Raw genomic sequence first — 230,686 nt, 5'->3', positions numbered from 1 at the left:
AGCAAGCGGCAACGCGGCGACACTGCGCGCGGGGTGTGGAACGCGGCTAAACGCATGCATGCCACTCGCGTCGCGTAGTTCGCGTCGTTCGCACCAAACCCGTCAAACGCGGCATTATCCCATCGCGCCGGCCCGCGCTGCACGCCGGTACAATCACGCGATGACTCCCCGCGACCTCACCTTCGTACTCGGCGGCGCCCGCTCAGGCAAAAGCCTGCACGCCGAACAGCTTGCCGCCGACAGCGCCCTCCCCGTCACCTACATCGCCACCGCGCGCGTGACGGACGACGCCGAATTTCGCGCGCGCATCGCGCATCATCGCGAACGGCGGCCGGGGCATTGGCAACTGTTCGAAGCGGGCGTCGATCTCGCCGGCGCCGTGACTCGAAACGACGCGTCCGGCCACTGCATCCTGATCGATTGCCTCACGTTGTGGCTCGCCAATCTGTTGTGTCCGCCAGATAGCGACGCTCTGCCGCTCGAGCGCTATCACGCGCACGTCGCCGCGCTCGAATCAGCGCTTCTTAACGCCAAAGGCAAGCTCATCGTGGTCAGCAATGAAATCGGCCTGGGCGTGGTGCCGCTCGGCGCGGCCACGCGTCTTTACGTCGATGAACTCGGCCGGCTCAACCAGCGCATCGCCGCGTTGAGCACTCAGGCCACGATGATGGTCGCCGGTTTGCCGCTCGCGCTGAAAACCGCGAGCCACGCGTGATGCTCTCGCTCCCGCTTCTCGTGACGCTGGCCACCGCGGGCGTCGCAGTCGACCGCTGGTTCGGCGAGCCGCGCGCGGCGCATCCGCTGGTGGGCTTCGGCAACTGGGCGAAGCGCCTGGAAAAACGCTACAACACCGGGCGGCGCTTGCGGCTCAAAGGTCTGCTGGCGTGGTCGCTGGCCATCGTACCGCCGGTGCTGATCGCGTGGTGTCTGATCGCCGTGCTGCCGTTTTACGCGGCCTGCGTGGTACACGTGCTGCTGCTGTGGTTCGCGCTCGGCGCGCGCAGTCTGCACGAGCACATTGCGCCGATCGCGCAGGCGTTGGTGCAGCGTGATCTCCCGCAAGCGCGTTTGCTGACCGCGCGCATCGTCTCGCGCGAAACCGCGGACGCCGACGAAGGTGCGTTATCGCGCGCCGCCGTCGAATCGGCGCTCGAAAACGGCAACGACGCGATCTTCGGCGCGCTATTCTGGTTCGCCATTGCGGGCGGTCCGGGCGCGCTCGCGTTCCGCCTCGCCAACACGCTCGACGCGATGTGGGGTTATCGCACGCCGCGCTATTTGCGCTACGGCTGGGCCGCCGCGCGTATCGACGACGTGCTCAACTGGATTCCCGCGCGCCTGACCGCCGCCAGCTACGCGTTGCTCGGCGACACACGCACCGCGTGGCGCTGCTGGCGCGAGCAGGCGCCAAGGTGGGACAGCCCGAACGCCGGGCCGGTGATGGCTTCCGGCGCGGGCAGCCTGAACGTGCTGATCGGCGGGCCGGCGGTGTATCACGGCGCGCTGGAACACCGGCCGACGCTCGGCTTCGGGCATACCGCGAAAGCCAGTCACGTGAGCGCCGCGTTGATGCTGGTCGAGCGCACGGTGATTCTGTGGCTTGCGGTGTTGATCGTGCTGGCGTTGTTAAGCGTACCGTTTCATGGTTGATTCAGTGAATGTCCACGTGGGCGGCGAAGCATTCGCCGCGATAGATGCGGTCGTGCATGGCGGCAATCTGCACGAAGCGGCGCGGCGCTACGACATTCCGTACGCACAGTGGCTCGACCTCTCGACGGGTATCAATCCGCACGGCTATCCGGTCCCGCCGGTCCCCGCCGATGCCTGGCGCCGTCTGCCCGACGAAGGCGACGATTTCGCCGCGTGCGCCGCGCGCTATTACGGCGCGCCCGACGCGACGCATGTACTGCCGGTCGCCGGCAGCCAGGCGGCGATTCGCGCGCTGCCCGCGCTGCTGCCGCGCGCATGCGTCGGCATCGCGCCGCTTACGTATAGCGAGTACGCGCCCGCATTCGAGCGCAGCGGCCATGAAGTGATGCCGCTCGACGTCGCGTGGGAAACGTTGCCCGAAGCGCTCATGCATGTAGTCGTCGTGAATCCGAACAATCCGACCGCCGCGCATCTGAGCGCCGCCAGGCTGCTGCACTGGCATGCACAGCTGAGCGCGCGCGGCGGCACGCTGCTGGTCGATGAAGCCTTCGCCGATACGATGCCGGCTGCCTCGCTCGCGGGGAGCACGCATCGCGACGGCTTGATCGTGTTGCGCTCGCCGGGAAAATTTTTCGGCCTCGCCGGTGTACGCGCGGGATTTGTACTCGGCGTGCCTGCTTTGCTCCAAAGGTTGCGCGGCGCGCTCGGCGCGTGGACGGTCAGTGGTCCAGCCCGTCACGTGGTCAAAGCCGCATTCGCCGATGAAGCCTGGCAACGTGATATGCGCACACGACTCGATGCCGAAAGCGCGCGGCTGACCGGTCTGTTGCATGCGCAAGGTTTCAACACCCGCAGCACGCCGCTTTTCGCGTGGACCGACGACCCACGCGCGGCCGCTCTGCATGCAGCCCTCGCGCGACGCGGCGTGTGGACGCGTCTATTCACATCGTCGGGCAGCGTTCGATTCGGCTTGCCCGCGAGCGAAGCTGAATGGGCACGCTTTGAAGAAAGCTTGCGCGAAGCCGCACGAGAAATCGATCCCACACGAGCGGGTTGATTCAGAAAGTCGAACTCGCTCCCACCATCATTCCGCGCCCCGCAGCCTCACCGATGAACCGACTCGCCCTCGCCTCCGCACTCTTCATCATCGCCCTACACGCTCATGCCGCCATCTCCGTCGTCGACGACACCGGCGCAACCGTCACGCTGCCCGCTCCCGCGCAACGCGTCATCAGCCTCGCGCCACACGTCACCGAATTGCTGTACGCCGCGGGCGCTGGTGCGAAAGTGGTCGGCGCCGTCTCGTACAGCGACTATCCGACCGAGGCGAAACAGTTGCCGCGCGTCGGCGATAACAAGGCGCTCGATCTCGAACGCATCGTCGCGCTCAAACCCGATCTGATCGTGGTGTGGCGGCATGGCAATGCGCAGCGTCAGCTCGATCGCCTGCGCGAGATGCACATTCCGTTGTTCTTCAGCGAGCCGCATCATCTCGACGACGTCGCCGTGTCGCTGACGAAACTCGGACAATTGCTGGGCACGTCATCGACCGCGGATGCGGCGGCGGCCGCCTATCGCCAGGACATCGCGAAGCTGCGCACCCAGTACGCGAGCCGGCCGCCCGTCAGCGTGTTCTATCAGGTGTGGGATCAACCGTTGATGACGCTCAACGGCAAGCATATGGTCAGCGACGTCATCGCGCTGTGCGGCGGCCGCAATGTGTTCGCCGGACTCGAGCCGCTGGTGCCGACGGTGTCGACGGAAGCGGTGCTCGCCGCGAATCCGGAAGCAATCGTCACCGCAGCACCGGGCGCGACCAGGCCGGACACCACCTTGCCGCAACTCGGCACATGGCGCGCATGGCCGAGCCTGACCGCCGTGGCAAACAACAACCTCTTCGCGATCGACGGCGATCTGATCAACCGCCCCGCGCCTCGCATTGCGCAAGGCGCCAAGCAAATGTGCGAGGACCTCGAAGTAGCGCGTTCACGCAGGAAGCCCGGCGCGCAGTAACGCGAAGACGCTCAGGCGCAACGCGCCTCACGCATTCCACCGCACCAGCACCCACTGCTGCGTTTCATCGTTTCTGCGCAACCAGACGATCCCGGTCGTATCAAGCGACCATCGCAAACAACGCTCCAGCGGCACGTCCAGCACGATCGACGCAATCGCCCGCATCACGCCCGCATGCGTGACCACATAAGCCGGCGACAACTCTCGCGTGAGCGCGAATGCGTCGAGCCATGCCCGCACCCGCGCGACGAACTGCGCGACGCTTTCGCCGCCATGCGCCCGCGCGTGTTCGAAGTTGACCGCCCAGTCGTCGAGCAATTCGCGATCGATGGCATCCCAGCGCTGCGCTTCCCAGTTGCCGAAATCCATTTCCATCAACCGGTCGTCGTGACTGACCACGCTGCCGAAGTCGTTCGCCAACTCGGCGGCGAGCGCCGAGCAGCGCTTCAGCGGACTCGACATCAGCACGCGTGGCGCGGGCACCTGCAAGGTCGCGAGCTTCAGGGCAAGTGTCGTCGACGACACCTCGGCATCTTCGGCGAGCGCCACGTCGCTGTGGCCGTAACACACGCCCGCGTCGAGCGCGACCGCGGGATGACGAATCAGGACGATATCCATGCGAGCCCCACCAGGTAGATGCTCAATTCAAAAACTTGCTGCGCGAAGCCGAGGCAGTCGCCGGTATACCCGCCAATGCGTCTGACGAAATAACGGCCCATCGCGATACGAAGTACGACCAGAACCACAACCACTGAACCCGCGAAGCGCCAGTCCGGCGCGGCGAGCCCATTCGGCCACAGCAACCACGGCAAACCGAACATCGCGGCGCACATGAACGCCCCCACACTCAGTCGCTGCGCGACCGGTTTGGCCTTGCCTTCCGCGCGCACGTAATCGAGCGTGGCCAGGTAGCTGATCGCACACGTGCGGCTCGCCGCGTGCGCGGCAATCATCAGACTTGCGGCGCGCATCGGCGGCAACGCAGCGAGCGTTTGCCACTTCAACGCAAGTGCGACGACGAGCGCGACAGCACCGAAAGCACCGATGCGTGAATCATGCATGATTCGCAATACGTCTTCGCGCGTATAGGCGCCACCGAACGCATCGACGCAATCGGCGAGGCCGTCTTCGTGAAACGCGCCGGTCACGAGCAGCGACGCGGCCATCGACAACAGCACCGCCACGCCCGCAGGAAATACACGCAGCGCGGCGAGATAGACCAGTGCGCTCAATCCGCCGATCAATACGCCGACGAGCGGAAAATAACGCGCCGCCGCGTTCAGATAGTGCGGCTCATAGCCGACCCAGCGCGGCACGGGCACGCGCGTGAAATAGCCGAGCGCTGTGAAGAAGTACCGCAGTTCAGCGAGCGGATTCATGATTGTGCGAGGCGTGCGTTTCTGTCTGAGCGATCGAGCGGATCACGCATCGCGATTCGCGACGCCGGCCGATTCGAAGCTCGCCATTTCGTTGATGAACGCCGTTGCCGCGCGCAATAACGGCACCGCGAGCGCCGCGCCGGTGCCTTCGCCGAGCCGCATGTCGAGCGACAGCAACGGCAGCGCGCCGAAATGATCGAGCATGCGCCGATGCCCCGCTTCGTTCGACGCATGCGCGAACACACAGTACTCGCGCACGCTCGGCGCGAAGGCGTCGGCGATCAGCAAGGCCGAGGTGCCGATGAAGCCGTCGACCAGAATCGTCATGCGCGCCTCGGCGGCCGCGAGATACGCGCCTGCCATCATCGCGATCTCGAAGCCGCCGAAAGTGGCGAGCACGTCGAGCGGATCGCTGGACACAGGGTGACGCGCGAGCGCCGACGCCAGCACGTTGCGCTTCCTGGCGAGCCCCGCGTTGTCGAGCCCCGTGCCGCGGCCGACGCATTCGTCGATCGGCACGCCGCACAAGCGGCTCATCAGACACGCGGCCGCCGAGGTGTTCGCGATCCCCATCTCGCCGAAGCCGATCACATTGGTACCGAGCGCCGCGTGATGCCGCACGCGCGCCGCGCCCGCCTGCATCGCGGCGATTGCCTGGTCGCGGCTCATGGCCGGTTCGCGCGCGAAGTTGCGGGTGCCGGCCATAATCGGAATGTCGATAAGACCCGCAGTGGATGGCAACGGCGTCGCAATGCCCGCGTTGACGACTTCGAGTTCGATGCCCGAGACGCGGCTCAACGCATTGATCGCCGCGCCGCCCGCGAGAAAGTTGGCGACCATCTGCGCGGTCACCGCTTGCGGATAAGGACTCACGCCCTCCTCGGCAACGCCGTGGTCGCCGGCGAACACGATCATCGCCGGGCGCGTCACGGCGGGATGCGTGGTCCGCTGGATCAGGCCCATCTGGCGCGCGAGCGTTTCGAGCCGGCCGAGACTGCCGGGCGGCTTCGTCTTGGTATCGATGATGTGCTGCAACTCGTCACGCAGCGTTTGATCGAGCGGTTCGACTTCGGGCAATCCGGGCAATCCGGGCAAGCGTGGCAATGAAGTCATGAGCGTGTTTGAAAGAGAATGTTGGAATGAAGCGGTCAGCTTGCCGGCGTGTCATGGCCGGCAGGCGATTCGTGACGCGCGCGCGGCGCGGGAATCAGCGCCTCGTGTTCGCCGTCGCGAATCAGAATCAACGGGTAGCCGAATGCACGGCTCGCCAGCGTCGGCGTCAGCACGTCGTGCACCGGTCCCGCATACACGCCGCCCGCGCCGTCGAGCAGCAGCGCATGCGTCGCGAAACGGCGCGCGAGGTTCAGGTCGTGGCACGAAAACATCACTGTACGCCCAGGCTCGCGCGTCCACGTGGCCAGCGCTTCGAGGCAGTCGATCTGATGATGCAGATCGAGATGCGACAACGGTTCGTCGAGCAACAGCAACGGCGCGTCCTGGCACAGCACCGCCGCCAGCGCCACGCGTTGCCGCTCGCCGCCCGAGAGCGACAGCACATCGCGCGCGGCGAATGCGGCGAGTCCCAACAGATCCAGCGCCGCGTGCGCCGCTTCGCGATCGGCTTCGCGTTCCCAGCCCCAGCCGCTGAGATGCGGGAAGCGGTTCAGCATCACGATATCGAGCACGCTCGCGCTGAATGCGTCGGGCGCGCTTTGCGGCATCAGCGCGCGGCGTTGCGCGAGCGGCATTGGCGGCCAGTCGGCGAGGCGCACGCCATCGAGTTCGACATGTCCCGCCGACGGTTGCAGCAAACCCGCGAGCGTGGAGAGCAAAGTCGTCTTGCCCGCGCCGTTCGGGCCGGCGATGCACCAGATCTCGCCGGCGTAGAAGGTATGCGTGAAGGCGTCGAGCAAAGTGCGCGCGCCGACGCGCAAGGTCAGACGTTGCGCGCTGAGGGTAGCCTCATGAGAAGGAGCGTGACGGGTTTGCATCATCGGCGCCTGTGCAGCAGCATCCACAGAAACACCGGCACGCCGATGATCGACGTGATCACGCCTACGGGCAACTGCGCCGGCGCGATCACGGTGCGCGCGATCAGGTCCGCGCCCATCACCGCGACGCCGCCGCCGAGTGCGGCGGCCGGCAGCAGCATGCGCTGATCGTTGCCGAACGCGAGCCGCAGCATGTGCGGCACGACCAGTCCGACAAAGCCGATGGTGCCCGCCGTCGTCACCGCCGCGGCCGCGGCGAGCGAGGCCGCCAGATACACCCGCAGACGCAGCGGCATCACCGCGACGCCTAATGCCTGCGCGGCGGCGTCGCCACGCAGCAGCACATTCAGACGCGGCGCGGCGGGCACGATCGCAACCAGCACGATGACGAGCGCGACGAGCGCCGTCCACGGCATCGCGCCGCCGTTGAGGTCGCCGGTCAGCCAGAACAGCATGCCGCGCAAGCGGTTATCGGGCGCGAGGTTGAGCAGCAAAGTAATCAGCGCGCCCCAGCCCGCCGCGATCACCGCGCCGGTCAGCAGCAAACGCGGCGACGTGTCCTGCGGTTCGCCGCGCCACAACTCGCGGCGCGCGAGGCCGAGCACCAGCAGGATCGACACGAACGCGCCGGCGAATGCGCTTGCGTCGACGACCCACCATGCGCAACCGGCGATCATCGCGACCAGCGCGAAACTCGCCGCACCGCCCGATACGCCCAATACGTAAGGCTCGGCCAGCGGATTGCGCAACAGCACCTGCAGCAACGCGCCGGCCAACGCGAGCAACGCGCCGCAGGCGAAGCCGGCCACCGCGCGCGGCAATCGCAACGTGCGGACGATTTCCGAAGTCAGGTCGGCGGCACCGACAGACGGCGCATGCGACGGCATCAGCGCCGCCAGCACGCGCATCGGCGCGAGCGATACGCTGCCGAGCGCGAGCGAGGCCATCAGCACCGCCGCCGCAATCAGGGCGAGCGCCAGCCAGATCGCGGCCGCGCGCTTCGCGCTCATCACGCGCAGTGTCGCGGGCATCGAACTCGAGTGGCGATTCATCCGCGCGAACTCAGCGAGAGGGCGCAAGCATCACTGCTGCTGCCAACCAACCGTGAGATACGCACCACGCCGTGGCGAGTTATACGAGTAGGCCGTTTCATAGTCCTTGTCCAACAGATTCTGGATTTGCGCGGCCACGTACCATGCTTTCGTGATGTTGTAGCGCGCCGACAGATTCACCACGCCATAGCCGCCCAGCTTGCCGCTGCTGTCGTTGCTCGGGCCGCTCACGATCCACTCGCCGCCCACCCGCCACCCGGCGATGCTGCGGTTCACCGTCAGCGCCCCGAAGCGCCGGGCGCGCCGCACGAGGTCGGCACCGTTGTCGAGGTCGACGGGATTTTGCAGCGTCAGCGACGCGCGCACGTCCGTCTTGCCGACATGGCCGCTCCACGATCCTTCGATGCCCTGCACCTTCGCATGCCCGACGTTCTCGGCCAGATAGATGCCGGGCGTCACCTGCTCGTAGTTAATCAGATTCGAATAGCGCGTCTGGAATGCGGAAAGGCGCATCACGCCGAGCGCATTCGATGCGTACTGCAGCGCGGCTTCGATCGAATGGCTGCGCTCCGGCTGGATAGACGGATTGCCGCTGATCGGATAGTACAGATCGTCGAAGCTCGGCGCGCGAAACGAATCCGAATAGCTTGCGGTCACCTTCCAATGGCCGGTGATGTCGAAACCGTAGCCGAGATAGTAACTGTTCGCTCCGCCGAAATCGGAATACTGGTCGCGCCGCACGTTGGCCTGAAACTGGTTGCGCCCGAAGCGTCCCGTATAGCCGGCGAAGCCCGAATCCACATGACGGTCCGGCGCCTCGAACGTGTCCGAATCGAGGCTTTGATCGAGATGCTCATAGCCGACCTGCAGTTTCTGCTGCGCGGCCAGCGCGAAATCGTTCTGCCATGTGTACTGGCGATTGTCGGTATCGAAGCGGCCGTTGTACACGCCGTTGGTGTTCGACACGCTGCGGTCGTCGCCTTCGGCGACGATGAAGTGCGTGGTCCACCAGTCGGTCAGCTTGCCGTTCGCGAACACCGAGACCTGGCGCACCTTGCTATACAGGTTGTTCACATCGGTCGGCACGCCGTACGCGTTGTCGTAGCTGTTGTTGCCGTTCGACTGAAAGTAGCTGGCGCCCGCGTCCCATTTGTCGTTGAACTTGTGGCGCAGCGAAGCCGAGATGCTCTCGTTCAGATAGCCGTTCGCGTTCGGATTGGCGCTGGGCGCCTCCTTCGTGTTCAGCGACGAGAAGCCGTCGTCCTTCGAACGCGCGAGCGAAATGCTGAAGGTGGTATTGCCGTCCTGGTCCAATGCGCCGTTCACGCCCGCCTGCTGCGTCTGCGTGTGATAGCTGCCGTAGCTGAGCGAAAAATTGAAACGCGGCGGGTGATCGCCGCCGCTTTTCGTGAACACCTGCACCACACCGCCGATCGCGCCCGAGCCGTATAACGCCGACACGTTGCCGTTTACCACCTCCACGTGATCGATCTGGTCGAGTGGAATCTGCGCGAGTTGCGGGGCACCCAGACTCACCGAATCGACGCGCACGCCGTCGATCAGCAGCAGCGATTGCGTCGAGGACGCGCCGCGCAAGGAGAGGCTCGTCGTCGAACCGGGACCACCCGTGCGCGAGATTTGCGCGCCGGGCGCGAGTTGCAGGAGGCCCGGCAAATCGGTCGCGGTGGTGTCGGCGATATCCTGCTGATCGAACAGCGAGGTCTGCGGGATCGTGTCGGCGAGCGCTTGCGGCCCGCGATCCGCGGTCACCACCACGGGCGACAGCACCGCCGAAGAGGACACCGAACTCGAAGAATCCGCCGACGAAGACGAAGCAGATGAAGCAGAAGATGGAGACGCAGCTTGCGCGTGCACCACGATCGGCAGGCTCGAAAAGGCGAGCAGCGCCGCGCGGGCGAAGGGGGACAGCATGGGGTGAACGTCCTGTGGATAGCGTGCGCGGCCCGCTTCCCCGCAGGCCGATGCGTAACGAGGCGCCCGCGTATTTAACATTTTCGCGCGGGACGTGCCTCTCCCTCTGGCCGGTATCCGGGCTGGCGACGCATCGATCCCGCCTTCCCACGCGAGACGCGCAGTGGCACACTCGCGAGTTGAACTTCCAGCTCGCGAGCGGGATCGACTTGCATGACGAATGCGGTCGCTTACCGTTGCGGGGGCAGCGCAGGTTGGCGCGTTTAGATGAATCCAGATGAACCGCGCGCCCTGCTTCCCGTTTAACTGCGTGGGCCGTTGAAAAAATGCCGCACGCGGGCACCAGAGTGCGGGCAGTTTAGGAGCGGCCTCGGAGTCCGTCAAGAATGGTGAGATCGCAGGCCATGTGTTCTGTTAAGTGCAGGCTCTTGTCCGACGCGTGAGTACTTTTTCATCATATGGTCGATAAAAAGCCTGCACAAAGCGATGTTGTTACGTCTCGAAACGAGACAATTGTCGGAACCTGCGACATTCCGCGCTAAAATGCGATGTCTTTAGAGGACGCAGCAGATGCTCACCGAACTCGAAACACTTTCACAAAATATCAGCAAGCTGATCGCGATCAGCCAGCGCCACAATGAGGCGCGACTCGCGCTCGAAGAGCAACTCGCGCAATCGCGCGCCGACGCCGAAGCCACGCGCACGGAACTTGCAATGCTGCGCGAGGAACGTAACGCGCTGCAGGCGGAGCGCGACGCGCTTTCGGCGAAGATCGACGACGCACAAGTGCGCCTGAACGCGATCCTCGAGAAGCTGCCGCGTGCGCGCGCGCACAGTGAGCCGGACAACCAGCTCGATCTGCTCGAGCCGGCTCAGCAAGTAGCCGAAGCCGGGAGCGACGTGACCCGCCACGGAGAAAATGCATGACCACCAAGCAGATCGAAGTATCGATTCTCGGCGTGCCCTATCGCCTCGCCTGCTCGCCGGAAACGGAAGCGGCGCTGCTCGAAGCAGTTGCACGCGTCGACGCCGAAATGTCGAAGATCCGCAATAACAGCAACGTGCGCGGCACGGATCGCATTGCCGTCATGGCTGCGCTGTCGCTGGCATCGGAACTGCTTAGACTGCAATCGAGCGTGAGACACGGAGAAGCATTTCCCGCTGAAGAAATCCGGCGTACAATGCATCAAATGAACGAACAACTAGGTACTGTGATTGAGCAGTACAGCGTGCAATAAGGTACATGTGTTATCGTGCTGCCGGTCCTGAGATCGGCGGCGGATTCAAACGGAATGTGTGAGCACAAGGTGTGCAAGATTCAGCAAACGTTTGAGTTCAATCGGTAGTTCGTTTTTCAGCTTCATCGGTTTAGCTTCCCTGCCTGGTTCGCCAAGGTCATATATTCCTTGAACCAATGCCATGTGCACGGTTGCGGAAATTTGTAGCACGGGTGTGCGCGTCACTCTGTCTGATGTACCCGAAGTGTTGCTAACTGCGACCAATTCTGAACCCCCGGTTCAGGATGCCGGCCTAGCGGCTAAGGCGGGGACCTTATTTAGAACGGCATCGGACTTCGGTTCGGTGCCGTTTTTCTTTGGGCGCTGTTTTTTGTTGGCCGATTTCTTCCGCATCTTCAACCCCTTAACGTTCAATTCGATTCATGCGCTACTGGCTAATGAAGTCCGAACCGGACGAAGCAAGCATCGACCATCTCGCCAACGCACCGTATCGCACGTTGCCGTGGACCGGCGTGCGCAACTATCAGGCGCGTAATTTCATGCGCGACATGATGCAGGTCGGCGACGGTGTGCTGTTCTATCACTCGAGCTGTCCGGAGCCCGGCATCGCGGGCATTGCGGAGGTATCGTCCACTGCGTATCCCGACCCGACGCAGTTCGACAAGAAGAGCCCCTACTACGACGCGAAGTCGTCGCAGGAAACGCCCCGCTGGGTGCTCGTCGATGTGGTGTTCAAGAAGAAGATCCCGCTTATTCCGCTCGCCGCGTTACGCGAGCACGACGAACTCGCGGACATGCGCGTGCTCGCCAAAGGCAACCGCCTGTCGATTACACCGGTGACCGAGGCCGAATGGCGATTCATCACCAAGCGGCTCGCCTGATCGTGCATGCCTGATGAATGCGTGGCGCGTATTTGTGCGCACGCAAACGTTAAAGCAACGTCAAACCCGGGAACCAAGCTCAGGTTACAAGCGCCTAACGATCTCGCAAACGCCATGCCACGGCGCGGCGTTTGCACCAATCGTGCACAACCTGTTCAAGCAAGGAGTCCAACAATGACGAAAAACACCGCACGTGCACTCGCTTTCGCTCTCGTCTGCGCCGCGCCCGCCGCGCTCGCACTGACGCCGGCCATGGCACGCGCGCAAAGCACCGGCCAATATCAGCCGGCCGGCGTGCTGTCGTTGAACGCGCAGGCCAGCGCTGAAGTGCCGCAAGACGTTGTCGATATCACGCTGTTCTATGAGCAGGAAGCGAGCGATCCGTCGGCGCTCACGTCAACGCTGAACCAGCGCGCCGATTCGGCGCTGCAAAAAGCCAAGGGTGTGAGCGGCGTGACGGCGCGCACGGGCTCGTTCTCGATCTATCCGTCCACCGACCGTGACGGGCGCATTTCCGCATGGCGCGGCCGCACGGAGATCGTGCTTGAATCGCACGACTTCGCCGCGGTGTCGAAGCTCGCGGGTCAGATGGCATCGATCATGCAGGTCGGCAATGTGCAGTTCTCGCTCTCGCCTGAAGCGCAGCGCGCGGCGGAGCAGAAGCTCACCGGCGAAGCGATCAAGTCGTTCCGCGAGCAGGCCGCTTCGTCCGCGCAGGCGTTCGGCTACAGCGGTTATTCGATTCGCGAGGTCAACGTCGGCCACAACGGCGTGATGCCGCGTCCGATGATGATGAGTGCGCGCGCCATGGGCGCCGACGCAAAGGCCGCGGCGCCGGTGCCGATCGAAGGCGGAACGTCGACGGTAACCGTCAACGTGTCGGGCTCGGTGCAGATGAAATAACGCTTCCTGGTGTTAGAAGCGCTGCTTCGACGCAGTAAAAGAAAAGCCGCTCGCGCGGCTTTTCTCATTTGACCACTCGCCACCAAACCGTAGCGGTCAGTTTGCGCTGACCGCCTGTGCCGGTTCGTGGCGCGCGCGGCGATAAGACCACACCAGCATGCCGATACCGACAACGATCATCGGCAGCGACAACCATTGACCCATGGACAGTCCCATGGCCAGCAGGCCGAGGAAGTCGTCCGGCTCGCGCGCGAATTCGACCGTGAAGCGCGCGAGGCCGTAGCCGATCAGAAACACGGCGGAAATCGCGCCCATCGGCTTCGGCTTGCGTGAGAAGAAGAACAGCACGAAGAACAGCGCGACGCCTTCCAGCGCGATTTCATACAGTTCCGACGGATGGCGCGGCAGCATGTGATATTGCGCGAACACTTCGTTCAGATGCCATTGCGCGGCCAGTTGCGGATGCGCGGTGAGCCACGCGGCGTCGTCGGGCGCGGCGCCCGGAAACAACATGGCCCACGGCGCCGACGGATCGGTCACGCGGCCCCACAACTCGCCGTTGATGAAATTGCCGAGACGCCCTGCCGCGAGGCCCGTCGGCACCATCGGCGCGACGAAGTCGGTGACCTGCAGCCACGAGCGTTTGCGCTGATACGCGAACAGCACCATGGCCAGCGTCACGCCGAGAAAGCCGCCGTGAAACGACATGCCGCCTTCCCAGACCTTGAAGATGTCTAGCGGATGCGCGAAATAAAAGCTCGCCTTATAGAACAGCACGTAGCCGAGGCGGCCGCCGAGAATCGTGCCCAACACGCCGTAAAACAGCATGTCGTCGATATCCTTGACGGTCCAGCCTTGCGCCGCGACATACGGCAAACGCAGCCGCAACCGGCCGACCACGATCGCCGCGATGAACGCGACGAGGTACATCAGTCCATACCAGCGCACGGCGAGCGGCCCCAGATGAATGGCAATGGGGTCGAAATTGGGGTGAATGAGCATCGTGTTGTTATGGGCAGTTCAGGTTCAGAAGCGAAATGTCTAGTAACGGGCGGCGCTGCCCGCAGCTTGCGGCGCATGCATTGGACGGTCCGGCCGGCAATGCGTTCGTGCGGACGCGTCTATATGCGCGGCGTGGCGGATTGTTGCGCCTCGACGGTCGCCGCATGCGCCCGCACGATGTCGATGAAACCCGCCAGCACCGGGCTCACCTCCGCGGTCCGCCAGACGAGGCCCGTCTCGATCGCGGGCACCGACTCGGAAAGCGGCCGGTACACCACGCCGGTGCGGCGCAGATTACGTAACGATTGCGGCACCAGTGCGACACCCATGCCGGCCGACACGAGGCTCACGATCGTTTGCATCTGGATCGCTTCCTGGCCGACCCGGGGCGCAAGGCCCGCCACGCCGTAGCAATCCATAATGATGTCATAAAAGCCCGGCGCCAGACGTCTTGGGAAGACCACGAGCGGCGCGTCGGCGACATCGCGCAGGCTGATCGGCGTGTCCAGCCATTCGGCGCGCGGGTCGGCATGGTCGCCGCTGGCGCTGGCCACGCGCGCTGCCATCTCCGTCGACATGGCGATCACTAGCGGCTCGCGCGCGATCGGCAGCCACGAGAGCTGGGTGGCGTGGCGCGACGGTAGCGGCGCGATCACGAGACCCGCGTCGATGCGCCCGGCCACCAGTTCGTCGACCTGTATGTCGCTGGTGGCTTCGGTCAATTCCAGCCGCACGCGCGGATGACGCGCGCCGAAATCGCGCAGCAACAGCGGCAGAAGCCCGTAGTCAGCCGTGGACACGAAAGCCAGCGACAACACGCCGGCCTCGCCGCGCGCGAGGCTCTGCGCGAGCGGCCGCAGCCCCTCGGCACTCGCCAGCAGGCGCTGCACCTCGGGCAGCAGATCGGCGCCCACTGACGTCAGTTCGACGGAACGCTTGGTGCGCGCGAACAGTTCGACGCCGAGCGTCTCCTCAAGCGCGCGAATCGCTTGCGACAAGGGCGGCTGCGTCATCGAGAGGCGCACGGCCGCGCGCCCGAAGTGCTTCTCTTCGGCGACGGTCACGAAATAGCGCAACTGGCGCAGATCAGGAATGGCTGGCAGCATGAGTGATACATTTTACGACCTAATGAGCCACGAATAATACATTGGACGCGCGCATCGCAAAACTGCGTCGTTGCGCGGCACGCCGGTCTACACTGGACGGATGCCGCCGGCAGCCCACGCCGGCGCGACTGAAACCCGCAGCGCGGTGCGGATCAAAACAAAAGGACAGGAGCTCCCCATGGCATACAACCGTCGTTCGAAGAACATCACGCAGGGCGTGGCGCGCTCGCCGAATCGCTCCATGTACTACGCGCTCGGCTACGAGAAGGCCGACTTCGACAAGCCGATGATCGGCATCGCCAACGGCCATTCGACCATCACGCCGTGCAACGCCGGCTTGCAGCGTCTGGCCGATGCCGCCGTCGCCGCGATCAAGGGCGCCGACGCGAATCCGCAGATCTTCGGCACGCCGACCATCTCGGACGGCATGTCGATGGGCACCGAAGGCATGAAGTACTCGCTCGTGTCGCGCGAAGTCATCTCCGACTGCATCGAGACCTGCGTGCAAGGTCAATGGATGGACGGCGTGGTCGTTATCGGCGGCTGCGACAAGAACATGCCGGGCGGCATGATCGGCATGCTGCGCACCAATGTGCCGAGCATCTACGTGTACGGCGGCACGATCCGTCCGGGCAACTGGAAGGGCACCGACCTGACCATCGTGTCGTCGTTCGAAGCCGTGGGCGAGTTTACGGCCGGCCGGATGTCGCAGGAAGATTTCGACGGGATCGAACAGAACGCCTGCCCGTCCACGGGTTCGTGCGGCGGCATGTACACCGCCAACACCATGAGCTCGTCTTTCGAGGCGCTGGGCATGTCGCTGCTGTATTCGTCGACGATGGCCAATCCGGATCAGGAAAAGGTCGACTCGGCGGCCGAATCGGCCCGCGTGCTGGTCGAAGCGGTCAAGAAGGATCTGAAGCCGCGCGACATCGTCACGAAGAAGTCGATCGAAAACGCCGTCGCCGTGATCATGGCCACCGGCGGCTCGACCAACGCCGTGCTGCACTTCCTCGCGATCGCGCACGCGGCCGAAGTGGAATGGAGCATCGACGACTTCGAGCGCATGCGCAAGAAGGTGCCGGTGATCTGCAATCTGAAGCCTTCAGGCCAGTTCGTGGCCACCGACCTGCATAAGGCGGGCGGCATTCCGCAAGTCATGAAGATCCTGCTCGACGCGGGCATGCTGCACGGCGATTGCATCACGATCACCGGGCGGACCATCGCCGAAGAGTTGAAGGATGTGCCGGGCAAGCCGCGCGCCGATCAGCAGGTGATTTTCCCGATCGACAAGGCGCTCTACAAGGAAGGCCACCTCGCGATCCTGAAGGGCAATCTGGCCGTCGACGGCGCGGTCGCCAACATCACCGGCCTGAAGAACCCGGTTATCACCGGCCCGGCGCGCGTGTTCGACGACGAGCAAAGCGCGCTCGAAGCGATTCTGGCCGACAAGATCGTGGCCGGCGACGTCGTGGTGCTGCGCTACCTCGGCCCCAAGGGCGGCCCCGGCATGCCGGAGATGCTCGCGCCGACCTCGGCGATCATCGGCAAGGGTCTCGGCGAAAGCGTCGGGCTGATCACCGACGGCCGCTTCTCGGGCGGCACGTGGGGCATGGTGGTCGGGCACGTTGCGCCGGAGGCCTTCGTGGGCGGCACGATCGCGTTCGTGCAGGAAGGCGACTCGATCACGATTGACGCGCACAAGCTGCTGCTGCAACTGAATATCGACGACGCCGAACTGGAGCGGCGCCGCGCCGCCTGGCAGCAGCCGAAGCCGCGTTACACGCGTGGCGTGATGGCGAAGTACTTCGCGTTGGCACAGCCGGCCAACAAGGGGGCAATAACGGGCTGAGCGACGGCTATGGCTATGGTTGGCGTGGTGGTTCAGTATCGCGGCGACCCGCCTGTGTGAGAAGGCCTAAAGCTACGTGAAAGCGAAAGGGGCGCACGGGAAACCGTGCGCCCCTTTCCTTTTATAATGCTGGCACCACAAGTCGGGCGCTTGCACCGACGGAGACCAGAATGAAATCAAAGTCGCACACAGCGCTTGCAGCGGCCGTCGTGCTGGGCGCCGCGTTGAGTGCCGGCAGTCCGGCGGCGTATGCCGAGGCCGCGGGCCTCGCGCTGGCCCAGCAGCAGAACTGCATGAGTTGCCACTCGGTCACGCGTTCCTTCATGGGACCGGCGCTGCATGATGTCGCGGCGAAATATGCCGGCCGCGAAGACGCCGCCGCTTATCTGAAGCACAAGATTCTGGATGGCAGCACGGGCGTATGGGGTGAGGTGCCGATGCCCGCGAATACGCAACTCACGCCCGATCAGGCAGCTACGCTCGCAAGCTGGGTGCTCACGCTCAAATAAGCCTGTTCAGGCGAGGAGCACTGCGCGCGAGCGCCGCTTGGCGCGCCCGCGCTTCATCTCATAGGATCACGCGCTGCCTGAGGCGCGCCGCGCGATCTCTTCCACCACCGCTTCCCGCACCCAGCTCGTCATCTCATTCTCCAGCGTGAGCGCCACTTCGCGCGTGATCTGGTCGATGAGCCACCCCGTGTGCGCGTGCAAGGTTTCGCGGCAACGTTCCTCGATCACGCTGCGCCCGTCGCCCGCCAGGAAACCGGCGATGCGTCGGCGCAGACGTTCGGCTATGACGTCGGCATCCAGATCGAGATCCACGGGCGGCTCGCCCGCGCCTTCGTGCGCGATATCCGGCGGTACGGTGGAGCCCGCCTCGAGCGGCGTGATCGGCTCGGCCCGATCGAACACGCCCGCCGACGTCGCGAATGCGTCGTCATGCGCATGCCGCGGTTCGGCGGCCTGGTGCGCCCGCGAACGCTTCTTTGGATGGTGATGATCGGCCGCTTGCCGCGGATCGGCCGGTTGCGGCGCCACCGCCGGCTGCGCTGCGAAGGTCGGTTCCTGTGCGTGCAGCGGCTGCGCCGCGAGCACCGGCTCCGCCGACCTCACCTGCTCCGGCGTCAGCACCGGCTGCGGCGCGAGCACGGGCTCCGCCTTGAAACTGGGTTCGCGCGGGCCGTCCAGTTTGGCCGCATCGCTCGACGTTTGCTGCGGCTGCACAGGATGACCCTGCACGAGAACCTCGTGCAGAACCGGGATCGAATCGTCGTTGGGATCGGACACGTGCACTCTCCGTGTTTGAGTCGAAGCTGAAGCAGCCCGCGCGCATGCCGAATGACTGAACCCGACACACGCGACGCGGACCGAATGGGACCTAGCTGCCTTGCTTGTAGTTGTTCAGAGCATAGCCGCGATCGCGATAGAAGCGGTAGCGTTCGCGGCCCGCCGCGAGTTCCTCGTGTGCGTTACCGACCACTTCCAGCAATCTTTCGAAGCGCGCGAATTGCGCCGGCACCGTGGCGCCCAGATTGAGCAGCACCTGATGATGCGGCACATCGTCGAGGCTGGAAGTGAGCACGATCGGCGTTTGCGCGGCGAGCGGCGTGCCCGCCATGCAGTGCGGCACGAACTCGAGCGGCGCGAAGGTCCACAACTGTTCGTCGAAGGCCTTCAGGCGCGCGGGCTCGGCCAGCACGATGGTCGGCTGGCCCGCCTGATACGCCTTGCGGATCAGGCGGCACGCATACAGCAGCGAATCGCCGACGTTCGAGTGAAAGTCGATTCTCGTCATCGGCGGCTCCGCCTGGCGGCTGCATCCGCAGCCGCGCCCGCACCTTTACTGCAATGCGTCATTGTGCGGCGCGACCGTCAGCGGCCCTATCGATCAGGAACTGCGCGAGCAATGGCACCGGACGGCCGGTGGCGCCCTTCGCCGCGCCGCTCTTCCACGCCGTGCCCGCGATATCCAGATGCGCCCACGGATAGGCTTCGGTGAAGCGCGACAGGAAGCACGCCGCCGTCACGCTGCCCGCCGGACGGCCGCCGATGTTGGCCAGATCCGCGAAGTTCGACTTGAGCTGGTCCTGATACTCGTCGTCGAGCGGCAGGCGCCAGGCCGGGTCGGACGCTTCACGCGATGCGTCGAGCAGCTCGCCCGCCAGCGCGTCGTCTTTCGAGAACAGGCCGCTGTTGTGGTGGCCCAGCGCGATGATGCAGGCGCCCGTGAGCGTGGCGATATCGATCACCGCCGCCGGCTTGAAGCGCTCGGCGTAGGTGAGCGCGTCGCACAGGATCAGGCGGCCTTCAGCATCCGTATTGAGCACTTCGATCGTCAAGCCCTTCATGCTGGTGACGATGTCGCCCGGCTTGGTGGCCGTGGCCGAAGGCATGTTCTCGACCGCCGGAATGATGCCGACCACATTGATTTTCAAGCCCATTTCGGCGACGGCGCGCAATGTGCCCAGCACCGAACCGGCGCCGCACATGTCGTACTTCATCTCGTCCATGCCTTCGCCGGGTTTCAGCGAAATGCCGCCCGTGTCGAACGTCACGCCCTTGCCGACCAGCACCACCGGCGCGGCTTTCGCGGCGCCGCCCTGGTACTGCAGCACGATGAACTGCGCCGGTTCGACCGAGCCGGCCGTGACCGACAGGAACGAGCCCATCTTGAGCGCTTCGCACTGCTTTTCGCCCAGCACTTCGACCTTCAGCTTCCAGTCTTTGGCGAGCTTCTTGGCGGTGTTGGCGAGGTAGGTCGGCGTGCAGACATTGCTCGGCAGATTGCCGAGGTCGCGCGTCAGGTCCATGCCGTTGGCGAGCGCGGCGCCCTGCTTGGCGGCCAGCTTGGCGGACTTCTCGTCGCCGGTATTGACGCTGAAGACGATGCGCTTCAAGGCGCGCACCGAATTATCCGGCTTGCTCTTCATCTGCGTGAACTTGTAGGTCAGTTCGCGCAGCGCGAGGATCGCGGCGCGCACGCCCCAATCGGCCGTGCGTTCGAGGATCGGCAGTTGCGCCAGCGTGAAGGTGACCTGGACGATCTTGGTGCCGAGCAGCGCGCGCCAGGCGGCCCGCACGGCGTCGCCGTAGGCTTTCTGGTTGAAAGCGTCCTGCTTGCCGAGGCCGACCAGCAGCACGCGGGACGCGCCGATGCCCGACACTTCATGCAGGAACAGCGTGGTGCCGGCCTTGCCGTCCATGTCGCCGGCCTTGATGATGCGGGTCAGCAGGCCGCGGGTGGCCTCGTCGATCTCGAGAGCCGCGCCCGACAGGGTTTGCGACTCGAACACGCCGATTACGATGCAATCGGATTTCCCAGTCAGGAAACCGTTTGACGAGCCTTTGGTCCAATCACAGGCTTTTATGCTAAAGTCCATCGCGCTTGTCCTCGGATAAAATCTGGGCTTAGGATGAAAGCCGCAATTATCCGCTATTTTTCCTGCGGCGGCTGCACCGGAGGTGTGACGGGAAGCAACCCGTGCGCCACTGAGAGCGCCCCCTCTCATCATCAATAATGATCTTCGAACGCTCCCTCCAGCGCGAACTCGCGTATACGGCTGGTGCCGTGTTCATGGTTCTCCTCACGCTCGTGCTGACGACGATGATGATCCGCATCGTCGGCTTCGCAGCCTCGGGCGAGATCGACCCGCGCGACGTGCTGGTCCTGATCGGCCTGACCGTGATCGGCTACCTGGCGATCATGCTCGTCGCGACCCTGTTCGTGTCGATCCTGTTCGTCCTGACCCGTTGGTACAAAGACTCCGAGATGGTCGTGTGGCTCTCTTCGGGTGTCAGTCTGACGCGCTTCATCAAGCCGATCGGCATTTTTGCCACGCCGATCATCATCCTCATCATGTTCTTCGTGTTCGTCGGCTGGCCATGGTCGAATCAGCAGAGCAAGCTGATCCGCGCGCGCTTCCAGCAGCGCGACGAGGTCTCGCTGCTCGCGCCTGGGCAGTTCCGCGAATCGGCCACCAGCCACCGCGTGTTCTTCATCGAGAAGATGTCGCCCGACCAGGCGCGCGTGGAAAACGTGTTCGTGACCAGCACGGAGAACGGCAAGGTCAACGTGGTCGTGTCGAAGACCGGCCATACGGAAACGCGTAAGAACGGCGATCGCTTCGTGGTGCTGGAAAACGGCCGACGTTACGACGGCCAGCCGGGGCAGCCCGATTTCCGCATCATGGAGTTCGAACGCTATGGCGTGAAGATCCAGAGCCAGCCGGTCGTCAATACGCCCAGCACGACCGGCACGCCCACGCTCACGCTGCTGCGCAACCCGACCAACGACAATCTCGCCGAATTCGCGTGGCGTGCGGGGCTACCGCTCATCGCGATCAATCTGATGCTGCTGGCCATTCCGCTCGCGCACCAGAATCCGCGGCGCAGCCGCACCATCAATCTCGTGATGGCCGTGCTGATCTATCTGACGTATTCGAATCTGTTGAACGTGGTGCAGTCGTGGATCGAGCAGGGCAAGATGTCGTTCCCGGTCGGACTGGTGGGTCTGCACGTGATCGTCGCGGCGATCGTCACGTTTATTTTCTGGCTGCGCGTGCGCAACCGGCCGCTCTTCACGCGAGCGATGTTCAGCCGTTCGCAGGGAGCCTGACCGATGCGCATCTATGAAAGGTACTTCGCGCGTCAGATCTATCTCACGTTCATCTTCATTCTGTTTGCTTTTTCAGGTCTGTTTTTCTTCTTTGACCTGATCAACGAATTGAATTCGGTCGGGCACGGCAACTACAAATTCCAGTACGCGGTGTTGCGGGTTGCGTTGCAAACACCGTCGCGCTTCTACGAAATTATTCCGGTCGCGGCGTTGATCAGCGCGATTTATGTGTTCGCGCAGATGGCGGCAAACTCCGAGTACACGATTTTCCGCGTGTCCGGGCTCGCTACGAATCAGGCTTTGCGTTCGCTGTTGAAGATCGGCATTCCGCTGGTTTTGCTGACTTATCTGATTGGCGAGGTGGTAGGGCCTTATACGGATCAGTTGTCGGAGCGTGTGCGGCTCGAAGCGCTCGGGTCCTCGGTGTCGAGCAATTTTGAGTCGGGCGTGTGGGTGAAAGATACGCTCACGGCGCGCGCGGACGGCGAGCAGGTGACGCGCTTCGTGAACGTCGGCGAATTGAAGCCGGATGCGACGATCAGCAACGTGCGCATTTATGAATTCGATTCGAAGTTCCGGCTCTCCAATGTGCGGACCGCGAAGAGTGGCAAGTATCAGCCGCCGGGTCATTGGCAGTTGACAGGCGTGACCGATACGCAATTGATTGACGTGCCCCCTCCTCCGGGTACGCCCGCCGATGCGCTGAATCCGGTGTATCGGGCGAAGGAAGTCGCGATGCCGGAGTATTCGCTGCGCTCGGAATTGACGCCGCAGATTCTGTCGGTGCTGCTGGTGTCGCCGGATCGGATGTCGATTTTCAATCTGTTCCGGTATATCCAGCATTTGACTGAGAATCATCAGGATACGCAGCGGTATGAAATTGCGTTGTGGCGCAAGTTGCTGTATCCGTTTGCTGTGTTCGTGATGCTGGTGTTGTCGTTGCCGTTTGCGTATTTGCATACGCGGGCTGGGGTTGTTGGGATGAAGGTTTTCGGCGGGATCATGCTGGGGATGAGTTTTCAGTTGTTCAATACTTTGTTCTCCCATATCGGCACGTTGAATACCTGGCCTGCTCCTTTGACTGCGGCTACGCCTGGATTGGTTTATCTGGTGCTTGGGTTGGTTGGGTTGAAGTGGGTTGATCGGCATTAGGAGCGGTTTTCATGGCGATGCACGGTTTCGTTCTGTTTGGCCATGGCGCCAGGGATGTGCGGTGGCGCCAGCCTTTTGAGCGCTTGGCTGTTAAGTTGCGGGACGCTTCTCCGGACTCCGGACCTGTGGCGCTGGCGTTTCTTGAGTTGATGGAGCCGGATTTGCCTACAGCCGTGGGGGAGCTTGTTGCTCAAGGCTGTGAAGTGGTCACCGTCGTGCCGGTGTTTTTTGGGCAAGGGGGGCATGTCAGGAAAGATCTGCCTCTGGTGATCGAACAGTGCCAGGCGTTGCATCCTTCTGTTCTCATTAAATGCGCTGTTGCTGTGGGCGAGGATGAAGCGGTTCTCGATGCCGTCGCGGAATATTGTCTGCGGCAAGTTTGATTGCGGTTTTGGCTTAGCGCGTGGGCCTTTTGGCCTTTCCTTGCTTTGTTAGTGGTCTATTAGCGTTGTCCCTGTGCGGGGCAACGCTCTCAACTTAAGCCCCATTCCATCAAGCGAACCTGTACGCGAGATGGACATGGGGCTTGGCTTTTTCTGGGTGGTCGAGGAAAGAAGCGTGACCGCTGTGTGCGGCAGCGAGTCTGGCGATCACCGCAAGAACCGTGGTGAGATTGTCCATGCAGCGCCGGACACGCGGAAGGCACCCACCGAGGACGGGCTTGAGTGCGCCCATCGCGTACACCCGGTCAGGACGGCTGGCCTGCTCGCCGACGTGCGGTCCCCCAAGCGACCAAGCTTGAATCTTTTGCCTCGATCGGACTTTCGCCGTCCCGGTCGCGTGTCCTTATCTGGACACGCCGACTCGCCAACGCTGATGATAGAGCGCCCCAACATTTTCCGCCCTGCCTAGAGTCATCCTCTGGGATAAGACCGCTTTCAGCCCGCCGCGAGCGGGCTTTTTTATTTGAAGTCGAAATTTAACGTTACCAGAAAAATCTCACAGAGCTTTCCGCGGCATCTGATAGCGCGTCACAACGAAATACGGTTTACTCATTCTTCTGCGGCAACACTTTCATGATGTTTTTTCAGGATTCCATATGAATCGAAGAGATGAAAGCTGTCATGTTTTTCTCATGAATCGGGCAAATCGTCCGCTAAATATCATGTTCGATCGACCTTTCGAAAGCTGACCGGATGGACCCACGCCTGCTGGACTATTACAGCCATGAGTTGCTCTACATGCACGAACTCGCGCTGGAGTTTGCTGAACAGCATCCAAAGATTGCACGGCGCATGAACCTGCACGCAGGCGAAATCGGCGACCCCTACGTCGAACGCCTGCTTCAGTCCTCGGCCTTCGTCACCGCGCATATGCAGATGCGTCTGGACGATGCCTTTCCCGGGTTCATCCTGCCGCTGCTGCAAACCGTCTACGCGAACTACACCTGTCCGACGCCCTCGATGGCCGTCGCCCGCCTCTTCCCGCGCGCGCGAGGCAAGCACGCTGCAAACGGAACAGTCGTGCCGCGCGGCACGATCTTCACCTCGCGCGTTCCCGATGGCGAGCGCACAGCCTGTGAGTTCCGCAGCAGCCAGGATGTCGCGCTATACCCGCTGGAAATCGTGCAGGCGCGCTTGACCGGCATTCCACCCGACATCCCCGCACTGGACCGTTTTGTTCCAGCCGGTCGAACCGTGCAAGGCGCTTTGCGCCTGCGGCTGCGTACCACGAACGGCGCGCCCATCGCGAGTCTCGACGGGCTGGACCGGTTGCCCGTGTATCTCTGTGGCGACGAAGCGAACGCCTCGCATCTGTTCGAACTGGTTCACGCCGCCGTCGTGGCGAGCGTCACCGGCGTTCCGGGTCAGTTCGCAACAGGCTCGCTGCATGCCGTCACGCGCAAGGCAATCGTCCATGACGCGCTCGAACCACAACAGAGCCTGCTGCCCGCTGTGCCTGACAAGTTTCACGGTCACAACCTGCTGCAGGAGTATTTCGCCTGTCCGGCGCGCTTCTGGTTCTTCACACTGACCGGCCTCAGCAAGGGGCTCGCCAGCATCGACGGTAGCGAGGCTGAGATCGTGATCCTGCTGGAGCGGCCCGTGGACAAGCTAGCGGAAGCCGTCGACGCCGCGCATTTCGCGCTGTTCTGCACCCCTGTCATCAACCTGTTTCCCCGACGGACCGGACGGCTCGACCTGGCTCCCGCGGCGCAATCGCATGGGCTCGTGCCCGTGCCGTCCGCACCGCATGACTACGATGTGCACTCGATAGAGACGGCATGGGGACAGGTCTCCGAAGAATCGGAGACATTCCGTTTCGATCCGCTGCATATGCCAGTAGACCGGTACGCTGGTCGCAATTCGCGTTACTTCACGATCCGCCACGAACTGAACCGGACTGAGATAGACGAGCGTCACTACGGTACACGCCGCTCCTTTACCGAGACACGCACATTCATTTCGCTGGTCGACCACGACGAGCAACCGAATACGGAAGGCATCCGCTATCTGTCGTTGCAGGCGTGGCTGACCAACCGCGATCTGCCCTGCGTTCTGACGTGCGACGGCAGCAATGACCTGTTCCTGGACAGGTCGATTCCGGCTGATCGCATCGGCCTGGTGCGTGCGCCCACCACGCCGCAGCCGCCACTGGCTTTCGGCGATCGGGCCTGGCAGCTGATGGCCCAGTTGAAGCTCGACTACCGGATGTTTGACGACAACTACGACGAAGCCCATCCGGGCGAAGGTGTGCGTCGTCGTCTGCGTCTGTTCGTGATGCCGGATGCGGCGATGCTGGGGCGGCAGATCGAGAGCCTCGTGCGTGCGCAGGCTACGCCCGTCAACAGAAGGTTGCCCGGTAACAGCCCGATTGGGTTCGGACGCGGCATCGAGTGCGAATTCACCTTTGACGAAAGCGGATTCGGCGGCGTGAGTCCCTACACGCTGGGCCTTGTGCTTGAGCGTTACGTCGCGCGGCACGTATCGACGCACTCGTTTACAACGACCGTGCTGCGCTCCACGCAGCGCGGACCGATCGCACACTGGCCACCGCGCATGGGTACGCGCGGCACGGCCTGAACCGGGTCGGGTATTCAACGGAGTCAGGGAGAGCAGGCGAATGTCATGGATCAACTCGTGGCTCAAACAGCCGCGCACGCTGGAGATTACCGGCAAGGCGTTGCCGCAATGGAGCGGCGAACCGCTGTTTGCCGTTTCGCGCCTGCGCGGCAAAGAAAAACTCGGACACCTGTATGACTATGAGGTCGAACTCAGTACGGTCGACGACGCAACGCTGACGGCCAGCGAGGCGCAAGCGCTGGTCGATGTCGATGCACTGATCGGCAAGGAAGTGACGGTTCATATTGCCATTGAAGGAAACGGCACCTGGATGGCGGGAGCGACAGGTGCGACGGGGACGGCCAATATCGGCGCGGATATCCGCAAGCTCACGGGGCTGATCGTGGCGGCAAAGTGCATTGGCGCAGATGACCGGCGCGCGCATTACCGCCTCAGGATTCGTCCCTGGCTCTGGCTCGCCACATTGAACCGCGACAGCAGGCTCTGGCAGGAGCGCTCCGTCATTCAGATCACGGAAGACACCCTGCAGCGCTATCCATTTCCGTACGAACTGCGGCTGGCCGGTCCGGGCATGCAGCGCCGTCCCTATCCCAAGCGCGAGTACCAGCGGCAGTGGTGGGAGTCCGACTTCGCATTTCTGAATCGTCTGTGGCAAGAATGGGGTATCACATTCTTCTTCACCGGCAGCACGCTCGTGCTGTGCGACTCGCCCGGTGCGTACAAAAAGCATGGCCCGGCGTATCAGACGCTGCGCTATGTGGACCGCAACGGGCAGCGCATCGATGAAGAACATGTTCACGAATTCCACGTCGCACGGCAGATCACGACGGGCAAGGTTGCGCTGACCGACTACGACTATACGCAGTCGCTGGGCAATCTGGCCGTCAGCCAGGAGGACTACAGCAAACGCGCCTTCGACAACGCCGAGGAGTACGCGTGGGGTGACTATTCGCAGCCGTTCGAAGGGCCGATGGGCACGGCCGGGCTGCGCGGCGACCCGCAGTTCGAAGGCGAGCATCTGGCGCGCGTGAAGGTCGAAGCGCATCGCGCCAAGAGCCTGCGAGCGAACGGCAAAGGCAATCTGCGTGGGCTGATGACGGGGCATACGTTCACGCTCGAAGGCTATCCGCTTAAACCGGGCGATGGCGAATACCTCGTCGTATCCACTGATATCGATCTCGTCAACAATGACACGGTTACGCAGAGCGGCGGGATCGAGCTGCAATACAGTTGCACGACCAAGTTTTCCGCAGTGCCCGCCAACACGTTTTATCGCACGCCGCAGAGGGCGAAGAGGCCGCGTGCCTATGCGGAAACGGCGCTCATCACCGGATACGGTGATGAGCCCGTCTATTGCGACGAATACGGACGCGTGAAGGCGCACTTCATCTGGGACCGTATCGGCGAGAAAGATGAAAACGCGAGCTGCTGGCTGCGCGTGGCATCGCCGTGGCACGGAGTCGAGCACGGCGCGATGTGGCTGCCGCGCGTCGGCCATCATGTGCTGGTGGGCTATTACGACAGTGATCCTGACCGGCCATACATCATCTCCGGACATACGACGGAGTTCCACCAGGCGCCGTGGCAACTGCCGAAGAACGATGCGCTGTCGGGCTGGCGGAGCCAGGATCTCAAGGGCCAGTCGGCCAACAGCGTGGTCACCGACGATACACCCGGGAAACTTCAGGTTCAGGTGGCGAGCGACCACGCGCAGTCGCGGCTGGTGCTGGGGTACAACACGCGCATCGACGGACACGCGGGACGGGACAGGGAACGCGGTGAAGGGTTCGAGTTGGGCACTGACGCACATGGCGTGCTGCGCGCCAATCAGGGCATGCTGATCACGACGGCGCCTCGCAGTGGTGCGTCTGCGCCCATGAAGGATATGACCGAGACGGCTGGTCAACTGGCAACCGCGCGTGACCAGCATGATGCCTTCGCCACGCTCGCGCGCGCGCAGCAGGCGCAGGAGCGCGGTGATCAGGACGCTGTGGCCAGCGCCCTGCGGACACAGCACGACGACATTCGCGGCAGCGGCAAGGCCAATCAGCAGAAGAGTCATTTCCCCGAACTGTCCAAGGCGCACCTCGTGCTCAACGGCGAAGCCGGGCTGGCCGGCAATACGCCGTGCTCGATGCATCTGGCCGCCGGCGAACATGTGGCGATGACTTCGGGCGGCCATACGGCACTGTCCGTGGGCCGGAGACTGCTGGTCAGCGTGGCGAACGGCATCCGCACCGTGGTGCAGGCATGCGGCTGGCGGCTGGTGGCGATGTCGGGCGACATCGATCTCAAGGCGCTGAAGGACAGTATCAACCTGCTCGCGAAACTCAACGTGACAGTGTCGGCTACCACGATTCGCATCAACGCCGAGCAGGAAGTGGAAATTGGCGGTGGCGGAAGCTATACGCGCTGGACAGCGGGCCAGATCCGCAGCGGTACATCCGGTCAGTTTGAAGTGCATTCGGCGGGCCGGGTCTTTACCGGACCGGACAACGTCGGCAAACCGAAGCTGCCTGAATCGCAGGATATGCAGCAGGACCTGCACTTTGCGCTGCGCGCATTGCCGGACGAAGCGCACCACTACGCATACGAGCCATACGAGCTGTACAAGGGCGACGCAAAGATTGCGGAAGGTGCGACCGACGAGTTCGGCCGGGTGGTCGTGAAGAATCACCAGCCCGGCACATCGGCTTATTGCGTGAAGCTGAGCAACGGTGGGCAGTTCGAGCTGAAGGTCAAGGATGCGCTCCATGCCGATCCCGCGCATGCCGATCAGCGATCGAACCGCGGCGAGCGTCTGGCGTAGGTCCGTCCCAGTCCAGCCAATCTGACTATCTGAACAAGGAATAACGACATGGCAGATCACCTCGATACGCAGAATGCGGCAACGGTGGCCATCGATGAGCAGGGACGAAAGGCCCAGAGTTCGGCACAGTTCTTCCTGGAGACGGACCCAAGGGTAAAGAAGTACTACGGCAACCAGTTGGACTTCAAGATTTGTGGCGAGGAAGGCTTCAGGTCTATCGCGAAAGATCTTAACGACGCGAAAGAATCGGCGGACATCATCTGCTGGGGTTTCGATCCTGGCATGGAACTGGACCGCACGAGAAACGACAAGTGGCCACGCGGCCATACATATGGCTCTTTGCTCGAACAGCTTGCAGACCAGGGCGTCAAGGTGCGGCTGTTGATCTGGTTCAATTCAGTCGCATCGGCGGTGCAGAACAACATGCCTGGCTACACCGACACCGCTCAGATAGGCCCGTTCACTTCGCCCTATCCGGAACAGTCGCGTCAAGACTACTGTCGAGGATGGTGGTTCCGAAATCTCGGCTATATGACCAACGGACACCCCAGCAAAACGACGAACCTGCAGATCGTCTTGCGTGATGTCAGTCTCCTCGATGCCAATCACGGGTTGCAGGACGAAAAGGATCAGCCGTCGGCGAGCGAGCTGGCACTGCTGGATGGATTCGGCACGCACCATCAAAAGCCCATCCTGATTGACTACGCTTACGACGGTGGGAGTAAGGCAGTCGGCTACGTCATGGGACTGAATTCCGTGACCGATTTCTGGGACCGCACTGCTCACGAAATCGACGATCCGTTCCGAGAATCCTGGTCAAGCGGCAGTGTCCAGAAGGAGATTGGGCACGAAACAGCGACCGAGAACAAGGTCAGCGCCGCGTGGTACAAACACGCCAAACCGTACCAGGATTATGCCTGTCGTGTGGTTGGTCCCGCGCTGGAGCGGCTGCACCAGAATTTTGTGGCGGCGTGGAACGAGGACGCGCCATCCGCATGGAAAATCGTAGAGCAGCCGTTGCCGCCGAAAATCTTCACTCTCCCAACGGACCCCAACCAGATCGTCCAGATAGTACGCACACAGGCGCATGAAAGAGAAAAGACAATCAAGGCGCTCTATATGCAGGCAACGACCTGGGCGCGTAACTATATCTATATCGAGAACCAATACTTCTTCTATCCAGAATTGGCACGCAACCTGAAGGACGCACGCCTCCAATACTGTCGATGGTGGTGCAGCAAGTACGGCAAGCCTCCCGCGGACATCCCAAAGCTGCATCTGTTCATCGTCATCCCGCACCCGGAGCAGGACGGCATGGTGCCACGTACTCACGACATGTTGAGCGAACTCGGACACAGCGACGCGATGGAGGCGCAGGGCGGTCTTGTCAAGAATGGCTCGCTCAGCCAGAACTATCCAGACGCGAAGACTGCGTCCTACGATGTCACGTTAGACGACGGAATGGGTGGAGCCGTGACGGTGCCCCAGCAGCATAAGGTTCTGGACCGGATCAGTGTTCAGCAACTGGAACGTACATACGGACTGGAGGTGAGCATTGCGCGGTTACGCACAAGCGGTCTCGACGCCGCGCGCAGGATGGCATACCGCGAAATTTACATCCACTCGAAGCTGATGCTGATTGACGACGTGTTTGTGACTGTCGGTAGTGCAAACATCAACCAGCGCAGTATGGCCGTAGACAGCGAGATCAACATTGCCGCGTCTGGCCAGGAGATGGTAGGCAAACTGCGGCAGAAGATTTTTGAACTGCACTCCGACAAGAGTATTCACGGCACAGGTGATCCGGAAAGGGTTCCCGCTGTGTTCCAGGACTGGAATAGACGAATGCAGGATAACGGCGAGCTGAGAATGAGGCATCAAGCCATGCAGGGCTTTCTGCTGAAATTCGAAGACCACCGCTCAACCGCCACCATGGTTGCCTCCACTACTGTTCCTGCCGACGTCACGGTCTGAGCGGCGCGCATATGAAGCGTATTGCCAGACGCCTGAAGCTATTCCTGATTGCTCTCGTCGCCCCTTGTCTGTTTGCCGCTTCCGTATGGGGCGGCCTTATGACGCCAGTAACCAACCGATTCGTTGCGAATATGTCCGATCTGCCGCGCTACACCAAACTGCCGCTGTTTAACCCGCACAGAAAGACCTTCGCATGCGTCTATCAGGACCAGCACCTGCCTTCCGTCGACCCCCAGGCCGAATTGTGGTTCCAGCAGGCACTGGCGCTCGATAACCCGGACATCTGGTTCGAGGATATCGACTGGACGAGGGTCTATCAGCTTTACACAAATGCTGCAGAGCGAAACAACTGGAAGGCCATGCTTAATCTCGCCTCGTTGATTCTGAGTGACTACGCGGTGCCGGTTCACGATCCGGAACTAGCCATACGCTGGGTGGAGAAAGCGATGCAACTCGGCGTGCCGGATGCATGGGACCGCATGGGAACCTATCATCAGAATGGGCTGATTCGGGGTGGAGATGCCACCACTGCTTACGCTTTCTTCCAGCGCGCCGCGGACATGGGCAATCCGTCGGCGCTGACTTATCTCGGATACAAAATGGCGGGTACATATGATGATCCAGATGGCGAATTCTGGGGTAATTCGGACGTCGGAACACGCATGCTTGAGTGCGCCTTGACACAAGGATACGGGAATGCAGCCGAAAAGCTTGGCTTTATCTATTCGCGGCCGGAAACCTACGAAGCGAAGCTTCGTGCACTCAAAGTTCTCCACGAAGGAGTCAAGCTAGGTAGTGCGAACTGCGCAAAGGCGCTTGATTCAGAGTTCCGAGGATTCAATCTATCGACAGGGCGAAATCTCTCCGGAAAGGTGGATATACAGCGCGCGGAGCGTTATGCAGTTTTTGGGAATGCGCTTGAACACTATGACGGCCGCCTCAAGCTGCCCAATTTGGACAAGGTATTGCCACTGCCGCCCGCACCGCTGCCGAAGTGGGACGGCAACAAGCAGACGCTGATTGATGCCGCCAAGGCCGTCGCACCGCCTGCAAAGCCCACATCCGCATCACATACAGCGCTGCAGGGCCGCGAGCAGATGCCGGACGGTCATAGCGTAATGCCGCTTGCCGAAAGCCCCTACATGGTTCACGGCGACCAGCGGGTACCCGAAACCGGCTACTGGCTGGCGCTGTTCGGTACCCCGAGAACGCCCAGGGCGCAGCTCACACCTGCCCGTAGCGGACGGCCGGAACACTACCAGGCCGGCGAGCGGTTCGAACCCGCGACGATGACCAGCCTGTCGCACGAGACGATGCAATGGCACTACCTGGGCGAAGCCCGTCAGCTTCCACCATCGCGCGAAATGATCCTCGCGCATATGGTCAGTGCTGGCTGGCTGCGGGAAATATCCGCCAGTACGCCAATAAGTCAATGCGCCGGACACCAGCGATGCCCGCAGCAGGGCATCTGGGAAGGCCGCATTGCCGGTGCGCATCCGCAGGCGTTTCTCTATAACACGTGGACCCAGCAGGCCTTTGTTGATCAAGGACAGTCTTTCCCCGATCCACGTGAGCGGGCTCTGGCAATTGATCGTCATGATGTCACGTGGACCTACCTCGGTAGTCCGAACGTTGACGGCGCGGTGCCGGGCGTGACGAATATCGCACTGTGATCGAATGGCTGGACAAGAGGGCCACGCGTTCGAACCGGTGCGAACGGGTGGCCTGATGATCCGCTCAGGCTACGGTACGACTGATCGATAAGGATAACCACATGACTAAACACCTCAAGACGCAGAACCCCATCGATGTAGCGATCGATGAAGCGGGTCGCAAGGGGAACGGATCGGTGCAATGGCTTCTCGAGAACCGCGAGGAGATGCCCATCACTTACGGAAACAGGCTGCATTTCATGGTCTGCGGCGAGGAAGGTTTTGCGGAGATTGCGAAGGACATCTGGGATGCCAGATCCACCGTCGATGTTGTCTGCTGGGGTTTCGATCCGGGCATGGAGTTGACGCGTGGTCCAATGTGCCGAAGATTCGACCCAGACCTCGGCAATGAAATAAAAAAAGGTAATGCCTGGCCACGGGGCGTGAGGTACGGCCGCCTGCTGGAGGCCGTCACGACACGAAAGGACAATCCGGTAACGGTGCGACTACTGATCTGGTACGACGCGCGAGGCTCAGCCAGGCAGAACAACATGCCTGGTTACAGCGACGTGGACCAAAGTTGGAGTGCCGTTGCGAATCACGTCCGGCAATCGCCGCCGTATGCCAACCCCGAACGCCACAAGTACTGCGCTGATTGGTGGGCGCGCCACCTGCCTGGTGGCCGAAGCGGTGCAGGCTCGAATCCGCGCCTTCAGGTTGTTCTGCGCGGCATCGCTGCCGGCGATGTCAAGGCGATGCTGGCAGCGGCGCCGAAAGAGGAGGATCAGCCTGCCTACGAATCGGGCAACCCGATCGATGAAACCGGCCTGCTCGAAAATTATCCTACCCACCACCAGAAACCGGTCCTGATCGACTATGCACATGACGGTGGCAGCAAGGCGGTAGGTTACGTCATGGGACTAAATTCCGTGACGGATTTCTGGGACCGGACAGCACACGAGATCGACGATCCGTTGCGAGAAACGTGGTCAGCCGGTAACGTCGATGTAGAACTCACCCATGAGCGGACTACGCAGGATCCGAAAGGACCACTCAGAAAGACAGCCTACGGGCACACCAAGCCATATCAGGATTACGCCTGTCGCGTCGTCGGACCAGCGCTGAAACGACTGCACGAGAATTTCGAGCGGGGCTGGAACCTGTTCGCTCCCGCCGCGCTGCAAACGAGAGAACTGACGGAATTGCCGCCCAAGGTTCCTGTCTTGCCAAAGAATCCCGCACATGGGGTGCAGATCGTACGCACTCAGCCGCACGAACTGGACAAGAGCATCAAGGAACTCTACTTCCAGGCAACCAGCTTTGCCCGCAACTATATCTACATCGAGAACCAGTATTTTTTCTATCCGGAGTTTGCCCGTCACCTGAAAAGGGAACGCAGAAAGTTCTGCGACGCCTGGGCGAGACTGCCGGACAAACCTATGACGGATGTGCCGGTGCTGCATCTGTTTATCGTGATTCCACACCCCGAAGACGACGGTATGGTGCCGCGTACATTCGACATGCTGACCGAACTGGGTGCAAGCACGTCAATGCCGGAACAGGCAACACACGTCGACAAGGGCAAGCTCGACCAGGATTACACGGATGCGCACAAGGGCAAGAAAGGCAACAAGGTGCTGGACCGTCCGAGCCTGAAGCAGTTGCAGGACACGCTGGGTCTGAAAGTGAGCGTCGCCCGACTGCGCACTAGTGGGGTGATCGGTAACCAGATGGCTTATCGCGAGATCTATATCCACTCAAAGCTGATGCTGATCGACGATGTGTTCGTGACGCTCGGCAGCGCGAATCTGAACCAGCGCAGCATGTCTGTGGACAGTGAGATCAACATTGCGGCGACCGGGCAGGTCTGGGCCGCGGATCTGCGCGAGCGGGTTTTTGAACTGCATTCAAATGGAAGAGTGAGCGGTTCGGGAGAGCGGAACAAGACACCGGATGTATTTGAAACGTGGACAGATGTAATGAACAAGAACGCCAAATCAATGATGGACAAGAAGGTTATGCAAGGTTTCCTGCTGCCATTCGAAGACCACCGTGCTACTTCGACCATGCATGCTTCGGTGACGGTTCCGTCAGTCATCGACACTGCTACGGTTTGAAGGGAAAGGATCATGGATGTCATGAACCGCCTGACCATTATTCTCTTCGTCGGCTTCCATCTGATTGCCGTCGACGTGCAAGCAGTACCGACCAATTTAATAGCCAACAAACTGACTGCCGCCATGTCTGATCTGCCACGCTACGAAAAGCTCCCACTTTTCAATCCGCATCGCACGAATTTTACCTGCGTCTATCAGGACCAGCATGTGCAGCGTGTTGATCCGCAGGCTGAATTGTGGTTCCAGCAGGCGCTGGCGCTGGACAATCCGGATATCTACTACGAGGATCGCGACTATCCGAAGATTTACCAGCTCTACCAGCAGGCCGCCCAGCGCAACCACTGGAAGGCTATGCTCAATATTGCCTCGCTGGTCCTGTCGGATTACGCCGTGCCGGAGCATGATCCAGAGGTTGCGGTTCGCTGGGTGGAAAAGGCGATGCAACTGGGTGTACCCGACGCGTACGACATGATGGGCACGTACCACCAGAACGGCACGATCAGGGGCGGTGATGCAACCAGCGCCTATGCGTTTTTCCAGCGCGCTGCGGACATGGGCAGTCCATCGGCGCAGACGTTCATTGGCTACAAGATCGCCGGCACTTACGATGATCCAAATGGAGAATTCTGGGGTAACCGGACAATTGGCACTCAGATGCTGGAGTGTGCCTTTGCGCAAAGCTATGGCCTCGCGGCCTATAGGTTGGGTTTTCTGTACGCCGGCGAATATTCAGTCGCAGAAAAAATCCGGGCGCGAACAGTTCTGCAAGAGGGGATTAAGCTTGGCTGCGCAGAATGTGCGAGCAAGCTAGCAGTCGAATTTCGAGGCACATATCTTAGTGATGGCACCAGCCTTGTAGATCAAGCTGACAAAGCCCGCGCCGAGCGCTATAGCCAGATCGGCAATGCGCTGGAACATTACCAAGGCCGCCTCAAGTTACCTAACCTTGACAAGGTATTGCCACTGCCGCCCGCACCGCTGCCGAAGTGGGACGGCAACAAGCAGACGCTGATCGATGCCGCCAAGACCGTCGCACCGCCCCCGAAACCCAAATCCGCATCACATGCAGCGCTGCAGGGCCGCGAGCAGATGCCGGAGGGTCATAGCGTAATGCCGCTTGCCGAAAGCCTCTACACGGTTCACGGCGACCAGCGGGTACCCGAAACCGGCTACTGGCTGGCGCTGTTCGATGCCCCAGGAACGCCCAGGGCGCAGCTCACACCTGCCCGTAGCGGACGGCCGGAACACTACCAGGCCGGCGAGCGGTTCGAACCCGCGACGATGACCAGCCTGTCGCACGAGACGATGCAATGGCACTACCTGGGCGAAGCCCGTCAGCTTCCACCATCGCGCGAAATGATCCTCGCGCATATGGTCAGTGCTGGCTGGCTGCGGGAAATATCCGCCAGTACGCCAATAAGTCAATGCGCCGGACACCAGCGATGCCCGCAGCAGGGCATCTGGGAAGGCCGCATTGCCGGTGCGCATCCGCAGGCGTTTCTCTATAACACGTGGACCCAGCAGGCCTTTGTTGATCAAGGACAGTCTTTCCCCGATCCACGTGAGCGGGCTCTGGCAATTGATCGTCATGATGTCACGTGGACCTACCTCGGTAGTCCGAACGTTGACGGCGCGGTGCCGGGCGTGACGAATATCGCACTGTGATCGAATGGCTGGACAAGAGGGCCACGCGTTCGAACCGGTGCGAACGGGTGGCCTGATGATCCGCTCAGGCTACGGTACGACTGATCGATAAGGATAACCACATGACTAAACACCTCAAGACGCAGAACCCCATCGATGTAGCGATCGATGAAGCGGGTCGCAAGGGGAACGGATCGGTGCAATGGCTTCTCGAGAACCGCGAGGAGATGCCCATCACTTACGGAAACAGGCTGCATTTCATGGTCTGCGGCGAGGAAGGTTTTGCGGAGATTGCGAAGGACATCTGGGATGCCAGATCCACCGTCGATGTTGTCTGCTGGGGTTTCGATCCGGGCATGGAGTTGACGCGTGGTCCAATGTGCCGAAGATTCGACCCAGACCTCGGCAATGAAATAAAAAAAGGTAATGCCTGGCCACGGGGCGTGAGGTACGGCCGCCTGCTGGAGGCCGTCACGACACGAAAGGACAATCCGGTAACGGTGCGACTACTGATCTGGTACGACGCGCGAGGCTCAGCCAGGCAGAACAACATGCCTGGTTACAGCGACGTGGACCAAAGTTGGAGTGCCGTTGCGAATCACGTCCGGCAATCGCCGCCGTATGCCAACCCCGAACGCCACAAGTACTGCGCTGATTGGTGGGCGCGCCACCTGCCTGGTGGCCGAAGCGGTGCAGGCTCGAATCCGCGCCTTCAGGTTGTTCTGCGCGGCATCGCTGCCGGCGATGTCAAGGCGATGCTGGCAGCGGCGCCGAAAGAGGAGGATCAGCCTGCCTACGAATCGGGCAACCCGATCGATGAAACCGGCCTGCTCGAAAATTATCCTACCCACCACCAGAAACCGGTCCTGATCGACTATGCACATGACGGTGGCAGCAAGGCGGTAGGTTACGTCATGGGACTAAATTCCGTGACGGATTTCTGGGACCGGACAGCACACGAGATCGACGATCCGTTGCGAGAAACGTGGTCAGCCGGTAACGTCGATGTAGAACTCACCCATGAGCGGACTACGCAGGATCCGAAAGGACCACTCAGAAAGACAGCCTACGGGCACACCAAGCCATATCAGGATTACGCCTGTCGCGTCGTCGGACCAGCGCTGAAACGACTGCACGAGAATTTCGAGCGGGGCTGGAACCTGTTCGCTCCCGCCGCGCTGCAAACGAGAGAACTGACGGAATTGCCGCCCAAGGTTCCTGTCTTGCCAAAGAATCCCGCACATGGGGTGCAGATCGTACGCACTCAGCCGCACGAACTGGACAAGAGCATCAAGGAACTCTACTTCCAGGCAACCAGCTTTGCCCGCAACTATATCTACATCGAGAACCAGTATTTTTTCTATCCGGAGTTTGCCCGTCACCTGAAAAGGGAACGCGGAAAGTTCTGCGACGCCTGGGCGAGACTGCCGGACAAACCTATGACGGATGTGCCGGTGCTGCATCTGTTTATCGTGATTCCACACCCCGAAGACGACGGTATGGTGCCGCGTACATTCGACATGCTGACCGAACTGGGTGCAAGCACGTCAATGCCGGAACAGGCAACACACGTCGACAAGGGCAAGCTCGACCAGGATTACACGGATGCGCACAAGGGCAAGAAAGGCAACAAGGTGCTGGACCGTCCGAGCCTGAAGCAGTTGCAGGACACGCTGGGCCTGAAAGTGAGCGTCGCCCGGCTGCGCACTAGTGGGGTGATCGGTAACCAGATGGCTTATCGCGAGATCTATATCCACTCGAAGCTGATGCTCATCGACGATGTGTTCGTGACGCTCGGCAGCGCGAATCTGAACCAGCGCAGCATGTCGGTGGACAGTGAGATCAACATTGCGGCGACCGGGCAGGTCTGGGCCGCGGATCTGCGCGGACGGGTTTTTGAACTGCATTCAGGCGGACGGACAAACGGATCTGGAGATCGACTTGAGATGCCGAAGGTCTTTGACAAATGGGAAAAGTTAATGAAAGACAATGCGCAGACAAGGAAGAACAATCAAAGCATGCAGGGCTTCTTGTTGGAGTTTGAGGATCATCGCGCTACCTCAACGATGCATGCGTCAGTGACGGTTCCGTCATCTGACAGCACTGCGCTAGCTTGAACGAGACATCTATGAGGTTCACAACCATCCTCTGCCGCATTGTTTTCATCGCCCTGTTTCTATTCACCACCGGTGCTCAGGCCGGACCATTGACATCCTTGACCAGCAAGCTGACTACCGCCATGTCCGACCTGCCGCGTTACGAAAAACTGCCACTGTTTAATCCGCATCGCAAGCTGTTCACCTGCCTTCATCAGGGCCAGCACGTGCCGCCTGTTGATCCGCAGGCGGAACTGTGGTTCCAGCAGGCACTCGTGCTGGACAACCCAGACATCTATTACAAGGATCGCGACTATCCGAAGATTTACCAGCTCTACCAGCAGGCCGCGCAGCGCAATCACTGGAAGTCCATGCTCAATCTCGCCTCGCTGATCCTGTCGGACTACGCGGTACCGGAACACGATCCGGAGGTTGCGATCCGCTGGGTCGAGAAGGCGATGCAACTCGGCGTGCCGGATGCCTACGACATGATGGGTACATACCATCAGAACGGTATGATCAGGGGCGGTGATGCAACCAGCGCCTATGCGTTTTTCCAGCGCGCGGCGGACATGGGCAGCCCGTCTGCAATGACGTTTCTGGGGGACAAACTGGGGGGAACCTATGATGACCCCGACGGGGACTTCTGGGGAAACAGGTCAATTGCAATTGAGATGCTGAAGTGTGCGATGGCGCAGGGTTACGGGGATGCAGCCTATGAACTTGGGTACTTGCAGCTAAGTGGCTACACGCCGGAAGCAAAAGCGCTGGCGTTGAAGACATTTCACGAAGGAGTGAAATTGGGGAGCGCCAAAAGCGCCAAAAATTTGTCCGTCGAATTCGACGGGTTTAATTTGTCGAACGAAAAGAGCCTCGTTGGACACGTTGATCAGGCTCGTTCGCAACGATATCGTGTACTCGGAGATGCACTTGAGCATTATGGAACCCGCCTCAGACTGCCGAATTTGGACAAGGTGCTGCCGCTCCCTCCCGCACCACTGCCTAAGTGGGACGGTAACAAGCAGACGCTGATCGATGCGGCCAAGGCTGTCATTCCGTCTGCAAAGCTCAGAACAACGTCAAACGCAATGTTGCAGGGACGCGAACATATCCCGGATGGCTACGGTGTCCCGTCGCTCGCCGAGAGTCCTTATGCAGTCAGGGAAGGCCGGGGCGTCCCCGAAACCGGCTACTGGCTGGCGCTGTTCGATGCCCCAGGAACGCCCAGGGCGCAGCTCACATCGGCCCGTAGCGGACGGCCGGAACACTACCAGGCCGGCGAGCGGTTCGAACCCGCGACGATGACCAGCCTGTCGCACGAGACGATGCAATGGCATTACCTGGGCGAAGCCCGTCAGCTTCCACCATCACGCGAAATGATCCTCGCGCACATGGTCAGTGCTGGCTGGCTGCGGGAAATATCCGCCAGTACCGCCATACGTCAATGCGCCGGACACCAGCGATGCCCGCAGGAGGGCATCTGGGAAGGCCGCGTTGCCGGTGCGCATCCCCAGGCGTTTCTCTATAACACGTGGACCCAGCAGGCGTTTGTTGATCAAGGACAGCCTTTCCCCGATCCGCGCGACAGGTCTCTCGACGTCGATCGCCATGATGTGCTGTGGACCTACCTCGGTAGTCCGAACGTTGACGGCGCGGTGCCGGGCGTAACGAATATCGCTCTGTGATCGAACCGCTGGAGAAGAGAAGAAAGCAATGGCAAGGCGATCGCGCGCAAGGGTGACCTGGCGGCGTGCCCGGAGTATGGCGTCAAACCGAGGCTGCCTGAGCTAGCTTGAACGAGACATCCATGAAGTGCACAACCATCCTTTGCCGCATTGTCTTCGTCGTCCTGTTCCTGACCACCTCTTCTGTGCAGGCCGGGAGACTGACTTCCTTGACCAGCAAGCTGACTACCGCCATGTCCGACCTGCCGCGTTACGAAAAGCTGCCACTGTTTAATCCACATCGCAAGCTGTTCACCTGCCTTCATCAGGACCAGCACGTGCCGCCTGTTGATCCACAGGCGGAACTTTGGTTCCAGCAGGCACTCGTGCTGGACAACCCAGACATCTATTACAAGGATCGCGACTATCCGAAGATTTACCAGCTCTACCAGCAGGCCGCGCAACGCAATCACTGGAAGTCCATGCTCAATCTCGCCTCGCTGATCCTGTCGGATTACGCGGTACCGGAACACGATCCGGAGGTTGCGATCCGCTGGGTTGAGAAGGCGATGCAACTCGGCGTGCCGGATGCCTACGACATGATGGGTACATACCATCAGAACGGTATGATCAGGGGCGGTGATGCAACCAGCGCCTATGCGTTTTTCCAGCGCGCGGCGGACATGGGCAGTCCGTCTGCAATGACCTTCCTCGGCTACAAAATAGCTGGTACTTACGACGATCCGGAGGGCGAATTCTGGGGCAACCTGCCTATCGGTAGGCAAATGCTGGAATGTGCGTTGGCGCAAGGGTACGGGGATGCGGCGGACAAGTTGGGTCTGATCTACGCACGCCCGAACACTTCCGAAGCTAAATTCCGTGCACTTAGGGTTTTACACGAAGGCGTCAAGCTTGGCAGTGCCGAGTGTGCGAACTCCCTATTTAGCGAGTTCGACGGGTTGGGACTGGCAAGTGGCACCAACTTGATCGGCCGCATCGACAAAGCCCGCGCCGAGCGCTATAGCCAGATCGGCAATGCGCTGGAACATTACCAAGGCCGCCTCAAGCTACCTAACCTTGACAAGGTATTGCCACTGCCGCCCGCGCCACTGCCGAAGTGGGACGGCAATAAGCAGACGCTGATCGATGCGGCCAAGACCGTCATTCCGCCCGCAAAGCCCAAATCCGCATCACATGCAGCGCTGCAGGGCCGCGAACAGATGCCGGAGGGGCATAGCGTAATGCCGCTTGCCGAAAGCGCCTACTCGGTTCACGGCGGCCAGCGGGTACCCGAAACCGGCTACTGGCTGGCGCTATTCGATGCCCCAGGAACGCCCAGGGCGCAGCTCACACCTGCCCGTAGCGGACGGCCGGAACACTATCAGGCCGGCGAGCGGTTCGAACCCGCGACGATGACCAGCCTGTCGCACGAGACGATGCAATGGCACTACCTGGGCGAAGCCCGTCAGCTTCCACCATCGCGCGAAATGATCCTCGCGCATATGGTCAGTGCTGGCTGGCTTCGGGAAATATCCGCCAGTACGCCAATAAGTCAATGCGCCGGACACCAGCGATGCCCGCAGCAGGGCATCTGGGAAGGCCGCGTTGCCGTTGCGCATCCGCAGGCGTTTCTCTATAACACGTGGACCCAGCAGGCGTTTGTTGATCAAGGACAGCCTTTCCCCGATCCACGTGAGCGGGCTCTGGCAATTGATCGTCATGATGTCACGTGGACCTACCTCGGTAGTCCGAACATTGACGGCGCGGTCCCCGGCGTGACGAATGTCGCACTGTGATCGAACCGCTAGAGAAGAGGAAAACGCAATGGCAAGACAGGTAATCGTAGTGGGCGACACCACGACCCGCGGTGGAAAAGTGATCACAGGATCACAGGTCGACGTCGTTGACGGCAAGGCGATCGCGCGCAAGGGTGACCTGGTGGCGTGCCCGGAGCATGGCGTCAATCCGATCGTCGAAGGTGACGAATCATTGATGGTCGACGACAAGCCCGTTGCGCTCGAGGGACATCACGCAGCATGCGGATGTGCTCTCGTCAGTGCATGTCATACGTTGTCGGTGCCCTGAGTGTGGGCGGAAGTGGGGCATGCTGACGATGTCGAAGACACAGGCAATCGCGCGGGCGCGCGGCGGGACATGGTCGCGTGCGCTCTCACGTGCCCAAAAGAAATGCGAACATCCCAAAGCGCACAACAAACAACATACACAGCAACAACCAAAAACCTCAAGCCGCGACCAACAACCCATCCGCGGAGCGAACAACCTCGACCTGCCGCGCAGCAAAAGCCTCCCCAATCATCAGCAGGCTCGGCTGCGATGCATCGACCCAGCGCTGCGCGTCGCCGGCTGCGAGTTCTTCGAGTGTGAGCGTCAGCATGCGCTCGCGCTCGGTGCTGCAAGCTTCGACAATCGCCACCGGCGTGGCAACAGGCTTGCCGGCATCGATCAACTGCTGCGCGATCTCGACGCCGCTATCGCGGCCCATGTAAAACACGAGCGAGTCCGCGTTCACCTGTTCACGAATCTCGTCGGAGCCCGGCGCACGGCTGAACGTGGCCAGTGCAACACTGCGCGATACACCCCGCAGCGTCAACGAGCGCTTCAACGACGCCGCGCTCGCCAGCGCAGCGGTGATTCCAGGCACCACTTCATAGTCGATGCCGGCCGCTTCCAGCGCCCGCATTTCTTCGTCGGCGCGGCCGAACAGCATCGGGTCGCCGCCCTTCAGGCGCACCACCACGTCGTGCTCCAAAGCGGCGTCGACGATCTGCTTGTTGATGAACTGCTGGGCTGTCGACAATTGCCCGCAGCGCTTACCCACCGCAATCCGCCGCGCATGCGCAGGCGCGTAATCGAGCATGGCCGCTTCGACCAGCGCGTCGTGCAATACCACGTCGGCGGTGCCGAGCAGGCGCGCGCCGCGTACCGTAATCAGGTCCGCAGCGCCGGGCCCCGCGCCGATCAGATAAACCTTACCCATTTGAATCAACCTGTTGGTTGGGGCGCGAGCCACGCAGAATTGCGTCGCCATGCGCCCTCGCCCGCTTAAGCCGAAAACGCCCGAATCATCCCAGCCGCAACGGTATGATGCGTCGCCTCATCGATCAGCACGAACGCACCCGTGCCCTGATGCGAGTCATACACATCGCACACCAGCGGCTTCTGCAACGTCAGCGCCACGCGGCCGATATCGTTCATCGTCAGATCCTTGCGATCGGTCGCCTGCGACAGCGTATGCACGTCCAGCACTTCCTTGATCGCACCGATCCGCGCGAACACCGTATTGGTGGTCTGCTTCAACAGATACTTGCGTTGCGTCGACAGCGGCGTGTCATCGAACCAGCACAGATCGGCTTCCAGCTTCTTCGCCGGCTCCGGCGCCGCTTCACGCAACACGAAGGTGTCGCCGCGCGATACGTCGACGTCTTCCGCGAGACGAATCGTCACCGTTTGCCCGGCGAACGCGCGGTCCACCGCAGCCGTGCCGCCCGGCACCGGCGCGATGATTTCCGCAACCGTCGCTTCGCGATTGGCCGGCAACACGACAATCGTATCGCCGAGCTTCACTTCGCCGGCTTCGACACGGCCCATGTAGCCGCGGAAATCGTCGGCCTGGCTGCCGTCCTGACGCGCCACCCATTGCACCGGGAAACGCAGCGCCTGGCCCGTCGGCACTTCGACCGGCAACGCTTCGAGCAGGTCCAGCAACGGCTCGCCCGCGTACCAAGGCATGCTTTCGCTCGCCGTCACGATGTTGTCGCCCTTGAGCGCCGAAACCGGCACGAAACGCACGTCGCTCAAACCCAGTTGACGCGCGAGTTCGACATACGCGTCGCGAATCTCGTTGAAACGCTGCTCGCTGTAATCGACCAGGTCCATCTTGTTGATGGCGACGATCGCGTGCTGCAACCCCAGCAACTTGACGATCGCGCTATGACGCTTGGTTTGCGGCAGCAGTTGCGCCACGCCATCCACAAACGTCACACGCGTCGCGTCGACGAGAATAATCGCCGCATGGGCGGTCGACGCGCCCGTCACCATGTTGCGCGTGTACTGCTCGTGGCCCGGCGTGTCGGCGATGATGAACTTGCGCTTCGCAGTCGCGAAGTAACGGTACGCGACATCGATCGTGATGCCTTGCTCGCGTTCGGCTTCGAGGCCGTCCGTCAGCAGCGACAGATCGATTTCGTCGCCAACGGTACGCTTATTCTTCGCGCGCGACAGTGCCGAGAGCTGGTCTGAAAGCACAGCCTTGCTGTCGTACAGCAGGCGGCCGATCAACGTGCTCTTGCCATCGTCGACGCTACCCGCGGTAATGAAACGCAGCACGCCGAGGTCTTCTGGTTGGTGAATACCGCTCATGATTGCTTTACCCTCGTCCGTGTGCTTAGAAATAACCTTGCTTCTTACGCTGTTCCATCGCGGCTTCGGAGACCTGATCGTCCATCCGCGTCGCGCCGCGTTCCGTGATTTCGGTCACGGCCGTTTCGGCGATGATCTTCTCGAGATCGTCCGCATCGCTTTCCACCGGGCAGGTGCAGCTAATGTCGCCGACGGTACGGAAGCGCACCAGCGCGGTTTCACTGACTTCGCCTTCACGCATCGGCGTGAGCGGCGTAACCGGCACCAGCAGGCCATTACGGCGCACGATCTCGCGTTGATGCGCGTAGTAGATCGACGGCAGTTCGAGCTGTTCGCGAGCGATGTACTGCCACACGTCGAGTTCGGTCCAGTTCGAAATCGGGAACACGCGCAGATGTTCTCCGTTATGCAGACGCGCGTTATACAGGCTCCACAGTTCCGGGCGCTGTGCCTTCGGATCCCATTGGCCGAATTCGTCGCGGAACGAGAAGATCCGTTCTTTCGCACGGGCCTTTTCTTCGTCGCGGCGCGCGCCGCCGATCAGCGCGGTGTAGCCGTACTGTTCGATGGTTTCGAGCAGCGTCACGGCTTGCGCCGCGTTGCGCGAATCCAGTTCACGACGCAGACGCACCGTGCCGCGCTTGATCGAATCTTCCACGTGGCCCACCACGAGTTCAGCGCCAATCTCTTTCGCGCGACGATCGCGGAAATCGATCACTTCCTCGTAGTTGTGGCCGGTGTCGATATGCACGAGCGGGAACGGCAGCACGGTCTTGCGATTCGCGCCAATGCCGAAGGCCTTCAGCGCGAGGTGCAGCACCACGACCGAATCCTTGCCGCCCGAAAACAGCAGCGCGGGCTTGCTGCATTCGGCGACCAGTTCGCGCAGGATGTGAATCGACTCGGCTTCGAGCCAGTCGAGGTGATCCATACGGTTTGCCGTGTTGGCGAGCGGTGCGTTCACAGTGGAATCGAGCGTGGTGCTCATATCTGGGTCCTTCGTTGGTTCGCGTCGCAGGCGGTTGCTCGCGTCGCGCAGGTATTCAAATCGGTATGTGCGGTGTTCGGGCCGAAAACCAAGGCCCGTTCGCTCAACTTCAGGCCTGGACGTCTGCGCCGCGCTCTACCGCGATCGGCGTAATCGTCGTGATGTGCAGTCCGCATTCTTTCGTATCGCGCGACTCCCACCACCAGCGCCCTGCGCGGCTATCTTCACCGGGGCGCACGGCGCGCGTGCACGGCTCGCAGCCGATGCTCGGATAACCACGCGCATGCAGCGGATTGACCGGCACGTCGAACGCTTTCAGGTAGTCCCACACTTCGGCTTCGGTCCAATCGGTCAGCGGATTGAACTTGGCGATATTGCGCGCGGCGTCATGCTCTTCCGCATGCAGTTCCGCACGCGTTACCGACTGCTCGCGGCGTTGGCCCGTGACCCATGCGCTAACGTTCGACAGCGCGCGGTTCAACGGTTCGACCTTGCGGATTTCGCAGCAGCGCTTGCGCAGATCGACGCTTTCATAGAACGCGTTCAGCCCGTGCGAGCCGATGTATTCCTCGACCGCCGCGGCTTGCGGATGAAACTGTTCGATGTCGTAGCCGTAGCGCTCTTTCACGCGATCGAGCATGCCGAGCGTTTCCGCATGCAAACGGCCGGTGTTCAGCGAGAAGATGCCGATCTTCACGCCGCGCGACAGAATCGCATGCGTGAGCAGCATGTCTTCCGCTGCGAGGCTGCTGGCGAGCTTCACGTTCTCGTGACGCGCGGCGATCGAGTCGAGCAGCGCATCGAGGCGCTCGACCTTTGCGGCGAGTTCCGGCGTGAGGGTTTGAACTTCGCTCATGCCGATGCCTTTGCCAGTTCGCCCGCTTCGCGGCGGCGGAATAGCGGCGACGAGTTCACCGCGCCCTGATAGTTGAAGCTGAATTCGTCGAACGCTTTCAGTGCGTCGTCGAAGTCTTTGTCCGCGCGCAATGCGTACGCGTCGAAGCCGCAACGGAACATGAACGCCAGTTGATCGCGCAGCACGTCGCCAATTGCGCGCAGCTCGCCCTTGTAACCATAGCGCTCGCGCAACAGGCGGCCGATGCTATAGCCACGGCCGTCGCGGAACACCGGGAAGTCCACGCCGATCAGCGCGATCTTGTCGAAGTCGGCGACGATATCCGCCGGCTCGCTGTCCGGCGCGAGCCACACGCCGATCTCAGCGGCGCTACGCGAGGCGGTCAACGCATCACGTTCAGCCTGCCACAGCGCGAGCGGCACCAGCACCTTGCCTGCGGGCAATTCGTTCACCGCGGGCAGCGAGCCATCTTCTGCCGGGCGCACGACCGTCCAGTCATCGTTGACGATCGCGCGATTCTTGATGATAGAAGCCATCTGTTCTGTATCCTTTTCGCGGTTACGCGTGAGCCGGTTGACGCGAGGCGTACACACGTTCCTTGAACGGGGTGATGCCGATGCGGTTGTACGTTTCGATGAAGCGCTCGCCTTCGTGGCGGTTTTCCACGAACGTATCGATCACTTTGCTCATCACGTCCGGCATTTCTTCCGCCGAGAACGACGGGCCGATCACGCGGCCAAGGTGTGCGCCGGTAGCGCCCGTGCCCTGCTCGCCGCCGAGCGTCACCTGATACCACTCCGAGCCGTCCTTATCGACGCCCAGAATGCCGATGTTGCCGACGTGGTGATGACCACAAGCGTTAATGCAGCCCGAGATGTTCAGCGACACGTCGCCAAGGTCATACACGTAGTCCAGATCGTTGAAGCGTTCCTGAATGGCCAGCGCGATCGGAATCGACTTCGCATTCGCGAGCGAGCAGAAGTCGCCGCCCGGGCACGCGATGATGTCGGTCAGCAAGCCGATATTCGGCGTCGCGAAACCTTGTGCCTTGGCCTTTTCCCACAGCGCGAACAGGTCGCGCTTCTTCACGTTCGCGAGAATCAGGTTCTGTTCGTGCGACACGCGGATTTCGCCGAGCGAGTACTCGTCGGCCCAATCGGCGACCGCTTCCATCTGTGCGTCCGTGGCGTCGCCAGGAGCGATCGTGGTCGGCTTCAAAGACAAGGTGACCGACGAATAGCCCGACACCTTATGCGGACGCACATTACGCTCGACCCAACGGGCAAACGCACGATTTTCCAGCAGATGTTTTTCGAACGAAGCATCGGTATCAGCAAGCTTCTCGTACACCGGTGGCTGGAAGTACTGCGACACGCGATCCACTTCCGCTTGCGTGAGCGTCGAAGGACCGTCCTTCAGGTGCTGCCATTCTTCTTCGACTTGCGCCGAGAATTTCTCCGGGCTCAACGCCTTCACGAGAATCTTGATGCGCGCCTTGTACATGTTGTCGCGACGGCCGTAGCGGTTGTATACGCGCAGCACCGCTTCGCAGTACGTCAACAGATGTTGCCAGGGCAGATCTTTGCGGATGATCGCGCCGATGATCGGCGTACGGCCCATGCCGCCGCCGGCCAGGATATCGGCCACCAGTTCGCCCTGCTCGTTCTTGCGCAGATACACGCCCATGTCGTGAATCTGCACGGCAGCGCGGTCTTCCCTAGAACCCGACACGGCGATCTTGAACTTGCGCGGCAGCCACGCGAATTCCGGGTGGAACGTGGACCATTGACGCAAAATTTCGGCCCACGGACGCGGATCGACCACTTCATCCGGCGCCACGCCGGCGAACTGGTCGGCGGTGATGTTGCGGATGCAGTTGCCCGAGGTCTGAATGCCGTGCATTTGCACCGCCGCCAACTTGCGCAGAATTTCCGGCGTTTCTTCGAGCTTGATCCAGTTGTACTGGATGTTCGAGCGCGTCGAGAAATGGCCGTAACCGCGGTCGTGTTCGCGCGCGATCTGCGCGAGCACGCGCATCTGGTCGCTGCGCAGGTTGCCGTACGGAATCGCGATGCGGTGCATGTACGCGTGACGCTGCATGTACAGGCCGTTCTGCAGGCGCAGCGGACGGAACTCCTCTTCGCTCAATTCGCCCGACAAGCGGCGGCGAACCTGATCGGCGTACTGCGCGACCCGTTCATCGACGATGGTCTGGTCGTACTGATCGTATTGGTACATTCGGGGACCCCAATTTTTTGCAGTGATACACGGCGATCCGGTTTCGCCGCGCCCTGGATACATCCCTTTGTCACCCTCGGCTCATGAACGTTTAGACCCATCGCTCATTTGCTTATGACAAATACAGATATCCATATTGAAAAAGATGGACAGATCGTAATAAACTGCCCTTATATTTCAAACGACTAAAAAATTCTTTTGATATGCGGAGAGGTTATATATGAACCTGCACCAATTCCGCTTCGTCCGCGAGGCTGTGCGGCAGAACTTCAACCTGACGGAAGCGGCCAAGGCGCTGTTTACAAGCCAGCCGGGCGTTTCCAAGGCGATCATCGAGCTGGAAGACGAGTTGGGCGTGGAAATCTTCACGCGGCATGGCAAGCGCGTGCGCTCACTGACTGAGCCGGGGCGCATCATTTTGCAGTCGGTCGAGAAGATTCTGCAGGAGGTGGAGAGCCTCAAACGGGTCGGTAAAGATTACGCGGCGCAGGACCAAGGCAATCTGGTGATCGCCGCCACCCACACGCAGGCGCGCTACTCGCTGCCGGCCGCCATTGCCGAATTCAAGAAACGCTTTCCCAAGGTCCACCTTTCGATTCTGCAAGGCAGCCCGACCCAGGTCGCCGAAATGGTGCTGCACGACCAGGCCGACCTCTGCATCGCCACCGAGGCGATCTCCAACTATAAGGAGCTGGTCTCGCTGCCGTGCTTCCAGTGGCACCACGTCGCCGTGATGCAACCGGATCATCCGCTGCTCGACCGCAAACTTTTGTCGCTGGATGATCTGACCCAGTATCCGCTGATCACCTACGACAACGCGTTCGCCGGCCGCACCAAGATCAATGAGGCGTTCCGCCTGCGCGGGCTGCATCCGGACATCGTCCTGGAGGCGATCGACGCCGACGTGATCAAGACCTATGTGGAACTGGGCCTCGGCGTCGGCATCATGGCGGATATCGCGTTCAACGCCGAGCGCGACCGCCATTTGCGCGCCATGCCGGTCGGCCACCTGTTCGGCAGCAATGTGACGCGGGTCGCGCTGAAACAGGGCGCCTATCTGCGCAGCTATGTGTATACGCTCGTCGAACTATTGTCGCCGAGCATGAACCGCAAGCTGATCGAGCAGGCGCTCAAGGGCGAACACGAAAGCTACGAACTTTGATAACACCCTCGCATCCTGCTACGGAGACCCTTCGATGACGTCGTATAAGAAAAAAATCAGCGGCCTCGCTGCCGCTTTCGGTTTTGGCGCGCTCCTGCTCGCCACCGCAGCACACGCCGACATCAAGGTCGGCATCGATCTGTCGAGCACCGGCCCGGCGGCCGTGATCGGCATCACCAGCAAGAACGCGATGCTGATGTGGCCCGCCACGATCGCGGGCCAGAAAGCCGACTACATCTTCCTCGACGACGCTTCCGACCCCGGCGCCGCCGTGCGCAACATCCGCAAACTGATCAACGAAGACCACGTGGACGTGGTCGTCGGCCCGAACATTACGCCGGCGGCGATGGCCGCGCTCGATCCGGTCGCCGAGAGCCAGACGCCGATGATTACGCTGATCGGCTCGGCAAGCGTGGTCGAGCCGCAGGAAGGCAAGAAGGTGTGGGCCTACAAGATGGCGCAAACCGACAGCGCGATGGCCGACGTGATGACGCGCTACATGTCGAACCACAACGTGAAGACGGTGGGTTTCATCGGTTTCGCGGATGGCTACGGCGAAAGCTGGCTCAACGAGTTCAGCAAGTTCGCGGCGCTGCGCCATATCCAGCTGGTGGCCACCGAGCGCTATAACCGCACCGACGCGAGCGTCACCGGCCAGATTCTCAAGCTGATGGCCGCCAAACCGGACGCGATCCTGATCGCGGGCGCCGGCACGCCGACCGTGCTACCGCAGCGCACGTTGATCGAGCGCGGCTACAAAGGGCCGATCTACCAGACGCACGGCATCGCCACGCCGGAGTTCATCAAGCTGGGCGGCAAGGACGTGGAAGGCACGCTGTTCCCGACGCAGCCGGTCGTGGTGGCGCGCACGCTGCCGGCCGATCATCCGGCAAAGAAGGCGGCGCTCGCTTTCACGAACGAATATGAAGCGAAGTACGGCCCGGGCAGCGTAACGCAATTCGCGGGCGACGCGGCCGGCGTATATCCGCGTTTGCAAGACGCGGTGGCCCGCGCGCTGAAGACGGCGCAGCCGGGCACGCCGGCGTTCCGCACGGCGCTGCGTGACGAGCTGGAGCATGCGCATGAGCTGGTCGTGCCGAACGGCGTGGTCAACACGAGCCCAAAGGATCACGTGGGCCTGGACCAGCGCGCTAGCGTGATGGGGGCGATCAAGAACGGCAAGTTTGTCTATTTGAGTCAGTGAGGTAACTCATGGCCGGCTCCTGATCGAATCAAGCGCCGGCCGGTGTGCCCAGAAATGCGTTCCGGAAGGCTGACAACGTCCGGTCGGATCCATCAGCGAAGTCGTCCAGCATCTGCGCGACGGCACGCGCCTGCATGTCGCGTCTCAGCGTGTCGTACACGACTTCGTCCGAGAGGATTGCCGAAACTGCATTAACTGTTGCGGGAGACGCGATCTGCCGCGATTCGCGGCCAAGTAGTGCGGACGCGGCAAGATCGACATCGAAGCCGTGTTGCTCGAGAAGGTCTGCGCCGTCGCCCCAGACGCGGGCCGCGTTGCCCGCGTCGCCGTAGTTGCGAAGGATCAGAAGCAGGTCAGATGCGTCGGTATTCTTCGACACTCGCCGGTCGTGCCACGCGAGAATTTTTAGAAGCGCAAGCGCCGGCAGAGTTACAACCGGAACCATGAGACCGTCGCCCAGATCGATTTCGACGGATTCGTCGACGGCCTCCCGAAACCCCAGCACATTCATTACAACTTCGCCCTTGGGCGGCCACGCGACCGCGCCCTCGGGAGTTTCAATTTCGCCGAACGGAACCAGGTCCAACGGTATCGAATAACCGACGCTCGGATCGTCGAACACCAGAGTGTGCTGTGCCCGGGTACTCGCCCTGAAAACGCCTGTCCGTTCAAGCCCGGTAATCAGTGCGCCGTACGCTTCCCAACTGATCGCGCAAACGGCAACGTCGACGTCACGCGTGGCGCGCTCAGCACGAACGCCGTGCACATGCCATAGCACCAGATCCCGCGCGGTTGCGCCGGCGACAACGAACTTCGTGCCTAGCTGATCCGCAGTCTCCTGGACGCGGGCAAGCAGCGCAGCGGTAACCGGGTGGACGGGTCGCTCGTCGGCTACTTTAAGGCTGGGGAAGGTACTGCTCATAGATTTGCGCGGCGACGGAAAGATCACGGCTGTCACCCGAGGCAACGAGGTCCGCGTAGATGAGGAACGGGTGGACTAGCGGCTGGCGGCCCGATTCCACCCAGTTAAGCTCCAGCGACTGCGGCCAGAACGATTCAAGAATCTCGACATCCCCGCGTGGATCAGGGCGCAGCCTGGCGTTCAGCATGAACTGATTGCCCAGCGGTGCGCGGCTGTAGAGGGTGACGTTCGCGGCCTTCAGTTCATTCGTCAGGATGTCGGCCGCCGACTCGCCCCCCAGGCGAGCGTCGACACTTGCGAAGTCGAACTCGCGCCACCAGTCGGGCGTCGTGCTGGCGAAGCGCCGTGCTCCCAGTTTGAGTCGCAGGCGCGTCTGATAGAGGTTGCTCCACTCGAAGACGAATTTCTGCCAGTCCGGAAAGATGCGCTCGCCACTGGTCTTCTGGGCGAGCAGCCCACGGAACTGCAGATCGTCGATCACCTGGTTGACTGTACTCAACGCGACGCCAGCGGCCTGCGCGATAGTTCTGTATGGTTCCGACACGAGGCCCGGTTGTGTCGCAATAGCGAACATCACCTGCAAACCTTTTCGCGTCGTAGCGCGGCCTGTCTGCGGTTTTTGCAGTTGCTGCGGTTTGGGCCGGCCACTGATCATGACCATACCTTCTGGCTCGCTCAGAAAGACGTTGCCCGCTGCGTCCAGAAATGGCACGTTTTGCTTGACGAGGCGATCGGCGAGTTGCGGCTCGATGTAAGGAGCGACCAGCATGAGCCGGCGGTAGAGCGGATGAGGCTCCATCGCAGAAGACCGGCTTTCCGCAAGAAGCGTGTTTGCCATCTCCGCCAGGCCCAGCCGGGTCGTGACGAGCGTAGGCATTTCGAATTTCCGTCCGGCAAGGTCGAAAGAGATCGAGGCGTCGCTATACGAAACATGCTTGCGAGCAGGCACTGCCCTGTAAATGCCGGTAGAGCGCTCAAAGGCCTCGCATGCTTCGGCGAGAACCTTGGCTTCAAGAAAGGAATGGGCGGCACGCGGCATAAATTTGCATGTGTACGATTTCCTCGGAATGTATCATAAAATCGTACATAGCGAAAAAATCGTACAAGATCGGGCCGCGACTGAAGACATCGCGGTCCGCCCGTTCCCTGCTGGAGTCAGGCACGCGCTGGATTACTGTTAAAGTGCGTACCTTCAGTTAGACGCCTTCCCATCATGCGCACTACCCGAGCCATCCACGCCGTCGAGCGGTTGAAAACCCGCAGCGGCAATCCGCAGTTCGCCGCGATCAGCCTGTCCGGCGGCCTGTTTTATCTGGTCGACAAATCGAGCGGCACGGATAAAAAAGTCTCCGATCCGCTGACGCTCGACGACTTCGTCAAATTCGTCGACGCTTTCGGGCCGCCGAAGCCGCGCAAGGCCAGCAAGCTGGATATCGCGTTCGAAGAGCAGATCAAGAAGAGCAAAGGCAGCTAGTCGGCACCTGCCCGGCCCGTCCGCCACGTGTCCGCGCTCAAGCGGACTGTATCTCCCGCCACTGCCCATCCGCCGCGCTACTCGCGAGCATCGCGTCAATAAAACGTAGCCCCGCCACCCCGTCTTCCACCGTCGTTAGCAACAGGCTCTCGGCGGGCAATGCGCGGCCTGCGTCCAACGCTTCGATCTGCAACGCCGCGTCTTTGTACAACTGCGCGAACGCTTCCAGATAACCTTCAGGATGTCCCGACGGAACACGCGTCGCGTGGGCCGCGATCGTGCTTTTCACGCGCCCTCTTGTCAGACGTTCAGCCGCGCCGCCCAATGGCGTGAACCACAATTCATTCGGATGCTCCTGATCGAACGCAAGACCGGCTTTCGTTCCATACACCCGCAAACGCAAGGCATTTTCCGCGCCGCTCGCCACCTGGCTCGCCCATAGCATGCCGCGCGCGCCATTCGGATAACGCAGCATCGCCTGCACGTGATCATCGATCCGGCGCCCCGGCACGAACGTATGCACTTCCGCCGCAAGCGCGTGCGGCGTCATACCCGTGACGAACGCAGCAAGATGATAAGCATGCGTGCCGATATCGCCGAGACATCCCGCCGGCCCCGCTAACGCCGGATCCGTGCGCCAACCCGCCTGCTTGTTCGTGCCGCTCGTTTCGATCGGCTCCGCCAGCCAGTCCTGCGCATATTCGACCTGCACCACGCGTATCTCGCCCAGTTCACCGCTTTCGATTAACTCGCGCGCATGACGCACCAGCGGATAGCCGGAGTACGTATGCGTCAATGCAAACAGCTTGTTCTTCTCGCGAGCCAGTTTCGCCAGCGCCTCGCCTTCCGCCAGCGAAATCGCCAGCGGTTTATCGCACACGATGTGAATACCCGCTTCGAGAAACGCCGTCGCGACCGGCGCGTGCAAATGATTCGGCGTGACGATCGCTACCGCGTCGATGCCGTCGTCGCGCGCGGCTTCGGCGCGCGCCATTTCGCGCCAGTCCGCATAGCTGCGCGCGATTCCCGCCTCACCGGCGCTCGCCTGCGCACGCTGCGGATCGGACGACAACGCGCCCGCCACCAGTTCGAAACGATCGTCGAGCCGCGCCGCGATCCGATGCACGGCGCCGATGAACGCGCCCTGCCCGCCGCCGACCATCCCCAGTCTAAGCCTTCGTTGTGGCATCGCCGTTACTCCTTCGGTTTGGCCGCGCTCCTCAGATGCCGAGCACACGCTTTAACTGCGCGGCGTCCACGCCGCTGCCCGCGAAATCATCGAATGCATGCTCGGCCACGCGGATGATGTGCCGCTGAATAAACTCCGCGCCTTCGCGCGCGCCGTCGTGCGGATGCTTCAGCGCGCACTCCCATTCGAGCACGGCCCAGCCGGGAAAATCGTATTGCGCCATCTTCGAGAAGATCGCACCGAAATCGATCTGGCCGTCGCCAAGCGATCTGAAGCGCCCCGCCCGCTCGACCCAGCCGCTATAGCCGCCATACACGCCCTGCTTGCCGTTCGGACGAAACTCCGCGTCCTTCACATGGAACGCTTTGATGCGCTCGTGATAGATGTCGATAAACGCAAGGTAATCGAGCTGCTGCAAAACGAAATGACTCGGGTCGTACAGAATGTTCGCACGCGCATGCTGCTTCACCGCGTCGAGAAAACGCTCGAAGGTCACGCCGTCGTGCAGGTCTTCACCGGGATGCAGTTCGTAGCACACGTCCACGCCTGCTGCGTCGAACGCATCGAGAATCGGCGTCCAGCGGCGTGCGAGTTCGTCGAACGCGGCTTCGACGAGACCTGCGGGGCGCTGCGGCCACGGGTACAGATACGGCCACGCCAGCGCCCCAGAAAACGACACGTGCGTGTTCAATCCCAAACGCTGCGAAGCCTTCGCCGCAAGCTTCATCTGCTCGATCGCCCACTGCGTGCGCGCCGCCGGATCGCCGCGCACGTGGGCAGCGGCAAAGCCGTCGAACAACGCGTCATAAGCCGGATGCACGGCAACGAGCTGCCCTTGCAGATGTGTCGACAGTTCGGTGATCGTCACGCCCGCGTCGTCCACGATCTGGCGCAACTCGTCGCAATACGTCTGGCTCGCCGCCGCCTGTTCGAGATCGATCAGGCGGCTGTCGCACGGCACCTGTATCCCCTTGAAGCCGAGACCCGCGGCCCACTCGGCAAGATGCGCGAGGTTGTCGAACGGCACCTCGTCGCCCATGAACTGGGCGAGAAAGATCGCCGGCCCTTGGATGGTTTTCATCGTACGGCTCCTTGAACGAGGACGGCGCGCTCGCCGTGCCGCTGCGGCACATAGTCCGGCTAAGCCCGGCGGCGCGCCCCGGATGCTCAGCTCAGAACGGCGAGTCCGGGAAATAGAACTGCTGCGCGTTTTCCTTCGTGATCAGCACCGACGGAATGATCGTGGTGGCCGGCAGTTTGTCGCCCTTCAGACGCGCTTCGGCAGTGAGCTTGATAGCGTCGTAGATGAACTTAGGCGAGTACGACACGTCGGCCTTGATCATCGGCGCGCCGTCCATCACGTTCTTCACCATGCCCTTCGAGCCCGCGCCGCCGAACACGATCTTGATGTCGGTGCGTTTGGCCTGTTCGATCGCCTTGATCACGCCGACGGCCATGTCGTCGTCGGCGGCCCAGACGGCGTCGATATGCTTGAAGCGCGTCAGGTAATCCTGCATGACCTTGAAGGCGTCGTCGCGATTCCAGTTCGCGTACTTGGCGTCGAGAATCTTGATGTTCGGATACGCCTTCAGCACGCCGGTAAATGCGGTCCAGCGTTCGTTGTCGAGCGTCGTCGGAATGCCTCGCAGCGCGACGATATCGCCTTTGCCGCCCAGCTCCTTCGCCAGAAACTCGGCGGGAATCTTGCCGAACGCCGTGTTGTCACCCGCCACATACGCATCCTGCGCGCTGGTGTCGGTCAGGCCGCGATCCACCACCGTCACGTACACGCCTTTTTTCTTCACCTGCGCGACCGGTTGCGTGAGCGAAGCCGATTCGAACGGGAAGATCACGAGCGCATTGATCTTGTTGACCGTCACGAGATCCTGCAACTGGTTCGCCTGTTCGGGCGCGCCGGCCGCGGTCTTGACGATCACCTTCAGATCAGGATGCGCCTTCTCCAGATCGGTCTTGGCCTTGTTCGCCCACCAGACGATGCCGCCCGTGAAGCCGTGATCGGCCGTCGGAATCGCGACGCCCAACGTGACTTTTTCATCGGCACGCGCGACGTTCGCCGTACCCAGTATTCCCAACGCCAGCATGCCGGCGCCGACCGCTCGAATGACCTGCTTCATGGTTGTGTCTCCGTTTGTGAGGCGTTCGTGCGCCCCGATTCTCAACTCGCCGTGATTACAGATTCAAGGCGCAATATGAAGCGCCACCGCTACCGCCGTCCACGTTGTACGAACGCGACGAAGATAATCACTACGCCCTGCACCGCCGCGTTCAGGTACACGCTGATGATGCTGGTCAGATTCAGAATGTTGGCGATCACCGAAAGCAGGATCGCGCCGATCACCGTGCCGATCACGCGCCCTTCGCCGCCCTTGAGTGCGGTGCCGCCGACCACTACCGAGGCAATCGCTTCGAGTTCCCAAAGCAAGCCGGTCGTCGGCGTCGCCGAGCCGAGCCGCGGCACGTACAGCACCGTGGCCACGCCCACGCAAATCCCTAGCAGCATGTAGGTAACGATCTTCACGCTGTCGACCCGAATCGCTGCATAACGCGCGACCTGTTCGTTCGAGCCGATCGCCTGCACGTGACGGCCGAATGCCGTGCGGTTGAGAATCAGCGCGCCGCCGGCCGCGACCACAAGAAACACCCAGATCGGCACCGGCACGCCGAACAGGCTCGCGTAATACACCGGGCCATACAAGTCGGACAGCGAGTTATCCAGCGTCAGCGCGCCGCCGTCGGCAAGCCAGGTCAGCACCGCGCGAAAGATGCCCAACGTGCCGAGCGTGACGATGAACGGCTCGATGCGCCCTTTGGTGATCAGCAAGCCGTGCGCGCAACCGAACAGGCCGCCGAGCATCAGCGCGCCCACGATGCCGAGCGTGAGAATCATCAGCGGCGGAAACGCGTGTCCGCCGACGCCCGCCGCGAGTCCGTTCATCAGCCAGATCATGCTGCCCGCGATCAGCGCGGCCATCGAGCCGACCGACAGATCGATGCCGCCGGAAATGATCACGAAGGTCATGCCGACCGCGATGATGCCGATGAACGATGTGCGCGTGAGCACGTTCATCATGTTGTCGAGGGTCGCGAAATCGCGGTTGAGCAACGTGCCGACAATGCACAGCGCGATCAGTCCGACGAGCGGCCCAAGCGCATACAGTCGATGCGCGAAGCGCAACGCGCGGCCGGATTGCACGGCTTCAGTGGGTGCCGGTCGCATGGGCGATCAACTCCTCTTCGGTCAGATGTTCGAGCGTAAGCGTGGCTTGCAGGCGTCCCGCGCGCATCACGGCGACGCGGTGGCACAGCCCGATCAGCTCGATCAGTTCGGATGAAATGACGATTACCGCACGGCCCTGCGCGGCGAGACGGTGAATCAGAAAATAGATGTCGCGTTTCGCGCCCACATCGACGCCGCGCGTCGGCTCGTCGAGCACGATCACGTTCGGGTCGGGCTGCAGGAATTTGGCGAGCGCGAGCTTCTGCTGATTGCCGCCGGAGAGCATGCGCGCGCGGCTCGACAGGTCGCCCGTACGGATGCCGAATTCGCTCACGGCTTTGGTCAACGCGGCGCGCCCCGCTTTCATGTCGAGCAATGGATGCGCATAGCGTTCGAGCGTCATCAGCGTGACGTTGTCTTGCAGGCTCAGGTTCACATGCAGGCCCTTGCCCTTGCGATCCTCGCTGAGATACGTGATGCCGTGGCGCATCGCGTCGCGCGGGCTTTTCAGATCGGCGGGACGGCCGGCGACTTCAATCCGGCCCGCCGTGCGCTTGCGCAGACCGATGATCGCTTCGAACGCTTCGGTGCGGCCCGCGCCCACCAGTCCCGCGAAACCGAGCACTTCGCCAGCGCGCACGTCGAAGCTGAGGTCTTCCACCCAATCCGGCACGACCAGGCCTTCCACCCTCAACGCGAGCGGCGCGTCGGCGGATACGGTGATCTTGTCGGGAAACATGTCCGATAGCTCGCGGCCGACCATCAGGTTCGCCATCTGCTGGCGCGCGAGTCCGGAAGTTTCCCCGCGCGCGACGAAACGGCCGTCACGCATCACGATCACTTCGTCGGTGATGCGCTCCACTTCGTCCAGCTTGTGCGAGATGTAGATGATGGTCACGCCGTCGACCTTGAGCTTGGCCATCAGCGTAAAGAGGCGCTCGGTCTCGGACGGTGTGAGCGTCGCAGTGGGTTCGTCCATGATGAGCAGCCGCGCACGCCGCGACAGCGCCTTCGCGATCTCCACCATCTGCTTTTCCGCCACGATCAATTCGCGCACTTTCGTATCAGGCGTTTTTTCCAGCCCGACCTGCGCGAGAAAGCGCGCGGCTTCGGTGTTCATCGCGGCATCGTCGACGAACCAGCCGCGCTTTTTTTCATGACCGAGATACATGTTCTGCGCGATCGTCAGATGCTCGGCGAGATTGAACTCCTGGTGGATCAACACGATGCCTTGCGCTTCGGCATCGCGCGATCCGATGAATTGGTGCGCTTGCCCATCGACCAGCAAAGTGCCCGAGGTTGCGGTCTCGTAGCCGGCAAGGATTTTCATCAGCGTGGATTTGCCGGCGCCGTTCTCGCCGAGCAGACCGTAGGTGCGCCCCGGCGCCAGTTCGAAGCTCACGCCGTGCAGCACGCGCACGGGCCCGAAGTCTTTGCGGATGTCGTCGAAACGGATCGCGAGACTCATGGTTCACGCGCTCCCGCGAATCACGAGCCGATGCGGCAGCAGCACGCCCGGCACATTCGCCAACGGATTGGCGAGCCGTTGCAGCAACAGGCGCGCGGCGGTTTCGCCCAGCTCGCGCATGGGTTGCGCGATGGTGGTGAGCGGCGGATCGATTTGCGCGGCGAGCGAGATATCGTCAAAGCCGACCACGGCGATGTCGTCCGGCACGCGCTTGCCGACGCTGCGCAAGCCGTGGATCACGCCGATCGCGAGCGTGTCGGAGACCGCAAAGATCGCGCTCGGCGCCTGCGGCTGATTCATCAGGGTGGCCGCAGCCGACGCGCCGGCTTCATAGTCGAGGCTGTTCAGGTTCATGCGCCAGCGTTCGTCCGGCGCGATGCCCGCTGCGGCCAACGCGTCCAGATAGCCCTGTTGACGCTGCCGTGCGTACAGGTAGTCGACATCGGAATTGATGAGGCCGATGCGACGGTGGCCGCGCGCGAGCAGATGGCGGACGGCGTCGCCTGCGGCGCGGTAGTTGTCGATGCCGACGTACGGCACACCCATCGCCGGGTCGAACTCGCAGCACGCGACCCACGGCAGCGCGCTGGAGGCCTCGCCCAGCGCCTGCTGGATGGTGGCCGGATCGAGACAGATCGCGCCGTCCGCGCGGCGCCGCCGCAGCAGATCGAAGTAGCTGCGCTCGCGGCCCGGATCGGCGCCGGTGTCGCACAGCAGCATGAAGTAGCCGTGCTGACGCGCCACGCTGTCGATGCCGCGCACGATCTCCGCATAAAAGGGGTTGCCCACGTCCGGGACCATGGTCAGCAGCAGCCGGCTTTCGGCGGTGCGCAGGTTGCGCGCGAGTTCGTTCACGCGGTAGCCGCTCGCATCGATGGCGGCCAGCACCTTGTCGCGCGTGGCGGGCCGCACGTTCTCGTGGCCGTTCAGCACGCGGGACACCGTCGCCACGGAGACGCCCGCCTGCTCGGCCACGCCGGCAATCGACATGCCTTCGGCCGCGCCGCGCAACGGCGCAACGCCGGGCTGGGAACGCGCCGCGGACACCGCCGCGGGAGCCGTCCTGGATGACGATCTGGACAAGTGAATTCGCCTTGAAAAATGTAATCGATTACATTCTTGAGCGATGAATGCGGGAAGCGCAAGGAAAGATCGCTAGGGATTAACACGGGGGCGTGCACTGCCCGGCATCGCGAACTTTCAACCCGCGATGGCGCCGCCGGTTGCCCGCCAAGGCGCGGATCGTCACCGTCATTTGGTACAATTCCGCAGTTACCCTGACAGGCTTTGCGTGCCGAGTTGCGCGGGCAAGGCCGGCGGTCAGTGGCTGATAGCAAACCTAGCAAACCCCGCAAGACTCGCCAAACCATACAGCCGAACCCACCATGAACATCGAGCAAGCGCGTTTCAACATGATCGAACAGCAGATCCGCCCCTGGGAAGTGCTCGACCAGGACGTGCTGAATCTGCTTTCGATCGTCAAGCGTGAAAACTTCGTCCCCGCCGTGTATCGCGAACTGGCCTTCGTCGACTTCGAAGTGCCGCTGCCGGCCGGCCAGCACATGCTGGCGCCGCGCATCGAAGCGCGCGTGCTGCAGGAACTGGCGGTGAAGAAGCACGAAAGCGTGCTCGAAATCGGCGCGGGCTCGGGCTACATGGCCGCGTTGCTCGCGCACCGCGGGCAGCACGTGCTGACGGTGGACATCGAACCGGAACTGGCGGAACTGGCGAAGAGCAATCTGACCGCCAACGGTGTGCTGAACGCCGAAGTCGCCACCGGCGACGCAGCGCGCGGCTGGGCCGGCGCTGCGCCGTACGACGTGATCTGCGTGTCGGGCGGCCTGCCGGTGCTGCCGCAGGAAATGCTCGACCATCTGAAGATCGGCGGCCGTCTGGCGGCGTTCGTCGGCACCGCGCCGGTCATGAAGGCGCAGATCATCACGCGTATCGACGAGAAGCAATACCGCATTGCCGACGTGTTCGAAACGTATGTCGAGCCGCTCATCAACGCCGTGCAGCCGTCGCGTTTCAAGTTCTAACTCGCACGATCCCGGACGGCGGCCACGCCCGCCGTCCTCTGAACCGGATGTTCCGCTGATGCAAAATCTGACCGCTCCGGCGCTCGCCGAATGGCTCGCCGATACTTCGCGCCCCGCGCCCGTGCTGCTCGACGTGCGCGAGCCGTGGGAAATTCAAACGGCGTCGATCGCCGGCGCCGTATCGATTCCAATGCGTGAGATCCCCGCCCGCAGCGAAGAACTCGACGACGACGCGCAGATCGTCTGTGTTTGCCATCACGGCGCGCGCAGCGCCCAGGTCGCGATGTTCCTCGAATCGCGCGGCCACACCAACGTCTTCAATCTGCAAGGCGGGATCGACGCGTGGTCGCGTCAGGTCGATCCGTCCGTTCCCACGTACTGATCAGCCGCCCAGATCAGGCCGCCGTCAACCTCGACGCGGCCTGGCTTCAATTGACGCCGCGTTGACGTCACATCCTTCGCCACGACACTGCGGCCAGCTTCCGTTGCGCCGCTTCGTGCAATCGCTTCCGAAATTTCATACGGTTTCCTGAGCATCGCACAGGCAACATGCTCCCGATATTTTGGGGAGTCATGTGATGAGATTTTTGAAGATCGCGATGCTAGCCGCAACCTTGTTGCCGCTCTCGTCGTATGCAAGGCTGGGCGGGGCGCCATCCACGGGCGCATCGTCCACGGCGCTGCTGCGTGCCACGCCGCAGTCGGGCGCCGCGGCGCCCGCGGCTCAACCGGCCAGCTCAGCGCCCTACTCCATGCGCCAGTCGGTCGACGCCAATGGCGTCACCATCCATGAATATGTGCTGCCGCAGAACGTCGTGTTCGCAGTCACATGGAACGGGCCGATCCGTCCGGACATGACGGCGCTGCTCGGCAGCTACTTCCCCAACTTCGTGAATGCCGGCCAAAGCCGCGCGGCCGGCACGGGGCCGCTTATCGACGGCAACGACGACTTTCGCATCGAATCCGCCGGCCGTTTGGGGCGCTTCAGCGGCATGGCCTGGTTGCCGCGCCTGATGCCCGCCGGCGTGCGTCCTGGCGATCTGCAATAGGACCCGCGTCGAGCTATGAAAAAACACAACATGAACACATTGAAGAAGACGCTCGGGCTCGCGGCGGCCCTGGCGACGATCGCTCTTTGCGCCTGCGGCGGCGGAAGTTCGAGCGGCAACCAGGGCAGTAACTCCATCGGCTGGAACGCTACGCCGGCCTGGACCCCAGTGCCGACCGGCTCCGGCGGCTCCGGCGGTTCCGGTAGCTCGAACAATTCATCCACTCCGGCTACCGGCGACAACACCGTGCCGGTTCGCGTCGGTACCTCGACGGGCGACGCCAACGGGCTCAACCGCCTGCTCGTGTCGATCAAGATTTGTGTACCGGGAACCTCGGACGCGAGCCGCTGCGTCACCGTCGACAACATGCTGGTGGACACCGGCTCGACCGGCGTGCGCATTGCAGCAAACGCGATACCGACACTGGCCCCGCTGCTGCTCACGCAAGCCGGCGCGGTAGACGACAAGGTCGGCTCGGCGCCGATTGCCGAATGCGCGCCGTTTGCCTCGGGTTTTACGTGGGGTTCCGTCAAACGCGCCGACATCACGATCGGCAGCAAGACAGCGAGCAATCTGCCGATCCAGGTGATTGCCGACGGCGAGTTCTCCACGCCGGCCGACTGCATCGCGCACAACGGCGGGGACTTGAGCACGCGCTTCGACACCCTCGGAGCGAACGGCATTCTCGGCATCGACAACTTCACGAGCGACTCGCTCGATGCCCTGACCACCGCGGTGCCCGGCCTCTACTACTATTGCGCTTCGCAGACCAACTGCGTCAGCACGCGCATGCTGGCGAGCAAGGAGGTTGCCAATCCCGTCCCCGCGTTCGCGACCGACAACAACGGCACAGTCATCCGTCTGCCCGCCGTGCCGGCTACGGGTCAGGCAAACGTGACGGGCCAGTTGGTGTTCGGCGTCAACACGCAGTCGAACAATACGTTGCCGACCACGGCCACCGTCGTCGCGCTCGACAGATACGGGCTGTTCACGACGCAGTATCAGGGGCATGTGTTCAACCAGAGCGCGATCGATAGCGGCACCCCGGCTTACGCGTTTCCGGACAGCACCATTCCCTCTTCCGTCGAAGGTTTATACACGCCGGCCAGCCCGCTGAATCCGATCGCGACAATCGAAGCGACTAACGGAACGAGCCCGCCGCTCCAAATGACATTTCCGCTGGCCAACGTCACCGGCCTGATGGCCAGTGGCAACACCGCGTTCAATAACCTCGGCCAGTCCTTCTCGAATAGCCGGAACAACATGTTCCTGTGGGGGCTACCGTTCTTCTACGGCCGCGATATCTATAACGTGATCGGCAACGCCAAAGTCGGCAGGCAGACCGGACCGTTCGTCGCGTTCTGACGACTGACAGCATGGCTGACTCGGAGACGCTGCCTGTTGGTGGCGTCTCCTCAAGCCGTTTCCGATTTTCCAATGGGATTTTTCACCCAATCCCAATAACGGCCCGCTGGCACGATGCTCCGATCTGTTTTCGGGAGCCATGTAATGAATGTTGTGAAGCTCGCGCTAGTCGTAGCGGGCATGTTGCCGCTCGCTTCGTATGCGGCATTGGGTGGGCCGCCGGGTGTGGGGACGGCATCGCAATCGGTGCTGCGATCGGCGGCTGCATTGAACACGACCACAGCGGCCACGCCGTACACGATGCGTGCTTCGTATGGCGCCGACGGCGTCACGATCCATGAATACGTCCTGCCCAGCAATGTGGTGTTTGCCGTCACCTGGCAAGGGCCGGTGCGCCCGGACATGAACGCGCTGCTCGGCAGCTACTTTCCCAATTTCACGAGTGCCGCCGCCGAACGTGCGCGCGGCGCCGGTCCGATGATCGAACACAACGGCGATTTTCATATCGAATCGGCCGGCCGTGCGGGCCGGTTTTTCGGCAAAGCGTATTTGCCGCGTCTGGTGCCCGTTGGGGTTCGCGTGGAGCAATTGCAATGAAGCGACGCGCGGCTTTATACAACACGATAAACATGACGACTTTGAACAAGACGCTTGGCTGCGCGTTTCTGGGCGCCAGCGTGGCACTGTCCGCTTGTGGTGGCGGTGGTAATGGCGACGATGGCAGTGGGAATGCGGCTAGGAATAGCGCTACCCCGGCGTCGGGGTCGGTCGGCTTGACGCCGGCTTCGTCGTCGGGCGCGAGTCAGACGGCTGCGTCGGGGCCGGCTTGGATTCCGACGCCGGCTCCGATTCCGGCTCCGACACCGGCACCAACTCCGACGCCGACTCCAACACCAACTCTGACGCCAACTCCGACACCAACTCCAACTCCAACTCCAACTCCGACGCCAACTCCAACTCCGACGCCAACGCCAACGCCAACGCCAACGCCAACTTCGACTCCAACTCCGACACCGACTCCGACTCCGACTCCGACTCCAACTCCGACCCCCACCTCCACCTCCAACACCACCCCCATCACCGTAGAACGATGGACCGGCAACTACGTCAATATGCCGTACGTCACCGTGACGATCTGCATCCCCAGCCTTGAGGGCAGCGCCCAGTGCGCGAAGGTCGATCACATGCAACTCGACACCGGCTCGGTCGGCGTGCGCGTGCTTGCGAGTGCATTGGGCTCCGCGCTCGCCGCCCACTTGCCGACGCAATCCGGCGCCACTGATGATCCGACCGGCAACGCGTCGATCGCCGAGTGCGCCGTGTTCGGCTCGGGCTACACGTGGGGGCCCGTCAAGCGCGCCGACGTCACGATAGGCGGCAAGACTGCGGGCAACATGCCGCTACAGGTGATCGCCGACGGCCAGTACGCGACGCCGTCGGACTGTCAGTCGCGCGGCGGCCACAACCTCGGCTCGGCGGCGGCGCTCGGTGCGAACGGCGTGATCGGCATCGGTCCGGCGCAGCGCGACTTCCCCGCGGCGGCGCAGACCGTACTGCCATCGGCTTACTACTACTGCACGTCTGCGACGTCATGCACGAATACACGTGTTCCACTCGACACGCAGGTCATGAATCCGGTCGCCGACTTCACCTCCGACAATAACGGCACGATCATCCGTTTGCCCGCGCTGCCCGCGGGCGGCCAGGCGAGCGTGACGGGTGAACTGGTGTTCGGCATCGGCACGCAGGAGAACAATGCCATGCCTTCGCGGCCGAACGTTCTCGCACTCGACCAGTACGGCTATTTCTCGACCACGTACAAAGGCAACACGTTCAGCAGTGCCATCGACAGCGGTTCCAACACGAACATCTTCGCGGACTACACGGTGCCCTATTCCGGCGACTGGTACGTGCCGGCAACCACGCTCAGCCTGTCCGCCATTCTCACCGGCGTCGGCAAGACCGCCGCGTCCGTCAACGTGCCGTTCTCGCTCGCCAACGGCTGGACCTTGATGGCAAACCAGTACGCGGCTTATGACAGCCTGGGTTCGCCATCGGCCGGCATGTTCATCTGGGGCCTGCCGTTCTTCTTCGGCCGCAGCGTGTACACGGCAATCAACAACGTGATGGTCGGCAAGCAACCCGGGCCGTTCATCGCGTTCTGATCAAAGGCGAGCGATGCAAGTCCCGCAACCGGGACTAAAAATAGAAAACGGCCGGCGCCGCACTACGCCGGCCGCTCCGTGACCGACCGAGCCCCGCCCGCTCCACTTCCTCACCACGCGCTCGTCGATCCGCGCCTCATCATAAGCACCGCACTGCATGCACAACCGGGCAGCGGCCATGCACCGCCGACGCCCGCTGGCGGATACATGCGCTTCGTTGCGGCGCGACACGCACCCGAACGAGGCGCATCGCGCGATGCTGCACCAATTCCGCGCCTATCACGCATGCGCCGCCCTCCCGCATCCGCGCCGCAGCATGCGCCCCACGCCATACAAGTCGAAATTACTGCATGGCATGTGCCTTGCAGTACATAAGCGGCAAGTCATGCGGGATAAGCCCTGCTGGCTGAAATCGACGCCCATAAACAGTCACCATCAATGGCAAGGGGATATACATGAAACGTCGCAGTCTGTTGAAGTTCGGCTCCATGTCGGGCGCGTTGGCGCTTGCAGGTCAGGTTCCGTTTGCGCAGGCGCAGTCCAGTGGTCCGATCAAGGTAGGTATCCTGCATTCGCTGTCGGGCACGATGGCGATCTCGGAGACATCGCTCAAGGACACCGCGTTGATGACCATTGCGGACATCAACAAGAACGGCGGCGTGATGGGCCGTCAACTGGAGCCGGTGGTGGTTGACCCGGCGTCAAACTGGCCGCTGTTCGCTGAAAAAGCGCGTCAGCTGATCACGCAGGACAAGTGCGCCGTGGTGTTCGGCTGCTGGACTTCCGTGTCGCGCAAATCGGTGCTGCCAGTGTTCGAGGAACTGAACGGCCTGCTGTTCTACCCCGTGCAATACGAAGGCGAGGAAATGTCGCGCAACGTGTTCTACACGGGCGCAGCGCCGAATCAGCAGGCGATTCCGGCGACCGAATACCTGATGAGCGCGGAAGGCGGCGGCGCCAAGCGCTTCTTCCTGTTGGGCACCGACTATGTGTACCCCCGCACGACCAACAAGATCCTGCGCGCGTTCCTCAAGTCGAAGGGCGTGCAGGAAGCCGACATCCAGGAGGTCTACACGCCGTTCGGCCACAGCGACTATCAGACCATCGTCGCGAACATCAAGACCTTCTCGCAAGGCGGCAAGACCGCGGTGATCTCGACCGTGAATGGCGACTCGAACGTGCCGTTCTACAAGGAACTGGGCAACCAGGGGTTGAAGGCGTCGGACGTGCCGGTTGTTGCGTTCTCGGTCGGCGAGGAAGAACTGCGCGGCATCGATACGAAACCGCTGGTCGGCAACCTGGCCGCGTGGAACTACTTCATGTCGCTGCGCAACCCGGCCAATGAAAAGTTCAAGAAGCAATGGGCCGCATGGGTCGCGCAGAACAACCTGCCGGGTGGCACCAAGCGCGTGACCAATGACCCGATGGAAGCGACCTTCGTCGGCATCCATATGTGGAAGCAGGCAGTCGAGAAGGCCAAGAGCACGGAAGTGGACAAGGTGCGCGTGGCGATGGTCGGCCAGACCTTCGCGGCGCCGTCTGGCTTCACGCTGGAAATGGACGGCAATCACCACCTGCACAAGCCGGTGATGATCGGCGAAGTGCGTGCCGATGGTCAGTTCAATGTGGTGTGGCGTACCAAGACCGCGGTTCGCGCGCAGCCGTGGAGCCCGTTCATCGCCGGCAATTCGAGCAAGCCGGACGTGGTCAGCTCGATTCCGGCGTTCCTGAAGCGCTCGCGCGTCGCCTGACGGGACGGCGTGCCGCGACGGTGAAACTCGCCGACGCGGCACGTCGATTTGCCGATTGCAATCCCGCGACGGGCGCGCCCACCGCACCCGCGTTCGTGCCTTGATCGGACGTCCGAAAGGCACGGCCCTCGCGCGCAGCAACCCGACGGCGCGGCAACGGCGCTTGCCCACATGCCGCGCCGCTGCGCCGGATTTTCTTCAAAGGCCACCATGGCGTTTTCATTCCTGACATCCGCACGAAAGGTCGCACGAAAAGTCGCAGGAAAGGTCGCACGACGCGGCGTCGTTGCCGCGGCGCTCGTGCTGCTCGCCGGCGCACCGCTGGCCGCCTTCGCGCTGACCCAGGCCGATGTTGCGCCGCTCGTCGGCGACGACTTCGACGCGAAGTCCGCGGCCATCGACAAGCTGATCGCCAATCACGACAAAGAATCCATGGCGGTGCTCAAAGCGCTCTCCGAAGATAGCGCGCTCGCCACCGACGCGGGCGCCGTGCTGCTTCAGGACGGCGATACGGCGAAAGACGCGGTCACCGGCAAGACCGTCGCCGCAGGCGATGCGCAACCGGTCACGCTGAACAATCTGCTGCGCTCCAAAGTAGCGGGTGCGCTCTCCGGCCTGCAACTGGATTCGCCGGATGTGGCCACACGCGATGCCGCCGTTACCGCGCTGCTGCAAAACCCCGATCCGTCGATCAAACCGCTCGTCGACGCGGCGCGCGCGAAGGAAACCGATCCCGCGTTGAAGAAGCGCCTCGACACGCTATGGGCAATGACGGCGCTGCATGACGCCGATCCGGCCAGGCGCCTCGAAGCCGTGCAACTGGTCGCCGCGCGCCACGACCTCGACATGAACGAACTGCTGCGGCCGCTCGTCGCGAAGAAGCCGGACGGCACCTTCAACGAGCCCGACGATCGCGTGCGCGCCGCCGCGCAAAGCGGCATCGACGAACTCGATGCGATCCAACGGCGCAGCCAGATCGCCGGCACGCTGTTCGCGGGGCTGTCGCTCGGCAGCGTGCTGCTGCTCGCCGCGCTGGGGCTCGCCATCACCTACGGGCTGATCGGCGTGATCAACATGGCGCACGGCGAATTCCTGATGATCGGCGCATATGCCACCTACGTCGTGCAGAACCTCTTTCAACGCTTCGCGTCCGGCGCGTTCGACTGGTATCCGCTGCTCGCCATTCCGGCTTCGTTCGTCGCCGCGGGACTGGTGGGCATCGTGCTCGAGCGGCTGGTACTGAAGCATCTTTATGGCCGTCCGCTCGAGACGTTGCTGACCACCTTCGGCGTCAGCCTGATCCTGATTCAGGCGACGCGCATGCTATTCGGCGCGCAGAACGTGCAGGTGGTCAACCCGGCGTGGATGAGCGGCGGCGTCACCGTCTTGCCCAATCTGATCCTGCCGTACAACCGGCTCGCGATTCTCGCGTTCTCGCTGATCGTGGTCGGCATCGCGTGGGCCGTGCTCACGAAGACGCGTCTCGGCCTCTTCGTGCGCGCCGTCACGCAGAACCGCCGTATGGCGGCCTGCGTCGGCGTAAAGACCGCGCGGGTCGATTCGTATGCGTTCGCCTTCGGCGCGGGCATTGCGGGTCTGGGCGGCTGCGCGCTCTCGCAGATCGGCAATGTCGGTCCGGATCTCGGCCAGAGCTACATCATCGATTCGTTCATGGCCGTGGTGCTTGGCGGTGTCGGACAACTCGCCGGCACGGTGATCGGCGGCTTCGGCCTCGGGCTCATCAGCAAGGCAATCGAACCGTTCTGGGGCGCGGTGCTCGCGAAAATCGCGGTGCTCGTGCTGATCGTGTTGTTCATCCAGAAGCGTCCGCAGGGCATGTTCGCCCTCAAGGGCCGCAGCGCGGAGGCATGAGATGACATCGGCAACTTCATCGGCTCATGTCGGCGCAGCGAGCGGTGGCGCCAGCGCCGGGCGCGAGCCTCAATCCGGCTTCGCGCTCGGCCTGCCGCCGCGCCCTGCGCTGTTGTCGCGGCGCGCGTGGCTCGCACTGGTCGCGTTGATTATCGTCTTCGGTCTGGGCGTGCCGTTCGCCACGCTGGTCGTGCCGGAGACGAGCGCGCTGCATCTGTCCGCCTACGCGATGACGATCACCGGCAAGTTCATGTGCTACGCGATCGCCGCGCTCGCACTCGATCTCGTGTGGGGTTACTGCGGCATTCTGAGCCTTGGCCACGCGCTGTTCTTCGCGCTCGGCGGCTACGCGATCGGCATGTACCTGATGCGCTCGATCGGCCACGAAGGCAAATACGGCAGCGACCTGCCCGACTTCATGGTGTTTCTCGACTGGCATCAACTGCCGTGGTACTGGCAAGGCACGCAGCATCTCGGGTATGCGCTGCTGCTGGTGGTGCTGGTGCCGGCGGTGGTCGCGTGGGTATTCGGCTTCTTCACGTTCCGCTCGCGGGTGAAAGGCGTGTATCTGTCGATCATCACGCAGGCCATGACCTTCGCCGCGATGCTGCTGTTCTATCGCAACGAAACGGGCTTCGGCGGCAATAACGGCTTTACCGACTTCAAGCGCATAGGCGGCTTTCCGATCACGCATCCCGGCACGCGCACTGCCCTGCTGCTGATTACGTTCGCCGTGCTGATTCTCGCGTTCATCGGCGCGCGAGCCATCGTCACCTCGAAGCTCGGCCGCGTGGTGACCGCGGTGCGCGACGGCGAAACGCGTTTGATGTTCCTCGGCTACAGCCCGCTTGCGTACAAGCTGTTCGTGTGGACCGTGTCCGCCGTGTTGTGCGGCATCGCCGGCGCCTTGTATGTGCCGCAGGTCGGCATTATCAATCCAGGCGAAATGTCGCCGGGCAACTCGATCGAAATGGCGATCTGGGTCGCCGTGGGCGGACGCGGCACGCTGATCGGTCCGATCATCGGCGCCTTCGCGGTGAATGGCGCGAAGAGCTTCTTCACGGCGAACTTCCCTGAATACTGGCTGTTCTTTCTTGGCTTGATCTTCGTGCTGGTTCCGCTGTTGTTGCCTAACGGCATCATGGGACTGATCGAAATGGTGACGCGCAAGAGGAACCGCTCATGAACGAAAACCCGATGGTTCCTGACCTGGCTTTACCGGAAGAACCGGCTGAAACCTCGTTGAGCGGCGTCGCGAGCTTGGGCCGCGCGGTCGTGCCAGGCGAGATCGACGTGTCGCACGGCACGATCCTGTATCTCGAAGACGTGACCGTGAGCTTCGACGGCTTTCGCGCGTTGAATGCACTGACGCTGACCATCGACGCCGGGGAATTGCGCTGCATCATCGGTCCGAACGGCGCCGGCAAGACAACGATGATGGACGTCATCACCGGCAAGACCGAGCCAGATTCCGGCAAAGTCTATCTCGGCCAGTCGATCGATCTGACGCGGATGAACGAACCGTCCATCGCGCGTGCGGGCATCGGCCGCAAGTTTCAGAAGCCGACTGTGTTCGAGCAGCATCCCGTGTGGGAAAACCTCGAACTGGCGATGAAGGCCGACAAGGGCTGGTGGGCTTCGTTGCGCGCGCGGCTGGATCGCGAGGCGCAAGCGCGCATTGAAGAGACACTCGCACTGATCGGTCTGGAGAGCGAAGCGCGGCGGCTCGCCGGCGAACTCTCGCACGGCCAGAAGCAACGGCTCGAAATCGGCATGTTGCTGATGCAGCAACCGGCTTTGCTGCTGCTCGACGAACCGGCCGCCGGCATGACCGACGACGAAACCATGCAACTCGCCGAACTGCTCAACCATCTGCGCGGCACCTGTTCGATGATGGTCGTCGAGCACGACATGGAGTTCGTGGCGGCGCTGTCGGGCGCGGCCGGCAAGGTGACGGTGATGGCCGAAGGGCGCGTGCTCGCTCACGGCACACTCGACGAAGTGAAACGCGACGAGACGGTCATCGAGTCTTATCTGGGCCGGTGAAACGGACTGCCGTAATAAAAGGTTGAACCGACATGCTAGAAGTAGAGAACCTGAACCAGTACTACGGCGGCAGCCACATTCTTCGCGATGTGAAGCTCACCGTGCCCGACGGCAAACTCACCGTGCTGCTCGGCCGCAACGGCGTGGGCAAGACCACGCTGCTGCGCTGCCTGATGGGCGTCGTGCAAACGAAGAGCGGCTCGATCGCATGGCGCGGCGCGCCGATCACCAAACTGCCCACCTATTCGCGCGTGGAAAAGGGCCTGGCTTATGTGCCGCAAGGCCGCGATATCTTTCCGCGCTTGACCGTCGAAGAGAATCTGCTGGTGGGAGCCGCCAGCAAGAAGGCGCCCAAGAAAATCCCGGATCGTATCTATGAACTCTTTCCGGTGCTGAAGGATATGCGCAGCCGTCGGGGCGGCGATCTGTCGGGTGGTCAGCAGCAGCAGCTCGCGATTGGCCGCGCGTTGATGAGCGATCCGCAATTGCTGATTCTCGACGAACCCACCGAAGGCATTCAGCCTTCGATCATTCAGGATATCGGCCGCACGCTGCGTCAACTGGTCGAAGAAATGGGCATGACGGTGCTGCTCGTCGAGCAGTATTACGACTTCGCCAAGGACATCGCCGACCGGTATTGGGTGATGAGCCGTGGCGAGATCATCGCGGGCGGCGAAGGCGCCAATATGGATGCGGATGGCGTGCGGGGGTTGATCGCCGTGTGAACGGCGTTGGACATCGTGCATGCTATTCTCGATGCATCCTGTGTCAGCGCTGTTGAGCGCTGTCTGACGTGCGCAGGCACGCTTTGCTTTTCTTCGTCTGGTCGCACTCCATTCGCATGTCGCTTCACGAAAATCACGTCACACTCGCTACCGCGCAAGATGGCGCGCATTCGCAATGGCGCGCACGTCTGGAACTTGGGTTCGTCAAGGATGGGGAGCGGACCACGCTCAAGCATCGGCTGCATGACGGGCCGTTGCGGGTTCAGCGGCCGCTTTATCCTGAAGGACAAGGCGTTTGTCATGCGGTGATCGTGCATCCGCCGGGTGGTGTTGCGGGTGGGGATCGGCTTGCTATTGATGTTGATGTTGGCGCAGATGCGCATGCTGTAATCACCACGCCGGGGGCGACCAAGTGGTACAAGTCCAATGGGCGTGAAGCGCAGCAGCAGATCGCGGTGCGTGTCGGTGAGCGGGCTAAGCTCGATTGGCTGCCGCAGAATAATATCGTTTTCGATCATGCGCACGCGGAGCTGCATTTTTCGTTGACGCTGGCTCGCGACGCCACTGCGATCGGCTGGGACGCGACGCAGCTCGGGCGCCAGGCTGCTGGTGAGCGGTGGTCGGATGGGCGTTTGCGTGCGGTTTCGCGGATTCTTGGGGCTGATGGCGAGTTGCTGTGGTTCGAGCGTGCGAGTTTTGAGGCGAATGATTCGCTACGCGATGCTGCTCAAGGGCTGGCGGGGTTTCCTGCGTATGGGACGCTTTGGGCTGTTGGGGATGCTTGCGATGATGCGCTTGCTGAGGCGTTGACGGCTCAATTGCCGTTCGATGATTCGGTGCGGATGGCGGCTTCTTGCGTGACTTCTGGAGTGCTCGTCGTGCGGGGGGTTTCGCGGTCGATGGAGATGCTGCAGCGGGCGTTTGTGAAATGCTGGATTGAGTTGCGGCCGGTGGTGCATGGGGTGGGGGGGAGGCCGTTGCGGATTTGGGCGACTTGAGGGGGGCTAGCGCGTTGTGGGTAAAGTCGTGGTTCGCATTGTTCGCGTTGGTTAGGTTCGTAGCTAATGGCAATCATAAAGCACGTCCCCCAGAGCGGCACGACCACGCACGATTACCATCACGCTGCGCGATGCGCCCGATGGCTACTCACTGGATATACCACCGCGCCCGCAGCAGCCCTTCATGCCATGGGAACATATCGACAGGTGGTTAGGCGCAGAGTCATTCTTCAAGGCCGGCCAGCGCGTCCATGTCTCCATTGACTACATCCGGCAACGCCTCACCGTCACCCCCGGATACGATGATGTCGCCAGGGCGAGCGAACGCGAAGCGTTTGCCATCGCGCGCAAGGCTGCCAGTGACGAGCTGCGCAAGGTATGGCTCGTGCAGGCCGCTGAACGCAGGGAACGCAAAAACAGTTCATGAAGAGAGTGGATTGGCTCACGCCATCATTATCGCTGAGCAGGCCGATAAAGGGCCGCGTCTGCGGCTCCATCTTTTAATCCGCCTGTTCTAATAAAAATTCCATCCCGATAAGCACTCCGTTTTTATCAAAATCAAGATATATTTCAGGCCCCTTTTATTCTTTTATTATCGAATGGAGACTTATCTGTTTTGCAACCACCCCAGGACTTCCTTTCCCAGGGTGGTCTGGCAGGGACAAATAGGCAACATCCCCATCTTCATTCACCACCATATCAATCTTTCGGCCAGCCATTTCTACTCCAGCAAATTAATCAAGACCGTTTTTATTTTTGCAGTTCCGTTCTTTGCCATTTGATACACCGCCATACCGTTATTTCCGATGGGCACCAGAACTCGATCTGCATGAGCAGTATCCACGATCGTCCCAACAGGGTAACCGTCCTTTTCTATTTGCTTTGATAACGCCTTCAGAGCATCTGATGCTGTGTTCTTATCCGGATAAACACCTCGCTCAACAGCCCTCTCCACCGCGCGCGGCATGTTTGAATTTACTACCTTCTTAGGCTTGGACAATAAATCACAAGACAGCGCCAGCGGATCGATCCACGATACCGGATTCGGCGCGTACGCATAAACGAAAAGAACTATCTAAAAGGCACTGGCAACCGTCGAGTTAGTGGCCTCAACGACATTCTGTCCTCCCACAAACCAGGGAACACCTCGAATTTTAGATCATCACGGTTGATACCAGTGTCAAAATATCGACATAGGCGATCAGATAAATCCTCATCTCCCCACATATTTGTCAACTCATATTTTTCAATTAATTCTCGATCTCTAGGTAATGTAAGATCCTCCCTCACTGCCTTACCCAAAGTGACACCTGTATCGCCATTTGGCCCAAGATCGATTAATTTTCCACCCAAAAACGGAAAAGAATGTTTATCACCTTTATAATGAAAACCATCCATGGTCAATGTATAAGGCTTTATCCAAAGATGGTCTGATGGCTCGATTCGCGCAACAACCGACGCATCCTTAATTTTTCCTTGAGACAAATTTCTATTTACCACATTTCCGACAAACACTCGAAAAAGAGGGTCTATGACATTTAAGTCGACATCCCTCCAGATTCCGTCCGAGTTGAAAATATCATAAAACTGTATAACCGGGCTGACCGCCATTTGACCTATCGTATAAAGATTCTCCCGCAACTTGACATTAATCAAGTCGCCAGGGACCCAAATCATCCGCTTCGCCATCACCATCCCCAATAAAAAATCACTTTTCACCGATCAACATCCGGCACTTTCACTGGGTTTCCCGGACGTTTTATTTAAATGCTCATCCGCCGCACTCAAGTATTCTGTTCTCCGAGCATTTCCTGCGCCTACTGGATTTTGTTTATTTGCCGCACCCTCAAGACCACCAAGATTTTCAAATGTTCGTTGCTCTAAACCACGCGCGATATCTTTGCCCGCTTGCCCATATCCTTCGTACAAGATATCAGGTGCCTGACCACCAAAGCGACTAAAGTCGTTTCCATATCGATACCTGAGAACGTCCTGTGCAGTTTGATTCCCCTGCATGCTTGCATATCCGACGTAGGGTTTTCCGGTCGCCGCATCAAGACCTTGATAGGTAATGTGTGTCGCAGTTGCAGGGTCACCTGCCAGCCCCCACGGATCAACCCACAATACCGGATTCGCCGCATATTGATAAAGATTAAATCCCCCCGCCAACCCGATCGGATCCTGACTGACAAACCGTCCCGTTGCCGGATCATAGTACCGGAACGTGTTGTAATGCAGCCCGGTTTCCTCGTCCGCATACTGACCCGCAAACCGCAGCGCCTCATCGAACGGCCTGTCGTCGAGCCACTCCGTTCCCCTGTACTCTCCGAAGCCCGTGAAACCCGGCTCCCACACCACCTCGCCGTTTGCACCCGTCACGTCGTACACCTGACCATTGTCGTGGGCATGGTGATGCCACACGACGCGCCGGTCACCCGCACGGCACTGTCCGTCGACACTGACAACAGGCTGGTCCACCCGCGCCATCGGCCGGTATGGTGAATCCGGTGAGTAGACATACGTGCGCACGGTCTCATCGCGCAGCACCTGCACCATGCGCATGCCTTCCCACACGAAGCGCGTTCCTCCACGAGCGCCGTGCCGTCCGCCGCCGTGCGACGCGTGACCTTGCCCGTTCGCCGGCCGATCGCGTCGTAGTGGTAAGCCGTGCTGTGCCAGCCATGCCGGCCCTGACCCGACGCGCGAACCATCCGCCCCTCGTCGTCATGGACGAAGTCCTGCACCAGCCCATCCCGCACCCGGCGCTTAAGCTGCCCGAAGCCGTCGTAGCTGTAGCCCGTCTGCCGGAAACGGCTGAGCAGATCGTCCAGAATCCGGCTCGCCGCGCTGTCACGCGTCGCGTCGATCAGGTTGTCAGCCGCGTCGTAGAGGTAACTCTCGTTCAGCCCGTTGCCGTCGTGGTAGCCCGTCATCCGGCCCATCACGTCGTACGAGTAATGGACCGTGCCGCGCGAGTGCGCACCGCCGCCTTGCCCGATCACCTGATGCAGATTGCCGGCAAGATCGTACTGATAGGCCGACCCGAGCAGATCGTTGTCCGCCATTCCCTCGCGCCCTGAGCGTTCACTCAGCCGTGACACCGTGCGCCCGCGCGGATCGTAAGTCGTGCGGCAGACACGCGGCCCCTGCGTGCGCTGCACTTCGCGGTGCAGCGCATCGCGTTCGATATCGCTGAGCGCTTCACCGTCCAGGCTGATCTGGTGCACGTGCCCCGAGCCATAGTGCAGCATCGAGATCCGCTGACCCAGAGGAAGCCTGCGTTCGGTCAGATTGCCGAGCGCGTCATGGCGCGACTCCGAACGCTGGCCGTCCACGGAAACCTGGTGAGCACGTCAGCTTCGGTGTCGATTACCGTTACGCATGCCTAACCATCATGCCAGACCACGGCTGGCAGAATGAACAAAGGGCCGCGCTGCGGCACTTTAGTTACTCATTCCGAGAATTATTCGACAATCTCAATGCCAGGATTCAGTTTTTCATAAATACTTATGGCTTCAGATCCAATATTGGAAATGGCATAGATTCCACATGGGTCAAATTTTTCGCACACTTCTTTATTTTGATCAATATAGCGCATTCTCAAATCATCGTAAAAACAGTGATTTTTGAATACGTCCATCCCAGCCTTCTGAGTATTTCCGATAATTTCAAATCCGCCATTAGCCCTCCAGTCCATTTTCGTAACAAGCGCTGGCGGCACAATCATATTTTCCTTAACCAGCCTAAAGCCGACATTCTTGTCTTCAGAAATTTCATTGTAAATATATATCAGGTAAAGTCTTTCCGACCCGTACTTCATATCATCCTTGACGACCATTCCCGGAATAAAACCAATGCCCTTCATGTGCATAACAAAAACATCGCCCAGCACAGGATCGGATTTCTTTCCACCATCAAGAAGGTTTATGACTTCCTTCATTTTCATTTGACTCACTCCAGTAAACGCCCCCATCCGTTATCCTTAAGCCAGTTTTGCCCCCAAGAAACAGCATCTTTATATAAAGCTCTACCCGGATCAATACTGTTGTCAATATTTTCGAAGACTCCACGCTTGGCATCGATTATGGCTTGCTCAACGGCTCTCGCCTGATTTCTAAGCAGCTGCCCGGTGTCCTCTGTTAACAATCTAAGCTTATAGCCAAGACCCGCAGCATAACGTTCAGTTGAATTTTTCGAAATGCCAACATAATCAACCGAACCCGTTCCCTTGCTTCTCAAGTACACATCTGCTTCGCCACGACTTCTGGCAACCCAGCTTTCAAATGATTCTGTCCTAGGGTCGATCGTTTCACAACTTAACCCCCACGGATCAATCCACGATACCGGATTGGGCGCATACGCATAAAGATTAAATCCCCCCGCCAACCCGATCGGATCCTGACTGACAAACCGTCCCGTTGCCGGATCATAGTACCGGAACGTGTTGTAATGCAGCCCGGTTTCCTCGTCCGCATACTGACCCGCAAACCGCAGCGCCTCATCGAACGGCCTGTCGTCGAGCCACTCCGTTCCCCTGTACTCTCCGAAGCCCGTGAAACCCGGCTCCCACACCACCTCGCCGTTTGCACCCGTCACGTCGTACACCTGACCATTGTCGTGGGCATGGTGATGCCACACGACGCGCCGGTCACCCGCACGGCACTGTCCGTCGACACTGACAACAGGCTGGTCCACCCGCGCCATCGGCCGGTATGGTGAATCCGGTGAGTAGACATACGTGCGCACGGTCTCATCGCGCAGCACCTGCACCATGCGCATACCTTCCCACACGAAGCGCGTCTCCTCCACGAGCGCCGTGCCGTCCGCTGCCGCGCGACGCGTGACCTTGCCCGTTCGCCGGCCGATCGCGTCGTAGTGGTAAGCCGTGCTGTGCCAGCCATGCCGGCCTTGACCCGACGCGCGAACCATCCGCCCCTCGTCGTCATGGACGAAGTCCTGCACCAGCCCATCCCGCACCCGGCGCTTAAGCTGCCCGAAGCCGTCGTAGCTGTAGCCCGTCTGCCGGAAACGGCTGAGCAGATCGTCCAGAATCCGGCTCGCCGCGCTGTCACGCGTCGCGTCGATCAGGTTGTCAGCCGCGTCGTAGAGGTAACTCTCGTTCAGCCCGTTGCCGTCGTGGTAGCCCGTCATCCGGCCCATCACGTCGTACGAGTAATGGACCGTGCCGCGCGAGTGCGCACCGCCGCCTTGCCCGATCACCTGATGCAGATTGCCGGCAAGATCGTACTGATAGGCCGACCCGAGCAGATCGTTGTCCGCCATTCCCTCGCGCCCTGAGCGTTCACTCAGCCGTGACACCGTGCGCCCGCGCGGATCGTAAGTCGTGCGGCAGACACGCGGCCCCTGCGTGCGCTGCACTTCGCGGTGCAGCGCATCGCGTTCGATATCGCTGAGCGTTTCACCGTCCAGGCTGATCTGGTGCACGTGCCCCGAGCCGTAGTGCAGCATCGAGATCCGCTGACCCAGAGGAAGCCTGCGTTCGGTCAGATTGCCGAGCGCGTCATGGCGCGACTCCGAACGCTGGCCGTCCACCGTTTCCGCCAGCAACCGGCCCAGCGCGTCATACTCGAACGTCACTTCGCAGGGCTCGATGCCCAGCGCCACGCCGGCCGCGCACGGCTGCCGGTGGACCGCCGTCACGCGGTCGAGCGGGTCATGGACGTAGCGGGTAGTCGCGCACCTGCCGTGCTTGCCGATCAGCCGCCCGGCTGCATCCCGCTCCAGACCGATCATTTCCGATTCGCCGTGCCGGCCCGTCATCGTTTGCGCGATCACTTCGCCGTTCGGGTTGTAGCGCAGCTCGCGCCGCACGCCGTTCAGACGGACCTCGGCAGTCAGGCGACCCGCAGCGTCATAGCTAAAGTCGTAGCTCGCCCCGTTCGCATTGGTCAGTCTCACCAGCTGTCCATTCGCGTTGTAACGATAGGTAAGCGTGCGCCCCAGCCGGTCCGTGTAACGCTCGGCCTGCCCGCGCGGCGTGTAGTCCCACCGCGAGACATATCCCAACGCGTTGCTGTGCCGGCTGATCTGGCCCAGCGCGTTGTACTCGAATGTCTCGCGCGTGCCGTCGGCATGAACCACCGTGCCGACCGCGCCGGTGGCATTGCGCAGTAACTGCGTCACCTGCCCCAGCGCATCGGTCTGGCGGACCAGCTCGCTCTCGTCATTCCACGCATAGCGCGTGGTCGAACCTGAGCAGTCCGTGCGGCTCAGCAGCAGACCATAGCGATCGTCGTAGGTAAGCCTGTTCGTTCCGCCCCGCTCGTCCGTGTAGCACGTGAGCAGTCCGCGCCCGTCGTGTTCGAACCGTGCCACCTGACCGAGCGGATCGATCCGTTCGACCGGCAGACCCTGTTCCGTATGGTTCCACTGCCAGACGCTGCCGTCAGGCAGTGTGTTGCTAGACAGTCGCAGCGTTTTGAGGTGATACGTGCTTTGCCAGACCCGGCCGGTGGCGTCCACTGTTTTCGCGATTCGCCCGAGTGCGTCGTAATCAAGACGTTGAATACGCTCGCCTGGAGACTCGATGCGCACCAGCTGCTGGTGCCCGTCATATTCGAACTGATAGCGCGCGCCCAGATAGTCGGTCCATTGCGTGACCAGGCTGTCCGCGTCGTATTCCCAATGCTGCGTGCCAAGCGCTTCGCTACTGACGCTCGCGCGCCTCGTCTCGATGTCGTACGCGAACGTGTACCGCTCGCCGGAATCCGTGGCATGCTCGACCACCCGCCACTCGTCACCGTATTGCGCGTAACGGTAGCTGCAAGTAAAGCCGAGCGCGTTGGCATGCCGGATCATCAACCCGGCGGCATAGGCGAACTGTCGCACCAGCGTGTCGGTTCGATCGCGCACGCGGATGAGTTGTCCATTTTCATCGTAGCCGTAACGAATAAGACTGCGCCGCGTACCGTCGACGCGGTCCACGCCGATCAAGCGTCCATCGGCATGATGCAATTCAAGGACGACATCCGCGTCGTTGCGCACCTCGATGAGTGCGCCGCCCGAGTCTCGACGGAACTCGATGAAGTGTCCGAATTTGTCCTCGATACGCTCCAGCACGTGCCGGTCATTCATCGGACGCACGCTGAATCCGTAAAAGATTTCGTCGAGGCCGTTCAGGACATAGCGGCCGTCCAACGCGTGAGACAGATAGAGTTGTTCGAACGAGTTGTACTGGTACTGACCGGCCGGGATATCGTCGAAGCCGACTTCGCGCCCCTGAAATCCGACATATTCGAGACCGCGGCTACTGCGTTTCAGGTGAATGTCCCAGTTATGCTGCCAGCCGCGGCCCAACATACCGCACGTATCGATCGCACTGGAATACGAGCGTGAACCAAAGAACGGCAAGAGGCCGGGCAACTCGAAATCCAGCTCGTTGACGAGAACTTTCTGACCGGTCGGCACATGGACGGGATGACCGAACAGCCCAGACACGCCCTCCGAGACTTTGGAACCCACGTAGATTCCCGCAACCTGGCCAGCGAGAAACTTCAAGACACACGGACATGTCACTTTCATACCGTTTTTTAGCGCGCCCGCCAAGCCGCCGGCAACGCCCGCGACCAGAAACAACGCGTTCTTGAGATTCACTGCCCACGCCGGTATTTCACTGGCTACCGCTATTTCACAGGCTTTGTCGCTGCCAAAGAATACGTTCTTCGACCCTTTCTCAATCGTCGCGCCACATTGAATGTCGTCGCCTTTACGTGCGGCGACGTGCTGGTTAATAAATACGGTACTGGATCCACACGCCGCCAGTTCGTGAGGCGTATCGTGATCGCACGCGGCGGCACTGATTTTGGCGGGGACGGCTGCCCGCCCGTTGACATACACATTCGCCGAACCTTCCGTGATACTGCCGGTTGTGCTCGTAAACAGGCTGCCTAATTGGGTCGCAATATTGACTATCTGTTCCGCGATCATGCTGGCCATAAAGCCGGCAATAAATCCAACAAGAAACGGACAACTGATCGTCAACATTGCAACAGCGAAAATCAGCGCTGCACCAAGTATCGCGCCGATCAGAAAACCAGCCAGGGCCGACGTATGTTGTATCTCGTCTCCGACACGTGCTGCTTCAAACATGCTCTTCCTCTAGACGCGCTCTTGAATACCGTGCACCGGCAGCGGCGCAAACAGGATCGACTGGACAGACGACAATGAAAATCGATCAGGCGGGTACGAATGTATCGGTCGTCCGCCGCCAGATCGTGAGTTGCTCTGAAGTGAACGGGACGGTATTGGTCGCCGTGAAGATGAGTGCCCTGTCGTTGGCCATAAAGACCGCGCATTGGCGTTGGTAGACAGACTTTCCATTGCTCTGATAGCGGGTTTCAATTTCGATGCCGTCCGCGCGGCATCCCGCAAGCACAACTGCTTCGCGTGAAGTGACAGACAAGCCCTTGATCTTCCGCTTTAGCAAAGCGATCTGGCGATTCACATAATCATCGAGTGTTTCGCCTTGTCGCGCGGTGTCTCGCGCGACCTGGAGATTGGACAGGCCATTCGTCATCGGGTCCTGTACGAAAATATTTACTGTCCGGTCGCTATAGCCGGCGGGCAAGGTGATCCTGCCTTCATGCATTGTGTAGTGCACTGTCATTGTCTATTGGCTGTTCAGAGGCAGTTAGCAGTTCAGATAGATCTTGCTGCCTTTCATGTTCGTTTCGGCGGAAGATTGACTTTCGATCGTCTTTGAAATCAGTCTGATTAACTTCGGAGTCAGGACGACAGTCGTTCCCTGGACAACGAGCTTGATCTGCGTCTTCGCGGAGATTGTCACGGTGCCATTTTCGGACGTCACACTGACGTTGCCGTCCGTCGACGTCTGGGAGATATCGTGCTTGATTGTCTCCATGTGTTGCCCATTGACCGTCTGCGTCCGGTCGCCCTGCACCGTTGTCACTTCCTGCCCGTTGACGATCTTGGTCCGGTCCGTTCCCACCACATGAGTTTCGTTATTCTTCACAGTGGTGTTCATATCCTTCTCCGCCTGGATCATGAACTCTTCCGCTCCCTGCTTATCCTCGAAGCGAATACCGCTGTAGTTAGACTTGCCGCCCTTCATCGAACGGCTGATGATCCCGCTTTGCGTCGCATTGCCCGGTAGATCCCAGGGCGGCATCGAGAAAGCATTGAAAACACGCCCCGTTACAAGCGGCCGGTCGGGATCGCCATTGACGAAATCCACGATCACTTCCTGACCCACGCGCGGTATGTTCACGCCGCCGAAGTTGCTGCCCGCCCATGGATAGGACACACGTATCCAGCAAGACGAGTTCTGGTCTTTCACACCTGATCGATCCCAGTGAAAACTCAACTTCACGCGGCCGTACTGGTCGGTCCAGATTTCCTGCCCCGGAGGTCCCGTGACGATCGCCGTTTGTGGTCCGCTGGTGCGTGGTTTTGGATATTGCTTGCTCGACGGCCGAAACACCGTCGTCGCGGGCTGGACCGTGAACGACGTGCTTAAAGAGTACTCGCCGCCGCTTGCCTCTCCGGTTTCCGTTGCGAAGAACGAGGCACCGATTACCAGATACTCCTGGTTCGCCGCCTCGTGCGGATAACCGTTTAGATGAAAGGTCGTCCCGCACACCACGTCGCGCAGGTTGCCGCTACCCGACGCACGCTCGCCCTGTGCCCTCACTTCTTCCATACGCAAGCGCGCGAGCTGCTCTCCGTGCCCAGGGTCGGTGTAATCCCCCGGCCATTCGTAGCGTTCGAAGTTGTTATGCGCTGTCTCCTGAGGCAATTCGTTCTGCACAGTCAGGCGTGCCGCAGGTTTCTTGAAGTCGAAGTCGTTCGTCGTCCAACGGCCCGACTGAAGCGCGCCGCCCGTGTCGAATGCGTGGATATATTCCTGATCGATCTTGTGTCCCGGCGGGTAATACCACAAGTTCTGATAGGCGACGCTCTCTACCGGTTTGTGCGCGCCGAGCTGATCCACGAGCACCATCCGATGAAACGTATTCGAGTGCTCGAAGAACCAATAAATGCCGTGCTCGGCCATTAATCGCTGAATGAAATAAAAATCCGTTTCTCCGTACTGAACCTGATAGTCCAGCACCGGATACGAGCCACTCAGACGCAGGTCGTACGAGTACATGTATTTGTCAAACACGTTCTCGATGATCTCGACGACCGTCTTGCGCTGGAATATCCGGAAATCCGACCTCTGGTCGGCCAGCCAGATCCAAGGCTTCAGCACCAGGTTGTAACTGCTGTGTTGGTCGGTCTGATTCGCGTATCGGGCTTCCGTCACTATGCCGCTTATCTCGCGGATGCCCGCCCCGACATTGCCCATTCCCGCCATTCCTTCAATCCCGGCCATGAACGTTCCCATGCCGTCCAACTGGATCGTGACGGTCAGCTCCTTGCCGATCATCGATTTCAGGTCGAGATTGGCGGCCTCTTCCGTCGGAATTCCGAGTGGCGTGCGGCACGACAGCGTGTAGCGGTAGATCTCCGAAAGGATTTCGGCGCCTTGTATCGCTTTTAGCTCCAACAGCGGGTCGTTCATGGACGACAGCGGGATTGCAGGCCCATCCATGGTAACGGTACGGCTTGTCAGTAAATTAAGCATAACGAATCTATTAAGATGGTGTTTTCACTTCAATTTACGGTTTGCGGCTGAGAGTTCGCTACCGCGGCACAATCACGCTCTGCCTCTTTCAGTGCAACATGCCGACAAGCAAGCCCGCGCCGAAGCCGGCTTGCAAGGCCGCTGTATGACCGTACATCACGAGAGCGGCGGGTGCTTGACGAATCGCGTAGTCTGTAAGGCCACTCAAGCCGGGATTCACGATGCTCATCGTGAGCAACGCGGCGTTGATGCCGAGCAGCATCAGAGTCGCACCTTCTCCGGCGAACAGACCTGCACCGGCGTCGATATAGACAACGCCGCCCTGTAAATCGGACCGACGGAGCTCACTGCCCGCAAACGCATCGGTCATGAACACATAACCGTTACTGGTGAAGTTCTTCGAAGCAACGGATCCACCAACCTCGTGTCCGCTTATCTTCGGGAGTCTGATCTCGGGCAGCGTCACTTTGGGCAGTTTGATTCGAGGCAGCCGCGCGCCAAATCCGTAACCTACCCCGACGCCTCCATAGTGGAACGTGTGTGATTGCTGCTTTGGGTCTTTAAGAAAGACCTCCCCGCCAGATGCAACGAGGAAATCCAGACTAAAGCCTCCCGTCGCGCCGGTCTCGAAACTCCAAAGACTTTCCCGAAATAACCACATGTTGATTCACCTCCGGCTTTTGTCCTTCCTCGGCCAGTTACTGACAGCTGTCAAAAGCGCACAGCCTCCAATAAACCCAAACGCTATCGCCGTGTCCCAGATCGCCCCAAATTCTTCGATTCGAGCGCTCCGGAGCGGACGGTTCTCTGCATACCGCACCTTGACATCCTCTCCGACCTTCATGCCGTAAATGAAGCCCCCTTGCGGGTACGAAATGACTTCACCTTTCTTTGTCACGAAGGTGATTTGAGGATGGCTTCCTCCCGCGTTCAAGGCCTCGACCTTTCCTGGCACACAATCGACTCCTGCAAGAACTGGCGCGTGGACAGCACATTGAATAGCGCGACGACGAGAAACGCAGTTCCAAGCACGAGCGATGCAATAAATTTGAACATCGGCTTTGCTCTCCTAGAGGCTGTCGGACAGGGAGAATCTCAACAACTGGCGTCAGTGGAAAACCCGCCATCGACTTCGTCTTAACGACGACATGCTCTACCCCCTTTCGTTCTCGTCCGTAGCCAACTCAACAAACCGGCAACCAGAAACCCGCCGCCAAGGAGTGCGAGCAAGATCGGACCGAACCAGACCGTGCCGACCTTATCCAATGTCGCGCTCTGCAATGGTTCATCCTCTGCGTAGCGAACCTGCACGACGTCCCCCACTTTCATATCGAAGATGAACCCACCCTCGGGATAAGAGAGACGCTCACCTCTCCGTGTCACAAACGCCACTCCCGGATGACTCTCGCCCGCATTCAGTGCGACAACCCGCCCGGGAACCACAACCGACGACAAAACAAAATGCCGGGTATTCATCGCCGTCAGCGACGCCACGACGAGAAGCGCTATTCCGATGGCAATCACAGTGAAGGCTCTAAACATCGCGCACCGCGACTACTCCTCGTTATCCCATTGTTCAAGCAACTCCGTGGGAATGGCCTTGACGACATCCACGTACCGTTTCCCCACAAACCGTTCGGCGCGCTTCAGCAAAACGGGGATCGGACTGCTCGGCTCGTGTTGCTCGAACCAGTATCGAGCGTCCCGGATACGCTCCAAAGCGCCCTCACGGCCCGCTGCCGCCACATTGACGCCGAGGCTAACCGGCGCGGCGCAACCGGTCGGCGGCGAAATGTCGTCATGCACGACGCGCGTCTCCTCGTTCGACGATGCCGCCGCACAAGCATCGTCGAGCGGCATCGCCTCCACCGATCCGTCATCTGGCGCCATCGTCACGCGCGATCGATCTCCCACTACGCGCCGCAACAACCGCGTGAGCGCAGCGAGGTCCGGCAGGTAGACGCCAAGATGCGCCTTGCACCAGGTATCGATGGACTCCAGGCTCGCGAGCGCGCCATCGAAGCCGCGAAGCATGTCCGGCTGCTGGATGCGAAGATCCTCGAGTTGCCGCGAAACGGACTCGGGCGCGAGCGCATCGCTCGGCCGTGGATGAGCAAACGCGCGCTCGACGTCGCGCATCTGAAGGCGCGTGGCGGTGGAACGAGTCAACGCGATCTCCCGCAGGTCGGACAGCAACCCATCCGAATCTGTCAACGCCTGCAAAGCGTTCATGCGGATTTCGAGCGCCGCTTCCTGATCGTCGTCGACACCGGGTTGGGGATGGAGCGCGCTGGGAAACGCGGCGAGCCATGCGGCCAACAGCCCCAGCCCTTCCGCCAGTCCCGCCGCTGACGCGAGCCTCGTGCGGCAACGCGTGAACAACACCGCGAGACGCATGTCCTTGCTGCGCATCATCAGGCGTCGGCAATCGCGCTCGACCTCGCTCCAGTTCACCGGTTCCGGTATCCCCACGAAGTCGCCGTACTGCGCGTCCACTTTCACGGCCATCTGCGCGGACAGCACGACGAATTCCGGGTCGTATTCGAGGTCGGCCCCGCACGGCGCGGCGGCGTCGACCGGTGACATCCAGTCGTGGGGCAGGGGTGTGACGGCTTTGGCTGCCGACACCTTCGCCGTCGCTTGTCTCTTGCTGCTACTCATCTTGTCCTTTCACTTGCGGCGTGACCCGGCGCTTGCCCGCCGCGTCGATACTTTGTTTCGCGAAAGTGCCGGCGTAGCGTTCAGGCTCGAAGCGCATGCCGGTAATCGGCTCGCCGCTGGGCGAGCGACCGAGCCATCCCGACCAACCCAATTGCTGCGGGCCGCCCATTACGGCAGGCGGCGCGCTTTGTGCGCGGATGCGCAACTCCAGCTCCCATTCGAATTCGCGACCGATGAAACTCCGCACCCAATCGACCAGTTGCGGCAGATCCGCGCCGCGAGGCGTGAAGCGCAGGTATTCGTCGATATCGACCGGGCCGATGATGATCCGGAAACGGTGCTGACGATCCGGCACCTGCTCACCCAGCATCGCGCCGTCGCCCATCGTCGCCGCACCGCCGGGCTTGCCGATATAGCTGTGATCGTCGGCAGCAACGTCGATCCAGTTAAAAACGAACTCCTCGATCGCGACGGGAACGCCGAAATACCGCTCGAGCGTCATGCGCAAGCCATCCGGGTTGCGGGCTTCGCGCACGAGGTTCGCAGACGCGGCAAGTTGCGCGTGTGCGGGCAAAGCGCGCTGCCCAATCTCGCGCGTATCCTGGCCGGTCAGGCTCGCGACATAAAAGGAGAATCGTTCGCTATCGGGCCCGGCACGGTCGAGTCCAGCGGTCGCCTGTGCGTCGGCCCACGCGCGGTACAACAGCGTGAGGTAGCGATGGTGAAAAATATCGAGGAAATGGACGAGCGTAGGATCGCGCCGGCTTTCTTCACGCTCCCTGGCAATCTCCGTCATGTGGATGGGCAACGGCCCATTCGGTCCAAGCATGCCGAGCGCGAACAGACGAATATGCAGGCGCCCGCCGAGTTCACCCACACTGGCGATCTCACGCGGCGCGAATGCAAGGCTCGGCTTCTGGCCTAACCGGAATGGTTCGGCACGCGGACGCCGCGCCTTGCCGATCACATCGATACGCACATCGGCACCGATGCGGCGCATCAGCGAAAAAAATCCGAAATGCCATGGCTGCGTCTGCAGCCGCTCGACTGCATCCGCCGATAGCGCCGTGTCGCGCAGCGTTGACGTGAATAAGGCCCGCTCCATCAAGCCACTCCGCGTGTGCCCATGCGCACGGGCCAGCGCATCAATTGGCCGCGCTGCATTGAGTGAAGCTCGGTCTGCGTGAACGAATTGATGGATACGTGCCGTGCCAGATAGTGCTCGAGAATCAGCCCGAACAGGTAGGGACTCAAACCGGAAAAGCCGGTTTCATCGACCGTCAACTGACATTCGATGCCGCGACCGAACACCAGTGGGCCGCCACCGGGCAGTTTCCTTGCGACCGGCCGCGTCTTCACGCCGACGAGGCTTTCCACCTGACGCCGCGGTCCCACGTCGTCGCCGGTGAGGAACAGGCGCAGCATGTCGCGCACACCCTGCCCGCCAGGGCGGTGATCCATATCTTCCAGCGGCAAATAGTTGAAGTTCAGTTGCCGGATAAGCCGCCATGCGGTTTCGCGCTCGGCAAACGGCGCGCGAGGCGCGCTCGGCGCACGAATCAAGCCGACGCTGGTCGCGGGCACCGAATCAACGGCGTCCAGATCGTTCACGCCGTTGCGCGGCAACAGATTCGGCAAGTCGCGATTGGTCAGCCAGGCGTCGATCGACAGATAGCGCATTCCTTCGTGATACGGCGCTTCCTGCTGGTCGACCAGCGACACGAACACTTCGGTTCCAATGTACGGCGTGCGCGTGCCGTAGCGGCGGGCCGAGTCCGATAACAACCGGCGTTCGCGGCGCAGCGAAAAATAGCGCCCGTGGTTGCCCTCGTCATTGTTCAGCGTTTGATACAACGGCCGGAAGGCGAATTCCGTCGACTTCTTGCCGACCTGCGCCGTGAGCGCTTCGACCGAATAGACTTCGTAGTCGAGCGGCGCGTTGCGCTTCGGAACCAGATGGAATTCCGTGCTGGCCGTATTCAATTCGATGCGCTGCGCTTTGCGCGGAAACAGATTGATCACGGGCGTGCAGAACAGCGCGAAACGCGAGGCGTCGACAAGGCCGATCAGCCGGTCCGGCGACTGATCGAGCAGCACGACAATCTCGACTTCACGGCCTTTCGTCTTGCTCAGCCCTTCGCGCAGTCCGGTCAGTGTGAAAAAATAAAAGCGACTCGGACAGGCGAAATATTCGTGCAGAAGATTGTGACCATGGAATTTCGCCCAGGTAAGCGGCAGCAACCCCTGATCGATGCCAAGCCCCTCGTGTGCGACCGCGCCATGCGTGACCGCACAGAAGGGGCGCGCCGCGTCGCCGAAACACCCAGGCTCGCCCGTGATCGACGCAACACCTGCCGCGTGAAGCAGTTCGAACAGATGCGACGCAACCTGCTCATCTCCGGCGAGATAGACCGGCAGTCGGTCCAGTCCGCACAGCTCGGCGATTTTAGCCTCGCCCGTGGCACGCAACCGCAGCCGCAATGCGCCACGCACTTGCGTATGGGGCGGTACATAGCGGTCGAGCATGGGAATGTCCGGCGGAATCCCCGTCAGTTGTGCATGGGTAATTTCGAGGGGGTAGAGTGCGACATCCTGGCCCGTGCGGAATTCGCACACTGTGTCCTCTCCTGCCGACTTGCGGCCCGTGAGCATGCTGCCGCGCGGCACACGGAAGCCTTCGACGAGGTTGCCTTCGCTGGGACTCGGATAGAAACGCGCGACCGACATGGACGGCGTGGGCGCCACATAGTTCGGGTAGATCACCTCGAGCAGACGTCCCGTGAAGCGCGGGAATTCCGCGTCGAGCTTGAGCTGCACGCGCGCCGCCATGAAGCTGAACGACTCGATCAGCCGTTCGACGTACGGATCGGTCATCTCGCCGGCCTGCATGCCGAGCCGGCGTGCGATCTTCGGATGCAGTTGCGCGAACTCGCCAGCCAGTTCGCGTACATACATCAGTTCCTGGTTGTAGTAATCGAGCAGTCGCGGATCCATAACAATGTCCTGTGGTCAACGAGCGGCTGCGTGCAGGCGGCTCGTTTCCAGGTCGAGCGAGCTTTGCACCATGAACTCGAGCGGATAGGGGTCCATGCGGATCATTCCGCGAATCTCGAACGCGAGGTGGTTGTAGCGACTCTGGCTATCGACATCCGTGAGGGGCACGACCTGCACGGTATGTGCAATCAGGCGTGGCTCGAAGTCGCGTATGGCGCCCCGTATCACCTGTTCGATCTTCGCCCATTTGTGCGACGCCATGAACGCGCCTGCGAGCGGCGGCACGCCAAAGTTGATGGTCGATGCGGCCGCGTATGAATGCCGCTTCCGATCGATCAGGTCTTCGATGCTGGTCGCGTTGAGCAGAAACGCAAGATCGCGCTGGATGATGTCGCGCATCTGCGCCCGGCTGACCGCATACTCGCCGGGTGCCTCGGTCTGCCGGTGCGGTGCGTCGTCGCGCAGCCGATCGAACAAGGTGGGCAGCAGCTGTGCATCGGCCTGGCGCGGCGCAGGCGCCGTTCGGTCCGGTTCATGACGTTTGCGGCTCATCACCGCACTCCTGCCGCCGCACCGGAGCGCGCGGCGCCGTCCACTGCGGCGGGACTAAACGAACAGTCAGCCAATTCGAACAGATCGAAATCGGCCACGCTTGTCGTCCAGGTCTTACGCCCGGATGCAATGACGGCCGTCCGCCCCGACTCATGCCAAACGGTCTCATGTCCGAGTTGCAGCGTTTCGCGCAGGACAGGAGGCTCATGGGCGGCGAGCGGGTAACGTGCCGGCATGAAGCCGCGCACCACCGCGCCGTCGATAAGCGACAGCGTGCACGGCGCCCACACGAGGTCGAGTAGCGTCGACGGCCTTTCGATCCGCCAACTGGCGAGCTCCGCCAGCGAAAGCCAGCGATAGCGCCCCGCGGTAATTAGCTCGCAGACCGGGCCTAGCCGCGAATCGCTGTCGCCGATCCACTCAAAGCGCTGATTCGAGGTTTGCCCGGGGACCAGCGGGGCGAGATCCAACGCGCGCTCCCGGGCGTCATCCGACGCGTTCTGTTGTCCCTGCGCGGACAGTTTGAGCGCACTGAGCATGCCATGTATCCACGCGGGCGCGTCGCCGAATACCCACCCCGGCTCCTGCTGCCCGGCCATGACTTTTGCGCGCCAGTGTTCTGCACGAACCAAGTCTCGACAGGCTTGCGCGACGGACGTCTGGGACGGTTCCAGTTGGGCAAAAACCTGGAGTTGCTGGACGGCCCGGGTCCACTGGCAGGTGATACATAGCCACTGGAACAGCATCCAGCGATGCGCGGCCGATGTCGGCTGACTACGAATGTTCGCTTCGACCATTTCGATCTGCGCTGCCGGCGAGCACTGGCGATCCTGGCTCGCGAAGACATCTTGTAGCGGTTGGGCGGTCATTCGTTGGACCCGTGGTGAACGTGAGTGTTCAGAGCGGCTAGCGGGCTGTCTATCGCGAGCGTGTGATGGTCCCGCCGCGCGACTGGCGGCGGCGCCATTCCCACGCGGCGTGCCGCCGACGCGTGATATTCGGCTGGTGCGAACAGGCGAAGGATTTCCGGCACCGCGTCCTGTCCGGCCAGATCCGTCACGCCGCCCTCGTGCAACGCATCGAAGGCTTCCTCGAGCACGTCGATGTCGGATAGCAGACTGTGGATTGAACTTAAATCATCCTCAGCGCGGGCTCGTTCACCCATCGCCTCTTTGCCCAATCCGGGTATCCCGTTTGCAGACGACCCGATCCATTCCGAGTTGGGCAGGAAGTACGGCGATTTGAGCGCTTGGTAATACTGTTCATTGAGCGTGGCGAGAAGATCGTCCCGATCGGTATTTGCCGACGCGCCCGGCCGCTCGTATGCCGACGTGTCGCACGCAGCGTTCGCCGACGAACCCAGCAACTCGAAGATAGCCTCGCTCGACTCCGGTGAGCAGTCGCTGCGATCCGGCCCAGCCAGCCCTTGACGTTCCATACGTGATTGCGCATGAACCTGCCCGCGTGAACCCAAGTGAATCCAAGACGGGTCACGATGCAGAGCACTCCGATCGGCGGTTGCGCGCGACGGCTTGCCAAGAACTTTGCGGAAGTAGGTATGAAATGTCATTGCCTGACGCCAAGCAGGTCTATGCCGATCCTGCACCCGTTATACCGAACAGAACTGATTAACGCATGACTACGCAGTTTATGTCCACCGTAAATTTCGGCAGCAATGTTTAAAAAATAGAGACTTAATTCGAGATAAATTAAGCGACAATCCAAAATATAAATAATCCGACATATATCAAGCACCAACAAGCCAGATTTATCCTACACAGAGGGAATTTTCAATCCAATGCGGGGAAATCTCCTAACACTAAAACAAGCCGAAATTCCACGCTAAAGACGATAGTTTTCAATGATTTAACTTACATTTTTATCTCAACAACTCTCAGAACAGGCTAACTCTACATTTGTTGACGATCAAAAAAGATTCACAAATGACAGGAAAATAAAAATCACCTGCACACATTGACTGATCCAAACTTCAAGTCCGATAATTCAAAAAACACCATTAAACGGAGGCGGGTTCGAAAAGCGCCAAGTTACATAAAGAAAGCGAAGCGTTTGACCGTATAAGACAATTCCCTTGAATAGCTTCCATTTCCACTTGTGCAGGCGAAATTCAAATCAGTTATCCTAATAAACCACACGCGACCAGTTCATGACGATTTCCCGCCAGGCACTCTTTGGCAAGCTCGGGGCCACACTTTTCCGCAGCATCGAATCCGCTACCGCGTTTTGCAAGCTGCGCGGCAACCCGTATGTGGAGCTTGTCCACTGGCTGCATCAATTGCTGCAATTGCCGGACAGCGACATGCACCGCATTGCCCGGCATGCGGGAATCGAACGTGCAACACTGGAACGCGATCTCGCACGGGCGCTCGCTGCCTTGCCCGCGGGCGCCAGTTCGATAAGCGACATCTCGCACCATATTGAACTGGCCGTCGAGCGAGCATGGGTGCTCGCCACGCTCGATTTCGGCGACCGCCGGATACGTGGCGCGTGGTTGCTTGCGGCACTGCTTGGCACGCCGGAACTGCGTCGGGTACTGCTTTCGGCTTCGCCCGCATTCGCACGCATCCCGGCCGATACGCCACGCGACGAACTGATTGCCTGGATCGACGGCTCGCCCGAGTCTTCCGACGCGCCGTACGACAACACGGACTTCTCCGCCGCGATGCCGGGCGAGGCTTCGCAGGCATTACCCGCAGGTTCGAAGCGCTCGCCAATCGAGCAGTACTGCAGCGACCTGAGCGCGCGAGCCGGCGCGGGTGAAATCGACATCGTGACAGGACGCGAGCAGGAGATTCGCACGATCATCGATATCCTGCTGCGCCGCCGTCAAAACAACCCGCTTCTGACTGGCGAGGCCGGCGTCGGCAAGACTGCTGTCGTAGAAGGGCTCGCACTTGCCATCGCCAATGGCGACGTACCGCCCGCGCTGGCCGACGTGCGGCTGATGACGCTCGACGTCGGTGCATTGCTGGCTGGTGCGAGTATGAAAGGGGAATTCGAGTCGCGGCTCAAAGGCGTGCTCGAAGCCGCGTTACGGTCCACGACACCCATCATTCTGTTCGTCGACGAAATCCACACGCTCGTCGGCGCGGGCGGTCAGGCCGGCACCGGCGACGCCGCCAATCTTCTCAAGCCGGCCCTCGCGCGAGGCGCGGTGCGCATGATCGGGGCGACAACCTGGTCGGAGTACAAGCGGCACATCGAAAAAGATCCCGCTCTCACTCGGCGCTTTCAGTTACTGCAGGTCGCCGAGCCGCAGGAAGCCGCAGCCATCGACATGGTGCGGGGACTGGCCGACACGTTTTCGAAGCACCACGGCGTGATTGTCCGAGACGAAGCGATCCGCGCCGCCGTTACCTTGTCCCATCGTTATATTCCTTCGCGGCAGTTGCCCGACAAGGCAATCGGTCTGCTCGACACCGCATGCGCACGCGTTGCGCTCTCACAGCATGCGCCGCCGCGCGAACTGCAAAGCGTGCGTCAACGACTTCAGGCGGCGCGCGTCGAGTGTCGCCTGCTCGAACAGGAGGCGCGTATCGGACTCCATGCGGAGGAGGCGCTGAGTGCCGCGAGGGCGCGCATCGGTACGCTCTCTGCGGAGGAAAGCGCAATCGACGCACATTGGCGGGCCCAGCTCGCAGCTGCACTGGCGTTAGCGAGCGCTCGCGACGCCATCCTTACCCAGCCCGATCCGGATCACGTCGATGTTGTGCCCTCCCTCGCGACACTCGGGCTGTTGGCGCACAGTCTCCGTGATCTTCAGGGTGAGACGCCACTAGTCTTCCCGGAAGTAGACGAAACGATCATCGCGGAAATCGTCTCGGACTGGACCGGCATTCCCGTCGGCCGCATGGTAACGAATGAAGTTGCGGCTGTGCGCGCCTTGCCCGAAACACTCGCCGCCCGCGTGATCGGGCAAAGCGATGCCTTGCGCCAGATCGGTGAGCGGGTGCAGACGGCGCGTTCGGGTCTTACCGATCCACGCAAGCCACTCGGCGTGTTTCTGCTGGCGGGGCCGTCCGGCGTTGGCAAGACGGAAACGGCGCTCGCACTGGCCGAAGCCCTGTATGGCGGCGAGCAGAACCTGATCACGATCAACATGAGCGAGTATCAGGAGGCGCACACGGTCTCCGGACTCAAGGGCGCACCACCCGGATACGTCGGCTACGGTGAAGGCGGCGTGCTGACAGAAGCCGTCCGCCGGCGCCCGTATGCGGTTGTTCTGCTCGACGAGATCGAAAAGGCGCATCACGACGTACATGAAATGTTCTTCCAGGTATTCGACAAGGGCTACATGGAAGACGGCGACGGACGCTACATCGACTTCTGCAATACCACGATTCTTTTGACCAGTAATGCCGGTTCCGAGTTGACGGCGAGCCTATGCGCGGACGCCACACTCGCGCCCGATCAGGACGCCCTGCGTGAAGCGTTAGTCCCGGAGTTGCTGAAAGTATTTCCCGCAGCCTTCCTCGGACGCGTGACCGTCGTGCCGTATCGCCCGCTGGTCCACGCGTCGCTCGCCAGCATCGTGCGTCTGCATATGAACCGTGTCGTGCGGCGTATGGCCGACAGTCATGGCATTGCTTTGCATTACAACGAGCAGGTGATCGACTACATCATCAGCCGCTGCCTCGTGCAGGAGACCGGCGCTCGGGTGTTGATCGGGTTTATCGAACAACACGTTCTACCGAGACTGTCCGCTCTCTGGCTCGACGCATTCTCGTCGAAGCGAGTCCTCTCGAGCATCGAAATCCACGTCGGCGACAGCAACGCCGCGCCCGCTGCCGCATTCGTCTTTGCATCAGCCAACAAGACGGCGGTCGCCGAGAGCATATCCCCGGTTTCTGTCGGCGAGACTCATTAAACCTGCCGGCCATTTCCCACGCTTACGGAGTCATGCATGTCCGTTTCAAACAGTTCGCAGAAGTTCATCGCGCGCAATCGTGCGCCGCGCGTCCAGATCGAGTACGACGTCGAGATCTACGGTTCCGAGAAAAAGGTGGAACTGCCATTCGTGATGGGTGTGCTCGCCGATCTGTCCGGCAAGCCGGTCGAACCGCTGCCGGCTGTCGCCGATCGCCGTTTCCTCGACATCGATATCGACAACTTCGACGAGCGCATGAAAGCGCTCAAGCCACGCGTCGCATTCGCAGTGCCCAATACGCTCACGGGCGAGGGCCAATTAATGGTCGACATGACATTCGAAAGCATGGAGGACTTCTCGCCGGCCGCCGTCGCCAGCAAGGTCGAGCCCTTGCATCGCCTGCTCGACGCGCGCACGCAACTGGCCAATTTGCAAACCTATATGGACGGCAAATCCGGCGCCGAAGCGCTCGTCAACAAGCTGCTGGCTGATCCGGCCCTGCTGAAAGCGCTCGCCGCCGTGCCGAAGCCGAAGGTTATCGACGAGACAGAACACAGCCATACCGACAAACCGTCGAACTGACCGCCACTGCTGGCGAAGGCGCACCGGCAAAAACGACTCAAGAACGACCCGAGAACCACAGAGACACACCATGACAACACAGCAGGTAAAGGCGACGGCAACCGCAACTGCCGCGCACTCACAGACAGACTTTTCGCAGTTGCTCGCGCAAGAATTTCGCCCCAAGACCGCTGCGGCTCGCGACGCCGTCGAATATGCGGTTCAAACGCTCGCCGAGCAGGCGCTGCAGCAGTCGATCATCATCAGCGACGACGCGTACAAGAGCATCGAAGCGATCATCGGGCAAATCGATCACAAGCTGTCGGAGCAGATCAACCTGATTCTCCACCACAACGATTTCCAGAAACTGGAATCGGCGTGGCGCGGTCTGCATCATCTGGTGTCGAACACCGAAACGGACGAGCGGCTGAAGATCCGCTTCATGGACGTTTCGAAAGAAGAACTGCGTCGCACGATGAAGCGATACAAGGGTCTCGCATGGGATCAGAGTCCGCTTTTCAAGCAGATTTACGAAGAAGAATATGGCCAGCTCGGCGGCGAACCGTACGGCTGCCTCGTTGCTGACTACTACTTCGACCACACACCGCCCGACGTCGACCTGCTCGGCTCGATTGCAAAAATCTCCGCAGCCGCGCATACGCCGTTCATCTCGGGGGCCTCGCCCTCGGTGCTGCAGATGGAATCGTGGCAGGAACTCGCCAACCCGCGCGATCTGACGAAAATATTCGCGCAAAATCTCGAATACGCGCCGTGGAATTCTCTGCGCAATACGGAAGATGCGCGTTATATCGGGCTCGCAATGCCGCGCTTCCTGTCGCGGCTGCCGTACGGCGCGCAGACGAACCCGGTCGATGAATTCGACTTCGAGGAAGACACCAACGGTCCCGATCACCGCAACTATGCGTGGGCCAACGCAGCGTACGCCATGGGCGTGAACATCAACCGGTCGTTCAAGCTGTATGGCTGGTGCTCGCTGATTCGCGGCGTCGAATCGGGCGGCACGGTCGAGAGCTTGCCGTGCCACACGTTCCCGACCGACGACGGCGGCATCGACATGAAGTGCCCGACGGAAATTGCAATCTCGGACCGTCGCGAAGCGGAACTGTCGAAGAACGGTTTTATTCCACTCGTGCACCGTAAAAACACCGACCACGCGACCTTCATCGGCGCCCAGTCGGTGCAGAAGCCCGCCGAATACCACGATCCGGATGCGACTGCCAACGCCAACCTGTCGGCGCGTCTACCGTATCTGTTTGCCTGCTCTCGATTCGCGCACTACCTGAAGTGCATTGTGCGCGACAAGATCGGGACGTTCCGCGAGCGTGAGGATATGCAGCGCTGGCTCAACGAATGGATCATGAACTACGTCGACGCAGACCCGGCGAATTCATCGCAGGAAACCAAAGCGCGTCGCCCACTGGCGGCGGCCGAAGTGGTCGTCGAGGATGTCGAAGGCAACCCCGGCTACTACCAGGCGAAGTTCTTCCTGCGCCCGCACTTCCAGCTCGAGGGACTCACGGTGTCGCTGCGTCTCGTTGCCCGGCTGCCTACCGTGAAGGAAGCGGCCTGATCGATCGCTGCCAGAACGCCGCCGGCCGCCGCGTGATCCAGCCGGCGGTCCCGGAGGTCATTCCCAATGCCTCGGCCATTAACAAAAAGGGTGTCTCTCAGATGTCTTCACTACGGTTTGATGGGCGTACACACCAGATTGCGCTAGTTGATTCTGCTGGCAATACGACCGGCACCTGGGCTGCGTACAACAACGTCGACAGTCATGCCACGATTCGTCATATTCAGAACGGCGTCTACACAGTCCAGGACAGGGTGATACCTCACCCTCACGCTGCGTCCGCCAATGGCCCCTATGGGCTACACGGCATTGTTCGCTTCAGCGTGCCCGGTCATCCCGGCATCGGCGTCCATTCGGGACGGGCCAACGCGACTCATTTGGCGGGTCCGCAACATCCGACCATGGGTTGCATCCGAACGACAGACGACGCAATGAATGCTATCGGCAATCTGATGAGAACGGACGCGCTGACCACCGTCGAAGTTGTCGGCAACGACAGCATGGGCGCGCACGCCGCGTCCCGGCGCAACCGTCACGCCAGCCTTCATGGGCACAGTCATGGTTAGACTTCCAATTCGTGGCGCTGTGTTCAGGCCGATCGCATGTCTCGTTACGGTGCTCGGTTTCCTGTCAATGTCATTGGCCTACGGTAAGGCTTGCACCGAACATGATGCAGTGGGTGCGGATGCGATGGTTGACAAGATCACGACCTGGAACGCGGCCAACGTCGCGTTCACGAAGTACGGACAGTGCGATGACGGCGACATCGCGGAGGGGTACTCGGAGGCAATTGCGCGACTACTGGTGGATCGGTGGAATACATTGCCGCGACTTGGTCAATTGATCAAGCGCAATCCATCGCTCAAAGGTTTCGTGCTGCGTCATATCGACAGCACGCTGGATACGGCCGACCTCGACAAAATCAAAGGGCTTTCCACGTCATCCTGTCCGTCGGGCATGGAAACGTTCTGCAAGGCGCTGACCCACGCCGTCTTGCAGACCGAACGGCCAACGAAATGAAGTAATGCGCCCGCCGCACCGTAGCCAACGCCACAGCCATCGCGGTGCGCGCGTGCACGCGTACGTCCGCACGCGGTACGCGCCTCGTCTGCGTAAAAAAAACGGTAGGTAGCCGAAGCGCCGCCAATACGCGGCGACATCCAGTGGCAAAGAGCATCGCTCATACGACGCGGCAGTCCCGCAACAAAGAGCAGTCTGTTTTTTCACTCACGGAGTTTTTAAATGGCACAGGACATTTTTATCAAGATCAACGGCATCGACGGCGAATCGCAGGATTCGGCGCACAAGAATGAAATCGAAGTGTCGAGCTGGGGCTGGCAAATCCTGCAGCAGTCGAACATGCACATGGGTTCGGGCGGCGGCGCGGGTAAGGCAACTGTCGAAGATCTGGCGTTCGAGCACCTGGTCGATCGTGCAAGCCCGAACCTGATGAAGTATTGCCTGACCGGCAAGCACATCGACCAAGCCGTGCTGACCGTGCGCAAGGCAGGCGGCAATCCGCTCGAATACCTGAAGATCACGATGAACGACGTCATCGTTACGCAGGTTCATCCGTCGGGCAGCAATGCTGACAACGGCATCCGTGAACAAGTGCGCCTGTCGTTCGCGAAGGTCAAGCAGGAATACGTCGTGCAGAACGCCCAGGGCGGCAGTGGTGGCGCCGTGACGGCAGGCTACGACATCAAACTCAACAAGGAAGCGTAAGCGCTCTTGTCTTGCGAGGTCCGGCGTGCGCGCCGGACCCTATAACGCCCCACTTCCCCTGTTCACTGCCGATGCGCCCGTCCACTCACGTCGTCGCACTTATCTGCGTGCTCGGACTCACCGCATGCGCGAGCAACGATCCCAAAGCCGTTCATGAACCCGTGAAGCTCGACCTGTCGATAACCGCCTCATCGAGCGTCAATCCCGATGACCAGAAACGCGCCGCGCCGATCGTGGTGCGCATTTACGAATTGAAAAACGCCGACGCGTTCACTGCCGCCGACTTTTTCTCGCTGCAGGACAAGGACAAGACCGTGCTCGCCGACGACCTCGTCGTGCGCGAGCAGTTGCAGCTTCGCCCGGGAGAAAACAGGACTATCCAACGCAACGCCGATCAGGCCACGACCGCACTAGGTGTCGTCGCGGCCTACCGCGATCTGCCGAACTCCGTGTGGCGCGCCACCTGGACACTGCCGTCATCGCCACCGGCTGCGTGGTACCGGATCGCGCCGAAACTGAAGCTGACGATCAATCTCGATACCAGTGCGATCCGGATCACCGACGCACAAAAACAAAACAAGTAATGGACCACACGCATGAGTTGGTATAACAAGGTCACCTGGAGTGAAGGTCTGTTCCTGCGCCCTCAGCTTTTCCAGCAGCAGGAACGCTACCTCGAACATTTCGCTCACAAGCGCGCGGCGCCACTTTCGCCCTTTTTCTTCGGCTTCTCTCACTACGCAATCGACAATGAAGCGCTCGCGCTCGGCAAAGTAATCCTGAAGTCCGCCAACGGCGTATTCGCCGACGGCACGCCCTTCGATACGCCAGGCAACACGCCGCCGCCCGCACCGCTGACGGTACGCCCGGAGCATCTGGACCAGGTCATCCATCTTGCCGTGTCGATTCGCGTGCCCAACGCGGAAGAAACCAGCTTCGACGAGTCCTCCCATTCGCTCGCCCGCTATGCCGTGTTCGACACGGACTTGCGCGATACAAACTCGATCGGACAGGGTCCGAAAGCCGTTCAACTATCCAACCTGCGGCTGCGACTGGTGCCGCAGAAAGAGATGACCGACGCGTGGATCGGTCTACCGTTGACGCGAGTCAAGACGCTTCGCGCTGACGGCAGCATCGAACTCGACGATACGCTGGTCCCGCCGGTGTCGGGCTATGGCGCCAACGCGCTGCTCACGAGCTGGCTGGCGAAGGTCCACGACCTCACGCGCCTGCGTGCGGATGCGCTCGCCAAACGGCTGACCGGGAGCGACGGCCAGGCCGGCACGGTTGCGGAGGTCTCGGATTATCTGCTGCTGCAAACGCTCAACCGCTACGAACCGCTGTTGCAACACCTGCGCCGGGTTCCGACCACCTCCCCCGTCGATCTCTACGCGCTCCTGCTCAGCATGGCTGGAGAACTCTCGACCTACGTGCGTCCGCAGACGCGCCGGCCGCTCGAAAGCCATCCGCCGTATCAACACATCGAGCCGCATCTGTGCCTGAAGCCCGTGGTCGACGACACACACTGGCTGCTCAACGCGGTCCTCGTACGCAGTGCGCAAAGCATTCCGTTTACCGACGCGGGATATGGCATGCGCAACGCGGTGGTCGATCCGGCGGAGATTCGCAGTTTCAGTTCGCTGGTCCTCGCCGTGTCGGCCCAGATGCCGCCGGACACGCTGGTCCAGCAATTCGCCATGCAGGCCAAGATGGGACCGTCCGAACGTCTGCCGGATCTGGTGCGCTCGCGCCTGCCGGGCATTGCGCTTCAGGCGCTGCCCGTGCCGCCGCGGCAGATTCCATTCAACGCCGGCTATGTGTACTACGAACTCGCGCGTACGGGCCCGCTGTGGGAGACCGTTGCGCAGCATGGTGGCATTGCGCTGCATGTGGCGGGTGATTTCCCCGCACTCAGGCTGGAACTGTGGGGCGTGCGCTGATAAGCCGTGACTCACCGGAAAAGAGGAGCGCTTCCGTAGAAGCGCCCGTTCATCATCGCATCAGGGAAACACAGTGAATCCAGACCGAGGACTGCCTTCTTTCGGTACAGCTTTCGCGCCCGACGGCCGCGCTACGTCCGCCGGCATGGAGAAAAAAGCTGGCGACTCCGCGTCCGGCGCGAAGCCCGAACTGCCGGCCACGTTGCTCGCCAGCATCCCCGCCGGTGAACCGCAGGCCACCCGCCTGCAGGCCGTGGAGGACGCGATCAATCCGCTGCTGGAAGCCGCGCGCCCGTTGCTGCGCGCGCTTGCCGACATGCCCGACAATCTGGATCTGACGGCCATCGATCAGCTTCACCTGCTGCTCAAACAGGAGGTGCGCATCTTCCAGCGACTGTGCGAGCAAGCGAATATCAGACGCGATCACATGATCGGCGCGCGTTACTGTCTGGCCACGGCGCTCGACGAGGCCGCCGGAAAGACCGTTTGGGGTCAACGCGAAACCGGCGTCGAATGGCTTCGCAAAGGCTTGGCCACCGAATTCCACGAGGACCGTCAAGGCGGCGACAAGGTCTATCTGCTGATCGGACGGCTGATGAACGAGCCGCGCGAGCATCTCGACCTGCTCGAAGTGATCTATCGGATCCTGAGCCTCGGCTTCATGGGCCGCTATCGCCATGAAGCCGACGGCGCTCGCAAGCATGATTCCGTGCGCCAACGGCTCTACAACGAGATCCAGACGCAGCGCGGGGTCGTGCCGATCGCGCTGTCGCCGCGAGTGCAATCGGACGCCCGCGGACGGCGCCTGTCTGTCTACGACTTTCCGGTCTGGATCACGTTTGCCGTTCTCGGGCTGATCCTGCTCGGCCTGTTCGGCTGGTTCAAATACCATCTGCTCGACCACAGCGCGGATGTCGAAAAGCAGATTATCGATATCGGCCATCTGACACCGCCGCCGGCCCCACGGCTGCCGCATCTCAAGGAACTGTTGAAGAACGAAATCGCGGCCGGCACAGTCAGCGTCGATGAAGACACACGCCACAGTTCGGTGACATTCCGCGGTGACTCGATGTTCGCGCCAGGCGGCGCCAACGTCAACGCGTCGATGGGACCGCTGATCGCGAAGATCGCAAACGAAGTCGGCAAAGTACCGGGTAAGGTCACGGTCACCGGTTATACCGACAATCTGCCGATCAGGAGCCGCCAGTTCGCATCGAACGATGCGCTCTCCGAAGAGCGCGCAACCCAGGTCATGCAGATGTTGCAAGCATCGGGTGTGGCTGCGGCACGGCTCGAGGCCATCGGCGGCGGCGAGGCGAATCCCATTGGCGACAACGCAACGGCGCAAGGCCGCGCGCAGAACCGCCGCGTAGAAATCACGGTCACCCCCTGATCAATATCATGCCCATCGGGACTCAAGGATGAAGAAGTTGTCGTTTCTGGTATCGCGCTGGTTCCTCGCATTCCTCGCGCTGTTGGTCCTCGGACTGGTGATCTGGTTTTTGGGGCCGTTCGTCGCGTTCGGCGGCCTCAAGCCTCTTGTTAGCGTCGGCATGCGCGTCCTCGTGATCGCGCTGCTGCTCGTGAGCGCACTGCTTTGGCTCAAGGGCTGGTCGACCGGCGTGGTGTTCGGAGCGCTGCTGTGCCTGCTGGTCTGGTACGCAGGGCCGCTGTTGAGCTTCGGGCATGCCGCGCCGCTGACATCTGTCGCGGCGCGCGTGATCGCCATTGCCGTCGTGCTGGCGCTTCTGGCCGCGTTCGGTCTGTACTGGCTCTGGCAGAAAATGCGCAGCGACGAAGCGTTCCTAAAAAAGGCGCTGACGTTCGGCGGCAAGAAAGAGGCGCCGCCGGCCGCTGGCAGACTCAAAGAGGTCGAGGCTCGCATCAACGCCGCGCTCGCCCGGCTGAAGTCCATGCGCACGGGCGCGCGAGGCGTGGGGCGGCTCTTCCAGGGCACGCGGTATCTGTACGAACTGCCCTGGTTCATCGCGCTCGGCTCGACCTCCTCCGGCAAGACAAGTGCATTGCTGAACGCTGGACTGGCGTTCCCGATTGGCGGAGCGATGCCGCGAACGGCTGGCGCATCTGTCAGCACGAAAAATATTGACTGGTGGCTGTCGAACGACGCCGTTCTGATCGATACCGCCGGCCACTACACTCGACATGGCGCATCCACCCAATCATTGCCCGTGATTGCCGACAACCGCGCAGACAACGCCGAGAAAAACGCCGGCCACGACACACCGGCAACTCAGCAAACGAACGCTGCAGTCGATGATGCCGACTGGCGTCGGCGTGTCGACGAAGACGAATGGCATGGTTTCCTCGACCTGCTTCGCCGTCACCGCCCGCGCGCGCCGATCAACGGCGCCGTGCTCGCAATAAGCCTCGACATACTGACGGCCTCCGACCCCGCGGTGCGCGCGACCGAAGCGGACCTGCTGCGCGAACGGCTGGCCGATTTGCGCGCCCGGCTGGGCATCCGCTTCCCGGTGTACCTGATGATCACGCAAATGGACCGCTTGTCCGGGTTCGCCGATTATTTCGGCTCGCTGACCGAGGAACATCGCGCGCAAATGTGGGGATTCACGCTCCCGGTCAGTGGCCAATCGGCCCGGAGCAACCTCGCCGTTGCCTGCAGCGCAGAACTCAGGCAGCTTGTCACGCGTCTCGCCGGCGGCGTGAACACACGGCTGGAAGACGAGTACGACATCGAGCGCCGCCGGCGGCTCGCGGCACTGCCGGAAGCGTTCGCCGCGCTCTGCGTTCCGCTTGCCGAGTTGCTGGGGCAACTGTTCATCGATTCGCGTTACGACGATACGCAAAATCACACGATGCTGCGAGGCGTCTATTTCACGAGTGCGTTGCAGGCAGGGCAAACTGTCACTGCTGAACCGCTCACGGTCGTGCAGCGTCTGATGGCGGGGCGCAGTCGCCTGTTCTCGGCGGACGCGGCGCGGCCCGCCGCGAACCATAGCTACTTTTTGCACGATCTGTTCACGAAGGTCGTCTTTCCCGAAGCGCATCTGGTGCGTCCCAATCTGCGCTGGGAGTACCGTTTCCGCCTGTTACGGCTGCTCGGGCATACGCTCGGCCTCGTATTGTTCGTCTGGCTCGCAATGGGCATGCGTGTGAGCTTCGGCAACAACACCGACTATCTGGATGCGATCGCGCGCAAGACCCAGGCACTCGCGGCCAAGGTCGCGCAGCTTTACCGCGAGCCCAAACCGGAAGCCGTGCCGGACACGTTGGGCGAGGCGCGCTACCTGCCGACCTGGACAGGACTGGATCTGTCGGATCCTGACAGCCGCTTTCGCTATGGCCTCTACAGCGCGCCGGGTGTCGTCGAGACGAGCCGCGACATCTATCGCGCGCTTGAGGACAACCTGCTGCTGCCGTCCATCGTCCATCGTCTGGAAGACGTCATTGCTCAGTCGATGGCGAACAAGGATGCCAAAGCAACCTACGACGCGTTGCGCGTCTACTTGATGCTGTATGACAAGGCCAGGTTCCACTCGACCGACGTCAAGGCCTGGGTACTCGACGACTGGGCAAAAAATGACAGCGCGTCGATCTTCGGTGGACGAGCTTCCATGATCGAACACGTCGAGCAGTTATTTTCCGGTGAGCGTATCGTTCAGTCGCCGCTGATCCGCAACGACGGCTTGATCCTGCAAGCCCGCGCATTTCTCGACGGCAGCAATGCCACGCAGCGGCTCTACGAGCGCGCGAAGGCGGACATGCAGAAGGAGGCGCCCGACGAGTTCACGCTGCTTCGCGCGGTCGGACCGCAGGCCGGCACGGTGTTCACGCGCGCAAGCGGCGCGCCGCTCTCTCGCGGCGTGCCGGGCCTTTTCACGTTCGACGGATACCGGAACCTGTTCGACAAGCGGCTGCCGGAGTTCGTCCAGGCAGCGCGCGACGACGACGCCTGGGTCATGGGACGTTCGTATCTTGGCGAGGCTCAAAAAAAAACGGCTGAAATCGTGAGCACGGTAACGAGCGCCGACGATCCGCTGACGGAAGCCATTCGCCGGCTCTATCTGACCGAATACGCGCAGCAGTGGGACGCTTTCCTCGGCGATATCCGCACGGTCGCCGGTACGAGCCTCGCCTTCAATCTGCAGGTGCTGCGCCAGTTCGCAGCACCCGATTCGCCGCTGGCGCGCCTTGCTCGCGCATCCGTGCATGAAACGACGCTCACCCAGTCGATCGCGGCCGCCAATGGTTCTCTGCTGCAGAAAACGTCCGACCAGTTCAGTCAGAAAGTGGATAAGGCGCTGGGCATCCGCGCGGAAGAACGCGTCGAGCGCGAACTGGTGGACGGCCATTTCGCCGCGCTGCGCGAGATGGTCACAGGCAGCGCCGACACTTCGGCCGCCGATGCGCCGGCAACCGCCCAGGCCGGCAAGACAGGTCTCGACGGCGTAACGAGCCTGCTCAACGATTACTACACCACACTGACGGTCGCGGATAACGCGATCGCAAACAACAGCATGCCGCCCGCCAGCGATGCCGCGGCGAAACTGAAAATGGCAGCCAACACCACGCCGGCGCCATTTCGCGAGGTGTTGCTCGGCCTCTCGGTACAGGGCTCGCGCGAAGTCAATCAGGGCATCGGCCAACTGCTTTCGCGGCAGATGCAGGCCGTGGTCAGCGATACCTGCCGAATGACCGTGGAGGGCAACTATCCTTTTGCGCCAGACAGTCCGCGCGACGTGAGTGTCGACGACTTCACACGCGTATTCGCACAGGGCGGCGTGATCGACGACTTCTTCACGAAGAACCTCGCACCGTTCGTCGATACCTCGGCGAAGCCGTGGCGCTACAGAACGCTGCCGGGCGCCACGGAGCCCGTACAGGGCCCCGACCTCGAACCATTCCGGCATGCGAGGCAAATCCGCGACGTGTTCTTCGGCGACCAGGGCAAGCAACTTCTTTGGAAAACCGAAATCCGCGTGCCCGAACTCGATCCGACCGTGACGACACTGGCGATCGACATAGATGGTCAAAGCATGTTGTATCAACATGGGCCCGTCGCACCATTTGCGGTGAGCTGGCCCGGGCCGCGCGGCGGGGTGCACGCCGAAATGACCGCGAGTCCGCGCATTCGCCCCGAAACTTCGACGATCGCGGCGGACGGCCCCTGGGCGCTCATGCGTCTGTTGCGCAAGGGGCAGATCGTCCAAACGGCTACGCCCGGGCGCACGCGCGTCGAATTCGATTTCGACGGGCGCAAGGCAGTACTCGATATCACCGGTGCGGGCAGCGTCGCCAACCCGCTGACCAGCGATGTGCTCACCGCTTTCCGTTGCCCCAACTCAATGTCGATGTTCAGCCTGCCCGACAGCGGTCCGCCGCCCGGCTTGCCCTCGGCGACGCCGGTTTCCGCTGCGGCCGACGGCGGTCGCATTCCTCGTTGATATCTACGCGAGCCGTCGGCACACCTAGGAATATGCCCGGCCAGTCATGCATATTCGCAAAGCAAAGTCGAACGCCATTCAAAACGCGCAGATCGCACGCAACGCATTCACGTCATTCATCCAGTCGTCCGGCGCAGCTGAACGAGGAGAAAGATCCGGTGCGTTTCGTGTGTCTCGCGCCGGAGTCAGTCACCCGCGCAAAACCAGCAACGCACCAATCCGGCGCATTGCAATGCATCAAGTCTGTGCATCGGGACTGCGCACGCCTTGCCAGCCCAAGCCCGACCGCTTTGGCATGCACCTTGCTCTGCTCCTTCCCACGATACTGCCGCGTCCCGACGGCAGCCGACCGCTCGTCGCCACCACCGCTCACAGAACATGACCCGATCGACTCTTCGCCCCGCGCGTCGCGCGTGGCTCGCCGCACTGTTGCTCTCGCCCGTCCTCGCCGTCACCGCGCCCGCCGCTCACGCGGACACGCTCGATAACATCGCCAAAGCCGGTGTGCTCAAAGTCGCCGTGCCGGAAGACTATCCGCCGTTCGGCTCAGTGGGCGCGGACATGAAGCCGCAGGGCTACGACATCGACACCGCCGCCCTGCTCGCGAAGTCGATGAACGTGAAGCTCGAACTCGTGCCGGTCAATAGCGCCAACCGCATTCCGTATCTGCAAACGGGCAAGGTCGACCTGGTGATCTCGTCGCTCGGCAAGACGCCGGATCGCGAGAAGGTGATCGATTTTTCGACCGCCTATGCGCCGTACTACCAGGGCGTGTTCGGTCCCGCCGACATCAAGGTTAGCGGCCCCGCCGATCTGACCGGCAAGACGGTCGGCGCAACCCGCGGCGCGCTCGAGGAAATCGGTCTCACGCAAATGGCGCCGAACGCGACCATCAAGCGCTTCGAGGATAACAACGCGACCATCGCCGCGTTCCTGTCGGGCCAGGTGCAGTTGATCGCCGCGGGCAACATCGTCGCGGCCGCGATCCTCGCGAAGAATCCGCCGCGCCGCCCGGAGCCGAAGTTCGTCATCAAGAATTCGCCGTGCTTCGTCGGTATGAACAAGAACGAGCCACGCCTGCAGCAGAAAGTGAACGCCGCCATCGCGCAGGCGAAGCAGGACGGCACGCTCAACACGATGTCGAAGAAGTGGTTCAGCGCGCCGCTGCCGGCCGATCTGTAAGCGCGCCGTTAGCCGAACTTGATACCGTGACCGGCTTATCCGGCATTGCACTCGTCATGGACGCATCCCGTGCGGCGCACGCGATCCCGGCCATGACACGCAGCGCCAATCATTGTCGTGGCCGGCCCCTCCCGGACCGTCGCAACGAACGTCACAACCCTACGCACTCATTCGATGAAGCTGACACCTCGCGAGAAGGACAAGCTGCTGATCTTCACCGCCGCGCTGCTTGCCGAACGGCGCCGCGCGCGCGGCCTCAAACTGAACTATCCGGAAGCCATCGCCTTCATCACCGCCGCGCTGATGGAAGCGGCCCGCGACGGCAAAACCGTCGCCGAAGTGATGCACTACGGCACCACGCTGCTCACCCGCAACGACGTCATGGAAGGTGTGGCGGAAATGATTCCCGACATCCAGGTCGAAGCCACGTTCCCCGACGGCACCAAACTCGTCACCGTTCATCACCCGATCCCCTGATCACTGCAATCACATAAGGCAGGCTAGATGATTCCCGGCGAACTCCTCATCGACGACGGCGAACACGAACTGAACGCGGGCCGCGCCACCGTCACGGTGGTCGTGTCGAATACCGGCGACCGTCCGGTGCAGATCGGCTCGCACTATCACTTCTACGAAGTGAACGAGGCGCTCTCGTTCGATCGCGACGTCGCGCGCGGCTTCCGGCTGAACATCGCGGCGGGCACCGCCGTGCGCTTCGAGCCCGGCCAGGAGCGCACCGTCGAGCTGGTCGAACTGGTGGGCGATCGCGTCGTCTACGGCTTCAACGGCAAGGTGATGGGCAAGCTGTGAGGCCCCCCTGCCTCTTTGCACGCGCCCAGATCGCCCTGTTCATTTCCGGACCCACACCATGACCTTACGCATTGGCCGCCGCGCATACGCGGAAATGTTCGGCCCCACCGCCGGCGACCGCGTGCGCCTCGCCGACACCGAATTGCTGATCGAAGTCGAGCGCGACTTCACCACCTACGGCGAAGAAGTGAAATTCGGCGGCGGCAAAGTGATTCGCGACGGCATGGGCCAGTCGCAACGCGTGCATGCCGAGGTGGTCGATACCGTCGTCACGAATGCCGTGATTCTCGATCACTGGGGCATCGTCAAAGCCGATATCGGCATCAAGGACGGCCGCATCGCCGCAATCGGCAAAGCGGGCAATCCCGACATTCAGCCGAACGTGACGATCGCGATCGGCGCCTCCACCGAAGTGATCGCGGGCGAAGGCCTGATCGTGACGGCCGGCGGCATCGACACGCATATTCACTTCATCAGCCCGCAGCAGATCGAAGAGGCGCTCGCGAGCGGCGTGACCACGATGCTCGGTGGCGGCACCGGTCCGGCCACGGGCACCAACGCGACCACTTGCACACCGGGTCCGTGGCATCTCGAACGCATGCTACAAGCGGCGGACGGTTATCCGATGAATCTCGGCTTTCTCGGCAAGGGCAACGTGAGTCTGCCGCAGCCGGCACTGGAGCAGATCGCCGCGGGCGCGATCGGTTTGAAGCTGCATGAGGACTGGGGCACGACGCCCGCCGCGATCGACAACTGCCTCTCAGTCGCCGACGATACCGACACGCAGGTCGCGATTCACACTGACACGCTGAACGAAGCCGGTTTCGTCGAAGCGACCGTGGCCGCGTTCAAGGGCCGCACGATTCACACGTATCACACGGAAGGCGCGGGCGGCGGCCACGCGCCGGACATCATCAAGGTATGCGGCGAAGCGAACGTGCTGCCCTCCTCGACCAATCCGACGCGCCCGTACACCGTCAATACGCTCGAAGAGCATCTCGACATGCTGATGGTGTGCCACCACCTGGACCCGTCGATTGCCGAAGACATCGCGTTCGCCGAATCGCGCATTCGCCGCGAGACCATTGCCGCCGAAGACATCCTGCACGACCTCGGCGCGCTGTCGATGCTGTCGTCGGACTCGCAGGCGATGGGCCGCGTCGGCGAGGTGATCATCCGCACCTGGCAGACGGCGCACAAAATGAAGGTGCAACGCGGTGCACTGCCTGAAGACAACGCGCGCCACGACAACTTCCGTGCGAAGCGCTACGTCGCCAAGTACACGATCAATCCGGCGATCACGCACGGCATTGCGCACGAGGTCGGCTCGATCGAGCCGGGCAAGTGGGCCGACCTGGTGTTCTGGGAGCCGGCGTTTTTCGGCATCAAGCCGTCGCTGATCCTCAAGGGCGGCATGATCGCCATGGCGCAAATGGGCGACCCGAACGCGTCGATTCCGACGCCGCAGCCGGTGCATTATCGCGAGATGTTCGCCACACGCGGCGGCGCCCTGGGACGCACGTCGCTGACCTTTGTCTCGCAGATGGCCGCCGATGCGGGCGTCGGCGAACGCTACGGCCTGAACAAGCGTATCGTTGCGGTCAGGAACTGCCGCAACATTTCGAAGGCAGACATGATCCACAATGCGTGGCGTCCGGCGATCAGTGTCGATCCGGAAACCTATCAGGTGATTGCCGACGGTCAGTTGCTGACCTGCGAACCGGCCACCGTGCTGCCAATGGCGCAACGCTACTTCCTGTTCTAGCCCATGCGCACCATCGACAAACTTATCGCGCCGCATCTGAAGCTCGCGCCCGTGCTGGTCAAGCGCGCGCCGACGCTGACACTGGCGTTCGACGATCGCCGCAAGAGCCGGCTCGCGGCCACGCTCGATAACGGCGAAGAAGTCGCGCTGCTGTTGCCGCGCGGCACCGTGCTGCGCGACGGCGACGTTCTGGTCGCCGACGACGGCGGCCTCGTACGCGTCGTCGCCGCGCCGGAAACGGTGCTCTACGTGCGCGCGAAAAACGCGTTAACTCTGACTCGCGCCGCTTATCACCTCGGCAACCGCCACACGCCAGTGGAAGTCGGCGCCGATTACCTGAAGCTCGAATACGATCCGGTGCTGGCCGACATGCTCAAGCGCATCGGCGCGAGCGTCGATCAGGTTTCGATGCCGTTCCAGCCGGAGTCCGGCGCGTATGGCGGCGGCCACAAGCATGGCCACGACGAAACCTTCGCCGAAGACTATGCGCTCGTGCAACAGGTGTTCGGCGAACATCATGGACATGAGCATGGTCACGACCATGAGCATAGCCACGCGGCGCAGGGTCATTCGCATTCGCACGGTCATGACCACGGCCATGAGCATGGGCACGATCACGATCACGACGATCACGTCCACGACGAATCGTGCGGCCACGGGCATCACCACCATCATGCGCATCGCTGAACTGACGGCGCTGCTGCACCTTGCGTCGCCGGCGCTGCCGATCGGCGCATTCAGCTATTCGCAGGGTCTGGAAGCCGCCATCGAAGCGCAACTGATCACCGACGCCGACTCCGCCCGCGACTGGATCGCCAGCGGCTTGACCGACGTGCTCGCGCACGGCGAACTGCCGTTCCTCGCGCATCAGATGGAACGCTGGCGCACGCATGACGCTTCGGCCCTCGCGCAGGCCAACAGCGAATTCCTGGCGAGCCGCGAATCCGCGGAACTGCGCCGCGAAACGGAGCAGATGGGCTGGTCGTTGCGGCAGTTGTGCGTATCGCTCGAATGGGGCGACGCCGAGCGGCGCACGACGCTCGCCTCGCTGACGCCGCTCGCTCAACCCACGGCGTTCGCTTTCGCCGCCTACGCGCACGACGCCGCCGTCGACGCCGCGCTCGCCGCCTACGCCTTCAGCTGGGTGGAGAACCAGGCCGCCGCCGCGTTGAAGGCCGTGCCGTTGGGACAGCTCGCCGGTCAACGCATCATCGTCGCTTTGCGCGAGCCGATCGATGCTGCCGTCACGCGCGCCATGGCCACGTCGCCCGAGAACATCAACACTTTCGCGCCGCAACTCGGCATTCTTTCGGCGCGTCACGAGTCGCAGTATTCGCGGCTCTTTCGCTCATAAAACGATCCATCATGAACGCACTTCATCAGCCCGCCCACTCGTCCGTCCGCACGAAAAAACTGCCGCCGCTGCGCGTGGGCGTCGGCGGCCCGGTCGGCTCGGGCAAAACCACGCTGCTCGAAATGCTCTGCAAGGCGATGCGCGAACAGTACGACCTCGTCGCCATCACCAACGACATCTATACGAAAGAAGATCAGCGTCTGTTGACCGTGGCGGGCGCGTTGCCGGCCGAACGGATCATGGGCGTCGAAACGGGCGGCTGTCCGCACACGGCGATTCGCGAGGATGCCTCGATCAATCTGGAAGCGGTCGACCGCATGCTGACGCGTTTTCCCGATGCGGATATCGTGTTCATCGAATCGGGCGGCGACAACCTCGCCGCGACGTTCAGTCCGGAATTGTCGGATTTGACGATCTACGTGATCGATGTGGCGGGCGGCGAAAAGATTCCGCGTAAAGGCGGGCCCGGCATTACGAAGTCCGATTTGCTGGTGATCAACAAGACGGACCTCGCGCCGATGGTCGGCGCGAACCTCGAGGTGATGGCGTCGGACGCGAAGAAGATGCGCGGCGAGCGGCCCTTCGTGATGTGCAATCTGAAGGCGCTCGACGGGTTGGAGGTGGTGGTGAAGTTTATTGAGGAGAAGGGGTTGTTGAAGGTTTGAGGCGGGCGAGCGAGCACGACACGTTTCGCCTCTCCCCTCATTCTTCCGGCAACAACGCCATCAACACATCCACGGTACGCGCCGTCGCGCCACGATGGCGCGCAGCGAATGCCGACGCTGCGCCGCCCATGGCCAGCCTTCTGGCCTTATCACCGAACAACTCGCGCAACGCCCGCCCCAGATCCGCAGGATCCTTAACCTGCACCGCGGCGCCCGCCGCCACCGCATCCGCGGTGGCCTGCGTGAAGTTGAACACATGCGGTCCGATCAGCACCGGCACACCGACCGCGCACGCCTCGATCAGATTCTGCCCACCCAACGGCAACAAACTACCGCCGATGAACGCCAGATCCGACGCGGCATAGTAAGCTCCCAACTCACCCATCGAATCGCCCAGCAGCACGTTCACGCCCGCAGGCAACGGCGGCACTCCACCACTCGTGGCCGCCGACGCCACCTTGGCATCCGGCGCCCACACCGACCGTCGCGCGATCCGCAGCCCAGCCTTCTCGACCAGCCCGGCCACTTCGTTGAAACGTTGCGGATGACGCGGCACCAGAATCAGCAGCGCGTTATCAATGCCTAGCGCCGCGAACGCCTGCAGCACCAGTTCCTCTTCCCCCTCGCGCGTACTCGCCGCGACCCACACCGGACGCGCGCCGATCGCCGCGCGCCACGCATGCCCGCGCGCCGCCAGTTCCGGCGGCGTGCTCATGTCGAATTTCAGATTGCCGAGCACGGCCACGTTGCGCGCGCCGAGCGCGGTCAGCCGCTCGGCATCCGATGGGCTCTGGGCCAGCACACGTGCAAAGCCGCCGAACACGTCCTTGGTCGCGCTGCCGAACTTCGCCGCGCGCTTATACGAGCGGGCCGACATCCGCGCATTAGTCAACACCAGCGGCACGTCCGCACGACGGCACTCGTCGATCAGCGTGGGCCACACTTCGGTTTCCATCACCAGACCGAGCGAAGGCCGCCATGCCCGCAAAAACCGCTGCACGGCGTGCGGCATGTCGTACGGCAGATAGCTGCGCAAGACCCGGTCGCCGAAAATCTCCTCGCCGGTGGCACGCCCGCTCGGCGTCATGTGCGTGAGCAGAATGCGCGCGTCGGGACGCGCCTTGATCAGCGCATCGATCAGCGGTTGCGCGGCGCGCGTCTCGCCCACCGACACCGCGTGCACCCAAATTAGCGGCGCATTGTCTTCGGGCAACCGGCCGCGCGAATAGCCAAAGCGCTCACCGATATGCTCCCGATAGCCGCGTTCCTTGCGCGAGCGTATCAACAGGCGCAACACAGCAAGCGGCGCGATGATCCACCAGAGCGCGCGATAGATCGCCCTCAGCATCGGCGCTCCGCCTGCCTGAAGCGACGAGCCAATCCATCGAGCGAAACCGGCAAATGGAACGGGGCGCTCAAACCAGCGCCCTGCCCTTCAGGCGCTCGAGAATTCCGAGTGGCGCGCATTCCGGCTGCGCCATCGCCTTGACCGGCAGGAAGAAAGTCTGCTCCAGCATGAACTGGCCGGACATCACCGCGTGCGAAGTCTGATCCGAGAAACACACCCAGACGCTGCCGGGCGGAAACGGCATGGTCTCCTGCGGGCTCGACTTCTGATAATCGAGGTCGGCTTTCATGCCGTCGTGCAGATGCAGCATCAAATGGTCGTACTCGCTGCGCGGCGATTTGGTCACGTGCAGCAGGTTCAGCAGCCATGCGGCGCCCGGCATTTGCGGCTTGATGCGCGGCAGGAAACGTTTGGCCATGTCTTCGAACGGTTCGCCGACGCGCCACACACGCGGCGCGCCATGCGGATTGACGTTGGTGAACACGCGCAGAATACGCTCGCCGTAGTTCGGCCGGGAGGGAAAAGCGTCCACATGCAGACGGCTATCGTCTTTGCGCCATGACGTCTCGCGCGTTTCCACCTGATGCAGCCGCAGACTGGTCGGCGCCACGCGCAACCTGCCGTTGTATTCGGGAAAGAGTCCGTCGACCAGCGTGCGCGCATTGGTCTGATAACGCGCGATCAACGCACGCACGGCGGATTGCGTGACGGCGTCGCCGGCCACACCGTGCAGCGCGCCGCCATTGGGTTCGAGGCTGATGTTCTTGCGGTTCGGATCGGCGAGCGCGGGATCGAGCAGCGCCTGTTCGCCGCCTTCGATCGCGAAGCGCAGATTCGGGAAATACAGCACTTTGCCGCGTTCGACGCCGGCAAGCAGCGTCTCGCGCGGCACGGACAGGTTGCGCCCGTGCCAGTCGGCGTTCGCTACTTCGATGATCTGGGTTTCGTTCATGGTCGCCCTTGAAAACGGTTGGAGCGCAAGGCGGAGCGCCCCGGACGGGTCATAGCAGGCCGAAGCCCGCGAGTGCCGACTTCACCTGTTGCAGCGTGGGCGGCTGTCCGGCCGTGCCGAGATTGACGACGTTCGGCGACCAGTAGCCGCCGGTGCGCCACGCAGTGGCGAAATTGTACAACTCGACCGTCGGTCGCTTCAGCGCCGCGGCGATGTGAACCAGACCTGTGTCAACACCGACGGTGGCGGCCGCGCCTTCGATCAGGCCGACCACCGCCGGCAACGAGAGCCTGGGCGGCACGATGGCCGCGGCGCCGAACTCTTTCGCCAGACGCTCGCTGGTCGCGCGCTCCTCTTCGCTGCCCCACGGCAGCACGATCGACGCGCCGCGCCGCACGAGAGACTGCCCCAACTCGATCCATGCCGTGTCGGGCCACTGCTTGTCGGCGCGCGAGGTAGCGTGCACGAACACGACGTACGGCACCGGCAAGTTCAGATTCGCCTCCGACAAGGCCAGCGCCGCACGCCCGGTGTCGATGCCGAAGTCGATGTCGTCGGTGGGCTGCGGCGGCGGGTCGTTCAGCGCGGCCGCGACCAGTTGGCGCGTACGCTCGACCACGTGAGTGCGCGGCTCGATTGGCACGCGCTTGTCGTAGAAGAAGCGCACCGGCCATTCGAAGCCCGCGCCGTCCGTGCGGTTCGCGAGACCGACCAGCGTGCCGCGCGCCATGCTCGCGACCCACGCGGTCTTGATGAGCCCCTGGCAGTCGATCACGAGGTCGTAGTGTTCGGCGGCGAGCGCGCGGCGAAATGCGCCGATCTCGCGCCAGTTGTCGACCGACAGAATGCGCTTGCGCCACCGCCGCAGCGACACGGGAATCGCCCGGTGCACGCCGCTCACGAGTTGCACGAGCCCCACGAAGCTTTCTTCGACGAGCCAGTCGATCTGGGCCTCGGGATGGCGGCGTCGGATATCGGCGATCACCGGCATGTTGTGAACGACGTCGCCCAGCGACGACACCCTCACGATCAGTATCTTTTGCACGCTCAAAAGTGGGAAAACCGGCTATCCGGCCCGAAGATGCGTTGAGAGAGCCCCAAGGGGCATGAGAAAACCTGAAACACTCAGCCGTTTCTCATGAGGACGGCAATTCTAGCGCGTTGCATGCACACCGCATGAAAAAACGCGGCGCGGTAAGAGAAACCCGCGCCGCGTTCGACGGCCACCGCGGTTCGAACCGAACCGCGGTGCCGCTCATGCGTTTAGAACGGCAGCTTCGCGTCCGGCTTCTCCGCCATGATCACCCGGCGGAAGTCTTCCTGGATGCGCCTGAGCGCCGCGTCGTTATCGGCTTCGAAGCGCATCACCACGACCGGCGTGGTGTTCGACGAGCGAGCGAGACCGAAACCGTCCGGATACTCGACGCGCAGGCCGTCGATCTTCACGACGTCGTCCGCGCCGGTGAATTGTGCGTTTTTCTGCAGACGCGCGATGAGTTCGAAGTTTTCGCCTTCTTCGAGCTTCAGTTGCAGTTCCGGCGTGGAGTTCGAGTTCGGCAGCGAGTTCAGCAGCTTGCTCGGGTCTTCCACACGCGTGAGGATTTCGAGCAGACGCGCTCCCGTGTACAGGCCGTCGTCGAAACCGTACCAGCGGTCCTTGAAGAACACGTGGCCGCTCATTTCGCCGGCCAGCGGGGCGCCGGTTTCGCGCAGTTTCGCTTTGACCAGCGAGTGGCCGGTCTTCCACATGAGCGGCTCGCCGCCCTTGTCCTTTACCCACTTGGCGAGGTTACGCGTGCATTTCACGTCGTAAATGATCTGCGCGCCCTTGTTGCGCGACAGCACTTCTTCGGCGAACAGCATGAGCTGACGGTCCGGATAGATGATCTGGCCGTCTTTGGTGACCACGCCGAGGCGGTCGCCGTCGCCGTCGAACGCGAAGCCGATTTCGGCGTCCGTTTCCTTCAGCGCGCGGATCACGTCCTGCAGGTTTTCCGGGTGAGCCGGGTCCGGGTGATGGTTCGGGAAGTTGCCGTCGATTTCGGTGAACAGTTCGACCAGTTCACAGCCGAGCTTCTTGAACAACTTGGGCGCAAGGCCGCCGGCCACGCCGTTGCCGGTATCGACCACGATCTTCATGGGACGCGCGAGCTTGATGTCGCTCGTGATGCGATCCAGATAGGCGTCGGCGATGTCGTACTCGGTGTACGTGCCGCTGCCCGCCGAGAAGTTCTCGTCGACGATGCGCTGATGCAGCGCGAGGATCTGCTCGCCGTAAATCGCCGCGCCACGCAGGACCATCTTGAAGCCGTTGTAGTCCGGCGGATTGTGGCTACCCGTAACCACGATGCACGAATCGACGCGGCGCTCGCCGCCGTCGAGCTGCAACGGCACGCTGGCCGCGAAGTAGCCGACCGGCGTGGGCACCATGCCCACATTGACCACATCGACGCCGGCTTCACGCAGGCCGTCCGACAAAGCCTGGACCAACTCGGGACCCGACAGGCGCCCGTCACGCGCGACCACGACGGCGTCGCCGCCCTGGGCCCGCACTTCGCTGCCGAACGCGCGGCCGATCGAACGTGCTGCATCGGCGTCGAGCGTCTTGCCGATTACACCGCGAATGTCATACGCCTTGAAAATAGATTTGGAGATCATGTTGGCTCACTTGCGTGCAATGGAGAATTTTGACCGGCGCAACGCCGATGAATCGGTAAAACACAGCGATGCGCCCTTGCCGGAAGCGATCCGGTTCCAACTTATAATTGCGCCTTTCGGACCAGCCTTATAGCACCATTCTAATGCTTAGACGCCCTCCAAATGTAAAGTTGCCGCGACCGTCGGCGGGTTGGGCAAACGCGCGCGCTGTGCCGCACGGGTCATGCGTGCCGCTCATGCTTACGGTGCCGCGGGCATGGTCGGCACGCTCAGCGCAAGCGGACTGGCGAGCGGCCAGCGGATGCTGACGCTCAAGCGCTTCGCCAATCCGGACGTCACGCGCGCCTTCACGAATATCGTCTGGCTCGGGCTGGAACGGCTCACGCAGATCGGCGTGGCGATCGTGATCAGCGGCATGCTGGCGCGCTACTTCGGGCCGGACACGTTCGGCAAATGGCAATACGCGAACACGCTGCTGCTGGTGCTCTCGCCCATCACCTGGGTGTGCGGCGCGGAGATTCTGGTGCCTACCATCGTCAACCGCCCACCGGCGCAGCTCGGCACGGTGCTGGGCAGCGCCTTCGCGCTGCGCATTTCCGTGTCGGTGGCCGCTTTGCTGCTGACCTGGCTCGGCATCGCCTTGCATTTCTTCGAACCGCTGGTCGGCGCTATGCTGGCCGGCCTTGCCGTCACCATGCTGTTTCGCGAACCGTTTGTCGGCGTGGTGAACGCGTGGCTGCAGAGCATGACCTATAGCAAGCCGCAATTGCTCACCAGCATGAGCACCGCGGTGCTGAAGGCCGCTCTGGTCTATCTGCTGGTGCGCGCCGCGGCCACGCCCGCGCGCTTCGGCTGGCTGTGGGCGCTCGAATCGGCCGCCATCGGCGCGGTCCTGCTGGTCTATTACGTGCGCCGGCACGGCGGCAAGCTCGGCTGGCATCTCGACCGTTCGCTCTTCAGACACTTCGCAAGCGCCGGCACGGTGTTCTGGCTCGGCCTGATCGGTATGTACCTGTTCCTGAAACTGGACCGGCTGATGCTCGAACGGACGATTTCCTTCGCCGACCTCGGGCGCTATTCCGCCGCCCAGCAGTTGAACGAAAACTGGATCACGCTCGCGCTGATGCTCGCGCAGACCATTGCGCCCGCCTTCGTCTACCGCGTGCAGGACGCCGCCCAATTGCGCCGCAATATGTGGCGGCTCACGGCCATGACCGCCGTGCTGATGGTGAGTGGCGCGATCGTGCTGGATCTGCTGGCCGGGCTGATCATCCGCCGCGTGTTCGGGCCGCAGTTCGAAGGCGCGATCGAGATCTTCCGCTGGGCCGTGTGGCTGTCGGTACCCGCCGGCATCGAGGCGATCGGCAATCTCATCGTGTTGAAATATCAGGCCAAGTTCGTCTTGCTCGCCAAGTGGCTGCTGGCGCTGGCCGTTGCGTTCGTGGTCAATCTGCTGGCGATTCCGCGCTTTGGCGCCTATGGCGCGCTCATGGGCCTCGCCGCCGGATACCTGGCCGCCGCCTCGGTTAATCTTTATTACATTCGTTTCAAATTGCGCCCATGACGAACTCACCCGCCCCCGCGCAAATGACCCTCGACGATGTCGCGGTGCTGATTCCCGCCTATAACGGCCAGGCCGATGTCGAGCTCACGCTGGCTTCATTCAGTGAAAGCGCGCCGGTGCACGTGCTGATCGTCGACGACGGCAGCACGCCGCCGATAGTCGCGCCGGCCATCGCCAATATGACGATCGAAGTGTTGCGCATGGCGCAGAACGGCGGGATCGAACGCGCGTTGCAAACCGGCATCGACGCGCTTGCCCAACGCGGCTTTCGTTACGCGGCGCGCATCGATGCGGGCGACCGCAGCGTGCCGCAGCGGCTCGCCAAACAACGCATGTTCATGGAATCGCATCCACGCGTGGCAGGGCTCGGCATGTGGACGCAAGTCGTCACCCGCGAAGGCAAGCCGCTCTTCATGCTGACGCCGCCCGCCGAACCGAACGCGATCCGCCGCCTGCGCTTCTTACGCTCATGCCTTGCGCATCCTTCGATGATGTTGCGCCTCGACGCCGTGCGCGCGGTCGGCAACTACCGCGCCGAGTACCCTTCCGCCGAAGATCTCGATCTGTTCGTACGTCTGATGGAGCGCTACGACTGCGCGAACCTGCCCGAGCTCGGGCTCTACTACGAACTGAACGAAGGCGGCATCAGCGCGACCAAACGGCGCCGCCAGGTGAGTTCGACGCTGCGCCTGCAATTGCGCTACTTCAACGCCGCCAATCTGTACGACTGGCTGGGCCTCGCCAAAAATCTGCTGCATCTGGTGACGCCCTACGGCGCACTGCAGCGGATCAAACGCAGCCTGCTCACGCCGCGCGCGAGCCATTAAATCATTCACCATCCCATTCACCGCCGAGCTCGTTCCCGCATGAAGCCTGCCTTGAAGTCGACGCCCGCGTTGCGCATTACACTCGTCTGTAACACCGCCTGGGCAATCTATACCTATCGGCAAGGGCTGATCCGTATGCTGGTCGGACGCGGCGTCGACGTGACGATCGTCGCGCCGCGCGACCGCACGTTCGAACTGCTCACCGCCATGGGCTGCCGCTGCATCGAATTGCCGGTCGCCTCGAAAAGCACCAGTCCACGCGACGACCTGCGCACGCTGTACGCGCTCTACCGGCACTACCGGTCGATCCGTCCGCACGTGGTGTTCCACTACACGATCAAGCCGAATATCTACGGTTCGATCGCCGCGAAGCTGGCGGGCGTGCAGTCGGTTGCGGTCACAACGGGACTCGGCTACGTGTTCATCCAGCATAGCCGCGCCGCTCAGGTGGCCAAAAAGCTGTATCGTTTCGCGTTCCGTTTCCCGCGCGAAATATGGTTTTTGAATCGCGACGATCAAGCGGCGTTTGTCGAACAGAATTTGTTGGTGCATCCTGAGCGTGCGCGGCTGTTGCATGGCGAAGGCGTCGACCTCGTGCAGTTCGCCTTCACGCCGTTGCCCGAGCGCACCGATTACCGCTTCGTGCTGATCGGGCGGCTGCTGTGGGACAAGGGCGTGGGCGAATATGTCGAAGCCGCACGGCGCTTGCGTGAACGTTACCCGCACGCGCGGTTCCAGTTGCTCGGCCCGGTCGGCGTCGACAATCCCAGCGCGATCACGCGCGAGGAAGTGGCGGTGTGGGAGCGGGAAGGCATCATCGAGTATCTTGGCGAGGCGCACGACGTGCGGCCTTTGATCGCCGAGGCGGATTGCGTGGTCCTGCCGTCGTATCGCGAAGGCGTGCCGCGTACGCTGATGGAAGCCTCGGCGATGGGCCGGCCGATCGTCGCCACCGACGTGCCCGGCTGCCGCGAGGTGGTGGCGGACGGCGTCAACGGATTGCTGTGCGAAGTGCGCAATGCAGAAAGCCTTGCGGCCGCGCTGGCACGCATGCTCGACATGAGCAGCGCGGAGCGGCGGGCCATGGCTGAACGCGGCCGGAAGAAAGTCGCGGAAGAATTCGACGAACGGGTGGTCGTCGAAACGTATAAGGACCTGGTGCAGAAAATGACGGGCGTTTTACTTTAACGGAGCAACAGCATGACCACGAAGGGCACGATTCTGGTAACGGGCGGCGCGGGTTTTATCGGCTCGCACACCTGTGTCGAACTGTTGAATGGCGGTTACGACGTCGTGGTAATCGACAATCTCGTGAACAGCAACCGCGAATCGCTGCGGCGCGTGGAAAAGATCACCGGCAAGGCGGTGACCTTCTACGAAGCCGATGCACGCGACGAAGCTGCGCTCAACCGTATTTTCGACGCGCATCCGATCACGGGCGCAATTCACTTTGCCGCGCTGAAGGCCGTGGGCGAGTCCGTGGCCAAGCCGATCGAGTACTACAGCAACAACGTAGGCAGCCTGCTGACCTTGCTCGGCGTGATGCGCGACCGTAACGTCAAGCAGTTCGTGTTCAGTTCGTCGGCCACCGTATACGGCGTGCCGAAGAGCTCGCCGATCGACGAGTCGTTCCCGCTATCGGCCACCAATCCCTACGGCCAGTCGAAGCTGATCGCCGAGCAGGTGTTGCGCGATCTGGAAGTGGCCGATCCGTCCTGGCACATTGCCACGCTGCGTTACTTCAATCCGGTTGGCGCGCACGAGAGCGGTCTGATCGGGGAAGATCCCGCCGGCATTCCGAACAACCTGATGCCGTATGTCGCGCAAGTGGCGGTCGGCAAGCTCGAGAAGCTGCGCGTGTTCGGCGGCGACTATGAGACGCCTGACGGCACCGGCGTGCGCGACTATATCCACGTTGTCGATCTGGCGCGCGGACATCTGGCCGCGCTCGATGCGCTAGTCAAGCGCGATGCCAGTTTCGTCGTGAACCTCGGCACAGGTCAGGGCTATAGCGTGATCGACGTGGTCAAGGCGTTCGAGAAGGCCGCCGGCCGACCGGTGCCATATGAAATCGTGGCGCGCCGCCCCGGCGACGTCGCCTCGTGTTTCGCCGATCCGGCGGCGGCTGAGAAGATCATTGGCTGGCGCGCGCAGTTCGGCATCGAGCGCATGTGCGCGGATCACTGGCGCTGGCAATCGACGAATCCGCAAGGGTTCGCGTGAGCTGAATGAAAGTCGACGGTGGCACGAAGGAGCCGCCAGGCAGGGGTTCCGCCGCCGTCGACTGCGGGATTGCACCACACGGGTAATTCCGCATATTACTAATACTTTACGATTTCTATACTGACTTACCGATTGACGGTCAGGCTTCCTAAGAACGTGTGAATCGGCGCGCATGAGCCCGCATCGAGGCTTCATGCAAGAAAAGATATGCTACGGAGACAGCTATGGGAATTCGCTTGAAAAGCGTTGTGGGTGCGCTCGCCCTTTGTGCCCTCGCCAATGTCAGCTACGCGGCGGATCCGATCAAGATCGGCGTCGACGGACCGTTCACCGGTGGCTCGTCTTCGATGGGCGTCAGCATGCGCGACGGCGTGCGCCTCGCGACCGCCGAGATCAATAAAGCCGGCGGCGTGCTGGGCCGCCAGATCGTGCTGGTGGAACGCGACGACGAAGCGAAAAACGAACGCGGCGTGCAGATCGCGCAAGAGCTGATCAACAAGGAAAAGGTCGTCGCGGTGGTCGGCTACATCAACACTGGCGTCGCACTCGCTTCGCAACGCTTCTTCCAGGAAGCGAAGATTCCCGTATTTAACAACGTGGCCACAGGCAGCATCGTGACGAAGCAGTTCACCGATCAGCCGGATAACTACGTGTTCCGCAATGCCGCCGCGGATCGCATCCAGGCGCCGATGATAGTCGAAGAAGCCGTGACCAAACGTGGCTTCAAGAAGGTTGCGATTCTCGCCGACTCGACCAACTACGGTCAGCTCGGCCGCGAAGACCTCGAGAAAGCGCTCGCCACCAAAGGTGTGAAACCCGTCGCCGTCGAGAAATTCAATATCAAGGACGTCGACATGACCGCGCAGTTGCTCAAGGCCAAAGAGGCCGGCGCGGAAGCGGTGCTGACGTATGGGATCGGACCGGAACTCGCGCAGATCGCCAACGGCATGGCCAAGCTCGGCTGGAAAGTACCGCTGATCGGCAGCTGGACCCTGTCGATGGCGAACTATATCGACAACGCCAGCACCAACGGCGAAGGCGCGCGCATGCCGCAGACCTTCATTCAGGAAGCCAACACGCCCAAACGCAAAGCCTTTATCGACGCGTACCTGAAGGAATTCAAGCCGAAGAACAACCGCATCGACTCGCCAGTGTCCGCCGCGCAAGGTTACGACTCGGTCTATCTGCTGGCCGCCGCGATCAGCCAGGCCGGCTCGACCGACGGCCCGAAAGTGCGCGCCGCGCTCGAAAACCTCAACACCAAGGTGGAAGGCGTCGTGATGGTCTACGACAAACCCTTCACGCACGACGACCACGAAGCCATCAGCCCGAACGTGCCGGTGGTCGGCGAGGTCAAGGGCGGCCGCGTGGTCTACGCGTACGAAGCCGACAAGAAAGGCGGCAGCCAGTTGCGCAGCAAGCAGGCGAGCTCGGCGAACTGAGCGTGAAGTAAGCGCGGCAGCATGCTACGAAGCCGTACCCGCCTCGCGGCGGGCGCGGCTTTGCTTCATATCCGGTGAACTCCAAGGCGGTCGACGATGGCCATTCTTCTGCAGCTCATCTATAGCGGCATTGCGCTCGGCATGATCTACGCCGTGATCGCATTCGGCTATCAGCTCACGTTCGCCACGTCGGGCACGCTCAACTTCGGTCAGGGCGATGCGCTGATGCTCGGCGCGCTGGTCGGCCTCACGCTCGTCACGCTCGGCGTCAACTACTGGCTGATGATTCCGCTCGTCTGCGTATTCGGTCTGCTGCAAGGCGCGTTTGTCGAACGGATCGGCGTGCGGCCCGCGATCAGGATCAAATCCGAATTCGGCTGGATCATGTCGACGATCGCGCTCGGCATCATCTTCAAGAACGTCGCGGAGAACCTCTGGGGCCGCGACGATCTGCGCTTCCCCTCCCCGCTTCCGGAAGCTCCGCTGAAAGTATTCGGCGCCAATGTGCTGTCGATGGAATTGCTGGTGGTCGGCGGCGCATTGGTGATGATGCTGGCGGTCGAGTTCTTCAATCGCAAGACGATCTTCGGCAAGGCCGTGGTCGCCACCGCGAACGACCGCGACGCCGCGGCGTTGATGGGCATCAATACCGGTCTCGTCATCACGTTTTCGTACGCATTGTCGTCTCTGACCGCGGCTTTCGCCGGCGTGCTGATCGCGCCGCTCACGCTCACCGGCGCCACGATGGGCGCCGTGCTCGGACTCAAGGCGTTCGCGGTGGCGATCATCGGCGGGCTGTCGAGCGGGCTGGGCATCGTGGTGGGCGGCGTGATTCTCGGCATCGCCGAGACCACGACCGGCTTCTACATTTCCACCGGCTATAAGGACGTGCCCGGGCTCGTACTGCTGCTGATCGTGCTCGCATTGAAACCTGCCGGCCTGTTCGGCAAGACGTCGATCAAGAAAGTGTGAGGGCCGCCGTGAATCCGAAGAAGCTCGTTGCGTCCGCACTGGCGCTGATCGCGCTCGCGGTGTTTCCCGTGTTGTCGGGCAACCCGTACTACATCCACCTGCTCGAAACGATCATGATCTACGCGATCCTGCTTTTCGGTCTCGACATCGTGGTCGGTTATACCGGGCAGGTGTCGCTCGGGCACGCCGGGCTGTTCGGCGTCGGCGCTTATACGGCCGGCGTGTTGTTCTTCAAGCTCGGCATGCCGTTCATCGTCACGGCGCCGCTGGCGATTCTCATCACCGCCGCCTTCGGCGCGATTCTCGCGCTGCCTGCGTTGCGCGTGTCCGGTCCTTACCTCGCGATGGTGACGCTGGCGTTCGGCACGATCCTGCAGATTCTCATCAACGAGATGGATTTTCTGACCAACGGACCGATGGGCGTGAAGATCCCGAAACCTTCGATCGCCGGCCGGCCGATGAACGAAGTCGAGTACTACTGGCTCGTCGCGGCGCTGCTGGTCGCCTCGCTGATCGTCGTGCACCGCGTGCTCCGATCGCATCTGGGCCGCGCATTCGAGGCGCTGCGCGACAGTCCGATCGCGTCGGACTGCATGGGTGTCTCGGTGTACCGCTACAAGGTTTATGCGTTCGTGATCAGCGCCGGGTTTGCCGGCCTGGCCGGCTGCCTCTATTCGTATTCGGAGCAGTACATCTCGCCGAATACCTATAACTTCGAACTCACCATTCTGTTCCTGCTCGCGATCATCATGGGCGGCCGCAAGACCCGCACTGGCGCATTGCTCGGCTCGGCGATCATCGTGCTGCTGCCCAAACTGCTCGACGATATCGACATGTTCCGCACCGTCGCCTCGGTGTTAGCAGCGGTCGTCGTGATCGGCGCGGGCGTCGCGCTGGCGCGCAAGGCGTCCACGCCGCGCAAGGTCGCGATTCCGGTTTTGGGCACAGTGGGTCTCGCCGCGTTTTCCTACCGGATCGACACGCTTGCCGACTGGCGGTTGACGATCTTCGGGCTGATGATTCTGCTGGTGGTGTATTACCTGCAGGACGGCGTGGTCGGCTTTGTGCGCAAGATCGTGATGCATGGCCGGGTCCGCACGGTTACCGTCGACACCACGCAACCGGCCACGATCGGTGGCGATGCGGTTCAGGCGGTGCACGCGGGCGGCACGGAAGACATCCTGCAGTTGCGCGGCATCCTGATGCAGTTCAGCGGACTGAAGGCGCTCAACGACGTCGATCTGACGGTGCAGCGCGGCACGATTCACGGACTGATCGGCCCGAACGGATCCGGAAAAAGCACGATGATGAATGTGCTCACCGGCATCTATGTGCCGACCGCAGGCACGCTCGAGTATCGGGGCGCGTCGCTCGCCGGCAAGACTTCCGCACAGATCGCGCTGTCCGGGATCGCGCGCACTTTCCAGAACGTGCAGTTGTTCGGCGAGATGACCGCCCTCGAGAATGTGCTGGTCGGCCTGCATCACACGTTCAACGCGAATCTCGCGGATGTCGGTCTGATGTCGTCGCGCTATCGGCGCGAGGAACGCGCCGCGCGCGAACGCGCATTCGGCATGCTGCGGTTCGTCGGCCTCGACAATGTCGGCGCCGAGGAAGCACGCAACCTGGCGTACGGCAAACAGCGTCTGCTCGAAATCGCGCGGGCACTCGCGCTCGATCCGCAATTACTGTTGCTCGACGAACCTGCTGCGGGGCTCACCGCGCCGGATATAAAGGAACTGGTCGCGATCATTCGCAAAGTGCGCGATCACGGCATTACCGTCGTGCTCATCGAGCATCACATGGACGTGGTGATGAGCGTGTGCGACCGCGTTTCGGTGCTGGACTTCGGGCAGAAGATCGCTGAGGGCAAGCCTGCTGATATTCAGTCTAACGAAAAAGTCATCGAAGCCTATCTCGGCGGCCAGCCTGCCGGTCAAGCGGCGTGAAGCGAGCCAGCGCGCTTACAGGAACAGACATGTTATCGATCAGAAATCTGCATGCGGGCTACGGCAAAGTGAAAGTGCTGCACGGCATTTCAATCGATGTGTCGAAGGCGTCTGTGGTCACGCTGATCGGCTCTAACGGCGCGGGCAAAACAACCACCATGCGCGCGATCTCCGGCATGATCCGGCCGAGTGCCGGTGAGATTACGATGGGCGTCGGCGCCGACGCAAAGCGCATCGACGCGCTGGATTCACATCGCATCGCGCGGCTCGGGCTCGCGCATTCGCCGGAAGGCCGGCGCGTGTTCGCGACCATGAGCGTGACCGACAACCTGATACTCGGCGCGTTCCCGCGCCTGACTTCGGCGCGACCGCGCGGCGATGTGAAGGCCGATCTGGAGCGCGCGATCGAGATGTTTCCGCGGCTCAAGGAACGACGCCATCAACTGGCCGGCACGCTTTCCGGCGGCGAGCAACAGATGCTGGCGATGGCACGCGCGATCATGATGAACCCGGACCTGGTCTTGCTCGACGAACCGTCGATGGGACTCGCGCCCATTCTGGTCGAAGAGGTGTTTCGAATCATCGGCAATCTGAAGAGTCAGGGCGTCACCATGTTGCTGGTCGAACAGTTCGCCGCCGCGGCACTCAATGTGGCCGATTATGGCTATGTACTGGAGAACGGCAGAATTTCGGCGCACGGCCCCGCGACGGAATTGCGCAACGACCCCTCGGTGAAGGCGGCGTACCTTGGGGCGAGTCACTGAGGCGTACCAACTTACCTGACGCACGAACCGTGCGAATCACACTCAGCCTCCTCTCTCGACTGCGCAAGCCAGATGACAGATCCGGCGTATTGCGTGCGAGATCGAACACTCGTCTCGCGGGCTAGCCAGCACACTAAACAGCGGAATCCTCGCTACACGTTTGGCTCAACTCTGGGAAACAACGCGCAACACTTTTGCGACGGCAATCGGCACTCATCTTGTTGGAGCCAGCGTCTGCGCGGCGCGCCGCTTTCATCATACACATGGACGCGGCGATTTACGCGTGCGCTAACCGAGCTTTGTGTGCTGTACCGAACGGAGTAGCGACATTCGTGCAGATACTCTACGTCTACACATACTCGATCAAGCACGGAGCAGACGCGTATTTATCGCGTTGATCGACATCGTAGGTCAATACGTAGTGGGTGACTCACGGCCCGCCGGATGAAACTGGTTTATCTGTCGAATCCGGCTTCGGCGGTGACGATTGGAATATTGATAACGATCAAACATTTTCGTAGTGCCCGCGGTGGCCGTCTGATGTATCGCGACGCCGATCGGCATATCTTTCTGAGTCGGCCAAGACATCGGCAATTTACGACTAGTCCGCGCACGGACGCCAAATTGCAAAGCTATACTTTCTACTGAAATAATTAGGATTTAAGTTGCCGGGGAATGCGACGCTCCGCATGCTGCTAGCGCGCGTCCCTGCTTGGTATGGAGCAGTTTTTATTCATTTTTCTTCATCTGATTTCCTTACTTATTTGCGGTATTTTTTATAGCAATTTAATTGCTATATCCCTGCTGTCCGATCTCGAGTCGTCCGCCGCATTCGTCCGATGGCGTATTTTGCCTCAACGATTGAAAAAACCGGCACGACTTGCAATGCCGAAACACTGATCTATTCGTCAACGAACTTCGAACCGGGGGCAGCAATGGCTTTAGTCGGCAAGGTATCGAAATCAGTGTCAAAGGACGTCAATCCTTTCGATACCCGCTACGAAAGTCGTTCGCGCGCCGAACATCCTGAATTGGGCGCCCGCGGCTTTTCAGCTTCGCATATGGACAGCACCTCGGAACTGAATCGCGCCGAGGAGCCGTTTGCTTCGGACGTGTCGGCGGATGCCGCTGCGGGCCCAATGCCTCGCCGTGCGTTGCCGGCGGCCAATGACTCTGACGTCCCGTCGAGAAAAAGCGACTTCACAAAACGCGTTTTCGACATTTTCGGCGCGTCGGCGCTGCTCCTTGTGCTGCTGCCGATTTTTCTCGTCATAGGTTGCGTCGTACTAAGCGACGGTGGGTCGGCTTTCTTTGGCCATCCGCGCGTTGGAAGAGGCGGACGAACGTTTCGCTGCCTAAAATTCCGCTCCATGGTGCCGAAGGCCGATGTCGTGCTCGCCGAACTCCTTGCCACCGACGCCGCCGCGCGCGAGGAATGGAATCGCGATTTCAAGCTTAAGAACGACGTACGCATCACCACTGTCGGCCGGATTCTGCGCAAGACGAGCCTTGATGAACTGCCTCAACTCTGGAATGTTCTTCGGGGCGACATGAGTCTCGTCGGTCCCCGCCCCATCGTCACGAAGGAACTGGAACGGTATGGCCCCGACGCCCACTATTACCTGTCGGTCAGGCCCGGCGTCACAGGATTGTGGCAGGTCAGCGGACGCAATAACGTTGACTATGCGACGAGAGTCGCGCTGGACGTCTCGTATGTGAAAGAACGTTCCACGCTGCTCGACATTACCATTCTGCTAAGAACCTTCAAGGTGGTCTTCGACGGAAGCGGGGCGTATTGAACAGCATGCACGCTCGTGCATCGCAAGGTGACCCGTACGAAATGCCTATGAACATTGTTCACGTCGTCGAATCGGCTTCTACAGATAGGCTCTTCGTGGCTTGCGGGGTTTCAAATCGTCTCGCCTGTGAGGCTCACGAAATTCGCTTCGCATCCTCGCGGCGTGGCGAAACAGCCGACATCCCACCTTCTCTCTCCCCCGAACGTCCAGTTGCGGCAATCTCACATGAAAGGCCGAGCGGCATACGTTTGTGCTGGCTGACAGCGCTTTCTCGATGTTCGCATCGGCTGGCATACAGGAGCGACATCTGATGAAGCAGTTTGCGGAGCGGTCTCACGTGCGCCCGGAAGATGCCCCCGTTCAGTCTGCGGTGCCAGCCGACACCGGCTCGGCGCGACAGTCTCACTGGCGGGGTGCTTCTGCTGGGTTTGCAATCAATGGCAAGTTTGCATCTCAACGCATCACAGGCGTGCAACGTGTCGGCTATGAACTGGCGTTGGCGTTCCAACGTCTATTTCCCGATGAAACCGACCTGCCCGTGTTGGTTCCCGCGAACGCACGAACCGACGTTGTCTTGCCGAAAACAAAAATGATCGGCCGGTGGTTCAAGGGCTCGCTGTGGGAGCAATTGGCACTGCCATTCGCGCTTGGCGGACGAACGCTTCTCAGCCTTTGCAATATGGGCCCCTTGTTCGCACGCCGGCAGGTCGTGATGATGCATGACGTTGCGATCTACGATCTGCCTGAAAATTACTCGTGGAAGTACAGGCTCTGGTATCGCGTCGCGTTTTCTCTGCTGAAGCGCAACGCCAGCCACATCGTGACGGTGTCGGAGTTCTCGAAGACACGCATCATGGAGCGACTTGGCATCGACGGGTCGCGCATTTCGGTGGTCCTGAACGGTGTGGACCACTTTGAGAAGATCGCACCGGCCCCGGCGATTCTGTCACGCTTGAATCTGCAGAACGATGCTTACGTACTCGCTGTCGGAAATCTCTCGGTAGGAAAAAACCTTCCACGCATCGTTGCCGCGATGGAGCGCCTGAGCGACCGCCATGACCTGAAGTTCGTTGTCGTCGGCGGATGCGATTTGCGCGTCTTCAGTTCACAGGCGAAAGTGGGTTACGACTTGTCGAAAAAGATCATCCCCGCAGGCTTCGTATCGGACGGCGAATTGAGAGCGCTGTATGAAAATGCAGCCTGCTTTCTGTTTCCTTCGCTATACGAGGGCTTCGGGCTGCCGCCGCTTGAAGCGATGTCTTGTGGATGTCCGGTCGTCGTGTCGCGTGAAGCTTCCCTTCCTGAGGTATGCGGCGATGCCGCGCTGTACTGCGACGCGCATTCGGTCGACGACATCGTCGACAAGGTGACGCAGATGATGGAGGACGCCGCGGTGCGCGAAACCTGGCGTGAACGCGGACGGGAGCATGCTCGTGGTTTCCGGTGGGAGCGGTCCGCACATCAATTGCTCGATGTTCTGGAGCGTGAACTCGCGGGTGGAGTGGCTCGCCCGGTTCATGCGCAATCCGCGCAATCGCGCATTTAACGCGCATCGCAGCAGCGTGCGTGCGGCGCTAGCTCGTATGCGCGAGTCTTCGAGTGCAGTTCAGGTGCAATGCGACAAGCTTTCTACGCCCATACGGAAGGAGATTCGCAGCATGAATACACCAGCCTCCACGATCGCCCTTGCCGCCACGCTACGAGATCACTACGCACGCGTCGTCCTGCCGGTCTGGCGCGGGCCGGGCTTCAATAGCGCGATGCATCTGCCCTACGAGGCCCTCAGCGCTGACGCGGACCACCTTCCGATGCCGGTTGAACGCTATCGCGCGATGGCATGCGCGCGGCAGTTGTTCGTCTTCTCGCAGGCCAGCGAAGCAGCGCATGCCCATGTGCTGTTCGAATCCCTGTTGCGCTACTTCCAGGACAAACAGCGCGGCGGCTGGTTCTACAGCGTCGATGCACAAGGTACGCCACTCGATACGACGAAGGATCTCTATACGCACGCGTTCCTGGTCTTCGCGTGCGCTGAATATGCCGCGAGGTTCGACAATCGCGACGCACTCGACCTGGTCCACAGCACCTCGGCGCTGATCGAAACGCGTTTCGCCGCGCAACACGGATTGTTCAACGCAGCGCTCGACGCGGATTTTTCGACGGTGACCGGCACGCCGCTGCAAAACCCGTTGATGCATCTCACCGAAGCCTGGCTCGCCGCACGCGACGTAACCCATGACAGTGCGTTCGATTCCGCGTTGCGCAAGCTGGCCGACGCCATCGAACGCACGTTCTTGCATGCGCCGACCGGTTGCATCGCGGAACTGCCGTTGGGAGTCGACGACAACCGTCTGGAGCCCGGCCATCAGTTCGAATGGTTCTGGCTGATCAGGCAAGCAGGGGAGCTACTGGACGGATCGGGACTCGACGACGCGCTCACGCGCGCGTTTGAATTTGCGCAGCAACATGGCGTGGATTCGGTCACGGGCGGCGTATGCGCGTCGCTCGACGAAGCCGGCCGGATGAAGGACGCCACGCAGCGGATCTGGGCGCAAAGCGAATATCTGCGCGCACTCGCCACCCGCGACGATGACGCGGCGCGCGCCGTGCTGCCGGGGCAGATCGAACGATTCCGCCAGCGGTTTCTGCATGAGCACGGTTGGTTCGAATGCAAGACCGCTGCGGGCGACGTATCGCGCGCCGACATGCCGTCGACTACGCCCTATCATCTCGCCACCGCTTACGCGGCACTGCCAGTTGAGGCTCGCGACGCTCACAGCATTGCCGCGGCGTGATTGCAGCCTGAGAAGGACAAGGCCCGCGCAATCATTCAGTTCGCGGGATTGAACCCATTCATTTTCGTATGCCAATCGATGTGAGCATCGAGGGGGAGCGGGTCATCAGCCGGCACAACGAGTCCACACCGTGTCAGCTCTCGACCTCCCGCTCACGTCTGCGAGTCAGGTGCACGTTACTCGGCTTTTCAGAGCGGGGTTTCGCTCGCCAAGGTAATAGGCAAATTCGCGCGAGAATATTGCCTCGACGTGCGGAATGCAAGTCATGCTGCAGTGCCTGCTGAAGTTCGGGGCGACGGACCGTCGCGGTTCCCAATTTAGCCACAACGATGCCTGCCGCGACATTGGAAAGCACGACTGCTTCGTCCAGCGGCATGCCGGCGCCGAGCGCGGCACTTAGCGTGGCAACGACAGTGTCCCCGGCCCCCGTCACATCGAACACCTCGCGCGCGCGCGTCGGCAAATGCAATGGGGCGCGGCCGCGAGAAATTAACGTCATGCCTTTCTCGCTGCGTGTGACGAGCGCCGCTTCGAATTCAAATGCATCGCAAAGGGCGGCACCCTTCTGCTCGATCGTGGCATCACTCTCGCACCGCCCAACGACAGCCTCGAATTCGGACAGGTTGGGCGTAATGACAGTGGCGCCGCGATAACGCTCGAAATCCGTTCCTTTCGGATCGACGATGACGGGTTTTCCTGCACGGCGAGCGGCGGAGATGAGGTTCTTCGAATCGTGCAGCGACCCTTTAGCGTAGTCAGATAAGACCACGGCATCGACTTCGTGCAGTTGCCGCTCAAAGCTGAAGATCAGCTCATCTCCATTGCGTTCGGGGAAATGGTCCTCAAAGTCCGCCCTGATCATCTGCTGATGGCGGGAGAGAATCCGAAGCTTGGTGATCGTCTTGCTGCCCGCGACGCGTTGGAGAACGCAATCAACCCCGCCTTCGCGCAGCAACTCTTCGATCCGATCGGCGTGCGCATCCTGCCCGGCCAAGCCGAGAAGACGAACACGAGCTCCAAGCGCCGCCGCGTTCAGCGCGACGTTTCCTGCCCCACCGACACGCGTCTCTTCCGCTTGCACATGGACGACGGGAACGGGTGCCTCCGGCGAGATCCGCGAAGTCACACCGTGCCAATACCAATCGAGCATGACGTCGCCCACGACCATTAATTGAGCGCAGTCGAAATCAGGAGGCGAAAGCTTCACCGGCGGGTTTCTTGTCATGGTGGCCTATATCGATCGAATAAACTTCACTCAGAACGTCGGCGACAGAAGCGACGCTTATCTTTTCCATCACGTACTTCACATTCTTTGCATATTCAAATCCGAGGCTCAGGAACATTCCGCCTTCTCGCTTGGACACAGCGATGACTCCACGCTCTTTGCCGACAGGGCCCCATCGAAAAGGATTGGTGGGACCATGCAGACTAACCATCGGCGTATCCAGCATTGCAGACAAATGCATGATTCCAGTGTTCACACAAATTATGCACTCCGCCCGCCTTATTATTCCGACCACTTCAGTCAGGCTCACCTTGGCTGCCACGCTCACGACCTTCTGGCTGCCGATCAGATCAACCAATTGTTGAGCCCTTGTAGCATCTTCAGGACCGCCCGTGATAACAATGGCGCGCCCGTTATCAATCAATATATGCGCAAGATCGCGCCAGTACTCCATGGGCCACTCGCGCATGGCGAAATTTGTTCCAGAGGCCCACGGATGAAAAACAGCATATTTATCGTCAATGACGAACGGCAAACTGGAGGGACGAATAGTTTTGGTGATTTTCGGATGTTCCGTCGATTCGATGCCTAGGGGGCGCAATAGCCTTCTGAAATTATCAAGCTCATGAAGGTCTTCGCAATGCTCAACGCTAGCATCATAAGCATAATGGCGGAATTGATTCCCGGTCTTAAATCCAATTGTAAACTTCGTCTTCGTCAAAGCTGCCAATATGGCCGAAATCCTTGGCCATTGCGAAGTATCGATTAAGACATCAACCTCGTATTTCTTTATTTCCTTGAGCGCGTTCAACGGACTGGTCAACGGCACTATGACAATTTCGTCGAGGCCCTCAAACAGATCATAGATTCGCGCATTGCTTCGTGATGCAAATACCACCACCCTGGAAATCTTTTTGACTTTTCTTAACTCAGAAATAACTATTGACGACAAGATCGAGTCACCAATTGCAGCGAAGGCGAAAATGCCTGCCGTGGTGCAGTCAGCGGGCAGGCTTCGCTTTTTGCGAAACACCCCTAATATGTACAAGAAAGCGCCGCCGACAATAAGGTCGACACGCTTGAGAAGCTTCTGTCCGCGCTCATTTTTCATTTCACGCCCAGCAACATCGAGTTGAACGTCGAGCTAGAACCCGAGCGGCTGCACACCTTTGCCGGCCGGGCTGCGATAGACGTGACGAACGCGCGCCCGGGCAGATGGCCCCGGCATATCCCCGTGCGCTTGTCACCACAGGTCTTCACGTTATCGTACTGTTCGAGCAATGTCGTCAATTCCGCCTCGATCGTCTTCTGGATGATCTGACAGCCACCGCGCTGGACAGGTCTTCCAGGCTGCCCAACGTCGCCGCTGTACCGTTGATCGCTGATCCGGTCAACAAATGCATCGACGGATGATTCCCGTTAGCTAGTTGTGACTCTCGACAGGTACCGTGCTCGGTCTACCGCCACCGCCGTCCGAACGCCTCGCGTAATTCCATATACAGGATCCGACGACACCCGTGAGGATTTGCACTTCGCAGTAGAAGGTCACAAGTCGGAAGCATCGAGTGCCGAAAGTCTGCGATGGCTCGTGACGCAACTGCATGATCCGTGCTGGAACATGCAGTGTCTGTGCGGCGCCGAACGTTCGAATGTTCCAAGTGAATGTGTGCGCCCATCGCAGAAGAGGTTTTGCTGCAAAATGACACGCATAGAAAGGTGGATCCAGATGCGAAGCATAAGCGCGCAAAGACGGATAAGTACGTTCGCGCGGTCCAAGTGTCTGCCACTGGAAAAATTCTACAAACCGAAAATATAAGCGGATGAGGTCGTCCCGCCACGTCTGAATCCCCGGGAGGCGGTGGCGCAGTGATCTGCAGGGGTGCCATCGGTCGTGCAATTGCTATTTCAGTAATTTCTGGAGGCTTTTCTGGTTCACATCGGGTGAGACTTCATAACGCATATTAATGCAACTGTAATCAATCCTGCCACACCACTTTTTTGCGAACCAATAGTTAGGTTCGCTTATTGGCAATCCAACTACCTAAACTGTATTGCGCAACGCAACGTGCGCTAAACCACAGACGCCGACGTGGCAAACGCGGTATTCATAACACGCGTGCCCAAATCGCGTCGATGGGTGCGACTGCGGCGAATCGGCGCGTTGCGGATTGGGTGACAACATCAAGTGCAAGCCGTCGATTCGTCAAACCAATATGAACCCAAGTATCAATTTCGGCCCCAAGCGTATCCAGGGCTGGTGTCCGTGGTCGACGCGACGGAGCTTGCGCCTTTCCTGGCGGTGACCGACGCCGCGATCATCGCTCCCCAACGCAGGTGTGACTGCGCTGGTGCCTCGGTCTGGCGGGCAAAGCGAAGACTAGGTCTCCGAAACCGTCCGGAAGTTGCGGCGTGCAGGAGTACGTCTTTTGGGATAGGTCTTCAACGCGATACCCAGGGCTCAGCAGATGGCGAAGCTATGAGCAAGCCGCACAGTCCGCAAGCACCCTCCATGAGAGGGACAAAGTGTCACGCTTCAGAACAATCTCCTGTTGATATTCACAGCGAAAGAATTCGTGCAACTTGCTCGTTGAAACACGTAGCGAGTTCGCCGGAAAGGGGGGCCTTGAAGCCGGGCAGCTTCGAGATCCAAATATGTGTCGCAGCGAGAACTATTGATTCTCGATCATGTTGAGGTCAACTATTCATGAGCCGATCTACGCCGCAAATTGGAATCGAGGTAAACGAGAATCGTATTCCCTTCAATACGCCGGCCATGACGGGTAACGAACTGAAGTATATTGCAGAAGCTCACTTCAGTAAAAAGCTCGCTGGCGACGGCTCCTTCACAGGACGTTGCAACGAGTGGCTGCAGAAAAGAAGCGGTGCCGGCAAGGCATTGCTGACTCACTCCTGCACTGCCGCGCTTGAAATGGCGGTTCTGTTGCTGGACATCCGACCCGGCGATGAAGTCATCATGCCGTCGTATACATTCGTCTCGACGGCAAACGCATTCGTGCTGCGCGGTGGTGTGCCTGTCTTCGTGGATGTCCGTGAAGACACTATGAATCTCTCCGAGCGATTGATCGAAGCGGCGATCACGCCACGAACTCGCGCGATCGTCCCAGTGCATTACGCCGGCGTGGCTTGCGAAATGGACACGATCGTATCCATCGCTCAACGCCATGGACTTAAAGTCGTCGAAGACGCAGCGCAGGGGGTCATGGCAACCTATAAGGGCCGCAGCCTCGGCTCCATTGGTCACCTCGGAGCTTACAGTTTTCACGAAACAAAAAATATCATTTCCGGCGAGGGTGGCGCCTTGCTAGTGAACGATCCCGCCCTTACGAGGCGCGCGGAAATAATCCGCGAGAAAGGCACCGACCGCAGTCGCTATCTTCGCGGAGAAGTCGACAAATACACCTGGCAGGAAGTTGGCTCTTCATTCTTACCGAGTGAGTTGATCGCTGCTTACCTATGGGCTCAACTGGAGAGTGCTGAAAAGATTACTCAGGCACGCCTCGCACACTGGGAGCGTTATCATGCGCTCCTCGAACCGTTCGAGCGCCGAGGCGCGCTCCGTCGCCCGATCGTGCCGAAAGAGTGCCAGCACAACGGGCATATGTACTACGTTCTGGTCGAAGACGAACACGTACGCCAACGTCTACTCGATGAATACAGAAGGCAGGAAATAGGCTCGGTATTTCACTATGTTCCGCTACATTCATCTCCGGGCGGGCAACGGTACGGCAAAGCTGGCGGTCCATTGGACGTTACCGTCGACCAGTCAAAACGCTTGATTCGGCTTCCCCTCTGGGCCGGCTTGACCGAAACGCAACAGATGCGCGTGGTCGACATTTTCAGCACGCTAGTGAAATAGGGCTGACCCACACTGGACATGCGTGTGCGAATCGCATCCGGACGTTGACGAGAAGTCGTCGGCAGCGGTCCAGATGTGCCCACGCACCGGAAGGTGCGGGCTGATGATGATGTTAACCTCCGTCCCGGAGTTCTCTTATCTCGCGCAGTGTACTTTCGTCGCCATCGCTTATGCCGGTGTGCGCGCCGGGTAATTGGCAGCAGGCCGGAGTAACGAAACACTGCCCAGCAGTCCCTCACTCAATGATCGGCGACTGACAGTGAGAAACCGGCTCTAAGTCCTTTGAACACGCTCGATCTAGCCGCCGGCGAAAACTTCACGCATTTGACGGTCAACGTGACCACGGCATAGGCAATCGCAATTGCGCGGTGTGCAGGGGCGAGGTGCTTACGGCTGAAATAAACGCGATTGCGTGCCGTATAGAACAGGCTGAAGGGACTTTCATTGCCGCCGGTGGACACCGCCACCTTGTGACCGACGCTCGATGTCGGCACGTACAGCAGGCCGATATTGGCACTCTTCATGCGCCAGACGAAGTCGCTGTCGTCATAATAGACGAAGTACTTCTCGTCCATCATTCCGACTGTCTGAAAGATGCTTTTGTGCAGCAACATAAAGCAGGTCGGCGCGTATTCCGTAAACATTTCTTCGTCGAACTGCCCACGATCTTCCTTCCGATCGCCCACGTGCGGCGTGGTGGCGGTGAGCGGCGAGAATCTTCCACCCGCACACCATATCCGATTGGTGCCGTGATAGGTGATCTTGGGCACCGAGGCCAACGCGGCCGCATCTTCGGTGTGCCGCACCAAGCCCGCGATCACGTCGGCATTAGGGAAGTCGGTGTCGTTGTTGGCCAGCAGAACGTATTCGCATCCGTCTGCAAGCGCCATCTCGATGCCCTGATTGTTACCCCGAGCGACGCCGACATTGGCGTTATTGAACACGATATCGGCGTGAATATAATTGAGAGCCGCAAGCTCCCGCGATATCGCACACCCCGAGTCGTTCTCGCTGTTGTCGATCACGTACAGCTTGAACTTCGCATCGCGCTGGGCGGCGAGACTCTTGAAGAAATCGGGAAGCACGGAATCGGAGCGATACAGCACGGTGACAATCCCGATCAGCGGCAAAACATATCTCGTTGACATATCGCGTCCTTCAAATGAGTTGCGGAGGCGGTCGTCGAGGCGCCTCCGTCATGGCGTGAGGGCGTGACCGATGTGTCATGCGGCGCGTTCACAGCCCTTGTATAGACCCTTCTCCCGCATCTCGGCGATGCTCTTCTCGTAGGTGTCGGCCACCACCTCCTGCTGGTCAACCCACCGGGCAAACCGTGCAATGCCTTCGCTAAACGACACCTTGGGCTCGAATCCGAGCATGTCCCTTGCCTTGGTCAAATCGGCGTAGACATGGCGGACATCGCCTAGGCGGAATGCGCCCGTCACGGTGATGTTGACATCGCTGGCATATACCTCGCACAAAGTCCTGGCGACGTCCATGACCGAGGTGCGCACGCCCTGACCGATGCCGAACACGTTGTCCGCCGCGTTCGCGTTCGTTAGCGCTGCGTAGGTCGCATCCACCACGTCATCGATATAGACGAAGTCACGGCTTTCCAGGCCATCCTCAAAAATGTTGATCGGATTGCCGTTTTTGATGCGCGTCGAAAAGATTGAGAGAATGCCCGTGTAAGGGTTGGATAACGACTGCCCAGGGCCGTAGACATTTTGATAGCGCAACGCCGACGCATCGATGCCAATAGAACGGCAAGTTGTCATCACCATCTGTTCCTGAGTCTGCTTGGTAATGCCATAGAGCGACGTCGGATGGATTTTCGATTCCTCGTCGGTGGGCACGCATTCCATCGCTTCGCCGCTTACCGGGCAGAGATGCTCGAACTGGCCTTCGAGCATGTCTTTTTCCTTCCGCGGACCGGGATACAGAATGCCGGCAGCCGGAGAACGATACTTGCCTTCGCCGTAAATCGCGCGAGACGAAGCAACGACCACTTTGCGCACGGAATTGCAGCTATTCTTGACCAGTATGTCGAGGATCAGCGCTGTGCCATGCACGTTGACGTCGACATAACGATCGACCTCGTACATCGATTGGCCCGTACCCGTCTCGGCCGCAAGATGAACGATCGCGTCCTGCCCCTGCATGACTCGATCGAGAACGGCCCGGTCAGTCACCGACCCTTTCACGAAGTGCACGCTTTCGGGCAACGATGCGAAGATCGCAGACGTGACACTGGGATTGTCTCCGTGAATCTGCGGCGAGAGGTTATCGAGGACCGTGACTTCCGCATTGTTGGCGCAGAGCTTGCGCGCCAGACTCGAGCCGATAAAGCCGGCACCACCCGTAATCAGGACTTTCATTGTTTCTCCCTCTCCCAACATCTGGTTTCGAAGTTGTAGCGCTTGATAATTTGCGCCGGATTGCCTGCGACCACGCAATAGTCGGGAACGTCGCGGGTCACTACCGAATGCGCGCCGACCACGACGTGGCGGCCAATCTTCACGTTGGGCAGAATGACTGCGCTAAATCCAATAAATGCGCCCTGTCCGATCACCACACAATTACCTCGCGTGCGAATACGCTCGCCAATGCGGGTGGCGTCGTTGACGTCCTCATACGGATGCTCGACATCGACAATGGCAACGTTGCCGGTAATGGTCGCGCCGTCACCAATCTCGATGGAAGAGCCGCATACGATGTGCACGTTCTGTTCGATATTGACGCGGCTTCCGATCGTTAGCCGCGGCGGCGCAGCCGAATCCGTCACGACAAGCTCGATGCGCGCGCCCGGCCTAATCAACACACCCTCCCCTATCGATGCGCAATGCACGTTGACGAGCAGCATGGGACGAAAGATCGTCGTTTTCGCGCCGACCGATTGAAATACACGCGCATACCAGACGCGCGTCTTCAGCCGATGCCACGCTAAAAACGCCCGGTTACACAAATCGAGCAGCCTCACTTTGGTCGTAGCGGGGTGCTCGTTCTCCTGTACGGTCGTACTCATGCGCTGACCCGCTGCCGTCTGGCCATCTGCTTGAGCCGCGTATATACCTTGCGCAACACACGTGGCCAACGACGCAGGGAGTACAGAACCAGCTGTTTCATGCCGAGCGTTGCCGCACGCCAGCTCAATTCGATGCAATCCTCGAAGCCATCGTCTCGTCCGTGCTCCAGATAGAAGATGGCCGAGGTCAGATAGAACCGTGCGCGTCCGCGGTTGACTGCATCGCTCGCCACGCCGAGATCGGCTGCGATCTGGCAGGTCTGGATCATGTCGTTCGTGTTTTCTCTGTGACGCTCGGGATTGTTGATTCCCAATGAGGTCATGCCAGTCCGGTTAACGCGGTAAAGGCCCCACTCCTCGTCCAGGTAGCAGCCTTGCGATCCGACGACGACCTGCACCAGATGAGCCAGATCACAGACCGCTTTCAGACCTACATCAACGGGACTGCGATGACGCAGGTGGGCCCGATACATTTCCGAGCTATGAAAAAAGTGCGGTCCATTCTTGATGAGGTAGGCAGCGTCAAACGTTGCTGGCTTTTTTTGGGGCAACGGATACGGCACGGACTCCAACGTATCCTGATCCACGGTGCGCATCCGATGAACGACGAGACCACATTCGGGATGCTCTCTCAAGAAGTCGAGTTGACGCTGCAGCTTGCCGGGAAGCATGACGTCGTCGCCGTCTATGTTCGCGATGTATTCGCCGTTTGCCATTGCGACGGTATCGGCGAAGTTTGCAGCGAAGCCCACGTTGGCGTCGTGCGAAATGACCTTGATCGCATCCGGATACTGCGATCGAAACGACTCGATAACGTCGAGAGAATTGTCGGGCGAATTGTCGTCGCCCACGATTACCTCGAATGGCACGTCGAGCTTCTGGTCGAGAATGCTTTGGAGACACGGACCGACATACTCGCCTTGCCGGTAGCAGAGCACGATGACCGACAATACAGGCGCGGTGTGCTGGTGGACCGGTTGGAGAAGATTAGTATCCATGCTGTTTGTCTCAGTTGAAGACCAGCCGCCCGGCCAGGTGGCGAGCCTTTCGTTGTATGATCGGCGAGACCGCGATGGTCAATGCAGCCATGGCGAGCCACGCTCCTGATAAAACAAAGAACAGACCAATGCGTGAACAGGTTGTGAGGTCCGCAAGACTCAGCAACAGTCCGACGGGTGTGAGCGCGGCGATACGCGTGGCGAGGCCCCAATACCAACTGGAGTTGATACCGGGGATAAACTTTCGGTGAACGATCGCAACCCAGCCGAACAGGAGCAGAAAGTTCATTGCCGCCCATGCATAAGCCGCGCCCACCGCCCCGATATGAATGCCGCCAAATAGGACCGCGGGTGCATAGAGCACCAGAAAACCGATATTGCCTTTGAGATGCAGAGACAGGTCCCCTTTCGCGTACTGCACAATAAACGCCAGCGAAGCGATTGCTGAAAACGCATTTCCTGCCGCATAGCATTGCATCGTTCGCAGTGCCTCGGGGCTTAACGGCGCGCTTGCAGACCAGAATCGAAGCACGGCCTCAGGCGCACAGATGAACACTGCCGCGACCGGAATCACCGCCAATGACGTCAGTTCGGTGGCCAGCGCATACATCTGGTGAATACGTTGTCCGCCGCCGAAGCTTTCGGTAGTCAGCCGGGGAATGAAGGCCTGTTGAATCGGATTAGCCAGCAACAGAATTCCGCTCGCCAACAGCGTCGCAAGGCTGAACACCGCAAAATCCGCCAGTGGCAGAATCTTCGAGAGAGCAATCTTGTCGATCTGTGTGGTGCAGGCCCAGATCACCGTCGCCAATGCAATCGAAAGCGACAGCTTTGCGCGCGACGACAGTACCTTCCATGAGAAACGCATGGACACAAACGGTATATCGATCGTACGGCCGAGCAGCGTGCGCATCGCGGCTGCTTCTACGACAATCGCCAGAAGCTGCCACACGAAGAAGAACTCGATACGCGGCCAGATCATGATGATCGGCACAACGAGCACGGTGCGTATCACGGCAAAGGTGATGACAATACCGTTGAGTGCGACCTGTCGATCGATGCCGACCACGCCCCCGCGGTATAACGCACCGAGCCACCGCGCGATGGCCGTCAGCATCATCAGCACAAATGCCGTACGAATCACACTCGGCGGCAACGTGGACGCATTCAACCATCGTTCGGCGAAATATGGTGCGATGAAGATCGACAAGACGAACAGGATGGCGCTGGTGCCGAGAATCAGCTTTTCCAGTGATTCCAGTAGCAGTCCGACCTCGGCTTTCGAACCGGTGCCGGCCCGCAGGCTGCCGAGCTCGCGGCACAAGGTGGGGGAAAGGCCAAAGTCGAGAACGAGCACCCATGCGAGAACCACCGCGTTGATGGCAATCAGCCCATAAGCTTCGACCCCTAGATGATGCACGTATATCGGGACCATGACGATGCCGAGCAACGCGGTCACCATCTGTCCAACGAAATTTGCGAGCAGGGTTCGTCTCAACATCGCGGTCTGCCAGTAAATTCGGTAAGGGCTGAAGGTACCGCCGGAGTCGCCGCGAATTCTGAATTTGACATCGCTAATATCAATTCAACGCGAACGTGTCTCAGGGGGGAGCGCTTGATCTGTCTAACGACCGAAAGACCCCACCTCCGTTCCGGACGGCCAATGCCGGATGACAATTCACGCTGAGCGCAACGCGCATCGAAGATAGGGAAAAATCACTACTGTGAAACTTGGTGTACTACCAAAGTATTTGATGCGGTCTGCGGGCCTATCGTCACTATCGGCGAACACCCCTCGACTGCGTGAACAGACCCGTATGTGAGCGCTTTTGCGCAATCCACCTGATGATGCGCATCACTGCGGTCTACGCCTGAAGCGTACCTGCCCAGCTTTAATTTAAATGTGCGGCGGCGCACGTTCCGCAAGTTGCGTATCAGTTACCGCACGGAAGTCGCGAGTGCTTCAGTTGATTCGAACACGATGAGGTCAACGGCTCGGCCAGGCCACCTGATCCTTCGGAAGATTGAGCAAATACTGGCCATATGCATTCTTGGCAAGCGGTTTGGCGAGTCGGAGCAATTTCTCTTCGTCGATCCAATGTTGGCGGAATGCGATCTCCTCTGGGCACGCCACCACCAAACCCTGACGCTTTTGCAGCGTTTCGATAAACGTAGCCGCTTCGAGCAGCGAATCGTGTGTGCCTGTGTCGAGCCACGCGTAACCGCGCCCCATGATTTCCACTTCGAGCGCCGCGTTGTCGAGATAACGCGAGTTGACATCCGTGATTTCGAGTTCGCCACGCGGCGATGGCTTGATGTCCGCGGCAATGTCGCAGACCTGCCTGTCGTAGAAGTACAGACCCGTGACCGCGTAGTTCGAGCGCGGCTTGACCGGCTTCTCTTCGATCGACAGCGCGCGGAACTGCTTGTCGAATTCGACGACGCCATACCGTTCCGGATCGTGCACGTGATAAGCGAAGACTGTCGCGCCTTCATTTTTACCGTTCGCGCGTTCCAGTTGCTTCGCCAGATCGTGCCCATAGAAGATGTTGTCGCCGAGAATCAGCGCCGACGGGTTGTTGCCCACAAAATCACGGCCGATGATGAAGGCCTGCGCAAGACCGTCCGGCGAAGGCTGAACCGCGTACTGAATGTTCATGCCCCATTGGCTACCGTCGCCGAGCATGGCTTCGAAACGCGGCGTGTCCTGCGGCGTGGAGATGATCAGCACGTCGCGAATCCCCGCCACCATCAGCGTGGACAGCGGGTAGTAGATCATCGGTTTGTCGTAGACCGGCAGCAACTGCTTGGAGACCACATGCGTAATCGGATACAGGCGGGTGCCCGAACCGCCCGCGAGAATAATGCCTTTGCGCGCCATTGCCGTGCCTTTACGCGCGCTGCGCGTAGTTGGTCTCAACCCACTTGCGATAGTCGCCCGAAGCGACTTCGTCCGACCATTCCTGATTTTCCAGATACCACTGGACGGTTTTCGCGAGACCCGTTTCGAACGTTTCCGCCGGCTTCCAGCCGAGTTCGCGTTCGAGCTTGCGGGCGTCGATCGCATAACGGCGGTCGTGGCCCGGACGATCCTTCACATACGTGATCTGATCGCGGTACGACGCGCCCGTCTTCGGACGCAACTGGTCGAGCAGGTCGCACAGCGTGTGGACCACGTCGAGGTTCTTCTTCTCGTTCCAGCCACCGATGTTGTACGTCTCACCCGGCGTGCCGCGTGCGAGTACTTCGCGGATCGCGCTGCAGTGGTCGCCGACATACAGCCAGTCGCGCACATTCTGACCGTCGCCATACACCGGCAGCGGCTTGCCGCCGAGCGCGTTGGCGATCATCAGCGGAATCAGCTTCTCCGGGAACTGGTACGGACCGTAGTTGTTCGAGCAGTTCGTGGTGAGCACCGGCAAGCCATACGTATGATGGTAGGCGCGCACCAGATGGTCGGAACCCGCCTTGGTGGCCGAGTAAGGACTGTTCGGCGCGTACGGCGTGGTTTCGGAGAATTGCGGATCGGTAGTAGAGAGCGAGCCGAACACTTCGTCGGTCGACACGTGCAGGAACCGGAATTCCGCTTTGGCAGCGTCGTTCAACCTGCTCCAATATGAGCGCGCCGCTTCCAGTAGCGTGAAGGTACCCACGACGTTGGTCTGCACGAAGCTCTCCGGCCCGTGAATGGACCGATCGACGTGAGTCTCCGCCGCCAGATGGATAATCGCACGTGGCTTGTATTCACCCAGCAATTCGTCCATTGCTGTGCGGTCGCAAATGTCTGCGCATTCGAAAATATGCAGCGGATTACGCTGTAGCGATTTCAGCGTGCGCAGATTGCCCGCATAGGTGAGTTTGTCGACATTCACCACGGGTTCATCACAGATTTGCAGCCAGTCAAGCACGAAATTGCCGCCGATAAAACCGGCGCCGCCTGTCACGAAGATCATGGAAGCCCTTTGGAAGCCGCCTTCACGAAGTTGCGCGGAAGGTCGATCGGAATCTGGCTGACATCCGGTGAATGGTGCGGCCACCGGACGTCGATAAGCAGCTTTGCTATAGCGTTCCATCGCGACTTCCATCGCCGCGAACAGATGCAACCAGCTCAGTGTAGGGTTCCAGAAAACTTGTTTCAGTGCGGAAAGCAACATACACGCTTTCGCCTGCACTAACCGAAGGGTATCGAGGGGAGCTTCGCGCGGTCTGGCAACGCTTGTAGTATTCGCGTTGCCCGTGTTTCGACCGCGTGGCGTTGACGTTGTTCGGCCTTATCGCCGAGGTGGGGTTATTTATCGTCTCGTGGCGTTCTCGAACGTGCGACACATAATGCACATACGAAAACGCCAATGACCACGCCGAATATGAAGCATAACAAATGTGTCAAAACGCTCGACATTTACCTGGTCCTTTCAATTGAGGCGAGATTGAATTTATAACGATTCACCTCCTTCGCGATTCACGGAAAAATCACCGCATGCAGCCTGTAGAGCGTTAGAGACACACAGGCAACAGCGATAGTATGACGCGGCGATAGACGCGCCAATCATCATACTTTACTAGAATCGCGACCGGGTCGAAAAACGGCACAGTTGAGGCGGTGCACGTATGGCGTGGCAGTGAGTGCGACATTGGACCAGTCGAACGCTCACGATCGCGCTCGTTGGAGGTCACAGCGTGAAACCAGCCGCGCTTACGAGGATGGCAAAGTCGGCAAAAGCACGGATGTAGTGCGATGCGAGGCAAGAACTGCAGGCCGCCGCGCAATGGCGGTTTGACATACAAAGCAGACGACGAACGGCAATTTGCGATCAGATTTCGAGGTCTATGCTAGGACGGCAGGCCGATGAGTCTAGGCGGGCACTCCGCGCGAGCGTAATTGTTGTCACGCGCGAATAGCTCTCCGCGAGCGGGAGAAACTGCCGCACACGATCCCAAACACACGGACCGCGATACGGTGATTCTTGGCCAGGACCTGACCATTGATCTCTACGCCTCCTTTCTTCTTTCTCCACCAGCGCCGCGGCCGATCAATCGCAAGCTTACCGATCTCGCGATACGCGAGCAGCAAGCCCAACCTTTCCGGTGCCTGCGTCAGGTCGCGCAAGTCAGGTGCTCGCCGCATTTTGTCGTCCTGACACGGCAATCTACGTGAACGCCCCAACGTATTGCTGAGCGTCCCAGACGTCCATTCGGAATGTAGATGCGGCAACCCTCAACGCGTGACTTCCGTCGCGTTGATCCGCGGCAATAAGCGGTCGAATTCGCGTTTCACGATCGCATAACATTCGCATGAACGCGCCTCGAGCCCAGTCCGATCGAGGATCCGGACACGGCCACGACTATGATGGATAAGATCGGCGTTGCAAAGCTTGCCGGACGCCTCGGTCACGCCTTCACGACGCACGCCGAGCATGTCGGCAATGACTTGCTGCGTGACTTGCAAATCGCTGATGCCCGAACGATCGATATCGACCAGCAGCCAGCGGCACAGTTGCTCGTCCAGTCGGTGCAGCCTGTTGCACGCCGCAGTCTGCGCGACCTGCGTGAGGAGAGCTTGCATGTACAGCAACATCAGCGAGCGCAAGGAAGCGCAATTGCGCAGCGCGTCGCGCAGTGCGGCAGCGCTGATTCGATAAGCAAAACCCCGGCATTGAGCCTGAACGCTGGCCGGCATGGTGTCACCACCCGTCAGGATCGGCACACCCGTCGTGCCATCCCTGCCGATCGCGGCGATCTCCACCGAGCTGCCGTTTTCCATGGTCTGCAGCAGGGACACGATCGCTGTGGCCGGAAAATAGACGGTTCGGATGATTTCACCGGATTTCGACAGCAGTTGACCCGGACTCAATTCGACGAGTTCGAGATGAGGGAGCAGCGCTTCCCATTCATGCGTTGGGAGCGCCTCGAACAAACGGTTACCACGGCGGTACGACTGGAATGTCGTCATCATTTCCCTCACGTAAGTATCGCAGCCTGCCTGGATATGGCAGGCCTCCGCTCGAATCGAGGAGCCAGTGACGATGCATTGCCCTCACTCGTGCGGCCGGCAAACAGAAGCGGTAATGGAGACGATCAAGGCTTCGCACTGGTCATCGCGTTGCGTTCGATGTCGCAATGCAGCATAACCGGCGAAGAAGTCCGCGCCAATAATGCTGGCGGAATAGCCCGCACGATCGGCGGAATTAAGAGGAATATTTTGCGCCGGACGTTCGCTAGAACGCTGGACGCAAAAATGTCACTTTGCGGCAGAGTGAAAGACGGCCGATATTAGTTGATTGCCAACGATTCCTATTCCGAAATCGCAGCAATGTCCATTTTATTAAGGATGTCTATGGGACGGAATAAACTGAATAATAATACCTTGTCCGACCGACTCGAATCGGTAAGCAGAGGACGTGCAGGGGGCTGCACGTCATCAGTCAGCGGCGATGGTCCGCTCGACCGCGACGCGACCGGCCACTCGCATGTCCGTCGTCATCCGCTGTCGTAATCATTTCCGCTTCCTGCATGGCGTCCTTCTCAGCCAGCGCTTTCAGAACGCCGGTCAGAATCCGCTTGCCGATTTGATGGTGAAAGATCCAGACGCCGTGGATTCGTCCGGAGAATGCGGCCTCGCTCCCGAGCTCCGGGTCCGGCCGAAACCCTGAACCCAACCCGAACGTGAAGAGTCCGCGTACCACTTTGCCGTTGATGTCGAGCGGACGGGCAAACTCGTCAACCTCGATGCCGCCACGGCAATATTGCAGCGGAATGCGCGCCCCGCGATGGTCGACCAGGGTGGACATGTTGGGCCCATAGCCGGCGCTATGGATCACGCCACACGAGTGCGCAAGGCAGGTAGCAGCGCGGACGCGCTCGTCTTCGCCGGAGCCCGCGTCGATCAATTCGACTCGCGGCTTCGTTCCCGCAACACGGCCGTGCGACATCACCGAACATGCGATCTCGAAGGCGCGGTAGCGCAGACCGCTGGAACGATTAACGCGCCCCGTGATCGGGCAAATATCGTTGACTGGATCGACTGCATAGCCCCACGCGCGGGCTTCCTCCTCGGTTTCGAAAAACAGCCGGATCGGCGAGCGGTGAATGATGGCGATTTCATTGAGTCCAGCGTCACCGAGATCAGTCGCAAGACGCTCGGTCATCGTGAAGGCGCTATGCGAGCCGCCGATGATCGTGATCCGGTTCGTGGCAGAAGCAAACACGGGCGCAAAGGTATCGACCAGTTGCGTGCTCGTAACGCGCAGCAGTTCATCCGACGTGCAGGTGATGACGCCGTTGCCCGGCAATGGAATGTCCAACGTACGGCACAGATCGTCGACCTCTTCGACGCGCTGCGTTCCGCCCAGGTTCATCACGACGGTGTCGCTGATCACCGTCCGGCGTGCCGCCGGTCTGCGCGTGTCGTGATAAGCGATTTCGAAGCGGCCGTCCTGGCTATGACGAATCGCGTCGATTTCGTGTCCACGCAGTACATCGACATCGAAATGTTCGGCGAGGTGCGCGATGAGCCGCTCGGCAGCCAGCGTGAGCAACTCGCCGACCTCAGAGAGCAGCGGTGCGCCGTCGGGGTCCGCGGCGAGTTTCCTGTGCAACTCGTTGTATTCGCGGATGTCGCCGAACACGTCGTCGAAGCGCTCGTGCTCGAGGCACGCAAGGAAAGATTTGGCGACCGAGTTGCCCGTGACGTTCACATAGTCGCCAAGCTTGCCTGCTCCGAGCCTCACGCGTTTGTCGATGATCAGCAGGCCGTTTCGGGCCACCTCCGCCAGCTTGCCGCTCTTGAATGCGTAGAACAGGAAGCCCATTCCTGCCGGGCCGGCGCCGCACAACACACACGAGTAATCGCTTGGTACGCTCCCGGAACTATCCGGACCTGCCGCTGAGGACCTCTGCATGACTTTGGGGCTCGATAGTTGTCCGCTGTGAATGATGTGCACCATGTGCGTTGCCGGCGTCGAGGACAACTCCTCGGATCGGATTCGACATACAATATCCCTCAATGCGAAGCATCACTCTGTGCGCTCGCGCACGGACAATATTCCGGAACCTTACCGCAAGGCGTCACTGCAAAAAATATTCTGTTGTACGGAAGGATTTCCGGACCGCGATGGCGTCGGGAAAAATGCCTTTAATTAGCAATCGACATACCAGTTGAACAAGCTGAATGGTTACATGTATACGCTGATTTTACAAAATCTAACAATTAGGATGTCTGAATTAAATTGCCGCTCGTTCCCCGCTTGAAAACGGCGCTCGCCGACGACGCGAGCGCACGCCCCTGCGCCATTACGCCATCTGAAACACCGCCACCGCATCCCGCAAAATCGTCGCCTGCTCTTCCAGCGATTTCGCCGCCGCAGCGGCTTCCTCCACGAGCGCCGCGTTGTGTTGCGTGACTTCGTCGATCTGCGAGACGGCCTTGTTGACCTGTTCGATACCGTCGCTCTGCTCGAGTGCGGACGCCTCGATCTCATTCATCACGCCGGTCACGCGCTCGACGGCGCTCATCGCTTCATGAATCGTCTTCTGCGCGTCGGACACGAGGGACGCGCCCTCCTGGACCTTGGCGGCCGACTCACCGATCAACTCCTTGATCTCTTTCGCCGCCGCACCTGAGCGCTGAGCGAGGCTGCGCACTTCCGACGCCACCACCGCGAACCCCCGCCCCTGCTCGCCGGCGCGCGCTGCTTCCACTGCCGCGTTCAGCGCCAGAATGTTGGTCTGAAACGCAATCCCTTCGATCATGCCGATGATTTCCGTCACCTTGCGCGACGACTCGCTGATCCCATCCATCGTTTCAGTGACACGGGACACCACTTTGCCGCCACGCGTGACTGTGTCGAGCGCGCCATGGGCGAGCCGGTTCGCCTGCTTCGCGTTGTCCGCGTTCTGTTTCACCGTGGCCGACAACTGCTCCATGCTCGCCGCGGTCTGCTGAAGCGCCGCAGCCTGCTGCTCGGTGCGTGAGGACAGATCTGCATTTCCCGATGCAATCTCGTTGGCTCCCTGAGTGATCGCCGTCGTGCTGCCGCGCACTTTCGACACGGTCTCGACGAGGCCGTCGCGCATCTTCGTCAAGGCGCCCAGCAACTGGCCCATCTCGTTGCGCGACTTGACTTTGATAGCCACTGTCAAATCACCGGCGGCGATGCGCTCGAAATGCTTGACGGTCGCGTTGACCGGCTTGATCAACGCGACTGACAAACCGATCCGCGCAGCCACCCCGATCACGAGCGCGATAGCGCCGATCGCGACGAACAGCAGCGTCGCGATCTGGAAGCGCTGCGCGGCCGTTTGCGCTTGCTGATGCTGGCTGTCGATCCGCGAGCGTTCGAGCGCGTCGATCGCTTTCGAATAGGTGGCGTAAAAACCGTTCGCCGTCTCGCCCTGAATATTGCGGAAGGTATTGAAATCGAAGTCTGCAAGCGCCTTGAACTCCGGCTCGATCGCCTTGTCGACCAGCGCGCTGCGCGCCTGTTCCACGGACTGCGCGAGCTTCTGCTCGTTATCGTCCGCAAAAGGGCCGGCCATGTAATTGCGGAAGTCTTTGTTCGATTCGACCAGCACCTTGTGCGCGGCCGGCAACAGGTCGTCGGTCTGCTTGCCGACGCTAAAGAGCGTCTGATACGAACCCAGTGCCAGCTGCACTTGCAGCAGCTTCTCGGAGCTCGCCTTCAGATGCGACAACGCGGCGGCGCTGCGTTGCGTGTCGTCGAGACTGCTGTTGGCGAGCTTGAGCGCGCCATAGCCGACACCGATCACTGTCAGCAGGAAAGCGACGAATACGCTGATCACCAGCGTCAGGCCGCCACGAATTGTGATGTTATTTAGCATTGGGTCTCCGGAACGTCTTGCCGATCGGCGGCGAAACAGGTTGGCAGGCGCGCGCGCCATCTTTTTGCGCGCGACTTACTCTTCGCCGCATCCAGGTTAACGACCTCGCACGGCCACTGCTAAATAGGTGGAATCCATGACTGGCGGGCATTTGCGAGCGGCTTTGACCTCACTATCTGGGATCCGAGGGCAACCACGCGACGCCGCTGCTTTTCCGGGCGTGGCGCGTTTCGTTTGTATAATTCGGCGTCTTCGCTCAGGCCCACTTTCATGCTTAGTTTTGCGCTCGGCTTTCTCGTTTCACTGCTGATCACGCTGTTGATCGTGCGCTACGCGCATCTGCATGAAAAATTCTCCACCGACACCGATCTGGCCGGCGTGCAGAAATTCCATGTGCGCCCGGTGCCGCGCATCGGCGGGACCGGCATTCTGCTTGGGCTGATCGTCTCCGCCGTGCAGTTGCATCACCAGTATCCCGCCGTGTCGGGCGGCATTCTCGGACTGATTGCATGCGGCATGCCGGCCTTCGGCTCAGGCTTGGTCGAGGACCTGACCAAGCGCGTGTCGCCGCTTGCAAGGCTCGTCTGCACAATGGCGGCGGCCGCGCTCGCCTATTTCCTGCTGAACATCGCCGTGACGCGCATCAGCGTGCCGCCGCTCGACTTCCTGCTCTCGTACGCGGTGATCTCCTGCGCGGTCACGGTGCTGGCGGTGGCCGCGCTCGCCAACGCGATCAATATCATCGACGGCTTTAACGGACTCGCGTCGATGGTCGCGTTCATGATGTTCGCCTCGCTCGCCTACGTGGCGTTCCAGGTGTCCGATCCGATCGTGCTGTCCGCCTCGTTCATGATGATGGGCGCGGTGCTGGGCTTCTTCATCTGGAATTTTCCAGCGGGGCTGATCTTTCTCGGCGACGGCGGCGCGTATTTCATCGGCTTCATGCTTGCCGAGCTGTCGATCATGCTGGTGATGCGCAACCGCGACGTATCGGCGTGGTATCCGGTGCTGCTGTTCATGTATCCGATCTTCGAAACCTGCTTCTCGATCTACCGGAAGAAATTCATTCGCGGCATGTCGCCGGGAATTCCCGACGGCGTGCATCTGCATATGCTGGTGTATAAGCGGCTCATGCGCTGGGCGGTCGGCACGCGTACCGCGCGCGAATTGACGCGGCGTAACTCGCTGACGTCGCCGTACTTGTGGCTGCTGTGTCTGATCGCGGTCGTGCCGGCCACGTTGTTCTGGCGGCACACGCTTCACCTGTTCTGCTTCGTGGTGGTGTTCGCCGGGACGTATGTCTGGCTCTACGTGAGTATCGTGCGCTTCAAGTCGCCGCGGTGGATGGTGGTCAGGAAAAGGAGACGGTGAGCGCGGCTCACCGCTCCTCATATCAGCAGCGTTAGAGCGAGCTCAGCCTCCTCTGCGCGTGCGGGCCTCCTGTATGCGTTGCCGGTGCTCGACGAAGACGTCAGAGCGAGTGCCTGGATGTCACGTGCATCACGTCGGTCACCAACGCGAATGGGCAGACGCCCTGTCCCGGTGGGCGCAAACTATTGCTCGCGTACCCTTAGGTGCCGGTAAAGTCCGCGACGCTCGAGGGGGGTGCGGACAAATTCTTGGACTGATTTACGCCGCGATTCCAAGACTCTGCCGGTATTCGACGGGGCTGAGGGAACCGAGCGAGACCTTGATACGCTTTGCGTTATACCAGCGGATATACGAGTCAACGACTTCAATGAATTGATCAACGGTCGTCGCCCGCCAGTCACGGGGATAGAATAACTCCGTCTTGAGGCGCCCGAAGAAACCTTCGCAGGCTGCATTGTCGGGCGAACATCCTTTGCGCGACATCGAGCGAATCAGTCTGGCATCCCGCATCCGTGAGAGCCATCCCGGCCAGAGATAGTGGGCACCGCGATCGGAGTGAACCACGGGCCGCTCCTCGCAGGTAGCCACTGACTCAATCGCCGAATCCAGCATGGTATTGACGAGTTCGGCATCCGGCCGCGTGCTGATTGACCAGCTCACAACGAGACCGTCGAAGCAGTCAATCACCGGCGACAGATACACCTTGCCGGCCGGAATCTGGAATTCGGTAATGTCCGTGAGCCATTTCTGATTCGGGGCAGCGGCGCGGAAGTCACGATTGATGATGTTCTCCGGCGCAGGGCTTATTTCTCCGCGATAGGAGCCGTAGCGACGTCGCCTGGTCGTGGCAGCGGCCAGACCTTCCTGTCGCATCAAACGTCGCACCACCTTCTCCGAGATGACGATCTGCTGCCTGCCCAACGCAGCGTGGATCCGGCGATATCCGTAGCAACGGTGATTGAGTTTGAAGATATCCGCGATGACGCGACGCGCGTCAGCGTGCCTGTCAGCGACAAGCTGACGTGCGCGGTGATAGAAGTAGGAACTGCGGGCAAGCCCCAGGGTCGCTAACAGCTCTGGGAACGAATAGCTCTGCTTGAGGGCATCAACCAGCATCGTCTTCTCCCGGTTGCTCAGGAGTTGCGGGTCGATGCCCATTCCTTTTTTTATCAGTTCGCTCGCCTTCTTCAGGATGTCGTGCTCGAGCTGCAGTTGCCGGATGTCGCGTCGAAGCGATTCGACCTGCTGTTCCAGTTTCGCACGCTCGTCGTTCGGTACTGGCTTCTTCTGGCGTTTCATGGATGCTGGGGCGTCACGACCGAGTAGCTGGTTCTTCCAATTGTAAAGCGTCGGCCTGCTCACGCCTGCTTTCCGGGCAACCAGGCGCGCGCTTTCCTCTCTGGTGCACAGCTCGATGACTGCCGCCTGCTTCACCTCCGGTGATTTCGGAACGCTGCCAGTTGCTCTGCCGACAACGCGTTTTCTGATTTCGGGATGCAGCTCTTCGATCCAGGCTGCAAGCGTCTCGCGACTCGGATAGCCCAAAGCCCTCAAGGTTGCGGCAGCACAGCGGTCATGGCTCAAATAATGACCGACGGCCGCCTTCTTCTGTTCAGCCGAATACCTCGCCCTCGAACGAACATAGCCGGCCCGTAGATCATGGCACTGTTCGTATTCGCGATGCCAGGCTTTGAGAGAATTCTTTGTTGGATAGCCCAACTGCCGGATGGTAGCCCCGATGCGCTTGCCAAGCTTCAAGTAGAGTCGGACCGCTCGAATGCGATCTTCGTATGAGAACATGAACTACCTCCAGGTAGTCCAAGTTTTCGTCCGCACCCCCGAACGCCGCCGCTGAGCAACGATATCGACGATGTTTCCGTCTCCTTCACGCGCTCGTTGGCGAACAGGGCGATGACGCCCGCGAGCGTGGCGACGGTGAATGTCTCATTGGGAATGGACAGTGTGTATATTGATGTTGGCTCCGCAAATGGAAAAGGGCCAACGTCCCCGATGGGATGTTGGCCCATCGGGGTAAATGAAATTGAGATTTTTCAGTCGATATCGAGCAGGCGCGACACCACCGCCGCTATCGACCACGCCTGGGAGCGTGACAGCGACTTGATGCGGATGAGCGGGACGCTCTTCCACAACTGGGACTCACCATTCGTGGCCAGTTCCAGCACGTCGACGCGGATAATCCAGCCTTCGGAGTTGCCGCGCCCGACAGCCAGGCTCGCACGCCGCGTTGACTGCTCAACAGGCCACGGCGCGGGCGTCCCAAGACCAAACCTGTCAGGGCAATCTTCGTCGATGAAGTTTGCGTGAGTCACCCACTCCGGCTCAATCTCGGTACGGCGCAACGCATGTGAAATCTGTTCGACAACGCTGCCAACGGTCGCACCGACCGTATCGAACGGGGCGGCCGCCAGCGCGACCGGCAAATCAAGGGTTTCAGACATAGAGGGGCCATAAAAAGCAAAAAGGCCACACCCCGAGGGTGCAGCCTTTCAAGAAAAGAAGGACCGGTTAAAGCCGGTCCGCATCAACAATCAGCGGGGAACGCGCGGATGCCGACGTTCGCGATCGGCCTTACGGCCGAGGTCGCTCATGTGCTTGCCATACGCACAAATCGCGATCGTCAGGATTAGCGCAACTACACCGAAGCCCATAGTCATTCTCCGTTTCATGGAATCCATGCCCTCAGTAAAGGTTAGCACAATGATCGCCGCGAGCGCGGCCTCGTTCAGAATAGCGCTCCACGTCCAACTGCTGGTTGAGTGCCAATACCCAACGAAACTCACCAGGGAAGCGACAGTGAGCGCGTGACAGAAGCGACCGAACATCGCAAGGACCGGAAACGCATCATGCACCAGGGGCGCCGCAAGCGCGGTGAGCGTTACCTAGCTGCGGATAGCGGCCATGTGTGACGGCCGAGGCGCCTAAATGCCTGTGTTTGGCGGCACTGTCGGCGATGCGCAGCGCGATCTATCTCAGACGGCAAGAACCCTTGCAGTGGTGGTTCGCATTATCTTGCGCAACCCAATTTGCGGCCGAGTCGTGAAACGACCACGCCACGGGGGACAGCGAAATGTGCTGCCCCGCCTGGGCGACGGCGCTGTCATTGACAGATGACACATCGGCTTGGGGTAGCGCAAGGTCCAATTGATCGACTGGTGCCGGTATAACGCCAGCGCAACCACCAGCCGTACTACCTGCGGCGGGGATAGCCGTCGCCGATGCACACTAGCACTGCTGCCGCTGGCCTTCACTGCATACTGGATCCATTCGTACGGCACATGCTCGCCCAGCCGAGCCCATTCAAGAGGCGACTGTGAGTCAGCGAGCAGGCGCGGAGGCGATGAAAGTTAATCGACACATCCGTCTACAGCCGATTTGCGCCAAAAACGGAAACGCCATTCGGTCGCTTAACCAGACGGCATTGCGGCCGCGGGCCGCGTTTTCGCTGGCGCGTTTCGGTCCGGCCCAAACATGCCCTTCAGGATGGCAACGATCTTCTCGCCCGCCGTCCCGTCGCCGAACGGATTGTTTCCCGCCGACATGGCTTGATAGGCGACTTTGTCATTAAGCAGACGCGTGGTCTCGCCGACGATCGCATTGACATTCGTCCCGACAAGCTTATTGACGCCCGACATGACACCTTCCGGCCGTTCAGTCACGTCACGCATCACCAGAACCGGCTTGCCCAGCGCCGGCCCTTCTTCCTGAATACCGCCCGAATCGGTCAGGATAATGTGACTTGCAGCCATGAGACGCAGAAACGGCTTGTAGGTCAGCGGCTCCTCCAGATAAATGCTCGCCTGATTGCTCAACACGCGGTTCACCACTTCCCGAACCTTGGGATTCATATGCACCGGATAAATGATGCGCGCATCCGGATGCGTCTCGGCGATTTTCCGCAGCGCGGTGCAGATGTTCTCAAAGCCGGGCCCGAAGCTCTCGCGGCGATGCCCGGTCACCAGCACGATTCGCCGGCCTTCCGCGAGCGCTGCTTCGACCCGATCCGGCAGCGCGACATGTTCCCGTTTCAGGCGTTCGAGCATCAGATACAGCGCGTCGACGACCGTATTGCCAGTGACGAAAATACGCTCCGCTGGCACCTGCTCGGCGAGCAGATTGCTTTTCGACAGTTCCGTGGGCGCGAAGTGCACATCGGTTACAAGCGAGGCCACACGTCGATTTAGCTCCTCCGGGAAGGGTGCGGCCATGTCATGGCTGCGCAGTCCGGCCTCGATGTGCCCAACGCGAATGCGCCGATAGAACGCCACCAAGGCTGCGACCTGAACGGTCATCGTGTCGCCCTGGACGAGAACGATATCCGGAGAGTGCGTCGCGAGAAACTCGTCGATCGCGGTGAACAGCCTGGCACTCAAACCCGCCAGCGTCTGATTCTGCGACATCACGTCGAGGCTCGCGTCCGGCGTCACGCCAAAGTCTGCGAAGGCCTGCATCAACATCTCACGATGTTGCCCGACCGAACACAGGCAAACGTCGAAGTGTTCGTGCGCCGCGCGCAACGCCCGCACGACTGAAATAACCTTGATTGCTTCCGGCCTGGTGCCAGCAAACACTACAATTTTTTTCTTTATCATTCACAAAGCCCGTGTTGCTGGCGCCACGCTATGCAACGCCGGCGCGGCAGCCGGCTGATACTCCGGCACCCAGCGCCGCAGATCGCGGCGCACTTCCTGATCGCTCGGCACACGATGCTGCATCAGCCACGGCAGCAGTTCGTCGAGGAGATTGTCGGGCGCTTCACGCGCCTGCGCGATGCGCAGCTTCGGATGCGGCGTGCGCGTGGTGGCTTCGTCGTCGGCCAGCAGTTCCTCGTAGAGTTTCTCGCCCGGACGCAGGCCCGTGAACACAATGCGGATGTGCTCCTCGCTGAAGCCATACAGGCGAATCAGGTCGCGCGCGAGATCGACGATCTTGACCGGCTCGCCCATGTCGAGAATGAATATCTCACCGCCGTGCCCCATGCTCGATGCTTGCAGCACGAGTTGCGAGGCTTCGGGGATCGTCATGAAAAAGCGCGTGATCTCCGGATGCGTGACCGTGACCGGCCCACCCTTCGCGATCTGTTGTTGAAACTTGGGAATCACGCTGCCCGCGCTGCCGAGCACGTTGCCGAAGCGCACCGTTTCGAACTGCGTGCGCGTGCTGGTTTGCTGCAGCGCCTGACAAGCCATTTCCGCGAGGCGCTTGCTCGCGCCCATCACGTTGGTCGGGTTCACTGCCTTGTCGGTGGAGATCAGCACGAAATGCTTCACGTCGTGACGAATCGCCGCGCGTGCGACACGGTATGTGCCCAGTACGTTGTTGCGCACCGCCTGCCATGCGTTCAACTCCTCCATCAGCGGCACATGCTTGTAGGCCGCGGCGTGAAAGAGGATGTGCGGCGTGTAGCGCGACAGCACCTGATCGAGCAGCAAGGAATCTTTGGCGTCGCCGATCACCGGCACCACGGAGAGCTTCGGAAAGCGCTCATGCAGTTCTTCCGCGAGACGGTACATCGCGTATTCGGACAGATCGAACGCGATCAATTGCGCGGGTTCGAAGCGCAGAATCTGGCGGCACAGTTCCGAGCCGATCGAGCCGCCCGCGCCCGTCACCATCACCACGCGGCCGCTCAACAGCGCTTCGACGTGCGGCATGTCGATACGTACCGGTTCGCGCCCGAGCAGGTCTTCGAGATCGATCTGCCGCACGCGCGACAGGAACGCTTCGCCTTGCGTGAGCGTGGTCAACGCGGGCAGCACCATGGCCCGCACGCCGGCGCGCACGCACAGCGTTGCCACGCGGCGTTGCGCATCCACCGACGCCGACGGAATCGCGATGATCGCGTGCTCGACCTTCATGTCCGAAGCCCAGTGCTGCAGATCGCTGATCGGCCCCCACACCTTGTAGCCGTAGATTTCGCGGCCCTGCTTCGCGGGGTCGTCGTCGAGCAGGCCCACCAGCCGCCATTCGCTCGAACGCGACAGCTCGCGCGCCAGGCTCGCCCCCGCATTCCCCGCGCCGAGTACCACCACCGGCTTGCCCTGTCCGACGAGGCCGCCGTACAGATAGAACTCCTTGGAAGCGCGATAGAGCGCGCGCGAGCCGCCCATGGCGAGGAACAACAGAAGCGGGGAAACAGCGAGTACGGAGCGCGGAATGATGGGATGCGGTTGGGCCATGACGGCCACCATCATCATCACGAATGCGCCGGCCAGCACGGCTTTGGCGATGCGCATCAGGTCCGGCAGGCTCGCAAATACCCACATGCCCCGATAGAGGCCGAAGATGCGGAACATCACACCGTAGACGGGAAGCACCCAGATGAGGGTTCGGACGGCGCCGGACCAGAACTCGACCGGAACGTAGCCATTGAAGCGGATCAGATATGCCGCGAGCCAGGTGCCCGCGACTGCGCAAAGGTCGAAGGCGAAAGCGCTAAATGATAGCCATGAGGCTTTGTGTCGAAGCATCGGCGTCACACCTCAGGTTGTTCGGAAACTGCTATCCGGAATCGACGCCAGCGTGAATCGACTCCGATACCCATCAATACCAGTACGATCACCCATGCACCCACGCTACACCATTGAAGCGCTGAAGGCCAGCCAAGCGACACGACAGCAAGTATTATACCAGCCGCCATTACTGCATACCATAGAATGGCCGTCTTCGAATGCCCGAGCCCGTACTGGACCATGCGTTGGTAGTAGTGCTCGCGGTGTGCCTGCCAGATTTTCTCGCCGCGCAGGAGCCGCCGTAGCAGTGTCACCGACGCGTCGCCGATAAACGGCGAAAACACCAGCGCCGGAAACCAGATCGGCCAGACGCCGTCGCTCCAACCCCAATAGCCGAAAGCGCCCGCCAGGAAGCCGAGCGGAATCGACCCGGCGTCGCCGAGGAAGATTTTTGCCGGGTGGAAGTTGAAGATCAGAAAGCCCGCGGCCGCACCCGCCACGGCGGCCGACGCCCACATGAGTTCCGGCGACGGATGCGCGGTGAGCGCGGCCCCGGCAGCGTAGCCCGCGAAGCCGAACAGCGTCATGCCGCCGGCCAGGCCGTCCGCACCGTCCATAAAATTGTAAAGATTGACCAGCCAGAGCAGTAAAAACGACAAGGCCGCCAACAACCAGAGCGGCGCCGGCGCGGGGTGCGCCCAGACGAAAATCGCCACTGCGGCCAGGTGCGCCGCGAACCTGACCCGCGCGGGCAGGCCGCGCCGGTCGTCGATCTGCGAGACCGCCGCCAGCACCGCAGCGCACAGCGCGGCAAGCCAGAGGTGCGGCGCGATGACAAGCGTCGCCACGACCACCACCGGAACGATGCCCCAGCCGCCCACCCGCGGCGTGGGCCGCGTGTGCAACGAGCGGTCATTGGGAATGTCGGTGGCCAGACGCCACGCGAGGCCGGTCCTGAGCAGCGTCCACAGGATCGCCGCGCAGGCACAAGCAGAGCCGAGCGCGATCAGGATCACGGTCGGCCAGCCCGGCATCGTGGAATGGGACATCAGCATGCGTGCCTCAATGCGTGGATCGGTACCAGCGGGCTGTCGCGGCCAGCCCTTCTTCGGTGGAATGCGGCGCCTGCCAGCCCAGCACCGTGCGAATCCGGCTGGTGTCGAGCTGCAATGAGCCGACGAGCCGGTCTACTTGCGCCGTGCGCCCCGTCAGGCGGCCCGCGAGGTGAAGCCAGCTCGCGGGCACCCGCAGCAAACGCGCGGGCCGGCCAAGGTGGCGGCCAAGCGCGCGCGCCAGTTCGGCGATCGTCAACGCGTCGTTGTCCGCAACGTGGAAGCACTGCTGGGCCGCGCGCGCGTCGGTCGCGCAATGCACTAAAGCGTCCGCGAGATTGTCGACATAGATGAGGCTGCGTCTTGCGCGAAGCGCGCCGAGCGGCAGCGGCACGCCCTTCCATACGGCGCTCATCAGGCTCAGGAAATTAGCCCGCACGTCCGGACCATAAACCAGCGGCGGGCGCACGATCACGATCTCGAGGCCGGTCTCCGCACCCAGGAGGATCAGCGCTTCTTCGGCAGCACGTTTCGAGCGACCGTACGGATCTTGCGGCGCCGGCGGATCGTCTTCGCGCACCGGGCGGCCCGAATCGGCTTCGGTCATCGCCTTGATGCTGCTGACGAAGACAAAGCGCCGCACGCCGTGCCGCCGCGCGGCGCGCGCGACACGCAGCGTGCCCTCGACATTGGTCGCCTGGAACGCAGCCTCTGGATCGGCGGCATCCTCGAGCATGACATGCACGCGCGCCGCCAGATGCACGACGCAATCCACCTGCAATGAGGCCGGCCAGGCTGCGTCGATACCCGCGAAATTCACGCTGGGGTCGACCCATTCCTGCACGCCGCGTTCTGGCTGCATCTCACGCCGCACAAGGCCGGTGACCGTGTTGCCGGAGTCACGCAACGCGCGGCACAGCGCGCGGCCCACAAAGCCGTTGGCGCCGGTAACGAGCACCCGGCTCATAGCCACTTCCAGCCGAACCGGTCGAAGAACTTGTACGCCGAAGACATGAACATGCGGATATGCACAGGGCCCTTGCGTGCCGCGCCGCCGCCGTGATGCAACACGCGCACCGCGGGCGCGTAGACGACACGGGTGACGTCATGCGCGCGAAGACTCAGATCATAGTCCTCGAAGTAAAGGAAATAACGGGCGTCGAAGCCTGCCAGCTGCTTCAAGACCGTCATGCGAAACAGCATGAAACAGCCGCTGACGATCGGCGGATCCCACACTGTGTCACGCGCATTGATCCGGTCGCGCATCTCATAGCGCGCGAGTCGACGGACAAACAGCCGACGCATTCCCGAGGGCAAAAAGCCGCGTACAAACAGGTCGAGCAAGGTAGGGTAACGCCGGCACAAGAACTGTTGCTCGCCATGCTCGTCGCCGATCCATGGCGTGATGAGGCCCGCTTCGGGGTGCGCATCGAAAAAATCGAGCGCTTCGCGAAGCGCGTCGCTTGCCAGATCGATGTCGGGATTCAGCACCAGGTGATAGCGGCTGGCACTGCGTTCGATTGCCAGATTGTGGCCCCTGCCGTAGCCCACGTTTCCCTGTCCCGCGATGATCGTACAAACGATGCCGCGAGCCCGCAGTTCCTCTAGCGTTGCCGGGATGTCGGGCAGGCCGCCGTTGTCCACCAGATATAGCGTCACCGGGAGTTGCGGCCGGCTGACGTGCAGCGCATCGCACGCGGCGGCAAGCCCCGAGAGCGTGGACACCAACTGTTCTATATCCGGGTTGTAGACCACCACCGACACGGACAACCCGTCGGACAGGGGATGCAGAGTGCGCGTTTCTTTCATGTAGAACTGCGTGCCTTATCGTGGGCACTTCGGTGGGCACATCGGATGGGCACTTCGAAAGCCGACGTTGCGTAGACGCAACAAACCCGAAGTTTGCTTAATTTTTTCGCGGTTCGGCAACCCGTCTTTCCCTTTGTTACGCCCGATACGATTCGGTTAAGCGCCATTTGATACGTTTTGATTCGGGTCTTCCGCCTCAGAATCGATCACTTTACCTGTAAGGTTGTGCGCGTTATCGCAGAATAGTAAAGTAACGCCGCCAAACTCCGGCCGTGTGTAACCGGACGAGATTCGGGCTTCAGCGCAGCGCCACAGACGGCAGCCGTCCGCTCAACAAATCTGACAACCGCCCTCAGGGCAGAATGAATGCGCAGCAGACCACTCGTCGTCGACCTCGACGGCACACTGATTCGCTCAGACATCCTGATCGAGTCTGGATTTGCCTATCTGAAGGCCGCCCCGCAACGCTTTTACGAGCCGTTGCTGTGGCTCGCGCGCGGCGGCAAGCCGGGTTTGAAAGCGGGCCTCGCCGACGCGACGAACGTGGACGTCGCCGTGCTGCCCTACGACGCCACCGTCCTGCAATGGCTGAAGATTGAACGCGACGCCGGCCGCTCGCTTGTGCTGGCCACGGCAAGCCACGAACGTTATGCGCAGGCCATCTCGGCCCATCTCGGCATTTTCGACAGAACGTTCGCAACGAACGGCAGCATCAACCTGTCCGCTCACAACAAGCGCGATACGCTGGTCGCCGAGTACGGCGAAAAAGGCTTCGACTACGCCGGAAATTCGCACGACGACCTGGCGGTCTGGGAATCCGCCGACCGCGCGTACGTGGTGAATCCGTCCAACGGGGTGGAACGCGCGGCCCGCAAGATCGGCAATGTGGAGCGCGTGATCGAATCACGTCCTCCCGCCACGAAGACGTGGGCCAAATCCTTGCGCCTGCATCAGTGGCTGAAGAACCTTTTGATCTTCTTGCCGCTGCTGGCCGCACATAAGTTGTCTTCCCCCGAACTGACTCTCGCTGCTCTGCTGGCGTTTCTCACGTTCGGCCTGTGCGCCTCGAGTGTCTATTTGCTCAACGACCTGCTCGATCTCGAAGACGACCGTCATCACCCCGTCAAACGCAAACGTCCGCTTGCTTCCGGCGCGCTGCCGCTCACATGGGGACTCGCGCTCTTTCCTGTCTTGCTGGTGGTCGCGTTCGTCACGGCGTGGTTTTTCCTGCCCTGGCAATTCTGCGCGGCGCTGTTCGGCTATTACGTATTGACGCTGGCGTACTCCACGTTCCTGAAACGCCAGGTGATGGTCGACGTGGTCGTGCTGGCCATGCTGTACACGATGCGCATCATCGCCGGAACGGCGGCGGTCGACGCGCAACTGACCTTCTGGCTGCTCGCCTTCTCGATGTTCATCTTCCTGAGCCTCGCGCTCGTCAAGCGCTACGCCGAACTGCATTCGATGAAAGCGCGCGGCCTCGTCAAGACGCGCGGGCGTGGCTATGTGGCGAGCGACCTGTCGCTCATCTCGTCGCTTGGGACCTCGTCCGGCTATCTGGCCGTGCTCGTGCTTGCGCTCTATATCCAGGACGCGAAAACCGCCGGCATGTACCGCCATCCGCAAGTCATCTGGCTCGCCTGTCCGCTGCTGCTCTATTGGGTCAGCCGCACCTGGATCATCGCGCATCGCGGTCTGATGCACGACGATCCGATCGTCTTCGCTGCGCGCGACCGGGTCAGCCTCGCAGTCGTCGTGCTGTGCGGCCTGATTTTCTGGGCCGCGATCTAGGCGATGAGTCGAGTTCTGTCATGGGGACGTTACCCGCCAATACCGCAGGAAGCGCATGCGATTGCATGGCGTGATGCCGCGCGCGCCACGTGGTCGGACACGGCCCGGGAACACGGCAGCACGCTCGCTTTCGGCAATGGCCGCAGCTACGGCGACAGTTGCCTCGCCGCCTCCGGCCATGTCGTGCAAATGCTGCCGCTCGACCGGCTGATTGCCGCCGACTGGCAAACCGGTGTGTTGCGCGCGGAACCCGGCGTCACGCTCGAGCAAATACTCGACGTCGCGATTCCACGCGGCTGGATGCTGCCGGTCACACCGGGCACGAAATACGCAACTTTAGGCGGAGCGATTGCCAACGACGTCCACGGCAAGAATCACCATGTGCGCGGCACCTTCGGCCGGCATGTGCGCCGCTTCGCGCTGGCGCGCAGCGACGGCTCGCAGTTCGAGTGCTCGCCCGACGAGCAAGCCGAATTTTTCGCCGCCACGATCGGCGGCCTCGGGCTGACCGGGCTGATCCTGTGGGCGGAGTTCCAGTTGATGCCGATCCGCTCGAGCCTGATCGACATGACCAGTATCCGCTTCGGCGATCTGGACGAGTTCTTCGCGTTGTCGGAAAAGCTCGACCCGTTGCATGAATACAGTGTGGCGTGGGTGGATTGCCAAAGTCGCGGCTCGGCGCTCGGCCGCGGCATCTTCATGGCCGGCGACCATGCCACGGACGGACCGCTCGAAGTCACGCAGCGAAAGAAGCGCACCGTCCCCTTCACGCTGCCGATTTCTGTGTTCAACCGCTTCACGTTGCGCGCGTTCAACGAGTTCTACTATCAGAAGCAGCAGCGCGGCGAAGTCGTCGCGCAGGTCGGTTACGACGCCTACTTCTACCCGCTGGACAGCTTGCTGGAATGGAACCGAATCTACGGGCGCGCGGGCTTTCAGCAATACCAATGCGTGGTGCCGTCGGCCACGGCGCGCGACGCGACCCGCGCGATTCTCGACGCGATTGCCGAAAGCGGCACGGGCTCATTTCTCGTCGTACTCAAACGCTGCGGTGATTTGCGTTCGCCGGGCCTGTTGTCGTTTCCGATGGAAGGCACGTCTCTCGCTCTCGATTTCCCGCAGCGCGACGCATTGAATACCCGGCTCTTTGCGAATCTCGATGCCGTCGTGCGCGAAGCCGGCGGCCGGATCTATCCGGCCAAAGACGCGCACATGCCCGGCGCCGACTTTCGCGCCGCTTACCCTCAATGGCAGCAACTCGAAGCGCTGCGCGACCCCGCGCTACTCTCGCGTTTCTGGGAACGGACCACACGAACATGAAAAACATTCTTATCGTCGGCGCCACGTCGGCGATCGCCATCGCCTGTGCGCGTCAATGGGCTACCCAAGGCGCACGTTTTTTCCTCGTCGCCCGCAACGGCGAGCGTCTTCAGCAGGTGGCCGCCGATCTGACCGCGCGCGGCGCGCAACTGGCGGCCTGTCATCAACTCGATATCGATCGCCTGGATCTGCATGCGGGCATGCTCGAACAGTGCCAGAAAGAACTCGGCGCGCTCGATATCGTGCTGGTCGCGCCCGGCACCTTGCCGGACCAGGCCGCGTGTCAGGCGGACCCTGCGGTGGCCGTGCGTGAATTCAACACCAATGCCGTTTCGGTGATCGCGCTGCTGACGCCGATTGCCAACATCCTGGAAGCGCAGAAGCGCGGTGCATTGGCGGTCATCTCATCGGTGGCGGGCGATCGTGGCCGGCCCTCGAACTATCTGTACGGCAGCGCGAAGGCCGCGCTTTCCGCATTCTGCGAGGGACTGAATGCACGGCTGTTCAAAGCCGGCGTCCACGTTCTGACCATCAAACCGGGCTTCGTGGCGACGCCGATGACAGCCGGTTTACCGTTGCCCGGGCCGCTTGTCGCGACACCTGATCAGGTGGCGAGCGATATCGTGCGCGCGGTTGAGAAGCGCAAGGACGTGCTCTATACGCGCTGGTTCTGGGCGATCATCATGCTGATCATCCGCTTGGTGCCGCGCTTCCTGTTCAAGCGGGCGTCGTTGTAAAGGGAAATCGGGACGATGAGTCGGCGAGAAACTTCTGGCAACTACGCGGTATTCGCGCTGGGCGTCATCACGTTCGCAACGACGGTGTTCGCGGTGTGGCAGCACTTCTCGCCGTTGCCGTACGGCGACTCGTGGGACGGCTCCATTGGCTTCTATATGCGCGCCGCGCAAGATCCCTGGCACGCGTTTTTCGAACAGCATAACGAACATCGCCTGACTTTCTCGCGATTGATATTTTTCGCCGACATTCGTTATTTCGGCGGCCGAAATGTCTTTTCCCTCGTTTCCAACCTGGTGCTCGCGGGTGCGCTGGCGGCGGCTTTTTTCCGCATCACGATCCACTACCGCCCCACCCTCGCACGGCAGACGCGCTTTGGACTGGCGGGCGCCATCCTCGTATTCGCCTTCTCGTGGATGCAGCGGGAAAACTTCGCGTGGGGATTTCAAAGCCAGTGGTTTGCCGTTTATCTCTTTGCGCTGCTCGCGTTCCATTCAATCGATCGTACCGCCGAAGCCAATGCCGGTGCCGAACAGGCCAAACGGCTCGGCTGGCTCGCGGCGGCGTTGGTCAGTGCGTGGCTCGCGGCATACTCGATGTCGAGCGGTGTACTGGTGCTTCCCGCGCTTATCGTGCAGGCACTTTACGTGCGGCTGAAACCGCGCGAACTGCTGGCAATCGTGATCGTGACCGTTGCCGTATGGCTCGCCTATTTCGTCGACTGGCACAAGCCGGGTAGCAGCGGCAATCTGCTCGCCGGCGTGCGCGAACACCCGATTGCCGCGATTCGCTACGTACTGCTCTATCTGGGTTCGCCGGCCTTTCAGATCAGGACCGGCCTCGCGGGCGCCTACGTCGCGGGTATTCTGGTGTTGGCGGCGCTCGCGGCAAACTGCTCCAGACTCTTGCGTGCCAGTGCCGATCGTCCGCAAGGGGTGGCCCTGCTCGTATTTGCCTTGTTCATCGGGGGCAATGCGTTGCTGACGGCGAGCGGGCGGCTCTGGTTCGGGCTGGAGACAGCGTTGGCTTCCCGCTATACGACCGCCTCGCTGATGGGCTGGCTCGCGCTGATCCTCTTTGCTGCGCTGAACAGCCGCACACCGGAACAATTGAGGCGTGCCGTCTTCGTCGCCGCACTCGCCACCCTGGCCGTCGCGTCGGGTCAACGCTTCTTCGTGCGGGCGGATCGTGACGAGACTTACGCACGTTTCGTCGCCGGCCTCGCGCTGCGGGCTCATGTCTATGATCCTGAGATCATCCGTCCGGTCTATCCGTTTCCTGATGCTCTGCCGAACATCGCGCGGCAAGCCGAGGCGGAACACCTGTCCATATTCGCGCCCGATCAGCCCGACTATCTGGTGCCGCCGAGCCAGGTCAACGCGTCCTCGCCCTGCGCCGGCAGCATCGACGACATCTCCGCGACGACGAGCCCCGGCATATATCGCGCGACGGGTTGGATTTACGATCAGGCAGACAAGCGCACGCCACGCGCAATCGTCGTTACCGACGCCACAGGTATGACGCTTGGCACCGGCGTCGTTGGCGGCGAGCGAGGCGACGTTCGCAACGTATTCGGACGAAGCGCCCGATACAGCGGCTGGACGGCCTTTTTCAAGGCACCCGCGAGCGGCGGCATACGAGTCGATGGACAAACCGCCACCGGTGCGTATTGCGCACCGCAAGCCGAAAAACCAATGCCCGCAGTATTGCCTGCCGCAACGACCGTTCAATAAACACTGCCCCCAGCGGCCGCCGGCGGTTTCCAGGCCGTTTCTGGAGACGCCGCGGCTGCTAGTATCATCTAGCCCTTACAAAGTTGCTGAACGCCCCATTCAAAGAGTTAACGCATGAACCAAACCCGCATCCTTCTTCCAGGCGGCGCCGGCCTTGTCGGCCAGAACCTCGTTGCGCGCCTCAAAGCGCGCGGCTACGACAATCTGGTCGTGATCGACAAGCACAAGGCCAACCTGGAAGTGCTTCGCAAGGTCCATCCTGACGTCACGGCAATTTATGCCGACCTCGCCGAACCGGGCGGTTGGGAGCAGCACTTCGAAGGCGCGGATCTCGTCGTGATGCTGCAGGCACAGATCGGCGCTCCGACCATCGAACCGTTCATTCGCAACAACATCACGTCCACGCGGAACGTGCTCGATGTGATCAAGCGCAACCAGATTCCGTACACCGTGCACATCAGCTCTTCGGTGGTGAATTCCGTGGGCGAGGATTTCTATACCGACACGAAACGCGAGCAGGAAGCGATCGTGCACGCCTCGGGCATCGAATGCGTGGTGTTGCGGCCTACGCTGATGTTCGGCTGGTTCGACCGCAAGCACCTGGGCTGGCTGTCGCGCTTCATGCATCGTGTGCCGGTGTTCCCGATTCCCGGCAGCGGCAAATACATGCGTCAGCCGCTTTATGTCGGCGACTTCTGCAATGTGATCATCAGCTGCATCGAGTCGCGCATCAAGGGCCAGTCATTCAACATCACCGGCCTCGAACGCGTGGACTATATCGACATCATCCGCCAGATCAAGCGCGCCACTCGCGCACCGTGCGCGATCGTGCGAATTCCGTATGGTCTCTTCTATGTGCTGCTGAAGGTGTATGCCATCTTCGATAAGAACCCGCCGTTCACCGCGGACCAGCTCAAAGCGTTGACGGCCGGCGACGAATTCGAAGTGATCGACTGGGAAGGCATCTTCAAGATCCGCGCGACGCCATTCGCAAAGGCCATGGACGAGACCTTCAACGATCCGACGTATAGCCACATCGCACTGGAATTTTGAGCCAAGCCACGTTATGAGCGAACAACGCATTGCAGTACTCGGCGCCGGGCCGATGGGTCTCGGCGCCGCCTACCAGCTCGTCAAGGACGGGCGTAAGCCGGTTATATTCGAAGCAGACGACCGGGTTGGCGGGATGGCCGCGTGTTTCGACTTCGGCGGCCTCTCTATCGAACGTTACTACCATTTCCACGCGATCTCCGATCACGCTTTCTTTGAGGTGCTGCGCGAGCTCGGACTCGAAGAAAAAATGCAGTGGCGCGAAACGAAGATGGGCTACTTCTACCAGGGCCGCGTGCAGCCGTGGGGCAACCCCATGGCGCTTCTGAAGTTCAAGGGACTCAGCCTGCAAGCCAAATTCCGCTATGGCCTGCACGCGTTTCTGTCGACCAAGCGCAACGACTGGAAGCCGCTCGATCACGTCGAAGCGACGGGCTGGATTCGCCGCTGGATCGGTGAAGAAGCGTGGGAAGTGTTGTGGCGGCGTCTGTTCGACTACAAGTTCTACGACTACGCGTACAACCTGTCCGCAGCGTGGATCTGGAGTCGTATTCGCCGCATCGGCCGTTCGCGCTACAACCTCTTTCACGAGAAACTCGGCTACCTCGAAGGCGGCTCCGATACGCTGCTGGAAGGTATGCGCCGTTATATCGAGGCCAACGGCGGCGAGTTTCGTCTTGGCACGCCCGCGCAGAAGGTCGTGATCGAGAACGGTAAAGTCAAGGGTATCGAAGCCGGCGGTGAGTTCCTGCCGTTCGACAAGGTCATCAGCACGATTCCGCTGCCCTATGTGCCGCGCGTGATGCCGGATCTGCCCACCGAGATTCTCGACGCATTCCGCAGCGTCAAGAACGTGGCCGTGGTGTGCATTATCGCCAAGCTGAAGAAACCGGTAACCGAAAACTTCTGGCTGAACACCAACGATCCGGAGATGGACATTCCGGGCATTGTCGAATACACGAATCTGCGACCGCTCGATCATCACGTCGTCTATGTGCCGTTTTATATTCCGGGCGAACATCCGAAGTACCAGGAACCGGATTCGGCGTTCATCGACAAAGTGAAACGCTATCTGATGAAAATTAATCCGGCATTGAAGCCTGACGATTTCATCGACGTGCGCGCGAGCCGGTATCGTTTTGCGCAACCGATTTGCGAACCGGGTTATCTCGACCGCCTGCCGCCGATCCAGTTGCCGGTGGAAGGCCTGCTCGTGGCCGATACGTCTTACTACTACCCGGAAGACCGTGGCATCTCGGAGAGTATCGGGCTATCGCGCAAGATGGCGAAGATGATATGACCCGGGTTCATGCACTCGCCAAGCGTACTTTCGTCTCGAAGAGCTTTCTGCTGTTCCTGTTGACCGGCGGCTTTGCCGCGGCGGTCAACTGGGGCAGCCGGATTGTCTATAACAAGTGGATACCCTACTCGGCCGCCATTGTCGTCGCGTATATCACCGGGATGATCACCGCGTTCATTCTCGCGAAGCTGTTCGTGTTCACGAAGAGCACGCAGTCGACGGGGCGGTCGGTGTTCTTCTTTACGCTAGTCAATCTCGTTGCCGTCGTGCAGACCTGGGCCGTGAGCGTCGGATTGGCTTACTACGTGTTTCCGCGGATGGGCATGACCTGGCATGCGCGCGATCTTGCGCATGCCGTCGGCGTCGCTGTGCCGGTGTTCACGAGCTACGTGGGACATAAGCGGTGGAGCTTCAAGCACTGAAAGGTCAGCGTGACGTAGCCGATCTATCCGCGCATACAATCAGCGCACAGGCTTGACCTCTGCCCGGAACACATCACCCGGCGGCGCATGAACGAGGAAAACGCCACCTTGCGTCGACACGATTTCATAGGGATACCAAGGAACCCTGAATCGCAAGGCGCTATTCACCAGCATCAGCAATAAGAGCAGCGCAGCGGCGTAGCGGGCAAGCGCGATTCTGCTTCTGGCGGCCACGATCACGAACGTCCACATGCACAGAATGAGCGGAAAGAACGTGTACCGCGCACTCACGCCCGACCACCGGACAGGCAACTCCGGCGCATCGCTCCGCACCACGCCGAGCATCCAGAAGACAACAGCGAGCGCGAGCGCAATCACGCAGACGTTGCGCCATTTGCCGGGCAAAGTCGCCACGCATGCCAGAACCGCGGCGAACAGCGCGAACGAAATGTAAAACATGCCCTTGCCCAAACCATTGATCCACCGGTCGGCGAGTAAGAAGTCGAGCACGAAATAGCGGAAAAAAGCGCCCTGCCAGCCGAAGTGCAAATATTCGCTTGCTGCGTGGGCTGCCGGATGGTTTGGCGGGCTTGTCAGTAGCGTCACTAGTTGAACCGCGCCGCCGGCCACGACCACCAGCAGCGGCAACCAACACAGGCGCTTTCCGGACCGCTTCAGGTGAGCCACGATGCCCAGCGCGGCAACGGGCGAAAACAGGATACTGAACGGACCGGTCAGCGAGAGGAGACCGATAGCGACACAACGGCTGAAAATCCGATTCGTGTCGGTGCGCTGCGCGCTGTCCCAGATCATCGCAATAAGCACGGGCGCGAGTACCCATTGGAGATTCGTGACGGTCAACCAGGCCTCGCCATTGTGAGGAATGAGAACGGGCGACAGACCGATCAGCCAGGCGCCGGTGCGCGGCAAATAGCGCGCGGCGATCAGATACAGGTACAGGCAGGAAACAAGAGTGGTGGACGTGGTCAGCCAGACAAACGCATGCGGCGTTGAAATAACTGTCCCGAACCACGTATAGCCATATATCAGCAAACGCGGCACCGCATGCAGGTATCCTGCATAAGGCGTGATGATGGCTCGAGCGCCGAGTTCGAATCCTTCTTTGATGAAAATGGGCGCGTCTTCCGCCCATAGATAACCGTGCGTCAGCCGGCCGTGCATGCGGATAAATAGCACGACAAGCGCGAGAACAAAGACAAAAGCGCCGTCGACTAAAGACCGGCGCGGCCACTGGTCATTTTCGACGGGGGAAACCGAGTCTGTTTGAATCTGGGCCATCGTTCTCGTTATTGAAGAAAAGTGATCATCGACCAGTGCTCCCGTTAATCGATCGTGGAGTCGGGCTTCACTTTGGGTGCCACGACTCGCTAAATGTTCTTCTTTGCGCTTTTGAATTTCATGTCTGTCGGGTAGACATGGGTGGTTTTAGCGTTAAGCTCGCATATTATATATTTCCACGGATAGGGTTCACATGGCATGACAGGAATGTCGCGCACGCTATAAGGGTCGCGGTAGCAGTTTTCACTATTTAGTCGGCCCTGAACAATTCGTCTTGCGAGCATCCGGCGTCACGCCGTCACATTGGCTGCAATACTGAAGTCGAGCAAAGCAGCAATAACGAAGGCATAAAGAAGCCGTAGCTTCCTGAGGATCATCCGCAAGTTGTAGCCAGCTCCGCACAGCACCGCGTGGATCGCATCGTCCAAGGCGCCTTTGAGCCAGTTCCGATCGAGCTTGCCGTCCGCCTTCATGTGGCCGGTGGCAGGTTCGATTGCGCTGCCTTGCCTGTCATCGTCACTTCCCTTGCTTGAGCTGGCCTGCTCTGAAGGGGGATTCGTTCTACGAGGGTCAGCCCGCTCCTTCACCTGCGAACTTCCATCATTTCCTCGTTGCTGCTGACACAGAGGTGGCTCCGGAAATTCGGACAGTTCATTGAGTGGAAAAGCTGGGGCGTGAGTCGGTCATAATGGCCGGCGACAAGGAACCAGAAGATGACGAAACGAAACCGACGGACACACTCACCGGCATTCAAGGCAAAGGTGGCACTAGCGGCGCTCAAGGGCGACAAGACGCTGGCAGAGTTGGCCCAGCAATTTGATGTCCATCCGAACCAGATCACGGACTGGAAGAAGCAGTTGCAGGAGCGGGTTGCCGATGTGTTCGACGCGGGCAACGCGCCCCCAGCTGCACCGCCAATCGACGTGAGGGTGTTGCACGCGAAGATCGGACAGTTGACGTTGGAGAATGATTTTTTAGAAAGCGCGCTCAGCAAGGCGGGACTGCTGGGCGTAAAGCGATGATCGATCGTGATCACGCCCTGCCGGTGACGCAGCAGGCCCGGCTGTTAGGCATAAGCCGCTCGAGTGCCTATTATCAGCCGCGTGAGGTCAGCGAAGCGGATCTGAAATTGATGCGCCGGATTGACGAGCTTCACCTCGACCATCCATTTGCCGGGGCGCGAATGTTGGCACGTCTACTGCGTCGCGAAAGTATCACAGTCGGACGCAGGCACGTTGGCACCTTGATGAAGCGCATGGGCGTCGAGGCGTTGTATCGCAAGCCAAACACGAGCCGCAAGCATGCAGCCCACAGGATCTGGCCGTACCTGCTGCGCAACCGGAAAATCGATCGGGCCAATCAGGTCTGGGCGCTCGATACGAGCTATATCCCGATGGCGCGGGGCTTCGTCTATCTGACGGCCGTCGTGGACTGGGCGAGCCGCCGGGTGTTGGCGCACCGGGTGGCGATCACACTAGAGAGCTGCCATGCTGTCGAGGCGCTGGAGGAAGCGTTTGCGAAATACGGGCCGCCTGAGATCGTCAACACGGATCAAGGAAGCCAGTTCACCGCAACCGAATTCACCGACGCGGTTCTCGGCCGGAAGGTTCTCCTGTCGATGGACGGAAAAGGCGCCTGGCGTGACAACGTGTTCGTCGAACGGGTGTGGCGCAGCGTCAAATATGAAGAGGTTTATTTGAAAGCGTACGACTCGGTAGGCCACGCGCGTCGCTCAATCGGCAATTACCTGAACTGGTATAACCAGAATCGGCCTCATTCGAGGCTGGCCGATCAGACGCCGGATGAAGCATACTTCGCCACGCTGCCAGCGATAAAATCGGCAGCTTGATTGCCCCAACAATTCCACTTAAAAATCTCGGGACCCTGTCCGAACAAGCGGCGCCACCTCTATTTTTACCACGGCAGCCGATTCTATAACATGTGGGCACGTGCGCCCCGATAATGGAATTCCATAAAGTGCACTCTTATCACACTTTTAATGGAGATCGCCTCACAAAGCATGTTTGCTTCCGGGTACGTAGTCATGGCAGAGCTTGATAGCGGTATGACGACGCTCGTAGTTCTGCACAGCAAGGAACGCAGCGGCAACCCGAGCGCATGTCTTCTCGACTGTCAACGAATGGGCAGATCATGTTTCTCCAACCCGCGTTAGCCACTGTTCGACTCCGGCTCCGCCAAGAAGCTCACACTCCAGATGCGGCGATGTCGCCGGGCGCCCCTGTCCGGACAGAAGACTCTCACTCATCGAAGCGTCCAACCGCTCACAGTTGGTCAGGTCCGGCAGGTGCACCAGTGCATGCTTCTGTTTGATCTTTTCGGACACCGGGCGCCGAATGAAATCTCCCCGTCGCAGGCATCTTCAGGCGCATCCGCACCTCGCCAGAAATTGGAGAATTCGCGCGTCAATAGGCGAGGTACCTGCAATCTCCAAAACACCATTTCGACCCTCAACCACACCAAACAGCGGAATTGCCGAGCGCCCAGATTCGACTAGTTACAAGCACGCTCGGACGGTACGTCCCTCACGGCATAGCCGCAACTCCGACATTCGTAGCACATCTACTACCTGACTCGCCGCTGAGATCCTCTTTGGTGCTCATTCGCCTCAGCAATGCCAAGACCTATTCAACTCAACCGTTCAGTTCTTCATGTCCCACGCTTTTGCTCGTGCAACGCACGCACGCACGCACGCACGCACGCACGCACGCGCACCAGTATTTCCCGGATGGTCACTTCAAACTCCCCCACTTGTGGTCGCGCAAACTCCTCCACCCGGCAGCAGGACAAGATTGTTTTTTAGCTCGCTTTGGTTTTGCGCGCAAGAGTTTCAGCAGCCTCCTTCAGCCGGTAACTTCGGCCGTCGAATTCAAGCGAGTGACAGTGGTGCATGAGTCGGTCGAGAATGGTGCTGCTCATGGTGTTATCGCCGAGGTAGGCGCCCCAGTCCTGAACGACGCGGTTGGACGTGACCATGGTGCTGCGGCGTAGTTTGTATCGTTGATGGACGAGGGTCTGCAGCAGCGCACCAGCGGCATCTGGAATCGATCGCGACAGGAACAGGTCGTCCAGAACTAGCAGATCGCAGTCGAGAATGGTGCGCAGGCGTTTCTCCTGCTGCTCGGGCTCGCTGAGATTGAAGCGGGCGAAGAAGTCGTCGGTTTCGAGATACTGTACTTTGTAGCCTTGCATCACCGCCTGATTCGCGACGGCCTTCGCGATGTGCGATTTGCCAGTGCCGGGTTTGCCGATGAGAAGTGCGTTCTCGCCAGCAGAAACGAACTTCAGCGTTCGCAACTCCAGACAGGCCTGCCGAGGGAGTTTTGGATTGAATGTCCAGTCAAACTCGGCGAACGTGAGCTTCTCGTCGAGGCCCGACTGTTTATGCCGACGATCGATCAGCCGGGACTGACGACGATCCAGTTCGTCCTGCAGAATGATCGAGAAGGTTTCGATGAACGGTTGATTTGCCGCCTGTGCCTGCAGTATGCGGGTCTCCAGCGTGTCGCGCACGCCGGACAGGTGGAGCTGTTTGAGCGAACGCTCGATTTCTGGCATCGACATGGTCATTCGTTGGTCTCTCCGTTGTTCAACGACAATGGGTTGAGTTGCTGTCGTGCGCCGAGGCTGAACAGCTCACCGTATTCGGCAGCTGGACGGATTAGCGCGTGATTCTGGGTAAGAGGCAAAGCGACCTGGGGCGCCTGATCAAGCTGTTCCAGTGCCTGCTCGAACAGTCGCTCGACCAGCTTGCGAACCTGTTTGTAGGATTGGAGGCGGTACTGCAGTGCCTGGCTGCAGGCTTGCTCAACGATGCGGGCCGGGTATCTCTTTGCCAGACCGACGATGCCCCACATGCCCCGCTGGCCAACGCGTCCCTGGGCTTCAAACATTCGCTGGCAAAGTGCCTTCGTTTGCGGACCGATGTCGCCTGCGGCTGAGAGCAGGAAGGCGGTTTGCCGGGACGGATTGAACGGACGCTCGTCCTCGGGCAGTAGCAATTGACCGGGCTCCGTGAAACGCGGGTGGATGCGTAACAGCGCTTGTGTCTGTCGATCCCGAACTTCAATGGTTGAATCGAAGACGCGCACCAGCACCGTGCTGCCGATTGCGGCGGGACGGGCTGCGTACCAGCTATGGTCGATCCGGACGGTCGTATCGTCGGAGACAGTGCGAACGACCTGCTTGAAGTAACGGAATGCAGTCAGCGGCAATGCTCGGAGGTGCGGCTTCTCCTCCTCGAACATCGACTCGACCTGGCGGCGAGCGCGCCCATGCAGGCGCTTTGACGCCCAGTTCGCCTCCCAGCGCACAAGGAACGCGTTCTGCTCTTCGATAGAATCGAAACTCCGGCCGCGCAGCGCGGTGCCTTGCGTATGCTGGATCGCGTTCTCAACCGTACCCTTCCGGTTCGGATCGCGGACGCGTGCAGGATCGGCGATCACGCCATAGTGATCGAGCATCGCAGCGTAAAGATGATTGATCTCCGGCTCGTACAGGTCCGGTGTGATAACCCCTTCCTTGAGGTTATCGAGGACGACGTAATGAACACAACCACCGAAATAGCGGAACGCTTCTTCGTGCAGTCGCGCCCACACCTCCTGCCCGGATTTCCAGACAACCCGCCGGAAACTGTGGCGCGAATAACGCAACGTCATCACAAATAGCCGCGGTCGCCGATAACGTCCAGTCTTTGGATCGCGGGTCGGAGCGCCCTCGCCATAGTCGACCTGGGCCTCCTCGCCGGGCAGGAAATCGAGCCGGTCGAATTGCTCGGGATCGACGTGTCGCAGCGCGCGCACGAACCGTTTGACGCTCTCGTAACTCGCAGCGAACGAAAACTCGTCGACCAGATCCTGGTAAATTGCCTGCGTTTCGCTGCAGGCGGACCTGCTCTTCGATCCATTGCCGGTGAGGCTCGCACAACGAGCGGGCAAAATCGAAGTTATGTGTCCCGGCCGGTGCGACCTCAAAAGCCGGTGGTCGCGGGGGTGGAGGAGTTTGATCTGGTGGCCTCGAGCCGATGGTCACCGCAGTGGGGGAATTTGCGGACGCGCTTGCGCGTGCAGCGAAGATCGCCATGTAACGGCGGATCGTCTTGCGGTCGATTCCAGTGATCCGATGAATCTCGCGCTGGCTCTTGTTGAGTTCCAGCAACGTGAACACCGTACTTTGCTGATGCGGCTTCAAGACGTTCAACTCCCACCTCCCGGGCTGGCCAAGGAGGTAAAAATAACGTCCGGCTACGCGGTGCGATCGGCGACGTCGGTCTGCTCAGATCGGACCGCAAGGTGGGGGAGTTTGAAGTGACCACGCCCGGAGGAATTTGGGTGACCGCCCGGGGTATTTACGTTATGCGTTGCCGACGGCACATTCCTTCTCGATGAACCGAGTACTTTGTCTCGTGACATTAGTTCCGCTCTGCTATTCTCGTCGGGTCAACCGCGCGTGGCGCCTACGCAGCCCTCCCAGCGACCCGCGCGGCCCAATATTTAATAATCGCCCGACCAACAGCATTTCCAGGCGTTTCAACGTATCTGTAGGTCAGATATGAAAGAAGTGCAACGACAGCAACGCCGGCAGCCAACGAGAGGAAGTACGCAATAGTGACATAGGGCACTTGCGTGTAAATCGATGCAAAGACCTTTGACATAAAATACAGTGTCGTAGCATGACTCAGATATACTGAATAACTGATCTTTCCAAAGAAACAGGTCACCCGATTTACCAATAGCTTCGGGGCCGTCACGGACAATCCTAACAAGAGCAAGCCGAAAATAACCGCCTGCACGGTTATTCCGTCGATCGGACCAACGTCGACTAGGCCGTAGGAAATCGAAATCAGTACTACCCCAAAAATTGCAATTAGCAGGTGCCCTAAGCCCAGCTCCTTCGCTTTACCCATATTGAGCAACCGATAGGTGCGGTAGACAACAATACCGAACACGAACGTCGGCAAGTGATGCAGAAGACTAAAGTTGTAAAATATTGGGGCTACGGCCGGATCCTTAACGATCAACGGGAGTGCCGCATGCCATCCGGACCGGAGCAGAAGCGCGCAGACAAATAGCGCACCAGCCCTTCCGAGATTGCCGCCATACCAAAATACGATCGGGAAAAGAAGGTAAAACAACATCTCCACGCCCAAAGTCCAACTGGCCCAAACAAAACCTTGCTCATGGCCCGGGAACAGGTTAAGCACGAAAAAGACACTGCGTGCGATTTCGCCGAGTGGATGCGAAACATCAAAAACCAGCTTGTCGCGGACGCAGTAGGCGACAATCCAGAAGTAGAACAGCGGCGCAATTCTGAAAAATCGGCGGAGAAAATAATTTGAAAGCGGGTTCTTTTCATCGCGGGATCGTGCATCCATGGAAAGACAAAGGGTAAATGCACTGACAACGAAAAATAGTGTGACTCCCGAGCCGCCCAGCCCGGTAAACGGCGCCAGCCAGCGCGGAGCCACGGCCATGGGGTTCGTGATGAGGCTGAAGTGATAGAGCAGCACGTAGATGGCCGCGAACCCACGGAGGGCATCAATGAAGTCGAGTTTTTTGGGTTGCATCAGGTTGAAATACCCTATCGAATAGGCGCGGCTATGTTGGCATCGCGGACTTGCCTAACTTGGGTCGCGACCACATTATTTTGGCTCGCCGTGAACTCGTACCACGTGTTTCAGTGCGCGGCCGCCTTGGCCTAAACGACCCAGTCGCGCAACTGTCCACGGGGTAACTAGTTGGACAGTCGCGCGGACTGCCTACTCTCAGCTACTGGCGCTCGGCGAGAGCGGCTTAAGCAAGCCCTCATCAAGGTTGAACTGCGAACACAGTCTTTGCGCGTAAGAGTCAGCAAGCGCAACCACGAAAGGATCGAGCCCGTATTTCTCCCGTACCCACAATTGAATAGCGCGAATCTCCTTCAACTGCGCTTCGCCGAATCCCCCAATGGTGACGCTGCTGCCATGACGACGATGCAGATTCAGCGCATCAGGCACAAAAGTCACATTGCCCTCTTCGAGGACACGCAGATAGACCATCCAGTCACCGGCAACGCGGTATTGGCACACCTCGTCGAAACGTTTGCGCAGTACGTTCAAGAGTTCTTCGCGGCGAAACACGACCGCACTAACATTCGGGATCGTGTTCTTGACGGCCAGCGCGTCACGAATTTCTGTAACCCCCGCATTCAGATAAGGTTCGTTCCACTTGCTTAGGGAAATGTCAGCTACGTAGTCGTGATAGTTTTCCGACATGACTTCCCCGGTTTCGGTCATCTGCTTTGACTCGCAATAGCTGAGCACCGTCCCGTCAGTACTGAAACCGGACATTACTGCAGAAAGAAAATCGGGCAGCGCGAGATCATCGGCCTCAGCGATCCAGATATAGTCGCCGCGCGCAACCTCGGCGCCACGCTTCCACTGGGCGAACACCGAACCTGAATTGGATTCGTTCAAGATCAATCGGTTGTCAACCGATTGATTGGCAAGTTTCGCCTTGATCACCGACACACTGTCGTCCGTCGAACAGTCATCAAGCACGATCAGTTCATAGATCGGATACTTTTGCTTGAGAACCGACTCAAGCCGCTCCTCAACGAACCTTGCATAGTTATAGTTCGGAACTATCACCGACGTGCGCCTGAACCCGCACCCAAGCAAATCGAGGAGATCAAACAGATAGTGTCTGAAGGAAAACTCCTCGGCAATGATACGAGCGCCTGTCATGCCCATCTGATGTGCCCGATCGGGCGTGTTCAACAGGTCACGTACCGCACCAGCAAAGGCTGAAAAATCTTCGGTCGGAGCCAACAATCCACAGCCCCTTGATAGCAACTCAGTTGCACCGGTCGCGCCTTCGAACGCAACAACCGGCACGCCGACTTCGAGTGCCTCGAGCACAACAGAGGGAAATGGATCTTCCCGTGAGGTCAACGCCAAAACGTCAGCGCCCGCATAGTAAATATCTGTATCGGACTCGAGCCCCGGAAAGATGAAGCGTGCGGCGGCGCTGTGGTGCTCAAGCAAACCTTGTACATCACTCCGAGTTTGCGTGTCCCAATGACCTACCCAGACAAAGTACACGTCCCGTAGATGCGTCGTCAACTCGCAGCCGATCCGCGCAAATATATCCGCACCCTTCCGGCGATCGGCAAAACCGACACCCAAAACAATCTTTGCGCCGTTAGGCAAATGCAGCTTTTCCCGCAGCCGAGAACGTGCCCGCTCACGATCGCCGCGAAGCTGGTTCCGCTTGTAGAGTCCCTGCGGTCGCAAACGCGTCCTCCCGTCTGGAATAGGCGCAAGTTGCTCGAACGACTTTTGAACCGACGCTGCCGGAAAAACAACCGCCTCCGCGTGTTCACTGATCTGCTGCGCGTGGCGCACGAGCCCGTATTTGCTCAACATGCCTTGCAATTCGTGGACAAGCGCAACGCACCTGAGGCCAGCGTCCGCCAGTGTGCCAGCGAATAAACCCGACACTGTCGTGTTGCATATCGCGGCTTTGAACCCGTTGCGAACAAACCGCTGCGCCAATGCGCGAGCCTCGTCACCTTCTGGATCTACACGACTCAGGTCATGCACCGTACCCCAACGCGCAAATTCGGCTTTAAGAGGACCTTCGCCGAGCAAAACAATGGCGATTTCGACACCAAAATCCGTCGCAAGCGTTCGGGCAAGGTTCAATGCAAGGAATTGCGCACCATGCGGATGGGCATCATGCGATACAACCACCACTCGGCGTCCACTCGTAATTGCGTTGGCTCGGGTCAACGCGTCATTGGTCGCTTGCAACCAGGCATAGCCGTATTTACGGTCCGGCTCAAGGTGCGCACCCTCCGCCCACTCGTTCCACGCGTTAATGAAAACAAGCCGCTCGTCGGGCGCCGCTATCTGGCGGATAGTGTCGGCAGCTACGGTGTACAGCCACTCCTCGTAGAGCTTCGGCGTCGAGCCAACGAAAACCGTTCCCTTGCCGGGCTTGCGTGCCTCATTGTCCCAGGACGGCGTGACTCCCCGAAACAGCTTGTAATCAGGCGGCTCGAACGTACGGCTTCGTTCCGCATAGTGCGTCCAGTCAAGTACGTGTCCAGCGAAATCACGGTTGATCAACGTGACGCTGTCAGCGCGAGACGGTGGCTGACTATTATTCGGCGGAAACTCCACTGCGGCGTCGAACCCATAGTCACGCGGATCGACCTTCTCAAACGATTGCGTGTATGCAAGATACAGTTCACCCAAGCCGTTTTCACGTGCCCACTCACGCCAGCGTTTAACCGTCGCCTTGGCGTCAGGAAGCAGATTTGGACGATACACCATGAGATACGGACGGCCACCAATACGGATGTATCGCGGATCGCGCATGTATTGGGAGACATGCTCGATGAATGCGATATCGTCTTCAGGAGAGTGATGCTGAGAAATCAGCAATTCCTGATCGAGTCCATCCCAACGCCGCGTCCAGTTCTCGTTGGCCCAACACAGACAAAATGGCAGATCGAATTCCGAATGCTCGAGATACTGCAGGATCGGCGCCTCCATTAACCGCTTGCCACCAAACCAATAGAAGTAGAAGCAAAATCCACCAAGACCGGCAGCCTTCGCTAGTTCGACCTGCCGGCGCTGCACGTCGGGGATGCGAAGGTCGTAAAAGCCAAGCTCACCCGGCAAGTGAGGTTGGTAGTGCCCTGCGAACTGTGGCACGGCCCTGGTGACGTTCGTCCACTCCGTGAAACCTCTCCCCCACCACTCGTCGTTTTCCGCGAAGGGATGATATTGCGGAAGGTAGAAAGCAATTGCCCGAACCGGCACTTCGCGCGGCACAACAGGTGGGAATGCCTGGTAGTCAGCCGACGGGCTGACGGCAGTCACCGGTAGAACCTGCGATACCAGGTTCGCCTCATCTATCTGCGGCATCGGCGCCATCGAACCGGGTTCTGAGTCGCCAGTCGGCCCAGCGAGAACGGCTACCTGTGCCCCACGAATTCGTGCCCGCAGCTCGGCCCAGTCTCTGTACGCGCGGGTGTGTGCAAAGAAACTAGGGAAAAATCGAAAGCATGCGCCTTTAGCCCGCCGCTTGAATCTCTCCGACACGGGCGTTAGCCGATATACCATTTTTGCAGCCGACCGGACCGCCGTCGCGCGCTGTTCGCCGCCCTTGACCAGTCTTCCGATAAATCGATACGGCTTCGTGATCTTCCACGACGTGCTCGAAACGATTCTGCTCAATTGTTCATGATGCAACCGCGCCTGCGCGTCACGTTGCCGCAGTTCTGTGACGAGCCTGCTATGCTGACCGGCAGCAACCTCGCGTTCGCGATCAAGCCCAGCGATGCGCTGATCGCGGTCGTGGATTCCATGCTGCAACTCAGCCAGACGTGCCTGCGTTTCAGCTAGCCGCGCCTGCGTTTCAGCCTGAACCCTGCCCGCCTCTGCGACAGCCTCCCGAGCGCGATCAAACGCGCGCCATCGATTCCCCAATCCGCCGTGTGTCGATGATGCGCTTCGCGCAACGGTTGCGGAATGGTCCAACTGATCCGTCGTCGCATCTTCCGCGCTATGACCGACATCTGCTATTACGTCGATGTCGTGCATTAGCGCGCTCATGTGCAAATCCGTCTCACGCAGCAAATCCCCGACGCTTTCGACATTCCCCAACGCGGCGAATCGCACGACCACTACCCAGCCTTGAGCCGCTCGGGCAAGCGTTTCTTGAGGAACGGGGAGTTCGAACCACGGATCGTCAGAGGTCACGACCAAGCTAGCCGGCTCAACCGACGAGAGAAAGTACGCCCCGAGAACAGGCGCCAGTGATTGAGGCTTCCCATCCCACGACCAAGCGACGGTCCCTTGCGCATCCAGAAGCTGAATGCTCGTGAGACGCATGACGCATGGCCGATCACTCAGATCTAACCTTAGCCCACGCACCGCTACAATCGCCCCCGGCTCCCGGATTTCCAGGCGTACAGAGCGCTCGGTATCGTCGGCCAGAACATAGCAACCAATCGCGTGCCGCTCGCTCCACGTGTCCTCCGATACGACATGCCAGTATAGTTTGCATTCAATGCGGCCGTCTTGCACCTTTCCCAAATTGGCACTGACCGTTTGTGCCGCCTCGTACACGCTACTATCTAGCGCCGGCAGTGCTCCGTCAGACGCCACGGCAACAAAGTAGAGAGGCCGTGCCACGCCTGGCAACTCCGGCGCATGGGCCGAATCCTCGGCCGGTAGGGTACGCAAATGAGACGTTTCATCCGCCAGCGGCGACAAGACTGAGCCGGTTACTACCCGCTGCCCATACATGCCGATATTCGCGAATTGCGAACGCAATAGCGATTCGAATTCGTCCAGATACAGCTCTTTAACGTGCCAAGGATTGGCGTAACCCGTTACGTCCGAATACTCGTATTTATTCGGACTTGATATCACCAGAACTCCACCCGGCCTAAGTACCCGCTTGATCTCACGAATCATTGCTTCGTGCTGGTCATGATGTTCGATCGTTTCGAAACTCACCACCAGATCAACGCTCGCGTCCTCAAGCGGAATAGCGGCCGCGGAACCCACCCTGAACTCCAGATTCAAGGCTTGATGCCGATAGTGCGCCTGCGCATGTCGTACGGCTTCCTCGCTGATGTCGACGCCGACAACAGACGCCGCCAGACTGGATAACGCGTACGAGCCATAGCCCTCGCCGCAGGCAATATCCAGCACGCGCATGCCGACGGCCAACTTCCGAGCGACCATGTACCGGTGCATGTGCTCAAGCTCAATTTCTGTAGACATGCCTGGGATGTAACGTTCACCATCCCATGCGAGATCTTGCTCGGGTTGAGCTGCCTGTTCGGGCTCAACGCCACTATTCGGCATTTCGCCGCGAAATTCTTCCAAACGGTTGTTCGACATAAAAGCTCTGGTTACCGGACGGCGGACGAGGTGGTGACGCCAACCCGGAGCATTGGAATAGCGAGAAGATGGTGAGCGGTGCTTGACGTATGAACCTTGACGGGCAGTGCGTCATGTATCCAGTGAAGCTGCACGTGCCTCTGTTGCGTTCCGTCAGCAACCGCCACGTTGATGGAATAATTCCCAGTGGGCACTATTGGCATCGCGAACGTGAAACGCGCGACGAGGATATCCCCCTCGATGCATGAAACAGGCCGATTCCGATAGGTCTGGTAAGTGTTGTCTCCGAAGAGCGGCTGACCCAGACTATCGTTGAAGAAAAATCCTACAATTGCAGACTCGATCTCACTCCTGATCTGGACTGTGACGCGAAGAGTGACTGGTTCCCCACCGACAACCCAAGCGAGGGACGATCCACCTTCATCAACGAGCTCGACGCCCACGATGCGGGCGTCACCACGACCGAAGGACGCAGACGTCGGCTCGAACGGCAATACCTCAATGTCATTGCGATATTTCGAATGGTTGACCATTGATAGCCGACTGTCACGCCGAGCTTCCAATACGAGCGAGCATGGGGCTCCGCTAGCCGGCGCTGCTGCAGGCTCGCTGGGAGCAGACACCGGGCCAGCCTCATAATACGCGTCAAGGTAGGCTTCACACACCTCGTCAGCATCGCCGGCGCGCATCACGACGCCCTTGTCGATCCAGATTACGCGTGTACAGAGCTTTTTGACCGTGGACGTGTCGTGACTTACGAACAGAATCGTTCCGCTTTCTCGAAAACGGTCCATGAAACGCAGACACTTTTGATTGAAAAAGGCGTCGCCTACCGCCAAGGCTTCGTCAACTACGAGGATATCGGCATCGACGTGCGCGATGACTGCAAAGGCTAGACGCACGAACATGCCGCTCGAGTAGGTTTTGACTGGCTGGTCAATGAAATCGCCGATGTCGGCAAAAGCGATAATGTCAGCGAGCCGCTCGTCGATCTGTCGGCGTGTGAGCCCATGCAACTGACCGTTGAGGTAGATATTCTCCCGACCAGTATATTCGAGATCAAATCCGGACCCTAGTTCGAGGAGAGCAGCAACGCGACCAGTGACCTCAACGGAGCCATTCGTAGGATTTAATGTCTGACATACAATTTGCAGAAGCGTACTTTTGCCCGAACCATTGCGTCCGATCACTCCGATCGTTTCCCCTTTGGCAACCTCGAAACTCACGCCATTTAACGCCCAGAAAGTCCGGCCATATTTTTCCGACTTCTCACGGACAAGCTGCCGCGCAGTCGAGTTCGGCAAAACGCGACTGGCTGCGCTAAGCACCCCCTGCTTCAAACGATCTGCAGGCACCTCATAAGAGCTAAAGCCCTTTGTCACTCCTGACGCGCGAATGACAATCTGACTACACATGGAAGCTGCTTCCTTTGAAGGTGCCGGGGACCGCCGCCTTAGGGAGGACGGCCCCGCGAAGGGTTTTAACCACATTATTTTACCAAATCCATGCGCCTCCCATCCCGCGTTGAACGAAGACGGGGATACCAAGGCACTGCAATTGCTTACACTGAAAGGTCGGTAACGTTGAGTAACCATTGGCCGATACCTTACAATTTGCGATCTGCAACAATGAACGGCGTTGGGGGAATGCACATCGGCTTTGTTGTTGGTCGCGCCCCGAATTCCCCGCAACGCCGCACCGGCCCCCCGGTTACGGTTGGCGAGGCGAGGGCCCCGGTTACAAGGAGTATTCGCCCTCACATATGCCACGTACCTGCAGGCCGACAGTGCTGTGCGCACCAACCTCGAAAAGGACGACCCTGACCTGCGAATTGCTCCCGTTCACCCATGAACCACCCATTCCGGAAACTGTGCCCCGTTTGCCTAATCAGCTCTGCCTTGTAACCGCCGCCCCTTCAGCGGCGAGACAATCAGCTCTTTAAAAACACCGAGCTAGTCCGTGTCCAGGTAAATGCCTGACGCAACTGGCCGCTACCATTCTCACCGCCATGTTCATCATCTTTGGATCACCACGTTCCGGCACGACATTGTTGAAAGAGTCCCTGAATTTGCATCCGGACATCTTCATTCCAATGCAGACGACCATCATTAGCACAACGGCTCACATTATTGGAACCATTGGTTCGTGGGAAAAGGCCGTGAAGGTAGTGGCCGAAGCAATCGTTGCATCCGACGATTACCCAACTATTTTTGCCCCCTACCTAACCGAAGCCGAGGTACGCACGACACTCGATACAGCAGCCCCCTCGCTGGCTGGCGTTCTCGACGCGTTGTATGGCGCGCTAGCAAGCAAGCTCGACAAACTGCTTTGCGGCGACAAATCGCCTGATGACCTGCTTTCTATTCGGAAGTTAGAACAGGTCGGCTTGCTTGACTCGCAACTCAAGTTCATTCACATCGTACGGGATGTTCGCGGTTCGGTCGCGTCGCTCCTGAACGTAGACTGGGCGCCAGCGGGGATCGAGGAGTACTTTCCGCGAATCTGGAATTACACTAATTTACATCTGTATAAGAAGATGCACGGACGGCACAACTATGTGCTCATAAAATATGAAGACCTGGTCGCGACCCCCAATGCGGTACTCACGCACATATGCGATATGTTGGGCCTGCCCTTCAGTGACTCAATGTTAGATGCAAGCAAACGCGGACCGGAGCTGAGAACGAATCCCAGCCATCGGAATCTCGCTCAGCCGTTTCTTACAGACAGGATCGATGTTTGGCGCAGTCAACTCCCGGCAGACGTTAGCGCGCACTGTGAATATAGCGCGCGGGAGGCAATGTATACGTTTGGTTACAAATGATGCATCGAGGAAGCGCGCCGCAACCTCACAGCCGCCGCCGCAAAAAGAGCAAAGTTGCTATGCGATAATACGCGGCGGCTGCGTTGGTTTTGGCGAATCGAAAGGTGAGTACCGACGCGGCAATGCCACGTCGATCGTGGCCGGCATGGCCGCGATTCCCTGCCAGATGGGGCTCGCCCACCCGTATACGCTGTTTCCTCTAGCTCAGACCCATGCAAAGTTTTAGTGCCTCGCCGATGTACCTTGTTACATCGATGGTAAAGAACCGCCGACTGATGTTCGATCTCGCGCGCCGGGATGCTGTTGGACGATACAAAGGCTCCATGCTGGGCATTTTCTGGTCGCTGCTCACGCCGCTCCTAATGCTGAGCGTGTATACGTTCGTGTTCAGCGGCGTGTTCAAGTCCCGCTGGGGGAACAGTGCTACGCCAGGATCGCACGCTCAATTCGCGATCGTACTGTTCGCGGGCATGATCATGTTCAATGTCTTCTCCGAGTGCGTGAATCGAGCACCCGGCATGGTGCTCGCGAACACTAACTTCGTAAAAAAGATCGTTTTCCCGCTCGAGATTTTGCCTTGTGTCTATCTGCTCTCCGCACTCTTTCACGCCTGCGTGAGCATTGCGATTCTGCTCGTTGCTGAACTGTTAATCCAAGGTTCCATACCCGTCACTGCTCTGCTGCTACCACTTGTACTGGTCCCCTTGTGCCTGCTGATTCTTGGCGTTTCTTGGGCCTTGTCCGCAACCGGGGTGTTTTTGCGTGATATTGGTCAAACCATCGGCATCTTCGTGACCGCGCTGATGTTCTTGTCTCCAATCTTCTTCCCGGTCTCTTCGCTGCCCCCCAGATTTCAGCAATTTGTGTATTGGAACCCTCTGACGTTTCCCATTGAACAAAGCCGCAATGTGCTGATATGGGGAAAGCCGATTGATTGGACGATTTGGATCGTCTATCTGGCGGTGAGCGCACTTGCGGCGTGGATCGGCTTCGTCTGGTTCCAAAAGACTCGCAAGGGATTCGCTGATGTCGTCTGACGCCGTAATTCGCGTATCTGGCTTGGGAAAGGGTTTTCGCGCATATGACCATCCCTCCCATCGGCTCAAACAATCGCTCTACAACTTTATCGCCCAAATCGCTCCGGCTCCGGGTCTAAGGGCAAAATTCCGAGAGCGCGCGCAGGAGGCCGCACGCACATTCTGGGCGTTACGCGACATCGATCTCGAAGTTCGTCGAGGCGAGACCGTTGGCATAATCGGACGGAATGGTTCGGGAAAAAGCACACTGCTGCAAATTATCTGCGGAACGCTGTCGCCAACCGAAGGTTTGATACAGACACATGGACGCATAGCGGCATTGCTGGAGCTTGGCTCCGGGTTCGACACGGAATTCACAGGCCGTGAGAATGTGTATATGAATGGCCAGTTGCATGGGCTGTCAAAGGCGCAGATCGATCAGCGCTTTGACGACATCGAAGCCTTCGCCGACATAGGTAAGTTCATCGACCAACCCGTGAAAACATACTCAAGCGGCATGTTCGTCCGCCTCGCGTTCGCCGTAATCGCGCACGTCGATGCCGACATCCTGATAGTGGACGAAGCGCTTGCAGTTGGCGACGCTTTCTTCACCCAGAAGTGCATGCGTTTCTTGCGAAAATTCATGCAGACAGGGACGATCCTGTTTGTGAGCCATGACTCTTCTGCTATTAGAAGCCTATGCACGAAGGCAGTCTGGATAGACAGAGGCTCATTGATCGAATCGGGCGACCCGAAGGACGTATGCAATCGCTATTTGGAAGCCTACTACGAGGCTCAACAAGGCAAACGCAGGATAGATTCGAAAGTGGAACCGCTACCGACCGCAGTCGATGGCGCTCGGAAAGACCAACGCAAGAAATTCACGCATAAGCCTCTGATTGAATTTACAAATTTCGTGTTCGACCCATCTGCGGCAGGAGATCAGAATGGCGCGGCCATCATTGTGGCCGCTCAGTTGATCAAGGAAGACGGCAGCCCAATGTCCTGGACTGTCGGTGGGGAAATCGTCACATTGCGCATCAGCGCGAAGATCATTGGACACGTTGGCCAGCCAGTAATCGGCTTCTCGGTGAAGGACAGGCTAGGACGTATGCTCTTCGGCGACAACACGTTTTGGATAACACGCGACAAATCATTTGAATCATCCGGTCAAGAAACCATGACCGCTGATTTTACGTTTGCAATGCCAATTTTGACGCCCGGAGACTACGCTATCGACGTGGCAATTGCCGACGCTTCGCGTTCATCGCAGCAAGTATCGCATTGGCAGCACGAGGCATGTTTCTTTAAATCAGAGGCAGCAACCTCCTCCACCGGCTTAGTGGGATTGCCGATGAGCGAAGCGTCGTTGACGCTTCGCCACACCGAGACACCCTGACGGAGCCGCCAATGGTCACGACAATGAATGCCAAGCCCGACACGTCCGCGGGGACACCAAACGCCAACCCGGATCTAACCGACCTGTTACTGCGGAACGAATTGGATGCTGCTAGAAGCCGTATCGCGTCGCTCCAGATCGAGCTTGCACAAGCGCGCGACAGCGTCGTCGAATCGGCAGCCATGCAAAACGAGCTAATCAAGCTCAAAGTTGAACTTCGCGAATTGCGCGCGTCGACCTCTTGGCGAATTACTTCGCCGCTACGATACGCGACGACTTTAGTCATTGCTGTACGTCTCGCTGTTCAAACAGTTCAACGAAGCATCAAGACGCGTGGCGGCATCGTTGGCACATTTGCGTATTACGCTGAGACTGTGCGTCGTGAAGGCATACCCGGAGTGCGTGCACGTCTGGCTCGACTACGCACTGGTGCAGGCTTTGCCGACGGACCGCCGTCTGACGAGGTTTACCATGACTGGATAGAGCGCAACGACACGATAACAAGTAAGGAGCGCGAGCGCGCGCAAGCGATCCAGGCTGGCTTCGACCGTCGGCCGTTGATCTCGATCGTCGTTCCCACTTATAACAGCGACGAGAGATTCCTGTCAGAGATGATTCAGTCAGTACGAGATCAGATCTACCCGAACTGGGAACTCTGTATCGCTGACGACGCTTCGCCGATGCCTCATGTGAAGCGACTCCTCGATCTCGCCGCGGCTGAAGATTCGCGAATTAAGGTTGTATTCAGAGAAGCAAACGGCCACATATCCGAAGCCAGCAATAGTGCTCTTGCGCTTGCCTCCGGGGAGTACGTTGCGCTGCTGGATCATGACGATCTCCTTCCACCGCAGGCGCTGTTTATTGTCGCTCGCTATATCAACATGCACCCGGGTGGCCGCATGTTCTACAGCGATGAAGACAAACTAACCGCTGAAGGGAAGCGAACCACGCCTTATTTCAAAAGCGATTGGAACCCGGAAATGTTCCTGACGCAAAACATGTTTTCCCATCTAGGTGTCTTCGAAACAGCACTGATTCGGGAGGCTGGCGGGTTCAGGAAGGGGTTTGAAGGTAGCCAAGATTACGACCTGGCGATCCGCTGTATGGAACTGGTCGGGCACGACAAGGTGGTCCACATACCGCACGTGCTATATCACTGGCGTATTTCTCCTGGTAGCACGGCTGGAAGTGGCAGTGAAAAGCCGTATGCGCTGATCGCAGCCATGCGCGCGGTCAAGGAGCACTTGCAGCGGTGCGGTATCGCGGCAACCGTTGAGCAACCGTTCGAACATCTCGCCACCCTAAGAATCAGGTACGCCCTGCCTAGCCCCGCACCACGGGTCTCCATCATTATTCCAACTCGCGATGGCGTCGACCTGCTTCGACAATGCATCGAGAGCGTTGGCGAGAACACCATTTATCCCGACTACGAAATCATCGTGGTCGACAACGGCAGCGAAAAAGACGAAACGTTGAGGTACTTTGAAGACATAGGCCAGAAACCCAACATTCGCATTCTTCGGGACGATTCACCGTTTAATTTCTCGGCGCTGAATAATCACGCCGCGGCTGTGGCGACCGGCGAGTATCTTTGTCTGCTAAACAACGACATTGAGGTGATCTCGCCAGATTGGCTGAACGAAATGGTGGGGCTTGCCGCACAGCCCCGCAATGGCGCGGTGGGGGCCGCGCTCTGGTATCCGAACAACATGCTGCAGCATGGCGGCGTCATCATCGGCTTGGGCGGCATCGCGGGCCATATGCATCATATGATGAAGCGCGGACATTTTGGCTACTTCGGGCGCGCAGTCGCGACGCAAAATCTGTCTGCTGTCACTGCGGCTTGTCTCGTCATTCGCAAGTCGATTTACGATGAAGTAGGCGGACTCGACGAACGACTCGCGGTCGCATTTAACGACGTGGATTTTTGTTTACGGGTACGGGAAGCGGGATACCGAAATGTTTGGACGCCATACGCGCAGTTGTATCACCACGAATCGGCGACGCGCGGGTCAGATATGGATCCCGATAAGTATGATCGATTCGTCAAGGAAGTCCGGTGGATGGAAAGTCGTTGGGCCGGCAAGCTTGATCTCGACCCAGCCTACAATCCGAATCTCTCACTGAGCACTCAGGTGCTGCCGTTCACTCTGGCCGATCCGCCTCGCCTGCCTATCCTCGATTAATCGAAGTCCGCGGGTGCTGCCCCTTCAAAGAGCCGGCACCCTCTCTGCAGTCTGCGGCCTCGCCTCATCTCTGCCGGTAAGCCCCCAGTCGCCCGCGGCAACCGTCCCGAATGCCACGCCAAACCATCGCCAAATGTTCCTTGCGCTGCGAGGGGAAAAAACAGTAGATCAGCACACGCACCGGCAACTTGACGAGCTCAGTCGTCTTCCAGGTCATGGGCATTGATGAGCGTTTCATCAACGCGATCACATTGCGGAACTGGTAGTAATGGCGTAACGGGCCGTGCATCGGATACGAGCGCCCCAATACCTTCACAGGCTCGCCGCCTAGTTCGTGACTCATTCGCACCCAAGGCACACCAAGCACGCGAAAGCCTCTCGTCTTCGCGCGCACACACCACTCAAGATCGACGAAGTCAATAAAGAGCGCATCGTCCATCGGACCGATGCTAGACCACCAGCGAAGATTTATGCACGAGCCGGAGGAAATCAGGAAGTCGACATCAATAGGTTGTTCACCCTCCGGGGTGACACGCTCCAGCTTCCACCACTTAAAACGCACAAACGGCGCGACACCGCGCAGACGCGGATCATCATAGGCTGGCCCCGCCAGCGCCACCTTCTCGCCAGCCTCGTTGGCGCGAGCAATGACCATCGGCAGCTCGGTCAGCAGCGATGCCGGCGGCTCACTGTCCTGGTCAAAAAGAATCGCGATATCGAAGTCCGCCCGAATCAGCGCCTCAACGCCCTGATTTATCGCTGTGGCTATGCCGACGTTTTCGCCGTTGGCCACGTACTCGATCGCCCCCGACAATCCCAATTCGGCCGCCGTCCCCACCGAACCGGTATTGTCGACAACAACACAATGCATCGACCGGGCAAGGCGGTTAGCCCGTGCGACGCACGCCTCATCCGGGTTGTAGAAAACAACAACCGCGCCCGTGCGCGGCGTGCAAGCTTCGCTACTCAACGCGCCGCCATCGACAAACCCAACGCTTCACGCCAGTCGGGTGCCCGCACGCCGAACGTGTCGGCCAGCTTCTCATTCGACATTCGCGAATTGCCAGGCCGCGCAGCAGGTGTCGGATATGCAGAAGCCTGGATTGGCTTTACCAAAGGCTTTTTCGCCAGATCCGAAAACTCGAAGATGGCTTCGGCAAAACCATGCCATGACGTCACGCCGGACGCCGTCAGATGATAGATGCCGGAATGTCGCTGCCACCAGTCGCCCTCGCGCACGACCGGAGCCTGCGCCAGCACGTTCGCGCTTAACGCGGCAATGGTGTTCGCCCAGGTCGGCGCGCCGAATTGATCCGCCACCACGCTCAGCTCATCGCGGTCGGCGCCAAGACGCAGCATCGTCAACAGGAAGTTCTTGCCGCGCGTGCCGTACACCCAACTCGTGCGAAAAATCAGATGCGCGCAACCCGAAGCAGCAATCGCCTGTTCGCCTGCAAGTTTGCTCTTGCCGTAGACATTCTGCGGATTGACCGCATCCGTTTCGACATACGCACCACTCTTGGTGCCGTCAAATACATAGTCCGTCGAATAGTGAACCAGAGCGGCCCCTAGACGCTTGGCTTCCTCGGCCAGCACACCAGGGGCTTCGGCGTTCAGACGTAATGCCGCTTCCACGTCGGTTTCAGCCTTGTCGACCGCCGTATGCGCCGCCGGATTGACGATGAGGCCGGGTTTCACCTCCCGTACGACGCGTCGCACCTGCTTCAGATCGCCAAGATCCAACCGATCGCGATCCAGCGCGACCACCTTGCCCAAACCTTGCAGACTGCGCGCCAGTTCGAAACCCACTTGACCGGTCACACCGGTCAGCAGGATGGTTTGGTCCTCACGTTTCGTCATTAAGGCCCCTCATGCGAAGACGTCAGCATCGGCGAGGCGCTTGGCCGCCGCGTCTTTCGCAGCCAGCAGCGGCTCGGCGTCGATCGGCCATTCAATACCGATCTGCGGATCGTTCCAGACGATGCTGCGCTCGTGCTCGGGATACCAGTAGTCGGTCGTTTTGTAGAGGAACTGCGCGGACTCGGACAGCACCACGAAACCGTGCGCAAAACCAGGTGGGACCCACAACTGCCGATGGTTGTCGACCGACAGAACCACGCCCGCCCACTTGCCGAAATTCGGCGAACTCTTGCGGATGTCGACAGCGACGTCGAACACTTCACCTTCGACGACGCGCACGAGCTTGCCCTGCGCATTCTGGACCTGGTAGTGCAGTCCGCGCAGCACGCCCTTCGCAGAGCGCGAATGGTTGTCCTGCACGAACTCGACGCCCGGCTCGACCTGCTCGGCGAATTCCTTCGCATTAAAGCTCTCGAAGAAAAAGCCTCTCGCGTCGCCGAACACTTTGGGCTCGATGATCTTGACTTCAGGCAGCGCGGTTGCGGTTACTTGGATGGCCATGCCACTTGGTCCGTAAGAAGGTTTTGTAGATACTTGCCGTAAGCGTTCTTCGCGAGCGGTCTGGCGAGCGCCTGCAACTGCTCGCCGTCGATCCACTGCTGCCGGTAAGCGATTTCCTCCGGACACGCGACCACCAGACCCTGGCGCTTCTGCAGCGTGGCGATGAAGGTCGCGGCTTCGATCAGCGAATCATGTGTACCGGTATCGAGCCACGCGAAACCACGGCCCATGATCTCGACATTGAGCGCGGCGTTGGCGAGATATCGCGAATTGACGTCCGTGATTTCGAGCTCGCCACGCGACGACGGCTTGATGTCCGCCGCAATGTCGCAGACCTGCCTGTCGTAGAAGTACAGACCCGTGACCGCATAGTTCGAACGCGGCTTGACCGGCTTCTCTTCGATCGACAGCGCGCGGAACTGCCTGTCGAATTCGACCACGCCATAGCGTTCAGGATCGTGCACGTGGTACGCGAAGACCGTGGCGCCGTCGGCCTTCTCGTTGGCGCGCTCCAGTTGCTTCGCGAGATCGTGGCCATAGAAAATGTTGTCGCCGAGAATCAGCGCCGACGGATCGTTGCCCACAAAATCCCGGCCGATGATAAACGCCTGCGCGAGCCCATCCGGCGAAGGCTGAACCGCGTACTGGATATTCATGCCCCACTGGCTGCCGTCACCCAGCATCGCTTCGAAGCGCGGCGTATCCTGCGGCGTGGAGATGATCAGCACGTCGCGAATGCCCGCCACCATCAGCGTGGACAGCGGGTAGTAGATCATCGGCTTGTCGTAGACCGGCAGCAGCTGCTTGGAAACCACGTGCGTGATCGGATACAGGCGGGTGCCCGAACCGCCCGCGAGAATAATGCCTTTGCGCGCCATTGCCGTGCCCTTACGCGCGCTGCGCGTAGTTGGTCTCAACCCACTTGCGATAGTCGCCGGAGGCGACCTCGTCCGACCATTCCTGATTGTCCAGATACCACTGGACCGTTTTCGCGAGACCCGTTTCGAACGTCTCCGCCGGCTTCCAGCCGAGTTCGCGTTCGAGCTTGCGCGCGTCGATTGCATAACGGCGGTCGTGGCCCGGACGATCCTTCACATACGTGATCTGGTCGCGGTACGACGCGCCTGCCTTCGGACGCAACTGATCGAGCAGGTCGCACAGCGTGTGGACCACGTCGAGGTTCTTCTTCTCGTTCCAGCCGCCGATGTTGTACGTCTCACCCGGCGTGCCGCGCGCGAGCACTTCGCGGATCGCGCTGCAATGGTCGCCGACATACAGCCAGTCGCGCACGTTCTGACCGTCGCCATACACCGGCAGCGGCTTGCCGCCGAGCGCGTTGGCGATCATCAGCGGAATCAGTTTTTCGGGAAACTGGTAGGGACCGTAGTTGTTCGAGCAGTTCGTAGTGAGCACCGGCAGACCATACGTATGATGGTAGGCGCGCACCAGATGATCGGAACCTGCCTTCGTAGCCGAGTAGGGACTGTTCGGCGCGTACGGCGTGGTCTCGGAGAATTGCGGATCGGTCGCGGACAGCGAGCCGAATACTTCGTCGGTGGAAACGTGCAGAAAGCGGAACGCGGCCTTGTCGGCCTCGCCGAGCGCAGTCCAGTACTGACGGGCCGCTTCCAGCAGCGTGAAGGTGCCCACCACGTTCGTTTGCACGAAATCAGCCGGGCCATGAATCGAACGGTCCACGTGGCTCTCGGCTGCGAAATGCAATACGGCACGCGGCTTGTGCTCCGCGAAGAGCGCGTCGAGCGCGGCGCGATCGCAGATATCCGCGCGCACGAAAATGTGCTTCGGATTGTTTTGTTGCGACTTGAGCGTACCCAGATTGCCGGCGTACGTCAGCTTGTCCACGTTCAGTACCGCTTCGTCCGACGCATTGAGCCAGTCGAGCACGAAATTGGCGCCGATAAAACCGGCGCCGCCCGTTACCAGAATCATGAAATTCCCTTCCAGATGATGGTGGCAGGTCAAAGTAAATGGACCAACCTGCTACCACGCGTTGTGGTGTCGTAATCTTGTCGACGCCCGCCGCCGCCCCGCGCTCTGCGGACGGACGCTCAAACGCCAATCTTATGAAGCCCCGATTATAAAGCCGCCCAAGGCAAAAACTAGAACCCTAACAACTTGAAACAGCTTGACAAGTTTGGTTTCCATCAGTTAATTCGGCCGTCACTTTCATGTCGCATGTCGCCGTGAGCGGTCGCAAGCATGATGGAGCGCCGCGCCGATGAAACGGCTAGCGGTCTGATTCAGCGTCATGCACCGGGCAAAACGGGAGCAAACGCCGCATACGTCTGATCAAATCAGCCTGCAATGCGATGCTTTGTGATTGTTTATACGCGAACGAAAAGTCGCGCGTCACCATGCCCCAAATAGATGGCGGATCGCCGCGCCAATGCGGCCGATTATGCCGCCAGCATCCAGCGCAACGTATCCATGAACGGAATCGCCTCGACTTTCGGCACGAGCGTGCGCAGCTTGGCGGGCGAACCGGCCAGCATCTTCACATCGGTTTGCCGCACGAAGGCGGGATTGATCTGAATCTCGAGTTCATGCCCGGTCAGATCGCTCGCCGCGGAAAGGATTTCGCGCAATGTAAAGGGCGTGCCGGTGCAGACATTGACGGTTTCCGACGCGGCCTCGGAATCGAGCAGGGCTTCATAAGCGCTTGCCACGTAGCGCACGTCGGAGAAGTCGCGCGCTACGTCGATATTGCCGAGTTCGATCGACGGTTCGCGGCGCGCAAAGTGCTCGACGATCTTGGGCACGAGGAAGTTGGATGCCTGCCCGCGGCCGGTATAGTTGAACGGCCGCACGATCAGGATCGGCAGGCGGTCGAACCACGTTCGCACCATCGTTTCCATCGCCGCCTTGCTGGCGGCGTAGTGATTGACCGGCGTGACCGGAAAGCTCTCGTCGATCGCCGCGCTCGTCACGTTGCCGTACACGTTCGCGCTGCTCGCGATCAACAGCTTGCGCGGCGTATGACCGACAGCGGCGCACGCCTCCAGCAGATTCAGCGTGCCGATCACGTTGACGCGGTAAAAGTCGAGCGGATCGTTATGGCCTACGAAGCTGATCGCAGCGAGGTGGACGATGTAGTCGGGCCGCGCGATCTCGATCACGCGCCGGCAGGCGTCCGGCGACGTGATGTCGAGCCGCAGGCGCGTCGGCGTTTCCGCCTCGTCGCGCCCTGCAACCGTTTCGATCACGGTGTGGCCGCGCCCGAGCAGGTTGTCGACCAGATAGCGGCCAGTGAAGCCGCTCGCCCCGGTGACGAGCGTACGAATAGGTTGCTCTGCATGAAAAGACGACATGCTTTCTCCGTTCATGAAAGTCATCCTGTTGTGTCGCAATATCTTGGGCGCCCCGCGCCAGGCCGCTTGCCAGCGGCGCCTTGACCCGATACCAAGCCTTCAAACGGGCTATTATGTCACGCTAATATGTTGCATTGCCCAACGCGGCACGCCGCGTGCGTAACAGCGTGTATCAAACCGCACTCATTTCCTCGATGACACCCGCCACTACGTCTCCCGCGCTTTCCGATCCGCCCCTACTCCCGCTCGCCTTCGGCGATCTGCAAGGCTGCCGCACGCCGTTCCAGCAACTGCTGGCCAAGGCCGCGCCGCCAGCCGGCACGCCGCTGTGGTTCGCGGGCGACCTGATCAACCGCGGCACGGAGTCGCTGGCCACGTTGCGCGACGTCATCGCGCTCGGCGAGCAGGCAGTGCCGGTGCTGGGCAATCACGATCTGCATCTGCTGTCGGTGTCGGCGGGGATTCGCAAGTCGAAGAAAGGCGACACGATCGACGAGATTCTCGCCGCGCCGGATTCCGCCGACCTGCTCGAATGGATCCGCCACCGTCCCATCGCGCACTTCGACAACGGCATGCTGATGGTCCACGCGGGCGTGCTGCCGCAGTGGGACGTGAATCTGACGCTCGAACTCGCCGACGAACTGCAGCGCGCCCTGCGTGCGCCGAACTGGAAGGAGACGCTCGCCGGTTTGTACGGCAATGAGCCGAACCGCTGGAAACCGGGGCTGAAAGGCATTGAGCGGCTGCGTGTGACGTGCAGCGCGTTGACGCGCATCCGCTTCTGCACCGCCGAAGGCACCATGGATTTCAGCAGCAGCGGCGGCCTGAATGCGGCGCCGCCGGGTTGCATGCCGTGGTTCGATGTCCCATCGCGCAAGACCGCCGATGTGACCGTGGTGTTCGGTCATTGGGCCGCGCTCGGGCTGATTCTGCGTGACAACCTGGTCGGCCTCGATTCAGGCTGCGTGTGGGGCGAACAATTGTCCGCCGTGCGTCTCGCGCAACAGCCCGCGGAGCGTACGCTGACACAGGTGGAGTGCGAGAACTGCCGCGCTGCGGCAGGCGGCAATTAACCCGCCACGGCGATCCGGTCACATGTCGGGATCGACCGTAGGCCGAATTTCAGGCCGAACGCCCTGACCGGTCGACCTGATCGGCCGGTTCTTCAACCGGTTCTTCAATCAGCTTTGCCGCTGCGGCGGACGTAGCGGGCCGCTCCGCCATCACCGCGCCCGTCGTCGCGACGCCGCTTTGCATCTCCCGCAATGCGGCCGCGATCACGCCTTCCGCTTCCGCCGCCAATGTGCGCCGGTCGGCGCCCGGCGCGAGCGGTGCGCAGACATAGATATGCGCGGTGAGCGGTCCGCCGCTCAGCAGCAAATTCAGCGAATCGGCGAGCGACAGATCGTCGATATAGGCCGGCGCGGTGGATTGCCGGCCCTGCGCGTCCTCATACATCATGCACAGCGGCTGCACCGGCGCCGACGCCGACACGGCCGCCTGAAACATGTTCGCGTGAAACGGCAGCAGCCCAAGCCCATTGGAGGTGGTGCCTTCGGGGAACACGCACATCAGTTCGCCCGCGCTTAGGCGGTCGGACAGTTCATGCATGATCCGCCTGGCGTCGCTGCGCTTTTCGCGCTGAATGAACACCGTGTCCAGTTGCTGCGCGAGCCAGCCGACCACCGGCCATTGCCGGATCTCGGCCTTCGAGACAAACGGCGTGGGCCGCCACGCGTTGATCACATAGATGTCGATCCACGAAATGTGGTTGGCGACCACCAGCGCGCCGCGATCGAGCCGCGCGCTGTCGTTATGCACGACGAGCCGCATACCGCACAGGCGCAGCATCTTCAGCGACCATTCGCGATTGAGCGAGTGACGCACCTCGGCGCTGGCTTTTGGAAAGCGCGTCGCCACGATCCACATGCCGTGCAGCAGATGAACAACGAGACGTGCCTTGCGTAACGCGAGCTTCATGGTCGGAGCGTTCCTGATTGGGCCAGTAAGGGTTGGCCTATGAGCGGGACAATGAGCGTAGCAACACCCCGGCTATCAACGCTGTTCGAATGCGACATGCCCGGACACGATGGTCGCACGCACGCGCGCCGGCAGTTCGTAACCGAGGAACGGCGTGTTATGCCCTTGGCTCTTCAGCGCACGCGGCTCGACGCGCCAATGCGCGTTGCGGTCGAACACGCAGAGATCGGCCACGCCGCCCACGGCGATACGGCCAGCCGCGGCCAGTTTGAGCACGTTGGCGGGTGCCGTGGTGATACGGTTCAGCGCCTTCGCGAGCGGCACGCGTGCCTCATCGGCCCACTTCACCGTCAGCGACAGGAACAGCTCCAGCCCGGTCGCACCGGGCGTAGCCTCGGCAAACGGCAGCAGCTTTTCGTCGTCGTCGACTGGCGTGTGGTCGGAGCAGATCGCGTCGATCGTGCCGTCGACCAGGCCCGCGCGAATCGCCTCGCGATCGCGCTGTTGACGCAGCGGCGGATCGAGCCGGAACTGCGCGTCGAAATAGCCGACATCGAGGTCGATCAGATGCACGTGATTCACGGTGACGTCGCACGAGACCGGCAAGCCCTCAGCCTTTGCCGCGCGCATCAGCGCAATGCCCGCCGCCGACGACACGTGCGACAGATGCACCCGCGCGCCTGTCACGCGCACCAGTTCGAAAATGGTATGCAACGCGATGGTCTCCGCCGACACCGGCACGCCCGAGAGCCCCAGCCGCGACGCCAGCGCGCCGCTCGCGGCCACGCCGCCTTTGCCGAGATAGGCGTCAACCGGACGCAGCCACACGGTATAGCCGTAGGTATTCGCGTATTGCAGCGCGCGCATCAGCACCTGCGTATCGACCACCGGCACGTCGGCCTGCGAAAAGCCGATGCAGCCCGCTTCGGTCAACTCGACCATCTCCGTGATGACCTGCCCCTTGAGACCGACCGTCAGCGCGCCGAGCGGATACACATGCGCCTGGTCCAGATTGCGCGCACGGAACTTGAGCATTTCGACGAGGCCCGGTTCATCGAGCGTCGGATCGGTGTCCGGCGGGCAGACGAGGCTCGTCACGCCGCCCGCGAGCGCGGCGGCCATTTCGGATTCAAGCGTCGCCTTGTGTTCGTAGCCCGGCTCGCGCAACCGCGCCGATAGGTCGACCAGACCCGGCGCGACGCAGAGGCCTTGGGCGTCGATCGTCTTCTCCGGGTGGAAATCCGCGGGCGCGTTGCCGATGGCGGCGATCTTGCCCGCTGCGATAAAAATGTCCTGCTGCTGTTCGGTGCCCGCTACCGGATCGATCAGCGTGCCGCCTTGAATATGAATCTTCATGCGCTGCCTTATATTCAGCTGAGTTCAGCTAATTCCGCGTTACGTGTCGCGGGTTCGTACTGTCCGTAAGTGACGCGGCTCCGCATCTGCGGAATCAATCGTGATTGCCCGCGACAATTCCCATCACCGCCATGCGCACCGCGATACCGAAAGTCACCTGATTCAGAATCACCGATTGCGGACCGTCGGCCACTTGCGAATCGATTTCGACGCCGCGATTCATCGGGCCCGGGTGCATCACGATCGCGTCGGGCGCGGCGAGCGCGAGACGCTCCGGCGTCAAGCCCCAGCTCTTGAAATACTCCTGCGCCGACGGCAGCAACGCGCCGCTCATCCGTTCGTTCTGCAGACGCAGCATGATGATCACGTCGACGTCTTTCAGGCCTTCGTCGAGGTTGTGAAACACGCGTACGCCCATCTGTTCGAGGCCGCCCGGCAACAGCGTGCGCGGCCCGATCGCGCGCACTTCCGGCACGCCGAGCGTGGTCAGCGCGTGAATGTCCGAGCGCGCGACGCGCGAGTGCAGAATGTCGCCGACGATCGCCACGCGCAGCTTCGTGAAGTCCTTCTTGTAGTGGCGGATGGTGTACATGTCGAGCAGCCCCTGCGTGGGGTGCGCATGACGGCCGTCGCCGGCATTGATCACGTGCACGTGCGGCGCGCAATGCTGGGCGATCAGATACGGCGCGCCGCTCGATGCATGGCGCACGACGAACATATCGGCATGCATCGCCGAGAGGTTGTTGATCGTGTCGAGCAGCGACTCGCCCTTGCTGGTCGACGACGCGTTGATGTTCAGATTCAGCACGTCCGCCGACAGACGCGTCGCGGCGATCTCGAAGGTGGTGCGGGTGCGCGTCGAGTTCTCGAAGAACAGATTGAACACCGACTTGCCGCGCAACAGCGGCACCTTCTTCACTTCGCGATCGGTCACGCTGACGAACTGATCGGCGGTGTCGAGAATGTGATTGACGATCGCCTTCGGCAAGCCCTCGATCGACAACAGATGTTTGAGCTCGCCGTTCTTCGTGAGCTGCGGGTTGCCCTTGAGGAAGCCATAACGGAAGCGCTCGGTGGCGCTGTCGGCGGAATCCTTGGGAGCCTGGATGGCGGTGGTCATGATTTACCTGCTTCAAATACGGACTTCGACGTGATCGGTGTCGATGCGGACCGCGTGTGACGATGCCGGGCCGGCTTTCGCGCGTTTAGCTGCGGCGAACGGCTCGATAAATCTCTCTTGCGTGGCCTGTGATGGCTCGATGCCATGCGCCGATTGCGACGGAACCGCGGCGCGCCTCGCACATCGTGCCCTGTTCAATCGACGCGTGCTTCGGTGTGAAAAGTGAAACGCTGCGCGGATGCGCCGCCTGCTTCGTCGCGTTCCGTGCGGGCCAGCACGAGCGTGGCGTCGGAGGGAATGTCCACCACGCCGCCGACAAAGCGTGCCGCAACCGGCAATTCACGTCCACCGCGATCGGCCAGCACCGCCAGTTCAACTGATGCCGGGCGGCCGTAGTCGTACAGCTCGTTGAGCGCCGCGCGAATCGTGCGGCCGGTGTAGAGAACGTCGTCGACCAGCACGATACGGCGGCCGTCGACCGAAAACGGCAGCGAGGTCGGGCTTGCCTGCGAGTGCAGCCCTTTTTTCGCGTAATCGTCGCGATGCAGCGCGACGTTCACTACGCCGAAACTCGGCAGGTTCAGGTCGCGCGCCAGCCGTTCGGCAAGCCACGCGCCGCCGCTGTAGATGCCGGCCAGCACGGCGCCCTCGGCGCCGTCTTTTCCGGCGCCGAGCTGGTCGCCATACACCGCGCGAATCTGCTCGAGCAACGCGCGATAAAGCGCTTCGGCGTCAATGGAACTCATGATCGTCGGAAAGTCCGTCTAGATATTGCTGGAGGATGATGCTGGCGGCTTCGGCGTCGAGCATGTCGGCGCGGCCATTGCCGGCGCGGATTTCCGCCTTCGCCTCGACCGACGAATAGCGTTCGTCGATCCACGTGACGGGCAGATTGAAGCGGCCATTCAGCTGGTTGCCGAAGCGCTTCGCGAGTTGCGTCATTTCGTGCGGCGTGCCGTCCGGATGCAATGGCAAACCGACCACGAGCGCGTTCGGTTTCCATTCGGCGATCAGCTTGCCGACTGCCTCGAACCGATATTCGCGGCTGCGGTTCTGCACGATCACGAGCGGCCGCGCGCGACGCGTCAGCGAATTGCCGACCGCCACGCCGATGCGTTTTTCACCGTAGTCGAACGCAAGCAGCGTCGCCTCACGTCCGGCCGGCAGACTCATGCGTGACCCGCCTCGCCGGACAGCATCGACAGGTTGATGCCGAGAAGAGCCAACGCGGCTTCGAGACGTTCTTCGGCAGGTACGTCGAAGATGATTTTCGGGTCGGCTTCGACCGTCAGCCAACCGTTTTTCGAAATCTCTTCTTCGAGCTGACCCGCGCCCCAGCCGGCATGGCCGAGCGTGAGGAGGAAACGCTCGGGACCCGTACCGCTCGCCACGGCTTCGAGCACGTCTTTCGACGTGGTCATCTCGAGACCGCCCGGCACCGACATGGACGACGTGTACGCGTTGCCGTCTTTCGGATCGTGCAGCACGAAGCCGCGCTCGGTTTGCACCGGGCCGCCGAAATAAACGGGCACATGGAGAAGGGGTTCGATCTCGAGCTTGAGATCGATGCGACTGAAGAGCGCTTGCAGGTCGATATCGGTCGGCCGGTTGATCACGAGGCCGAGCGCACCGCGCTCGCTGTGATCGCAAAGGTAGACCACCGTTCCCGAAAACGTCGGATCCGCCATGTTCGGCATGGCGATCAGGAACTGGTTGGTCAGATTGATGCGATCGGTACTCTTGGACATAGTTCGGATTTTAGCAAAGACGATGCAGGATGGCGGGGCTTTGAGCGTGGGACCGCGATGTGTGCCATGAAGCGTGCCGCGAGCCATCGACGGCGGATCAAGTTGCACTCTATCACGCACGCGGGCGCTCGCCACCGTGCAGGTTCCCGCTGTGTCGCGGCACGCGTGTTGCGTGGCGTGCGGCCACGTCGCTTCACCGCGGCCAGTGACGACCCGGTGACAGACGGACCGGCGCGCCCCACGACCCGGTGCGCCGATGACTCACGCGCCGCCCTGCTCGATGGAGCGCGTCAACGCGGCCAGCGCAGTGCCGCCGCCGGGTGGCGCGACGCCCGCGGCGACCTTGTGCAGCGTGGCGCGCAAGGCTTCGGCGGCCTGCTCGAGCGTGCTCGCCGCCGGGGCGCCGACGATCACGTGCGCGCGTACCGCGGGCGTCGAGACGCCGGCATGCGCGCGACGGCGCCACGCTAGCCCCAGCGCATCGGCCAGCAGCGCCACGTGGCCGAGGCCCAGTGCGCACGCGGCGGAGCCGAGCCGGTAGGCGGCGTCGCCCGCCTGCAGCGCTTCGCTCGGATCGGCTTTCTCCGGCTGGTCGGCTGCACGGGCATGCTCGGTCAACGCGGAGATCGATGCGTCCGCCGTTTGCAGAAAATCTTCGTAGGCGTTCACATTCACGGCCAGCACGCCCAATTCGCGCGTCAATGCGCTACGGCTGGCGCTGATCGCCTGGGCCTGCACGGCGCCCGCTTCCCAAAGCATTTCAGACGCCTGGGTGCCCGCGACGTGCCAGTCGACCGTCAAGCCGTAGTCGTGCAGCACTTCCACCTGGTCGGCGTCTTCCGCGGCGGCGCCGAACAGCGCGTAGTCGCGCCACAGCAGCGCAAGCGTCGCGCGCACGAGTGAGCGCGGCGCAAGCTCGATGCCGCGCGCGTGATCGGCGAGCGCGAGGTTGCAACGGGCGTAAAAACGCCGCGCGTCGGTTTCGCCCGTGGCGCGGCCGCTGACCCGCAACGCCTTGGCGCAAGCCTTGGCGAGTCGCCAGAAATCGTAGGGGTCCGGGCCGGCGAGTTCGCCGAAGACAGCGTCCAGTTCGTCGAGCGCCGCGTTGGTGACGGCCAGCGCCGCCGCACTGCCGGTGTTGGCCTGCGAGCGCAGCACCGGCAGCAGCGCGCGTTCGTAGCGCGCGCGCAGATGCGCCAGTTGATCGGCGGGCTGCGTGTGCAGCGAGACCGGCGGCACCGGCCGGGCGGTCAACGCGAGATCTTCGAAGGCGATGGTGGAACCCGGTGTGTGCTCCGACAGATGCGTGCCAAGCGCCCGGTAATGATCGAACAGGACCGGCGAGCAGGACAGCTCGCGCAAGTTGTGACGCTCGAGCGCGGCGCGGAAGTCGCGCAACGCCGCGCCGAACACGGGGCGCGCGCTCAACGCGTCGACCGGGTCGCCTTCGACCAGCGGCGAAACCCGCACTAATGCGTCAGCGAAACGCTGAGCGCTCAGCCAGCCGGCCCCGCGCAATGCATGCGACGCACGCAGCAGCGCCGACGTGCTCTCGCTGTGCTGTTCGAACGCCAGCAGCGCTTCGGCCAGCGCAAGCTCGGCGGGGCGCACGGCGCCGCCGCGCGGATTCGGCAAGGCATCGAAGGAAACGGGTGCAGCGGATTGAGGAGTCATGGGCAGGCGACACGAAGCTGACGGGCCGTCGCCTCGCCGCACGCAGACTGATCGGCTAACGCGCGAACCGGCGACAGGACAATGACAGACTAACGTTGCGACACGGCGCGGCCGAGGACGTTCCGCGTCGACGCGTTGGGGCAAACTTCAGAACCTACCGTGTGCGTTCGATCCGGCGCGGCGCGCCGGCCGCGAAACATCATGCCAGCGCTACGCCGCGGGCATGCGGCACGGCCCGCAGCCGGCCTGCCGGCTGCTCCCGGACTTCAGATCTGGACCATCTCGAAGTCTTCCTTACGCGCGCCGCACTCCGGGCAGGTCCAGTTAATGGGGACGTCTTCCCAGCGCGTGCCCGGCGCAATGCCTTCGTCCGGCAAACCGGCTTCTTCGTCGTAAATCCAGCCGCAAATCAGGCACATCCAGCTTTGATATTCCATTCTTGTGTCGCGTCGTAGAGTCCGGGGAAACGGGAGCCATGATGGTACCGTGTTGCCGCCCCAATGCCTAGCAATCAGACACGCGCAATCGTAGGGTGCGACGGCCTTTGGCTATGCAGTTGCGTCGCCCCGCGCAGCGGTTGCGACGTCGTGCCGCGCGCCGGCCCCGCGCTTGCCGGCTGCGGCGCATCGCGAGATGCGAAAAAACGCCCTCGGGACGGTTTAGGCCGCATAATTGAGTCGATTGCGCACTCTCTGCGCCTAAATTTAGCTCCTTTCCGCAAATCTTCATGCCCAGCGACACGCCTCCGATCGTCCTCACCTTCGGCCTTTCCGATCCCACCGGCGGCTCCGGCCTGCAAGCCGACCTGATGACTCTTGCCAGCATGGGTTGCCATGGCGTCTCTGTGCTGACGGGCTACACCGTGCGCGACTCGGCGAGCTGCGACGAAGTCACCGGGCTCGACCCCGAAGTGGTCGCGACCCAGGCGCGGATGCTGCTCGAAGACATGCCGATCGCCGCGTTCAAGGTCGGCGCCTGCACCCGCGCGGAAGTGGTGAGCGCGATTGCCGAAGTCGTCGCCGATTACGACGACATTCCACTGATTCTCGCCCCCGATTTCACGCTCGACGACGAGCACGTGCTGTCCGCCGACGAACTGCGCGAAGCGATCGCCGACCTGCTCGCGCCGCAAACCACGTTGCTGGTCGCCGATTCGGCAACACTGCTCGCGCTCGCCCAACCGGACGGCGACGCCGAAGCGCCCAGTCTCGACGCCGCCATCTCGCATCTGCTGTCGCAAGGCTGCGAATACATTCTGTCTACGGAAACCGGCACGCACCGGCACGTCAATACGCTCTTCAGCGAAGACGGCCAGTTGCGTCAGGACATGTGGGACCGTGGCAGCCATCGGATCATGGGCTTGACGGATACGTTGGGCGCGGCGATCGCCGCGTTGCTCGCCAACGGCCAGGATCCCGCCGAGGCGGTGCGCGAGGCGCAGGAGTATTTGTACCAGGCCGTGCGCAATGCGTTCCGGCCGGGCATGGGGGCGTATATGCCCGACCGGTTCTTCTGGGCGCGCAGTGCCGACGATGAAACGCCGCCGGCAACCGGCAAGGACGCGGCGCCGGGCGAAGCGCGGCACTGAACTTCCTCCGAGGAGCGTCTGTACAACTGCCAAGCGGCTAGCAGGCTAGTCTGCGAAAAAACCCGCATTTCTGCGGTTTTTCCTTTCGAAACTCTGAGTTGCGGCCGCGCACCGTTTTTGGCGTCAACGCATGCTTGAACGTGTAATTAAAGGTTACAACGCGAGAGCCATCGGTGGGCTAGACTTACGTTTCGTAATTTTGTCATAATAGCGCGCGCCCTGCCCCGTTCAAGTTCTATTGCCCGTGGATGCTTCGGAAACCCTGCCCGCCACGAGCGTATATGTACTAGACCGCCGGCGAAAAGCAGCAATCACGCCACAGCGCGCACAATACGACTGAAATGGGGGAAACCACTATGGGATCGTCGCGCGTTTTGCTGCACCAATTTCACGGCGAAGTGACCGTTCGCGACAGAGCGCAAATATTCCGCCAAGAGCCGCTCACAATCTGGCTCACCGGTTTATCGGCAGCGGGAAAGTCAACCATCGCATTCCAACTCGAGCGACAACTCTTATCTTTGGGCCATGCGTGCTATGTGCTTGATGGCGACAATATTCGTCACGGCTTGGCGTGCGACCTAACTTTCGACAAAAGAGATCGACGCGAAAATATTCGCCGAGTGGCGCACGTAGCCCAATTAATGAACGACGCAGGTCTCATCGTCATCACAGCTCTTATCTCACCTATGTGCGAGGACAGAGCAATGGCGCGCGGCATTATTGGCACCGGCAAATTCATCGAAACCTATCTCTCCGCCTCTGTCGAAGCATGCGCGCGCCGTGACCCGAAAGGTCTCTATGCCAAAGCCCAAGCTGGAGAAATCGCTTCGTTTACCGGGGTATCGGCGCCCTATGAAGCCCCAGCGGATCCTGAGCTGAAAATAGATACCGCGATTCAGACACCGGCGGAGAGCGTCGCGAATATATTGGCCTATTTGCGTGAGAATGGTTTGGCGAATCCTGTTTAAGGAACGTATGCAAGATCGCCTCATCCCATAACTTCTTAAACTAAAAAAAACCCGCATTTCTGCGGGTTTTTTCGTTTGGGAAGCACGCCTTGCGGCGCACTTCCCCATGTGCTTCCAACTGAGCCTCCAGACGAGGCCCAATCGAATTACATGTCCATGCCCATGCCGCCCATGCCGCCGGGCATACCGCCGCCCATCGGAGCATCTTCCTTCGGCAGTTCGCAAACAGCTGCGTCGGTCGTCAACAGCAGGCCGGCGACCGAAGCTGCGTTTTGCAGCGCCGTGCGCGTTACCTTCGTCGGGTCGACAACACCAGCGTCGACCAGGTCGACGTATTCGCCGGTTGCCGCGTTGTAACCGTAGTTGCCTTGGCCAGCAGCAACAGCTGCCACCACGACGCTGGCTTCTTCGCCACCGTTCGTGACGATCTGGCGCAGCGGCTCTTCCATCGCGCGCAGCACGATCTTGATACCTGCGTCCTGATCGGCGTTAGCGCCCTTCAGGCCGGCGATTGCCGTACGTGCACGGATCAGCGCGACGCCGCCGCCAGCCACGATGCCTTCTTCCACAGCTGCGCGCGTTGCGTGCAGTGCGTCTTCGACACGTGCCTTCTTTTCCTTCATTTCGACTTCGGTCGCAGCGCCGACCTTGATCACCGCAACACCGCCTGCCAGCTTGGCAACGCGCTCTTGCAGCTTTTCACGGTCGTAGTCCGACGTTGCTTCTTCGATTTGCGTGCGAACCTGCTTCACACGTGCTTCGATGGTGGCTGCTTCGCCAGCGCCGTCGATGATCGTGGTGTTTTCCTTGCCCACTTCGATACGCTTCGCTTGACCCAGTTCAGCCAGCGTTGCCTTTTCGAGCGTCAGGCCGGTTTCTTCAGCGATGACCTGACCGCCGGTCAGGATCGCGATGTCTTCCAGCATGGCCTTACGACGATCGCCGAAGCCCGGAGCCTTGACAGCAACAGTCTTCAGGATGCCGCGGATGTTGTTCACCACCAGCGTAGCCAGCGCTTCGCCTTCGACATCTTCCGCGATGATCAGCAGCGGACGGCCAGCCTTGGCGACCTGTTCCAGTACCGGCAGCAGATCACGGATGTTCGACACCTTCTTGTCGTGCAGCAGCACGAACGGGTTTTCGAGCACGGCGACTTGCTTGTCCGGGTTGTTGATGAAGTACGGCGACAGGTAGCCGCGGTCGAATTGCATACCTTCGACCACGTCCAGCTCGTCTTGCAGCGACTTGCCGTCTTCAACCGTGATGACGCCTTCCTTGCCGACCTTGTCCATTGCTTCAGCGATACGATCGCCGATCGACGAGTCGCTGTTTGCCGAAATCGCGCCGACTTGTGCGATTTCCTTGTTGGTCGTGCACGGCTTGCTGATCTTGCGCAGTTCTTCGATCGCGGCCGTCACAGCCTTGTCGATACCGCGCTTCAGGTCCATCGGGTTCATGCCCGATGCAACGTACTTCATGCCTTCGCGGACGATCGACTGAGCCAGGACCGTTGCGGTCGTGGTGCCGTCACCTGCGTTGTCGCTGGTCTTGGAAGCCACTTCCTTGACCATTTGCGCGCCCATGTTCTGGAGCTTGTCCTTCAGTTCGATCTCTTTCGCGACCGACACACCGTCCTTCGTGACCGTCGGGCCGCCGAAGCTGCGTTCCAGGACAACGTTGCGACCCTTCGGGCCCAGCGTGACCTTCACAGCGTTCGCGAGGATATTCACGCCTTCAACCATCTTGGCACGGGCGGAATCACCGAATACGACGTCTTTAGCTGCCATCTTCTAACTCCTTGAATTCTTTAAGATACGACCGGGAAAAGCAGCGACTCGTCGCTTACTTCTGCACCACGGCCATGATGTCTTCTTCGCGCATCACGAGCAGTTCGTTGCCGTCGACCTTAACGGTCTGGCCTGCGTATTTACCGAACAGAACGCGGTCACCCACCTTCACGTCGAGCGCGATTGCCGCGCCCTTGTCGTCACGCTTGCCCGGGCCGACTGCCAGAATTTCGCCTTGATCCGGCTTTTCTGCTGCGGCTTCGGGGATCACGATGCCCGACGCGGTCTTGGTTTCTTGATCCAGACGTTTGACGATCACGCGATCATGCAAAGGACGAAGGTTCATACATACTCCTCTCTTGATTGAGACTGAAGAACGCTGAGAAAACCCGGCTGGCGGAGCCAACCGGCGATGTTGTTAGCACTCTCGTGCAGCGAGTGCTAATTATATGGACGGGTGGTGACAAATTCAAGAAGGGATGGTGCGGTTATCAAGATTCGTGTCGAGATTCGCTTAAGTTTGAACTTTGTCCGCTTAGGTTTGAACTCGCGACTTGCGTCCGCACACCGCTAGGGCTCGCACTTCCCATAAAAAACAACGAGTTAGAACCTGAGCCGCCGTATGCACGGGTTGTGCACGCTGCTACGAAACCTAGCCGTTTCTGACGAAGCCGCCTCGCAAAACCTAGTGGTCAACATTCGTTCGAGGGTAAACCCCCAGAAAGGATCGCCCCCTTCCGCCATGGTCTGGGAATTCGAAAAACACCGTGCGGCCCGCGACCCTATCGCTCTCGTCGTGCAACCGCTCTGGATTCAGATGCTCGATCAATCCACCACTTGGCCATGCGATAACGACGGCGTAAAGGAATCGCTGTACAAGCCCGCTTCACTACCTCTTCCATAGCGGCTTCAAACGATTCACCAGCATCACGCTTCCCCGTTGAGCTGGGCAAACTCACTGTTGCCACAAGTTCAGACAGCTGGGAAAGATTGTGGCCGCGCCTTTCATTCATGTGCGTCACCAGTTCGTCATCGCTCGATGGCAGAATCTCGAGGCCGAAATTGAGAGGTCGGTCGAGCAGTAAAACGCGTGGCCGTTCCGGAGACCGTCAATGATTGATCCCTTGAGGAGTCAATCCGTGAGTCGGCTTCGTACATCGCGGCCGTTGACAGACAACGCTCTTGGCTTTTCCCAGAGCGGACATTGAATCACTTGTCGCCAGTCGAATTGTTGACGAAGAATTTCTGACTAAACATACTCTCCCGCGTTTTCAACGGAGAGCCCAGTGACGAGTGTTCACATCGACGTACTACCGCGGGAAATTTCAACGGCACGCCTGAAACTTGTGCCGGCATGTGAGCAGTTCACGCATGAGTTGCGGGAATACGCCATTGAAAATCGCGCTCACCTACAGCCTTGGGAACCGCTTCGAGACGAAAGCTTCTTCGACGCTGAATCCGTTTGCCAACGGCTGTCGACAATGGCGCATAACAACAGCTCGGGAGTCGCGGTGCATCTCCTTCTCATTCCGTTGGGAACCGGCGAAATAGTCGGTGATTGCAACTTCACGAACATCGTGCGCGGGCCCTTTCAGGCATGTCATCTTGGATTTTCGCTTGCAAAGCGGTTTGAAGGGCAAGGCCTCATGCGCGAAGCATTGACGTCTGCCATTACTTATATCTTTGACGAAATTGGGTTGCACAGAATAATGGCGAATTTTAGGCCCGAAAATTTTCGTAGTGAACAACTATTAAAACGGCTCGGGTTTGAGCGTGAAGGCTTGGCTCGATCCTATCTAAGGATCAATGGGGTATGGGCCGACCACGTGCTCACATCGCTAATCAACCAAATTCCAGAACGTTAAACAGTCTTGCAGCCTTCGCTCCGACCTTTCGATTTCCGCAGGCTTAGAGCACGCGGTGCGGTCAGGGGTCCCGGTCGCCGGCTCACGCGTTCGGAACATCCGCCAAGGTCCGAATCCGCTTTCCCATCTCGAACGCGCGAATCTCGTAGCCAAGTTCCTGATACAAATTGACCGCCTGTTCGTTAAATTCCCAAACGGCTAGTCTGATGTCCGTCGCACCTTGGTTCCGTGCCCACTCTTCCGCGAGTTTGATAAGAGAGCTGCCGACCCCGCGTCCTCTGATTTGTTCTAAGACTGCGACGGAGCCGATGCGACCAGCGACGGTCGGCTGCAATAACGGGCTTATCGGCTTCACCACCTGAATCGTAATGAAGCCGACGGCTTTGCTGCCAAGCTCAGCAAGGAACGTTGCTCGATCTTCTCCTTGCAGGCTGGAGAGCCAGTGCGGTTTGTCCCGGCCGAATTCTGTGGTGGCATCTGCGTAGATGTCGGGGCGTGCCAAGTGGTGGCCCGCATTCAAGATTTGACCCAATTCGCAGATTGTCAAAACATCTTCGATAGTCGCGCGTCGATAGCTTATCGGCAGGGTCATCGTCAGCTCTTAGGGGAGAAATAAAAAAGGCGCCTTAGGCGCCTTGGTCGTTGCACATGGAGTTTGACCGATGAGGTCGAATTCGATGCTGAGGACGTAACGAACCGCGGCGCAAAAGTTTGCGACCGTGACAATGACGAGACCGAATCGATACGTTACGGAGTTCCATGTGGCCGATATTGGCATATTAAATTCAATTTGTGAACTGACCGACGTGGTTCGGCGGCCGGGCTGACTTCCAGGGGGAGGCGAAACGAGCGCCGCCCGCTATGGCGAATTGTCGATGATCGACACACGGTAGCCGACCGACGTTTCCTGGCCGAACTCTCCCCGATCCCGACGCGTGCGAGAACTTTCAAACTGCATATCGCGCGGAGCACCGCAACCAACCCAATCCGGCCAGTCGAATCACGAAAGGAACGGCAGTTAGGAGGCTCGAAAGAAACGCCCGACGCTTCCCATCTTCGCGATCGCGTCCATTCAAAGCCATCGATAGTTCATTTCGTTGGTACAGCTTATGAACGGATGGCGGCCTGCAGTCACTCAGATTAATCATCAGACAAAAATCTACCCGCTCACTGTCGCCTGCGAGCCTAACAAGATGCTTCCTTCATTAAAAAAAACAATAGCGCGAGAACGTTTGCGAGTCGCTCCCTGGGGAACCCCGCCCTTCAGGATCTTTGCCCTATAGCCGTAGTACCTGATGCGGGTGACTGATCCATCCGTTGAACAAGAACACCCCGCACTCCGGCATCTTCCAGGGCGTTAGCGCGGCAGCGATCGTCATCGTCCTTATTTACTACGCTTTCAGTGGAATCGAAACATGAACTTTAATCAGCTGTCAGTGAAAGCCAGACTCACGTGGGCGTTCGGTGTACTAGCCGCGCTGGTTCTTGTGGTCTCAGGCATTTCGTTAAAGGCATTGAGCGATTCCAATGACCAGTTCTCAGGTTACATCTCGGGCGTCAACGCCCGCGGAGACATGGTCGTGGGCGTTCGGACCGCCGTTGACCAACGCGCTATCGCCGCTCGCAATCTGGTGCTGGTGACGAAGCCGGAGGATCTGGCGATTGAAAAAGCTGCGGTGACGCAGGCCCACGAAACCGTCGCCAGCCGCCTTCGAAAGCTAAACGAGATGGTCGCCAATGCCAGCGACGTGACCGCTCAGGCGCGCGAGCTCGTGGCCGAGATCAATCGTGTCGAATCGCTTTACGGACCGGTTGCGTCGGCTATCGTCGACCTTGCTTTGAACGGCAAGCATGACGCAGCCATCACGAAGATGAATGACGAATGCCGGCCACTGCTCGCTGCATTGGTCAAGGCGACGCAGGCTTACGCGGACTACGCCAATAGCGTTGAGTCGCAGTTGGTGCAGGAAGCGGCCGAGCACTACGCCAGCCAACGGAATGTGCTGATCGCCATTTGCCTGGCGGCGGCCTTGGCCGGGGCGCTGGCCGGTGTGCTGATTACCCGCAGTTTGACGCGTGCTCTCGGCGCGGAGCCGGCCGCACTGGGCGAAGTCACCCAGCGCGTGGCTGGTGGGGATCTGAGCCCCGTGCCGGGGGCGAACAATGCGCCTGCCGGGAGCGTGCTGGCCTCGATGGGCGAGATGCAGGCAAGCCTCGTGCGCCTGATCGGTCAGGTTCGCGCCTCCGCGGACAGCATTGCCACCGGTTCGAGCCAGATCGCATCTGGCAACGTCGATCTTTCTTCCCGCACGGAACAGCAGGCGGCTTCACTGCAGGAAACCGCCGCGAGCATGGAAGAGCTGACATCCACAGTGAAGCAGAATGCCGAAAACGCGCAGCAGGCGAGTTCGCTCTCGGCCAACGCGTCCGAAGTGGCGGGACGGGGGAATGAGGTTGTCAGTCAGGTGGTCGATACGATGGGCGAGATCAGCACGAGTTCTACCAAGATCGCCGATATCACAGGAATCATTGAAGGGATTGCTTTCCAGACCAACATCCTCGCGCTGAATGCGGCGGTGGAAGCAGCCCGTGCGGGCGAGCAGGGACGCGGGTTCGCGGTGGTCGCAAGCGAAGTGCGCAGCCTCGCCCAGCGCTCGTCCAGCGCGGCAAAGGAAATCAAGGATCTGATCAACGCCTCTGTGCAGAAGATCCAGAATGGCTCGTCGCTTGCGAATGAGGCGGGCAAGACGATGTCCGAGGTCACGCAGGCCGTGGCGCGGGTGACCGACATCATGGGTGAAATCGCTGCTGCGTCGACCGAACAGAGCCGAGGCATTGAGCAGGTCAACCAGGCGATCACGCAGATGGACGAGGTCACGCAGCAGAACGCCGCGCTGGTGGAGGAAGCGGCAGCCGCATCGAAATCACTCGAGGATCAGGGGCGGCAGTTGAACCAGGCGATTTCGTTCTTCCGTCTGGATTTCCAAGCCGCCGCGCATGCAACGGGCGGATCCGCCAAGCCATCAACCGGGCAGGCAACCCGCGCAGCGCGGCCGGCGACGAGGAAGGCCGCAACGCGCGTCCGGCCGGTCGCGGTGCCTCGTCTGGCAGGTGCCAGCGCGACGGCTGTCAACAGCGATGGCTGGGACTCGTTCTGAGTTGCTTGAACGACACAATCAACGGAGCCCGCCATAGAAACAATGGAAAGGGCTCACGCCGCTATCCCCGCGAGATTCGCCGCCGCGCATGCGGCCGCGGCGAATCCCGATCAGGCGGAGGCGGCATCGCACCTGGCCGCAGGATTCCTGATTTTCCGCCTGGTGCGGAAGAGTACGGCGTAGACATTCTGCAGGTCCTGCAGATCCGCTCGTATCAAACGCCTAACCCCTCTTCACCGCCGAGCTTTTTTTGGCGACAGGACGCGACGACAAAGAAGCGAACGCTCCTTAAAACGTCTGTCGAATGCCGACGGCAAATGTGTTGCCGATGGGATGGTCGCTCAGCTTGTCAATGGAGTAAATCGCGTAAATGTCCGTCCGCTTGGACAACAGATGATCGTAACCGAGAGCGGCAGTGTTTCGAAGGGTGTTGGTCGTATGCGTAGGCCCTGACCGTTGCGTGCGAGCCCACTCTGCAAGCAGGAAGTCAGCGGGCAAGAACGGGATCGACAAGCCGGCCTCGTAAGTGTGGCTGCCTGTAGGCGTACTGACGTCACTCGTCATCGCGAACACGAAGGCCGCCGATCAAGGCGGCCTTTGCCATGTTTCAGACCGAGTCTTGCAACTGTCCTTACAGCGTGGACAAGGTCAACGCATTCTTGACCGAAATCACACCCTGCACCCCGAAGGCCGCATGCGTGGTCAGTTCTATCTGCGACTGTTCCGGCACTGTGTCTTCCAGCGTCACCGCTCCATTGTTCGCGGGGGCCGTCATGCTGCTGATTCGTAGTCCTTTCGTTTTTCTCAAGACGAAGCACATCTTTTTGCAGCACCCGATTGGCGGCCGTCAGCGCCTTGGCATCCGATGCCGCGTCAGCCGCCGTTGCCGCAGCGGGATTGCTGCTTTGCACATACGCATTGAGAGACATCAGCACGACAAACGCTCCGCCGGCAAGCCGGGTTGCCAGAATTATTTTCATCCTTTTACCTATCGTCATTTTTTATTCTAAGCTTAGAGCGTGTTAGGAACTTTGGACTACCGGTACTGCGTGAACATGCAAGAGCATGGTAAAGACCACGAAATGAAGCCCGGCAAGTGTTTCGGGCAGCCTTTCGTAATCACGCGCGAGGCGGCGGAATCGGTTAAGCCAGCCAAAACTGCGCTCGACCACCCACCGCCGGGGCAGCAGGACAAAGCCCTTTTTGCTTTCTGCAGTTTGATCATCTGCAGTTCAATACCTTCATCACGTGCGGCCTGTGCTGTGTCTTCGCCCGTGTATCCCTGATCCGCAAAAGCCACTTTGACTGTTTGCCCCGTTACCTGCTGAACCCGACGCGCAAGCTCTGCTACCTGTGCGCACTCCTGTTCATTGGCCAGCGTCATGTGCACTGCCAACAACTGTCCCAAGGTGTCTACCGCAAATATGGACCTTGCTGCCGCGCTTGCGCTTATAACCGTCATAGCCAGTGCGAGGACCACTCTCGCAGGTCGACTGCAATGTCGGGCCATCCAGAATAACGGCGCTGGGCTGCCCCTGTCGTCCCTGCGCCGCGCGTATTATCGAGCGCTGGTCGCAGACCATGTGTTCAAGGCAGCCCGCCTGTAACCAGCGTTGCGTCTGCTGGTACACCAACTCCCACGGCGGAAAATCATTGGGTAGCACCCGCCACGGCGCGCCCGCTCGTGCCATCCAGCGTAACGCATCCAACATGTCGCGCAGTTCATATTTGCGCCGCGGCGCACTGACATCCATCAGCGTTAGATACGGTGCCGCGAAGCTCCACTCTTCGTCGGATACATCACTCGGATACCCTTGCGGTCTGCTCTTTTCATGCCACCAGGATACCAGGTCCAACCCCGAAGTTCCTAAGACGATGTTTCAAAAAGAGCTACGACTACTGTTAAGGAAGGTCTGCAGAAGTCGTTTTCGGAGCGCTGACGTTCTACTTCCTGCGCGGCGTCAGCATGGAGAATATGTTGGGACGTTGATCGCCCGGCTTTTGCGTCGTGCCGGGCGACGCTTGCTGAGACTCGCGGCTTCAACCACCAGGTGTTTCAGGCTTTGCGCAAAGCTCTGCGCGCCATCCACAGATTGCCCAGAGCAAACAGCGTCGTGATCTGGGCGGTGTTTTTCACCAAGCCACGATACCGGGTCTTCGTGTAACCAAACTGCCGCTTGAGGACGCGGAACGGGTGTTCGACCTTGGCTCGGATGCCAGCCTTCAGGCGTTCGATCTGATCGTATATCGCATCCAGACGATCATTCAGGTCCAGTTCTCTGCGCCTGCCTGGTCTCATCGCAACATGCCAGCGCACAGCGTCAGCCTCGCAGCGCTTTTCGATTCCCTGATATCCGGCGTCAGCGTACACATCCGTTTCGTCCCCGTGCAACAACGCTCCGGCCTCAGTGATGTCGTGAACGTTAGCTGCCGTGCCAATGACCGTGTGAACCAGCCCGGACTCCGCGTCCACGCCGATGTGCGCTTTCATTCCGAAATACCAGTTACCGCCTTTCTGTGTCGGACGCATTTCGGGGTCCCGCTTGCCCGAGTTGTTCTTCGTCGAACTGGGCGCTGAATCAACGTCGCATCGACCACCGACCCGGTTTTGAGCATCAGGCGTTTCTCCACCAGGATCTCATTGACCAGCGCCAGCATTTGCGCAGCCAGTCCGTGCGCTTCGAGCAGGTGACGGAAGCGGAGGATCGTGCTCTCGTCCGGCAAACGCGTCATCCCGCCGTCTAGTCCCGCGAAGTCGCGATACAGCGGCACGTCGTATAGCGCTTCTTCCATTGCAGGGTCTGACAGACCGAACCACAGCTGCATAAAATGAATCTGCAGCATCGTCGCGATCGGGAACGGCGGCCGTCCAGTTTTACCAGTGGGATAGTGCGGCTCGATCAGCGCAATCAGCCTCGACCAAGGCACAACGCGCCGCATCTCATCGAGAAATTCCCGCTTGCGCGTGCGTTTCGTTGACAGATCCAGACCAAGACCAAGTTGCGTCATCAAGGCTCTCCTCAACTAACTCTCCTCATCCCAGGATAGTTCACCCGAACCTCAATGCCAGGACTTTTGCAGACCTTCCTTAACTCAAACGCAAAGCTGTTAACCTCGAGCGTTGTGACGAGCGGAGCGAGGAGACGACCAGGCAAATCATCGACGACGAATTGTGGGCATTGATCGAACAACTTCTACCGCCAGCAAGGCCGAGACGCTTCCGGTATCCAGGGCGCAAGCCCGTGGCCAATGAGCCGCGCTGACCGGGATACTCTTCGTGCTCAAAAGCGGCATTCGCTGGCGCGATCTGCCAGCCTAAATGGGCTGCGGATCGGATATTAGTTGCTGGCGGCGCTTGCGCGACTGGCAACAGGCCGGCGCCTGGGATCGGCTCCACGAGATCCTGCTCGCAAAGTTGCGTGCCGCCGACCGGATCGACTTTTCTCGCGTCGTCATCGGTTCCACTTCTGTTCGAGCGGTTGGGGCGGGCGAAAAACCGGACCGAACCCCACCGATCGTGGGCGACCCGGTTCCAAACATCACGTTGCCACCGACGCCAACGGTACGCCGCTCGCGGTCATCCTGACTGGCGCGAATCGCAACGACATCACGCAACTGCTTCCACTGGTCGATGCGATCCCGCCGGTTCGTGGCTTGCGCGGTCGACCACTTCGCAAGCCGGCCCGAATCTATGCGGATCGCGCTTATGGCCACGACAAGTATCGCCGGCCCTTGCACGCCGCCGGCATCCCCACATCGATCGCCCGGCGTGGCGAACCCCATGGCAGCGGTCTCGGCAAAGTCCGCTGGGTCGTCGAGCAAACCAATGCGTGGCTGCATGGATTTCGCCGCCTTCCCACTCGATATGAGCGTCGTGCCGACATCCATGAAGGGCTCCTTAGACTCGCATGTTGCCTGATCTGCTGGCGAACGCTTCAGCGCTCGGACGACTCTTTTTGAAACATTCTCTAACACGCTCTAAGCGATCGGACACGCTGCCCGGTTCGACGGCACCACCCGGTAGGCCGTTGATTGCGACTGCCCTGCCTAGAAGCGATGCGTCACGCCGACGATTGCGAGAATCTGCTTCGCGTCGGTCGAGGTGACTGATATACCTGGCCAGCTCATGGTCGCGCTGCCATTGTTCTTCTTGTGGCCCGCGCGCATGTACAGGCTCGTACACTTCGACACGCTGTGATCGACGCCGATCTCGATACCCGGCGTATTGCGTCCATTCCTGACTCGGTGCTGCGGGTGCTCAGCGTACTGTCGGCCGCTTGCTGGGTTGCCCGACGTCGGCTGGATGCGTTCGCTTATCTGGAGCGTCTCGAGGAATACGCGTCGGAACGAAGCCTGCATCCCCTGATTGCACATAGCCTCGCGGACCAGGTGCATCGTCATCTGCTGTGCGACCAGTTCGATGCGGCGCAAGTCGCACTCTCGCGGCTGGATGCAATCGCGACAAGCATCCGGCCAACGCGGCCCAGCATGTTTGCCGAAGTCCAGGTGATGACAGAGCGCTCGCATACAAACTGGTGCATTGCCCATGAAGACTTCGACGGCGCGGCTACGCGCCTGCGACCGCTGATCGCGCTGTGCGACGAGCAGGGCTGGCAACGGCACGTTGCACATTTTCAGATTCAGGGCGCGCTGGTGGACTCACGACGCGGTCGCCCGGAAGCCACGCGCGAAGCCGTTCTTGCGGCATTGCGCCGTGGCCACCGTCTCGGGTTGAGCCGCAGCCTGCTCGACGCCGGTCTCGAGGCGCTGACGGCTATTACCGAGGTAGAGCAAAGCGAGCCACACGACCCCACGTTGTCTTTTTACGTAAGTCGACTGCAGTCAGCTCAACAAAGCTCGACCCGAAGTGGCGCCGTGCGGAATACACCAGCCGATGCACCCATGCCCGCGGCGGACCCGCGTCATTGAGCGAGCGTGAGAGCCGGATCGTGAGTCTGCTGTCACAGACTTTGCCCAACAAGATTGGGCGCACGCTCGGCATATCCCCGGAAACGGTCAAGTGGCACCTGAAAAACATCTGCGGCAAACTCGGTGTGTCCAGCCGTGATGAGGCGGTCGCCCGAATGCGCGACCTCGAGTTGGGTTCACAATCCACCACCGGTGCTTCTGACACGTCACGTTGAATTGCGCTCCGCTTTGCAGCCTTTCGCACAAAGCAGCGCGGGAATCGCGCGAGCCACTAGGCAACGAGTCCCTGGCGGGTCAGCTTTTCTGGAAACGTTTTGCTCATCACGGAGCGCAGCATCTCACTGTCAACCGGACCCGCGTCTAGCGCGAACAGTTCATCAGAAAAAGCGCGGCTCGCAGAGATTTCCCGCTTTATCACAGTCCGCAACGATGACTTTGCCGCTATCAACACGACGTCGCGGTCTTCCTGCCTATCCGCTGTGACGTCTGGCAGCCCCGGTACGACGTCCGGGTCGAAGCCGCTCTCCGTTGCACGAAAGAAGCCCCACGTTCCGCTCTCGACGAGCAGAACGTAGAAATCGGGCAATTTCATCAGATCACGAAGTTCCATCGCCGCTTCGAGCTGGTCCTGAAACTCCTTCAGCGCGTCAATGGCAGCCACGCGCCGCTTCGCATTGGCGAGTGGCCCATCGAACACATCCTCGGTCAGTACTCCAGCTTCGATTGCAGCCCGAGTGGCAACCGCCACTGCCAGTGCCTGAGGATGGCCGATATCGAATTCCATCTTGAAGTTACAGATCGTGCACACGATTGTCTTTCTCCGCAAGCCCTACTTCGTCAGGGCGTGACGATGTTGAAGAAGAAGTCGAAATTGTCGAGCCAGGTAACGAACTCGCCGAGCTTCTGCGCATTGCCCGTGATCTTTGCTTTTCCGGACATCACAAGATTGGGCATGGTGGCAGTGCCTAACATCACGTCATTCAGATCCGCACGCGTCATGGTCAACGAAGCGTCCGCCGATTTCGACGTTCGACCTTTCGAGTAATGCAGCGCGCTATTTTCGACGCCAATCGCATAGCTCTCGTTTGTGTCTGTCAGGACCAGATTGAACTCGATTGTTTTTCCCGCAGCTCGCTGTCCGTTCAGGCGGACGCCTTGATAGTCGAGAAACAGGTCAAGCGGCATCGCCCTGATGGTGTCCGGGTTTTGTGGGCTGCCGATGGGAACCTTATGGACGCCGTTGCGAAGCTCCATCGCGCCGGTGAGATAGAAGTTGCGCCAACTCGCCGACTCCGACTGATAACCCAACTGCTCATACGCATCTGCCAGCATGTGCTTGGCGGCCGTATTTTGCGGCTCGCTGAATACAACGTGGTTGACGACCTCCGCCACCCAACGATAGTCACCCTTGTCATAGTAGCCCTGCGCTTTGTGCAGGACGGCCGCCGAGCCACCCATGAACTCGACATAGCGCTTGCCGTTTTCCGTCGGCGGCAGCCGGTGAAGGTTCGCGGGCACGCCATCGAAAAAGCCGAGTCGTAGATTGTATTGGGCAACGATGTCGTGATAGACGGTGCCGTAGTAGCTACGGCAGTACCAGTGCCTGCTCAGGCTGTCAGGAAGCCGAAGCGTCTCGGCGATCTCGAGCGGCGTGTACCCGGTGTTCGCCAGTCGCATGGTCTGATCGTGGAGGTAACGATACATGTCACGCTGTGCGCCCAGGAACGGCAGTATGTGATCGTTACCCCACGTCGGCCAGTAATGCGAGGCGAACAGCACCTCCATATCGGCCCCAAACATATCGATCGCTGCCTGGAGATACTTCGACCACAACAATGCATCGCGAACTTTTGCGCCACGCAACGTGTACAGGTTGTGCAGGGTGTGGGTAGCGTCTTCGGAAGCACAGAACGCCTTGAACTTCGGAAGGAAAAACATAAATTCAGACGGCGCTTCAGATTCGGGCGCCATGAGAACGACAACTTCCACGCCATCAATCATTAGCTTCTCGCCGGTCTTCTCGGCGAAGTGCGTAGGTACGAGTAACGTGATGTTGCCGTTCGACCCAGTCTTGCCCAACCCGCCGTCGACAATGCCGACCGGGCTTCTCGGCAGCAACATCCCGTACATATAGCTTGCGCGACGCCCCATCGCATTGCCCGCAATGACGTTCTCTCCGACCGCGGCCTCAGTGAATCCAGCGGGAGCGTAGATACTCACTTTGCCGGCTTTCAGATCGGCTTCGTCGACGATGCCGCGAATGCCGCCGTAGTGATCGGCATGGCTGTGTGTATAGATGACGTTCGTGATCGGCTTGTCGCCGAGATGCGGAATGACGAGTTGTTTCCAGACTACGCTCGATACGTCGGCTGTTGTCAACGGATCAATTACGATCCAGCCGGTATCACCTCGAATGATGGTCATCACGGAGAGGTCGTAGCCGCGGACCTGCCAGATGCCGTCGACGACTTCAAACAGCCCGTGATTCATGTTGAGCTTTGCGTTGCGCCAAAGGCTCGGATTCACGGAAGCCGGCGAATTGTTCTCCGGCCCACCCGCGACGAACCCGAACTGCGCCAGATCCCATGCTGTGCCGCCGTTAGCACCTGGAATGACGCCTCCACCCGGCAGAGTGGCGACAAGCCCGCGGCTCGCGTCCTGGAAGTCTACAGTGTCGTCGAAGGCCAGCAATTTGGCATAGGCGTCGTTGACCTCACGCGTTGCCTGGGTTGGCGGCTTTGGGCCGATGCCACTGGGCGGCGTGCCGGGCGTTGTTTGGGCGAACGCGTCGCCGACCAGCCCCCCCGCACCTGTTGCGATACTTACTGTTGCGACACCGCGGAGGAACTGCCTCCGCTTGTTCGAAGATTTCGGGTTGTCTTCCATTGACATGCGCTTACCGCCTAGTGGAATTCGAAGGAATGCAGAGGATCCTGCATATAGCCGAGGCGGTTAACAGACTAGCAGATCGGGTGACTCGCGGTAAACAAAAGAGACAAGCGACGAACCGCGGCGGTTCAATATCGACCGACGCTCAGCTCGACGGGCGCCACGGAAATGGAGCCAAATTAATTATCGTCACTCACCCAAAACGCATTGGATCTGGAAGTATAGAAACCTGCCGTCCGGCTGACCAGGCGTTGCTATCCCGGATCTTTCAGGAGATAGCTGACGCACTACGGATATCTACAACTAGCAGCGGGCTCACCGCGAGCGCCAGGTTCGCGGGCGTCGCCGCGTTCATCCTTACGTGCGTCAAAGAGGCGCAAAGATATCTGTTCAAGGAAGGGCGCAAGCCCTCTCTAACGGTTTCAGTGCGGTGAGCGCCCAGCATCACACCTGACGACATGTCGCAGCTGGCGTCCGTAGAGATACTAATTGCTTATCGAGATTCGTCGAGATTCGCTTAGCTTTGAACGTTGTCTGCTTAAGTTTGAAATCGATTCGTTGCCGAGAGCCGCTGGACATCAGTCGATTTTTTATGGAAACACGCATGCGTGAGAGCCTACCGCCGCGACCCAATGGAATATCGCAGCGTCGTTCTCTTGCGAATATTTCGGCGCCCAGCCGCTCGCCGGCGTTACGCAATGGATTTCGCCAGTCGCGGGTTCCGTTGCAATGAAGGTGAGCGTTCGTTGATCCGCGGACCGGTTGCTGTTTCGGCGATATCGCCAGCCGCGAACTGTTTGCGGTAAGCAGCGGGTGTGAGTTCTTTCAACGCCTTGAACTGTCGGTTGAAGTTGGCGACGTTCGGAAATCCAGACCGGGCTGCAACGACGGAAACAGGCGTGGAGGTATGCGCGAGCATCCGGCACGCGTGTCCAATTCTGACCCGCGCGATATATCGCCCGACGCTCTCTCCAATGTGCTGCTCGAAGTAGCGTGCCAGAGAACGCTCCGACACGTTCGCAGCCTCGCAAAGTTCGGATAAACGCAGCGGCTCGGCGAAGCGCGAATCGATCATCGAAAGCACGCGATTGATACGCTCCGGTTCGTGGCCCGAAGGACCCTCTTTCCGATCGCTGAACGCGGCAGGCGAAGCGAGCGGCTCACCGGGTGCTTCCGCTAGCGCGCACAAAACGTTCAGCACGATCGCAAGGCGTTGTCGCGGCGCGCTGGACAGCAGATTGTCGAGTTGGCCGTGCATGGCGACGCCAACCTCCGGACCGAATGCCAGCCCGCACGCCGCCCGCCGTAGCAGGTTACGCAAAGGCGCATATTCCGGGCAGACATCCGCCAGTCGCCGCGCCCAATCGCCGCCGAACCAGATCACGATCGCAACCTGAGGGGACGCCGCGTCAATCGAGCGGTTCGACGCCCACGTATGAGGAAGATTCGGCGGCACGAGAACCAGGTCTTCGTCTACATAGTCTGCAATCGAATCCCCGATATAACGCTTGCCCTGACTGTTCAACGTCAAGGTCAGTTCGTACTCGGGATGATGGTGCCATTCGAACGGAATGCGCGGCAGACGCCGATGGTAAACCCGGACCGAGCAGTCGTCGCCAAATTCGACATGTTCGTACGCTGGTTTCATGGCAGAAAGCGCAAAGAAATTGTCTGAATGGTATCACTTTTGTGGATGCGGTCGGCCTATCCTGCGGACATAGCAGAACCCACAAGGAGACGACATGGCACTCATCATCGACGATCTGCCGGCAGCCATCCGGCAGGCCAAGCAGGAGCTTCGCGCACGACTTCCGAACTATCGTGATGTTTTCGCCGAGGTGGATGAAACAATCCGAGCCGAAGCCAGCAGAATTGCCGCGCAACGCGATCGCGGCGAAAACGTGATCCCCGAAATCCAGTTTTCCGACATCGCGGAGCAGCGCGTGAGCGCCGAGCAGATCAAGCTCGTCAAAACGCGTGGCGCGTGTGTGATCCGCAATGTATTCGACCGCACTTTGGTGGAAGGGTGGGACCGCGACATCGCGGACTACGTCGAACGCAACGACCTGGATACGCGCCTGCAGAACCGCGCCGAGGACAAATACTTTGGCCAGCTCGCGTCGAGCAAACCACAGATTTACGGCGTGTACTGGTCAAAGCCGCAGGTTCTCGCACGCCAGGCGCCGTCGCTGACTGCGGCCCGTGTCTTTCTGAACCGGTTATGGCGCAACGAGAGTGAAGGCCGCGTTCATTTCGATCCAGAGCGGGTGCCGGTTTACGCGGACCGGATGCGTCGACGGCCGCCTGGTTCCGAGTCATTGGGCTTGTCCGCGCACTGCGACGGCGGCTCGGTCGAGCGGTGGATCGAGGCGAATTTCCGCAAGGTGTACCGGCATGTTTTCGACGGCAACTGGCGTCGATATGATCCGTTCGACGCTGCGTTCCGGCCGGACGTAGAGGAGATTGCGTCGCCCGCCGTATGTTCGATGTTCCGCACGTTTCAGGGCTGGACCGCACTGACGCCGCAAGGTCCTGGGGACGGCACGTTGCAACTCGTACCGATTGCGAATTCGATGGCCTATATCCTGTTGCGCGCCCTTCAGGACGATGTCGCCGACGACGACCTGTGCGGCGCGATGCCAGGTCGCGCGCTTTCCATCAAGCCGGAATTTCATGCGCCGCTTTTCGACGCGCTTTCATCGGTTCCCCACATGCAGGCGGGCGACACCGTGTTCTGGCATAGCGACGTGATCCACGCAGTGGAAGACGCGCACCGCGGCGCAGGCTACAGCAACGTGATGTATATCGCGTCGGCGCCTGCGTGTGCCAAGAACGACGAATACCTCAAGCGCCAGTTGCCTAGCTTCCTTGAGGGCAAGAGTCCGCCTGACTTCCCCACTGACCATTTCGAAGTCGACTTCGTGGGACGCGCAACCGTCGAAGATCTGACACCGCTCGGTAAAGCCCAACTCGGTTTCGACCTGTAAGCGCTACCCTGGCGATTCAAAAAGAAAATTAACGGAGACAGCAATGAACAGAACACTCATGTCAGCTGCAATTGTCGCAGCGGCGCTCGCCACAAGCCCACAGGTCGCCAGTGCAGCCGAGTCGCTTTCGGTATTGCATTGGTGGACCTCGGGCGGTGAATCGAAGGCAATCAGAGTGCTTAAGGATGACATGAATAAACAGGGTTACGAGTGGAAAGACTTCGCCGTAGCCGGAGGAGCGGGTGCGGCTGCCATGACGGCGTTGAAAACGCAGGTCATGTCCGGCAACGCGCCGTCGGCTGCGCAGATCAAGGGACCCTTGATACAGGACTGGGCTGATCAAGGCGTGCTGGTCGATATAGACAAGTCCGCGACCGACTGGAAAGCGCAGCTTCCAGCACAGATCAACAAGACCATGATGTCGAAAGGCCACTATGTGGCCGCGCCATTCTCGGTCCACCGGATCAACTGGCTCTGGATCAACAAAGCCGCCCTCGACAAAGTGAGCGGCAAGCCGCCGACGACATGGCCCGAGTTCTTCGCGCTAGCCGACAGGTTCCGGGCTGCGGGCATTACGCCCGTCGCGCGTGGCGGCCAGCCTTGGCAAGACATGACCATCTGGGAGACGGTCGTACTTTCTCAGGGCGCGGATTTTTATCGCAAGGCCATGATCGATCTCGACCAGAAAACACTCACTTCGCCCCAGATGTTGCAGGTGTTCCAGACTGTCCGGAAGATTCAGGGTTACTTCGACAAAGGCTCGACTGGTCGCGACTGGAATCTCGCGACCGCCATGGTCATCAACGGATCGGGCGGGATGCAATTCATGGGGGACTGGGCGAAAGGTGAGTTCGCCAATGCGAACAAGAAGGCCGACGTTGACTATATCTGCGCGGCTGCGCCCGGTACGTCGAACGCCTTTACCTACACAGTAGATTCGTTCGTGTTTTTCCAGCAGAACGGCAAAAAAGAAGCGACGCCTGGACAGCTAGCGTTGGCCAGGACAATCATGTCCCCCGCCTTCCAGGAGCAATTCAGTCTTTACAAGGGTTCCATTCCGGTGAGGCAGGATGTTGCAATGGACAAATTCGACGCCTGCGCGAGGAAGTCGTACGCAGACGAGCAAACCACAATCAAATCCAACACGTTCTTTCCGTCGTTCGCGTTTGGTGATGTTCAGTCCTCAGCCACCGAAGGCGCGATTACCGACGTCGTGACGGGTTTCATGAACTCGAACGAAGACCCGCAAGAGGCGGTGCGCAAAGTCGCCGCTGCAGCGAAGATTAAATAGGTACGAGCTTCCGGGCCACCTCGAGAAAATCAAGTGGTCATGCCAGGTCATTCGAGGATATGGGGTGACCTTTATGAACGTCTCCTCCATGTCTCCATGATGTGGATTTAGCCCGCCATTCGCGCGGGCTTCTTTTCTTTGGAGATCCCCTCAACCACCGCGCTGCTGTGTAGCCTGACACGTATTTAGCGCCGGATGACACAGCCGGAGCGGCTGGAGACGTATAGCGCGGCGCTGCATTCAGCGGTGACATAAAAAGATGCTGCGGCGATTGGCAAATCGACGAAAAGAGGCCAGAAAAAAGCCCTGTTCGTGACGCAAACGCACGCACATGACCGATAGAATTTCTTCCGATGCGCACGTTACGCAATGCCACGCGCCCGATACCTGTCGGATCGTTTTCTCACATCGGATTTCCGCTTAATTCAGCATGACACGGCTTGCACGGCACTACGTCCCAGACCAACCACAGCACGTTATCCTGCAGGGGCTCACAGGGCCTGCATTCCTGGACGAAGGCGACTACCGGTACTTCCTCGCCTGCCTGGCAGACGCGGCGCGCGTCGCCGATCTGGCAGTCCACGCGTGGGTACTCATGCCTGACGCGGTACAGCTGCTCGTCACGCCTTCGTACGAGTCGAGCGTAGCCATGGCGATGCAGGCGATCGGCCGTCGCTATATCGACACCTTCAACCGGCGCCACGGACGCCGCGGCACGGTGTGGCGCGGCGAGTACCGGGCAACCGTGATCGAGCCCGACCGGTATTTCCTGCTCGCGAGCCAGGTCATCGATCATGCGCCGGTGCGCAACCGCGTTGTGGGCGAGCCGGGAAACTACCGGTGGTCGAGCTACGCGCACCACGTCGGGCTGCGTGTCGATAGCTTCATCAAGGATCATCCGCTCTACCGGGCGCTCGGCCATACGCCGTCGGAGCGCCACCAGGCTTACCGGGATCGCGGCGCACAGGCCCTCGACGAACGCGATGTCGATGACCTGATGCAGTCGACGCTCAAGGGCTGGGTGCTCGGCAGCGCCACATATTGCGAGTGGGCGGCGCAGACAGCCAATCGACGTTTGATGCCCCTGCTGCTGCGTGACCGGCCGCGCAAAGTTCAGACGACGCGCGCCCTCGAACACGTGGGTTGATTGATAGATCGTCGTGGGTAGGAAGGCTCATGGCAGTGTAAGCATTCCCGTATGCCCACATTTTGCTGATGCGATAAGGCCGCAATAGTTGCGCCTCCAACCTCACGCTCGCTGGACTTTATAAACGCTCATCTCGCGCCAGATGATCGAGCGGAGGTGCGTCGTCAGCCGTCTCGGCCTGCCCGACCGCGACTGCGCGCCCACTTCAATCGTCCTCCTCTGCTCCGCAAAGTCCGACATCCTGCGAATTGACTTGCATCCTGGTCAAATACTGTATAAATTTACAGTACTGTTTTTATATACAGGATCGGTCATGAATCAACTCATCCGCATCTTGAACGACGGTGACCGCGAAACGCTCGCGTGGTTACGCAAGCATGTTGGAGACGTGCGCGTGGCCGCGGCTGCGCGACATCTGGGGGGCAACGGCAAACCGTACGTGTCCGCCGTGTGCCGCTATCTCGGCGTGCGTCCGCCAACGCCTCATCAACATAGCCGGCCTGTTGAAGACTGCACGGTCGGCGATAACTATCTAGCCCAGATCCGCGAGTTGTTGGCACAGCGAAACCGGGCGTTGTTGAAGCATCGACTTTAATGCTGCGAGTTACTGCGAGTCCTCAGGGAAATAACAATATGGTTAACGACGCTACTCCCGATATGGAAGTCCACGACTTCAACCCTGCCGCCCTCGAACGCGCACTCCGCAGCGCGTCGCTCGATCTGCAGCAGATCATTGCCACGGTCGCAGGTCGTCACCTCGATACTGGTCGTCGCCGTTACTCAAACAGCGCGCGATTGCCCACCTGGCGCACGCTGCTCGCAATCGATGAACAGGTCTTTGAGAATCGGGGCTTCCTGGCGAGGCACAACGAGATCGTACGTTCGACGTTTGTCCGGTTTGAGGACAGCCGGTTGTCCGGCATGGATCTCGACGAACCCGTGGACTGGCGGCGTGACGACGACAACCTGCCAGCCGTGTACCTGCTCGTGCGCGCACTGGTGCAGGACGACGCTGCTGACGGGGCCGCGCAGGACTGAAGCGTGAATATTGGCGGCGGCCAGAATAGTTTTGGACGCGCTCCAGAAGGCTCAACGCTAAAACGAACCGCGGGTTCGGAATTGGCTGAGCGGCACGTCTCGAAAGCTTGATCCGAGCGGCATGACCGGTTCAGTTCGGTCAGATAGAAAAACGTGGTCTGGTCTTTATCAGTATGTATCCCGCTCCACAGCTAACTGTGGAGGGGATTGTCAGTCGGCTCGACAGGTCCGTGGACGATCAGCTATACACACTCTGCCTCGCCGTCCACAACGCCGTGCTCACTCCGCAAACGCCCGCGAAAATATCGAGGCGAAACGCGCTATCACTTCAACGGGTCGATGGGAAACGAGCGCAATCGACCAATGAAGTGAGAGACCTTTATCCGAGCCGCAACGACGTTTGAATAATTCCTCACGTCGTGCTCCGCGGCTCCTGAATCATCTTCCACCCATTACCGGCGGGGTCGCGAAACCCAGCGTCGACGCTGCCATAGCGGTCCACCGGTTCCTGGGTGAATTCCACGCCACTTTCCTTTAGCCGGGCATAGCTCGCGCGGCAATCGGACACCAGAAGGACGAGTGGCGGCATGGCGCCCTTGGCGACCATCGCGCGCAGGATCTGCGCGGTGGCATCGTCGTGAATGGGCGGCCCGGGTCTGAACAGCCCGAGCTGGAACGAAGGCTGGTCCGGATGCTGGACTGTCAGCCACCGGTAGGCGCCGTTCACCACGTCCGTATGCACGCGGAATCCGAGTTTGCCGACGTAGAATTCCAGCGCTTCGTCCTGATCGTCGACGTACAAGCCCACCACACTGATACCCTGGTTCATGACACCTCCTTGGTTGGTGGCCGCAATGTACCTTTGGCGGCACGGCGGCGCTTCTCCAAAACTGCGATGGTGAGATCGGGACGTTGAGCGGCCTTCAGAACGCAAGCGGGTACGCGGTCGATCTGCTGCATGGCGGCCTGCGCCTCCCGGCGCATGGCGCTCGGGCTCCGACCGTTAATGTCGCGAAAAATGCGGCCAAAGGTGCCGAGGCTCTCCCAGCCGGTGGCGAAGGCAATTTCCGTAATGCTGAGCGCAGTGTCGCGCAGCAGGGTATTGGCTTGCTCGATGCGCCGCGTCAGCAGGTAGCGATGCGGCGGGATACCGAAGGCCTGCTTGAACGAGCGTGCGAAATGGGCCTCGGAGACACCACTGACCGCAGCCAATCGTTCGACGGGCCAGGCCTCGTGCGAGGCAGCGTCCATTCGGTCTTTGGCGCGCAGCAGGCGACGCAACAGTGCCGGCGCCTGCAACGTGTCGATACCGGACGGCGCCGGAGACAAGGTGTGTGGTTGAATAGGTTCGGCCATGAGCGTCATTCTGTCGCCATCTTTCGTTGCGAGCGCGGTGCACGGTCGATTCTAGCGCGCCGGACTCCCAGCAGCCGGCTTTCGGCGCGTGCGGCGGCAGTCGGCCTTTGCCAGGACACGCCTTTGCGCAGCTTCGGTCGTCATCGCGTTCCGCGCGGTACCGACCGACCCCAAAATTACACACCACTGCATTACTATGGATAGCTGAATGACAACGCGAGAACAGTCCATGAACGCATCGGCTATCTCTGCCCTGGCTGCCCTTGTCGGTGCCGCGATCGGCGGCTTGACTTCGGTTCTTGCCTCCTGGCTGACCCAACGCACCCAGGTTCGCGCGGAGTGGCTAGCGCATGATCTCGCGTGGCGGCAGGAACTGTACAAAGCGTTCATTGAGCAAGCGACGAATTGCTATGTGCACGCGCTGCAACACAACGAGCCCGATCTCGCTGGCCTGGGCAACCTCTACGCGGAGATCAGCCGCATGCGCCTCCGCTCGTCCCTCGAAGTCGCGGACGAAGCCGACGTGATCGGACGCAAGATCGTGGACACCTATCTCGCGCCAGACAAGTCTTTCATCGAGATTCGCGAGATGCTCGCGGATGGCTCGATCGACATTCTCGGCAAGTTCGGCGACGTGTGCCGCGCGGAATTCGCATCGCTGCGATCACAACAACTCTGAGCGGCATAGCCGCGCCGTTCAGCGCGGCTTCAGTTCAACAGGCGGATCGGCGAGATAACCGCCGCCGAGCGCCTTCGTCAAAGCAATCTCCTGACTGAGCACTTGACCGTTGAGCGTAAGCAGGGCGACCTGTTCCGCGATCACCGGCTGGCGCGCTTCGAGCGCCGCGAGCCGGCTCGTGAGTCCGCGTTGATAATAGGCCTCAACACTGTCCCTCGTGAATGTAACCGATTCGATCCGCTGCTTCTGCAAAGCCTTCTGCGCATCGAGAGACTGCAGACGGCTGCCCGTCTGTGCGACATCGCGTACGGCGTTGAGAACGGCCTGGTTGTACTGCTCGATCAACAGGTTGCTCCCCTCGCGCGCGCCGCTCAGGTTCGCATTGAGCCTGCCGCCGTCGAAGATCGGCAGATAGAGGCCCGGAATCAGGTTGATCTGCTGGCTCGCATGCGTGAAGAGGTCCGCGAGATGCAACGCGTTGAAGCCGAAGAACGCCTTGATGTCGAAGCTCGGATAGAACGCTGCCTTCGCCGCGTCGATTCGGTCGAACGATGACTCTACATACCATCGCATCGCCTGCAGGTCGGGCCGCCGGGCGAGCAGTTCGTACGACAATGTCGCCGGCAAGGCCGCCTGCGAACGTGGCAGTGCGACGGGCTCGATCGTCGGCAGCCCAGCGGGTCCGGCGCCGACCAGTGCCCGCATCGATTCGCGAAGTTGCTTGATCTGCCCTTGTGCCGACACGATCTGTTGTTCGATGGCCAACTGCTGCGCTCGTGCTTCTTCGAGCAGGGTGCGGGCTTCGAGGCCGCGCGCCGCGCGCGCTTCGTGTGCTTGCACTGCGAACGCCGCTACCTCATGCGATTCGCTCAGCAGATCGATCAGCTGATAAGTCGTTTGAATACCGTAGTAAAGCTGCGCGACATCCGCGGATATTTCGAGTTCGACAGCGGATGTCTCGGCGAGCCGCGCGTTGCTCACACCCAGCGACGCGGCGACCTCCGCGCGTTGCTTGCCCCAGATGTCGATATCCAGGCTTGCACCCAATCCGACGACGCCCTCGGTGTACCACGGCCCGGTCAGCCCCGCAGCCGGTTCGTTCTTCGCGAACGGGCCGAGAAAACCGTTCGCGGAAATATGCTCGCGATCCAGCGACGCCAGCGCGGCCACCTGAAGGTTGGATCCTGCTTTGGTCAGTTCCACGTCCGACTTCGCCTGCGCGACGCGCGTGCGCGCGATCACCATCGTCGGCGCATCGGCGAGCGCCTGATCGATCAGCGCGTCGAGTTGCGCGTCGTGATAGCGCGTCCACCAGCGCGCGGCGGGCCAGCCGTCGCGTGCGAGATGGATGTCGTCCGCGAGATTGATCTGCTCGGGCGCGATCTCCGAACGGGGCGTGCCGTTGTGATGAATCAGCGCGCAACCCGACACCACGGACGATAGCCACGCGAGGCATAACACGCGGCGATGCCATCGCCGATCGCACAAAACCGGTCGCGCCTTCATGCTCGTACCGCCGCCGATGCGCGCGCCGCGACCGATGCCTCGACGCGCCAGTCCGGCAAGCCCGCGATCTGCCGCAACAGTTCGTCCGCTGCGGTGATGAGCGACTGATCGGCAGGCTGAGCCGGTTCGCCCGCTTGCGCAGCGGTCTCGATACGGCGCGGCGCGCGCGCATCGGGTGGGTTGGCCGCTAGCTCATCCGCGTACCGGTTGAGTTCGGTGCCGGCCTGTTGCTGGGCTGCGCGCACTGCGTCCGTGGTGTGTGCGCTCGACAAGCCCGCTTGAGCCACCAACGTGTTGCGCAACGCGTCGGCCGCCAGCATGATCTCGCGCC

The 230,686-nt window shown here is 60.5% G+C and carries 193 protein-coding genes, 1 other RNA gene, 10 pseudogenes and 1 riboswitch (1 of these 205 cut by a window edge); of the genes and pseudogenes, 99 read left to right on the top strand and 105 right to left on the bottom strand.

What is annotated here, in order from left to right:
- The first annotated feature begins 160 nt into the window (after positions 1 to 160).
- Genes cobU through B0G80_RS20720 form a run of 4 tightly spaced genes read left to right on the top strand, consistent with a single transcriptional unit; the run spans position 161 to position 3,663 of the window.
- Positions 161 to 715 (top strand): bifunctional adenosylcobinamide kinase/adenosylcobinamide-phosphate guanylyltransferase, encoded by a 555-nt coding sequence (cobU, locus tag B0G80_RS20735; protein WP_116119805.1) that lies wholly within the window; start codon positions 161 to 163, stop codon positions 713 to 715.
- Positions 715 to 1,650, top strand: coding sequence for an adenosylcobinamide-phosphate synthase CbiB (gene cbiB / locus B0G80_RS20730; RefSeq protein WP_116119235.1), 936 nt, complete (start codon positions 715 to 717; stop codon positions 1,648 to 1,650). The genes cobU and cbiB overlap by 1 nt, the downstream gene beginning before the upstream one ends.
- Complete coding sequence (gene cobD / locus B0G80_RS20725) at positions 1,643 to 2,707, top strand: threonine-phosphate decarboxylase CobD (protein ID WP_116119234.1); 1,065 nt, start codon at positions 1,643 to 1,645, stop codon at positions 2,705 to 2,707. The genes cbiB and cobD overlap by 8 nt, the downstream gene beginning before the upstream one ends.
- A 53-nt stretch (positions 2,708 to 2,760) precedes the next feature.
- A complete protein-coding gene (locus B0G80_RS20720) occupies positions 2,761 to 3,663 on the top strand; it encodes a cobalamin-binding protein (protein WP_116119803.1) in 903 nt (300 codons plus the stop codon).
- A 27-nt stretch (positions 3,664 to 3,690) separates the two neighbouring features.
- Here B0G80_RS20720 and cobC read toward each other — a convergent pair whose 3' ends face one another.
- From cobC to B0G80_RS20690, 6 genes are read right to left on the bottom strand one after another with little or no spacing between them, the layout of a single operon-like run.
- Complete coding sequence (gene cobC / locus B0G80_RS20715) at positions 3,691 to 4,281, bottom strand: alpha-ribazole phosphatase (protein ID WP_106279891.1); 591 nt, start codon at positions 4,279 to 4,281, stop codon at positions 3,691 to 3,693.
- A complete protein-coding gene (locus B0G80_RS20710; protein WP_106279889.1) occupies positions 4,266 to 5,042 on the bottom strand; it encodes an adenosylcobinamide-GDP ribazoletransferase in 777 nt (258 codons plus the stop codon). Before B0G80_RS20710 ends, cobC begins: the two co-directional genes overlap by 16 nt.
- A 42-nt stretch (positions 5,043 to 5,084) precedes the next feature.
- Positions 5,085 to 6,155 carry a nicotinate-nucleotide--dimethylbenzimidazole phosphoribosyltransferase gene (gene cobT / locus B0G80_RS20705; protein WP_116119233.1) on the bottom strand — a complete coding sequence of 357 codons (1,071 nt, stop codon included), beginning with the start codon at positions 6,153 to 6,155 and terminating at the stop codon, positions 5,085 to 5,087.
- A 35-nt stretch (positions 6,156 to 6,190) separates the two neighbouring features.
- Positions 6,191 to 7,033: an ABC transporter ATP-binding protein gene (locus B0G80_RS20700; protein WP_116119232.1), complete on the bottom strand. Its 843-nt coding sequence runs from the start codon at positions 7,031 to 7,033 to the stop codon at positions 6,191 to 6,193.
- Positions 7,033 to 8,085 carry an iron ABC transporter permease gene (locus B0G80_RS20695; RefSeq protein WP_116119231.1) on the bottom strand — a complete coding sequence of 351 codons (1,053 nt, stop codon included), beginning with the start codon at positions 8,083 to 8,085 and terminating at the stop codon, positions 7,033 to 7,035. Before B0G80_RS20695 ends, B0G80_RS20700 begins: the two co-directional genes overlap by 1 nt.
- A 30-nt stretch (positions 8,086 to 8,115) precedes the next feature.
- Positions 8,116 to 10,017, bottom strand: coding sequence for a TonB-dependent receptor domain-containing protein (locus tag B0G80_RS20690; RefSeq protein WP_116119230.1), 1,902 nt, complete (start codon positions 10,015 to 10,017; stop codon positions 8,116 to 8,118).
- Between the two features lie 90 nt (positions 10,018 to 10,107).
- A riboswitch (cobalamin riboswitch) is annotated at positions 10,108 to 10,379 on the bottom strand.
- Positions 10,380 to 10,587: 208 nt separating this feature from the next.
- Between B0G80_RS20690 and B0G80_RS20685 the strand changes: the two genes are divergently transcribed.
- The 5 genes from B0G80_RS20685 to B0G80_RS20665 all read left to right on the top strand — a co-directional run bounded on the left by B0G80_RS20685 (position 10,588) and on the right by B0G80_RS20665 (position 13,039).
- Positions 10,588 to 10,944, top strand: coding sequence for an ATPase (locus B0G80_RS20685; protein WP_116119229.1), 357 nt, complete (start codon positions 10,588 to 10,590; stop codon positions 10,942 to 10,944).
- A complete protein-coding gene (locus B0G80_RS20680; protein WP_106279877.1) occupies positions 10,941 to 11,255 on the top strand; it encodes a cell division protein ZapA in 315 nt (104 codons plus the stop codon). The genes B0G80_RS20685 and B0G80_RS20680 overlap by 4 nt, the downstream gene beginning before the upstream one ends.
- Before the next feature lie 133 nt (positions 11,256 to 11,388).
- A non-coding RNA gene (gene ssrS / locus B0G80_RS20675) (6S RNA) lies at positions 11,389 to 11,570 on the top strand.
- 107 nt (positions 11,571 to 11,677) lie between these two features.
- Complete coding sequence (locus B0G80_RS20670) at positions 11,678 to 12,136, top strand: EVE domain-containing protein (protein WP_116119228.1); 459 nt, start codon at positions 11,678 to 11,680, stop codon at positions 12,134 to 12,136.
- Between the two features lie 174 nt (positions 12,137 to 12,310).
- The gene (locus B0G80_RS20665; protein WP_116119227.1) at positions 12,311 to 13,039 is read left to right on the top strand and encodes an SIMPL domain-containing protein; all 729 of its coding nucleotides are present in this window, start codon (positions 12,311 to 12,313) and stop codon (positions 13,037 to 13,039) included.
- A gap of 96 nt (positions 13,040 to 13,135) precedes the next feature.
- Here B0G80_RS20665 and lgt read toward each other — a convergent pair whose 3' ends face one another.
- The gene (gene lgt, locus B0G80_RS20660) at positions 13,136 to 14,041 is read right to left on the bottom strand and encodes a prolipoprotein diacylglyceryl transferase (RefSeq protein ID WP_106279872.1); all 906 of its coding nucleotides are present in this window, start codon (positions 14,039 to 14,041) and stop codon (positions 13,136 to 13,138) included.
- A 119-nt stretch (positions 14,042 to 14,160) separates the two neighbouring features.
- The gene (locus tag B0G80_RS20655; RefSeq protein WP_116119226.1) at positions 14,161 to 15,147 is read right to left on the bottom strand and encodes a LysR family transcriptional regulator; all 987 of its coding nucleotides are present in this window, start codon (positions 15,145 to 15,147) and stop codon (positions 14,161 to 14,163) included.
- A 178-nt stretch (positions 15,148 to 15,325) separates the two neighbouring features.
- Here B0G80_RS20655 and ilvD point away from each other — a divergent pair, with 178 nt between their 5' ends.
- Both ilvD and B0G80_RS20645 read left to right on the top strand, forming a co-directional pair.
- Positions 15,326 to 16,999: a dihydroxy-acid dehydratase gene (ilvD, locus tag B0G80_RS20650; protein ID WP_116119225.1), complete on the top strand. Its 1,674-nt coding sequence runs from the start codon at positions 15,326 to 15,328 to the stop codon at positions 16,997 to 16,999.
- 170 nt (positions 17,000 to 17,169) lie between these two features.
- Positions 17,170 to 17,508: a c-type cytochrome gene (locus B0G80_RS20645; RefSeq protein WP_116119224.1), complete on the top strand. Its 339-nt coding sequence runs from the start codon at positions 17,170 to 17,172 to the stop codon at positions 17,506 to 17,508.
- 66 nt (positions 17,509 to 17,574) lie between these two features.
- Here the strand turns inward: B0G80_RS20645 and B0G80_RS20640 are convergent, their stop codons facing one another.
- The 3 genes from B0G80_RS20640 to B0G80_RS20630 all read right to left on the bottom strand — a co-directional run bounded on the left by B0G80_RS20640 (position 17,575) and on the right by B0G80_RS20630 (position 20,378).
- The gene (locus tag B0G80_RS20640) at positions 17,575 to 18,285 is read right to left on the bottom strand and encodes a DUF2486 family protein (protein WP_116119223.1); all 711 of its coding nucleotides are present in this window, start codon (positions 18,283 to 18,285) and stop codon (positions 17,575 to 17,577) included.
- 91 nt (positions 18,286 to 18,376) lie between these two features.
- Positions 18,377 to 18,793, bottom strand: a complete 417-nt coding sequence (locus B0G80_RS20635) for a DNA polymerase III subunit chi (RefSeq protein ID WP_116119222.1) — start codon at positions 18,791 to 18,793, stop codon at positions 18,377 to 18,379.
- Positions 18,794 to 18,851: 58 nt separating this feature from the next.
- Positions 18,852 to 20,378, bottom strand: a complete 1,527-nt coding sequence (locus B0G80_RS20630) for a leucyl aminopeptidase (RefSeq protein ID WP_116119221.1) — start codon at positions 20,376 to 20,378, stop codon at positions 18,852 to 18,854.
- 137 nt (positions 20,379 to 20,515) lie between these two features.
- Here B0G80_RS20630 and lptF point away from each other — a divergent pair, with 137 nt between their 5' ends.
- The 3 genes from lptF to B0G80_RS20615 are packed head-to-tail and all read left to right on the top strand — an operon-like array spanning position 20,516 to position 23,148.
- Positions 20,516 to 21,613 carry an LPS export ABC transporter permease LptF gene (gene lptF / locus B0G80_RS20625; protein WP_106279860.1) on the top strand — a complete coding sequence of 366 codons (1,098 nt, stop codon included), beginning with the start codon at positions 20,516 to 20,518 and terminating at the stop codon, positions 21,611 to 21,613.
- Between the two features lie 3 nt (positions 21,614 to 21,616).
- Positions 21,617 to 22,765, top strand: a complete 1,149-nt coding sequence (gene lptG / locus B0G80_RS20620; protein ID WP_116119220.1) for an LPS export ABC transporter permease LptG — start codon at positions 21,617 to 21,619, stop codon at positions 22,763 to 22,765.
- A gap of 11 nt (positions 22,766 to 22,776) precedes the next feature.
- Positions 22,777 to 23,148: a sirohydrochlorin chelatase gene (locus tag B0G80_RS20615; RefSeq protein ID WP_116119219.1), complete on the top strand. Its 372-nt coding sequence runs from the start codon at positions 22,777 to 22,779 to the stop codon at positions 23,146 to 23,148.
- A 109-nt stretch (positions 23,149 to 23,257) separates the two neighbouring features.
- On the opposite strand, the gene B0G80_RS46980 is transcribed toward B0G80_RS20615, so the two are convergent.
- Positions 23,258 to 23,386: a hypothetical protein gene (locus B0G80_RS46980; protein WP_258878933.1), complete on the bottom strand. Its 129-nt coding sequence runs from the start codon at positions 23,384 to 23,386 to the stop codon at positions 23,258 to 23,260.
- Between the two features lie 515 nt (positions 23,387 to 23,901).
- On the opposite strand from B0G80_RS46980, the gene tssF (B0G80_RS20610) reads away from it, so the two are divergent.
- From tssF (B0G80_RS20610) to B0G80_RS20565, 10 genes and pseudogenes are all read left to right on the top strand, one after another.
- Complete coding sequence (tssF, locus tag B0G80_RS20610; protein WP_116119218.1) at positions 23,902 to 25,788, top strand: type VI secretion system baseplate subunit TssF; 1,887 nt, start codon at positions 23,902 to 23,904, stop codon at positions 25,786 to 25,788.
- A 40-nt stretch (positions 25,789 to 25,828) separates the two neighbouring features.
- Positions 25,829 to 28,597: a type VI secretion system Vgr family protein gene (locus tag B0G80_RS20605; RefSeq protein WP_116119217.1), complete on the top strand. Its 2,769-nt coding sequence runs from the start codon at positions 25,829 to 25,831 to the stop codon at positions 28,595 to 28,597.
- A gap of 48 nt (positions 28,598 to 28,645) precedes the next feature.
- Positions 28,646 to 30,571, top strand: coding sequence for a phospholipase D-like domain-containing protein (locus B0G80_RS20600; protein WP_116119216.1), 1,926 nt, complete (start codon positions 28,646 to 28,648; stop codon positions 30,569 to 30,571).
- Positions 30,572 to 30,582: 11 nt separating this feature from the next.
- Positions 30,583 to 31,641 (top strand): annotated as a pseudogene (locus B0G80_RS48100) (tetratricopeptide repeat protein); the annotation flags it as partial.
- A 704-nt stretch (positions 31,642 to 32,345) separates the two neighbouring features.
- Positions 32,346 to 34,340: a phospholipase D-like domain-containing protein gene (locus B0G80_RS20590; protein ID WP_116119214.1), complete on the top strand. Its 1,995-nt coding sequence runs from the start codon at positions 32,346 to 32,348 to the stop codon at positions 34,338 to 34,340.
- 12 nt (positions 34,341 to 34,352) lie between these two features.
- Positions 34,353 to 35,396 (top strand): annotated as a pseudogene (locus B0G80_RS48095) (DUF6396 domain-containing protein); the annotation flags it as partial.
- Positions 35,397 to 36,106: 710 nt separating this feature from the next.
- On the top strand, positions 36,107 to 38,101 hold the full coding sequence (locus B0G80_RS20580; protein ID WP_116119213.1) for a phospholipase D-like domain-containing protein: 1,995 nt from the start codon (positions 36,107 to 36,109) through the stop codon (positions 38,099 to 38,101).
- 11 nt (positions 38,102 to 38,112) lie between these two features.
- Positions 38,113 to 39,105: pseudogene (locus B0G80_RS48090) on the top strand (tetratricopeptide repeat protein); the annotation flags it as partial.
- Between the two features lie 782 nt (positions 39,106 to 39,887).
- On the top strand, positions 39,888 to 41,540 hold the full coding sequence (locus B0G80_RS20570; RefSeq protein WP_258878929.1) for a sel1 repeat family protein: 1,653 nt from the start codon (positions 39,888 to 39,890) through the stop codon (positions 41,538 to 41,540).
- 28 nt (positions 41,541 to 41,568) lie between these two features.
- A complete protein-coding gene (locus B0G80_RS20565) occupies positions 41,569 to 41,829 on the top strand; it encodes a PAAR domain-containing protein (RefSeq protein ID WP_116119211.1) in 261 nt (86 codons plus the stop codon).
- 157 nt (positions 41,830 to 41,986) lie between these two features.
- Here B0G80_RS20565 and cobA read toward each other — a convergent pair whose 3' ends face one another.
- The 6 genes from cobA to B0G80_RS20535 form a co-directional block, all read right to left on the bottom strand.
- A complete protein-coding gene (cobA, locus tag B0G80_RS20560) occupies positions 41,987 to 42,742 on the bottom strand; it encodes a uroporphyrinogen-III C-methyltransferase (RefSeq protein WP_116119210.1) in 756 nt (251 codons plus the stop codon).
- A gap of 65 nt (positions 42,743 to 42,807) precedes the next feature.
- Entirely contained in the window at positions 42,808 to 44,124 is a 1,317-nt protein-coding gene (locus B0G80_RS20555; RefSeq protein WP_116119209.1) for a sulfate adenylyltransferase subunit 1, read from the bottom strand.
- Positions 44,125 to 44,149: 25 nt separating this feature from the next.
- The gene (cysD, locus tag B0G80_RS20550) at positions 44,150 to 45,112 is read right to left on the bottom strand and encodes a sulfate adenylyltransferase subunit CysD (protein ID WP_106279842.1); all 963 of its coding nucleotides are present in this window, start codon (positions 45,110 to 45,112) and stop codon (positions 44,150 to 44,152) included.
- A gap of 109 nt (positions 45,113 to 45,221) precedes the next feature.
- A complete protein-coding gene (locus B0G80_RS20545) occupies positions 45,222 to 45,968 on the bottom strand; it encodes a phosphoadenylyl-sulfate reductase (protein ID WP_116119208.1) in 747 nt (248 codons plus the stop codon).
- Complete coding sequence (locus tag B0G80_RS20540) at positions 45,965 to 46,504, bottom strand: DUF934 domain-containing protein (RefSeq protein WP_116119207.1); 540 nt, start codon at positions 46,502 to 46,504, stop codon at positions 45,965 to 45,967. The genes B0G80_RS20545 and B0G80_RS20540 overlap by 4 nt, the downstream gene beginning before the upstream one ends.
- Before the next feature lie 22 nt (positions 46,505 to 46,526).
- Complete coding sequence (locus tag B0G80_RS20535; RefSeq protein ID WP_106279836.1) at positions 46,527 to 48,206, bottom strand: nitrite/sulfite reductase; 1,680 nt, start codon at positions 48,204 to 48,206, stop codon at positions 46,527 to 46,529.
- Positions 48,207 to 48,426: 220 nt separating this feature from the next.
- Here B0G80_RS20535 and B0G80_RS20530 point away from each other — a divergent pair, with 220 nt between their 5' ends.
- Both B0G80_RS20530 and B0G80_RS20525 read left to right on the top strand, forming a co-directional pair.
- Positions 48,427 to 49,368 carry a CysB family HTH-type transcriptional regulator gene (locus B0G80_RS20530; RefSeq protein ID WP_106279834.1) on the top strand — a complete coding sequence of 314 codons (942 nt, stop codon included), beginning with the start codon at positions 48,427 to 48,429 and terminating at the stop codon, positions 49,366 to 49,368.
- 34 nt (positions 49,369 to 49,402) lie between these two features.
- The gene (locus B0G80_RS20525; protein ID WP_116119206.1) at positions 49,403 to 50,572 is read left to right on the top strand and encodes an ABC transporter substrate-binding protein; all 1,170 of its coding nucleotides are present in this window, start codon (positions 49,403 to 49,405) and stop codon (positions 50,570 to 50,572) included.
- A 28-nt stretch (positions 50,573 to 50,600) separates the two neighbouring features.
- On the opposite strand, the gene B0G80_RS20520 is transcribed toward B0G80_RS20525, so the two are convergent.
- The gene (locus B0G80_RS20520) at positions 50,601 to 51,494 is read right to left on the bottom strand and encodes a nucleotidyl transferase AbiEii/AbiGii toxin family protein (RefSeq protein ID WP_116119205.1); all 894 of its coding nucleotides are present in this window, start codon (positions 51,492 to 51,494) and stop codon (positions 50,601 to 50,603) included.
- Positions 51,469 to 52,533 carry a type IV toxin-antitoxin system AbiEi family antitoxin gene (locus B0G80_RS20515; RefSeq protein ID WP_116119204.1) on the bottom strand — a complete coding sequence of 355 codons (1,065 nt, stop codon included), beginning with the start codon at positions 52,531 to 52,533 and terminating at the stop codon, positions 51,469 to 51,471. Before B0G80_RS20515 ends, B0G80_RS20520 begins: the two co-directional genes overlap by 26 nt.
- A gap of 174 nt (positions 52,534 to 52,707) precedes the next feature.
- Between B0G80_RS20515 and B0G80_RS20510 the strand changes: the two genes are divergently transcribed.
- The gene (locus B0G80_RS20510) at positions 52,708 to 52,968 is read left to right on the top strand and encodes a hypothetical protein (RefSeq protein WP_106279827.1); all 261 of its coding nucleotides are present in this window, start codon (positions 52,708 to 52,710) and stop codon (positions 52,966 to 52,968) included.
- 37 nt (positions 52,969 to 53,005) lie between these two features.
- Here the strand turns inward: B0G80_RS20510 and B0G80_RS20505 are convergent, their stop codons facing one another.
- The 6 genes from B0G80_RS20505 to B0G80_RS20480 form a co-directional block, all read right to left on the bottom strand.
- Positions 53,006 to 54,157 carry a Gfo/Idh/MocA family protein gene (locus tag B0G80_RS20505; protein WP_116119203.1) on the bottom strand — a complete coding sequence of 384 codons (1,152 nt, stop codon included), beginning with the start codon at positions 54,155 to 54,157 and terminating at the stop codon, positions 53,006 to 53,008.
- A gap of 31 nt (positions 54,158 to 54,188) precedes the next feature.
- On the bottom strand, positions 54,189 to 55,238 hold the full coding sequence (locus B0G80_RS20500) for a sugar phosphate isomerase/epimerase (protein WP_116119202.1): 1,050 nt from the start codon (positions 55,236 to 55,238) through the stop codon (positions 54,189 to 54,191).
- 91 nt (positions 55,239 to 55,329) lie between these two features.
- Positions 55,330 to 56,292: a substrate-binding domain-containing protein gene (locus B0G80_RS20495; RefSeq protein WP_116119201.1), complete on the bottom strand. Its 963-nt coding sequence runs from the start codon at positions 56,290 to 56,292 to the stop codon at positions 55,330 to 55,332.
- 89 nt (positions 56,293 to 56,381) lie between these two features.
- Positions 56,382 to 57,395 carry an ABC transporter permease gene (locus B0G80_RS20490; RefSeq protein WP_116119200.1) on the bottom strand — a complete coding sequence of 338 codons (1,014 nt, stop codon included), beginning with the start codon at positions 57,393 to 57,395 and terminating at the stop codon, positions 56,382 to 56,384.
- A complete protein-coding gene (locus B0G80_RS20485) occupies positions 57,376 to 58,863 on the bottom strand; it encodes a sugar ABC transporter ATP-binding protein (protein ID WP_116119199.1) in 1,488 nt (495 codons plus the stop codon). Before B0G80_RS20485 ends, B0G80_RS20490 begins: the two co-directional genes overlap by 20 nt.
- A 3-nt stretch (positions 58,864 to 58,866) precedes the next feature.
- Positions 58,867 to 59,946 carry a LacI family DNA-binding transcriptional regulator gene (locus tag B0G80_RS20480; RefSeq protein WP_116119198.1) on the bottom strand — a complete coding sequence of 360 codons (1,080 nt, stop codon included), beginning with the start codon at positions 59,944 to 59,946 and terminating at the stop codon, positions 58,867 to 58,869.
- Between the two features lie 302 nt (positions 59,947 to 60,248).
- Here B0G80_RS20480 and B0G80_RS20475 point away from each other — a divergent pair, with 302 nt between their 5' ends.
- The 14 genes from B0G80_RS20475 (at position 60,249) to B0G80_RS20415 (ending at position 73,300) form a co-directional block, all read left to right on the top strand.
- Positions 60,249 to 60,902, top strand: coding sequence for a protein-L-isoaspartate O-methyltransferase (locus B0G80_RS20475; protein ID WP_106279814.1), 654 nt, complete (start codon positions 60,249 to 60,251; stop codon positions 60,900 to 60,902).
- Positions 60,903 to 60,960: 58 nt separating this feature from the next.
- On the top strand, positions 60,961 to 61,284 hold the full coding sequence (locus B0G80_RS20470; RefSeq protein WP_091796474.1) for a rhodanese-like domain-containing protein: 324 nt from the start codon (positions 60,961 to 60,963) through the stop codon (positions 61,282 to 61,284).
- A gap of 196 nt (positions 61,285 to 61,480) precedes the next feature.
- A complete protein-coding gene (locus B0G80_RS20465) occupies positions 61,481 to 61,951 on the top strand; it encodes a DUF2844 domain-containing protein (RefSeq protein ID WP_116119197.1) in 471 nt (156 codons plus the stop codon).
- Between the two features lie 30 nt (positions 61,952 to 61,981).
- Positions 61,982 to 63,316, top strand: coding sequence for a DUF3443 domain-containing protein (locus B0G80_RS20460; protein WP_258878928.1), 1,335 nt, complete (start codon positions 61,982 to 61,984; stop codon positions 63,314 to 63,316).
- A gap of 144 nt (positions 63,317 to 63,460) precedes the next feature.
- A complete protein-coding gene (locus B0G80_RS20455) occupies positions 63,461 to 63,913 on the top strand; it encodes a DUF2844 domain-containing protein (RefSeq protein WP_116119195.1) in 453 nt (150 codons plus the stop codon).
- A 229-nt stretch (positions 63,914 to 64,142) separates the two neighbouring features.
- Positions 64,143 to 64,469 carry a hypothetical protein gene (locus B0G80_RS46975; protein WP_258878927.1) on the top strand — a complete coding sequence of 109 codons (327 nt, stop codon included), beginning with the start codon at positions 64,143 to 64,145 and terminating at the stop codon, positions 64,467 to 64,469.
- Positions 64,429 to 65,481, top strand: coding sequence for a DUF3443 domain-containing protein (locus B0G80_RS20450; protein ID WP_258878926.1), 1,053 nt, complete (start codon positions 64,429 to 64,431; stop codon positions 65,479 to 65,481). The genes B0G80_RS46975 and B0G80_RS20450 overlap by 41 nt, the downstream gene beginning before the upstream one ends.
- 455 nt (positions 65,482 to 65,936) lie before the next feature.
- Entirely contained in the window at positions 65,937 to 67,232 is a 1,296-nt protein-coding gene (gene urtA / locus B0G80_RS20445) for an urea ABC transporter substrate-binding protein (protein WP_106285903.1), read from the top strand.
- A gap of 210 nt (positions 67,233 to 67,442) precedes the next feature.
- Positions 67,443 to 69,104: an urea ABC transporter permease subunit UrtB gene (urtB, locus tag B0G80_RS20440; RefSeq protein WP_116119797.1), complete on the top strand. Its 1,662-nt coding sequence runs from the start codon at positions 67,443 to 67,445 to the stop codon at positions 69,102 to 69,104.
- Between the two features lies 1 nt (position 69,105).
- Positions 69,106 to 70,290, top strand: a complete 1,185-nt coding sequence (gene urtC / locus B0G80_RS20435; protein WP_116119193.1) for an urea ABC transporter permease subunit UrtC — start codon at positions 69,106 to 69,108, stop codon at positions 70,288 to 70,290.
- Positions 70,287 to 71,150 (top strand): urea ABC transporter ATP-binding protein UrtD, encoded by an 864-nt coding sequence (urtD, locus tag B0G80_RS20430; protein ID WP_106285901.1) that lies wholly within the window; start codon positions 70,287 to 70,289, stop codon positions 71,148 to 71,150. Before urtC ends, urtD begins: the two co-directional genes overlap by 4 nt.
- Before the next feature lie 32 nt (positions 71,151 to 71,182).
- Positions 71,183 to 71,875 (top strand): urea ABC transporter ATP-binding subunit UrtE, encoded by a 693-nt coding sequence (gene urtE, locus B0G80_RS20425; protein WP_116119192.1) that lies wholly within the window; start codon positions 71,183 to 71,185, stop codon positions 71,873 to 71,875.
- A 116-nt stretch (positions 71,876 to 71,991) separates the two neighbouring features.
- A complete protein-coding gene (locus B0G80_RS20420) occupies positions 71,992 to 72,873 on the top strand; it encodes an urease accessory protein UreD (protein ID WP_116119795.1) in 882 nt (293 codons plus the stop codon).
- A gap of 184 nt (positions 72,874 to 73,057) precedes the next feature.
- A complete protein-coding gene (locus B0G80_RS20415; RefSeq protein WP_116119191.1) occupies positions 73,058 to 73,300 on the top strand; it encodes a hypothetical protein in 243 nt (80 codons plus the stop codon).
- 73 nt (positions 73,301 to 73,373) lie between these two features.
- Here B0G80_RS20415 and B0G80_RS48085 read toward each other — a convergent pair.
- The 18 genes and pseudogenes from B0G80_RS48085 to B0G80_RS20330 all read right to left on the bottom strand — a co-directional run.
- A pseudogene (locus B0G80_RS48085) lies at positions 73,374 to 73,448 on the bottom strand (DUF2283 domain-containing protein); the annotation flags it as partial.
- A 146-nt stretch (positions 73,449 to 73,594) separates the two neighbouring features.
- A complete protein-coding gene (locus B0G80_RS45320) occupies positions 73,595 to 73,873 on the bottom strand; it encodes a hypothetical protein (RefSeq protein ID WP_147309883.1) in 279 nt (92 codons plus the stop codon).
- 71 nt (positions 73,874 to 73,944) lie between these two features.
- Positions 73,945 to 74,592 carry a hypothetical protein gene (locus B0G80_RS20405; RefSeq protein WP_208328566.1) on the bottom strand — a complete coding sequence of 216 codons (648 nt, stop codon included), beginning with the start codon at positions 74,590 to 74,592 and terminating at the stop codon, positions 73,945 to 73,947.
- A gap of 381 nt (positions 74,593 to 74,973) precedes the next feature.
- A pseudogene (locus B0G80_RS48080) lies at positions 74,974 to 75,150 on the bottom strand (RHS repeat-associated core domain-containing protein); the annotation flags it as partial.
- A 98-nt stretch (positions 75,151 to 75,248) separates the two neighbouring features.
- Entirely contained in the window at positions 75,249 to 76,208 is a 960-nt protein-coding gene (locus B0G80_RS46970) for an RHS repeat domain-containing protein (RefSeq protein ID WP_116119190.1), read from the bottom strand.
- 128 nt (positions 76,209 to 76,336) lie between these two features.
- On the bottom strand, positions 76,337 to 76,819 hold the full coding sequence (locus B0G80_RS20390) for an Imm26 family immunity protein (RefSeq protein ID WP_116119189.1): 483 nt from the start codon (positions 76,817 to 76,819) through the stop codon (positions 76,337 to 76,339).
- Positions 76,820 to 76,824: 5 nt separating this feature from the next.
- The gene (locus B0G80_RS20385) at positions 76,825 to 80,982 is read right to left on the bottom strand and encodes an RHS repeat-associated core domain-containing protein (RefSeq protein ID WP_116119188.1); all 4,158 of its coding nucleotides are present in this window, start codon (positions 80,980 to 80,982) and stop codon (positions 76,825 to 76,827) included.
- Positions 80,983 to 81,067: 85 nt separating this feature from the next.
- Positions 81,068 to 81,499, bottom strand: coding sequence for a DcrB-related protein (locus B0G80_RS20380; RefSeq protein ID WP_116119187.1), 432 nt, complete (start codon positions 81,497 to 81,499; stop codon positions 81,068 to 81,070).
- A 198-nt stretch (positions 81,500 to 81,697) separates the two neighbouring features.
- A pseudogene (locus B0G80_RS20375) lies at positions 81,698 to 83,479 on the bottom strand (type VI secretion system Vgr family protein); the annotation flags it as partial.
- Positions 83,480 to 83,567: 88 nt separating this feature from the next.
- Entirely contained in the window at positions 83,568 to 84,140 is a 573-nt protein-coding gene (locus tag B0G80_RS20370) for a hypothetical protein (protein WP_116119185.1), read from the bottom strand.
- A gap of 6 nt (positions 84,141 to 84,146) precedes the next feature.
- On the bottom strand, positions 84,147 to 84,377 hold the full coding sequence (locus B0G80_RS48075; RefSeq protein ID WP_408968038.1) for a DUF3592 domain-containing protein: 231 nt from the start codon (positions 84,375 to 84,377) through the stop codon (positions 84,147 to 84,149).
- Between the two features lie 239 nt (positions 84,378 to 84,616).
- Positions 84,617 to 85,021 (bottom strand): DUF3592 domain-containing protein, encoded by a 405-nt coding sequence (locus B0G80_RS48070; RefSeq protein ID WP_116119183.1) that lies wholly within the window; start codon positions 85,019 to 85,021, stop codon positions 84,617 to 84,619.
- Positions 85,022 to 85,033: 12 nt separating this feature from the next.
- Entirely contained in the window at positions 85,034 to 86,140 is a 1,107-nt protein-coding gene (locus B0G80_RS20355; protein ID WP_116119182.1) for an ImpA family type VI secretion system protein, read from the bottom strand.
- A complete protein-coding gene (gene tssG / locus B0G80_RS20350) occupies positions 86,133 to 87,245 on the bottom strand; it encodes a type VI secretion system baseplate subunit TssG (protein ID WP_116119181.1) in 1,113 nt (370 codons plus the stop codon). The genes B0G80_RS20355 and tssG overlap by 8 nt, the downstream gene beginning before the upstream one ends.
- A complete protein-coding gene (tssF, locus tag B0G80_RS20345) occupies positions 87,245 to 89,134 on the bottom strand; it encodes a type VI secretion system baseplate subunit TssF (RefSeq protein ID WP_116119180.1) in 1,890 nt (629 codons plus the stop codon). Before tssF (B0G80_RS20345) ends, tssG begins: the two co-directional genes overlap by 1 nt.
- Positions 89,135 to 89,149: 15 nt before the next feature.
- Positions 89,150 to 89,686, bottom strand: a complete 537-nt coding sequence (gene tssE / locus B0G80_RS20340) for a type VI secretion system baseplate subunit TssE (RefSeq protein WP_116119179.1) — start codon at positions 89,684 to 89,686, stop codon at positions 89,150 to 89,152.
- Positions 89,686 to 90,555 (bottom strand): type VI secretion system accessory protein TagJ, encoded by an 870-nt coding sequence (locus B0G80_RS20335; protein WP_116119178.1) that lies wholly within the window; start codon positions 90,553 to 90,555, stop codon positions 89,686 to 89,688. Before B0G80_RS20335 ends, tssE begins: the two co-directional genes overlap by 1 nt.
- Positions 90,552 to 91,124 (bottom strand): TagK domain-containing protein, encoded by a 573-nt coding sequence (locus tag B0G80_RS20330; protein WP_181919992.1) that lies wholly within the window; start codon positions 91,122 to 91,124, stop codon positions 90,552 to 90,554. The genes B0G80_RS20335 and B0G80_RS20330 overlap by 4 nt, the downstream gene beginning before the upstream one ends.
- 729 nt (positions 91,125 to 91,853) lie before the next feature.
- Between B0G80_RS20330 and tssH the strand changes: the two genes are divergently transcribed.
- The 17 genes from tssH (at position 91,854) to ureG (ending at position 111,590) form a co-directional block, all read left to right on the top strand.
- Positions 91,854 to 94,574 (top strand): type VI secretion system ATPase TssH, encoded by a 2,721-nt coding sequence (gene tssH, locus B0G80_RS20325; protein WP_116119176.1) that lies wholly within the window; start codon positions 91,854 to 91,856, stop codon positions 94,572 to 94,574.
- A 36-nt stretch (positions 94,575 to 94,610) separates the two neighbouring features.
- Complete coding sequence (tssB, locus tag B0G80_RS20320) at positions 94,611 to 95,156, top strand: type VI secretion system contractile sheath small subunit (RefSeq protein WP_116119175.1); 546 nt, start codon at positions 94,611 to 94,613, stop codon at positions 95,154 to 95,156.
- A gap of 70 nt (positions 95,157 to 95,226) precedes the next feature.
- Complete coding sequence (gene tssC, locus B0G80_RS20315) at positions 95,227 to 96,726, top strand: type VI secretion system contractile sheath large subunit (protein WP_116119174.1); 1,500 nt, start codon at positions 95,227 to 95,229, stop codon at positions 96,724 to 96,726.
- Between the two features lie 32 nt (positions 96,727 to 96,758).
- Positions 96,759 to 97,292: a L,D-transpeptidase gene (locus B0G80_RS45315; RefSeq protein WP_134140276.1), complete on the top strand. Its 534-nt coding sequence runs from the start codon at positions 96,759 to 96,761 to the stop codon at positions 97,290 to 97,292.
- Between the two features lie 49 nt (positions 97,293 to 97,341).
- Positions 97,342 to 97,746 carry a hypothetical protein gene (locus tag B0G80_RS20310; protein WP_258878924.1) on the top strand — a complete coding sequence of 135 codons (405 nt, stop codon included), beginning with the start codon at positions 97,342 to 97,344 and terminating at the stop codon, positions 97,744 to 97,746.
- A 222-nt stretch (positions 97,747 to 97,968) separates the two neighbouring features.
- Positions 97,969 to 98,451, top strand: coding sequence for a type VI secretion system tube protein Hcp (locus B0G80_RS20305; protein WP_116119172.1), 483 nt, complete (start codon positions 97,969 to 97,971; stop codon positions 98,449 to 98,451).
- A 71-nt stretch (positions 98,452 to 98,522) separates the two neighbouring features.
- Positions 98,523 to 99,035 carry a type VI secretion system lipoprotein TssJ gene (tssJ, locus tag B0G80_RS20300; RefSeq protein ID WP_116119171.1) on the top strand — a complete coding sequence of 171 codons (513 nt, stop codon included), beginning with the start codon at positions 98,523 to 98,525 and terminating at the stop codon, positions 99,033 to 99,035.
- 12 nt (positions 99,036 to 99,047) lie between these two features.
- Positions 99,048 to 100,391 carry a type VI secretion system baseplate subunit TssK gene (gene tssK / locus B0G80_RS20295; protein WP_116119170.1) on the top strand — a complete coding sequence of 448 codons (1,344 nt, stop codon included), beginning with the start codon at positions 99,048 to 99,050 and terminating at the stop codon, positions 100,389 to 100,391.
- A 145-nt stretch (positions 100,392 to 100,536) separates the two neighbouring features.
- Complete coding sequence (gene tssL, locus B0G80_RS20290) at positions 100,537 to 101,784, top strand: type VI secretion system protein TssL, long form (RefSeq protein ID WP_116119169.1); 1,248 nt, start codon at positions 100,537 to 100,539, stop codon at positions 101,782 to 101,784.
- 28 nt (positions 101,785 to 101,812) lie between these two features.
- The gene (tssM, locus tag B0G80_RS20285) at positions 101,813 to 105,814 is read left to right on the top strand and encodes a type VI secretion system membrane subunit TssM (RefSeq protein ID WP_116119168.1); all 4,002 of its coding nucleotides are present in this window, start codon (positions 101,813 to 101,815) and stop codon (positions 105,812 to 105,814) included.
- Positions 105,815 to 106,192: 378 nt separating this feature from the next.
- Positions 106,193 to 106,996 carry a transporter substrate-binding domain-containing protein gene (locus tag B0G80_RS20280; RefSeq protein WP_116119167.1) on the top strand — a complete coding sequence of 268 codons (804 nt, stop codon included), beginning with the start codon at positions 106,193 to 106,195 and terminating at the stop codon, positions 106,994 to 106,996.
- A 174-nt stretch (positions 106,997 to 107,170) separates the two neighbouring features.
- Entirely contained in the window at positions 107,171 to 107,473 is a 303-nt protein-coding gene (gene ureA, locus B0G80_RS20275) for an urease subunit gamma (protein WP_106285882.1), read from the top strand.
- A 27-nt stretch (positions 107,474 to 107,500) separates the two neighbouring features.
- The gene (locus B0G80_RS20270; RefSeq protein ID WP_116119166.1) at positions 107,501 to 107,806 is read left to right on the top strand and encodes an urease subunit beta; all 306 of its coding nucleotides are present in this window, start codon (positions 107,501 to 107,503) and stop codon (positions 107,804 to 107,806) included.
- A 58-nt stretch (positions 107,807 to 107,864) separates the two neighbouring features.
- Positions 107,865 to 109,571, top strand: coding sequence for an urease subunit alpha (ureC, locus tag B0G80_RS20265; protein WP_106285880.1), 1,707 nt, complete (start codon positions 107,865 to 107,867; stop codon positions 109,569 to 109,571).
- Between the two features lie 3 nt (positions 109,572 to 109,574).
- The gene (gene ureE, locus B0G80_RS20260; protein WP_116119165.1) at positions 109,575 to 110,258 is read left to right on the top strand and encodes an urease accessory protein UreE; all 684 of its coding nucleotides are present in this window, start codon (positions 109,575 to 109,577) and stop codon (positions 110,256 to 110,258) included.
- Positions 110,245 to 110,925 carry an urease accessory protein UreF gene (locus B0G80_RS20255; protein WP_116119791.1) on the top strand — a complete coding sequence of 227 codons (681 nt, stop codon included), beginning with the start codon at positions 110,245 to 110,247 and terminating at the stop codon, positions 110,923 to 110,925. Before ureE ends, B0G80_RS20255 begins: the two co-directional genes overlap by 14 nt.
- Before the next feature lie 11 nt (positions 110,926 to 110,936).
- The gene (ureG, locus tag B0G80_RS20250; RefSeq protein WP_116119164.1) at positions 110,937 to 111,590 is read left to right on the top strand and encodes an urease accessory protein UreG; all 654 of its coding nucleotides are present in this window, start codon (positions 110,937 to 110,939) and stop codon (positions 111,588 to 111,590) included.
- 37 nt (positions 111,591 to 111,627) lie between these two features.
- Here the strand turns inward: ureG and waaA are convergent, their stop codons facing one another.
- From waaA to B0G80_RS20230, 4 genes are all read right to left on the bottom strand, one after another.
- On the bottom strand, positions 111,628 to 112,938 hold the full coding sequence (waaA, locus tag B0G80_RS20245; protein ID WP_116119163.1) for a lipid IV(A) 3-deoxy-D-manno-octulosonic acid transferase: 1,311 nt from the start codon (positions 112,936 to 112,938) through the stop codon (positions 111,628 to 111,630).
- 67 nt (positions 112,939 to 113,005) lie between these two features.
- Positions 113,006 to 113,890, bottom strand: a complete 885-nt coding sequence (locus B0G80_RS20240; protein ID WP_106285876.1) for a Kdo hydroxylase family protein — start codon at positions 113,888 to 113,890, stop codon at positions 113,006 to 113,008.
- A 49-nt stretch (positions 113,891 to 113,939) separates the two neighbouring features.
- Positions 113,940 to 114,941 carry a lipopolysaccharide heptosyltransferase I gene (waaC, locus tag B0G80_RS20235; RefSeq protein WP_106285875.1) on the bottom strand — a complete coding sequence of 334 codons (1,002 nt, stop codon included), beginning with the start codon at positions 114,939 to 114,941 and terminating at the stop codon, positions 113,940 to 113,942.
- Positions 114,942 to 115,153: 212 nt separating this feature from the next.
- Positions 115,154 to 116,548: a phosphomannomutase/phosphoglucomutase gene (locus B0G80_RS20230; RefSeq protein WP_106285874.1), complete on the bottom strand. Its 1,395-nt coding sequence runs from the start codon at positions 116,546 to 116,548 to the stop codon at positions 115,154 to 115,156.
- A 301-nt stretch (positions 116,549 to 116,849) separates the two neighbouring features.
- On the opposite strand from B0G80_RS20230, the gene B0G80_RS20225 reads away from it, so the two are divergent.
- From B0G80_RS20225 to B0G80_RS20175, 11 genes are all read left to right on the top strand, one after another.
- On the top strand, positions 116,850 to 118,112 hold the full coding sequence (locus B0G80_RS20225; RefSeq protein ID WP_116119790.1) for an oligosaccharide flippase family protein: 1,263 nt from the start codon (positions 116,850 to 116,852) through the stop codon (positions 118,110 to 118,112).
- A complete protein-coding gene (locus B0G80_RS20220) occupies positions 118,109 to 118,939 on the top strand; it encodes a glycosyltransferase (RefSeq protein WP_116119162.1) in 831 nt (276 codons plus the stop codon). Before B0G80_RS20225 ends, B0G80_RS20220 begins: the two co-directional genes overlap by 4 nt.
- A gap of 39 nt (positions 118,940 to 118,978) precedes the next feature.
- Complete coding sequence (locus B0G80_RS20215; RefSeq protein WP_116119161.1) at positions 118,979 to 120,127, top strand: glycosyltransferase family 4 protein; 1,149 nt, start codon at positions 118,979 to 118,981, stop codon at positions 120,125 to 120,127.
- Positions 120,128 to 120,139: 12 nt separating this feature from the next.
- Positions 120,140 to 121,162 carry a UDP-glucose 4-epimerase GalE gene (gene galE, locus B0G80_RS20210; RefSeq protein ID WP_116119160.1) on the top strand — a complete coding sequence of 341 codons (1,023 nt, stop codon included), beginning with the start codon at positions 120,140 to 120,142 and terminating at the stop codon, positions 121,160 to 121,162.
- Positions 121,163 to 121,386: 224 nt separating this feature from the next.
- Positions 121,387 to 122,604, top strand: coding sequence for an ABC transporter substrate-binding protein (locus B0G80_RS20205; protein WP_116119159.1), 1,218 nt, complete (start codon positions 121,387 to 121,389; stop codon positions 122,602 to 122,604).
- Between the two features lie 96 nt (positions 122,605 to 122,700).
- Positions 122,701 to 123,576 carry a branched-chain amino acid ABC transporter permease gene (locus B0G80_RS20200; protein WP_116119158.1) on the top strand — a complete coding sequence of 292 codons (876 nt, stop codon included), beginning with the start codon at positions 122,701 to 122,703 and terminating at the stop codon, positions 123,574 to 123,576.
- A gap of 8 nt (positions 123,577 to 123,584) precedes the next feature.
- Positions 123,585 to 125,525, top strand: coding sequence for an ABC transporter permease subunit (locus tag B0G80_RS20195; protein ID WP_116119788.1), 1,941 nt, complete (start codon positions 123,585 to 123,587; stop codon positions 125,523 to 125,525).
- Between the two features lie 29 nt (positions 125,526 to 125,554).
- Positions 125,555 to 126,289 (top strand): ABC transporter ATP-binding protein, encoded by a 735-nt coding sequence (locus B0G80_RS20190; protein WP_116119157.1) that lies wholly within the window; start codon positions 125,555 to 125,557, stop codon positions 126,287 to 126,289.
- 935 nt (positions 126,290 to 127,224) lie between these two features.
- Positions 127,225 to 128,088, top strand: coding sequence for a sugar transferase (locus B0G80_RS20185; protein ID WP_116119786.1), 864 nt, complete (start codon positions 127,225 to 127,227; stop codon positions 128,086 to 128,088).
- A 310-nt stretch (positions 128,089 to 128,398) separates the two neighbouring features.
- Positions 128,399 to 129,634 carry a glycosyltransferase family 1 protein gene (locus B0G80_RS20180; RefSeq protein WP_116119156.1) on the top strand — a complete coding sequence of 412 codons (1,236 nt, stop codon included), beginning with the start codon at positions 128,399 to 128,401 and terminating at the stop codon, positions 129,632 to 129,634.
- Between the two features lie 112 nt (positions 129,635 to 129,746).
- Positions 129,747 to 130,880 (top strand): AGE family epimerase/isomerase, encoded by a 1,134-nt coding sequence (locus tag B0G80_RS20175; RefSeq protein WP_116119155.1) that lies wholly within the window; start codon positions 129,747 to 129,749, stop codon positions 130,878 to 130,880.
- 133 nt (positions 130,881 to 131,013) lie between these two features.
- On the opposite strand, the gene rfaE1 is transcribed toward B0G80_RS20175, so the two are convergent.
- Positions 131,014 to 132,105, bottom strand: coding sequence for a D-glycero-beta-D-manno-heptose-7-phosphate kinase (gene rfaE1, locus B0G80_RS20170; protein WP_116119154.1), 1,092 nt, complete (start codon positions 132,103 to 132,105; stop codon positions 131,014 to 131,016).
- Positions 132,068 to 133,216, bottom strand: a complete 1,149-nt coding sequence (locus B0G80_RS20165) for a glycosyltransferase family 9 protein (protein WP_116119153.1) — start codon at positions 133,214 to 133,216, stop codon at positions 132,068 to 132,070. The genes rfaE1 and B0G80_RS20165 overlap by 38 nt, the downstream gene beginning before the upstream one ends.
- Before the next feature lie 1,593 nt (positions 133,217 to 134,809).
- Between B0G80_RS20165 and rffA the strand changes: the two genes are divergently transcribed.
- The gene (rffA, locus tag B0G80_RS20160; RefSeq protein WP_116119152.1) at positions 134,810 to 135,982 is read left to right on the top strand and encodes a dTDP-4-amino-4,6-dideoxygalactose transaminase; all 1,173 of its coding nucleotides are present in this window, start codon (positions 134,810 to 134,812) and stop codon (positions 135,980 to 135,982) included.
- 239 nt (positions 135,983 to 136,221) lie between these two features.
- On the opposite strand, the gene B0G80_RS20155 is transcribed toward rffA, so the two are convergent.
- The 5 genes from B0G80_RS20155 to B0G80_RS20135 form a co-directional block, all read right to left on the bottom strand.
- Positions 136,222 to 137,130: a glycosyltransferase family 2 protein gene (locus tag B0G80_RS20155; protein WP_116119151.1), complete on the bottom strand. Its 909-nt coding sequence runs from the start codon at positions 137,128 to 137,130 to the stop codon at positions 136,222 to 136,224.
- 75 nt (positions 137,131 to 137,205) lie between these two features.
- Entirely contained in the window at positions 137,206 to 138,360 is a 1,155-nt protein-coding gene (locus tag B0G80_RS20150; protein WP_116119150.1) for an NAD-dependent epimerase/dehydratase family protein, read from the bottom strand.
- A complete protein-coding gene (locus B0G80_RS20145; protein WP_258878923.1) occupies positions 138,357 to 138,845 on the bottom strand; it encodes an acyltransferase in 489 nt (162 codons plus the stop codon). The genes B0G80_RS20150 and B0G80_RS20145 overlap by 4 nt, the downstream gene beginning before the upstream one ends.
- A 158-nt stretch (positions 138,846 to 139,003) precedes the next feature.
- Positions 139,004 to 140,005, bottom strand: a complete 1,002-nt coding sequence (locus B0G80_RS20140) for a glycosyltransferase family 2 protein (RefSeq protein ID WP_116119148.1) — start codon at positions 140,003 to 140,005, stop codon at positions 139,004 to 139,006.
- A gap of 10 nt (positions 140,006 to 140,015) precedes the next feature.
- A complete protein-coding gene (locus tag B0G80_RS20135; protein WP_258878922.1) occupies positions 140,016 to 141,125 on the bottom strand; it encodes a hypothetical protein in 1,110 nt (369 codons plus the stop codon).
- Here B0G80_RS20135 and B0G80_RS46960 point away from each other — a divergent pair.
- Entirely contained in the window at positions 141,109 to 141,402 is a 294-nt protein-coding gene (locus B0G80_RS46960; protein ID WP_258878921.1) for a hypothetical protein, read from the top strand. The genes B0G80_RS20135 and B0G80_RS46960 overlap by 17 nt on opposite strands.
- 590 nt (positions 141,403 to 141,992) lie before the next feature.
- Here the strand turns inward: B0G80_RS46960 and rfbA (B0G80_RS20130) are convergent.
- The 6 genes from rfbA (B0G80_RS20130) to B0G80_RS20105 all read right to left on the bottom strand — a co-directional run bounded on the left by rfbA (B0G80_RS20130) (position 141,993) and on the right by B0G80_RS20105 (position 149,842).
- Positions 141,993 to 142,886, bottom strand: coding sequence for a glucose-1-phosphate thymidylyltransferase RfbA (rfbA, locus tag B0G80_RS20130; RefSeq protein WP_116119146.1), 894 nt, complete (start codon positions 142,884 to 142,886; stop codon positions 141,993 to 141,995).
- A 10-nt stretch (positions 142,887 to 142,896) separates the two neighbouring features.
- Positions 142,897 to 143,958: a dTDP-glucose 4,6-dehydratase gene (gene rfbB, locus B0G80_RS20125; protein WP_116119784.1), complete on the bottom strand. Its 1,062-nt coding sequence runs from the start codon at positions 143,956 to 143,958 to the stop codon at positions 142,897 to 142,899.
- A 932-nt stretch (positions 143,959 to 144,890) separates the two neighbouring features.
- Positions 144,891 to 145,112: a hypothetical protein gene (locus B0G80_RS20120; RefSeq protein ID WP_147309882.1), complete on the bottom strand. Its 222-nt coding sequence runs from the start codon at positions 145,110 to 145,112 to the stop codon at positions 144,891 to 144,893.
- Between the two features lie 108 nt (positions 145,113 to 145,220).
- On the bottom strand, positions 145,221 to 145,955 hold the full coding sequence (locus B0G80_RS20115; RefSeq protein WP_116119783.1) for a Crp/Fnr family transcriptional regulator: 735 nt from the start codon (positions 145,953 to 145,955) through the stop codon (positions 145,221 to 145,223).
- Between the two features lie 472 nt (positions 145,956 to 146,427).
- A complete protein-coding gene (locus B0G80_RS20110) occupies positions 146,428 to 147,903 on the bottom strand; it encodes a hypothetical protein (protein WP_116119144.1) in 1,476 nt (491 codons plus the stop codon).
- Between the two features lie 391 nt (positions 147,904 to 148,294).
- Positions 148,295 to 149,842 carry a methyl-accepting chemotaxis protein gene (locus tag B0G80_RS20105; protein WP_116119143.1) on the bottom strand — a complete coding sequence of 516 codons (1,548 nt, stop codon included), beginning with the start codon at positions 149,840 to 149,842 and terminating at the stop codon, positions 148,295 to 148,297.
- Between the two features lie 270 nt (positions 149,843 to 150,112).
- Between B0G80_RS20105 and B0G80_RS20100 the strand changes: the two genes are divergently transcribed.
- A complete protein-coding gene (locus B0G80_RS20100; protein WP_116119142.1) occupies positions 150,113 to 151,213 on the top strand; it encodes a glycosyltransferase in 1,101 nt (366 codons plus the stop codon).
- Between the two features lie 258 nt (positions 151,214 to 151,471).
- Here B0G80_RS20100 and B0G80_RS20095 read toward each other — a convergent pair whose 3' ends face one another.
- The 9 genes from B0G80_RS20095 to B0G80_RS20055 all read right to left on the bottom strand — a co-directional run bounded on the left by B0G80_RS20095 (position 151,472) and on the right by B0G80_RS20055 (position 160,544).
- Complete coding sequence (locus tag B0G80_RS20095) at positions 151,472 to 153,013, bottom strand: IS3 family transposase (protein WP_116119141.1); 1,542 nt, start codon at positions 153,011 to 153,013, stop codon at positions 151,472 to 151,474.
- Between the two features lie 251 nt (positions 153,014 to 153,264).
- Positions 153,265 to 153,672 carry a hypothetical protein gene (locus B0G80_RS20090; RefSeq protein ID WP_116119140.1) on the bottom strand — a complete coding sequence of 136 codons (408 nt, stop codon included), beginning with the start codon at positions 153,670 to 153,672 and terminating at the stop codon, positions 153,265 to 153,267.
- Positions 153,673 to 153,762: 90 nt separating this feature from the next.
- On the bottom strand, positions 153,763 to 154,083 hold the full coding sequence (locus B0G80_RS20085) for a hypothetical protein (protein ID WP_147309881.1): 321 nt from the start codon (positions 154,081 to 154,083) through the stop codon (positions 153,763 to 153,765).
- Positions 154,084 to 154,203: 120 nt separating this feature from the next.
- A complete protein-coding gene (locus tag B0G80_RS20080) occupies positions 154,204 to 154,482 on the bottom strand; it encodes a hypothetical protein (RefSeq protein ID WP_258878972.1) in 279 nt (92 codons plus the stop codon).
- A 156-nt stretch (positions 154,483 to 154,638) separates the two neighbouring features.
- Positions 154,639 to 155,823, bottom strand: a complete 1,185-nt coding sequence (gene wecB / locus B0G80_RS20075) for a non-hydrolyzing UDP-N-acetylglucosamine 2-epimerase (protein ID WP_220377467.1) — start codon at positions 155,821 to 155,823, stop codon at positions 154,639 to 154,641.
- Entirely contained in the window at positions 155,824 to 157,701 is a 1,878-nt protein-coding gene (locus B0G80_RS20070; protein ID WP_116119137.1) for a nucleoside-diphosphate sugar epimerase/dehydratase, read from the bottom strand.
- 5 nt (positions 157,702 to 157,706) lie between these two features.
- Complete coding sequence (locus B0G80_RS20065; RefSeq protein WP_116119136.1) at positions 157,707 to 158,738, bottom strand: glycosyltransferase family 4 protein; 1,032 nt, start codon at positions 158,736 to 158,738, stop codon at positions 157,707 to 157,709.
- Between the two features lie 7 nt (positions 158,739 to 158,745).
- Complete coding sequence (locus B0G80_RS20060) at positions 158,746 to 159,702, bottom strand: SDR family oxidoreductase (RefSeq protein WP_116119135.1); 957 nt, start codon at positions 159,700 to 159,702, stop codon at positions 158,746 to 158,748.
- Positions 159,699 to 160,544 (bottom strand): glycosyltransferase family 2 protein, encoded by an 846-nt coding sequence (locus B0G80_RS20055; RefSeq protein WP_116119134.1) that lies wholly within the window; start codon positions 160,542 to 160,544, stop codon positions 159,699 to 159,701. The genes B0G80_RS20060 and B0G80_RS20055 overlap by 4 nt, the downstream gene beginning before the upstream one ends.
- Positions 160,545 to 160,910: 366 nt before the next feature.
- On the opposite strand from B0G80_RS20055, the gene B0G80_RS20050 reads away from it, so the two are divergent.
- From B0G80_RS20050 to B0G80_RS20020, 7 genes are all read left to right on the top strand, one after another.
- Positions 160,911 to 162,335, top strand: a complete 1,425-nt coding sequence (locus B0G80_RS20050) for a UbiA family prenyltransferase (RefSeq protein WP_116119133.1) — start codon at positions 160,911 to 160,913, stop codon at positions 162,333 to 162,335.
- Positions 162,336 to 162,338: 3 nt separating this feature from the next.
- Positions 162,339 to 163,655 (top strand): FAD-binding oxidoreductase, encoded by a 1,317-nt coding sequence (locus tag B0G80_RS20045; RefSeq protein ID WP_116119132.1) that lies wholly within the window; start codon positions 162,339 to 162,341, stop codon positions 163,653 to 163,655.
- Complete coding sequence (locus B0G80_RS20040; protein WP_116119131.1) at positions 163,652 to 164,392, top strand: SDR family oxidoreductase; 741 nt, start codon at positions 163,652 to 163,654, stop codon at positions 164,390 to 164,392. Before B0G80_RS20045 ends, B0G80_RS20040 begins: the two co-directional genes overlap by 4 nt.
- A gap of 15 nt (positions 164,393 to 164,407) precedes the next feature.
- Entirely contained in the window at positions 164,408 to 166,123 is a 1,716-nt protein-coding gene (locus B0G80_RS20035; RefSeq protein WP_116119130.1) for a hypothetical protein, read from the top strand.
- Positions 166,124 to 166,237: 114 nt separating this feature from the next.
- Positions 166,238 to 167,176, top strand: a complete 939-nt coding sequence (locus tag B0G80_RS20030) for an NAD(P)-dependent oxidoreductase (protein WP_116119129.1) — start codon at positions 166,238 to 166,240, stop codon at positions 167,174 to 167,176.
- Positions 167,177 to 167,189: 13 nt separating this feature from the next.
- Positions 167,190 to 168,473 carry an NAD(P)/FAD-dependent oxidoreductase gene (locus B0G80_RS20025; RefSeq protein WP_116119128.1) on the top strand — a complete coding sequence of 428 codons (1,284 nt, stop codon included), beginning with the start codon at positions 167,190 to 167,192 and terminating at the stop codon, positions 168,471 to 168,473.
- Positions 168,470 to 168,895: a GtrA family protein gene (locus B0G80_RS20020; protein WP_116119127.1), complete on the top strand. Its 426-nt coding sequence runs from the start codon at positions 168,470 to 168,472 to the stop codon at positions 168,893 to 168,895. Before B0G80_RS20025 ends, B0G80_RS20020 begins: the two co-directional genes overlap by 4 nt.
- Positions 168,896 to 168,934: 39 nt before the next feature.
- On the opposite strand, the gene B0G80_RS20015 is transcribed toward B0G80_RS20020, so the two are convergent.
- Together B0G80_RS20015 and B0G80_RS20010 are read right to left on the bottom strand one after the other, a co-directional pair.
- A complete protein-coding gene (locus tag B0G80_RS20015) occupies positions 168,935 to 170,194 on the bottom strand; it encodes a hypothetical protein (protein WP_116119126.1) in 1,260 nt (419 codons plus the stop codon).
- 290 nt (positions 170,195 to 170,484) lie between these two features.
- Positions 170,485 to 170,703: pseudogene (locus B0G80_RS20010) on the bottom strand (IS5/IS1182 family transposase); the annotation flags it as partial.
- 204 nt (positions 170,704 to 170,907) lie between these two features.
- Between B0G80_RS20010 and B0G80_RS20005 the strand changes: the two are divergent.
- Positions 170,908 to 172,043 (top strand): IS3 family transposase gene (locus B0G80_RS20005; RefSeq protein ID WP_408967691.1). Its coding sequence is split into 2 segments (ribosomal slippage): positions 170,908 to 171,172 and positions 171,172 to 172,043, totalling 1,137 coding nucleotides; the frame shifts between segments, so codons are not numbered across the junction.
- Between the two features lie 968 nt (positions 172,044 to 173,011).
- Here B0G80_RS20005 and istB read toward each other — a convergent pair.
- The 5 genes and pseudogenes from istB to B0G80_RS19980 form a co-directional block, all read right to left on the bottom strand.
- Entirely contained in the window at positions 173,012 to 173,782 is a 771-nt protein-coding gene (gene istB / locus B0G80_RS20000; RefSeq protein WP_116116777.1) for an IS21-like element helper ATPase IstB, read from the bottom strand.
- Positions 173,779 to 175,411: pseudogene (istA, locus tag B0G80_RS19995) on the bottom strand (IS21 family transposase). Before istA ends, istB begins: the two are co-directional and overlap by 4 nt.
- Before the next feature lie 256 nt (positions 175,412 to 175,667).
- The gene (locus tag B0G80_RS19990; protein ID WP_116119125.1) at positions 175,668 to 176,777 is read right to left on the bottom strand and encodes an acyltransferase; all 1,110 of its coding nucleotides are present in this window, start codon (positions 176,775 to 176,777) and stop codon (positions 175,668 to 175,670) included.
- 198 nt (positions 176,778 to 176,975) lie between these two features.
- Positions 176,976 to 182,114 (bottom strand): glycoside hydrolase family 99-like domain-containing protein, encoded by a 5,139-nt coding sequence (locus tag B0G80_RS19985; protein WP_258878920.1) that lies wholly within the window; start codon positions 182,112 to 182,114, stop codon positions 176,976 to 176,978.
- 11 nt (positions 182,115 to 182,125) lie between these two features.
- Entirely contained in the window at positions 182,126 to 183,529 is a 1,404-nt protein-coding gene (locus B0G80_RS19980) for an ABC transporter ATP-binding protein (RefSeq protein WP_116119123.1), read from the bottom strand.
- 593 nt (positions 183,530 to 184,122) lie between these two features.
- Here B0G80_RS19980 and B0G80_RS19975 point away from each other — a divergent pair.
- The 4 genes from B0G80_RS19975 to B0G80_RS19960 all read left to right on the top strand — a co-directional run bounded on the left by B0G80_RS19975 (position 184,123) and on the right by B0G80_RS19960 (position 189,539).
- Positions 184,123 to 184,938 carry a sulfotransferase gene (locus B0G80_RS19975; protein WP_116119122.1) on the top strand — a complete coding sequence of 272 codons (816 nt, stop codon included), beginning with the start codon at positions 184,123 to 184,125 and terminating at the stop codon, positions 184,936 to 184,938.
- Between the two features lie 212 nt (positions 184,939 to 185,150).
- A complete protein-coding gene (locus B0G80_RS19970) occupies positions 185,151 to 185,975 on the top strand; it encodes an ABC transporter permease (RefSeq protein ID WP_116119121.1) in 825 nt (274 codons plus the stop codon).
- A complete protein-coding gene (locus B0G80_RS19965; RefSeq protein WP_116119120.1) occupies positions 185,965 to 187,353 on the top strand; it encodes an ABC transporter ATP-binding protein in 1,389 nt (462 codons plus the stop codon). Before B0G80_RS19970 ends, B0G80_RS19965 begins: the two co-directional genes overlap by 11 nt.
- Before the next feature lie 11 nt (positions 187,354 to 187,364).
- Positions 187,365 to 189,539 (top strand): glycosyltransferase, encoded by a 2,175-nt coding sequence (locus B0G80_RS19960; protein WP_116119119.1) that lies wholly within the window; start codon positions 187,365 to 187,367, stop codon positions 189,537 to 189,539.
- A 64-nt stretch (positions 189,540 to 189,603) separates the two neighbouring features.
- Here B0G80_RS19960 and B0G80_RS19955 read toward each other — a convergent pair whose 3' ends face one another.
- The 6 genes from B0G80_RS19955 to B0G80_RS19930 all read right to left on the bottom strand — a co-directional run bounded on the left by B0G80_RS19955 (position 189,604) and on the right by B0G80_RS19930 (position 195,289).
- On the bottom strand, positions 189,604 to 190,509 hold the full coding sequence (locus B0G80_RS19955; protein ID WP_116119118.1) for a glycosyltransferase family 2 protein: 906 nt from the start codon (positions 190,507 to 190,509) through the stop codon (positions 189,604 to 189,606).
- A complete protein-coding gene (gene rfbD, locus B0G80_RS19950) occupies positions 190,506 to 191,399 on the bottom strand; it encodes a dTDP-4-dehydrorhamnose reductase (RefSeq protein WP_116119117.1) in 894 nt (297 codons plus the stop codon). Before rfbD ends, B0G80_RS19955 begins: the two co-directional genes overlap by 4 nt.
- Positions 191,400 to 191,408: 9 nt before the next feature.
- Positions 191,409 to 191,960 (bottom strand): dTDP-4-dehydrorhamnose 3,5-epimerase, encoded by a 552-nt coding sequence (gene rfbC, locus B0G80_RS19945; RefSeq protein WP_116119116.1) that lies wholly within the window; start codon positions 191,958 to 191,960, stop codon positions 191,409 to 191,411.
- Positions 191,945 to 192,838, bottom strand: coding sequence for a glucose-1-phosphate thymidylyltransferase RfbA (rfbA, locus tag B0G80_RS19940; RefSeq protein ID WP_116119115.1), 894 nt, complete (start codon positions 192,836 to 192,838; stop codon positions 191,945 to 191,947). The genes rfbC and rfbA (B0G80_RS19940) overlap by 16 nt, the downstream gene beginning before the upstream one ends.
- 10 nt (positions 192,839 to 192,848) lie before the next feature.
- Positions 192,849 to 193,910, bottom strand: coding sequence for a dTDP-glucose 4,6-dehydratase (gene rfbB, locus B0G80_RS19935; RefSeq protein ID WP_116119114.1), 1,062 nt, complete (start codon positions 193,908 to 193,910; stop codon positions 192,849 to 192,851).
- Positions 193,911 to 194,377: 467 nt separating this feature from the next.
- The gene (locus B0G80_RS19930) at positions 194,378 to 195,289 is read right to left on the bottom strand and encodes a GDP-mannose 4,6-dehydratase (RefSeq protein ID WP_106286140.1); all 912 of its coding nucleotides are present in this window, start codon (positions 195,287 to 195,289) and stop codon (positions 194,378 to 194,380) included.
- Positions 195,290 to 195,483: 194 nt separating this feature from the next.
- Between B0G80_RS19930 and B0G80_RS19925 the strand changes: the two genes are divergently transcribed.
- Entirely contained in the window at positions 195,484 to 196,362 is an 879-nt protein-coding gene (locus B0G80_RS19925) for a symmetrical bis(5'-nucleosyl)-tetraphosphatase (RefSeq protein ID WP_116119781.1), read from the top strand.
- Between the two features lie 49 nt (positions 196,363 to 196,411).
- On the opposite strand, the gene B0G80_RS19920 is transcribed toward B0G80_RS19925, so the two are convergent.
- From B0G80_RS19920 to B0G80_RS19885, 8 genes are all read right to left on the bottom strand, one after another.
- Positions 196,412 to 197,269 (bottom strand): 1-acyl-sn-glycerol-3-phosphate acyltransferase, encoded by an 858-nt coding sequence (locus tag B0G80_RS19920; RefSeq protein ID WP_116119113.1) that lies wholly within the window; start codon positions 197,267 to 197,269, stop codon positions 196,412 to 196,414.
- A 75-nt stretch (positions 197,270 to 197,344) separates the two neighbouring features.
- Complete coding sequence (locus tag B0G80_RS19915) at positions 197,345 to 198,625, bottom strand: dihydroorotase (RefSeq protein WP_116119112.1); 1,281 nt, start codon at positions 198,623 to 198,625, stop codon at positions 197,345 to 197,347.
- 94 nt (positions 198,626 to 198,719) lie between these two features.
- A complete protein-coding gene (locus B0G80_RS19910; protein ID WP_116119111.1) occupies positions 198,720 to 199,745 on the bottom strand; it encodes an aspartate carbamoyltransferase catalytic subunit in 1,026 nt (341 codons plus the stop codon).
- A gap of 194 nt (positions 199,746 to 199,939) precedes the next feature.
- A complete protein-coding gene (gene pyrR / locus B0G80_RS19905; RefSeq protein ID WP_116119110.1) occupies positions 199,940 to 200,491 on the bottom strand; it encodes a bifunctional pyr operon transcriptional regulator/uracil phosphoribosyltransferase PyrR in 552 nt (183 codons plus the stop codon).
- Positions 200,478 to 200,918 (bottom strand): Holliday junction resolvase RuvX, encoded by a 441-nt coding sequence (ruvX, locus tag B0G80_RS19900; protein WP_116119109.1) that lies wholly within the window; start codon positions 200,916 to 200,918, stop codon positions 200,478 to 200,480. Before ruvX ends, pyrR begins: the two co-directional genes overlap by 14 nt.
- Positions 200,915 to 201,493: a YqgE/AlgH family protein gene (locus B0G80_RS19895; protein ID WP_106286116.1), complete on the bottom strand. Its 579-nt coding sequence runs from the start codon at positions 201,491 to 201,493 to the stop codon at positions 200,915 to 200,917. Before B0G80_RS19895 ends, ruvX begins: the two co-directional genes overlap by 4 nt.
- A 261-nt stretch (positions 201,494 to 201,754) precedes the next feature.
- Positions 201,755 to 203,167, bottom strand: a complete 1,413-nt coding sequence (locus tag B0G80_RS19890; RefSeq protein WP_116119108.1) for a hypothetical protein — start codon at positions 203,165 to 203,167, stop codon at positions 201,755 to 201,757.
- A gap of 266 nt (positions 203,168 to 203,433) precedes the next feature.
- The gene (locus B0G80_RS19885; RefSeq protein ID WP_006047743.1) at positions 203,434 to 203,604 is read right to left on the bottom strand and encodes a rubredoxin; all 171 of its coding nucleotides are present in this window, start codon (positions 203,602 to 203,604) and stop codon (positions 203,434 to 203,436) included.
- Positions 203,605 to 203,894: 290 nt separating this feature from the next.
- On the opposite strand from B0G80_RS19885, the gene B0G80_RS19880 reads away from it, so the two are divergent.
- Positions 203,895 to 204,755 (top strand): hydroxymethylpyrimidine/phosphomethylpyrimidine kinase, encoded by an 861-nt coding sequence (locus B0G80_RS19880; protein WP_116119107.1) that lies wholly within the window; start codon positions 203,895 to 203,897, stop codon positions 204,753 to 204,755.
- Positions 204,756 to 205,111: 356 nt separating this feature from the next.
- Complete coding sequence (cysC, locus tag B0G80_RS19875) at positions 205,112 to 205,723, top strand: adenylyl-sulfate kinase (protein WP_116119779.1); 612 nt, start codon at positions 205,112 to 205,114, stop codon at positions 205,721 to 205,723.
- A gap of 146 nt (positions 205,724 to 205,869) precedes the next feature.
- Here the strand turns inward: cysC and groL are convergent, their stop codons facing one another.
- Complete coding sequence (gene groL, locus B0G80_RS19870) at positions 205,870 to 207,510, bottom strand: chaperonin GroEL (RefSeq protein WP_106286119.1); 1,641 nt, start codon at positions 207,508 to 207,510, stop codon at positions 205,870 to 205,872.
- A gap of 55 nt (positions 207,511 to 207,565) precedes the next feature.
- Positions 207,566 to 207,856: a co-chaperone GroES gene (groES, locus tag B0G80_RS19865; protein WP_008923887.1), complete on the bottom strand. Its 291-nt coding sequence runs from the start codon at positions 207,854 to 207,856 to the stop codon at positions 207,566 to 207,568.
- 940 nt (positions 207,857 to 208,796) lie between these two features.
- Here groES and B0G80_RS19860 point away from each other — a divergent pair.
- The gene (locus tag B0G80_RS19860; protein WP_116119106.1) at positions 208,797 to 209,375 is read left to right on the top strand and encodes a GNAT family N-acetyltransferase; all 579 of its coding nucleotides are present in this window, start codon (positions 208,797 to 208,799) and stop codon (positions 209,373 to 209,375) included.
- A gap of 82 nt (positions 209,376 to 209,457) precedes the next feature.
- Here B0G80_RS19860 and B0G80_RS19855 read toward each other — a convergent pair whose 3' ends face one another.
- Positions 209,458 to 209,967 (bottom strand): GNAT family N-acetyltransferase, encoded by a 510-nt coding sequence (locus B0G80_RS19855; protein ID WP_116119105.1) that lies wholly within the window; start codon positions 209,965 to 209,967, stop codon positions 209,458 to 209,460.
- Positions 209,968 to 210,790: 823 nt separating this feature from the next.
- Here B0G80_RS19855 and B0G80_RS19850 point away from each other — a divergent pair.
- On the top strand, positions 210,791 to 212,533 hold the full coding sequence (locus B0G80_RS19850; RefSeq protein ID WP_116119104.1) for a methyl-accepting chemotaxis protein: 1,743 nt from the start codon (positions 210,791 to 210,793) through the stop codon (positions 212,531 to 212,533).
- 631 nt (positions 212,534 to 213,164) lie between these two features.
- Here B0G80_RS19850 and B0G80_RS47825 read toward each other — a convergent pair.
- A complete protein-coding gene (locus B0G80_RS47825; RefSeq protein ID WP_309568765.1) occupies positions 213,165 to 213,308 on the bottom strand; it encodes a hypothetical protein in 144 nt (47 codons plus the stop codon).
- Here B0G80_RS47825 and B0G80_RS47820 point away from each other — a divergent pair.
- Entirely contained in the window at positions 213,307 to 213,543 is a 237-nt protein-coding gene (locus tag B0G80_RS47820) for a hypothetical protein (protein WP_309568764.1), read from the top strand. The genes B0G80_RS47825 and B0G80_RS47820 overlap by 2 nt on opposite strands.
- A 12-nt stretch (positions 213,544 to 213,555) precedes the next feature.
- Here the strand turns inward: B0G80_RS47820 and B0G80_RS19835 are convergent.
- Together B0G80_RS19835 and B0G80_RS19830 are read right to left on the bottom strand one after the other, a co-directional pair.
- Positions 213,556 to 214,287 (bottom strand): annotated as a pseudogene (locus B0G80_RS19835) (IS5 family transposase).
- 302 nt (positions 214,288 to 214,589) lie between these two features.
- Positions 214,590 to 215,542, bottom strand: a protein-coding gene (locus B0G80_RS19830) for an IS5 family transposase (protein WP_116119103.1) whose coding sequence is annotated in 2 segments (ribosomal slippage) — positions 214,590 to 215,110 and positions 215,110 to 215,542 — 954 coding nt in all. Because the reading frame shifts where the segments join, the coding sequence is not laid out codon by codon here.
- Between the two features lie 146 nt (positions 215,543 to 215,688).
- Between B0G80_RS19830 and B0G80_RS19825 the strand changes: the two are divergent.
- Positions 215,689 to 216,493 (top strand): annotated as a pseudogene (locus tag B0G80_RS19825) (IS5 family transposase).
- An 87-nt stretch (positions 216,494 to 216,580) separates the two neighbouring features.
- On the opposite strand, the gene B0G80_RS46950 reads toward B0G80_RS19825, so the two are convergent.
- Positions 216,581 to 216,964: a hypothetical protein gene (locus B0G80_RS46950; protein ID WP_258878918.1), complete on the bottom strand. Its 384-nt coding sequence runs from the start codon at positions 216,962 to 216,964 to the stop codon at positions 216,581 to 216,583.
- Between the two features lie 57 nt (positions 216,965 to 217,021).
- On the opposite strand from B0G80_RS46950, the gene B0G80_RS46945 reads away from it, so the two are divergent.
- A complete protein-coding gene (locus B0G80_RS46945) occupies positions 217,022 to 217,462 on the top strand; it encodes a hypothetical protein (RefSeq protein WP_258878917.1) in 441 nt (146 codons plus the stop codon).
- On the top strand, positions 217,459 to 217,677 hold the full coding sequence (locus tag B0G80_RS46940) for a helix-turn-helix transcriptional regulator (protein WP_258878916.1): 219 nt from the start codon (positions 217,459 to 217,461) through the stop codon (positions 217,675 to 217,677). Before B0G80_RS46945 ends, B0G80_RS46940 begins: the two co-directional genes overlap by 4 nt.
- A 56-nt stretch (positions 217,678 to 217,733) precedes the next feature.
- On the opposite strand, the gene B0G80_RS19810 is transcribed toward B0G80_RS46940, so the two are convergent.
- The 3 genes from B0G80_RS19810 to B0G80_RS19795 form a co-directional block, all read right to left on the bottom strand.
- Positions 217,734 to 218,246 (bottom strand): hypothetical protein, encoded by a 513-nt coding sequence (locus B0G80_RS19810; protein ID WP_147309880.1) that lies wholly within the window; start codon positions 218,244 to 218,246, stop codon positions 217,734 to 217,736.
- A 53-nt stretch (positions 218,247 to 218,299) separates the two neighbouring features.
- Complete coding sequence (locus tag B0G80_RS19805; RefSeq protein WP_116119101.1) at positions 218,300 to 220,354, bottom strand: alkyl/aryl-sulfatase; 2,055 nt, start codon at positions 220,352 to 220,354, stop codon at positions 218,300 to 218,302.
- Between the two features lie 688 nt (positions 220,355 to 221,042).
- The gene (locus tag B0G80_RS19795) at positions 221,043 to 221,999 is read right to left on the bottom strand and encodes an AraC family transcriptional regulator (protein ID WP_116119099.1); all 957 of its coding nucleotides are present in this window, start codon (positions 221,997 to 221,999) and stop codon (positions 221,043 to 221,045) included.
- 94 nt (positions 222,000 to 222,093) lie between these two features.
- Between B0G80_RS19795 and B0G80_RS19790 the strand changes: the two genes are divergently transcribed.
- From B0G80_RS19790 to B0G80_RS19770, 5 genes are all read left to right on the top strand, one after another.
- Positions 222,094 to 223,338, top strand: a complete 1,245-nt coding sequence (locus tag B0G80_RS19790; RefSeq protein WP_116119098.1) for a DUF1479 domain-containing protein — start codon at positions 222,094 to 222,096, stop codon at positions 223,336 to 223,338.
- Between the two features lie 43 nt (positions 223,339 to 223,381).
- Entirely contained in the window at positions 223,382 to 224,629 is a 1,248-nt protein-coding gene (locus tag B0G80_RS19785; RefSeq protein WP_116119097.1) for an ABC transporter substrate-binding protein, read from the top strand.
- Between the two features lie 430 nt (positions 224,630 to 225,059).
- Positions 225,060 to 225,776, top strand: coding sequence for a transposase (locus B0G80_RS19780; RefSeq protein WP_116119096.1), 717 nt, complete (start codon positions 225,060 to 225,062; stop codon positions 225,774 to 225,776).
- Between the two features lie 313 nt (positions 225,777 to 226,089).
- Positions 226,090 to 226,371 carry a hypothetical protein gene (locus B0G80_RS19775; protein WP_116119095.1) on the top strand — a complete coding sequence of 94 codons (282 nt, stop codon included), beginning with the start codon at positions 226,090 to 226,092 and terminating at the stop codon, positions 226,369 to 226,371.
- Between the two features lie 38 nt (positions 226,372 to 226,409).
- Entirely contained in the window at positions 226,410 to 226,814 is a 405-nt protein-coding gene (locus tag B0G80_RS19770; protein ID WP_116119094.1) for a DUF2471 domain-containing protein, read from the top strand.
- 412 nt (positions 226,815 to 227,226) lie between these two features.
- Here B0G80_RS19770 and B0G80_RS19765 read toward each other — a convergent pair whose 3' ends face one another.
- Both B0G80_RS19765 and B0G80_RS19760 read right to left on the bottom strand, forming a co-directional pair.
- Entirely contained in the window at positions 227,227 to 227,643 is a 417-nt protein-coding gene (locus B0G80_RS19765) for a VOC family protein (RefSeq protein WP_116119093.1), read from the bottom strand.
- Positions 227,640 to 228,170, bottom strand: a complete 531-nt coding sequence (locus B0G80_RS19760; protein ID WP_116119778.1) for a helix-turn-helix domain-containing protein — start codon at positions 228,168 to 228,170, stop codon at positions 227,640 to 227,642. The genes B0G80_RS19765 and B0G80_RS19760 overlap by 4 nt, the downstream gene beginning before the upstream one ends.
- 208 nt (positions 228,171 to 228,378) lie before the next feature.
- On the opposite strand from B0G80_RS19760, the gene B0G80_RS19755 reads away from it, so the two are divergent.
- On the top strand, positions 228,379 to 228,849 hold the full coding sequence (locus B0G80_RS19755) for a hypothetical protein (protein WP_258878915.1): 471 nt from the start codon (positions 228,379 to 228,381) through the stop codon (positions 228,847 to 228,849).
- A gap of 18 nt (positions 228,850 to 228,867) precedes the next feature.
- Here the strand turns inward: B0G80_RS19755 and B0G80_RS19750 are convergent, their stop codons facing one another.
- Both B0G80_RS19750 and B0G80_RS19745 read right to left on the bottom strand, forming a co-directional pair.
- A complete protein-coding gene (locus B0G80_RS19750) occupies positions 228,868 to 230,355 on the bottom strand; it encodes an MdtP family multidrug efflux transporter outer membrane subunit (RefSeq protein ID WP_116119091.1) in 1,488 nt (495 codons plus the stop codon).
- Positions 230,352 to 230,686, bottom strand: partial view of an FUSC family protein gene (locus tag B0G80_RS19745; RefSeq protein WP_116119090.1) — the 3' portion only. It continues 1,774 nt past the right edge of the window; the window shows 335 of its 2,109 coding nt (coding positions 1,775-2,109); its start codon lies beyond the right edge, outside the window; the stop codon is at positions 230,352 to 230,354. Before B0G80_RS19745 ends, B0G80_RS19750 begins: the two co-directional genes overlap by 4 nt.

The organism is Paraburkholderia sp. BL6669N2 (assembly GCF_003387275.1).
GTDB lineage: Bacteria > Pseudomonadota > Gammaproteobacteria > Burkholderiales > Burkholderiaceae > Paraburkholderia.
Note: the sequence above shows the minus strand (reverse complement) of the source record. Positions and strands in the feature narration are given on the sequence as shown.

Coding starts and splice junctions, on each gene's coding strand:
- cobU (WP_116119805.1), top strand. CDS start 161: ATGACTCCCCGCGACCTCACCTTCGTACTCGGCGGCGCCCGCTCAGGC.
- cbiB (WP_116119235.1), top strand. CDS start 715: ATGCTCTCGCTCCCGCTTCTCGTGACGCTGGCCACCGCGGGCGTCGCA.
- cobD (WP_116119234.1), top strand. CDS start 1,643: ATGGTTGATTCAGTGAATGTCCACGTGGGCGGCGAAGCATTCGCCGCG.
- B0G80_RS20720 (WP_116119803.1), top strand. CDS start 2,761: ATGAACCGACTCGCCCTCGCCTCCGCACTCTTCATCATCGCCCTACAC.
- cobC (WP_106279891.1), bottom strand. CDS start 4,281: ATGGATATCGTCCTGATTCGTCATCCCGCGGTCGCGCTCGACGCGGGC.
- B0G80_RS20710 (WP_106279889.1), bottom strand. CDS start 5,042: ATGAATCCGCTCGCTGAACTGCGGTACTTCTTCACAGCGCTCGGCTAT.
- cobT (WP_116119233.1), bottom strand. CDS start 6,155: ATGACTTCATTGCCACGCTTGCCCGGATTGCCCGGATTGCCCGAAGTC.
- B0G80_RS20700 (WP_116119232.1), bottom strand. CDS start 7,033: ATGCAAACCCGTCACGCTCCTTCTCATGAGGCTACCCTCAGCGCGCAA.
- B0G80_RS20695 (WP_116119231.1), bottom strand. CDS start 8,085: ATGAATCGCCACTCGAGTTCGATGCCCGCGACACTGCGCGTGATGAGC.
- B0G80_RS20690 (WP_116119230.1), bottom strand. CDS start 10,017: ATGCTGTCCCCCTTCGCCCGCGCGGCGCTGCTCGCCTTTTCGAGCCTG.
- B0G80_RS20685 (WP_116119229.1), top strand. CDS start 10,588: ATGCTCACCGAACTCGAAACACTTTCACAAAATATCAGCAAGCTGATC.
- B0G80_RS20680 (WP_106279877.1), top strand. CDS start 10,941: ATGACCACCAAGCAGATCGAAGTATCGATTCTCGGCGTGCCCTATCGC.
- B0G80_RS20670 (WP_116119228.1), top strand. CDS start 11,678: ATGCGCTACTGGCTAATGAAGTCCGAACCGGACGAAGCAAGCATCGAC.
- B0G80_RS20665 (WP_116119227.1), top strand. CDS start 12,311: ATGACGAAAAACACCGCACGTGCACTCGCTTTCGCTCTCGTCTGCGCC.
- lgt (WP_106279872.1), bottom strand. CDS start 14,041: ATGCTCATTCACCCCAATTTCGACCCCATTGCCATTCATCTGGGGCCG.
- B0G80_RS20655 (WP_116119226.1), bottom strand. CDS start 15,147: ATGCTGCCAGCCATTCCTGATCTGCGCCAGTTGCGCTATTTCGTGACC.
- ilvD (WP_116119225.1), top strand. CDS start 15,326: ATGGCATACAACCGTCGTTCGAAGAACATCACGCAGGGCGTGGCGCGC.
- B0G80_RS20645 (WP_116119224.1), top strand. CDS start 17,170: ATGAAATCAAAGTCGCACACAGCGCTTGCAGCGGCCGTCGTGCTGGGC.
- B0G80_RS20635 (WP_116119222.1), bottom strand. CDS start 18,793: ATGACGAGAATCGACTTTCACTCGAACGTCGGCGATTCGCTGCTGTAT.
- B0G80_RS20630 (WP_116119221.1), bottom strand. CDS start 20,378: ATGGACTTTAGCATAAAAGCCTGTGATTGGACCAAAGGCTCGTCAAAC.
- lptF (WP_106279860.1), top strand. CDS start 20,516: ATGATCTTCGAACGCTCCCTCCAGCGCGAACTCGCGTATACGGCTGGT.
- lptG (WP_116119220.1), top strand. CDS start 21,617: ATGCGCATCTATGAAAGGTACTTCGCGCGTCAGATCTATCTCACGTTC.
- B0G80_RS20615 (WP_116119219.1), top strand. CDS start 22,777: ATGGCGATGCACGGTTTCGTTCTGTTTGGCCATGGCGCCAGGGATGTG.
- B0G80_RS46980 (WP_258878933.1), bottom strand. CDS start 23,386: ATGGACAATCTCACCACGGTTCTTGCGGTGATCGCCAGACTCGCTGCC.
- tssF (WP_116119218.1), top strand. CDS start 23,902: ATGGACCCACGCCTGCTGGACTATTACAGCCATGAGTTGCTCTACATG.
- B0G80_RS20605 (WP_116119217.1), top strand. CDS start 25,829: ATGTCATGGATCAACTCGTGGCTCAAACAGCCGCGCACGCTGGAGATT.
- B0G80_RS20600 (WP_116119216.1), top strand. CDS start 28,646: ATGGCAGATCACCTCGATACGCAGAATGCGGCAACGGTGGCCATCGAT.
- B0G80_RS20590 (WP_116119214.1), top strand. CDS start 32,346: ATGACTAAACACCTCAAGACGCAGAACCCCATCGATGTAGCGATCGAT.
- B0G80_RS20580 (WP_116119213.1), top strand. CDS start 36,107: ATGACTAAACACCTCAAGACGCAGAACCCCATCGATGTAGCGATCGAT.
- B0G80_RS20570 (WP_258878929.1), top strand. CDS start 39,888: ATGAAGTGCACAACCATCCTTTGCCGCATTGTCTTCGTCGTCCTGTTC.
- B0G80_RS20565 (WP_116119211.1), top strand. CDS start 41,569: ATGGCAAGACAGGTAATCGTAGTGGGCGACACCACGACCCGCGGTGGA.
- cobA (WP_116119210.1), bottom strand. CDS start 42,742: ATGGGTAAGGTTTATCTGATCGGCGCGGGGCCCGGCGCTGCGGACCTG.
- B0G80_RS20555 (WP_116119209.1), bottom strand. CDS start 44,124: ATGAGCGGTATTCACCAACCAGAAGACCTCGGCGTGCTGCGTTTCATT.
- cysD (WP_106279842.1), bottom strand. CDS start 45,112: ATGAGCACCACGCTCGATTCCACTGTGAACGCACCGCTCGCCAACACG.
- B0G80_RS20545 (WP_116119208.1), bottom strand. CDS start 45,968: ATGAGCGAAGTTCAAACCCTCACGCCGGAACTCGCCGCAAAGGTCGAG.
- B0G80_RS20540 (WP_116119207.1), bottom strand. CDS start 46,504: ATGGCTTCTATCATCAAGAATCGCGCGATCGTCAACGATGACTGGACG.
- B0G80_RS20535 (WP_106279836.1), bottom strand. CDS start 48,206: ATGTACCAATACGATCAGTACGACCAGACCATCGTCGATGAACGGGTC.
- B0G80_RS20530 (WP_106279834.1), top strand. CDS start 48,427: ATGAACCTGCACCAATTCCGCTTCGTCCGCGAGGCTGTGCGGCAGAAC.
- B0G80_RS20525 (WP_116119206.1), top strand. CDS start 49,403: ATGACGTCGTATAAGAAAAAAATCAGCGGCCTCGCTGCCGCTTTCGGT.
- B0G80_RS20520 (WP_116119205.1), bottom strand. CDS start 51,494: ATGAGCAGTACCTTCCCCAGCCTTAAAGTAGCCGACGAGCGACCCGTC.
- B0G80_RS20515 (WP_116119204.1), bottom strand. CDS start 52,533: ATGCCGCGTGCCGCCCATTCCTTTCTTGAAGCCAAGGTTCTCGCCGAA.
- B0G80_RS20510 (WP_106279827.1), top strand. CDS start 52,708: ATGCGCACTACCCGAGCCATCCACGCCGTCGAGCGGTTGAAAACCCGC.
- B0G80_RS20505 (WP_116119203.1), bottom strand. CDS start 54,157: ATGCCACAACGAAGGCTTAGACTGGGGATGGTCGGCGGCGGGCAGGGC.
- B0G80_RS20500 (WP_116119202.1), bottom strand. CDS start 55,238: ATGAAAACCATCCAAGGGCCGGCGATCTTTCTCGCCCAGTTCATGGGC.
- B0G80_RS20495 (WP_116119201.1), bottom strand. CDS start 56,292: ATGAAGCAGGTCATTCGAGCGGTCGGCGCCGGCATGCTGGCGTTGGGA.
- B0G80_RS20490 (WP_116119200.1), bottom strand. CDS start 57,395: ATGCGACCGGCACCCACTGAAGCCGTGCAATCCGGCCGCGCGTTGCGC.
- B0G80_RS20485 (WP_116119199.1), bottom strand. CDS start 58,863: ATGAGTCTCGCGATCCGTTTCGACGACATCCGCAAAGACTTCGGGCCC.
- B0G80_RS20475 (WP_106279814.1), top strand. CDS start 60,249: ATGAACATCGAGCAAGCGCGTTTCAACATGATCGAACAGCAGATCCGC.
- B0G80_RS20470 (WP_091796474.1), top strand. CDS start 60,961: ATGCAAAATCTGACCGCTCCGGCGCTCGCCGAATGGCTCGCCGATACT.
- B0G80_RS20465 (WP_116119197.1), top strand. CDS start 61,481: ATGAGATTTTTGAAGATCGCGATGCTAGCCGCAACCTTGTTGCCGCTC.
- B0G80_RS20460 (WP_258878928.1), top strand. CDS start 61,982: ATGAACACATTGAAGAAGACGCTCGGGCTCGCGGCGGCCCTGGCGACG.
- B0G80_RS20455 (WP_116119195.1), top strand. CDS start 63,461: ATGAATGTTGTGAAGCTCGCGCTAGTCGTAGCGGGCATGTTGCCGCTC.
- B0G80_RS20450 (WP_258878926.1), top strand. CDS start 64,429: ATGCCGTACGTCACCGTGACGATCTGCATCCCCAGCCTTGAGGGCAGC.
- urtA (WP_106285903.1), top strand. CDS start 65,937: ATGAAACGTCGCAGTCTGTTGAAGTTCGGCTCCATGTCGGGCGCGTTG.
- urtB (WP_116119797.1), top strand. CDS start 67,443: ATGGCGTTTTCATTCCTGACATCCGCACGAAAGGTCGCACGAAAAGTC.
- urtC (WP_116119193.1), top strand. CDS start 69,106: ATGACATCGGCAACTTCATCGGCTCATGTCGGCGCAGCGAGCGGTGGC.
- urtD (WP_106285901.1), top strand. CDS start 70,287: ATGAACGAAAACCCGATGGTTCCTGACCTGGCTTTACCGGAAGAACCG.
- urtE (WP_116119192.1), top strand. CDS start 71,183: ATGCTAGAAGTAGAGAACCTGAACCAGTACTACGGCGGCAGCCACATT.
- B0G80_RS20420 (WP_116119795.1), top strand. CDS start 71,992: ATGTCGCTTCACGAAAATCACGTCACACTCGCTACCGCGCAAGATGGC.
- B0G80_RS20415 (WP_116119191.1), top strand. CDS start 73,058: ATGCCATGGGAACATATCGACAGGTGGTTAGGCGCAGAGTCATTCTTC.
- B0G80_RS20390 (WP_116119189.1), bottom strand. CDS start 76,819: ATGAAAATGAAGGAAGTCATAAACCTTCTTGATGGTGGAAAGAAATCC.
- B0G80_RS20385 (WP_116119188.1), bottom strand. CDS start 80,982: ATGTTTGAAGCAGCACGTGTCGGAGACGAGATACAACATACGTCGGCC.
- B0G80_RS20380 (WP_116119187.1), bottom strand. CDS start 81,499: ATGACAGTGCACTACACAATGCATGAAGGCAGGATCACCTTGCCCGCC.
- B0G80_RS20370 (WP_116119185.1), bottom strand. CDS start 84,140: ATGTGGTTATTTCGGGAAAGTCTTTGGAGTTTCGAGACCGGCGCGACG.
- B0G80_RS48070 (WP_116119183.1), bottom strand. CDS start 85,021: ATGTTTAGAGCCTTCACTGTGATTGCCATCGGAATAGCGCTTCTCGTC.
- B0G80_RS20355 (WP_116119182.1), bottom strand. CDS start 86,140: ATGAGTAGCAGCAAGAGACAAGCGACGGCGAAGGTGTCGGCAGCCAAA.
- tssG (WP_116119181.1), bottom strand. CDS start 87,245: ATGGAGCGGGCCTTATTCACGTCAACGCTGCGCGACACGGCGCTATCG.
- tssF (WP_116119180.1), bottom strand. CDS start 89,134: ATGGATCCGCGACTGCTCGATTACTACAACCAGGAACTGATGTATGTA.
- tssE (WP_116119179.1), bottom strand. CDS start 89,686: ATGAGCCGCAAACGTCATGAACCGGACCGAACGGCGCCTGCGCCGCGC.
- B0G80_RS20335 (WP_116119178.1), bottom strand. CDS start 90,555: ATGACCGCCCAACCGCTACAAGATGTCTTCGCGAGCCAGGATCGCCAG.
- B0G80_RS20330 (WP_181919992.1), bottom strand. CDS start 91,124: ATGGAACGTCAAGGGCTGGCTGGGCCGGATCGCAGCGACTGCTCACCG.
- tssH (WP_116119176.1), top strand. CDS start 91,854: ATGACGATTTCCCGCCAGGCACTCTTTGGCAAGCTCGGGGCCACACTT.
- tssB (WP_116119175.1), top strand. CDS start 94,611: ATGTCCGTTTCAAACAGTTCGCAGAAGTTCATCGCGCGCAATCGTGCG.
- tssC (WP_116119174.1), top strand. CDS start 95,227: ATGACAACACAGCAGGTAAAGGCGACGGCAACCGCAACTGCCGCGCAC.
- B0G80_RS20305 (WP_116119172.1), top strand. CDS start 97,969: ATGGCACAGGACATTTTTATCAAGATCAACGGCATCGACGGCGAATCG.
- tssJ (WP_116119171.1), top strand. CDS start 98,523: ATGCGCCCGTCCACTCACGTCGTCGCACTTATCTGCGTGCTCGGACTC.
- tssK (WP_116119170.1), top strand. CDS start 99,048: ATGAGTTGGTATAACAAGGTCACCTGGAGTGAAGGTCTGTTCCTGCGC.
- tssL (WP_116119169.1), top strand. CDS start 100,537: ATGGAGAAAAAAGCTGGCGACTCCGCGTCCGGCGCGAAGCCCGAACTG.
- tssM (WP_116119168.1), top strand. CDS start 101,813: ATGAAGAAGTTGTCGTTTCTGGTATCGCGCTGGTTCCTCGCATTCCTC.
- B0G80_RS20280 (WP_116119167.1), top strand. CDS start 106,193: ATGACCCGATCGACTCTTCGCCCCGCGCGTCGCGCGTGGCTCGCCGCA.
- ureA (WP_106285882.1), top strand. CDS start 107,171: ATGAAGCTGACACCTCGCGAGAAGGACAAGCTGCTGATCTTCACCGCC.
- B0G80_RS20270 (WP_116119166.1), top strand. CDS start 107,501: ATGATTCCCGGCGAACTCCTCATCGACGACGGCGAACACGAACTGAAC.
- ureC (WP_106285880.1), top strand. CDS start 107,865: ATGACCTTACGCATTGGCCGCCGCGCATACGCGGAAATGTTCGGCCCC.
- ureE (WP_116119165.1), top strand. CDS start 109,575: ATGCGCACCATCGACAAACTTATCGCGCCGCATCTGAAGCTCGCGCCC.
- B0G80_RS20255 (WP_116119791.1), top strand. CDS start 110,245: ATGCGCATCGCTGAACTGACGGCGCTGCTGCACCTTGCGTCGCCGGCG.
- ureG (WP_116119164.1), top strand. CDS start 110,937: ATGAACGCACTTCATCAGCCCGCCCACTCGTCCGTCCGCACGAAAAAA.
- waaA (WP_116119163.1), bottom strand. CDS start 112,938: ATGCTGAGGGCGATCTATCGCGCGCTCTGGTGGATCATCGCGCCGCTT.
- B0G80_RS20240 (WP_106285876.1), bottom strand. CDS start 113,890: ATGAACGAAACCCAGATCATCGAAGTAGCGAACGCCGACTGGCACGGG.
- B0G80_RS20230 (WP_106285874.1), bottom strand. CDS start 116,548: ATGATCTCCAAATCTATTTTCAAGGCGTATGACATTCGCGGTGTAATC.
- B0G80_RS20225 (WP_116119790.1), top strand. CDS start 116,850: ATGCTGACGCTCAAGCGCTTCGCCAATCCGGACGTCACGCGCGCCTTC.
- B0G80_RS20220 (WP_116119162.1), top strand. CDS start 118,109: ATGACGAACTCACCCGCCCCCGCGCAAATGACCCTCGACGATGTCGCG.
- B0G80_RS20215 (WP_116119161.1), top strand. CDS start 118,979: ATGAAGCCTGCCTTGAAGTCGACGCCCGCGTTGCGCATTACACTCGTC.
- galE (WP_116119160.1), top strand. CDS start 120,140: ATGACCACGAAGGGCACGATTCTGGTAACGGGCGGCGCGGGTTTTATC.
- B0G80_RS20205 (WP_116119159.1), top strand. CDS start 121,387: ATGGGAATTCGCTTGAAAAGCGTTGTGGGTGCGCTCGCCCTTTGTGCC.
- B0G80_RS20200 (WP_116119158.1), top strand. CDS start 122,701: ATGGCCATTCTTCTGCAGCTCATCTATAGCGGCATTGCGCTCGGCATG.
- B0G80_RS20190 (WP_116119157.1), top strand. CDS start 125,555: ATGTTATCGATCAGAAATCTGCATGCGGGCTACGGCAAAGTGAAAGTG.
- B0G80_RS20185 (WP_116119786.1), top strand. CDS start 127,225: ATGGCTTTAGTCGGCAAGGTATCGAAATCAGTGTCAAAGGACGTCAAT.
- B0G80_RS20180 (WP_116119156.1), top strand. CDS start 128,399: ATGAAGCAGTTTGCGGAGCGGTCTCACGTGCGCCCGGAAGATGCCCCC.
- B0G80_RS20175 (WP_116119155.1), top strand. CDS start 129,747: ATGAATACACCAGCCTCCACGATCGCCCTTGCCGCCACGCTACGAGAT.
- rfaE1 (WP_116119154.1), bottom strand. CDS start 132,105: ATGACAAGAAACCCGCCGGTGAAGCTTTCGCCTCCTGATTTCGACTGC.
- B0G80_RS20165 (WP_116119153.1), bottom strand. CDS start 133,216: ATGAAAAATGAGCGCGGACAGAAGCTTCTCAAGCGTGTCGACCTTATT.
- rffA (WP_116119152.1), top strand. CDS start 134,810: ATGAGCCGATCTACGCCGCAAATTGGAATCGAGGTAAACGAGAATCGT.
- B0G80_RS20155 (WP_116119151.1), bottom strand. CDS start 137,130: ATGTCAACGAGATATGTTTTGCCGCTGATCGGGATTGTCACCGTGCTG.
- B0G80_RS20150 (WP_116119150.1), bottom strand. CDS start 138,360: ATGAAAGTCCTGATTACGGGTGGTGCCGGCTTTATCGGCTCGAGTCTG.
- B0G80_RS20145 (WP_258878923.1), bottom strand. CDS start 138,845: ATGCTGCTCGTCAACGTGCATTGCGCATCGATAGGGGAGGGTGTGTTG.
- B0G80_RS20140 (WP_116119148.1), bottom strand. CDS start 140,005: ATGGATACTAATCTTCTCCAACCGGTCCACCAGCACACCGCGCCTGTA.
- B0G80_RS46960 (WP_258878921.1), top strand. CDS start 141,109: ATGGCCGTCAGCATCATCAGCACAAATGCCGTACGAATCACACTCGGC.
- B0G80_RS20135 (WP_258878922.1), bottom strand. CDS start 141,125: ATGATGCTGACGGCCATCGCGCGGTGGCTCGGTGCGTTATACCGCGGG.
- rfbA (WP_116119146.1), bottom strand. CDS start 142,886: ATGGCGCGCAAAGGCATTATTCTCGCGGGCGGTTCGGGCACCCGCCTG.
- rfbB (WP_116119784.1), bottom strand. CDS start 143,958: ATGATCTTCGTGACAGGCGGCGCCGGTTTTATCGGCGGCAATTTCGTG.
- B0G80_RS20115 (WP_116119783.1), bottom strand. CDS start 145,955: ATGACGACATTCCAGTCGTACCGCCGTGGTAACCGTTTGTTCGAGGCG.
- B0G80_RS20110 (WP_116119144.1), bottom strand. CDS start 147,903: ATGCAGAGGTCCTCAGCGGCAGGTCCGGATAGTTCCGGGAGCGTACCA.
- B0G80_RS20105 (WP_116119143.1), bottom strand. CDS start 149,842: ATGCTAAATAACATCACAATTCGTGGCGGCCTGACGCTGGTGATCAGC.
- B0G80_RS20100 (WP_116119142.1), top strand. CDS start 150,113: ATGCTTAGTTTTGCGCTCGGCTTTCTCGTTTCACTGCTGATCACGCTG.
- B0G80_RS20095 (WP_116119141.1), bottom strand. CDS start 153,013: ATGTTCTCATACGAAGATCGCATTCGAGCGGTCCGACTCTACTTGAAG.
- B0G80_RS20090 (WP_116119140.1), bottom strand. CDS start 153,672: ATGTCTGAAACCCTTGATTTGCCGGTCGCGCTGGCGGCCGCCCCGTTC.
- wecB (WP_220377467.1), bottom strand. CDS start 155,823: ATGATAAAGAAAAAAATTGTAGTGTTTGCTGGCACCAGGCCGGAAGCA.
- B0G80_RS20070 (WP_116119137.1), bottom strand. CDS start 157,701: ATGCTTCGACACAAAGCCTCATGGCTATCATTTAGCGCTTTCGCCTTC.
- B0G80_RS20065 (WP_116119136.1), bottom strand. CDS start 158,738: ATGCTGATGTCCCATTCCACGATGCCGGGCTGGCCGACCGTGATCCTG.
- B0G80_RS20060 (WP_116119135.1), bottom strand. CDS start 159,702: ATGAGCCGGGTGCTCGTTACCGGCGCCAACGGCTTTGTGGGCCGCGCG.
- B0G80_RS20055 (WP_116119134.1), bottom strand. CDS start 160,544: ATGAAAGAAACGCGCACTCTGCATCCCCTGTCCGACGGGTTGTCCGTG.
- B0G80_RS20050 (WP_116119133.1), top strand. CDS start 160,911: ATGCGCAGCAGACCACTCGTCGTCGACCTCGACGGCACACTGATTCGC.
- B0G80_RS20045 (WP_116119132.1), top strand. CDS start 162,339: ATGAGTCGAGTTCTGTCATGGGGACGTTACCCGCCAATACCGCAGGAA.
- B0G80_RS20040 (WP_116119131.1), top strand. CDS start 163,652: ATGAAAAACATTCTTATCGTCGGCGCCACGTCGGCGATCGCCATCGCC.
- B0G80_RS20035 (WP_116119130.1), top strand. CDS start 164,408: ATGAGTCGGCGAGAAACTTCTGGCAACTACGCGGTATTCGCGCTGGGC.
- B0G80_RS20030 (WP_116119129.1), top strand. CDS start 166,238: ATGAACCAAACCCGCATCCTTCTTCCAGGCGGCGCCGGCCTTGTCGGC.
- B0G80_RS20025 (WP_116119128.1), top strand. CDS start 167,190: ATGAGCGAACAACGCATTGCAGTACTCGGCGCCGGGCCGATGGGTCTC.
- B0G80_RS20020 (WP_116119127.1), top strand. CDS start 168,470: ATGACCCGGGTTCATGCACTCGCCAAGCGTACTTTCGTCTCGAAGAGC.
- B0G80_RS20015 (WP_116119126.1), bottom strand. CDS start 170,194: ATGGCCCAGATTCAAACAGACTCGGTTTCCCCCGTCGAAAATGACCAG.
- istB (WP_116116777.1), bottom strand. CDS start 173,782: ATGACCATGTCGATGCCAGAAATCGAGCGTTCGCTCAAACAGCTCCAC.
- B0G80_RS19990 (WP_116119125.1), bottom strand. CDS start 176,777: ATGCAACCCAAAAAACTCGACTTCATTGATGCCCTCCGTGGGTTCGCG.
- B0G80_RS19985 (WP_258878920.1), bottom strand. CDS start 182,114: ATGTCGAACAACCGTTTGGAAGAATTTCGCGGCGAAATGCCGAATAGT.
- B0G80_RS19980 (WP_116119123.1), bottom strand. CDS start 183,529: ATGTGTAGTCAGATTGTCATTCGCGCGTCAGGAGTGACAAAGGGCTTT.
- B0G80_RS19975 (WP_116119122.1), top strand. CDS start 184,123: ATGTTCATCATCTTTGGATCACCACGTTCCGGCACGACATTGTTGAAA.
- B0G80_RS19970 (WP_116119121.1), top strand. CDS start 185,151: ATGCAAAGTTTTAGTGCCTCGCCGATGTACCTTGTTACATCGATGGTA.
- B0G80_RS19965 (WP_116119120.1), top strand. CDS start 185,965: ATGTCGTCTGACGCCGTAATTCGCGTATCTGGCTTGGGAAAGGGTTTT.
- B0G80_RS19960 (WP_116119119.1), top strand. CDS start 187,365: ATGGTCACGACAATGAATGCCAAGCCCGACACGTCCGCGGGGACACCA.
- rfbD (WP_116119117.1), bottom strand. CDS start 191,399: ATGACGAAACGTGAGGACCAAACCATCCTGCTGACCGGTGTGACCGGT.
- rfbC (WP_116119116.1), bottom strand. CDS start 191,960: ATGGCCATCCAAGTAACCGCAACCGCGCTGCCTGAAGTCAAGATCATC.
- rfbA (WP_116119115.1), bottom strand. CDS start 192,838: ATGGCGCGCAAAGGCATTATTCTCGCGGGCGGTTCGGGCACCCGCCTG.
- rfbB (WP_116119114.1), bottom strand. CDS start 193,910: ATGATTCTGGTAACGGGCGGCGCCGGTTTTATCGGCGCCAATTTCGTG.
- B0G80_RS19930 (WP_106286140.1), bottom strand. CDS start 195,289: ATGTCGTCTTTTCATGCAGAGCAACCTATTCGTACGCTCGTCACCGGG.
- B0G80_RS19925 (WP_116119781.1), top strand. CDS start 195,484: ATGACACCCGCCACTACGTCTCCCGCGCTTTCCGATCCGCCCCTACTC.
- B0G80_RS19920 (WP_116119113.1), bottom strand. CDS start 197,269: ATGAAGCTCGCGTTACGCAAGGCACGTCTCGTTGTTCATCTGCTGCAC.
- B0G80_RS19915 (WP_116119112.1), bottom strand. CDS start 198,625: ATGAAGATTCATATTCAAGGCGGCACGCTGATCGATCCGGTAGCGGGC.
- B0G80_RS19910 (WP_116119111.1), bottom strand. CDS start 199,745: ATGACCACCGCCATCCAGGCTCCCAAGGATTCCGCCGACAGCGCCACC.
- pyrR (WP_116119110.1), bottom strand. CDS start 200,491: ATGAGTTCCATTGACGCCGAAGCGCTTTATCGCGCGTTGCTCGAGCAG.
- ruvX (WP_116119109.1), bottom strand. CDS start 200,918: ATGAGTCTGCCGGCCGGACGTGAGGCGACGCTGCTTGCGTTCGACTAC.
- B0G80_RS19895 (WP_106286116.1), bottom strand. CDS start 201,493: ATGTCCAAGAGTACCGATCGCATCAATCTGACCAACCAGTTCCTGATC.
- B0G80_RS19890 (WP_116119108.1), bottom strand. CDS start 203,167: ATGACTCCTCAATCCGCTGCACCCGTTTCCTTCGATGCCTTGCCGAAT.
- B0G80_RS19885 (WP_006047743.1), bottom strand. CDS start 203,604: ATGGAATATCAAAGCTGGATGTGCCTGATTTGCGGCTGGATTTACGAC.
- B0G80_RS19880 (WP_116119107.1), top strand. CDS start 203,895: ATGCCCAGCGACACGCCTCCGATCGTCCTCACCTTCGGCCTTTCCGAT.
- cysC (WP_116119779.1), top strand. CDS start 205,112: ATGGGATCGTCGCGCGTTTTGCTGCACCAATTTCACGGCGAAGTGACC.
- groL (WP_106286119.1), bottom strand. CDS start 207,510: ATGGCAGCTAAAGACGTCGTATTCGGTGATTCCGCCCGTGCCAAGATG.
- groES (WP_008923887.1), bottom strand. CDS start 207,856: ATGAACCTTCGTCCTTTGCATGATCGCGTGATCGTCAAACGTCTGGAT.
- B0G80_RS19855 (WP_116119105.1), bottom strand. CDS start 209,967: ATGACCCTGCCGATAAGCTATCGACGCGCGACTATCGAAGATGTTTTG.
- B0G80_RS19850 (WP_116119104.1), top strand. CDS start 210,791: ATGAACTTTAATCAGCTGTCAGTGAAAGCCAGACTCACGTGGGCGTTC.
- B0G80_RS47820 (WP_309568764.1), top strand. CDS start 213,307: ATGCTGCTGATTCGTAGTCCTTTCGTTTTTCTCAAGACGAAGCACATC.
- B0G80_RS47825 (WP_309568765.1), bottom strand. CDS start 213,308: ATGACGGCCCCCGCGAACAATGGAGCGGTGACGCTGGAAGACACAGTG.
- B0G80_RS46945 (WP_258878917.1), top strand. CDS start 217,022: ATGTTTGCCGAAGTCCAGGTGATGACAGAGCGCTCGCATACAAACTGG.
- B0G80_RS19810 (WP_147309880.1), bottom strand. CDS start 218,246: ATGGAATTCGATATCGGCCATCCTCAGGCACTGGCAGTGGCGGTTGCC.
- B0G80_RS19805 (WP_116119101.1), bottom strand. CDS start 220,354: ATGTCAATGGAAGACAACCCGAAATCTTCGAACAAGCGGAGGCAGTTC.
- B0G80_RS19795 (WP_116119099.1), bottom strand. CDS start 221,999: ATGAAACCAGCGTACGAACATGTCGAATTTGGCGACGACTGCTCGGTC.
- B0G80_RS19790 (WP_116119098.1), top strand. CDS start 222,094: ATGGCACTCATCATCGACGATCTGCCGGCAGCCATCCGGCAGGCCAAG.
- B0G80_RS19785 (WP_116119097.1), top strand. CDS start 223,382: ATGAACAGAACACTCATGTCAGCTGCAATTGTCGCAGCGGCGCTCGCC.
- B0G80_RS19780 (WP_116119096.1), top strand. CDS start 225,060: ATGACACGGCTTGCACGGCACTACGTCCCAGACCAACCACAGCACGTT.
- B0G80_RS19775 (WP_116119095.1), top strand. CDS start 226,090: ATGAATCAACTCATCCGCATCTTGAACGACGGTGACCGCGAAACGCTC.
- B0G80_RS19770 (WP_116119094.1), top strand. CDS start 226,410: ATGGTTAACGACGCTACTCCCGATATGGAAGTCCACGACTTCAACCCT.
- B0G80_RS19765 (WP_116119093.1), bottom strand. CDS start 227,643: ATGAACCAGGGTATCAGTGTGGTGGGCTTGTACGTCGACGATCAGGAC.
- B0G80_RS19760 (WP_116119778.1), bottom strand. CDS start 228,170: ATGGCCGAACCTATTCAACCACACACCTTGTCTCCGGCGCCGTCCGGT.
- B0G80_RS19755 (WP_258878915.1), top strand. CDS start 228,379: ATGACAACGCGAGAACAGTCCATGAACGCATCGGCTATCTCTGCCCTG.
- B0G80_RS19750 (WP_116119091.1), bottom strand. CDS start 230,355: ATGAAGGCGCGACCGGTTTTGTGCGATCGGCGATGGCATCGCCGCGTG.